Raw genomic sequence first — 227,728 nt, 5'->3', positions numbered from 1 at the left:
CATGCACCTGGCGGACCACCCGTCGAACGCGACCGCCGGGTACGCCGCGATCGCCGCGATGGGCCTCGCCTTCCACCTCACCGAGCACGGCGTGGACCGCCTCGGCCTGTGCGAGGCAGCGCCGTGCCGCAACGCCTATCTCGACACGTCGACCAACCGTTCCCGACGCTACTGCTCGGACCGCTGCGCGACCCGCGCCAATGTCGCCGCCTACCGGGCCCGCAAGCGCCTGGAGACGGAGCGGTCGGACAGCACGGGCCGCGCGGCCGACACCGCCCAGCGCAGCAGTGCGAACGGGGAGCGCTGAGCGGACTTGAGCCGGGGCGGGCGGTAGCGGAACCACACCTTCCCCAGGACGAGTTCCTCGGGCACGGTGCCGTAGTCCGTGCTGTCCCCGCCCGCGAACGCGTTGTCCCCGAGCACCCACCAGCCGCCGTCGCGCCGCTCGGCGGCCCGCTTGACGACCAACAGGTCCTGCTGGAACGGATGCCGGAGCACCACGACGTCACCGGCCCGCACCCGCGCGCCCCACTGCACCATCAGCCGGTCACCGTGGTACAGCGTGGGCACCATCGACGGCCCGGTCACCTCCGCAGCGCCCAACGGCAAGATGGCCCTTCTCCGTTCGCTCTCCTGCGACAGCTCCGGCATCACCGGCACCTCCCCGGTCCTATCCTCCACGAGTCCCAGTCTGACCCTGGACTTTTGTCCTAAGCCCATGGGGGCACCCGCGAAAACCCGTCTCTCACGGAGTAATGTCCCACCTGAGAAGACGATCACGAGGAAGGACAGCTACATGCTTTCCCGCCTGTTTGCCCCCAAGGTGAAGGTCAGCGCCCACTGCGACCTGCCCTGCGGCGTGTACGACCCGGCCCAGGCCCGCATCGAGGCGGAGTCGGTCAAGGCAGTCCAGGACAAGATGGCCGCCAACGACGACGCGCAGTTCCAGACGCGCGCCGTGGCCATCAAGGAGCAGCGCGCAGAGCTCGCCAAGCACCACGTGTCGGTGCTCTGGAGCGACTACTTCAAGCCCCCGCACTTCGAGAAGTACCCGGAGCTGCACCAGCTGGTCAACGACACCCTCAAGGCCCTCTCGGCCGCGAAGGCCTCGGCGGACCCGGCCACGGGCCAGAAGGCGCTGGACTACATCGCCCAGATCGACAAGATCTTCTGGGAGACGAAGAAGGCCTGACCCCTGGCGGTCAGCCCCCTTTTTCGCGCACACGAGAGCACCCGGCATCCGCGCGGAGCCGGGTGCTCTCGGCGTTCCGTCAGCTCCGAACCGCCGCGAGACCCTTCACCAGGTCCTCGGCGTTCATGATCGGGTGGATCTCGATCTCCGCGCCCAGCTCGAAAAGCGGCTCTGCGATCGCCGGCATCTCCGGGCTCTCCTGCATGTCGAAGACGAAGGTGCAGCACCTCTTGCCGTCGCTGGGGCCGAAGTACGCGGCCTCGGGCTTTATGCGTTCCGACATCTCCTGCATGATCTTGGGCAGTGTGCCGTTCTTGACCGCCTCGTTCGCGATCTGGGTGTCCAGGCGCGCTCTCAACATGACCCTCATGGCACTCACTCCTCCCTTCCAGGATCCCGCCGCTTGCCCGGCCCCGCATCCGCGCCCGTCAGTGCCCGCGTGCGCAGCGCGAGGAGCGCGCCGGTGCGGAACGTCGGATCGGTGAGCCGTACGCCGAAGAGGTCGTCCAGCTGGCGGAGCCTGCCGCGCACGGTCTGCGGGTGGATGCCGAGGGCGTCCGCGACCTCGGGGGCCGTGCGCCCCCACGACGCGAGCAGCGCCTCCAGCGTCTGGGCGAGCCGGGCGGCCTTCCCCGGCGGCAGCCCCTTGAGGACGCCGGTGACACGGTCCGCCATCAGCCGCCCGATGGGGGCGCCGGACAGCAGCTGTACGTCGAGCAGGTGGTCGGCGGCCGCGAGCAGTTCGCCCCGGGGGGCGTCGAGCCTGCGCCGGTGCTTGAGGGCGAGCCGCGCGCAGTGCGAGGAGAGCCAGGCGTCGCCGAGCGCGACCGTGGGGCCGATGGCCGCCGCGTGATCGCGCACCGCCGCCCGCAGCCGGTCCACGCGGCCACCCTCCTCCGGATCGGGGACGACCAGGAGCAGTTCACCGCCCCTCGGCAGGATCAGTACGTCCTCGTCGAGACCGGCGGCGAGCACCTGTCCGCCACCGCCCGCCTGCCGCATCACCAGACAGGCCACCGCTTCGGGAAGCCGCCAACTCGCCTGCTCGGCAAGGGCGGTGAGCCCTTCGCCGCGGGGCTGCGCCGACTGCTCAAGGAGTTGCGCGGCCAGCGCCCTGCGGCTGCGCTGGGTCGGTCCTGTGGCACGGGCCCTGGCTGCCGCATGGCCGCGCACCGCGAGATCGGACAGCGCGGCGGTGTGCACCAGGACGGCCTCGGTGACGGCCAGGCCGGCCTCCGGCGGCAGGGCGGCCTCTTGCGCGAGCGCGACGTACCGGCGGCAGGCGACCCGGGCGCCGGTGCGGTAGGCGGCCTGGATCCCGTCCGTGCCGCGGCCGTTGAGAAATTCGAGCCGCCCAAGGCGCTGGAAGAAGAGCTCATGGTCACCCTGCGGCCCTTCCGGGTCGTCGACGAGCTCCACGAACTGACGCATGGCGCGGTGCACGGCGGCCGTCACGTCCCGGCCCACGGCGGATCCGGTCGGCTGCTGGTAGACGCGCACGTCACGGCGGATCGCCGTGAGCATCTCCGCGGCGATCTCCTCGATACGCGGCCGCAGCACTTCGGCGAAGACCTCGGGGATCTCGTGCCACGGCCGACGGGAGAACGTACTCACGGTGCTCTGCACAGCCCATCCCTCCCTCGGCACCCGGTGGTTACCGAGCAGTAAGTCTGCGGGGACGCGGACGCCCGGGTCCAGCCCCCGTGACGTACGGGGCGGTGGAGGGCTCACGGGCGTGAGTGGCCGGGGCGCGGAAGTGTCACGCGCGTTCAGGATTTCGGCGCCCCGCGGCGCGGCCCGTGGCGTGCGCCCGGCGGCTGAACCAGCGTGTGCCGCCCGGCGATACGCGCCGGTAACCCCGAGCCCGACCCGTACGGAAGTGAAGGGTGAGAGCCGCATGTCCATCCGTGCCCGCATGTCCGTCAGCGCCCGCAACTCCCGCAGTACCCACAACTCCCCCAAGCACAGGGGCCGTTCGTCACGCCGCCGCCTCGTCGCCGCGGTGTCCGGCATCGCCGCCGCCGTCAGCCTCGGCGCGTTCGGCATCGTGACGCACCAGGCCACCGCGACACCGGCGGCGCCCGCAGCCGAAGAGCAGGTCGGCCCGCCGCAGAAGACCTTCGCCGCGGCGACCGCGTACGCACTCGCCCACCCGGCGGCCGTGCCGACCGGTGCGAACGACTGGTCCTGCCGGCCGAGCGCCGAACACCCCAGGCCGGTCGTCCTGGTGCACGGCACCTTCGAGAACCGCTATATGAACTGGGCCGGTCTCGCCCCGAAGCTCAAGGGCGCGGGCTACTGCGTCTACGCGCCCAACTACGGCGGCAAGGAGGGCCAACTCCTCCAGGGCATCGGCGACATGGCCGACTCCGCCGGTCAGCTCTCGGCGTTCGTCGACAAGGTCCGCGAGCAGACCGGGTCCTCCCGGGTCGATCTGGTCGGCCACTCCCAGGGCGGCATGATGCCGCGCCACTACATCAAGAACCTGGGCGGTGCCGCGAAGGTCGACAAGCTCGTCGCGCTCGCCCCCAACAACCACGGCACCACCCTCTCCGGCCTCGCCACACTGGCCAAGGCCATACCGGGCGCCGAGGACCTCACCGGCGCGGCCTGCCCCGCGTGCACGCAGCAGATGACCGGTTCCGACTTCGTCACGGCGCTCAACGAGGGCGGCGAGACAGACCCGGCCGTCGACTACTCGGTCCTGGCGACCAGGACGGACTGGGTGGTCACGCCCTACACCTCGTCCTACCTGGCCAAGGCGCCCGACGTCACCCAGAGCAAGCTCCAGGACCACTGCCCCCTGGACCTGACCGAACACCTCGGCCTCAGCTACCACCAGACCGCGACGCGCTTCGTCCTGAACGCCCTCGACCCGGCGCACGCGCAGAAGCCTCACCTGCTGACACCGTCACGCGCGGTGGTCGGCCAGGGCCAGGTTCGCGGCGAAGCCGAGGAATGCCAGGCCGCTGAACTGTTCCAGACGGCGCCGGAAGGACGGGCGTCTGATGCGTTCGCCGAGTGACGAGGCGGCGTAGGAGACGACCCAGTACCAGAGCGCCAGTTCGACGAGGTCGACCGCCGTGAGGAGCAGTGTCGTACGGAAGACGGGCGCGCCGGCCGGGATGAACTGCGGGATCAGACTCATGTAGAAGATCCCGGCCTTGGGGTTGAGCAGATTCGTGGCGAGCCCCGCGCGGAAGGCGGCCCGGCGGCTGCGGGGCGAGGCGGCGGCGGGCTCCTCCGACTGCACGGGCTCCTCCGGCTGCCTCGCCGGCCCCTTCTGCCGCACCGGCCCTCTCCGCCGCGCCCGCCACAGCGCCGAGACGCCGAGCCACGCCAGGTAGCAGGCGCCCGCGATGCGCAAGGTGTCGTACGCGAGCCGGGACGCCGTGAGCAGGGCCGTCAGGCCGACCGCCGTGGCCACGCCCCAGGCGAGGCAGCCGGTGAGGATGCCGAACGCGGCGGCGAATCCGCCCTCCTTGCCGTGGGCCACGGACGTACGCAGGACGAGCAATGTGTCCAGGCCCGGCGTGATGTTGATGAGCGCGGCGACGCCCGCGAACGCGAGGGTGGCGGTCAGCATGACTGGACCCTAGTGACGTACACGGCCACATGCCGCCCATTAATTCGCTTGCCGCCCTCCGCCGCCCCTGCTGCACTTGCCGCGTACACCCAAGCCATCAAGGAGACGCAATGCGCCGTTCGTTCATGTCCAGCCAGAAGGGAATCGCCGTCGACCCAGAGGACATGACGCTCAGTGCACACGCATTCGTCGAGCACGACCAACAGCCTGAACCTGGGGATCCTGGCGCACGTTGACGCCGGGAAGACCAGCCTGACCGAGCGGCTCCTTCACGCCGCCGGTGTCATCGACGAGATCGGTCGCGTCGACGACGGAAACACCCAGACCGATTCGCTGGCGCTCGAGCGGCAGCGCGGCATCACCATCAAGTCCGCCGTCGTCTCCTTCGCCGTCGACGACGTCACCGTCAATCTCATCGACACCCCCGGCCACCCGGACTTCATCGCCGAGGTGGAGCGGGTGCTCAGCGTGCTCGACGGCGCCGTGCTCGTCGTCTCGGCCGTGGAGGGCGTCCAGGCGCAGACCCGTGTGCTGATGCGGACGCTGCGCAGGCTCGGCATCCCCACGCTGATCTTCGTGAACAAGATCGACCGGCGCGGTGCCCGCCCCGAGGAGCTACTGAGCAGCATCTCCGAGCGCCTCGCCCCGGCCGTCGTGCCCATGGGGACGGTGCGTGACGCGGGTACCAAGGACGCGCGGTTCGTTTCGCACGCCGCCGGTGATCCCGCGGTCACCGACCGGCTCGTCGACGTCCTTGCCGCACAGGACGACGCACTGCTCTCCGCGTACGTCGACGAAGACGCGGGCCTCACCCACGAGCGGCTCCGCGCCGAACTGGCCGCGCAGACCGGCCGCTGCCTGGTGCACCCGGTGTTCTTCGGCTCCGCCGCCACCGGCGCCGGAGTACCCGAACTCATCGCGGGCATCCGGGAGTTGCTGCCCTCCCAGGACGGCGACCCGGAGGCCCCGGCCTCCGGCACCGTCTTCAAGGTCGAGCGCGGGGACGCCGGGGAGAAGATCGCGTACGTACGGATGTTCGCGGGGACGGTGCGCACCCGTGACCGGCTGCCGTTCACCGGCGGCCGCGAGGGCAAGGTGACCGCGGTCAGTGTCTTCGACCGGGGTTCGGCCGCGGCGCGCGACGGCGTGACAGCCGGGCAGATCGGGAAGCTGTGGGGGCTCGGCGACATCCGGATCGGCGATGTCATCGGCGTACCCGATGTCACCCGCGATCCCGGCCGGCACCACTTCTCGCCGCCGACCCTGGAGACCGTCGTGGTGCCCGCACGCGCCCGCGACAAGGGCGCGCTGCACCTCGCGCTCGCCCAGCTCGCCGAGCAGGACCCGCTGATCGACCTGCGCCAGGACGACCTCCGGCAGGAGGTGTACGTGTCGCTCTACGGCGAGGTCCAGAAGGAGGTCATCGAGGCGACGCTCGCCGAGGAGTACGGACTTGAGGTCGAGTTCCGCGAGACGACGACCATCTGCGTGGAGCGGGTGACCGGCAGCGGCGCCGCCCACGAGATCATCGACAAGGGCGACAATCCGTTCCTGGCGACGGTCGGGCTTCGCGTCGATCCCGGTCCGCCCGGTTCCGGCGTCCGGTTCCGCCTGGAGGTCGAGCTCGGTTCGATGCCGTACGCGTTCTTCCGGGCCGTCGAGGAGACCGTGCACGAGACGCTGCTGCAGGGCGTGTACGGCTGGGAGGTCGGCGACTGCGTGGTCACCATGACGCACTCCGGGTACTGGCCGCGGCAGAGTCACGCGCACGGCACGTTCGACAAGAGCATGTCGAGCACGGCCGGTGACTTCCGACAGCTGACCCCGCTGATCCTGCTGAGCGCGCTCCTGCGTGCGGGCACCCAGGTGCACGAGCCGCTGCACCGGTTCCGACTCACGGTGCCCGAGGACCTGTTCGGGCAGCTGCTGCCGGTGCTCTCACGGCTGCGGGCCGTCCCCCACACGCAGACGGCGCACGGATCCGCGTATCTGGTCGAGGGAGAGATCCCGGCCGCCCGCGTGCACGAGCTGGAGCAGCTGCTGCCCTCGCTGACGCGCGGCGAGGGCGAGCTTGAGTCGGCCTTCGAGCGGTACCAGCCGGTCCGGGGCGAGCCCCCGGCCCGGCGGCGGACCGACCGGAATCCGCTCTGCCGCAAGGAGTACCTGCGGGAGGTGGCCGGCGTCAGGCGGTGAACTTCGGCAGGCCGAGGGCCCGTACGCGGTCGGGGTCGACGAGGATGTTGAGCTCGACGATCTTCCCGTCCGTGATGGTGAACTCCATGACGGAGACGACCTCGCCGTCCGGCACGCCGACCACGCCGACCCTGCCGTTGATGAGCGCGAACGCGGTCGGCGGCGCCCCCTTCGAGAACATCGAGGCCTGCCCGGCGACCACCGTGGCGCCGCGCACCAGCTTCGAGAGCCCGGAGGCCAGTTCGCCGGTGTCGGCGCGCAGCACGACGTCCGGGTCGAGCAGTTCGAGCAGCGCGTCGAAGTCGCCGCCCCGCGCGGCCGCGAGGAAGGCGCCGACGACCTCGCGCTGCCGCACGGGGTCGTTGTCGGGCGTGGGAGCGGAGCCCTGGACCCGGCGGCGGGCGCGGCTGGCCAGCTGCCGGGTCGCGGCCGGGGTGCGCTCGACGATGGGGGCGATCTCGTCGAAGGGCACGGCGAACATGTCGTGCAGCACGAAGGCGAGGCGCTCGGCGGGGGCGAGCGTCTCGAGTACGACGAGCAGGGCGAGGCCGACCGAATCGGCGAGCAGCACCTCCTGCTCGGGATCGACGACCTCGCCCCAGCTGACCACCGGGTCGGGCACGTGGGTGTCCTGGGAGAGCGCAAGCGACTCCTCGCGCCGCGACTGTCGCGTACGCAGCATGTCGAGGCAGATCCGGCCGACGACGGTCGTCAGCCAGCCCCCGAGGTTCTCGATCTCCCCGGCTTCCGAGCGGCTGAGTCGGATCCAGGACTCCTGGACGGCGTCCTCCGACTCGCTGAGCGAGCCGAGCATGCGGTAGGCGACGGCTTTCAGATGCGGCCGGTGCTCCTCGAAGCGGGCCGCCAGAGCTTCGTTCTGGTCCATCCGTCACATTCCCCCGTCGCGATCCGTCACGGAGAGGGTGTAGCGGCGCTTCTCGGCAGCGGCCGCGCCGAGCCGGTCGTAGAAGCGGATCGCACCCTCGTTCCACACGGGAGTCTGCCATTGGACCTCGGTGAGCCCGAGGGCACGGGCCTCGGCGCTCACCGCGTCCGTCAGCAGCGCGCCGAGGCCGAGGCCGCGGTGGCCGTCGCGCAGGAAGAGGCAGTCCATGTGGAGGTACTCGGCCCCGTCCCAGGTGGAGATCTCCGGCGCGCAGGTGGCATAGCCGACGACATCGCCGCCCGGCAGCTCGGCCACAAGGCAGCGCAGCCGCGGCGCGGGCGTCCCGAAGAGCAGCGCGTCCAGACGCCCGGCAAGGCCCGGGGCGAGCGGCGGGGCCTTCTCGTACACGGCGTGCTCGGCGGCGAGTTCGGCGATGCGGGGGAGGTCGGCGGGGCGAGCGTGGCGCACGCGGGGCGTGCCGTCCGTCATCGCGTCCGTCGCCGCGCCCGTCGTCACGTCCGTCGTCACGTCCGTCATCGCAGGTCCCCCTCGATGACGTCCTTGCCCCAGGCGGTGAGCCGCTCTGGAAGGCTCCCGCCGCCGTCGAGCACGCATCGGACGTACGCGTCGCGCTCATGCGTGAGCACGGCAGCCTCCCACACGCAGGGCGCCAACCCGGCTCGCCCCGGCCGGAGTTGGTCCGGCTCGCCCGCGGGCCCGACGAAGACCGCGAGGTCCGCCATGTATCCCTCGATCCAGCTCTGTACGAGGACGTAGTCGCCGTCACCGCCCAAGTGCACGATCAGTACGGCGAGCCCGACCGATCCGCGGGCCCCGCCGAGGCCGAGATGCGCACCGGCGATCCGCAGCGCCGCCGTCTCGTCCGGCCCGGTCACCTTCCGCCCCGGCGCCTCGACGGCGTACACCTTCACGAGGTGCCCGCCGGCCTCGCGGACGCCCAACGCCCGTGCGGTGCGGGGGTGATGGCCGTCGGCGAGGGCGAGGAGCCGTTCCGCGTCGACGGCGGACGGCAGGTCGTCAAGCTCGGTCATGTCCATGAACCCATGATGCAGCTGTCCGCCACGTCGTGCCGCGGATTACTGCTCACCGAGGATCAATCCGCACCGGGATCACTTCTCACCGAGGATCCGTCGCACGTTGGCCCGCACCCGCTGCTGGTCCGCGCGGACCGCCTCGTACGCGTCCTTGTGACCGGCCACGTCGGCGCTCTGCTTCTCCTCGCGCACGACCCACCACACACCGGCCGTGTTCTGCTCCCGCTTGCACTCGACGTCGGCCACCGCCGTCGCCAACTCCCGTCGCGTACGCGTGGTGTTGCCGTCGCTGCGGCCCTTGCGGCCCCAGGCCTTGTCGCCGAAGGCGTCGCCCGGGGTCTTGTACCGCTTGACGCCCTTGTCGGCCATGCACCGCGACCACGCGCCGAGCGCATCGCGCACCCGCTCGTCCTTGGCAACCACCTTGTCCAGGCGCCGGCTCCGCTCTGATGTGTACGTCCACATGCGCGCCTCGTCGGGCACGCCCGCCATGAGGCGCTCGCCGCCCGCACCGGCGCAGCCACCGCTCCCGGAGGGCTTGCGGCGAAGCCCGTACAGCGCTTCGTACTCCTTGTCCGTCATGGCGCGGCCCTTGGTCCGTCCGTCGGCGGCTCCGGACTTCTTCGGGTCGTAGCCGTAGCCCCAGCGGCGGGCGGCGTCGAGATCGAGCGGCCCGTACGGGTACGAGGTGACCGCCACGGCGGTCAGCGTCACCGACTGCCTGCCGCTCGGCTCTTCCGGATACAGCGGGAAGTCGTCGAAGCCGAGGTCCCGCATGCACTGCTGCGTCAGACGGGCCTGCGCCTCCGTGTGCCGCTCGTTGTCCCGATCACTGAACTCATAGTGTTCCAGCGGCAGTTCGGGCAGATCCCGCTCACTCTTCACCGTCGGCACACCGGGTGTCTCCCCCGCGCCCGCGCCGGAGGAATCGGATCCGCACCCCGCGATCCCCACCGCCACCAGCCCCGCAACAGCGCAGCCGGTCAAGCCCCGCAGCCTCATCCATCCGTCCCTCCCCAGGCGACACACTGACTCGACGAACTTAACCGGGGCAGCGCGGAAGCACGCCGACTTCTTCTGTGTCTCTCGGTCCGTGCGGCTCGGCCCTCATGACCTGCCGTACGTGTCAGCCGTGGCGTCGCCTAGGTCTCGTCGGACCGCGAAGGCGCGGCGTCGGCGGGCGGCGGCTGCGACTGCTCCTGCGGCGGCTGCGCGGGTTCGGCGACTTCGTCGACGCACGCCTCGCACTGCGGGTTGTGGCACGGGCCGGGGCCCCACACGGGGACGAACACCCCGAGCACCTTCCGCCGCTTGATGGCCGTACCAACGGGCCGTCCGCAGGCCTGGCACACCGGCTCGTCCTGCGGGCGGGCGCGGGAGCGGCTCCCATCGTTGCCCATACGTCCAGGATATGGCGGTGTGCGCGGGGCGGATAGTCCAGCGGTCAGCGGCTTCGGTCAGTCCTGATTCCCGGCGTCGTGCCCGGCGTCATTCCCGGTGTCATGCCGGGCGTCATTCCTGGCGTCCTTTCGGGTCCGGTCTTTCGGGGCCGGCCCGGGCGGATTCCGTCCGTGTCGAATTCCCCGTTCACCACTTGGCTCGCCAGCTCCGAAAGCCGCAGCCGATTCGCCCGCGCATGCCCCCGCAGCGCTGTGAACGCCTCGTCGACCGTGCACTGCCAGCGCTCGGCGAGCACGCCTTTCGCCTGTTCGATGATGACCCGGCTGCTGAGCGCCGCCTGCAACTGGCCGCGCTCCGCCTCCATCTGCTGCAGGGAACGCCGCTGCACGATGGCGATCGTGGCGACATCCGCGAGGGCCTGTGCGAGCGCCACCTCGTCGGGGCCCAGCACATCGCCGCGCGCGTGGAAGAGGTTCAGCGCGCCGAGCATCTCGCCCCGCAGCCGCAGGGGCAGCACATGCGCCGTCGAGAACCCGGCCGCCCGCGCGTTCTGGGCGAACTCCGGCCAGACGGCAGCCGCCTCCCGGCCGCCGAGGGCGATGTTCGTGTGCGCCGCGCCCGACCGGCAGCAGTCCGGGCTCGGCCCCTGGGCCTCCTGCAGGGAGAACAGTTCGAGCACCCAGGGCTGCCCGCTGGACGCCGCGCCGAGCCGCAGCCGGCCATCGGGATCGGCCAGCATCACGCCGGCGGCCGCCGCGCCAAGGAGTTCCACGCAGCGCACAGCGAGGTTGTGCAGAAACTCGGCCAGGTCGAATTCATCGACCAGGGAGTCAGCCACTTCCACGAAGGCCTCCGCAACAAGTAGTGCGCGGGATGCGGAACTTGAAGTGTTGTGGGACGCGGTTCCCGTCGTCTCGCGGGATGTGCCGACGAGCATGTCGTGAAGCAGTTCGCAGGACATGAGATTCACACCCTTCGTCGCGCCTGCGGACAACACAGCCGCAATGTAGCGACTTTATGCGAATCGTCGGCTGTCGCGGCCCGAATCGGGCGACTGCGGTTCTCGCCACATCGGCCACAGCTGTGGACCGTCCGGCAGATCGATGGCGTTCCCGGTGAAAGCGAATCCCAACCGCGTGTACAGCGCACGGCTGCGGCTGCTGCTCGCCTCCAGATAGGCGTGCAGCCCTTCGCGGTCGCACCGGTCGAGCACGGCGTCGATCAGCGCGGAGCCAAGCCCTTCGCCCTGCCGCTCGGGGCTCACGCCGATCATGTGCAGGTACTGGTGGGCCCGGTCGGATGGGTGCGCGTCGCTGGTCAGCCGACCGATCACCTCGATCCGCGTGTTCGCCGGGTCGACGGCGGCGCGCAGCTGCGCGGGACCGTCCTCGCCGTCCGTGCCTTCCTCGTGGGTGCCCGCGGGGACGGACCACCACAGGGCGACCGCCGCGCCGTCCTCCGTGATGTCGACGTACCCCTCGCTGAGCGCGATGTCGAGGAAGGCGGCCATCAGGGCGCCGTGCCTCTCGCGGCGGTGCTCCTGGTCGGGAAAGACCCAGCCGCTCACCGGATCGTCCTGGAACGCCGCGTCGAGCAACCGGACCACATCCGCCCTGTCGCCCTCGTCGGCTCTCCGGATCGCTACTCCCACGGCCCGCCCCTTAACCCCTCGAGTGCACATCGGCCACGCCTGCCCTGCCACGCTCAACTGCGTGTCCCGCGCCACCGGTTGCAGCCTAAGTGATCGTGCCCCCGCGCATGGCCGGGCCCCGCACCCTGTCCGGATATCGGCGGAGTGCGGGGCCCGGCTTGCTCGCTCGTCGCATAAGCCTCGCGTGCCTCGTGGATCCCCTCTCGGTACGTTCCTTCTCGGTACGTACCTTCTCGGTATGTTCCTTCTCGGTACGTTCGTTGCTCGCGACGTTCCTTGCTCGCGCTGCTGTCCCCGCGTACGCCGTCAATGCGTACGCCGGGTCACGAACTCCGCGAGGGCCAGCAGGCCGCCCGCCGCCTCCGGGACCGGCACCGCGCCGGCGAGCTGGTTGATCGCGCGGGACATCCGGTCCGCCGCGTGCAGCAGCGCCCAGTCCCTGCCGCCCGCCGCTTCGACGGCGCGGGCCATGCGGTCCGGGTCGCCGTCGCGGGGCTGCCGTAGGTACAGCTCGGCGAGCTCGGCGGCGGCCGGGGCGCCGGAGGCCAGCGCGGCGACCACCGGCAGGGACTTCTTACGGGCGGCGAGGTCCGCTCCGGCCGGCTTGCCGGTGCGGCCCGGGTCGCCCCAGATGCCGATCACGTCGTCGATGAGTTGGAAGGCGAGACCGGCCTGGCGGCCGAACCCGTCGAGCGCGTCCACCTCGGCGCGCCCCGCACCCGCGTACAACGCCCCCAGCGCACAGGCGCACCCGAGCAGCGCCCCCGTCTTGGCCTCGGCCATGGCGAGGCACTCGTCGAGCGTGACCTCGTCGGGGCCCCGGCGCTCGAGGGCGCAGTCCGCGTGCTGGCCCGCGCAGAGCTCCACCACGCAGGAGGCGAGGCGGGCGGCCGCCGCCGAGGCCGCGGGGTGCGGGTCCTCGGCGAGCAGCCGCTGCGCCAGCGCCTGCATGGCGTCACCGGCGAGGATCGCGTCGGCTTCGCCGAACACGGTCCAGGCGGTGGGCCGGTGCCTGCGGGTGGTGTCGTGGTCCATGACGTCGTCGTGCAGCAGCGTGAAGTTGTGGGTCAACTCCACGGCCGCGGCGGCCCGGACGGCCATCGCGGGCTCCCCGCCGAGCGCCCGCACCGCGGCGAGCACGAGCGCCGGCCTGATGGCCTTGCCCGCGTGCCCCGCGGCCGGTGTGCCGTCCGCGTGCTCCCAGCCGAAGTGGTAGAGCGCGACACGGCGCATCGACCCGGGCAGCGAGTCGATGGCCCGGCGCAACTCCGGGTCGACGCAGAGCCGCGCCGACGCCAGGACCTCCGCCGCTTCGTGGCCCTCGTACCCTTCCTGGCCCCCGTACGCATCGGCCGTGCCCTGCGCCATCTCCGTCACGTCCGTCGTCGTGTCCGTCATGGACTCACCCCGGAAAGGAGGCGGACGGTGGCGTTTCCTGGGCCTGTGGGCGCGTACGGAGTGGGTGTACCCGTCCGCGCGACCACAGACACGGGCTCACGACCAGCGGCCGATCTCGACGTCCTCCAGCACGCCGAGCGCGTCCGGCACCAGGACCGCCGCCGAGTAGTACGTCGACACCAGGTACGAGATGATCGCCTGCTCGCTGATGCCCATGAAGCGCACCGACAGGCTCGGCTCGATCTCGTCCGGGATGCCCGCCTGGTGGAGGCCGATGACGCCCTGCTCCTCCTCTCCCGTACGCGTACAGATGATGGAGGTGGTGCGGGCCTCGCTGACCGGGATCTTGTTGCACGGGAAGATCGGCACCCCGCGCCAGGTCGGAATGCGGCTGCCTCCCATGTCGATGGTCTCCGGCACGAGCCCGCGCTTGTTGAGTTCGCGCCCGAACGCGGCGATCGCGCGCGGGTGGGCGAGGAAGAGCTTCGAACCCCGCCTGCGGCTGAGCAGTTCGTCCATGTCGTCCGGGCTCGGCACGCCGTCGTGCGGCTGCAGCCGCTGCTCGTACTCGCAGTTGTGGAGCAGGCCGAACTCGCGGTTGTTGATCAGCTCGTGCTCCTGGCGCTCCTTGAGCGCCTCGACCGTGAGCCGCAACTGCTGCTCGGTCTGGTTCATCGGCTGGTTGTAGAGGTCGGCCACGCGCGCGTGGACGCGCAGCACGGTCTGGGCGACGCTCAGTTCGTACTCGCGCGGCGCCGCTTCGTAGTCGACGTAGGTGCCCGGCAGCACGGCCTCGCCGACGTGTCCGGCGGAGAGGTCGATGGGCGCCTCGCCGAACGTGTTCGTCCGCTGGGCCGGGACGGACCGCAGCCGCTGGAGATGATCGCGCAGCGTGTCCGCGCGCTCCGCGACCTGGTCGAGGTCCTGGCGGGGCAGCGTGAGCACGGTGCACGCGGTCACCGCGCGGATCGTGTACTCCCAGATGGCCTCCGGGTCGAGCAGCGACTGGTCTCCGAAGTACGAACCGTCGGCGAGCGTCCCGAGGACGGTGTCGTCGCCGTAGGGTCCGGTGCCGATCTTCTCGACCCTGCCGTGTGCGAGCAGGAACGCCTCGTCGGCCTGGCTGCCGAAGGAGGCGATGACCTCGCCGGCGGCGAACTCGCGCTGCTGACAGCGCTGGGCGAGTTCGCCGAGCACTTCGAGGTTCTCGTAATCCCGCAGGACCGGCAGCTCGCCCAGCTCCGCCGGGATGACCTGGACCCGGTCCCCCGTCTTCACGAACGTCACCCGGCCGTCGCCGACCGAGTAGCTCAGCCTCCGGTTCACTCGATACGTGCCGCCCTGCACCTGCACCCATGGCAACGTCCGGAGCAGCCAGCGGGAGCTGATCTCCTGCATCTGCGGTGCGGACTTGGTGGTGGTGGCCAGATTCCGTGCGGCCGAAGTACCCAGACTCTGCTGCGGCTTGGCCTGCTCCGCACGGACCTCTTCGCCTACCGACATTGCAATGCCCTCCCGATCAAGCGCTGATCTGCGCCGCCAACACTTTCAGCACGGTGAGTGCCCGCGCCATTACACAAACGAGCGGGAATGGATCACGGGGGACGGGGCAACCCCCGCGTATGGGATGTCCGGGGAACTCCAAGATCCCGGCACCCGTTGAACGAGTGACAAAACAGAGACCACTGCAGACACCACCCGCATCGAATCGACATCCGCATCGATCGACTCAATCGGCAGGAGACGGCAATGGCAGGCTTCCTGGATCGCGCCAAGGAACAGGCACAGCGGGGACTCACTCAGGGCAAGCAGAAGATCGACGAGGTCCAGGCGCAGCGCGCGGGCGGCGATCTCCTGAAGAAGCTGGGCGCGGCGTACTACGCGCAGCAGCGCGGGTCCGGCTCCGCGCAGGACACTCAGCAGGCCTTGCAGGCGCTGGAGTCCCACATCGCGACGCACGGGGACGCGTTCCTGCACGGTGGCGACCACCGCGGCTGACCAAATCGGCTCGCACGGCGCCCGAACAGCAACGGAATACGTCCGAACGGCTGGTCCGGGCACCATAGTTCCGGTAAAAGCGGACATACAAGACGGTCCGCGACCGGCGGCCGTCGTGCTCCGCAAAGGAGTCGGCCATGGCCCCACCCATGTCCGCGGGCAGGTTCCTCGACATGCTCAAGGACGAAGGCGTGACGGTCGTCGAAGTCGGCGACTGGCCGCACCACAACCGCAACCACAAGGGCCCGTGGGGCCCGGTGCACGGCGTGATGATCCACCACACCGTCACATCGGGCAGCCAACGGACGGTGGAGATCTGCCGCGACGGCTACGCGTCCCTGCCGGGGCCGCTCTGTCACGGCGTCATCACCAAGGACGGCCGCGTGCACCTCGTCGGCTACGGCCGCGCCAATCACGCGGGCCTCGGTGACGACGACGTACTGCGCGCGGTGATCGCCGAAAAGAGGCTCCCCCCGGACAACGAGGCGAACACCGACGGCAACCGCCACTTCTACGGCTTCGAGTGCGAGAACCTCGGCGACGGCGAGGACCCGTGGCCGGAGGCCCAGCTGGACGCCATCGAACGCGTCTCGGCAGCACTCTGCCGCCACCACGGCTGGACGGAACGCTCGGTAATCGGCCACCTGGAATGGCAACCGGGCAAGATCGACCCCAAGGGCTTCACCATGATCACAATGCGCGACCGAATCGCAGCCCGCCTCAAATAACTCCCCCCTCCCCCATCAACCGGGCGGGCCACCCCGGGCCCGCCTCCACCACGGCCGCCGACCCCACACCCCCGAACCACCGTCGTGGCGACGACCAGCCGCCCCACACGACGCGCCCGCCCGCCCCCGTTGCGGGCAACCGCTCCGGACCATGCCACCCACCCGACCACCTTCGTCGCGGCCAGCCGCCCCACACGCCGAACACCCGCACAGACCACCCGCCCCCGTTGCGGGCAGGCGTTCCGCACACCGCCCCCCACCCAGACCGCCCGGCCGCCCTCGTTGCGGGCAACCGCTCCGCACGACGCCCCCCACTCAGACCGCCCGGCCGCCCGCCCCCGTTGTGGGCAGGCGTTCCGCACGGCGGAACGGGTGGGCACAACGCCGCGCTGCCGGGCACCGACACAGCCAGGCGGCAAGCACCGCCGACACCGCAGGGCCACACAGACACCGCCCTGCCCACCGCCCAAGGTGCAGGCACAATGGCACGGTGAGCACCACCCCGCCGACCAGCCTCCACCCCCGCCTCCCGAGCCCCCTACAGGCCGTGGAGGACAGCCGCTTCAACCGGCACGGCGTGCACCTCACCCTCAAGCGCGACGACCTCATCCACCCGGACCTCCCGGGCAACAAGTACCGCAAGCTGGCCCTGAACCTGGCGGCCGCGACAGCGGCGGACCACCCCGCCCTGCTGACCTTCGGCGGCGCCTACTCCAACCACCTCAGAGCGACCGCCGCCGCCGGCCGCCTCCTCGGCATACCCACCATCGGCATCGTCCGCGGCGACGAACTCGCCGAGCGCCCCTTGAACCCGTCCCTGGCCCGCTGCACAGCGGACGGCATGCGCCTGCACTTCATCGACAGATCGACGTATCGCCAGAAGGCAGACCCCGACACCCTGGCGGCCATCCTCCGCACCACAGGCGCCGAGAACCCCTACGTCATCCCCGAAGGCGGCAGCAACTCCCTGGCCGTACAAGGCTGCACGGCCCTCGGCGAGGAACTCCGCGGCCGCACCGACGTCGCCGCCGTGGCCTGCGGCACCGGCGGCACCCTGGCGGGCCTGGCCGCGGGCCTGGCCCCCGCCCAGCGCGCCCTCGGCATACCCGTACTCAAAGGCGGCTTCCTCGGCCCCGAGATACGGGCGCTGCAGGAGCGGACCTTCGGCGCCCCCACCCCCAACTGGCAGCTGAACGACCGCTTCCACTGCGGCGGCTACGCCCGCACCACCCCCGAACTCACCGCCTTCGCCGACGACTTCGAGGACCAACACGGCCTCCCCGTAGAGCGCGTCTACGTGGCCAAGCTCCTGTACGCGCTGACCGCCCTCTCCGAAGAGGGCGCTTTCGCCCCCGGCACCACCGTCACGGCGGTCATCACGGCAACGGACAAGACGCCGGAACAGGCTCAGTCCTCGACCTCCCGGTAGGCCGCCGCCTCCTCAAGGTCCAGCTTGCGCAGCAGCGTCCGCATCATCTCGTCGTCGATGCGCCGCTCGTCCCGCATCTTCACGAAGACCTCCCGCTCCGCGGCGATCGCCTCCCTGGCGAGCCTGCGGTAGGTGTCGTCCGCCGACTCCCCCGTCACGGGGTTGGGTTGACCGAGCCGCTCCCACACGGAGTTGCGGCGCCGTTCGAGAACGGTGCGCAGACGGTCCTGAAGGGGCTGTGGGAGGCAGTTGCGCTCGTCCCGCATCAGTTCGTCCACCCGCTGCTCCGCGGCCTCCGAGGCGGCGTTCTGGGCCTGCGCCTCGGCGAGGGTCTCCGCCTGGATGTCCCGGCCCGGCAGTTTCAGGACACGGATCAGCCACGGCAGCGAGAGCCCCTGCACGACCAGCGTGGCGATGACGGTGGTGAAGGTCAGGAAGAGCACCAGGTTGCGCGCGGGAAAGGGCTCCCCGTCGTCCATGACGAGGGGGATGGAGAAGGCGATGGCGAGCGAGACGACCCCGCGCATCCCGGCCCAGCTGACGATCAGCGGCCGCCGCCAGTCCATGTCGCTCTCGCGCTCCCTGATCCGCGGCGAAAGACGCGGCAGATAGGTGGCCGGGTACGACCACACGAAGCGCATGGCGACGACGAAGACGAAGACGCCGAGGGCGTACCAGACGGCCTGCACCCCGCTGTACTCGCCGAGTCCCTTGAGCACGAGCGGCAGTTGAAGCCCGATCAGTGCGAACACCGCCGACTCCAGGATGAAGGCGACCACTTTCCACACCGCGGCCTCCTGGAGCCGCGTCTCGAAGTCGACCTCCCAGGAGCGGTGTCCCAGGTACAGGGCGACGACGACCACGGCGAGCACCCCGGAGGCCCCGACCTGCTCGGCGGCCGCGTACGCGACGAAGGGGATCAGCAAGGAGAGCGTATTCTGCAGCATCGCCTCCTTCATGTGCCTGCGCAGCCAGTGGATCGGCACCATGAGGACGAGCCCGACCCCGACGCCGCCGACCGCCGCCACCAGGAACTCCCTGATCCCGCCCGCCCAGCTGGCACCCTCGCCGACCGCCGCCGCGAGGGCGACCTTGTAGGCGGTGATCGCGGTCGCGTCGTTCACCAGCGACTCGCCCTGCAGGATCGTGGTGATCCGCGACGGCAGCCCCACCTTGCGCGCGATGGCCGTGGCCGCCACCGCGTCCGGCGGCGCGATCACCGCCCCGAGGACGAGCGCGGCGGTCAGCGGCAGGTCGGGAATGAGCAGATAGGCCAGCCAGCCGACCGAGAGGGTGGCGAAGAGCGTGTACCCGACGGACAGCAGCGCCACGGGTCTGATGTTGGCGCGCAGGTCCAGGTACGAGCTCTCCAGGGCCGCGGTGTGCAGCAGCGGCGGCAGGATCAGCGGCAGCACGATGTGCGGGTCCAGGTGGTAGTCCGGGACCCCGGGCACGTACGCGGCGACGAGTCCCGCCGCGACGAGGAGCAGCGGCGCGGGCACCGGCGTCCAGCGGGCGGCGCCGGCCACCGCCGCACTCGCCGCGATCAGCGCCACCAGGGGCAGTACGTCCATCGGCCAGGCCCTCCGCGATACGCGTTCCCGTCGTAACCTGGCAATCATGAACGAGTGCCCGCACGTCGCAGCGCTGCCGCACCCCGAACCGACGCCCCTGACCGATACGTGCCCGGAATGCCTGGCGGTCGGCAGTCACCCGGTGCAACTGCGGCTCTGTCTGGTCTGTGGCCATGTGGGCTGCTGCGACTCCTCGCCCTTCCGGCACGCGACGGCACACTTCAAGGACACCGGGCACCCGGTGATGAGGACCTTCGAACCGGGCGAGAGCTGGCGTTGGTGCTTCGTGGACGGTTCGATCGTCTGAGGCCTGGGTACGTCAACCCGACGCCCGTACTCTCCAATTGGGCCCGCGCGACCCCTAGCCACTGTCCGTACCCGTAGGCTTACTATGAGTGACAGGAACGGAGCGGGGTCCCCGGGACACGGAACAGGGGAGCGCGGTAGCGTCACCGCTGAACTACGTGGCGCGTTACCCGTGTGACGCTGTACCGGACTGCCGCAGTGCGGTGGACCTGGAGCCCCGAAAGTGCTTGTACCACCTTGGAGGTGAGGGTGTCCCAGATCGCAGGCGAGCCCGGGAATCAGGACTTCGTCGAGGTCCGCCTTCCGGCTGCGGGTGCCTACCTGTCGGTGCTGCGTACGGCCACGGCCGGTCTCGCGGCGCGTTTGGACTTCACTCTCGACGAGATCGAGGACCTCCGCATCGCGGTCGACGAGGCCTGCGCGATCCTGCTCCAGCAGGCCGTGCCCGGATCGGTGCTCAGCTGCGTCTTCCGCCTTGTCGACGACTCGTTGGAGGTGACCGTATCGGCGCCGACGACCGACGGCCGGGCCCCGGAGCGGGACACCTTCGCCTGGACTGTGCTGTCCGCCCTCGCGGGTCAGGTCGACTCCTCGGTGGCCGAGGACAACACCGTCTCGATCAGCCTCTACAAGAAGCGCGGCGCGGGACCCGGGCCGGCGTGAGGAACGGGGACGGGCCGGTGCGGGACGAAGAGCGCGGCACACGGGGTCTGCCGGTCGGCAGGGGCGGTACGCCCGCCAGGGGGCGCGAGACGCCCGTGGAGCCGGCCCTCGCGAGCATCCCCGAGCAGCAGGCCAGGCCGCACCCGGAGGACCCGGAGCAACCGGGCCCCTCGACGGTGGCCGACGCGTCGGAGCAGGCAGAGCCGACCGCCCAGGAGGAGCGCGAGCAGCCCTCCGTCCGGGGCGGCGCGCAACGGGCGGGATACATGAGCGAACACGGTGAGCAGCAGCACACCCGGCACGATCCGCAGGACCGCAGCGGTGCACGCGCGATGTTCATCGAGCTGCGCACGCTGAAGGACGGCAGCCCCGAGTACGCGGAGTTGCGCAACCGGCTGGTCCGTATGCACCTGCCGCTCGTCGAGCACCTGGCCCGCCGCTTCCGCAACCGCGGCGAGCCCCTTGACGACCTGACGCAGGTCGCCACGATCGGTCTGATCAAGTCCGTGGACCGGTTCGACCCGGAGCGCGGCGTGGAGTTCTCCACGTACGCGACCCCGACGGTCGTCGGCGAGATCAAGCGCCATTTCCGCGACAAGGGGTGGGCGGTCCGGGTTCCGCGGCGCCTTCAGGAGCTGCGGCTCGCCCTGACCACGGCGACGGCCGAGCTCTCCCAGCAGCACGGCCGCTCCCCCACGGTGCACGAGCTCGCGCAGAAACTGGCGATCTCCGAAGAGGAGGTCCTGGAGGGCCTGGAGTCGGCCAACGCGTACTCCACGCTGTCCCTGGACGTCCCCGACACGGACGACGAGTCCCCGGCGGTCGCGGACACCCTGGGCGCCGAGGACGAGGCCCTGGAGGGCGTCGAGTACCGGGAGTCCCTCAAGCCGCTCCTGGAGGACCTCCCGCCGCGCGAGAAGCGCATCCTGCTGCTGCGGTTCTTCGGCAACATGACCCAGTCGCAGATCGCGCAGGAGGTCGGCATCTCGCAGATGCACGTCTCCCGGCTGCTCGCCCGCACCCTCGCGCAGCTGCGCGAGAAGCTCCTGGTCGAGGAGTAGGCCACCACTAGGGGACGGCTATTTCACGTCGTCCGGTACGTTGCCGGGGCCCCGGATGCCGAGGGCCTCGGTCGTGGCGGGGTTGACCAGCAGGACGAGCGCGGCGATGGCGACCGCGGCCAGCGCGATGCCGCCCGGAATGGCCACGCTGTCCGCCTGCAGCAGCTGCCAGGCCACCGGCAGCGCGAGGATCTGCGTGATGATCGCGGGCCCCCTGCTCCAGCTGCGCCGCCGCAGCAGACCGAGCGCGGCGAGCAGGGGCACGAGCGCGAGGACGACGAGTGTGCCGCCGCCGGTGATGGCCTGCTGCGGGTCGTCGGGCTCACCGGCGAGGCCCATCACGAGCATGTACGCACCCCCGGCGAGGAGCGCGAGGCCCTCCAGCGCGGCGAGCGCCGCGGCGGCCGTCAGGCGTGCGGGGCGCGGGCCTGATTCCGGGGCTTCGGGGGTGGGCTTCGGCTCAGTACTCACCCTTGCAGGGTAGCTGTGCGTATCCACGATCTTCTCCGCGGTCCGGACCCTCGGTCTAGGCCAGGTAAAGACCGCTAGGTACTCTGCTTCGCATGCGTGCACTTCTTGTGGTCAATCCAGCGGCAACCACCACCAGTGCGCGCACGCGTGACGTACTGATCCATGCGCTGGCCAGCGAGATGAAGCTCGAGGCGGTCACCACGGAGTACCGCGGCCACGCCCGGGACCTGGGCAGGCAGGCCGCGGAGAGCAAGGACATCGAGCTGGTCGTCGCCCTCGGCGGCGACGGCACGGTCAACGAGGTCGTGAACGGTCTGCTGCACCAGGGCCCCGACCCGGACCGGCTGCCCCGCCTCGCCGTCGTGCCCGGCGGCTCCACGAATGTCTTCGCGCGGGCCCTGGGGCTCCCGAACGACGCCGTGGAGGCGACCGGCGCCCTGCTCGACGCGTTGCGTGAGGGAACCGAACGGACGGTGAGCCTGGGCCGTATTTCGGGCACTCCCGGCACGGAGGACGAAGCCGTCCCCGGGCGCTGGTTCACCTTCGCCGCCGGCTTCGGTTTCGACGCGGGAGTGGTCGGCCGGGTCGAACAGCAAAGGGAACGCGGGAAACGGTCCACTCATGCGCTTTATCTGCGCCAGGTGTTCCGCCAGTTCCTCGACGAGCCGCACCGCAGGCACGGAACGATCACGCTGGAACGGGCCGGCGAGGACCCCGTGACGGACCTCGTCCTTTCCATAGTCTGCAACACCTCTCCGTACACCTACCTGGGCAATCGCCCGATGTACGCCTCCCCCGGGGCCTCCTTCGACACCGGCCTCGACGTGCTCGGTCTGAGCAAGCTCTCGACCACCGCGGTGGCCCGGTACGGGACCCAGCTCCTGACCTCGACGCCCGATCGCGGACCGCACGGTAAGCACGCGGTTACGCTGCAAGACTTGACGGACTTCACCTTGCATTCGAAGGTGCCGCTCCCCCTTCAGATGGACGGCGACCACCTGGGACTGCGGACGAGCGTGACGTTCACAGGCGTACGCCGTGCACTGCGTGTGATTGTGTGAGCAGAAGGCGCCAAAGTCCTTTCACTCGAACGTTTAGACCAGGGTCCACCCCATAGAAGTACGGCTGTGACCCAGTCGACACTGAGGAATCAAAAAAAACTTCCCTGAAGGGGTTGTATCCGCCGCCGAGGTTTGCGAATCTCTACATGGCGATCGGGACGGCCCGCAACATCGGCCCCACAGAGAGCCAGAACCCCCTCCTCAACACACAGGACATCGTCGCGTATGTGACGAAAGTCCCTTCCGTTGTCGAGGGATTCGTGAAAGCGTTCACATTCACAAGCAACCCGCTTGTAATACCTAGGAGAGGTAGCAGCCATGGACTGGCGTCACAACGCCGTTTGCCGCGAGGAAGACCCCGAGCTCTTCTTCCCCATCGGCAACACCGGTCCTGCGCTGCTGCAGATCGAGGAAGCCAAGGCCGTCTGCCGCCGCTGCCCCGTCATGGAGCAGTGCCTGCAGTGGGCGCTCGAGTCCGGCCAGGACTCCGGCGTCTGGGGTGGCCTCAGCGAGGACGAGCGCCGCGCAATGAAGCGCCGCGCCGCTCGCAACCGTGCACGCCAGGCCAGCGCCTGACGCTCACGCCCCCTACGAGCCTGAGCCCGGCGGCGCGTACAGCGAGTACGCATCTCCCGCCCCCGAGCCGCAGCCGCGCAGTACCCCCGATGCGCATCGCAACGTGAGCAGTGAGCCCCGGACCACTTCGGTCCGGGGCTCACTGCTTTTCGTATGCGGGATACGGGATACGGGATATGAGATACGGGCTACGGGCTACGGGATGCCGTACGCCCTGTGCGGGTGCTACTTGTCGGCGCGTACGGGGATGTCGAGGATGACCTGCGTGCCGCGCTCCGGGGCCCGCACCATGTCGAACGTGCCGCTCAACTCGCCCTCGACCAGGGTGCGGACGATCTGCAGGCCGAGGTTGCCCGAGCGGTGCGGATCGAAGTCGTCGGGCAGTCCCACGCCGTCGTCCTGGACGGTGATCAGGAGGCGGGCGTCCTTGCTGGTGCCGCCGCGCACCGCGGAGACCTCGACCGTGCCCATGTCGCCCTCGCGGAAGCCGTGTTCCAGGGCGTTCTGCAGGATCTCGGTGAGGACCATCGACAGCGGGGTCGCCACCTCGGCGTCCAGGATGCCGAAGCGTCCGGTGCGCCGGCCCGTGACCTTGCCCGGCGAGATCTCCGCCACCATCGCGAGGACGCGGTCGGCGATCTCGTCGAACTCCACGCGCTCGTCCAGGTTCTGGGACAGCGTCTCGTGCACGATCGCGATGGAGCCCACCCGGCGCACGGCCTCCTCGAGCGCCTCGCGGCCGGTGGCGGAGTCGATGCGGCGGGCCTGCAGGCGCAGGAGCGCGGCGACCGTCTGGAGGTTGTTCTTCACCCGGTGGTGGATCTCCCGGATGGTCGCATCCTTGGTGATCAACTCGCGCTCGCGGCGGCGCAGTTCGGTCACATCGCGAAGGAGTACGAGAGAACCGATACGCGGGCCCTTGGGCTTGAGCGGGATCGCGCGGAGCTGGATGACGCCGTCGCCGCCCTCGATCTCGAACTCGCGGGGCGCCCAGCCGCTGGCGACCTTGGCGAGCGCCTCGTCCACCGGGCCGCGGGACGGGGCGAGTTCGGCGGTCGCCGTGCCGAGGTGATGTCCGACCAAGTCGGCGGCGAGGCCGAGGCGGTGGTACGCGGAGAGCGCGTTCGGCGACGCGTACTGGACGATCCCGTCGGCGTCGAGCCGCAGCAGACCGTCGCCGACGCGCGGCGAGGCGTCCATGTCGACCTGCTGGCCGGGGAAGGGGAAGGAGCCGGCCGCGATCATCTGGGCCAGGTCGGACGCCGACTGGAGGTAGGTCAGCTCCAGACGTGAGGGGGTGCGCACCGTGAGCAGGTTGGTGTTGCGCGCGATGACACCCAGGACGCGCCCTTCCCTGCGTACGGGGATGGACTCGACCCGCACCGGGACCTCTTCGCGCCACTCGGGGTCGCCCTCGCGCACGATGCGGCCCTCGTCCAGGGCGGCGTCGAGCAGTGGGCGGCGGCCGCGCGGGACGAGGTGGCCGACCATGTCGTCCTGGTAGGAGGTGGGGCCGGTGTTCGGCCGCATCTGCGCCACGGAGACATAACGGGTGCCGTCGCGGGTGGGGACCCACAGCACGAGGTCGGCGAAAGAGAGGTCGGAGAGCAGCTGCCACTCCGAGACCAGCAGATGCAACCACTCGAGATCGGAGTCACCGAGAGCGGTGTGCTGGCGGACGAGGTCGTTCATGGAGGGCACGTGTGCGAGCGTACCTGGCACTTACCGCGGGTCCGCCCCGGGCGATTCCCGACGAGCCGCGGCGCCAGGGCGGGACCCTCAACCCACCCTCGGCACCGCAGCCCTTCAGGAACACGACCACCGGAATGTGCGGTACCGGCGGCCGATCGGAGGATCCGGCACGGTCAGGGCAGAGAGTGCCGGTTCCTCGGTCCGCCCTCCTGTGCGGGAAGGGCGGATGCTTTACCAACGCATTGTGGACTAGACCATTCACCTGTGTCTATGCGTAGGCGGATGTTTATGTTGTCTACTTCTTTCACTTCTGCCCCCAGTGCCCCAGGGTCACGCCTCCGCCGACCCGGATGCGGACGCCGGCCAGGCATGCATGGCCAGTTCGGCGACAGCTTCCAGCTCCTGCCTGGTCGCGCCGTCACGGGACTGCTGGGACATGCCCTGCAGGACCGCTCCGGTGTAGCGCGCGAGCGCGGGGGCGTCGATGGTCGAGGGTAGCTCGCCCACGGCGATCGCGGACCTTATCCGCGACTCGATGGAGCCGACATTGGCGTTGCGCTGGTCACGCAGGCTCGCCTCGACCTCCGGCGTCGCGCAGTTCGTCGCGGCGTAGATGACGAGGCAGCCGCGGGGGTGCCCCGGCTCCGTGTACTTGGCCGCGGCCTCGTGCAGCATGCGCGCGACGCCGCCCCGGACGGTCGACTCCTCGGCGAAGGCTCGGTCGCCGAAGCCGCCGTACGTCTGGCCGTAGACCCGCACGGCCTCCTCGAACAGGGACTGCTTGTCGCCGAAGGCCGCGTACATGCTCGGCGCGCCGATGCCCATGGCCCGGGTGAGGTCCGTGACCGATGTCGCCTCGTACCCGTGCTCCCAGAACGTACGGATGGCCTGCTCAAGGGCGGTCTCGCGGTCGAAGGAGCGGGGGCGCCCGCGCTGTTTCGCCGGCTGCTCGACCGATGGCCGCGCAGGGTCTCTCGTCACCATGGAGTGAATTCTATAGCGGGCGCTAGAAAAACGGGCCGGGCTCGGCTACGGTTTCTTTCTGTATCGACCACTAGAGAAATCTTCGACGGGAAGAGGGGGCGGCTCCCATGGGCACGCTTGCAGGGAAGACGGCACTGGTCACGGGCGGCAGCAGGGGCATCGGGCGGGGCATCGCCGAGCGTTTGGGGCGGGACGGCGCACGGGTCGCCGTGCACTACGGCAGCAATGAGGCCGCCGCGAAAGAGACGGTCGCCGCGATCGAGGGGGAGGGCGGCTCCGCCTTCGCCTTCGGCACGGAGCTCGGCGTGCCCGGTGACGCAGAGGCGCTCTGGGCCGAGTTCGACCGGCACGCGGACGGCCTGGACATCCTGGTGAACAACGCGGGGATCGGGCTCTACAGCCTGGTGGGCGAGGTCCAGGAAGCGGATTACGACCGGGTGTTCGCGGTCAATGTGAAGGCGCCGTTCTTCATCATCCAGAAGGGCCTGGACCGGCTGCGCGACGGCGGCCGCATCATCAACATCTCCTCCGGAGTCACCCGGATCGCCTTCCCGATGACCATCGGCTACTCGATGACGAAGGGCGCCTTGAACGTCCTGACGCACACCCTGGCGCAGGACCTGGGCCCGCGCGGGATCACGGTCAACGCGGTGGCGCCGGGGATCATCGAGACGGAGATGATGGCCGGGATTCCCGACGGCCAGCACAGCGAGATGGCGAAGTACTCGACCTTCGGCCGCATAGGCCAGCCCGCCGACGTGGCGGACATCGTCACCTTCGTCGCCTCGGACGACGCGCGCTGGATCACCGGCCAGTACATCGACGCGACGGGAGGATCGGCGCTGGGACTGTGACGCCCCATGGCATCCGGCGTCAGCGGGTCTCCGTCACCTTCGCGAGGGCGCGGGGCGCGTCCGGGTCCTGGCCGCGGGCGATGGTGACCTCGTAGGCGAGCAGTTGGAGCGGGATGATCTCCAGGATCGGCTGGAGCTCTTCCGGTACGCCGTCGGTCGGCAGCGCGAAACCGGCCGACGCCTGCTCCACCTGCGCCTTCGGGCCGACGACCACAAGGTCGGCGCCGCGCCCGCGCAACCGGTCGAGCACGGGTTGGAGGACCTCCCCGCCCTTGCCGTCCGGGACGACCGCGATGACGGGCGAGATGTTGTCGACCATGGCGAGCGGGCCGTGCAGCAGGTCCGCGCCGGAGTAGGCGAGGGCGGGGATGTAGCTCGTCTCCATCAGCTTCAGGGCCGCTTCCTTGGCGGTCGGCAGGCCATAGCCACGGGAGGTGATCACCATGCGTTCGGCGAAGCGGTAGCGGGCGGCCAGCGTCCTGATCTCGGGCTGGCGGTCCAGGAGTTGGGCGGCGAGTTCGGGCAGCGCGGCGGCGGCCGCGACGTCACCGTCATGCAGCCCCTCGACGAAGAGATAGAGGGCCAGGAGGGACGCCGTGTAGGTCTTCGTGGCGGGGAGCGCCTTCTCCGGGCCCGCCAGGACGTCGATGTGGTGTTCGGAGACGGCGGCAAGCGGCGAGTCCGGGTTGTTGGTGACCGAGAGGGTGAGCGCGCCGGCATCGCGGGCGGCGCGGGTCGAGGCCACCAGGTCGGGCGAGCCCCCGGACTGACTGACGGTGATGACCAGGACGTCCCTCAGGTCGGGCTTGGCTCCGTAGGCCGTGATGGTGGACATGGAGCTCAGTCCGCAGGGCACGCCGAGACGGACTTCGAGGAGGTATTTGGCGTACAGGGCGGCGTGGTCGGAGGTGCCGCGTGCGGTGAGGAGGACGAAGCGGGGCTTCTTGGCGGCGACCAGCCGGGCGACCTCACGGATCTTCGGGGCGCCGGCCTCGAGGATGCGGCGCAGCACCTCGGGCTGTTCGGCCATCTCACGGGACATGATCCGGCCCGGCTGCTCGCTCTGCGGGGCCGTTGTCGTGTCGGTCATGCCTCCACTGTGCTTGCTCGGGGCGGGGCTCGCTTGGTGACTCCCCGGGGGGATTGCTCGACGGGCGGGGGTTGAACTGAGCGCCGAGCATGGGATGCGGGAGCGGGCGAGCGTGGACCGTGGGAACTGCGGGCCGCGGGAACTTTGGGGCTTGAGAACCCGGGGCTCTGATGGGCCGGCTCTGCTAGATTGGTCTATACCACATAGTCCCTGTGAGTCCCCTCTCCAGAACGGCAGGCCCAGCGTGGAAGTTGTCATCGTCCCGGACGCCCAGGCAGGCGGCGAGCTCATCGCGGAGGCCATGGCCGCCTTGGTGCGCCGTAAGCCTGACGCCCTGCTCGGTGTCGCCACCGGATCCACCCCGCTGCCCATCTATGAAGCCCTTGCCGCCAAGGTCGCCTCCGGTGCCGTGGACGCGTCGCGGGCGCGGATCTGCCAGCTCGACGAGTATGTCGGACTGCCCGCGGGGCATCCCGAGTCCTACCGGTCCGTGGTGCTGCGTGAGGTCGTCGAGCCGCTGAGGCTCAGCGAGGCGTCCTTCATGGGGCCTGACGGCAGCGCGGAGGATGTGCAGGCGGCGTGCGACGCGTACGACGAGGCGCTCGCGGCGGCCGGGGGTGTCGATCTCCAGTTGCTCGGGATCGGTACGGACGGGCACATCGGGTTCAACGAGCCGTGCTCCTCGCTGGCCTCGCGTACGCGGATCAAGACGCTGACGGAGCAGACGCGGGTGGACAACGCGCGGTTCTTCGACGGGGACATCGAGCAGGTGCCGCATCACGTGATGACGCAGGGCATCGGGACGATTCTCGAGGCTCGGCATCTGGTGCTGCTTGCCACGGGTGAGGGCAAGGCGGATGCGGTGGCCGCGACGGTGGAAGGGCCTGTCGCCGCGGTGGTTCCGGCTTCGGCTCTGCAGTTGCATCCGCATGCGACGGTCGTTGTGGATGAGGCCGCCGCGTCCAAGTTGAAGCTTGGGGAGTACTTCCGGGCCACGTATGCGGCGAAGCCAGCCTGGCAGGGGCTCTAGGCGGCTGTGCGTTACGCAGAAGGTGCCGGGGTGCCCCCTTGCTGGGGGTGCCCCGGCGCCTTCTGTTGTAGCCAGTCTGCGAGTGCACTGGGGCTGGGCGCGCAGTTCCCCGCGCCCCTTACGGGGCGCTTCTAGCGCCCCGTAATGACCTCCGCCGCCGCCAAGCCGCACACCCGTGCCGCGCCATGCGTGGCGATGTGGAGGGAGCCCTGTGGGTGGGACTGGGGGACGCCCATTTCCACCACCACTGTGTCGGGGCGGGATGCCAGCAGGGTGTTCAGGGCCTCTGCCATCCAGGCGTGGCGGTGGGCGTCGCGGACCACCGCCACGATCCGCCGCTCCCCCGCCTCGGCCAGCGCCAGCGCGCCCGCGTCCGGGCCGGTGAAGCTGCCCGTCTCCGTTCCCGGGAGCAGGCGTTCCAGTTCCGCCGCCACGCCCCACGGGGTCTCGTCGCCCACCGCGATGTTGGCCATCGGCGTGAAGGCAGCGACGTACGGAGCTTCGGTGAGCGGGGCGGTGTAGGAATCGCCGCGGGTGACGGTCAAGGCGCGGCGGGCCGCGACCAGGCCGATCTCGGTGTCGGGCGCGACCCCCGAACGGTCGGCCGCGCCCGACACCGAGGTCCAGTGGGCCAGCGCACGGACGCGGGCGGCCGCGTCGGCGAGGCGTTCCTCGGAGAGTTCGCCCCTGTGGACGGCCCCCACCAGCGCGTCCCGCAGGCGAAGCACCGTCTCGTCGTCCGCGAGGCCGCCGCCCACGCAGATCGCGTCGGCGCCCGCGGCGATGGCGAGGACGCTGCCCCGCTCGATGCCGTACGTCGCGGAGATGGCCTGCATCTCCATGCCGTCGGTGACGATCAGGCCGTCGTAGTTCAGTTCCTCGCGCAGTACGCCGGTCAGGATGCGGTGCGAGAGCGTTGCCGGGTACTCGGGGTCGAGCGACGGCACCAGGATGTGCGCGCTCATCACGGCCCGCGTGCCCGCGGCGATCGCCGCGCGGAACGGGGCGAGGTCACGGGCCCGGAGCACCTCGGGGTCGACTCCGATGCGCGGCACGTCGTGGTGTGAGTCGACCGCCGTGTCGCCGTGCCCGGGGAAGTGCTTGGTGCAGGCGGCGACGCCGGCGGACTGCAGGCCCTCGACGTACGCGGCGGTGTGCCGGGCCACCAGGAGCGGGTCGGCGCCGAAGGAGCGTACGCCGATGACCGGGTTGTCCGGGTTGGAGTTGACGTCCGCCGAGGGCGCCCAGTTGAGGTTGACGCCGCACGCGGCGAGGCGGCGGCCCAGCTCGGCCGCCACGTCACGGGTCAGCGCCGTGTCGTCGACCGCGCCGAGCGCGTGGTTGCCCGGGAAGGAGGAGCCGGAGCGGACCTCCAGGCGGGTCACGTCACCGCCCTCCTCGTCGATGGCGACCAGGACGTCATCGCGCTCCGCACGCAACTGGGCGGTGAGTGCGGCCAGTTGTGCTGGTGAGGAGATGTTGCGGCCGAACAGGCCGACGGAGGCGAGGCCTTCGCCGATGCGGCGGAGCAGCCAGTCCGGTGCGCTGGTGCCGACGAAGCCCGGCTGCAGGACGGTCAGGGCGTCCCGGGTGAGGGTGTCGGTGGGGCGAATGAGTGTCGACATATGGCGTGTTATCCCTTCACGGCGCCGTCGGTCAGACCGCTGACGGCCCTGCGCTGCAGGAAGACGAAGAGGACCAGGATCGGGATGGCGAAGAGTGAGGCGGCGGCCATGGTGGCACCCCAGTCGTCGCCGAAGGCGGTCTGGAAGCCTGAGAGCCACACCGGCAGCGTCTTGGCCTCCGCCTCCTTGTTGAGGACAAGGACCAGCGGGAATTCGTTCCAGGCCGTGATGAAGCCGAAGAGCGAGGTCGACATCAGGCCCGGTGCGAGCAGCGGCAGGATCACCCGGCGGAACGCCTGCATCCGTGAACAGCCGTCGACCATCGCCGACTCCTCAAGCTCGCGCGGCACGGCGGCGACGAAGCCGCGCAGTGTCAGGAGCGTGAAGGGCAGGATCATCACCATGTAGAAGAGGGTGAGCGGGACGAGGCTGTTCAGCATGTCGGCGTCGCGCACGATCATGTAGATGGCGATGACCATGACTTCCCAGGGCGCCATCTGGGCCAGCATGAAGCCGATGATGAAGCCGCGCCGTCCCTTGAAGCGCATCCGGGCGAGTGCGAACGCCGACGCGAGGCCGATGATCAGCGAGAAGAGCACGGCGAGGACGGTGACGGTGAGGGAGTTGCCGACCATCGTCCAGAAGTGGTCGGCCTCGACGGCCGTCTTGAAGTGCTCGAACGTCGCGTCGGTCGGGAACCACACCGGGTCCTCGCTGATGATGTCGCCGGTCGGCTTGAAGGCCGTGGCGAACATCCAGTACACGGGGAAGACGAACCCGATGAAGAGCACGACGGCCACCGCGTTGGGCCAGATGCGGCGCAGCCGCCGAGACGAAGCAGTGCGCGTCACAGCTCGTCCTCCTCTTGCTTGAGCACGATCCGCAGGTAGAAGGAGGTCAGGGCCAGCAGGATGACGATGGTGAGCAGCGCGATCGCCGCACCCATGCCGAAGTGCTGGTTGCCCATGCCCTCGATGTAGGCGTAGACGGGCAGGATCTCGGTGAGCCGGTCGGGGCCGCCCTCGTTGAGCGCGAAGACCTGCGCGAACGCCTTGAAGACCCAGATGATCTCCAGGAAGGTCGTCGCGAGGAGGAAGGGCTTCATGTACGGAAGCGTGACGTTCGTGAACCGCTTCCAGGCTCCTGCGCCGTCCAGTGACGCGGCTTCGTAGAGCTCCTTGGGGATCGTCGTCGTCGCGGCGTACAGATTGATCGCCACGAAGGGGATCGACTGCCAGACGATCAGGACGATGACCACGAAGAAGGTGGAGTACTGGCTGCCCATCCAGTCGAAATCGGCCATCGAGTGCCAGCCGGCCTTGTCCAGGACCCAGTTGACGACGCCGAAGCGCGTCGCGAACAGCCACTGGTAGACGGTCGTCGACGCGATGATCGGCATCGCCCAGGCGAGCACGAGTCCGACCAGGAGCAGCGTCCGCATCCGCTTGCCGAGCCGTGCGAGCAGCAGGCCGATCAGGGTGCCGAGCAGCATGATCAGTACGACGTTGACCGCGGTGAACGCGATCGAGCGGCCGGTGACCCGCCAGAAGTCCTCGCCGGTGAGGACCTCCTTGAAGTTGTCGATCCCGTTCCACTCGGTGAGGTGGAGGATGAACTGCCTCATGTTGAGGTTCTGGAACGACAGGATCCCGTTGTTGACCAGGGGCCAGCCGAGGAACACGAGCGTGGCCGCGATCGCGGGAAGCAGTAGCAGGTAGGGCGCGAGCGACCGGGCCCGCTCGCGGGGCTTGCCGGTGTCTCCCGGCCGTCCGTCCGTTTTCACGACGTCCGTCGGGCCGGAGGGCGGCCGTTCGGTCTGCACGGTCATGCTCGCCATCTCTTTCGTGGGCATCGCGGAACGCAGCGCTGTGCCGGGGCATCGGGCCCGGGGGTGCTGACACCCCGGGCCCGAAGTCCCCGGCGGGAGCGCGTCCTTACTGCTTCTGCGACAGGCGCTTGTTGAGCTCGCCCTCGACCTGCTCGGCGGCCTCATCGTTGGACTTACCGTTCAGGACCGCGGTCATGTAGTTCTTGATCGGGTTCGGCGGGTTCTCCACCGCGGCCCACTCCGGGATCAGCGGGGTCGTGCCGCCGCCGGCGGTGGCGGGGGCCATGGCCTCGGCTGCGGGGTTGCCCTTGAGCTGGGCTTCCAGGGCCTGCTTGTTGGGGATGACGCCGCCTTCCTTGGCGAGCGCGCCCTCGAACTTGTCGGACAGGGCGATCTTCAGGAACTCCTTGGCGAGCTCCTGCTTCTCGCTGGTCGCGGCGACGGCGAGGTTGGAGCCGCCGAGGAAGACGCCCTCGGGCTTGTCCGCGGTGGCGCCGGGGATCGTGAAGTAGCCGATGTCCTTCTCGATCTTCGGGTTGGCCTTGATCGCGGTGGCGGCCTCCCAGCTCATGCCGACGAAGGCGCCGGTCTTGCCCTTGGCGAAGACCTCGGCCTGCTGCGGGGTGGCCTCGTCCTTGTTCTTGGGGGCCTTGGAGAGGTCCGCGAACTCCTTGTACGTCTTCATGGCCTTGGCGACCTTGGGGTCGGTGAGGTTGGAGACGTACTTGTCGCCGTCCTTCTTGACCAGTTCGGCGCCCTCACCGATGGTCAGGCCGACGAAGTGGTACCAGTTCTGGCCGGGCAGGTAGATCGGCTCGGCGTCCGTCTTGGACTCGATTGCCTTGAGGTCCTTGAGGAACTCGGCGCGGGTCTTGGGGGTGTCCTTGATGCCGGCGTCGGCCCAGACCTTCTTGTTGTAGATGACGACGCGGTTGAGGACGAACCACGGGGCGGCGTACTGCTTGCCGTCCACGACGGAGGACTTGTTGATCGACTCGGTCCAGTCGGCGCCGAGCCCTTCCTTGAGGTCGCCGAGTTCGGCGAGGCCACCGGTCTTGGCGTACGCGGCGGTCTGGGTGTTGCCGATCTCGAAGACGTCCGGCGGGTTCTCCTCGGAGAGGGCGGTGGTCAGCTTCTGCTGGATGCCGTTCCACTGCTGGACTTCGAACTTCAGCTTCGCGCCGGTCTTCTTCTCGAAGGCCGCCGTGACGTCCTTCTGCCACTTCTCCGGCGTCGAACCGTCCATCGCCCAGAGCGTCAGCGTCTCACCCTTGTAGCCGTCGGCTCCGCCGGACTTCTTGTCTCCGTCGTCGCCGCCACACGCCGCGATCGAGACCAACATGCCCGCGACACCGATGGCCGCTATGAGCTTGCGCTTCACGTCACCCTCCTCAAGGGATGCCAGTCAACCCCCCACCCGCAGCGACCAAATGGACCGAGATCTGCCCGTGGGACTGGAACCTGGTCTTTAATGGTGTAGACCAGTACGGGGAGCTTGGCCTAGACCTTTAGGGGTGTCAAGGGTGTATAAGAAGGGCTGTCAGGTCCGTTATCGGACCGACACCTGAGCGGGCACCGCCTGCTCAGCCCGGTACGTGCCACGATGTGAGCCGCGACAGACGGAGGAGCCGGTGACGGCAGCAGGAAGGCGGACCATGGGCACCGAGGCGGGGAGCACAGGAACCGACGTGGACGGGGCCCCGAGCGTCGGCCGCACCGCACGTGTGCCCAAGTACTACCGCCTGAAGCGCCACTTGCTCGACATGACGGAGACCCTGCCGCCCGGCACCCCCGTCCCGCCGGAGCGCACGCTGGCCGCCGAGTTCGACACCTCGCGCACCACCGTGCGCCAGGCCCTGCAGGAGCTGGTCGTCGAGGGCCGCCTCGAGCGGATCCAGGGCAAGGGCACCTTCGTCGCCAAGCCCAAGGTCTCCCAGGCGCTGCAACTCACCTCGTACACCGAGGACATGCGCGCCCAGGGCCTCGAACCGACCTCGCAGCTCCTGGACATCGGCTACATCACCGCCGACGACACGCTCGCAGGGCTGCTCGACATCAGCACCGGCGGCCGTGTCCTCAGGATCGAGCGGCTGCGCCTGGCCAACGGCGAGGCGATGGCCATCGAGACCACCCATCTGTCGGCCAAGCGCTTCCCGGCGCTGCGCCGCTCGCTGGTCAAGTACACATCGCTCTACACGGCCTTGGCCGAGGTGTACGACGTCCATCTGGCGGAGGCCGAGGAGACCATCGAGACCTCCCTCGCAACCCCGCGCGAGGCGGGCCTGCTCGGCACGGACGTGGGTCTGCCGATGCTGCTGCTCTCCCGGCACTCCCTCGACGGCGGCGGAAAACCGGTGGAATGGGTGCGCTCGGTCTACCGCGGCGACCGGTACAAGTTCGTGGCCCGCCTCAAGCGGCCCACGGACTGACTCACCGCCCGCACGTACCTAGACCCTTCCGAGGTCTGGCGCGGATCACTTCGCTGTTCTACGTTCCTCCCGTCATCGCATGATGAACGGGAGGACGACCCGGTGCGCAGAGCAAATCCTCGATCCCTTGTCATCTGGACTCTCGTCGCGCTGGTGGGCGCCTCGGGCTGGACGGTGCTCGCGCTGGCGCGCGACGAGGAGGTGTCGGCCGCCTGGATGGTGGCGGCGGCCCTCGGCTCGTACGCCATCGCGTACCGCTTCTACTCCAAATTCATCGCGTACAAAGTCCTCAAGGTGGACAAGAACCGGGCCACTCCGGCGGAGCGCCTGGACAACGGCATCGACTTCCACCCGACCGACCGGCGCGTCCTGCTCGGCCACCACTTCGCGGCGATCGCGGGCGCGGGGCCGCTGGTCGGGCCGGTGCTCGCGGCGCAGATGGGCTATCTGCCGGGCACCATCTGGATCATCGTCGGGGTGATCTTCGCGGGCGCCGTGCAGGACATGGTCGTCCTCTTCTTCTCCACCCGGCGCGACGGCAAGTCCCTGGGCCAGATGGCGCGCGAGGAGATCGGTCCGTTCGGCGGGGCCGCCGCACTGCTCGCCGCGTTCGCCATCATGATCATCCTGCTCGGGGTGCTCGCGCTTGTCATCGTGAACGCCCTCGCCGAGTCGCCGTGGGGCACCTTCTCCATCGCGATGACGATCCCGATCGCGCTGCTCATGGGCTTCTACCTGCGGGTGCTTCGCCCCGGCCGGGTCAGCGAGGTCTCCCTCATCGGGATCGCGCTGCTGCTGATCGCGCTCGTCGCGGGCCGCTGGGTCGCCGAGTCCTCGCTCGCGGACACCTTCACGCTGGCGCCCTCGACGCTGGTCATCTGGCTGGTGGCGTACGGCTTCATCGCCTCGATCCTGCCGGTGTGGATGCTGCTCGCGCCCCGCGACTATCTCTCCACGTTCATGAAGATCGGTACGATCCTGCTGCTCGCGGTCGGCGTCATCGTCACCCTGCCGACGCTGAAGATGGACCCGGTGACCGACTTCGCGTCGCGCGGCGACGGCCCGGTCTTCGCGGGCTCGCTCTTCCCCTTCGTCTTCATCACCATCGCCTGTGGGGCGCTGTCCGGCTTCCACGCGCTGATCTCGTCGGGCACCACGCCGAAGATGATCCAGAAGGAGCCGCAGGTCCGGATGATCGGCTACGGCTCCATGCTGATGGAGTCGTCCGTCGCGATCATGGCGCTGGTCGCGGCCAGCATCATCGACCCGGGTCTGTACTTCGCGATGAACGCGCCCGCGGGAGTCATCGGGGACAACGTCCAGGCCGCGTCCCAGGCCGTCGCGAACCTCGGATACACCATCTCCCCCGAGGACTTGGCGCAGGCCGCCAAGAACGTCGAGGAGTCCTCGCTGCTCTCGCGCACGGGCGGCGCCCCGACCCTCGCGATCGGTGTCTCCGAGATCTTCTCGAAGGTCACCGGGGGCTCGATGCGGGCCTTCTGGTACCACTTCGCGATCATGTTTGAGGCGCTGTTCATCCTGACCGCGCTGGACGCGGGCACGCGCGTGGGCCGCTTCATGCTCCAGGACATGCTCGGGAACGTATACAAGCCCTTCAAGAACGTCAGTTGGAAGCCCGGGCTCATCATCACGAGCGCGGTCGTCACCGGCCTGTGGGGCTACTTCCTGTGGGTCGGCGTGCACGAGCCGCTCGGCGGGATCAACCAGCTCTTCCCGATCTTCGGCATCGCCAACCAGCTGCTCGCCGCGGTCGCCCTCGCCGTCTGCACGACGCTGCTCGTGAAGTCCGGGCGCCTCAAGTGGGCCTGGATCACCGGGATTCCGCTCGCCTGGGACGCGACGGTGACGCTCACCGCGAGCTGGCAGAAGGTGTTCTCCAGCGACCCGCGCGTCGGCTTCTTCCAGCAGCGCTCGAACTACCAGGACGCCATCGACGCGGGCAAGGTCCTGCCGCCCGCCAAGAACATGGACGACATGCACACCGTCGTCACCAACTCCACGGTGGACGGCGTCATCACGGCGGCCCTCGCGCTGCTCATCGTCATCGTGATCCTGGACGCGGCGCGGGTGTGCGTCAGACACGTCCGCAACCCGCAGGCCTCGCGGCTGAGTGAAGCTCCGTACGTGGAGTCGAAGTTGACGGCCCCGGCCGGCCTGATCGCGACGCCCGAGGAGAAGGAAGAGCAGCTCAGGAAGGAACAGGAGCTCACCCCATGACCTGGGTCCTTCGCGGGCTTCGCTGGATGCGCTGGTACGCACGGGAGTTGACCGACGAGTCCGCGTACGACCGGTATGTGACGCACACGCGGAAGACGCATCCAGGGGCATCCGTCCCCTCCCGGAGGGAGTTCGAGCGAATGCGGACGGACCGACAGGAGTCGGACCCACGGCAGGGGTTCCGCTGCTGCTGAGTACCCACTCAACAGGCACTGAGCAGGCACATTGACCCGTCCGTTATCCGGACGGGGGTTCCATAGATCAAGACTCTCGCTTAGATTTCCCGCACGTTAAAGGTGGGATAAGCGAGGGAGCGGAGCCGCGAAGTGTCAGATGTGTCAGATGCGCCTGAAGTGAGCAGACCGGTGATCACGCCGGTCCGCGTGGTCATTGCCCTCTGTCTCGTCGCGCCGTTCGTGGCGATGCTCTGGGTGAGTTCCTACGCGAAGATCGAACCGACCTTCATCGGCATCCCGTTCTTCTACTGGTACCAAATGCTGTGGGTGCTCATATCCACCCTCCTCACGATGATCGCGTACAAGCTGTGGCAGCGTGACCAGCGCGCCCGCAAGACCGAGCAGGTCCAAGGGGGTGCCGGCCAGTGACGACACTCGCTTCTGGAACAGGTGGCGTGAACGGCGTCGCGCTCGCCGTCTTCGTCTTCTTCTTCATCGCCGTCACCGTGATGGGCTTCCTGGCCGCGCGCTGGCGCAAGGCCGAGACCGAGAGCCTGGACGAATGGGGCCTGGGCGGACGGTCGTTCGGCACCTGGGTCACGTGGTTCCTGCTCGGCGGCGACCTGTACACGGCGTACACGTTCGTCGCCGTCCCCGCGGCGATCTACGCGGCGGGCGCGGCCGGCTTCTTCGCCGTTCCGTACACGATCCTCGTCTACCCGCTGATCTTCACCTTCCTGCCGCGCCTGTGGTCGGTGTCGCACAAGCACGGATACGTGACGACCTCGGACTTCGTGCGCGGGCGCTTCGGCTCGAAGGGTCTCTCCCTTGCCGTCGCGGTCACCGGCATCCTCGCCACGATGCCGTACATCGCGCTCCAACTGGTCGGCATCCAGGCCGTCCTTGACGTCATGGGCGTCGGCGGCGGTCCGGACACCAACTGGTTCATCAAGGACCTGCCGCTGCTCATCGCGTTCGCGGTGCTCGCCGCGTACACGTACTCGTCGGGCCTGCGGGCCCCCGCCCTGATCGCATTCGTGAAGGACGGCCTGATCTATCTCGTCATCGCCGTCGCGATCATCTACATCCCGATCAAGCTGGGCGGCTTCGACGAGATCTTCCAGGCGGCGGGCGACAAGTTCTCGGCGACGAACGAGGCGGCGGGCAAGCCCGTCGCGGGTCTCGCGCCGGGTGAGCCCGGACAGTGGACGTACGCGACCCTGGCCCTCGGCTCCGCGCTCGCGCTCTTCATGTACCCGCACTCGATCACGGCGACGCTCTCCTCCAAGAGCCGCGACGTGATCCGCCGCAACACCACGATCCTGCCGCTCTACTCGCTCATGCTGGGCCTGCTCGCGCTGCTCGGCTTCATGGCGATCGCGGCCGGGGTCAAGGTCGAGAACGGCCAGCTGGCGATCCCGCAGCTGTTCGAGAACATGTTCCCCGACTGGTTCACCGGCGTCGCCTTCGCCGCGATCGGCATCGGCGCGCTCGTGCCGGCGGCGATCATGTCGATCGCAGCCGCGAATCTCTTCACGCGGAACATCTACAAGGACTTCATCAGGCCGGACGCGACGCCCGCGCAGGAGACCAAGGTCTCCAAGCTCGTCTCGCTCCTGGTGAAGGTCGGCGCGCTCGCCTTCGTCCTCACCATGGACAAGACGGTCGCGATCAACTTCCAGCTCCTGGGCGGCATCTGGATCCTGCAGACCATGCCCGCGCTGGTCGGCGGCCTGTTCACGCGGTGGTTCCACCGCTGGGCGCTGCTCGCGGGCTGGGCGGTCGGCATGATCTACGGCACGGCCGCCGCGTACGGCGTCGCCTCTCCGACGCAGAAGCACTTCGGCGGCTCGTCGGACGAGATCCCCGGCATCGGCGAGATCGGCTACATCGGCCTCACGGCGTTCGTCCTGAACGCGGTGGTCACCGTGGTCATGACGTTCGTCCTGCGCGCCATGAAGGCCCCTGACGGCATCGACGAGACCTCTCCGGAGGACTACACGGCGGACGCGGGCGACCCGGGCGTCGCGCGGGACCTGCCGAAGGCGACGGCATCGGAGGAGGCCACGGCGGGAGCGCCGGGCGGGCACTGAGCCTTCTTGTACGTACGTCGCCTTCTTGTACGTACGTCGCCTTCTTGTACGTACGTCGCCTTCTTGTACGTACGTGATGCGGGCCGCCGGAGGAATCCGGCGGCCCGTTGTCGTGCGCGCCGCCTCACGAGGCCTTGTAGAGCTCCCTGCGGACCCGTTCCGCAGCCTTGGCCGCCGAGCTGATCGTCAGGGCCTTGTCGGTGCCCCCGTCCACGAGGACGAGCACACCGCCGACCCGCATCTCGATCGTGTAGTACGGAGTGCCGTCGTACTCGTCGCCGCCCGTGTACCGCAACGTCTCCAGGACCGCCTCGTCGCCCATGTCCGGCCACTTCCAGGCCTGGTGGTGCTCGTCGACGGGGGCCGCCTCGGTGTCGACGGTGACGACGGGGCAGCCGTCGTGGAGCTGCCGACGCAGGTCCAGGTAGCGCGAGGCCTGCTCGGCCGGCATCGAGATCAGGCTTTCGGAGACGAAGGGGTCGCCGTCCGATACGGGTCCGGGGAGGGGGCGCAGCGTGTGCCCGGCGCTGGCACCCTGCATGCGCCGCAGCTCTCCGAGCAGCTTGGTGGCGGGTTCGCAGGTGCCCCAGTCGCCGCCCCCGCGGTGCAGGTCGAAGAATCCCAGGGTCGCCTCGCTCGCCCTGGCCTTCTTGCCGACCGCCTTCGCGGGAAGCAGCGCCGCCTTCAGCTCGGCATCAGTGAAGACCTTGCCGGCATCGACCTCGCCGTCGACACCGGGAGCCGTGGTCGGCTTCGGTGTCGAAGTGGCCTTCGCATCGGCCGTGCCCCCGTCGTCCCCGCACCCGGTGAGCACCATCAGCAGCACTGCCGCACAGCCCGCGCCCCGTCCCCGCACAGCGACTCCCCCTGTTCGACGATCAGTTCGGCCGCCACCCTAGGGGATACCCATGCCGACACAAGATGTGGGGCTGCCGCTCAGAGCCAGCACAAGATGTATGCTCGTGCTCGCTGTCGCCGCAGGGGAATCCGGTGCAAGTCCGGAACTGTCCCGCAACGGTGTATGAGTACGCATTTGTCGTACCCAGGAGTCCGAAGACCTGTCGACAGCGCACCCGTTCCGTCCGGTCCGGGTGCCGACGACGTCCGGGCCTCGTGGAATGGGCTGGTGGACGCGGAGCCCAGCCCTGCCCGGGGCGGCGCCGTGTGTCCCCTCTCCCCTCCGCAAGGCTCTGAGCCGAGCGAGGGAGTGCTCCACGTGACCATCGCGCCAGCCGAACCTGCGTCAGCGCAGACCACCGACGGTCAGCAGACCGCCGACGGCCCAGGCACCGCGCTGCTGCGTACCCTGACCGACCTCACCGCCGACCTCCCCGACGCCGACCCCGGCAGAGTCGCCGCCGCCGCGCTGCGCGGCCGCTCGGCCAAGGGGGCCGCCGAGATCACAGCGGAGCTGCGGGAGCTGGCGACCGAGGCTGCCGCGGGGCTCATCTCCGAGGACCCGGCGTACTCGAAGCTGGCGGCCAGGCTGCTGAGCATCAGCATCCGTGAGGAGGCGGCGTCGCAGGGCGTGCGCTCCTTCTCCGACTCGGTCGCGGTCGGTCACCGCGAGGGCCTGATCGCGGACCGCACCGCCGCGTTCGTCGTCGACCACGCGGCGCGCCTCGACGGTCTCGTGGAGTCCGCGCTCGACGACGGCGCCGACTTCCGCTTCGGCTACTTCGGCCTGCGCACCCTGCACAGCCGCTATCTCCTTCGGCACCCCATCACCCGGCACGTCATCGAGACCCCGCAGCACTTCATGCTGCGCGTCGCGAGCGGCCTCGCCGAGGACGGCAGCGCGCGCTCGGTGGACGAAGTCGCCGCCCTGTACCGCCTGATGAGCCGCCTGGACTACCTGCCGTCCTCGCCGACGCTCTTCAACTCCGGCACGCGCCACCCGCAGATGTCCTCCTGCTACCTCCTCGACTCCCCGCTGGACGAGCTGGATTCCATCTACGACCGCTACCACCAGGTCGCGCGCCTCTCCAAGCACGCGGGCGGCATCGGTCTCTCGTACTCCCGCATCCGCTCCCGCGGTTCGCTGATCCGCGGCACGAACGGGCACTCCAACGGCATCGTGCCGTTCCTCAAGACCCTGGACGCCTCCGTCGCCGCCGTGAACCAGGGCGGCCGCCGCAAGGGCGCCGCCGCGGTCTACCTGGAGACGTGGCACTCCGACATCGAGGAGTTCCTGGAGCTGCGCGACAACACGGGTGAGGACCAGCGGCGTACGCACAACCTCAACCTCGCGCACTGGATCCCCGACGAGTTCATGCGCCGGGTCGCCGCCGACCAGGACTGGTCGCTGTTCTCGCCGGCCGACGTGCCCGAGCTGGTGGACCTGTGGGGCGAGGAGTTCGACGCCGCGTACCGCAAGGCCGAGGCCGCCGGGCTCGCCCGCAAGACCATCCCGGCCCGTGATCTGTACGGCCGCATGATGCGCACCCTCGCGCAGACCGGCAACGGCTGGATGACGTTCAAGGACGCCGCCAACCGCACCGCCAACCAGACGGCGGAGCCCGGCCACACGGTGCACTCCTCGAACCTCTGCACGGAGATCCTGGAGGTGACGGACGACGGCGAGACGGCGGTCTGCAACCTCGGCTCGGTGAACCTCGGCGCCTTCGTCCTGCCTTCCGGCGACGACATCGACTGGGAGCGGCTCGACGAGACCGTCCGCACGGCCGTCACCTTCCTCGACCGTGTCGTCGACATCAACTTCTACCCGACCGAGCAGGCCGGCCGTTCGAATGCCAAGTGGCGGCCCGTGGGCCTGGGCGCCATGGGTCTGCAGGACGTCTTCTTCCAGCTGAAGCTGCCCTTCGACTCCCCCGAGGCGCGCGCTCTTTCGACGCGCATCGCCGAGCGGATCATGCTCGCCGCGTACGAGGCGTCCGCCGACCTCGCCGAGCGCAACGGGCCGCTCCCCGCCTGGGAGAAGACCCGCACCGCGCGCGGCGTGCTGCACCCCGACCACTACGGCGTCGAGCTGACCTGGCCGGAGCGCTGGGCGGCTCTGCGGGAACGTATCGCCGCGACCGGCATGCGCAACTCGCTGCTGCTCGCCATCGCGCCGACCGCCACCATCGCGTCCATCGCGGGCGTCTACGAGTGCATCGAGCCGCAGGTCTCCAACCTCTTCAAGCGCGAGACGCTGTCCGGCGAATTCCTCCAGGTCAACGCCTACCTGGTGGAGGAGTTGAAGCGGCTCGGCGTCTGGGACGCGCAGACCCGTGAGGCGCTGCGCGAGGCCAACGGCTCGGTGCAGGGCTTCAGTTGGATCCCGGCCGACGTCCGCGCGCTGTACCGCACGGCGTGGGAGATCCCGCAGCGCGGCCTGATCGACATGGCCGCCGCGCGCACGCCGTTCCTCGACCAGGCGCAGTCCCTGAACCTGTTCCTGGAGACGCCGACCATCGGCAAGCTCTCCTCGATGTACGCCTACGCCTGGCAGTCGGGCCTGAAGACGACGTACTACCTGCGCTCGCGCCCCGCCACGCGCATCGCCCGCGCGGCCGGCGGCCAGAACGCCACCGCGACCGCCCCCGTTCCCCAGCAGGCGACCGACCCCGACGCCGTCGCCTGCTCCCTGGAAAACCCCGAGTCCTGCGAGGCCTGCCAGTAATGAGCTCCACCGACAAGAACCTGCTCGACCCGGGCTTCGAGCTGACCCTGCGTCCCATGCGCTACCCGGACTTCTACGAGCGCTACCGGGACGCGATCAAGAACACCTGGACCGTCGAGGAGGTCGACCTCCACTCGGACGTCGCCGACCTCGCCAAGCTCTCGCCGGGCGAGCAGCACATGATCGGCCGACTCGTCGCGTTCTTCGCGACGGGCGACTCGATCGTCTCCAACAACCTGGTGCTCACGCTCTACAAGCACATCAACTCCCCCGAGGCGCGGCTGTACTTGAGCCGTCAGCTCTTCGAGGAGGCCGTCCACGTCCAGTTCTATCTGACGCTGCTCGACACCTATCTGCCCGACCCGGACGACCGCGCCGCCGCGTTCGACGCGGTCGAGGAGATCCCCTCCATCCGTGAGAAGGCCGAGTTCTGCTTCAAGTGGATGGACTCCGTCGAGAAGATGGACCGCCTGGAGAGCAAGGCCGACCGGCGCCGCTTCCTGCTGAACCTGATCTGCTTCGCCGCGTGCATCGAGGGCCTCTTCTTCTACGGTGCCTTCGCGTACGTCTACTGGTTCCGCTCGCGGGGTCTGCTGCACGGCCTGGCGACCGGCACCAACTGGGTGTTCCGCGACGAGACGATGCACATGAGCTTCGCCTTCGACGTCGTCGACACCGTCCGCAAGGAGGAGCCGGAGCTCTTCGACGACGCGCTGCAGACGCAGGTCACGGACATGCTCAAGGAGGCCGTCGAGGCCGAGCTGCAGTTCGCGCGCGACCTGTGCGGTGAGGGCCTGCCGGGCATGAACACCGACTCGATGCGCGAGTACCTGCAGTGCGTCGCCGACCAGCGGCTGCAGCGGCTCGGCTTCGCGCCCGTCTACGGCTCGTCAAACCCGTTCTCGTTCATGGAACTTCAGGGTGTCCAGGAGCTGACCAACTTCTTCGAGCGGCGCCCTTCGGCCTACCAGGTCGCCGTCGAGGGTTCGGTCTCCTTCGACGACGAGTTCTAGGACGTCAGACTGCCGCGGGCTGCGTGGAGCGCGGGGGGCTTCACGCAGTTCGCGGTCGATCCGGCGGTCGTGGACGTACCCGACCAGCGCGGGTGCGGCCAGCAGGAGGAAGACGGTCAGGACGGTCACGTATCCGAGGAATGTGTTCATGTCCTCACTGTCGTGCGTGCCGGACCCCGGCGTGAGTGGCAGGACTGTCACACACCATCGACTTCCTGCCAAGGTCGCGGCACACTGCGTACATGCTGAAAAACGTGGCCGTCGTGCTGCTCGACGGCGTCAATCCCTTTGAACTCGGCGTCGTCTGCGAGGTGTTCGGCCTCGACCGGAGCGACGAGGGCCTTCCCGTGTACGACTTCGCGGTGGTCGCCGCGGAGAGCGGGGTGCTGAGCAACCACGCGGGGTTCTCGATCACCACGCCGTACGGCCTCGACCGCCTGGAGGAGGCCGACCTCATCGCCGTGCCGGCAGGACAGTCGTTCGTGGGCCGCGACTATCCCGAGGATCTGCTCGCCGCGCTGCGCCGCGCGGTGGACCGCGGCGCCCGCGTCCTGTCCGTCTGCTCCGGCGTCTTCGTGCTCGGCGCCGCGGGACTGCTCGACGGGCGTCGCTGCGCCGTGCACTGGCAGCACTCCAGGGAGCTCGCGGTGCGCTACCCGCGGGCGCACGTCGAGCCCGATGTGCTGTACGTGGACGAGGGTTCCGTCGTCACATCGGCGGGGACCGCCGCCGGGATCGACGCCTGCCTGCACATCGTGCGCCGGGAACACGGCACCGAGGTCGCCAACGCCATCGCCCGGCGCATGGTCGTACCGCCCCATCGCGACGGCGGCCAGGCGCAGTTCGTGGCGCGGCCGCTGCCGCGCACGGCGTGCGACACCGTCGGCGGGGTGCTCGCCTGGATGGAGCGCCACCTCGACACGGAGATCACCGTCGAGCGGCTCGCCGAGCGCGCCCACATGTCGCCGCGCACCTTCGCGCGCCGCTTCCAGCAGGAGACGGGCACCACGCCCTACCGCTGGCTCCTTCGCCAACGGGTGTTGCTTGCACAGGAGTTGCTGGAGGGTTCGGACGAGACGGTGGACGCGATCGCCGGGCGTGCCGGTTTCGGCAACGCCGCGGCGATGCGCCACCAGTTCCTGAGGGCGCTCGGCACCACGCCGAACGCCTACCGCCGCACCTTCCGCGGACCGGCGGTCAGCGCCGCTCGGCGCGAAGGACCAGACGCTTCGGATGCAGCGTGATGCCGATCTTCGTTCCGGTGTCGGTCTCCGGGACGGGCGAGAGGTGCCACCTCGGGGCCACCGTCGCCAGGATGATGGCGAGTTCGGCCAACGAGAAGTGGTCGCCCGGGCACTTTCGGTTACCGACGCTGAACGGCATCATCGCGAACTCCGGTACGTCACCTGCGCGTTCCGGATTCCAGCGGTCCGGGTCGAACTCCAGATGCCGCTCGAAGGACCGCGGATCGCGCTGCATCGCGTACACGCTGTACACGATGTCGGCGTCGGCCGGAATGCGGTAGCCGCCGAGGTTCGTTTCGGCTACGGACCTGCGCGTGAATATCCAAGCGGCAGGTCGTATACGCATGGCCTCGGTGACGACATTCCGGGTGTGCGGCAGGTTCTTGAGGTCCGCGAATGTGATCTCCCGGCCCGGCGCGACGGAATTTACCTCTTCAACCAACCGCCTTTCCTGCTCCGGGTGTTCGGTGAGCAGTTGGAACGTCCACGCCAGGGTCGACGCGACATTCTCGGCGCCCGCGACGACAAGCGAGACCACATGGTCGTGGACCTCCTGGTCGCCGAGCGGCTGACCCGTTTCATCGCGCGCCCGAAGCATTTCGGCCAGCAGGTCCTGCTGGCCCGAATCATTCGCCCGGCGTTCGGTGATGATCTCGTCGACCAGCGCGTGCAGATCGTCGAGCGCGTTCTGGAAGCGGCGGTTGCCCTGGGTCGGCACGCGGTAGAGCGGCCCGACCGAGAGGATCATCCGCCGGTAGAGCCCCTCGAAGACGGTGTGCAGCGAATCGGCGATGCGGTCCGCCTTCTCGCCGATCGATTCGACCTCCAGGAGCGAGCGGGAGACGATGCGCACGGCGGTGCGGAACATCTCCGCGCTGATGTCGACCGTACGGCCGTGGTCCCAGCGCGCCGCCGTGGCGCGCGCCTCCTCCTCCATCACCTTGGCGTAGTCGGCGATCCGCTCGGGCCTGAACGCGGGCTGCATCATGCGCCGTTGACGCCGGTGCAGCTTGCCGTTGCTGGTCGCAACGCCCTTGCCGAGCAGCACTTCGAGGGTGTCCCAGAGCGGTCCACCGACGATGTACTCCGGACTCTTGAGCATCTGCCCGACCAGCTCCGGATCGCAGACCGCGTACGCCGTCTTGGGTCCTAGCCTGATGCGTACGAGATCACCATGGTCCCGCAGCGCGGTCAGGAAGCCGAGCGGGTCGCGGATCAGGTGCCAGGCGTGACCGATGAGCGGTGCGCCGCCGCCGACGAGCGGCGGCTCCGATCCGGACGCGGCGGGCGCGGGTATCGTGGATTCGACGCTCATTCTTCACCTACCAGTTCGTTTTCGGCCATGGGCTTTTCCACCAGCTGGTTTTCCGTGACGTAGGGAGGCATGGACCTGTCGTCCCAGCTGTCCACGCGATAGCGGCCGGATTCATGGTGGAACCAATAAACGGAAGAGAACCAGTTCCGCATATTGAAGACGCATGATTCAAGGGCTTCCCCGAGCTCTCGGCCCTTTTCGGATCCGTCCGCCAATTTATCGGCGAGCAGCAGGACTTCCTCCTCGGCCACGAGGAAATCCGCGACGCACTGACTGACGCGCCTGTGGACTTCCCTCACCGCCTCTTCGAGCGTTAATCCCTCGTGCTGTATGAGGCTGATCCCGAGATTGTGCAGTTCATCTCCCGCGAGTTCTTTGGGGAGCGAGCACAGATCGTTGTACCAGGCGGAGAAATCCTGGGTCGCAAGCGCCGCCCGCCGGTATGCGGGATGTTTCCTTATCGCCCGCGGCAGTTCGTACCGCGCGGTGGGCTCCAGGAGGTCGATCCACGCCCAGTGCGCGAACGTCAGCCGGCGCAGTTCAATGTACGCCTCGACGGGCGGCACCGTCCCGCAGCGCCGGTTCCTGAACTCCTGGTCGTACGCCTCGATCACGGGGTGGAAGTGCCTGGCGAAGCGTGCGTTCCAGCTGGGGCCCAGGAACGCGTACAGCCGTCGCACACAGTCCGCGAAGCCGGAGACCAACGGATCCCTGTGGTGCAGATACTCCTCCGGGTCGTTGAGGGCGCCATGCAGGCCCCGGCACAGCCGCCGCCACTGGGCCGCCCTGCCGTGCACCGAGTCCCGGTCGTGCCGGTCGTCCCACGCGAAGAACCAGCTGCTGAGGTCGGCTATGGCGGTGAGCAACTCGTCGGGCGCGCCAATGTAGTAGCCCGCCACCAGATCGGTGTAGCAGAGGCTGTCCGCGTACCGCTCGACCTTGTCAGGAGGCATCAGCCGCATTTCGCGCAGCCATGTCCTGGACTTCTCCTGAAGCTTGGGCCAATACGGATGCAGACGGCGAGGAAACGCTGCTTCGATCACCGGAACGGCCAGCGCCGGTGGTACCGATACCGTCTGCGCGTGTGGCCTCGTGCACGGCTGTTTCTGTGATGTGCTTCCGGAATATGCACGCACGAACAAACCCCTCTCAGCCGCCTGGTGACGCACGCCCCTCCCGCCGTACCGGGCGCGCGCCGTTGCGTATCCCCGCGCTTTCCATTCAGCACCACAACTGACCGTTCAGGGAACAGATTTGCGCCATTCACTACCCCCCAGTGCCGAGAGAATCCCCTTATGTGACTGAATATGGATCACGAGCAGCTGGTTTTGCTCGCACATGCGAACGGCTCATGCGAACGGCCCCCGGTCGGGAGGGAGTTCCCGACCAGGGGCCGCTCGTGTCACGCGGTTCCCACGCCTCTCAGGCGTCGCGCGTGTCAGTCATTGGCCACCACGGGGTAGCGCGGAGTGCCCTCTTCCATCTGCCGCAGCGCGTCCTTGCGGTCCCGCTTGGAGAGGCGGTCGATGTAGAGGTAGCCGTACAGGTGGTCCGTCTCGTGCTGCAGGCAGCGCGAGAAGTAGCCCGTGCCGCGCACCTTGATCGGGTTGCCCTTCTCGTCCTGCCCGGTCACCTCGGCGTAGTCGGGGCGGGCCAGCTCCGCGTACGCGGTGGGGACGGAGAGGCAGCCCTCGTTCGACTCGTCGAGCTGACGGCGGTCGGCGGGCAGCTCCTGCAGGACCGGGTTGCAGACGACACCGACGTGCCGCGTGCCCTCGTCGTCCATGCAGTCGTAGACGAAGACCTTCAGGTCCACGCCGATCTGGTTGGCGGCCAGGCCCACGCCCTCGGCGGTCCGCTGGCTGGCGAACATGTCGTCGACGAGCTTGGCCAGCTCGTCGTCGAAGGCGGTGACGTCCTTGCACTCCTTGTGCAGCACAGGGTTGCCGACGACCGTGATGGGCCGTGCCGTGCCCCGCTCGCGGTAGGCCGTCTCCCGCTCCTCGCAGTCCTCCGTGTCGATGACGAAGCCCTCGTCGCCGACGGGAAGCACCCCGCCCGAGGCCTGCTGCTCAGTGTCCTGCGCCATTGTCCGACGTACGCCTTCCTGGGATCCCACAAGAGATGGTGCCCGTACAGCCTACGGGCACCGGTCAGCAGACCTCTTCCAGATCCCGCCAGTCACGGGAGTCCGGGCTGTCCGCGACCCAGCCGTCGAGCAGCCCGCGCACCAGGGCGGCGGGCGCCGCGATGCCGCACTCCCGCTCGGGCACCCACAGGGCGCCGGGGCTGCGGTGGCCGAGCGGCCCGGGATGGCCCGGCTCGCTGTGGTCGTGCGGGTCCAGGTGCTCGCCGTCGCCCTCGTCGCTCGGCATCCGGCTCTCGGAGCACATCCGGCAGAGCAGCCGTACGGACGAGGACCAGTCCTCGGCGGCGAAGCCCGCGTCGGCGGCGAGCTTCTCCAGGGCGTCCCGGTCGTCCTCGGTGCCGGCCTCCAGGAGAACCACCCAGGTGGGGACCGGTGAGGGCGCCCACAGCTCGATCTCGTCGAAGACCGGGTAGGAGTGCCCGGCCGCCGTCGAACGCTCGCCGTGCGGTACGCCGTCGTGCAGCACGACCTCGCCCCAGCGGCGCCCGGAGGACGGCAGCGGAATGGAGAGCACCTCTATCCGCGCGGGGTCGAGCCTGCGCCCCCACACCACCTCGGCCTCACCCTCGGGCGAAAGGCGCACCGCGGCGCTGCCCAGGTCCATGCCGGTCGGCTCACCGGAGGCGGCGACACCGCCAGGAACGCGCAGCCCGTACGCCTGCCAGGCGCGGCGGGCAAGCGGCCAGTCCTGCAGGGCGGTGGCGGCGATCCCCACGTTCCACCAGTCGGGGGCGCCGGCGGACCGGTCGAGCAGCGCGACGGCCCGCAGGCCCGCGGCCCGCGCCTGCTCCCAGTCGTGCCGGAACTTGTGGAGCAGCGCGAGATTGAACCAGGACTCCGAGAGCCAGGGCTCCAGATCCGCCGCGCGGGTAAGGAGCGCGCCCGCGTCCTCGTACCGCCCGTCGCCGATCAGCGTGAAGGCGCGGTCGGTGGCCTGCCGCCATGAGGCGGAGGGCCGGTGCCGTCCCTTGCCGAAGATCCTCACGATTCCCGCCTGCCAGTTACTGAGTTCCAGAGATCCTGCTGTGTTCGAGGGCCTCTTCGCATCCAACCACGTACGGTCGGACGACCGCTCATTACCCATGGGTTACCCAGCGGGCACGCGGTCACGCCCGCCCGCCCGGAGCCCCTGCGGGACACGGCTATTTCCCCCTCGCGAGCACCCTGGCCAGGGCTTCCACGACCTCCGGCTGATAGTCGTGGCCGGTGGCGAGGCGCAGCCGTTCCAGGGCGTTGAGCGGGCCTCCCGGCCCTTCTCCCCGCGCCATCTCGTCGTATGCGTTCGCCGTCCGCACGATACGGGCGGTGAGCGGCTGGTCGCGGTACGGATCCGCCTGCCGCTCCACGACCACGGCGACGTCCCCGTCCACCCCCGTCTGCCGCACCACGGCGCCCCCGAGCAGGGCGATGCGCCGCTGCTCCGCCTCCGGCAGGGCGGCCGTCGCCCCCGCGGGCACCGGGTCGAGCAGGGAGAGCTGCCCGATGTCGTGCATCAGCGCCGCGTGCTCCAGGACGGCGAGGTCCGGCTCCAGGAGCCCCAGCTCGCGCCCCACCGCCCTGCTGAGCGCGGCGACGCGGCGTGCGTGGCCCGGCGGGGTGTACCCGGCGATCTCGGTGGCCCGGGCCAGCGAGGCGATGGTCTGCCGATATGTGGTCCGCACGGCGGCGTACCGGCGGAAGGACAGCTGGGTGAGCAGCAGCGGGAGGCTGAACACGGGGAGCGCCCAGAGCCCCGCGACGGCGACCGCGAGCGCCATGACGGCCCCCGTCGCGCACACCGCGGACCCGATGCCGAGCATGGCCCGCAGCTCGTCCCGCAGGATCGGCCCGAACGGCCACCCCGTGCGGGCGTGCGCCATGGCCGCGGCGAGCACGGCGTCGCAGAGGGCGGTCAGGGCGAGCAGCCCGACGATGAACGCGGCGAAGGCGGGCCCCTTGCCCACCCACTCCTCCAACTTCCCCGAGTTGTACAGCGGCTGGAAGCACACCGCCGCGAACCCGACGGTCAGCACCCGCCGGGCCACATGGTCAAGGGCGGGCCCCTTGCCGAGCGCCACATGCGGTACGGCGCCGACGAGCGCGGCGGCGACCACGACGGCGATCACCTGCAGCACGCCGTGATGCGTGGCCCGCCCGCCGATCTCCCCGAGCAACGCGTACGCGAGAGCCCCCGCGGCCCCGAGCGGCGCGGGCTCCCGATCACTCCCCCCGGCCGTCCACCGGGCAAGCTCCCCCACAGCGACAAGCCCTCCAAAGGCAAGCGCGACGCCACCTTCGGTGACGCCGTGCCAGAGGGTGAGGGCGAGGGCGATGAGGGTGAGGATGCCCGCGGCGCCATAAACAACCACCGTCGTCCCCGTTGTGGGCAGGCGTTCCGCACGGCGAGTGGGGTCTCCCCTGCTCGAGCGAAGCCGAGAGCTTGGGGAAGGGTGGGCAGAACGCCAACTGCCGGGTTCCGACGAAGCGGCGCTCACCGCGCTGCCGAACCCGGTGCCGCCGGAACACCGGGAGCCCCCCGCCGGGGAGACGGCACACCCCCGGCGACATCAGCAGTCACCTCCGGATTCCACCCATACCGCTCCAGCGCCCGCTGCAACGCGGAAACCATCACAGGATCGAACTGCACCCCCGCGCAGCGGGACAACTCGGCGAGGGCGGCATCGACAGGCCGCCCTCGCCGGTAGGACCTGGTGGACGTCATGGCGTCAAACGCGTCCGCAACAGCCACCACCCGCGCAAACTCCGGAATCTGCCGCCCCACAAGCCCGTAGGGATACCCGCTCCCGTCGATCCGCTCGTGGTGATGCAGGATCGCCGCCCGCGCCTCCCCCAGGAACCCGATCCCGCGCACCATCTCGTGTCCGTACTCGGGATGCAGCTCGATGACCCGCCGCTCCTCGGGTGTCAGCGGCCCGTCCTTGCGCAACAGCCGCGTCGGCACGCCGAGTTTGCCGACGTCGTGCAGGATCCCGGCGAACCGCAGGCTCTCCACCCGCTCGTCCGTCATGCCGAGCTCGCGGGCGATCATCACGGAGGCCCGCCCCACCCGCTCGCTGTGCCCGCGGGTGTACCGGTCCTTGATGTCGACGGCCTGCACGAGCGCACGGATCGTGGCCTGGTGGGCGGCCCGCTCGCGGTGGTACTGCGCGAACACCCAGCAGGAGACGCCCATCGGAAGCAGCACGAGGAGCGCGGCGAGCGGCCCGTAGGGGCTGCGCCACAGCACGGCCATCATCAGCCCGGCGAGCCCGTGCACCGCGACGGGCGCGAACGACCGCAGGAAGAGCCCCCGCCACGCGGCCCGCACCGGCACCCGTTCCGCCGTCGCCAGGATGCCGCCGTCCAGGACGGTCAGTACGCCGGAGAAGGCGATGACGGCGGCCGCCGCGGGCGCGAGCGCGTACGGAAAATCGGCCGCGGCCACCGCGGCGGGCCCGCCGCACGCCCCGTACACCCGGGCCGACGCCCAGGCGGCCAGGGCGAGTTGAGCGGCGCGCCAGATTCTGCGCACCCACCGGGGCCGCCGCTCCACGCGGGCGAGCAGCGCTCCCGGCAGCGCGACGAGCGCCGCGCCTGCGGGCGGCAGCAGGAACACGGCGGCGAGCAGCACCGGGAAGAACGTGCCGAGGCCGCCCGGCGCGCGGCGGCCGATGACCCGGCACCGCGAGGCCTGCTCGCACCCGGCGTAGAGCACGGCGAGCAGCGCGACGGCGGCCCACGGCGTGCGCGCGCTCAGCGCGGGCGCTGCACAGGCCGCGGCGCCCAGGGCGACGCACAGGATGTAGGCGCGGGCCCACGGAGCGATGGACCGCATGGCACTGTCTCCTCCCCGTGAACCCCATGATCAAGTTCCGAATGACCAAGTTCCGAGGTCCGGAGAGTAGAACGACTACCCCCCACTCCGAGCCCCGCGTGCGGAAATTGGCACGTACGAGTGACAGTGGACAGAAAGAAAGCAGGCCGTGACGCGTTTCCGTCACGGCCTGCCAACGATCAACTACAGGAAGCTCAGGCTTCCGTCACATCATGCTCCGGCACTGCCTCGCCCGAGCGGATCAGATCGATCCGGCCCATGACCTTGGCCCGCAGGTCGACGGGCACGTCGTCGTGGCCGCAGCAGCGCTTCACCAGCTTCTTGACCGCCTGCTCAAGGCCGTACTTCTCCAGGCACGGAGAGCACTCCTCGAAGTGCGTCTCGAACTTGGTGCAGTCACTGTCCGGCATCTCACGGTCCAGGAACTCGTACAAATGGTCCAGGACTTCACTGCAATCCGTCTCGTGCGGCTCTCCGCAGCTCATGAGCCTGAGCCTTTCGCTTCGTTCGACGACTCTGACGCGGCGCCGGCGGGGACGAGGCCGCGGTCGCGGGCGTAGTCCTCGAGCATGCCGCGCAGTTGGCGACGGCCGCGGTGCAACCGGGACATCACCGTACCGATGGGTGTCCCCATAATGTCCGCGATCTCCTTGTACGCAAAGCCCTCTACGTCGGCCAGATAGACGGCGATGCGGAATTCCTCGGGGATCGCCTGCAGCGCGGACTTCACGTCCGAGTCGGGCAGGTGGTCCAGCGCCTGCGACTCGGCCGAGCGCAGACCGGTGGACATGTGCGACTCGGCGCGTGCGAGCTGCCAGTCCTCGATCTCCTCGGCGGCGCTGCGCTGGGGCTCGCGCTGCTTCTTGCGGTACGAGTTGATGAACGTGTTGGTGAGGATGCGGTACAGCCACGCCTTGAGGTTGGTGCCCTCACGGAACTGGTGGAACGACGCGTACGCCTTCGCGTAGGTCTCCTGCACCAGATCCTCCGCGTCCGCCGGGTTGCGCGTCATGCGCAGCGCCGCCGAGTACATCTGGTCGAGGAAGCCCAAGGCGTCCCGCTCGAAGCGGGCCGTGCGCTCCGCCTGCGTCTCCTCGGGCTGCGCCTGGCCGTTCTCGGCCCCTGCGTCGGTCCCAGTGACCGGACCCACCTCCTCCAAAGACGTGGTGAGACCGAATGCAGCCCCACTCGAATCGGAGGATAGACGACGATCCGGTACCGCCGCCGCTCGAATAGGAGCGGTCTTGGGTGCGCTCAGCACCGTCCACTCCAGGTCAGAGGCACTGGTGCGGCTCGGGCAGATGGTCGAACCCATGCGGCGGACTTCCTCTCGTACGAACAGCGTTTAACGTCTGTTCGGCACAACAGAGGTCACGCACCCAACATTCCCGTCCACCGTGTGACGCCATCCGTGATGATCCTCATGGCCTCGGCCTCGTCGATCGGGGCGCGCTTGGGGATCGCGAACCCGTGGTCTCCGAAGGGCACCTCCACCAATTCGTACGTCCCCTCGGGGAACTCGGCGGGCTTCCCGAAGGAGTCGTTGCCGCCCTGCACGACGAGGGTGGGCACCCCGGCGCCGAGCAGCTCGTCGGCGCGTGACTTCTCCGGCTTGCCCGGCGGGTGCAGCGGGAAGCTGAGGGCGAGCACGGCGACGGCGCCGAGTTCGGTGGCGGTGCGGCAGGCGACGCGGGCCCCCGCGCTGCGGCCGCCCGCGATCACCGGGAGACCGGGCTTGGTGAGCGCGGGCCACAGGCCCCGCCATCCGACGTCCAGCGTCTTCGGCGCGGGCGCCACCTTCTTGCCCGCGACCCGCCAGGGCTGCTCGACGAGGGCGACGCTCACGCCGTGCGCGGGCAGGGCGGCGGCGATGGCCTTCAGGTCGCGCGCCTCGATGCCGCCGCCGGCGCCGTGGCTGAGGGCCAGCACCAGCCGGGCCTTGCTCTTGGGCGCGGGGTGCCAGGTGATGCGCGCGTCACCGGCGTCCGTCGATGCGATCTCACTCTTGGTCACACTCTTGGTCACACTCTTGGTCACATCAGAAGAGTGTGCCTTCTTCGGGCCCCTCCAGCTCCTTCAGCAGCTCCGGGCCGTTGTTGCGTACGTTGCTGACCGCCGTCGACACCGGGTAGGCCCGCATCAGTCCGTGCGGCGGCGGCTCCAGGAGCGGCCGCAGGTCGTCGACGTCCGTCCGGGACGGGTCGAGCCAGGCGCCCCAGCGGTCCGGCGTCAGCATCAGCGGCATCCGCGGGTGGATGTCGGCCAGCGAGCGCGGACCCTCCTTCGGCGCGACCGCCAGGGGTGTGGCCTCCGCCTCCGTGGTGATGACGGTGCAGGTCACCCACCAGGCCAGGGGGTGCTCGTCGGGCAGCGTCTTGTCCCGCCAGAATTCGTAGAGCCCGGCCATGGCGAAGACCGAGCCGTCGGCCGGCGTCACGAAGTACGGCTGCTTGCGCGGCCGCTTCTTCTTGCCCTCGACCTCCAGCTCCCGCTCGCCGGCGGCGGTGACCCACTCGTAGTAGCCGTCCGCCGGGATGACGCAGCGGCGGGCGGCGAAGGCCCGGCGGTAGGAGGGCTTCTCGTACACGGTCTCGGCGCGCGCGTTGATCATCCGGGCGCCGCCCTCGGGCGTCTTGGCCCAGGACGGCACGAGGCCCCACTTGAGCGTGCGCAGCTGGCGAACCGGGCGGCGGTCATCGGCGTCTTTCAGTGGGCGGTCAAGGACCGCGTAGACCTCTTTGGTGGGGGCCACGTTGAAATCGGGGGCGAGCGCCTCCTCGGGCTCCCACTTCTCGATCTCAAAGATTCCTGCGAGATCCTCGGGCCTACGACTCGATGCATACCGTCCGCACATACGTGCCAGACTGCCAGACCCCGTACGTCAGAAGGAGCCGGTCGAAGCAATGCAGAGCACCGCGAACGCCAGCCTGGCCGACCTCTGGGACCGGGTCTTCGGGACGCAGGCCGCCCCGGACGAGTGGCTCGTCATCGTGACCGGCGTCGTCGCCCTCGCCGTCGTCGTCCCGCACGGCGTCTGGCGGCTCGCCCGCAACGCGATCACCATCGCGCACGAAGGCGGCCACGGCCTGATCGCCCTGCTGACCGGGCGCCGCCTCGACGGCATCCGGCTGCACTCCGACACCAGCGGCCTCACCGTCAGCCGCGGCAAGCCCACCGGCATCGGCATGATCCTCACCGCAGCGGCGGGCTACACCGCGCCGCCGCTGCTCGGCCTCGGCGGCGCCGCGCTGCTCGCCGCGGACCGCATCACGGCCTTCCTGTGGATCGCCACGGCGCTGCTCATCGCGATGCTGGTGATGATCCGCAACGCGTACGGCGCCCTCACCGTGATCATCACCGGCGGCGCCTTCCTACTGGTCTCCTGGCTGACCAGCTCGCAGGTGCAGGCGGCGTTCGCGTACGTGGTGGTGTGGTTCCTGCTCCTTGGCGGCGTACGTCCCGCCTTCGAGCTGCAGTCCAAGCGCAGGCGCGGTGGCGCGGGCGACTCGGACGCGGACCAGCTGTCGCGGCTCACGCATGTCCCGGCGGGGATGTGGCTCTTCCTCTTCCACGCCGTCTCACTGTGCTCACTGATAGGCGGAGGGCGCTGGCTGCTCGGTCTGTGAGAAATCCTGCGGGGATCTGAGAGGTCCCGCAGGGCTCTGGCCTCTACCAGTTCTCTGTTTCGCCTGGGTTTCACCACATTTGATCAAGATCCGGCGTCACCGTCAGCCACTAAAGTGTGGGCATGACCGTGAACCCAGCGCACAGCACCCTCTGGCCAGCCCCGCACGCGAGCGGAGCCGTCGCCGCGACGGTCCATGTGCCCGGGTCCAAATCGGTCACCAACCGCGCCCTCGTCCTCGCCGCCCTCGCCGCCGAGCCGGGCTGGCTCCGCCGCCCGCTGCGCTCCCGCGACACGCTCCTGATGGCGGGCGCCCTGCGCGCCATGGGCGTCGGCATCGAGGAGACCGTGTCGTCCAGCTCCTCCGTCGCGGGCGGCCCCGACGGTTCCGGCGAGGCCTGGCGCGTGATCCCCTCCGGTCTGCACGGCCCGGCCACGGTCGACGTCGGCAACGCGGGCACGGTCATGCGCTTCCTGCCGCCGGTCGCGGCCCTGGCCGACGGCCCGATCCGCTTCGACGGCGACCCCCGTTCCTACGAGCGTCCGCTGCACGGCGTGATCGACGGCCTGCGCGCCCTCGGCGCCCGTATCGACGACGACAGCCGCGGCGCCCTCCCGCTGACCGTGCACGGCGGCGGTGGCATCGACGGCGGCGCGGTCGAGATCGACGCCTCCTCGTCATCGCAGTTCGTGAGCGCCCTGCTGCTCTCGGGCCCGCGCTTCAACCAGGGCGTCGAGGTCCGGCACACCGGCTCCGCGCTGCCCTCCATGCCGCACATCCGGATGACCGTCGACATGCTCCGCGCGATCGGCGCCCAGGTGGACACCCCGGAGTCGGGCGGCGAGCCGAACGTGTGGCGGGTCACCCCCGGCGCGCTGCTCGGCCGCGATCTGACCGTCGAGCCCGACCTCTCCAACGCCCAGCCGTTCCTGGCGGCGGCCCTGGTCACCGGCGGCACGGTCACGATCCCCGACTGGCCCGCGCACACCACGCAGCCCGGCGACGCGCTGCGCCAGATCTTCACGGAGATGGGCGGCTCCTGCGAGCTGACCGAGCAGGGCCTGGTGTTCACCGGCTCCGGCTCGATCCACGGCATCGACGTGGACCTGAGCGAGGTCGGCGAGCTCACCCCCGGCATCGCGGCCGTCGCGGCCCTGGCCGACTCCCCCTCGACGCTGCGCGGCGTCGCCCACCTGCGCCTGCACGAGACGGACCGCCTGGCCGCGCTCACCAAGGAGATCAACGAACTGGGCGGTGACGTCACGGAGACCGCCGACGGTCTGCACATCCGCCCGCGCCGGCTGCACGGCGGGATCTTCCACACGTACGACGACCACCGCATGGCCACCGCGGGCGCCATCATCGGCCTCGCCGTGGAGGACGTACAGATCGAGAATGTCGCGACGACGGCGAAGACGCTGCCCGACTTCCCCGACCTGTGGACCGGAATGCTCGGGAACTGACGGGCTGATCCAGACATGCGCCGCTACGGAAAGAACCCCGACGAGGACGACATCCGCGTCCGCCCCAACCGCAAGGGCAACCGCCCCCGCACCCACATCAGGCCCAAGCACGAAGACGCGTCGGACGGCATGGTCCTCACCGTCGACCGGGGGCGTCTGACGGTCCTGGTCGACGACCGGATCGTGATGGCCATGAAGGCCCGCGAACTGGGCCGCAAGGCAGCGGTGGTGGGCGACCGGGTCGCGCTCGTCGGTGACCTCTCCGGCAAGAAGGACACCCTCGCGCGGATCGTGCGCATCGAGCCGCGCACCTCGGTCCTGCGGCGCACGGCCGACGACGACGACCCGTACGAGCGGGTGGTCGTCGCCAACGCCGACCAGCTCGCCATCGTCACCGCCCTCGCCGATCCGGAGCCGCGCACGCGCTTGATCGACCGCTGCATCGTGGCGGCGTACGACGGCGGTCTCACGCCGCTCCTCGTCCTGACCAAGTCCGACCTGGCGTCCGCCGACAAGATCCTGGAGACCTACTCCACGCTCGACATGCCCTATGTCGTCACCAGCCGCGAGGAGTTCACCGACGGCGCGGAGCTCGCCCGGGTGCACGAGGTGCTCGACGGCAAGATCACCGCGTTCGTCGGCCACTCCGGAGTGGGCAAGACGACGCTGGTGAACGCGCTGGTCCCCGAAGACCGCAGGCGCTCGACCGGCCTTGTCAACGCCGTCACGGGCCGCGGCAGGCACACCACCACGTCCGCCCTCGCGCTGCCCCTCGAAGGCTCCGACAGCTGGGTCATCGACACTCCGGGCGTACGGTCCTTCGGCCTCCACCACGTCGACCCGTCCCGCGTCATCCTCGCCTTCCCGGACCTGGTGCCGGGCACGGAGGGCTGCCCGCGCGCGTGCAGCCACGACGAGCAGGACTGCGCCCTGGACCAGTGGGTGACGGACGGGCACGCGGATCCCGCGCGCCTCTACTCACTGCGCAGGCTGCTCGCGACGCGGGAGCGACGCGACGGCGACTGACCTCACCGTTGTTTGCGCCCCGGGCACAGTGGCAAGTGCATAATCGCACCAAGCCTGTTCCAAGCCAGGCGAAGCGGTCACGGAACGTTCAGTTGCGGGAGGCAGATACATGGCGTGGCTGCTGGTCATCGTCGCCGGGTTCCTGGAGACCGGTTTCGCGGTCTGCCTGAAGCTCTCGCACGGCTTCACCCGACTCTGGCCGACCATCACCTTCGCCGCCTTCGCACTCGGCAGCTTCGGCCTGCTCACCCTCGCCCTGCGCAAGCTCGACGTGGGTCCGGCGTACGCGGTCTGGACGGGCATCGGCGCCGCGGGCACCGCGATCTACGGAATGATCTTCCTCGGTGACGTGGTCTCCACCCTCAAGCTCGTCTCGATTTCGCTGGTCATCGTCGGCGTCATCGGCCTCCAGCTCTCGGGCTCCGCGCACTGACACCGGTCTTTTCGCCGGTCACGGGTTGCTCCACAATCCGAGGACCCCGCGCACCAGCTCCACCGGGTCCTCACCCTTCGGCGAGGGCGCGATGACGTACGAAAGCGCCATCCGCACGGCACTCTCGCAGGCCATGGCCAGCTCTTCGGTGTCCTTCGGACGTGCCCTGCCGTTCAGCGCGTGCACCGCCTTGTCCCGTACGAGGGCGAGCAGTTCGGCGGGCGTCGGGACACCGGCGTCCGCGCGCCGCTGTGCGGGCACGGGCGACGAGGAGACCCCGGGGCGGCTCGGCGCGGGCAGGCGTTCGCCCCAGCAGCCGGTGAGCATGGCCCGCACCAGGGCGTTCGCGCGCGCGGCGCCGATCGTCCAGGACGTCACGGCGGCGAGCCGGTCCACGGGGCCGCCCTCCGTGGCGAGCGCGCGCTCCACTCCGTGCAGATACTGGTCGGTCTCGCGCCTCAACAGGGCGCGCGCGAGGCCGTCCTTGCTGCCGAACTCGTTGTAGAGGGTCTGCCGGGACACCCCGGCCACCGCCGCGACGTCCACCATGCGCACCCCCGGCCACGGGCGGCGGGCGAGCGCCGTATAGGCCGCGTCCAGTAAGGATTCCCGAGCTGCAGGCATCGTCGCCTCCATGGGCCGAGCGGCTCTGCGGCCAGAGTTGACGCGCTCGGGGGCACTGTCAATAGCTCCGGCGTGAGCCCGCTCCGTATGCGTCATGTCCGGGAATGGCCCGGACATACGGCGCTGTGGCTCAGGCAGAACGAGATCGATACTGTTCACCCATGCCCGACTACCACGATGATCTGCGTCTCGCCCACGTCCTCGCGGACGCCGCCGACGCCGCGACGATGGACCGGTTCAAGGCCCTCGACCTGAAGGTCGAGACCAAGCCGGACATGACGCCGGTGAGCGAGGCCGACAAAGCGGCCGAGGAGCTGATCCGCTCCTCGCTGCAGCGCGCCCGGCCGCGCGACGCGATCCTCGGCGAGGAGTACGGCATCGAGGGCACGGGCCCGCGCCGCTGGGTGATCGACCCGATCGACGGCACCAAGAACTACGTACGCGGCGTGCCGGTCTGGGCGACGCTGATCTCCCTGATGGAGGCCAGGGAGGGCGGCTACCAGCCGGTGGTCGGCGTCGTCTCGGCGCCCGCGCTCGGCCGGCGCTGGTGGGCGGCGAAGGGCGGCGGCGCGTACACCGGGCGCAGCCTGACCTCCGCTTCGCGGCTCAAGGTCTCCCAGGTCTCGCGGATGCAGGACGCCTCATTCGCGTACTCCTCGCTCACGGGCTGGGAGGAGCAGGGCCGCCTCGACGGCTTCATGGACCTCACGCGCGCGGTCTGGCGCACCCGCGGCTACGGCGACTTCTGGCCGTACATGATGGTCGCCGAGGGCTCGGTCGACATCTGCGCGGAGCCCGAGCTCTCCCTCTGGGACATGGCGGCGACCGCGATCGTCGTCTCCGAGGCGGGCGGCACCTTCACCGGCCTCGACGGCACCCCGGGCCCGCACAGCGGCAACGCGGCGGCGTCGAACGGCCTGCTCCACGACGAGCTGCTCGGCTACCTCAACCAGCGCTACTGACGGCGTACGCCACACGGGTGCACGCCCTGAACTGGCAGCACGCGCCCCCTTGTTGACGACCCGCATGGCTGCGACTCTGAGAGTCCCCCCACTTGTGAACTTGTGAATCGCTTCTCATAGCGATCCACCCAGGAGGTGGCTCAAGCCCATGCTCGTCCGCGACGCCATGAGCACGATGGTTCTGACCATCGGCCCCGCCCACACCCTGCGCCAGGCGGCCCGGCTGATGTCGACGCGCCGCGTCGGCGCGGCCGTCGTCCTCGACCCCGACACCTGCGGCCTGGGAATCCTGACCGAGCGCGACGTCCTCAACTCGCTGGGCGCGGGGCAGAACCCCGACATCGAGACCGCGGGCACCCACACCACGACCGACGTCGTCTTCGCCACCCCGGCGTGGACCCTGGAGGAGGCCGCGGACGCCATGTCGCACGGCGGCTTCCGGCACCTGATCGTGATGGACGGCAACGAACCGACCGGCATCGTCTCCGTCCGCGACATCATCCGCTGCTGGGCCCCGAACCGCAGGGGCACACCGACGCTGACGGCCTGAGCCGATTCCGTCCGGATACGGAAGGCGGGCCGGACCCCCGAAGGGATCCGGCCCGCCTTTTCTCCCTACGACAAGCCCCGTCAGCCGCGAAGGGCCTGGACCGCGGCCTCCAAGCGCTTGCCGAAGTCACCGTCCGCCTGGCGGAAGTTGTTGATCGCGCGCTCGGCGATGTCGTCGCGCGAGACACCTGCGATGTTGCCCGCGAGGTTCTCGATCAGCCGCGCCTTCTCGTCCTCGGACATCAGGCGGTAGAGGTTGCCCGCCTGCACGAAGTCGGTGTCCTCGGCGTGCGAGGGGGCCTCGTGGTTGCCGGTGCCACCGGTGACGGCGGACGTCACCCACAGCGGCCGGTCCGTCTGGAAGGGACCGCCGAAGGAGTTCGGCTCGTAGTTCTTGGCACCCTTGTGCCGACCGTCGTACAAGAAGCCGTCACGCGAGTTGGTGCGCGCCTCGGTGGCGTGCGGGCGGTTCACCGGCAGGTGGTCGGCGTTGATGCCGACGCGGTAGCGGTGCGCGTCGCCGTACGCGAAGAGACGGCCCTGGAGCATCTTGTCGGGCGAGGGACCGATGCCCGGCACGAAGTGCGCGGGGCTGAAGATCGCCTGCTCCACCTCGGCGAAGATGTTCTCCGGGTTGCGGTTGAGCTCCAGCTTGCCGATCTCGATCGGCGGGTAGTCCTCGTGCGGCCACACCTTGGTGAGGTCGAACGGGTTGAAGCGGTAGTTCGCCGCGTCGGCCGCCGGCATGATCTGCACCTGCACGGTCCAGGTCGGGAACTCACCGCGCTCGATGGCCTCGCGCAGGTCGCGCTGGTGGGAGTCGGGGTCCTCACCGGCGAGCTTCGCGGCGTCGGCAGCCGTCAGGTTCTCGATCCCCTGGTCGGTCTTGAAGTGGTACTTGACCCAGAAGACCTCGCCGGCCTCGTTGTTCCACTGGAACGTGTGCGAGCCGTAGCCGTTCATGTGGCGGTACGAGGCCGGGATGCCCCGGTCACCGAAGAGCCAGGTCACCTGGTGCGTGGCCTCCGGGCTCAGCCCCCAGAAGTCCCACACGTTGTCAGCCTCCTGGCTGCCCGTGTACGGGTCGCGCTTCTGCGTGTGGATGAAGTCCGGGAACTTGATGGCGTCCTTGATGAAGAACACCGGGGTGTTGTTGCCGACGAGGTCGTAATTGCCCTCCTCGGTGTAGAACTTCAGCGCCCAGCCCCGCGGGTCACGCACCGCGTCGGCCGCACCGAGGTTTCCGGCGACGGTGGAGAACCGCAGAAACGTCTCGGTCTCCTTACCGACCTCGGAGAGGAACTTGGCACGCGTCCACTGCGAGACGTCACGGGTGAGGGTGAAGGTGCCGTACGCACCGGCGCCCCGCGCATGCACGATGCGCTCCGGAATGCGCTCGCGGTTGAAGTGCGCGAGCTTCTCGAGCAGCAGCTGGTCCTGGACCAGTACCGGACCGCCGACGCCCGCGGTCTCGCTGTTCTGGTTGTCGGCGACCGGCGCGCCGGCCTCCGTGGTGAGCGGTCCCTGCGTCACGTGCGCCTCCTGCGTATTTCCTGCAAGTCCTGTCCCTTGGCGTTTGCCGTACTCGATCCTACGATAGACATTGTCTAAGTCAAGTAAGCATCCAAAGTCACACCTGTTCGGAACCTGGTCCCACTCCCTGTTAAGGTGGCCCTTATGAGTGACCTCCTGGAACGACTGCGCGGACGCGGTTGGCGCATGACCGCACAGCGGCGCGTCGTGGCCGAGGTCCTCGACGGCGAGCACGTCCACCTGACGGCCGACGAGGTGCATGCCCGCGCCGTGGACAAGCTGCCCGAGATCTCCCGGGCGACCGTCTACAACACCCTGGGCGAGCTGGTGACCCTCGGCGAGGTCCTTGAGGTCTCGACGGACCGCAGGGCGAAGCGCTACGACCCGAACGCGCACACCCCTCACCAGCACCTGGTCTGCGCCAAATGCGGCGCGATCCGCGACGTCCACCCCACAGGCAACCCCCTGACCAGCCTCCCCACCTCAGAACGCTTCGGCTTCACGGTCGAGGGAGTAGAGGTCACGTACAGGGGCACGTGCCCCAGCTGCGCGGCGGCGTAGCACTTCGCCTTCGTACGTCCACGAAAACCCCCGGCGCCTACCAGGCACCGGGGGCTTTCGTTTGCCTTGTGTGTGTGGTTTGTGGGCAGGCGTTCCGCAGGGCGGAACGGGTGGGCACAAACCACCCACGGCCCGCAGTCGGCAGGCGAATCTCAGCCAAGCAGACCCTCTTCCCGAATCTGACGCCCCGTCATATTCTCGGCGGCGCCCGAACATCCGCCTGCCCTCCGCAAGGAGACCCCGTGGGAGATCCGCACCCCAAACTAGAAGCCCACGCCCTGACAAGAACGTTCGGCCGCGGCGCCAAAGCCGTGGAAGCCCTGGGCCCGGTGGACCTGAACATCGCCCCCGGCGAGTTCACCTGCATAGTCGGCCCATCCGGCTGCGGAAAGTCGACCCTGCTCCGGATAGCAGCGGGCCTGCTCAAGCCCAGCAGGGGCGAGCTGAAGATCCGCACAGCCGCGCAGCGCCCCGCAGCGATGATCTTCCAGGACTACGGCATCTACGACTGGAAAACCGTCCAGGCAAACGTCAGATTCGGCCTGGACATCCAGAAGACCCCCCGCCGCGAGGCGAACGCCCGAGCCACGGCCTTGCTGACCCGCCTCGGCCTCGCCGACTTCGCGGACGCCTACCCCGCCACCCTCTCCGGCGGCATGCGCCAACGCGTCGCCATCGCCCGCGCCCTGGCCGTGGAGCCCGAAATCCTCCTGATGGACGAGCCCTTCGCGGCTCTGGACGCCCAGCTCCGCACCATCCTCCAGGACGAACTCCTCGACCTCACCCAGACCACCCGCACCACCACCCTCTTCATCACCCACAGCCTCGAAGAGGCGATCGTGCTCGGCGACCGCGTCCTCGTCATGTCGGCCCGCCCCGGCCGCATCATCGCCGAACACCGCCCGCCGTTCCCCCGCCCCCGCACCGGCGACATCCGCTCCACGCCGGAATTCGCCGCCCTCAAGAGCGAGCTGTGGGAACTCCTGCGCGGCGAGGTCCGCCGAGAGGCGGTCCCGGCATGAGCGCGGACACCAAGAACGTACGCAGTCCACAAGAAACCCACGCCCCGGAAGAAGGCGTCCTGGTCAGGCGCCCCGGCCCCCAGGAACTGCACCCCACCCGCACCCACCGCAGACGCCGCACCCTGGAGCTCGGCCTCGCCGTCGCCGTCCCGCTCGCCCTGGTCCTGCTCTGGCAGCTCGCCGCCACCCAGGGCTGGATCGACGACCGCGTCTACCCCGCACCCCAGACGATCATCGAGGACGGCTGGGAACGCGCGGCCGAAGGCGAGCTGTGGCCCGACGTCTGGGCCACGCTCAAACGCGTCCTCGCCGGATACGCGATCGGCACGGTCACGGGCTACGCCCTCGGCCTGCTCATGGGCTCCCTCTCGCTCGTACGCGCCGCACTGGAACCGCTCCTGGATGCCCTGTACGTCGTACCGAAACTGGCGCTCCTCCCCGTCTTCCTGAACATGTTCGGCCTCGGCGAGGGCCCGCAGATCGCGCTCGTCGCGGCCACGGTCTTCTTCTTCGTCTGGATCTCGACCATGGCGGCGGTGCTCGCCGTGCCGTCCGGACACCGCGACGCGGGCCAGGTCTTCGGGGCGTCGCCATGGCAGATGTTCCGCCACGTCCTGCTGCCGGCGTCCCTCCCCGCCGTACTGGTCGGAGCGCGGATCGCGGCGGGCGTCGCGGTCCTCGTCATCGTCGCGTCGGAACAGATCGCGGCGGCGGACGGCCTGGGCCACCTCATCTTCGACTCACGGGCGCTGTTCCAGAACGACGTGATGTTCGTCGGCATCGTCTGCGTCGCCGTCCTCGGCGTCGTCTTCTCCGAACTGGTGCGGATCGCGGGCCGGTTGCTCACCCCGTGGGCCCCGCGCGACCGAGGCAGAAGCCAGTCATGACCGTACGTACGAATGTGCTCGGAGGCCCCATGCGTACCCGCACCCGTACCACCGCTCTGACCACCCTGCTGGTGGCGGGCTCGCTGCTCGCCGCCGCGGGCTGCGCGAAGGAGGACGACACCACGGACTCCTCGCCGGCCGCCAAGCCCCGCACGGTCAAGGCCGTTCCCGGCTGCGGCAAGGGCAGTTGGACCGACCCGGCCGACCTGGCACCGGACCGGAAACCGGCCCGCTGCGCCAAGGGCGCGCCCGCCCCGCAGCCCCTCAAGAAGGAACGCAGCCTGACCATCGCGACCGGCACGCTGAGCGCGGAGTATGTCGCACCCCTCCAAATGGCCGTGAAGAAGGGCGAGTTCAAGAAGGAGGGCCTGGACGTCCACCTCAAGGTCCTGCCGACCCCCGACGCGCTCCCCCTCCTCGCCAAGGGAGACATCGACGCCCAGTGGGCCGCCCCCGAGGCCGCCGTGATGAACGGCATCACCAGCGGCTTCACCATCAAGTGGGCGGCCGGGAACTTCTCCCCCGACCCACGGTCCAAGAGCGGCCTGTGGGTGAAACTGAAGAAGGGCGAGCAGGCGGACCACGTCCCGATGGCCGGCCGCAAACTCGGCACCATGATCGGCAAGGGCTCGGTCATCTCGTACCCCATGGGCAAGGCCCTGAAGAAGCACGGCGGCGGCCTCGACGAGATCCAGTTCCAGCAGCTCGGCTCCGCGGACGTCCTGACCGCCCTCCAGAACGGCGGCACCGACTCCGCCTGGCTCCTGGACCCGGTCTGGCGCAAGGTCGACGGCGACAAGCGGTACGCCTTCCTGGGCGGCCAGCCCCAGGGCGAACCCCTCGGCGGCCTCCTGTTCGGCCCCGATCTCCTGACCAAGGACCCGGACGCGGGCGTGGCGCTGCTCCGCGCGTACATCAGGACGGTGAACACGTACTTCGCCGGCGACTACAAGGCGGACAAGGCCTTCGTCTCCGAACTGGCGAAGCTCCTGAAGACCGACGAGGCGGTCCTGAAGTCGACTCCGTCACTCCGCATGGACTGGGAGATCCGCTCGGGCACGACGGACCGGCTCCAGGATGCGTACGAGGCCGCGGGCGTCGCCGAGGGCGACAAGGTCCCGGAGGAGAAGGCGGTGGACCGCAAGCTGTACGGGGAGGCGGTGGGCCACAAGTAACGCCGAAGGTCCGGAACCCTGATGGGTTCCGGACCTTCGGTTTCAGTAGCGGGGACAGGATTTGAACCTGCGACCTCTGGGTTATGAGCCCAGCGAGCTACCGAGCTGCTCCACCCCGCGTCGGTAAACGCAACTCTACGTCAAGCCCACGACCAGCGCAAATCTGCTTCCGCGCCTCGCTGTGGGCAGGCGTTCCGCAGGGCGAGTGGGGTCTCCCCTGCTCGAGCGAAGCCGAGAGCTTGGGGAAGGGTGGGCACAGCCCACCCACCGGCCTGCACCCGCCCGACAACGCCAAGGTACAAACAGCGTGGGCAAGCTAAGCCGTCAGCTCCTGCTGAAGCGCCTCGCGCAACCGAGCCGCCCGCTCGGAAACCTCAGCAGGCCCAAGATCAACGGCACGGGAAGCCCACCGCTGCCCCTCCACCAGCTGCCCGCGCCGAGCGTAAAGCAGCGCAAGCCGCAGCGCCGCCCGCCCATGCCCCGCGTCAGCGGCCCGCGTCCACCACAGCGCAGCCTCGGGCTCACTGCCCTCACGCGCAAGCAGCAGCCCCAGGTTGAACGCCCCGTTCCGGCTGCCCGCCTCCGCGGCGAGGCGGTACCACCGAGCGGCCTCGACGACGTCGCCACGCCCCGCGGCCAGCATCCCGACCCGCACCTGCGCACGCCGGTGCCCCTGCTCGGCGGCCCGCTCGTACCACTCCTCGCACTCGGTCTTCTCGGCAGCGGGCTCCCCGAGCGCGGGCGGACCCGCGGGCGGCCGCCGCGCATCGAGCACGGTGCCGAGCCAATACGCCGCCTCCGCACTGCCACCACCGGCCGCGCACCGCAGATGCCGCTCGGCGTCCTGCTCGTCGCCCTCGCGCAGCCGCGCCGTGCCGACCTGGAGCGCGGCCTCGGTGTGCCCGGCGGCCGCCGCACGCTCGTACCAGGGCAGCGCCGCGCCCTCGTCGTCACGTGACGCGTACAGGATCCCGAGGTTGAAGGCCGCGTCCACGCTGCCCGCCTCGGCGGCCTTGGAGAACCATGGCTCGGCGCCCGCCGCGTCGCCGCCCTGCAGGAGCAGCACGGCGAGCGCGTTGGCCGCCTCGCGGTGGCCGGCGTACGCCGCACGCCGGTACCACTGGTCGGCCTGCGCGGTCCGCCCCTGCTCGGCGCAGAGCAGCCCGAGGTTGTAGGCGCCGTTCACATCGCCCGCGTCCATGGCCGCGCGGTACCACCGCTCGGCGGTCTGGGTCTCGCCCCGCTCGGCATGCAGCGCACCGAGCGCGTTCGCGGCGTTCCCGTCCCCGTCCTGGGCGGCTTTCAGCCACCAGACGGCGGCGCTCTCCGTGTCGCCGGCGTCCCGCAGCAGGAAGCCGAGGGCGCAGGCGGCACGCGCCTCGCCGTCCTTCGCGGAGTTCAGGTACCAGCGGCCGGCCTCCTTCAGCTCACCGCGCTGCTCCAGGATCGCGCCGAGGTGCAGCGCGGCACGCCGGTGCCCGCGCGCGGCCGCCTGGCGGTACCACTGCTCGGCCTCCGCGGCGGCGGACCGTACGCCGTCGTCTTGGGCGGACTCGGCGGGCTCGGCGGCGGACCGCCGGTCGAGGGCGCGGGCGATCCGGTACGCGGCCTCGCGGTGGCCACGCTCGGCGGAAGCCCGCATCCAGCGCTCGGCGCCCGCGTCCCCGCGGTGCTCCAGGAGGTCGGCGAGGGCGTACGCCCCCAGCGCGTGGCCCTGCTCGGCGGACTGCCGCAGCCAGTACTCGGCGGCCGGCTCGTCGCCGCGCTCACGGTGGTGCCGCCCGAGCGCGTGCGCGGCCGCGGCAGATCCGGCGACGGCGGCGACCCGCCACCAGCCGGCCGCCTCATCGGCGTATCCACGCTGGTGGAGCAGGACTCCGAGGTTGTTGGCCGCGGCGCGGTCGCCCTCGGCGGTCGCCGCGCGCAGCATGGATTCGGCCCCGTCGAGATCGCCGCGGCGCAGCAGAAGGCTTCCCAGGACGCTCATCGCGTCGACATCTCCGGCCTCGGCGGCGAGCCGATGGCGCAACTCCTCGGCGGCCGCCCCGGGATCCTCCCGGTCGGCCGGCTGCACAAACCGCCCTGTCTCCAACAGAGTTGCCTTGTCCCCCATAACGTCCATCGTCGCACCACCTGCAACCTGGGTACACCTGGTATACCGCAGCCAGTGAGGTCACTTCAGCGTTTTGTCGACATGCCCACAGAGAGATAAGTGAAACACAGATTCCCCAACTCCCCCCGGCCGGAGCATGCTTCGCACAGAACAGCGCACGCCGACACGGCACCACGGGCACATGACGAAGGCCCGGATCCGATAAGGATCCGGGCCTTCGTCTTCTAGTAGCGGGGACAGGATTTGAACCTGCGACCTCTGGGTTATGAGCCCAGCGAGCTACCGAGCTGCTCCACCCCGCGCCGTTGTGTTCAAACAGTACCACGGCGCGGGGTGGGTGCTTCACACCTGGTCAGCCGCCCTTGTTGTTGCCCTTCGGCTCCTTGGACTGGGCGTCCTCTGCTCGCTGCAGCGCTTCCTCGAGGTCCTTCTGCGCCTCGCCGTACGCCTTCCAGTCGCCGTCCTTCAGCGCCTGCTGGCCGTCCTCGAAGGCCTTCTGCGCGTCGTCGAGCGCCGCCTGGACCGTCGGGTCGTCGGACTTCGGCGGATCGGGTTTCTCCTCGTCGCCCGGTGGTGGCTCCTCGACCGGTGGCGCACCGTCCTTGCCGAACACCTGGTTCAAGGCCTCCTCCAAGGTGTTCTCGAAGGCGATCTTGCTGCCGTAGGTGACGAGGACCTTCTTGAGAAGCGGGTACTTGAGCCCGCCGCCCTTCACGTAGACGGGTTCCACATAGAGCAGGCCGCCGTCCAACGGCACGGTCAGCAGATTGCCGTAGTCGACCTCTGAGTCACCGCCCTTCAGGAGCCTGATCTGCTCGGCGATGTCCTCGTTGGAGTTGAACTTGCTCTGTACCTGCTTTGGTCCGTCGACCGTTCTGCTTGACGGCATCTTCAGTATTCTGATCTTGCCGTAATCGCTGGTCCCGGCCTCGGCGTTGACCGCCATGAAGGCGCTCAGGTTGTCCCGGCCGTTGGGCGTGAAGGACGTCGTCAGCGAGAAGTCCTGCTTCTTCTGGTCCGGCATCTTCATGCTCAGGTAGTACGGCGGGACGGCGCTGCCCGACTTGTTCGTCGGGTCGTCGGGCACCTGCCACACCTCACTGCCGCTGAGGAACGTCTCGGCGTCCTTCACGTGGTAGCGGGAGAGCAGCTCGCGCTGGACCTTGAACAGGTCCTGCGGATACCGCATGTGGTCCATCAGAGCCTGCGAGATCTCGCTCTTGTCCTTGACCGTGCCCGGGAACGCCTTGCGCCAGGTCTTCAGGACCGGGTCCTTGGTGTCCCACTCGTAGAGCGTGACCTCGCCGGTGTACGCGTCGACGGTCGCCTTCACCGAGTTGCGGATGTAGTTGACCTGGTTCTGCTGGGCCACCACCGCACGCTGGTTGTTGGCCGCGGTCAGCGAGTCGGCCGTGGTGTCGCCCAGCGTCGTACGCGACGCGTAGGGATAGCCGTTGGTGGTGGTGTAGGCGTCGACGATCCACTGGATCTTGTTGCCGACCACCGCCGGATAGGCGTCGCCGTCGATGGTCAGCCAGGGGGCCACCGCCTCGACGCGGTCCTTGGGCGTGCGGTTGTAGAGGATCCGCGAACCCTCGCCGATCGCGCCGGAGTAGAGCATCTGCGGCTCACCGAACGACACCGCGTACGCGGCCCTGTTGATCGGGTTGGAGAGATTGACGCCGCTGTCGCCCTTGTAGCTCGTCGTCTTCTCGCCGCTGTCGTCGGAGTAGTCGATCTCCTTCTGCGGGCCGCCGACGATCGAGTACTGCGTCGTCTTCTCGCCGTAGTAGATCCGCTGCTCGTACGACCCGAGATTGCCCTTGGACGGCAGGTCGGACTCGGTGAAGACCGGTCGTCCCTGACTGTCCGCCTCGGTGCCCTTGGCCGCGACCGCGCCGAACCCGTGGGTGTAGCGGAAGTGGTCGTTGATCCAGTTGTTCTTGGGCACGCCGTCGAGGTTCAGCTCGCGCAGGCCGATGACCGTGTCCTGGTCCTTGCCGTCCTTGCTGTAACGGTCGACGTCCAGGTTCGACGGGAAGCCGTAGTAGTTCTTCATCTGCTGCAGCTGCTGGAACGTCGGCGAGACGATGTTCGGGTCGAGCAGCCGGACGCTCGCGGCGCCGTTGGCGTCGTCGCGCAGCTTCGTCTGGTCGGCCGTCCTGCTGACGCCGGGGTACTCCTTGACCTCGGTGCCGCCGATTCCGTACGCCGCGCGGGTGGCCTTGAGGTTCTTCTCCACGTACGGAGATTCCTTGGCCTGCTCGTTCGGCTGGACCTGGAACTTCTGCACGATGGCCGGGTACAGACCACCGATGAGGATGGCGGAGAGCACCATCAGGCCGAAGCCGATGACCGGCAGCTGCCAGGTGCGCCGCCACAGTGTCGCGAAGAACAGCAGGGCGCAGATGACGGCGATGCAGAACAGGATCGTCTTCGCCGGCAGATACGCGTTCGCGTCCACGTAGCGCAGGCCCGTCCAGTTGCCCGTCGCCTTGAAGTCACTGGACTTCACCGCGAGGCCGTACCGGTCGAGCCAGTAGGCCACGGCCTTGAGCGTCACGAAGATGCCGAGCAGCACCGACAGATGGCCCGTCGACGCCGCCGTCGCCCGCGCGCCGGGGCTGGTGATCCGCAGCCCGCCGTACAGGTAGTGCGTGAGCGCGGCGGCGATCAGGGAGAGCACCGTCGCCGCGAAGCCGAAGCCGAGCAGGAAGCGGTACCAGGGAAGGTCGAACGCGAAGAACGACACGTCCATGTGGAACTGCGGGTCCTTCTGACCGAAGGAGACGCCGTTCACCCACATCAGCCACGTGCGCCACTGGCCCGCGGCGGACGCGCCCGCGATCAGGCCAACCAGCGTGGCGATGCCGAGCAGCAGCCACTTCTTGTACGGCGCGATGCTCATGCGGTACCGGTCGAGGCTCTGCTGCTCCATCGACATGGCGCTCAGCGGCGGGCGCAGCCGGTGCGCCAGCCAGATGTTCACGCCGACCGCGGCCGCCATGAGCAGGCCGAAGACGAAGAACAGGCCTACCTTGGTCCACAGGGTCGTCGTGAAGACCGACGAATAGTTGACCGAGCGGTACCAGAGCCAGTCCGTCCAGAACCCCGCGAACATGACGAAGAGCATGGCCAATACGGCCAGGATGCCCAGTGTCATGAGCAGGGTCCGGACGCGACGGGACGGTCGGCCCACTCTGATCCGTGGCCCCGTCGGGCCTCCGCCGCGGTCCGGCATCTGGAAAGCCAAGGTGCGCACCTCGAAGTTCGATGTTGATTCTGTTGATCCGTCAGGGCCCCGTGATCGTGGACCCACACCTATGCAACTTACTCACGCTTTACTCGGTTCCCGTTTCTCGGGACTAACGAGGCAGGATTGTGACCATGTCCAACACTCCCATGGCAGCGAGCCCCCTCACCCGTGCCGTCCTCGAGATCGACGAGTACGCGTCCGGCCTGGGCTGGGACCGGCCCGCACGCCTCTTCGCGCTCGTCGACACGGCGCGACTGCGCACCCAAGAACCCGGCCTCGCCTCGCAGCTCGGCCTCGACGAAACCCAGGAAGACACCGGCCTGACCCCCATCGAGCAGGAGGAGCTTCCCGAAGGGAAGCCGCTCGACGAGTTCCTCGGCACCATCGCCTGGCCGGACGCGGTGGCGGGCTGCGCGCTCACCGTGGAGCGCATGATGCTGCCGCCGTCCGCGGAGACCTCGGTCCCGGAAGGGCTCAGCGAGGGCAAGCTCGCGAAGTGGGTCGCCGAGCACCCGGACCGTCAGGAGGTCCGCATGACGGTCGCGGTGCTCCGTGACGGTGCGCGCGAGTCGGCCCTGCGGCTGCGCGAGAAGGACTCCGCGACGGAGGTTCTCACGGGCTCCGACCTGGTCCCGGGCCTGGCGGACGCGCTGGCCGCGACGTTCGCCGAGTAACTCGGCGGTCATGCGCCTGCGCCGCCGCCGGGTTCTCCGGCGGCGGCGCAGGCGTCTGTCACTTCTTGGCCGTGCACTGCGGCAGGTCCGCGGTGTCGCCCTTGCGGATGTCCTTCAAGGCGTCCACCGCGTCGTCGATGGTGTTCACCTTGACCAGCGTGAGCCCGTCGGGGATGTCCTTGGCGGCGGTGGCGCAGTTGTCCTTCGGCGTCAGGAAGTACTCGGCGCCCTTGTCGCGCGCGCCCACGGTCTTCATCTCGATGCCGCCGATCGGGCCGACCTTGCCGCTGTCGTCGATGGTGCCGGTGCCCGCCACGAACTTGCCTCCGGTGAGGTCGTCCGGGGTCAGCTTGTCGACGATGCCCAGCGCGAACATCAGTCCGGCGCTGGGGCCGCCCACGTCCGCGAGCTTGATGTCGATGGTGAACGGGAAGGTGTGGTCGGTGCCCGCCTGGATGCCGACGATCGCGCGGCCGTCCTTCGCCTTCTCCGTGGTGATCTCGACGTCGTCGGTCTCCGTGGCCTCCTTGCCGGCCTTCTCCGCCGCGGCCGCCTCCTTGACCGGGACGACACTGAAGACGACGTTCTGGCCCGGCTTGTGCTTGGTGACCAGCTTGGCGACGTCCGTCATCTCCTTCACGGGCGTCCCGTCGACCTTCTTGATGACGTCGCCCGCGTGCAGCTTGCCCTCGGCGGGGCTCTTCTTGAAGACGGTGGAGACGACCACCTGCGACTTCACCGGAAGGTCCAGCTCCCGCAGCGCCGCGACCTTGGCGCTCTCCTGGGACTGGCTGAACTCCTCCGCGTTCTCCTGGGACGACTGCTGCTCCGTCTTGCCGTCCGGGTAGAGGGTGTCGTGCGGCACGACGATGTTGTCGTGGGCCAGCCAGCCGTAGACGGCCTCCGCGATGTTCATGTTGTAGTCGGCGCTGGTGACCCGGACCGTGGTCATGTTGAGGTGACCGGTCGTCGGGTACGTCTTGTGGCCGGAGATCTGCAGCACCGGCTCGCCGCCGTGGTCGCCGAGGGTGTTCACCGTGGGGCCCGGGGACATCTCCGCGTACGGAACTTTGATGAGGACTCCCGCGCAGAGCAGCGCGATCAGCATCAGGGTGGAGGCGAGCATCGTCGCGGTGCGGCGTGGCATGGAACGACAGTACGGGACCTGTCTGTCAGTGCACCCCTGGGGCCAGTCCGTACGGGGCCTTCAGGCTCCGGGGCGGGATATCAGGTCGCTCAGTGCGACTTGTCCATGGCCTTGCGGAAGGCCGCGTAGCCGTTGAGCTCCGTGACGTCGCCCGTCTTGCCCGACTTGCGGTTACGAGTGGCCCAGCCACCCCACAGACCCGCACCGACTGCCGCCGCAAACGGAATCAGCAACCAGGCAAGTGATGCCATGTCGACCTCCTGACCCCACGAGCGACCGCAACTGACTGATCAGCAGATTAACCATCCGCTCTGTCAACGCTCACGCCAGGGGTCGGGTTACGCAACCGGAAGCCCGTGGGGCACTTGGCCAGGAAGGGGAGGCGGCGGACTCAGCAGGCGCCGACCCACTCTTCCTGCCCGTCGGAGAAGCGCTGGTGCTTCCAGATCGGCACCTCGTGCTTGAGGTCGTCGATCAGCTTGCGGCAGGCGGCGAAGGCCTCCGCGCGGTGCGGGCAGGAGACGGCGACGACGACCGCCAGATCACCCACGGCCAGGTCGCCGACGCGGTGGACGGCGGCAAGGGCACGCACCGGGAATTCGGCGACGACCTTCTCGGCCACCCGGCGCATCTCCGCCTCGGCCGTGGGGTGGGTCGAGTACCCCAGCTCGTCGACGTCGGCGCCGCCGTCGTGATTGCGCACGGTCCCCACGAAGAGCGCCGTGCCGCCGGCGGCGTCGTCGCCGACGGCCCGGAACACCTCGTCCAGGGAGAGCGGGGTGTCACGGATCGCGAGCAGCCGGATCGGATCCTGTGCGGCCTGCTCGCCGGGGTGCTCGTTCGTGGTGCGTGCCATACGGCCATCGTGCCGCACGGCACGGACATCACGGAATACCGTTTTCACCCGGCACGCACGCGTACCGCTTTGGAGATCCCTACAGGCAGGCCCTCAGATCCGCCGCCGCGCCTTCCGCGCCCGGCGGACCACCGCGGCCGCGCCCAGCAGCGCGACGGTCGCGCCCGCGGCACCCGCGGCGGTCGCGTCCTTGCGCCCGAGGCGCCGCCCGGCGACCGTACGCCTGCCGGACACCTCTTCCAGGAGCTCCGCGAGAACCTCCTCGTTGGTCCACTGCGGCCGCCACCCCGCGTCATGCAGCCTGCTGACGCTGACCACCCACGGATACATCGTGTACGCCAGGTCACCGGCCGGAGACGGAGTGAGACCGATCCGGTGCAGCCGCGCCGCGGCGCCGAGCGCGACGGTGGAGGGAAGCTCCATGCGCCGGATCTCGCTGAGCTCCTCGACCTCTTCCTGCTCGAGCCACCCGTCGCAGCCGACGGCGAGCTCACCCTCGACCTTCTCCAGGACGGCGTACTCCAGGGCGCTGCACAGGTCCTCGACGTGGCAGAACTGCCAGGCCGGCCGCGACCCCGCCACCACAAGGAGCCGGGGCGACTCGAAGTAGCGCGTGAGGGCCGTGTCTGTGCCGCCCACGAGAATCGCGGGCCGTACGACGGTGACGTTCAGACCGGGGTGCGCACGCGGCGCACGCCGGGCGAGCCGCTCGACCTCCAGGAGGTCGCCGACCCCGGTCGCCTCCGCGGTCGCGCGCAATTCGGCGTCTTCGGAGAGGGGCAGTTCGTTCTCGGCCAGCGCTCCGTAGACCATCGCCGACGTGCACAGGACGACACGGTGGACGCCCGCCGCGGCGGCCGCCGTCAGCACGGTCTGTGTACCACGCACGTTGTACGCCGTACGGGCGGCGGCGTCGGTCTCCAGGTCGAGATCGAGCGCTAGGTGCACCACGACGTCCGCGCCCCGCAGCTTCTCGGCGATCGCGGGGTCCCGCACGTCCAGGATGTGCCACTGGGCCTGGGCGCATTCGCCCCGGCGCTCGTCGATGGCGATGACCTGTTTGATCTCTTCCGACGCCGCGAGGCGCTCGGTCAGCAGCGCGCCCACGCCGGACGCGGCGCCCGTGACGGCTACCACCGGCCCGCGGACGGGGGCCGGAGTTGAGAGGTTTCGCGCTGCGCGAACCTGTGGATCTGGGGAACTCACCGGGCGTCTCCAGCGGTTGTCTTCAGTAGATACGCGAATGACGCGTACGTACCAGGTGGCATCCATCCTGCCGCAGGCCATGAGTAGGCGAAGCACTGAGGCCCGAACCCGTCACGGTGTCTACGCTGGGTGGTGTTGTAGGGCAGCCGCCGCCGGAACCGTACCGGCGGCCTGACGAGCCGAGGAATCCCGTGAGTGACACCCCATTCGGATTCGGCCTTCCGCCGGAGGAGCCGGAAGACGGCGACGAGGGCAAGAAGAAGGACACCCCCGGAGGGGGAGGCCAGGGCGCCGGCGGCCCCGCGAACCCGTTCGGTTTCGGGTTTCCCGGAGCGGGCGGCCAGGGCGGTGACAATCCGTTCGCCGCGATGTTCGGTTCGATGAACCCGAACGACCTGGGTGCCGCGTTCCAGCAGCTCGGCCAGATGCTCTCGTACGAGGGCGGCCCGGTGAACTGGGACATGGCCAAGGACATCGCCCGCCAGACCGTCTCCCAGGGTACGTCCGACGGCGTCAAGGACGCCAGCATCGGCCCCGCCGAGCGCTCCGCCGTCGAGGAGGCCGTGCGCCTTGCCGACCTGTGGCTGGACGACGCGACGTCGCTCCCGTCGGGCTCCGGCGTGGCCGTGGCCTGGAGCCGCGCCGAGTGGGTCGAGGCGACCCTCCCGGTGTGGAAGGAGCTGGTCGACCCGGTCGCCGAGCGCGTTGGCCTGGCCATGGGCGATGTGCTGCCCGAGGAGATGCAGGCCATGGCGGGCCCGCTGATCGGCATGATGCGCTCCATGGGCGGCGCCATGTTCGGCCAGCAAATCGGCCAGGCCGTGGGCGTGCTCGCGGGTGAGGTCGTCGGTTCCACCGACATCGGCCTGCCGCTCGGCCCGGCGGGCAAGGCCGCGCTGCTCCCCGTGAACATCGAGTCCTTCGGCAAGGACCTGGGCATCGACAAGGACGAGGTGCGGCTCTACCTGGCCCTGCGCGAGGCCGCCCACCAGCGGCTCTTCGCCCATGTGCCGTGGCTGCGCTCGCATCTGTTCGGCGCGGTCGAGGGGTACGCGCGCGGGATCAAGGTCGACACGGCCAAGCTGGAGGACGTGGTCGGCCAGCTCGACCCGCAGAACCCGGAGCAGCTGCAGGAGGCGCTCCAGCAGGGCATGTTCCAGCCGGAGGACACGCCCGCCCAGAAGGCCGCCCTGGCCCGTCTGGAGACGGCCCTGGCGCTCGTCGAGGGCTGGGTGGACGCCGTGGTGCACGCCGCAGCCAAGCCGCGTCTGTCGTCGGCCGACGCGCTGCGCGAGACGCTGCGCCGCCGCCGTGCGACGGGCGGCCCCGCGGAGCAGACCTTCGCCACGCTGATCGGCCTTGAGCTGCGTCCGCGCCGGCTGCGGGACGCCTCGCGCCTGTGGGCCTCGCTCACGGACGCGCGCGGTGTGGACGGGCGCGACGGCCTGTGGGCGCACCCAGACATGCTGCCGACGGCCTCCGACCTGGACGACCCGGACGGCTTTGTGCACCACGAGCAGCTGGACTTCTCGGAGCTGGACAAGATGCTCGGCGAGGCGGCGGGCGGCGGCGCCGCGAAGCCGGACCTCAAGAAGGACGCCAAGGACACCGAGGACGAGGACGACAGCGACAAGTGAGCCTGCACCACGACGCGGTCCTCGTGCTGAAGGGCTACGAGGACCAGGAAGAGCTGCGCCAGTACTACCTGGACCATCTCGCCGCCCACCCCGACGACGGCATGTGGAAGGCCTGCACGGACGGACACGTGACGGCGAGCGCGCTGGTCATCGACCCGTCACGCGGCCGCGTGCTCCTGACCCTGCACAAGAAGCTGCAGATGTGGCTCCAGATGGGCGGCCACTGCGAGCCGGGCGACGCCTCGCTGGCCGCGGCGGCGCTGCGGGAGGCGACGGAGGAGTCGGGCATCCCGGGGATGGCCCTGCTGCCGGGCGGACCGGTCCGCCTGGACCGGCACCCGATCCCGGGGCCCTGTACGCAGCACCTCGACGTGCAGTACGCGGCACTGGCCCCCGCCGACGCGGTCGAAGCCATCAGCGACGAGTCCCTGGACCTGCGCTGGTTCGCGTACGACGAGGTGGCGGCGGTGGCCGACGAGTCGGTCGTACGCCTGGTAGAGGCCACGAAGGCGCGGCTGTAAACGCGCCTCTACAAGGGGCGCGGGGAACTGCGCGACCAGCCACACACGGCCCGCACACAGATCCCCGCGCCCCTGTTGCGTTCATCCCGCGGAGCGCTCAGCTCCAGACGTTGCCCTGGTTCTGCCCCCGGGCACCCTGCTGCCCCATACCGAACTGGGCCCTGGCGCCCTGCCCGACAGCGGCGTTCTGCGGCGGCAGCAGCTCGCTGGGCTGGACCAGCGCGTAGCCCTGGCCCATGAAGCTGAGCTCCCAGCCCTCACCGGTGTTGCCGCGGCGCCGCCACACGCCCGATGAGTGCGTCTGGGCCTGCATCTGCACCCGCAGACCGTTGGACCAGGCAACGATCGCGTCGGCGTCGGCGTTCACGTACTTGTCGGGCGTGACCTCCATCATCAGCGGCTGCCCCGAGGTCATCAGGGCGACCTTGCCGCGACCGGTGATGTTGAGCTGGTACTTGCCCGAACCGGAGATGCCGTACTGGCTGTCCACGGCGATGACCTGGTGGGTCAGCGACGAGTCGAGCGCGAGGACATAGCTGCTGTCCACGGTCAGACCGTCCCGGTCCACATCCACTACGTGGATGTACTGGGCGAGGTTGGCGAGATAGACCGTGCCCTGGCCGTGGCAGCGCATCAGGTCCAGGCCCTCACCTGTGTGCGCGCGGGCGCGCTGGTTGCCCTGGCTCTGGTACTCGGCGTCGAACTCGATCAGACCCTGGTAGGCGACCATGGCGCCCTTGCGGGCCAGGATGTCGTCGTGGCCCTCCAGGGCGACCCGCAGCAGCTGCGGGTTCTGGACGGTGTAGCGCTCCTGAGTCTGCTGCTCGGTGTGCGCGAAAAGTGGGCTCTGCATGGTGTGTTGTTCCCCCTCAGCCCCGTGCCCGGAGACGGTCGGTGCTGTCCTCGCTGGGCTGTACGACGACGATGCCCTCTCCGGAGAAGCCCATCTGGTAGGCCTCGCCGCTGCCGCGCCCGATGAGCGAGCCGGCCTTGAAGCTGCGCTTGCCCTTCACCTTGAGGTTCGGGGACCAGGCGAGCAGCGCGTCCGGGTCGACGTACGTCTCGTCGTCGCCACGACCGCAGTCGACGACGACCGGGGTGCCGCGGGAGGTCAGCGCGACCCAGCCCTGGCCCGAGATCTTGATGTTCCACAGGCCCTGTCCTGCGAACTTGGCCAGACCCTTGACCCGCTCGACGCCCCACTGGAGGGACGCGTCGAAAGCGAGCAGGTTCGTGCCGTTCACCGAGAGCGAGTCGCCCGCCAGGTTGATGACGACGACGTCGGCTCCGTAGTCCGCGAGATAGAGCAGGCCGTCTCCGGAGCACTTCATCAGAGGTGCTCCCTCGCCGGTCATCCACTCCTTGGCGATCTGGCGGACCGCGGGGGGATTGGGCTCGTACGTGACGAACCCTTCGTAGGCGACCATCGAGCCCACGCGCGCGAGGAGGTCGTTTCCGGTCTGCATGGCCACCTTGAGCATGTGGTTGCCATGGTTCTCCATACGGGCGGCGACAGGCGCCGGGGCAAAGCCCGCGAGTTGCTGATTCATGACGGGCTCCCTCAGACCTCGTACGGCTGGACGATGATGAAGTTGCCGGGCGCGCCCCGGAACTGGAGGTTCACGCTCTCCCCCGTGGAACCGGCGTACGCGTTGCTGCGCAGCCGCACCTGGCTGGAGACGATCGCCTGGGCGGCCGCCGACCAGGCGACCACGGACTGGCAGTCGGCGAACGTCGTCGGCGTGACGGGCAGGACGACGGGCACGCCGTGCGTCTTGACGATGACCGTGCCGGTGCCCTGGAACTGCATCACGAACAGCGCGCCACCGGGGATGCCGTGGCCCTCGATCCTGCGCACTTCGTGCTGGAGCGTCTCGTCGAACGCGAGGACGTTCTCGGCGGAGACGCAGATCGCGTCCCCCTGGAGCTCGATCGGGTGCAGGTGCGTGGCTTCCTCGGCGAGGAAGACCTGGCCGCGGCCGGTGCAGCGCATCAGCTGCATCTCCTGGCCGGTCTGGTTGCCCACGACGCGGCCCGCGAAGCCCGCGCCCTTGTAGCTGAACTCGACCTTGCCCTGGTAGAGCACCATGCTGCCCTGGCGGGCGAGGATGGCCTGCTCGGCGATGCCGAGGTCGACGCGGATCAGCTTCTCGTTCTGCTGCGTCCAGCGCTGACCGGTGGGCGCCTCGCGGTACTTCTGGAGGGCGGACGCCACACCGGCGCCCTGGGGTGCCGCGCCCTGCGGGGCGGCGGGCTGGCCGGGGAACTGGCCACCCGGAGGCTGCTGGCCGTAGCCGGGCGGCATCGGGGCACCGGGCTGCTGCCCGTACCCGGGAGGCATCGGCGCCTGGGGCTGCTGGCCGTATCCCGGCGGGGGCGGCGCGGTCTGGCCCGGGGCCTGCTGCTGGCCGGGGACCTGGCCGAACTGCGGCTGCTGCGGCGGCTGCTGGCCCGGCTGCCCGTACGGCGCGGCAGGCGCAGGCGGCACGGCGCCGGCCGGCGGCTGGTTCATGGGCGCCACGATGGTCTGCGCGGCGTGCACCGACGGGTCGGCGGGAGCGGGCGCCGGAGGCGGCGTCGCGCCCTGCGGCGGCGCGAAGTTCTGCGCGGGAGCCGGGGCGAAGTTCTGCGCGGGAGCCGGGGCGGGGGCCGGAGCCGGTGCCGGGGCGGGCGCGCCACCGGCCGGGGCGCCGAACGCGGGCGGTGCCGCGGCCTGGCCGGGCGGCGCGAAGGACGGTGCGCCGGCCTGCGGCTGCTGCGCAGCGGGCTCCTCCTCCGCGACCTCGCCGCCGAAGTTCTTCAGGAGCGCGTCGAGTCCACCGTCGAAGCCCTGCCCGATCGCGGCGAAGCGCCAGACGTCCTTCAAGTAGAAGTCGCCCAGCATCACCGCGCGTTCGGTGGAGAACTCGGCGCCGTTGAAGGAGTAGCGGGCCACTTCCTCGCCGCCCGCGACGATCCGGATGTAGCCGGGGGCGACCTGCGACATCTGCCCGGCGCCGTCGATCGTCGCGGTGAACGACAGCTTCTGGATCTTTGCCGGGATCCGGTCCAGCGTGACCCGGAAGGACTCCGTGTCGCCGGCCTGCGTGCCGAGGAGCTGGATGGACTCCTCGGGAGACTTCGGCTGGTTGAAGAAGATGAAGTAACTGTCGTCCGAGAGGCGCTCGTCCGCGTCCAGGCCGAAGCAGCTGATGTCGAAGCTCAGTCCAGGGGCTGAGATCTGCACACCTACGTACAGATCGGTCCCCGAAGTGAGGTCACTGATCTTGGCCTTGTGGCCGCGTTGGAATTCCCTGGCCATACGTAACGACCGTCCCCCATCCCGAATGTAAATGCGTCGCGCCAGGCTAACCGCAAAGTCCGACAGTGAGCCAAGCCGGTACAGACCCGGTACACAACCCCGCCATCCCTCATACACAACCCCGGCGTCCCGCGGAAGTTCACTCCACGCGGGCGGCGGGCAAATGGGGCAGCCGGTCGGCCGCGACCACACCCTCGAGGTACCCGCGGGCCCGCTCCGTACGGGGATAGGCCTCCAGGAGCCGCCAGAAGCGGGGTCCGTGTCCGGGGACGAGGAGATGCGCGAGCTCGTGGACGAGGACGTAGTCGACGACGTACTCGGGCATGCCCTGCAGCCGGTGCGACAGGCGGATGCTGCCCTCCGACGGGGTGCACGATCCCCACCGGGTGTTCTGGTTTGTGACCCAGCGAACGGACGACGGCCTGGCCCGGCCCTCGAAGTACTGCTCGGACAGCAGCTCGGCACGCTCGGCCAGTTCCGCGTCGCCCAGGACCCGCTTGCTCTCCTGGGCCGCGAGCTTGTCGAGCATGACGTCGACCCAGCGCTTCTCCTCCGCCTCGGACATCCGGGCGGGGATGAGCACGACGGTGCGGTCGCCCTCCCGGTACGCGGAGACCGTTCTGCGGCGGCGGGCGCTCCGTCTGACCTCGACCGCGCTCGCCCCCGAGCCGGGTGACGGCGGGCTGGTCGTGCTGCGCTGTGGATTTCCGGCGCGGTGCAGTGGGTCGGCGGGCACGCCACGACGTTACCCGCTGGGTGCGGGGGAAGTCCCGCCTCCGGGACGGTTCGGCGGTGTTCCGCGCCCCGTGCGATCGATTAGTACGACGAATACCCACTGCCTGTGGACAACTTTCCGCGGCCGTTCGCCGCGGCGGGCATTCTGGCAGTCGACCGGCGATGCGGACGGGGACCGCGCCGGAGGACATCAGGGGACACGGGGGACGACCATGCATCCGATCTTGAAGCCGGCGCTGCGCCGCGGCTGGCGCGACCTGAACACCGTCCAGTTCGGCGTGGCACCCGCGCACGCGCTGGTGCTCGGCCCGGTGGACACGGCGACGGGCAGCTTTCTCAACCTCCTGGACGGGACACGCGGGCTGCCGCTCCTGCGCGAGGAGGGCAAGCGGATGGGCCTGCCCGACGATCACGTGGACACCCTGGTGCGACGGCTCTCCAGGGCCGGGCTCCTGGACGACGCGACGGGCGGCGGCCCGGCCGCCGACGCCCTGCGCAAGCGGAGCGGGGCCATGGACCGGCTGCGCCCCGATCTGGCCTCCCTTTCGGTGGTGACGCCCGAACCGGGCGACGGCATGCGGGTGTTGGCGGCGCGCCGCGCCCTGCGGGTCCAGGTCCGGGGCGCGGGGCGCGTGGGCGCCGTGCTGGCATCGGTTCTTGCGGGGGCGGGTGTGGGACAGGTCGATGTGCGGGACGGGGGCCTCGTCGAACCGTGGGACGTGGCGCCTGGAGGTCAGCCCGCCGATGCGGTCGGGGATAGGAGGGACGCGGCGGCGCGGCGGGCGGTGCGGCGCTCGGCTCCCGACCGGCCGCCCCGGCCGGGAAGGACCGATGAAGGGGAGCCGGGCTTCTCTCTCGTCGTCATCGCGCCGCGGGACGGGCTCGACGCCCATGCCCCCGACCCGGTCGCCGCCGAGCCGCTGGTCTCCTCGGGGACACCGCATCTCTATGCGGGGGTGATCGAGGGAACCGGAGTGGTGGGTCCGCTCGTCCTGCCGGGAGCGACGGCGTGTGCGGGCTGTCTGTCGCTGGAGCGGGCGGACCGGGATCCCACCTGGCCGCGCATGCTGGCCCAGTGGCGTTCGGGACGTGCGCGCCATGTGACGGCGTGCGATCTGGCACTGTCGACCACGGTCGCCGGCCTGGCCGCGGCGCATGCGCTCGCCTTTCTGGACGGGGCGGCACCGGCGAGCGCGGGGGTCCGCTGGGAGGCCTCCGTGCCCGGTCTCGACTGGCACACACGGCCGGTGCTCCCCCATCGCACGTGCCCATGCGGGGCGGGTGCGGTGGATAAGGGGGAACACCCCGCCGGGACCCGAGAGCCGCACGACACAATGGCCGGGTAGGCGCCGGACAAGGCGCGGCTGTCTGGGATTTGGAGGGGCGCATGTCTGATCTTCCCCGGAAGGCGGTTACCCGTACCGCCAAACTGGCCGCGCTGCCACTCGGCTTCGCCGGGCGCGCGACCTGGGGGCTCGGCAAGCGGATCGGGGGCAAGTCGGCGGAGATCGTCGGGCGCGAGCTGCAACAGCGCACGGCGGAGCAGCTGTTCAAGGTGCTCGGCGAGCTCAAGGGCGGGGCCATGAAGTTCGGCCAGGCCATGTCGGTCTTCGAGTCGGCGCTGCCCGAGGAGGTCGCGGGGCCCTATCGTGCCGCGCTGACGAAGCTGCAGGAAGCGGCGCCGCCGATGCCGACGAGCACCGTGCACGCCGTGCTCGAGGAGCGGCTCGGCGAGGACTGGCGCGAGCTGTTCCTGGAGTTCGAGGACAAGCCCGCGGCCGCCGCGTCGATAGGGCAGGTCCACCGGGCGGTGTGGGAGGACGGGCGCGAGGTCGCGGTCAAGGTGCAGTATCCGGGGGCGGGCGAGGCGCTGCTCTCCGATCTGAATCAGCTCAGCCGGTTTGCTCGGCTCCTGGGGCCGCTGATTCCGGGGATGGACATCAAGCCGCTCATCACGGAGCTGCGGGACCGCGTCTCCGAGGAGCTCGACTACGGCTTGGAGGCGCAGGCACAGCAGGCGCACGCCGAGGAGTTCGCGGACGATCCGGATGTCGTGGTGCCCGCGGTGGTGCACCAGTCCGAGCAGGTGCTCGTGACGGAGTGGATCGACGGCGTACCGCTGTCGGAGGTGATCGCCGACGGCACGCGGGAGCAGCGCGACCGGGCCGGACAGCTGCTTGCCCGCTTCCTGTTCTCGGGCCCGGCGCGCACGGGCCTGCTGCACGCCGATCCGCACCCGGGCAACTTCCGTCTGCTGCCGGACGAGAAGGACGGCTGGCGGCTCGGCGTCCTCGACTTCGGCACGGTGGACCGCCTGCCCGGCGGACTGCCCGTCACGATCGGCGAATCCCTGCGGATGACGCTTGAGGGCGAGGCCGCCGCGGTCTACGAGATGCTGTGCGAGGAGGGCTTCGTCAAGGAGTCGGTCGACCTCGAGCCGGACGCGGTGCTCGACTATCTGCTGCCGATCATCGAACCGATGCTGGTCGAGGAGTACACGTTCACGCGCGGCTGGATGCGCAGCCAGGCGGCGCGGGTGGCCGATCCGCGTTCCCCCGCCTACCAGTTGGGCAAGCAGCTGAACCTGCCGCCCGCGTATCTGCTGATACACCGTGTGACGTTGAGCACGATAGGGGTGCTCTGTCAGCTCGGGGCGACGGTGCGGATGCGGGACGAGCTCGAGGCGTGGCTTCCGGGCTTCCTGGAGGAGGAGCTTGCGGAGGAGGAGGCCGACGATCCGGCGGCCGGTGCTTGAGGTAGTGGCTCGCGCCTGAGGTGGTGGCTCGCGCTCACCACCGGGTGGAACTCACCACCAGCTGGAGTCGAGCCGGCCCTCGATGGCTCTGAGGTTCTCGCGCGCGCAGGATTCGCAGAAGTAGCGACGGGTGCCGTTCTCCACGGAGCAGGTCCAGGTGAGCGGCTCGCCGTCGGCGACCGTTCCGCAGCGGGAACACACGAGATTCTCGGCACCCGCGGGCTGAGGAGGCTGCTGGTCCACGCGGCGACCATATCGCCGCGTCCGGAGCTGCGCCCGGCACAACGCACCGCGGGGGCCGGTCCGTTCGGACCGGCCCCCACGGGCTCTTTCGTGGTGCGCGATGTTCTGGCGCTCAGCCGATGCCTCGGCGTGTCAGTCGCCAGGTCAGTGCATGACCGCCATGGCGAGCGCGCGCCGGGCACGCAGTGACGCGCGCTCCGCACGGCGCTGCATCCGGCGGGCCGCCATCAGTCGCACGGCCGGACGCTGGGCGTCGGCCTCACGCATGCGTTCGTGCATATGCGCACGCGCCATGGCTTCTGGGATGAGTTGCATCTCGCGGGTCCTGTTCTGGCGCGAGTCGTTCGCGCCGGTGGTGGTGAAGTCCGGGGTGGCCGAGCCGGCGGGCTCGGTCGTGACTGCTGCCTTCATCGGGGCCTGCTTCTGGGGGTCGTGCGTCAGGGGGCGATCAATCGTTCCGGCGGTGCTCATGCCGCGACCGGGTTCTTGCGCGGACGGCCACGCGGCCGCTTGCGGGCCACGACGACACCCTGGACGAAGAGCTCGCCGCCCCAGACGCCCCACGGCTCACGCCGCTCCTTGGCGCCGGCCAGGCAGGCCTCCATCAGCGGACAGGTACGGCAGAGGGACTTGGCGTACTCGACGTCCGCCGGCGACTCGGCGAAGAAGACCTCCGGGTCGTAGGCACGGCAGGGGACGGGTACGCCGAGGTTCTCGATGGCGTCGTCGAGCGCGGTGAGCGCGGTGAGGGGAGTCAAGGTGGAGTCCTCCGTAGGAACGGGCGGGGGGAGCGTCTCTGAAGGCGGTACGGACGGGGCGTGCGCTTCGAGTTGCACGGTGGTGTTCTTCCTCGTCTGGTCGTGCCGGCCTGGGTCGGCCGGTTGGCGGCTGGTACCGGGTCTTGCTCTTGGCCCCTTCGCTCTGTCTCCCTGTTTTGGGGAAAACAGAAGGGCCGCGGATCCCGGGTGGGGTTCCGCGGCCCTGAAGGCGCCGGTCTGATCGAGGATCAGACTGGATCACTCCAGGGTTCGAGCCCACGGAAGGCCCACATCGTGTGGTGGTGCGTCGTCTGCTTCTTGGCTCCGGCACCGGCTGCGGCAAAGGCATAGGTCTGCGCCTGTGCCGTCGCTACTGCTTCCGGTGCCTTGGTCGCTCGCTCGCTGCCTTCATTGACCTCACGCATCGGAAGAACGTTGAGAGCGGTGCGCGGGAGGGACAGAGGCAGGACAGAGGACTCCGGACGGACGGCGGCGGCAACGATGCCACCGGACAGACCGGTGCCCAGGTTCGAGAAGCCGAGCGGGCAGGAAGCGACGACCGAGCGATCGGTCATTTTCGCGGTGCTGATGAAGCTCTGGTTGATGCTGATCACTGGAATCGCCTCCTCTCGGCGTCTATGGGATCGACCGAAACCGATCCTGCGGGCTATTAAGTACAGCACGGGGCGAGGGCTTCGGAGAAGCCGCCGTTCCCGTGCTTAAGAACCTATGGGTCTTCCTTGCGCATGCGCAAACTATTTTTTCGACGAGTTTGAATCAGTTCTCATCGGCGCCCCTTACAGGCTCTTGACCTGCACAGATGGCGAGGACGTCGGCGCCGAAGCGATGAAACTTACGGACGCCGACGCCGGGGATCCGGGCCAACTCGCCCTCGTCGTCCGGCTCGGCCTCCGCGATGGCGATCAAGGTCTTGTCCGTGAAGACGCAGTACGCGGGCTGTCCCAGCTGCCTCGCCTGGCCCGCGCGCCACTCCCGCAACCGTTCGTAGAGCCCCTCGTCCATGTCGGACGGACAGTCCTCGCACCGCATGAGCTTCATCTCGCCCGCGTCGGTCAGGGACCGTCCACAGACCCGGCACCGGGCCGGCGTCCTGCTGGTGCGCCGACGGCTCCGGGCGCCGCCGCCGCTCCCCTCGGCGGAGCTGCCGCGCTCCACCCCGCCGGGTCCGCCGCCGGCGGCCCGGGCTCCGGCGCCCGCGCCGGAGCCCGGACGCAGTCCGTCGAGGAAGCGGCTCGGCCGGCGGTTGGGGCGGCCGCCGGGCGAGCGGGAAAGGGCCCAGGACAGGGAGAGGTGGAGGCGGGCCCGGGTGACGCCCACGTAGAGCAGACGGCGCTCCTCCTCGATCTGTTCATCGGTCTTGGCGTACGTGATCGGCATCATGCCCTCGGCGAGACCGACCAGGAAGACGGCGTCCCACTCCAGGCCCTTGGCCGCGTGCAGCGAGGCGAGGGTGACGCCCTGCACGGTGGGCGCGTGCTGGGCGGCCGCGCGCTCGTCGAGCTCCGCCACGAGGTCGGAGAGGGTCGCCTCGGGCTTGGCCCGCACGAAGTCCTCGGCCAGGCGCACAAGGGCCGCCAGGGACTCCCAGCGGTCACGGGCCGCGCCGGAGCCGGCCGGGGGCTGGGTCGTCCAGCCCTTCGTGGACAGGACGGCCCGCACCTGCGACGGCAGGTCGACGACGTCGTCCAGGAGCGAGTCGTTCCCCCCGAAGCGGGCCGCTCCGCGCAGGGCAGCGCCCGCCTCGCGGACCTCGGTGCGCTCGAAGAACCGCTCGGCGCCGCGCAGCTGGTAGGGCACGCCCGCGTCGGCCAGCGCCTGTTCGTAGATCTCGGACTGGGAGTTCGTGCGGAAGAGGACCGCGATCTCGCTCGCCGGGACGCCGTCGGCGAGCAGGGCGCGGATGCGGCGGGCCGCGCCCTCGGCCTCGGCGGGCTCGTCCGCGTACTCCGTGTAGACCGGTTCGGCTCCGGCGTCGCGCTGCGAGATCAGTTCGAGGCGGTGGTCGGCGGCGCGGCCGCGGGCCTGGGAGAGCAGGCCGTTGGCGAGGTGGACCACCTGGGGTGTGGAGCGGTAGTCACGGACGAGCTTGACGACCGTCGCCCCGGGGTGGCGGGTGCGGAAGTTCAGCAGGTGGTCGGGGGTCGCGCCGGTGAAGGAGTAGATCGTCTGGCTGGCGTCGCCGACGACGCAGAGGCTGTCGCGGTCGCCGAGCCACAGCTCCAGGAGGCGCTGCTGGAGCGGGCTGACGTCCTGGTACTCGTCGACCACGAAGTGCTGGTACTGGGCGCGGACCTGGTCGGCGATGTCGTGCCGGTCCTGGAGGATGCCGACGGCCAGGAGCAGGACGTCCTCGAAGTCGATGACCGCGCGGTCGCGCTTGAGGTCCTCGTACGCGGCATAGAGCTGGGCGATCTCCGCCGCGTCCCGGGGGATGAGGCGGCCCGACTTCGCGGCCGCCGCGACATAGTCGGCGGGCACGGTCTGGGTGACCTTGGACCATTCGATCTCGCTCGTCACATCGCGCAGTTCGTTGCGGTCCAGGCGGATGCGGCAGGCGGCGGCCGCGTCCGCGACGAGCTTGATCTTGCGGTCGACGATCCGGGGCAGCTGGCCACCGACTGCTTTCGGCCAGAAGAACTGGAGCTGACGCAGGGCCGCGGAGTGGAAGGTGCGCGCCTGGACGCCGGAGGCGCCGAGCTGGCGGAGGCGGCCGCGCATCTCGCCCGCGGCGCGGTTGGTGAACGTGACGGCCAGCACACTGGCGGGCTGGAGGATGCCCGCCCGCACGCCGTAGGCGATCCGGTGGGTGATCGCGCGGGTCTTGCCGGTGCCCGCTCCCGCCAGGACACACACCGGCCCGTGCAGGGCGGTCGCCACCTCGCGCTGCTCCGGGTCGAGCCCGGCGAGCACCGCGTCGGCAGAGTCCGGGACCTGCGGGAAGAGGGTGGAGTGCGTTGCTGATGTCACCCCGCCATGCTGCCAGGTCGGCGGGGGCGGGTGAGCCGGTTGTCCACAGGGAGGCGTACGCAGTCGTACTAATGCGGGAATGGTGGCCGGGTCACGTACGTTCAGGTCATTGCGATGACGCACCCCGAGCAACAAAGGAGCGCGAGAACATGCCGGGCACTGTGACGATGTACAGCACCACGTGGTGCGGCTACTGCCGCCGGCTCAAGGGCCAGATGGACCGCGAGGGCATCACGTACAACGAGATCAACATTGAGCACGACCCGGATTCCGCGACCTTCGTCGAGAAGGCGAACGGCGGAAACCAGACGGTTCCCACCGTTCTCTTCCCGGACGGCTCGACGCTGACGAACCCGTCGCTTGCGCAGGTCAAGCAGAAGCTGGCCGCCTGAGCGACTAGCCGACGGTGCCCGGCCTCGGCAGGGGCTTTCCGTACCAGAGCTCGATCAGTCGGGCCGCAATCGAGATCCCGTAGGGAGGCAGGACCTCCCCGGACTCGAATGCGGCCCGCAGGTCTTCCCGGGAGAACCAGCGGGCCTCGGAGATCTCCTCGCCGTCCACGTTGATCTCGTACGACGTGGCGCTCGCCATGAAGCCCAGCATCAGGCTGGACGGGAAGGGCCAGGGCTGGCTGGCGACGTACTCGACGTCGCCGACGGTGACGCCTGCCTCCTCGAAGACCTCGCGCCGCACCGACGTCTCGATGGACTCGCCCGGCTCGACGAAGCCCGCGAGGGTCGAGAACCGGCCTTCGGGCCAGTGCACCTGGCGGCCCAGGAGCGCGCGGTCCTCGTCGTCCGTCACCAGCATGATCACTGCCGGGTCCGTGCGCGGGTAGTGCTCGGCGCCACATGCCTGGCAGCGGCGGATGTGGCCCGCCGCCGCGATGACGGTGCGCTCGCCGCAGCGCGAGCAGAAGCGGTGCAGGCGCTGCCAGTTCTCCAGGGCGACCGCGTGCACCATCAGGCCCGCGTCGCGGGGCGACAGGAGCAGGCCCGCCTCGCGCAGGCCCGCGGGGCGCGCCTGCTGGTCCATGCGGCCCGGCAGGGAGTCCTTCTGGAGCGCGAAGTAACTGACGCCGTCGTCGTCCGTGCCCAGGAAGTAGCGGTGCGCCTCGGTGAGGGGCGCCTCGAAGGACGGGGTCATCACCAGTTCGGTGTTGCCCTCGGGGGTCTCGTCGATGAGCACCTGGCCGCCGGAGACCACGAAGACCCGAGTCGTCGGGTGGCTCCAGGCGGCGGCCAGCCAGGCCTCGTCGAGGCGGTGGTGGGCCGCGCGATCGATGCCGCTCGGTGCGGTGAGCGAGACGGGACGGTCTGCGGTGCGGTCGGTCCAGGTGGTCACAGGTGCTTCCAACTCCCCCGATGGAACGGTTGATTCAGCAGGGCGGTGAGTTCAGTGTGCATCGCGCCAGTGCTCGGCGAGATCGCCCCACAGGTAGGCCGTCGTCTCGACTCCCTTGAGCAGCAGATCGAGCTCGACCTTCTCGTTCGGCGCGTGCCAGCCGTCCGACGGGACGGAGATGCCCAGGAAGAGCACGGGTGCGTCAAGCACGTCCTGGAGATCGGCCGCCGGTCCCGAACCGCCCTCTCGGGTGAAGCGGATCGGCTGCTCGAAGGCCTGTCCCATCGCCCGTACGACGGACTGCAGGGCAGGGTGGTCGAGCGGCGTGAGGCACGGGCGCGTGGCGGCGCCGAAGGTGATCGTGTGGCTGATTCCGGCCGGCAGCTGGTCGCCGACCCAGGTGCGCACGGCCTCTTCGATGCGGTCCGGGTCCTGGCCCGCCACCAGCCGGAAGGAGAGCTTCAGGAGGGCGGACGACGGGATGATCGTCTTGCCGCCCGCTCCTTGGTAGCCGCCGCCGATGCCGTTGACCTCGGCGGTGGGGCGGGCCCAGATGCGCTCCAGGGTGGTGTGGCCCGCTTCTCCGTGGGTGGCTCGTGACTTGGCCGTACGCAGCCAGCGCTCTTCGTCGAAGGGCAGCTCGGCGAAGAGTTCGCGCTCGCGGTCGGTGAGTTCGACGATGCCTTCGTAGAAGCCCGGTACCGCCACGCGCGCGTGCTCGTCGTGCAGGGCGGCGACGAGGCGGGCGGCCGCGGTCGCCGGGTTCGGGACGGCGCCGCCGAAGGAACCGGAGTGGATGTCCTGGTCGGGGCCGTGCAGCTCGATCTCGCAGTCGGCGAGGCCGCGCATGCCGGTGCAGACCGTGGGGGTGTTCTCCGCCCACATGCCCGTGTCCGAGACGATCACGGCGTCGGCCGCGATGCGGGCCTTCTGGTCCTCGATCAGCGCGCGGAAGTTCGGTGAGCCCGACTCCTCCTCGCCCTCGATCAGGAGCTTCAGGTTCACGGCGGGGGCGGTGCGGCCGGTGGCGGCGAGGTGGGCGCGGACGCCGAGTGTGTGGAAGAACACCTGCCCCTTGTCGTCGGCGGCACCCCGCGCGTAGAGGCGGTTTCCCTGGACGACCGGTTCGAAGGGGTCGGTGTGCCAGCCGTCCTCGCGGGCCGCGGGCTGCACGTCGTGGTGGCCGTAGACGAGGACGGTGGGGGCCTGGGGGTCGTCCGACGGCCACTCGGCGAAGACGGCGGGGGCACCGGCCGTCTGCCAGACCTCGGCGGTCGGGAAGCCGGTCTCCTTCAGCTTGGCCGCCAGCCAGTCGGCACTGCGCCGCACGTCCCCGGCGTGGTCGGGCTGGGCCGACACGGACGGGATGCGCAGCCATTCGGCAAGGTCGTCGAGGAACGCGGCGCGGTGGTTCTGGACATACGTACGGACCACGCTGACGCCACTGACGTCGCTGACCTCGCTGTCAACGGGCTTGCTCATGGTCACGAGCCTAGCCGCCCACCGTGACCGGCTCGTCCGGTGGTTCGTCACTCCGCTGCTCACCCGATTGCCCGCCCGGCTCCTCCAGGAGGATCCGCTCCAGCTCCGCCCGTCCGGGGAGGCCGGCAGGCCGGGACGTCTCTCCGCTGCGGACGTAGAGGAACGTCGCCTTCACGGACTCCGGGGGCACGTCGTGCTGCTCGGCCCAGGCGAGGCGGTAGACGGCGAGCTGCAGGGGGTCGGCGGTGCGGGTCCTGCTGGTCTTCCAGTCGACGATCTCGTACGTCACGTCGTCGCCGTCGACCTCCTTGTAGACCGCGTCGATGCGGCCGCGGACGACCCGGCCCGCGATCGCCAGCTGGAAGGGCACCTCGACGCGGTGCGGGGTGCGGTGGGCGTACTCGGTGCGCTCGAAGGCCTCCTTGAGGGCTGCCAGGTCGCGCTCGTCGGCGATCTCGGCCTCTCCGGGGGCTCCGCCCGGCAGGTCCTCCGGGCCGAGCAGCGGGAGCCGGAGCTCTTCGAAGCGCGTCTCCATCCAGGCGTGGAAGCGGGTGCCGCGGCGGGCCGCCGGCTGCGGCGGCCGGGGCATGGGCCGCGCGAGCTCCTGTGCGAAGCCCTCCGGGTCGGCGGCCAGGCGCAGCACCTCGGACGCGGTGAGCGAGGCCGGCACGGGGATGTCCCTGATGGCAGCGCGGGTGCGCAGGAGCTCGCCGGTCAGCGCGTCCAGGTCCCGGTCCCAGGAGGCGAGCGTGCGGGCCTCCTCCGGGGTGAGCCGGGTCCGCTCCTGGGTGGCCTCGGTCAGGTGCGGGCGCGCGTCGGGCGCGGAGGCCTGGTGCGGGACGGCCGCCCGGTGCGAGTCCGCGGGGCGGGGCACCGTCGGGCGTTCCTGGGGCAGGGCGTCCCAGTCCTCCGGGGCGACGTCCGGGAAGTCGGCCTCTTCGTAAGGAGGTTCGTCGTCCTCGGGCGGCGGCGGCCAGTCCGGGTCCTGTGCCGGGGGTGCCTCGTCGTACGCGGAGGGGTGGGCCGACTCGTGCGAGTGGGCGGCCTCCGGTGTCTCGTCGCTCGTCAGGCGGTCCAGGTGGTCGAGGACCGTCCGGGCGGCGGCCCTGCGGCGCTCCAGGGACGCGTCGTCCAACGGGAGTGGCCACGCCTGCTCGGCGGACGCCTCCGTCAGGGCGGGGTTCTCCTCGCCCTCCTCCGGCTCGTCGGCCCACACCTCGGTCTCGCCGTGGCCCGCAGCGCAGTGGTCGTGGAGCGCCTGGAGGAAGTCCGAGGGGCCGCGCGGCTTCTTCTGGGAAGGGCCCCACCAGTGGCCTGAGCCCAGGAGCAGGGAGCGGGGGCGGGTGAACGTCACGTAGCCGAGGCGGAGCTCCTCGGTGCGCTGGTGGTCCTTCATGTCCTCGTGGAAGGCCTTCATGGACCGGGAGTCCCACGCCTCGATGTCGGGCAGGGTCGCCGCGTCGCCGCGCAGCGCATGCGGGACGACCTTGCCCTGGGCCGTCCACTTCTCGCGGCCCTGAGTGCTGGGGAACGTGCCGGTCACCAGGCCGGGGACGGCCACGACGTCCCACTCCAGGCCCTTGGACTTGTGGGCGGTGAGCACCTTGACCGTGTTCTCGCCGCCGGGCAGGGCGTTGTCGAGGCCCTTCTCGTACTGGGCGGCCGTGCGCAGGAAGGCGAGGAAGGCGAGCAGGCTCGCGCCGCTGTCGTTCGCGGCGAAGGACGCGGCGACGTCCAGGAAGTTCGAGAGCGTCTCGCGGCGGCGGGCCGCAAGGGCGTGCGGCGACGCGGAGAGTTCGACCTCCAGGCCCGTGACGGCGAGCACCCGGTGCAGTACGTCCATCAGCGGGTCGGCCAACGAGCGCCGCAGGTCGCGCAGTTCGGCGGCGAGGCGGGCGAACCGCACGCGCGCGTCCGCCGAGAAAGGCAGCCCGTCGTCCCCCGTGTCGTCGTCCAGGGGCGTCTCCAGGAACGTGTCGAGCGCGTCCGCGAGCGAGATCACCTCGGCCGGGTCGACCCCCTCGACGGCCGCGGCGAGCCGGCTGTCGGGGTCGTCCGGAGCCGCGTGCCCATGGCGTACGAGAAGGCGCGCGCGGCGCCCCAGGAGGGCGAGGTCGCGGGGGCCGATGCGCCAGCGCGGGCCCGTGAGCAGGCGCACCAGGGAGGCGTTCGCACCCGGGTCCTGGAGCACCTCGCAGACGGCGACGAGGTCGGCGACCTCGGGGAGGTGAAGCAGCCCGGAGAGGCCGACGACCTCCACGGGGATGTCTCTGGCGACCAGCGCGCCCTGGATCTGCGCGAAGTCCGTCGCGGTGCGGCACAGGACGGCGATCTCGCCGGGGGCCTTGCCGGTGCCCACGAGGTGGGCGATGGAGTCGGCGATCCAGTCGATCTCCTCGGCGTGCGTGCGCAGCAGGGCGCAGCGCACCACGCCGTCGCGCTCGGCGCCGGGGGCGGGGCGCAGCGCCTCCACGCCCGCGTGCATGGCGCGCAGCGGCTCAGCGAGGCCGTTGGCGAGGTCCAGGAGGCGGCCGCCGCTGCGGCGGTTCTCGCTGAGCGCGTGGCGCGTGGCGGGGCGCCCGTCGGCGTACGCGAAGTGCTCGGGGAAGTCGTCCAGGTTCGCCACGGACGCGCCGCGCCAGCCGTAGATCGCCTGGCAGGGGTCGCCGACCGCCGTCACCGGATGGCCGGTGCCGCCTCCGAAGAGGCCTGCCAGGAGGATGCGCTGGGCCACGGACGTGTCCTGGTACTCGTCGAGCAGGACGACCCGGAACTCGTCGCGCAGGATCTCGCCGACCTCCGCGCGGGTGCGGGCCAGCGTCGCGGAGAGGGCGATCTGGTCGCCGAAGTCCAGGAGGTCGCGGGAGCGCTTCGCCTCCCTGTAGCGACCGACGAGTTCGGCGAGCTCGAGCCGGGCCGCCGCCGTCTCGGGCACCTTGCGCAGGTCCGCGTTGGAGAGCTTGGCGCTCTGGAGGGTGCGCAGCAGTTCGGTGTCGTACGCGCGGAGCCTGTCGGGCCGTACGAGATGTTCCGCGAGCTCGCTGTCGAGGGCGAGGAGGTCGCTGACGAGGTCGGGGAAGGAGCGGGTCAGCGCGGGATACGGACCCGGCGCCTCGCGCAGCACGCGCGCGGCGAGCTGGAAGCGGGTGGCGTCGGCGAGGAGACGGGCCGTGGGTTCGAGCCCTATGCGCAGCCCGTGGTCGGTCAGGAGGCGGCCCGCGAAGGCGTGGTACGTGGAGATGACCGGCTCGCCCGGAGGGTTGTCCGGGTCGAGCGCCTCTGCGTCGGTCACCCCCGCCTTGATCAGCGCCTGGCGCACCCGCTCGGCGAGTTCACCGGCCGCCTTGTTGGTGAACGTCAGGCCGAGGACCTGCTCCGGGGCGACCTGGCCGGTGCCGACCAGCCAGACCACGCGCGCCGCCATCACCGTCGTCTTGCCCGACCCGGCTCCGGCCACGATCACCTGCGGGGCGGGCGGCGCGGTGATGCAGGCCGTCTGCTCCGGGGTGAACGGGATGCCGAGGAGCTCTTTGAGCTGCTCGGGGTCGGTGATACGAGGTGGCACGTCAGAGAGGCTAGCGGGGGCCACTGACAACCGGGACGAATCCGGATGTCAGTGGCCGCGGTCACGCGGGGCGTGCGGACTTTCCGGGCGTCAGGACTTCATGAGCTCTTGCATGTCCATGACGTCGCCCGGGGCCGGGGCCTTGACGACGACGGGCTTGCCGTAGTCCGAGAAGTTCATCGTGCCCGGGTCTTCCTTACCCGTGGTGACGACCTTCAGGAAGTAGGGCTTGCCCTCGGCGGAGACGTAGAAGGTGGTCTTCTTGCCCGACTTGTTCTTCGTGAGGACGGCCGCCTTCTTGCCGTCGACCTCGGAGTCCTTCTCGCGCTTGAGCTTCTTGAGGTCCTTGGACTGGAACATGGCGTCCGCGTCGCAGACGCTCTTGCCCTCGGCGTTCGGCGACTTCACCCACTTGCCCTCGAGGCGTGAGGCCTGGCCACCGGAGCCGCTGCCGCCCATGGCGTCCTTCCAGAACGCCTCGTCGCCCTTCATGTACTGGGCGTCGCCGGACACGAGCAGCTCGGCGGTGTCTTCCGCGCCGCCGTCCATCTTGCCCTTGCAGTCACCGGACTTGGCGACCGAGAAGTCGACGTGGAGCGGCTTGCCGTCCTGCTTGCCCTCACCGGTGACCTTGAAGGAGCCCGCACCCTTGGACGTGTCGGCCGCCTTCTTGGCGATCTTGTCGGCGCTCATCCCCTCGAAGGGGTCCTTCTCCTCGTCCCCGCCCAAGCAGCCCGTGAGGCCGACGATCGCGGCGGCACAGGCGACTGCCGCGGCCAGGAGCTTCCGGTTGGCTGCCATGTATGTATCTCCTCGGAAAGGTGCACGATCGGAGGGTCCGCTAAGTGCACAGATCAGCTTTACCGAGACTTTAGAGGGCCTGTGAGGCTGCTATGAACGCGGCTGCCGAGACGTGAGCTTGGCCACCAATGGTGGCGTTGCCGCTGACGTCACTCCACGACGTGCCGGCCCTCCGGGCGTGCGCTGCACGAGGCGCGGAAGGCGCAGTGCGTGCAGTGCTGGCCCGTGGTCGGCGAGAAGCGTTCGTCCAGGACCTTGCCGGCCGCCGTGGCGAGCAGATCGCCCACCCACTCCCCCGAGAGCGGCTCCTGTGCCTGCACCTTGGGGAGGCTCTCGCCGCCGTCCTTCTTGGCGGCGCCCTGGCGCAGCTGCACCAGTTCCGCGCCGCCCGCTTCCGGGCGTACGCCGTCGAAGGCGTCGTCCACCGCGCCCTCGCGGAGGGCGAGTTGATAGACGGCGAGCTGGGGGTGGCGGGCCACCTCGGCGGCGCTCGGGGTCTGCTTGCCGGTCTTGAAGTCGACTACGTAGGCACGGCCTTCGGTGTCCTGCTCGACGCGGTCCATGGAGCCGCGCACGCGTACTTCGTAGGGGCCCGCTTCGAGGGTCACGTCGAAGTCGTGCTCACTGGCGACCGGGGTACGGCTCGCGCGGTCCATCACATGCCACTGGAGGAAGCGTTCGAGCGCCACGCGCGCGTGTTCCTTCTCCTGCGCCGACTTCCAGGGGGCGTCGAAGGCGAGGGAGTCCCAGACCGAGTCGAGGCGCTCCATGAGGACGGCGAGGTCGGCGGGGGTCCTGCCCGACGCGACCTCGTCGGCCAGGACGTGGACCACGTTGCCGAAGCCCTGGGCAGCGGTCGCCGGGGCGTCCGCCTTCACCTCGCGGCCCAGGAACCACTGCAGGGAACAGGTGTTGGCGAGCTGGTCCAGGGCGCTTCCGGAGAGGACGACGGGCTTGTCGCGGTCCCGCAGCGGGACCTCGCTCGCCGTCGGCTCGTACATGCCCCACCAGCGGTACGGGTGCGCCGACGGCACCAGGGGGCGTCCGTCGGCGTCGCTGAGCGCGGCGAGGCGGGCCAGGCGGTGCGCGGCGGCCTCCCTGAGGGTGTCCGAAACCCGGGGGTCGACCGTCGTGGCGCGCAGCTCCGCGACGAGCGCGGAGACCGACAGGGGGCGGCGCGGGCGGCCCGTCACGTCCTTGGGCTCGACGCCGAGTTCAGTGAGGAAGCGCGATGGCTGGTCGCCGTCGTCCGCGGGTGCCTTGACGGCGGTGACGACGAGGCGTTCACGCGCGCGCGTGGCGGCCACGTAGAACAACCGGCGCTCTTCGGAGAGGAGTGCTCCGGGGGTGAGGGGCTCGGCGAGGCCGTCGCTGCCGATGCGGTCGGCCTCCAGGAGAGAGCCGCGGCGGCGCAGGTCGGGCCAGAGGCCTTCCTGTACGCCGGCGACCACCACGAGCCTCCACTCGAGGCCCTTGGAGCGGTGCGCCGTCATCAGGCGTACGGCGTCGGGGCGTACGGCCCTGCGGTTGAGGGTGTCCGCGGCGATGTCCTGCGCCTCGGTCTCCTCCAGGAAGTTGAGGGCGCCGCGCCCTCCGGTGCGCTCCTCGGCGCGGGAGGCGTACGCGAACAGGGCGCAGACCGCGTCGAGATCGCGGTCCGCGTTGCGCCCGGCGGCCCCGCCGCGACGTGCGGCGCGCTCCAGGCGGCGCGGCCACGGAGTGCCGTCCCACAGCTCCCAGAGCGCCTCCTCCGCCGTGCCGCCGCCCGCGAGGCGCTCACGGGCCTTGCGGAGCAGCGCGCCGAGCCGCTGGGCGCCACGGGCGTACGCGGGATCGTGTGCGACGAGCCGCTCCGGCTCGGCGAGCGCGCGGGCAAGCAGCTCGTCCGAAGAAGGCGGCAGATGATTCCCCGCGGCGCGCTCCTCCTCGCGCAGCGCGCGGCCGAGCCGTCGGAGGTCGGCGGCGTCCATGCCGGCGAGGGGGGACGTGAGGAGGGTGAGCGCGGTCTCGGTGTCGAGCCAGGCGGGCGGAACGAATTCACTCCCCGCGTCAGCCGCCTCGGGGGCGCTTTCTTCGGAGAGACCCGCTTCGGAGAGACCTGCTTCGGAGACGCCCTCTTCGGAGACCCCCTCTTCAGAGGCACCTCCCACGGAGACATCCCCTCCAGAAGTGACCGCCTCCGCCACCACCCGCAGCGCCGTCAGCAGCGGCGTGACCGCCGGCTCGTGGCGCAGGGCGATGTCGTCGCCGTCTATGTCCAGGGGGACGCCCGCGGCGGTGAGGCTGCGGCGGACCCTGGGGATCGTGTGGGCGCCCGCGCGGACCAGGACCGCCATCTCGCCCCAGGGGACGCCGTCCTCCAAGTGTGCGCGGCGCAGGATGTCCGCGATGTTGTCGAGCTCCGCGCCGGACGTCGGATACGTGTACGCCTCGACCCGGCCGCCGTCCCGGACAGCGGCCAGCTCGCGGTGGGCCCGCACCTTCTCCGCCGGCAGCCTGGTCAGCGGCATACGGCGGGTGAGCAGCCGGGTGGCGTCGAGGAGACCGGCACCCGACCTGCGCGACGTGGTCAGGACCTCGACCGGCGCCGGGGTGCCGTCCGCGCGCGGGAAGTCGCCGGGGAACTCCAGGATGCCGTTCACGTCGGCGCCCCGGAACGTGTAGATCGACTGGTCCGGGTCCCCGAAGGCGACCAGCGAACGCCCACCGCCGGCCAGCGCGTCGAGCAGCCGCACCTGCGCGGGATCGGTGTCCTGGTACTCGTCCACGAAGACCGCGTCGTACTGCGCGGCAAGGGCCCGCGCGACCTCGGGGCGCCGCGCGAGCAGCACCGCGCGGTGCACCAGTTCCGCGTAGTCGAGCACACCCTGCATGTCGAGCACGTCCAGGTACTCGGCGAGGAACGCCGCCGCCGCGCCCCAGTCGGGCCGCCCCGCGCGGTGGGCGAACGCGTCCAGGGAGTCGGGCCCGAGGCCCAGCTCACGGCTGCGGGCGAGCACCGCGCGTACCTCGTCGGCGAAGCCCCGCGTCGTCAGGCAGGCGCGCAGTTCGTCCGGCCAGCGGACGCGGCCGATCCCCTCGGCCTCCAGGTCGATCTGGCCCGCAAGGAGCTCGCGCACGGCCACGTCCTGCTCGGGCCCTGAGAGGAGGCGGAGCGGCTCGACGAACAGATCGGCGTCCTGGTGGGCGCGGATCAGGGCGTAACAGAAGGAGTGGAAGGTCGTCGCCTGCGGGGCCTTCGCCGCCCCTATGCGCAGCGCCATGCGGTCGCGCAGCTCGACGGCGGCCTTGCGGCTGAAGGTGAGGACGAGGACCCGCTCCGGTTCCGTGCCCTTCGCGATCCGCGCGGCGACGGCCTCCACGAGCGTCGTCGTCTTGCCCGTACCGGGACCCGCGAGGACGAGCAGCGGTCCTCCGGAGTGGTCAACCACCGCGCGCTGGGGTGCGTCAAGACGAGGGGGATCCACGCGGACCGGCGGGGTACGCACCAGTCGATAGGCGCCCGGGGTCCCCTGTCGCACCGGGTGGTGCGGCAGGTGCCGGGTGTGCCGAGCTGATGAAGGGGAACTCACGTGGGTCGCCGGTCCTGGTGGGTCTGCTGGTCGAAACTGGTGGGTCTACTGGTCGAAAAACGGCTGCGCGATGACTGCGGGGTGAGAGAAATGCGTGCTGTCGACGCTACGCCAGCGGGCGTGCGGGACGTGCCGCTTCCCCCGTACGGGCCACCGGTCCCCCGTGCGGCCGCCCGATGGCGGAAGCTGTCAGGTGTGAGCCTGAGGAGCCTGCGGGCGATCGGCACCGCCGCCGCCCGCCGCGTCACCGCCGTCCCAGCGCGCCCGCCGCATGTCGAGCCGGGGCAGATGGCCCTCGGCCGCACGGCTCGCCTCGCGCAGGGGCGTGCCCTCCGCGCGGTAGTTGTCGAGCGCCCGCAGTTCATGGCCCGGCAGCAGCACACCGTCCGCGCGCACCACACGCCACCACGGAACCGCTCCTCCGTAGAGAGCCATCACCCGGCCGACCTGCCGGGGCCCTCCCTCCTCGAGCCACTCCGCCACGTCCCCGTAGGTCATCACCCGCCCCGGAGGGATCAGCTCCGCGACCTCGAGAACCCGCTCCGCATACTCTGGGTACTCCGGAAGCCCATGCTCCGCTCGGCTCTCCTCGCTCATCCGGACCATCCTGCCGTACCCCACCGACACCGTGACCGTCCCGCGACAGAGCGTGCAGTACGAGACAAACTGGCGCCCAGGGAACACTTCGCGCCCCCACATCGCACCCTGATGCCCCCCTCTGTCCGCCGGACATGCCACCATCGTGCGGGCGGTGACTGGTGATACGAGATCAAGAAGAGACGACGGAGCAGCAGGATGTGCACCCCGATGAGACGGTGGGCACCCCTGCGGCCGAGTCGCACCCGGACACCGGTGGGCACTCCCTGAACAAGAACGAGAAGCACGCGAAGCACCCGACGAACGCGGAAGAGCAGCCCGGCACCGAAGCAGAGGGCGCGCACGCCTTCGTCTCCGACGACTGCGCCGACGAGACGGAGCCGCACACCGACCGCGTCGCCGGTGACGAACCGCTGCTCGCCGCGCGCGTGCACCGTCCTTCGGACCTGATGCGGCTGCTCATCGGCATCCTCGCGATCGCCGTGCTCCTCGCCATCGCCGCGTTCGCGCACGGTACGACGTCGGGCCTCGCCCAGGACATCGACAAGGGCACGGAACAGGCTCCCGACGCGCTGATCAGGTTCGCGGGCCTCACCGCGAGCATCGGTGTCCTGCTCGTCCCCGTCGCGTTCGCGATCGAGCGCCTGGTCAAACGGGACGGGCTGCGCATCGCCGACGGTGTCCTCGCGGCCGTCCTGGCGCACGGCGTGACGCTCGCCACCGACCTCTGGGTCGCCAGGGCCGCCCCGGACTCCATCCAGGAGGCGCTGACCCGGCCGTCTCCCGGCGATCTGAACGCGCTCACCGATCCGGTGCACGGCTATCTCGCACCCGTAATCGCGTACATGACAGCGGTCGGGATGTCCCGCCGACCACGCTGGCGCGTGGTGCTGTGGGTGGTGCTGCTGCTCGACGCCTTCACCATGCTGGTCACCGGCTACACGACGCCGTTCTCGATCATCCTGACCGTGCTCCTCGGCTGGAGCGTCGCCTACGGAACGCTGTACGCGGTCGGCTCGCCGAACGTCAGGCCCACCGGCCAGACGCTCCTCGCCGGCCTGCGGCACGTCGGCTTCCACCCCGTGAGCGCGGCCCGCGAGGAGTCCCCGGACAGCGGGGAGCACGGCGACCGCGGCCGCCGCTACTTCGTCACCCTGGAGGACGGCCCGCCCCTGGACGTCACGGTCATCGACCGAGAGCAGCAGGCGCAGGGCTTCTTCTACCGCGTATGGCGCAGACTCACGCTGCGCGGCATCACCCAGCGCCGCAGCCTGCAGTCGCTGCGCCAGGCCCTGGAGCAGGAGGCGCTCCTCGCGTACGCGGCGATCTCGGCCGGGGCCGACGCGCCCAAGCTGATCGCCACCTCCGAGCTCGGCCCCGACGCGGTGATGCTCGTGTACGAGCACACGGGCGGCCGTTCTCTCGACTCGCTGCCGGACGACGCCATCACCGACGAGCTGCTGTGCGACACCTGGCGGCAGGTGCAGGCGCTGCAGTCGCGGCGGATCGCGCACCGCAGGCTCCAGGGCGACGCGATTCTGGTGGATCGTTCCGGCACGGTGATCTTGACGGACCTGCGGGGCGGTGAGATCGCCGCCGGTGATCTGGTCCTGCGGATGGACATCGCCCAGCTCCTGACCACCTTCGGGCTGCGGGTGGGCGCCGAGCGCGCGGTCGCGACCGCCCTGGATGTGCTCGGCCCCGACACGGTCGCCGACTGTCTGCCGCTGCTCCAGCCGATCGCCCTCACCCGCGCCACCCGCGGCACGCTGCGCAAGCGGGCCAGGGAGCGGTCACAGCGCGAGCGCGAGGCCGTCCTCGAAGCGTCCCGCAAGGAGAAGCTGGCCCGCAGCGAGGCCGCTCCGACGACCGCCGAAGCCGACGAGGCGGAGACCGCGGAGGGCGCGAAGAGCCCCGACCGCAAGGCGGTGCGCGCGGAGAAGCAGGCCGAGAAGCTGGCCATAGACGTGGCCCTGGAGCAGGCACGCGAGGAGGATCTGCTCACCCAGATCCGCCACCAGGTGCTGCTCATCCGGCCGCAGGCGCCCGTCGAGCCTGCTCAGCTCGAACGGATCAGGCCGCGCACGCTGATCAGTTTCATCGCCGGTGCCATCGGCGCGTACTTCCTGCTCTCGCAGCTCACGCAGGTCGACTTCGGCACGATCGTGGGCGAGGCCGAGTGGGGCTGGGTCGCGGTGGCCGTGGCCTGCTCGGCGCTGAGCTACTTGGCCGCGGCGATGAGCCTGCTCGGCTTCGTGCCGGAGCGGGTGCCGTTCCTGCGGACCGTGCAGGCGCAGGTCGCCGGGTCGTTCGTGAAGATCGTGGCGCCCGCCGCGGTGGGCGGCGTCGCGCTCAACACCCGCTTCCTGCAGCGCTCCGGGGTGCGTTCCGGTCTCGCGGTGGCGAGCGTCGGGGCCTCGCAGCTGTTCGGGCTCGGCTCGCACATCATGCTGCTGATGGTCTTCGGCTATCTGACCGGTACGGAGAAGACGCCGTCCCTGTCGCCTTCCCGCACCGTCATCGCCGGTCTGCTGTCGGTCGCGGTCCTGGTGCTCGTGGTGACCGCGATCCCGTTCCTGCGGAAATTCGTCGTCACGCGCGTGCGTTCGCTGTTCGCGGGCGTCGTGCCGCGCATGCTCGACGTACTGCAGCGCCCCCAGAAGCTGCTCACCGGCATCGGCGGCATGCTGCTGCTCACCCTGCTGTTCGTCCTGTGCCTGGACGCCTCGGTACGCGCCTTCAGCACCGCGGAGATGAAGCCGCTGACCCTGGCCAGCGTCGCCGTGGTCTTCCTCGCCGGCAACGCGCTCGGCTCGGCGGCGCCCACGCCCGGCGGCATCGGGGCGGTCGAGGCGACTCTCACCCTCGGGCTGGTCGCGGTGGGCGTGCCCAAGGACGTGGCGGCACCCGCGGTGCTGCTCTACCGGCTGCTCACGCTGTGGCTTCCGGTGCTTCCGGGGTGGCTGTACTTCAACCACCTGACAAGGAAGGGCCTTCTTTAGGAAGCGGCGCTCTTCTTGAGGAAGCTGCCCTCTTCTTAAGAGAGGCTGCCCTCTTCTTAAGAAGAGCGCCTGATCAGAGCGCCTGATCACGGAAGGCCGAGCCAGCCGTGCGCCCCGTCCGCGCCCCCCGCAGGATGGGAAGCATGCCCAACCTGAAGGCGCGTGCCGCTGTCCTGGCCGCCACCGTCGCCCTGCTGTCATCGACCGCCACGGCCTGCGGCGGCGACGACGCCAAGGACGAGGATCTGTCGGCCCAGAAGCTCAGCTGGAAGGACTGCCCCGCGCCCGACGCCTCCGAAGGCGGTGGTGAGGCCCCGTCGCCACTGCCCGGCGGCGCCGAGTGGCAGTGCGCCACCATGAAGGCCCCCCTCGACTGGGACAAGCCCAAGGGGGACACCCTCGACATCGCGCTGATCCGCGCGGCTGCCAGCGGCGAGCAGGACCGTCGGATCGGCTCGCTCGTCTTCAACTTCGGCGGCCCCGGCGGCTCGGGCATCACCACGCTGCCCGCCTTCGGACAGGACTACGCCAAGCTGCGCACCCGCTACGACCTGGTGAGCTTCGACCCGCGCGGCGTCGGCCGCAGCGCGGGCGTGAAGTGCGAGGACGACGAGCAGCTCGACGAGTACTTCCAGCAGGACTCCACGCCCGACGACGACGCGGAGCAGAAACAGCTCCTCGACAACGTGAAGGGCTTCAACGGCGGCTGCGAGAAGAACTCCGGCGAGGTGCTCCCCCACGTACGCACCACCGACGCGGCCCGCGACATGGACCTGATGCGGCAGGTGCTCGGCGACGACAAGCTGCACTACTTCGGCATCTCCTACGGCACCGAACTCGGCGGCGTCTACGCCCACTTGTTTCCGAAGAAGGTGGGCCGCGCCGTCTTCGACGCCGTCGTCGATCCCACCGAGACGGCGGAGCAGGGCTCGCTGGGCCAGGCCGAGGGCTTCCAGCTCGCGCTCGACAACTTCGCCGAGGACTGCACGTCGAAGGTCGAGGACTGCCCGGTCGGCGACACCGCGCAGGACGTGAAGGACCGGATCGCAAAGCTCCTGAAGGACCTGGACGCCAAGCCGCTGCCCGCCCTTCCGCCGCGCGAACTGACCCAGACCGCCGCCACCAACGGCATCGCCCAGTCGCTGTACTCCAAGGACTTCTGGCCGTATCTCACCGACGGCCTGGAGCAGGCGTACGACGGCGACGGCAGGATCCTGATGACGCTCTCCGACGCCATGAACGGCCGCAACCAGGACGGCTCGTACAGCAACATCCAGGCCGCCAACATCTCCATCAACTGCGCCGACGACAAGGCGCGTTACACCGCCGACTACGTCGAGGAGAAGCTCCCCGAGTTCCGTAAGGCCTCCCCGCTGTTCGGCGACTATCTGGCCTGGGGCATGGTCGGCTGCACCGACTGGGCGGTGCAGGGCGCCGCCGACCATCCGGACGTCAGCGCGTCGGACGCGCCGCCGATCGTCGTCATCGGCAACACGGGCGACCCCGCGACGCCGTACGAGGGCGCGAAGAAGATGGCTCAGGCGCTGGGCGAGGGCGTCGGTGTCGAGCTGACGTACAAGGGCCAGGGGCACGGGGCGTACGACAGCAAGAACAAGTGCGTACGGGACGCGGTGAACGGCTATCTGCTGGACGGCACCGTGCCGAAGGCGGGCACGGTCTGCGCATAAGCGGCACATAAGGGACCAAGCCCGCCAAGGGCACTGTCAGAAGCCCCGCCTACTATGGCTTGACTGTCTTCCAAGGGGGGAAGCGCTCCATGCCGCGTTTCGTACGGTCAGCAGCTCTGGCTGCCGCAGGGGTCCTGGTGGCGGGGCTCGCCGTCGGCTGCGGCGGTTCGTCGGACGGCGGCGAGGACGACGCCAAGCCGGCCCCGACCGGACCCGGGCAGGAGCCGAGGCCCGATCCCTCCTCTACGCTGCCCGCGACGATCAACGCCCAGAAGCTCGACTGGGGCGGCTGCAAGGCATCGGGCCAGGACCCCGCGCCCGGCTCCGAGTGGCAGTGCTCGACCCTCAAGGTCCCCATGGACTACGCGAAGCCGGACGGCGAGACGATCGACATCGCCCTGATACGCGCCCGGTCCACCGGCAAGGGCGAGCGCATCGGCTCACTCCTGTTCAACTTCGGCGGCCCCGGCGGCTCCGGCGTCTCCATGCTGCCGTCGTTCGCCGACTCGTACGACACGCTGCGCGAGCGGTACGACTTGGTGAGCTTCGACCCGCGTGGCGTCGCGGGCAGCGCGGGCGTGCGCTGCCGCAGCGACAAGGAGACGCAGGCCGCGGAGTCCGTCGACCTCACTCCGGACACCCCGGCCGAGGAAGCGGCGTACTTCAAGGACGCGGCCGACTTCGGTGCGGGCTGCGAGCGGAACTCGGGCAAGCTCCTCGGCCATGTCTCGACGGTCGAGGCGGCCCGCGACATGGATGTGATGCGCCAGGTCCTCGGCGACGAGAAGCTGCACTACATGGGTATCTCGTACGGCACCGAACTGGGCGGCACGTACGCGCACTTGTTCCCCAAGAAGGTGGGGCGCCTCACCCTGGACGCCGTCGTCGACCCGAGTGCGGATTCGGTGGGCCACGCCAAGAACCAGGCGCGGGGCTTCCAGCGCGCCCTGGAGAACTATCTGAAGTCGTCGGGCCAGGACCCGAAGGCGGGCTCGCAGAAGATAGTGCGCCTCCTGAAGCGCCTGGACGCCGAGCCGCTGCCCGGATCGGGCGACCGGAAGCTCACCCAGTCCCTGGCGCTCACCGGCATCACGGTCACGCTCTACAGCCGGCAGAGCTGGCCCGCCCTGACCCACGGCCTGGAGCAGGCCGAGAAGGGCGAAGGATCGGCGCTGCTGCAGCTGGCCGACGCCTACAACGAGCGGGACCCGTCCGGCCGTTACAGCACACAGAGCCACTCGCAGCGCTCCATCTCCTGCCGCGACGGCAAGGCGCGCCCGACGCCCGCGCAGGCGAAGGCGCAGCTCGCCGACTTCCGTGAGATATCGCCGGTCTTCGGCGAGTTCATGGGCTGGGACACGGCGGGCTGGTGCCATTCCTGGCCGGTGGCCGGGCTGCACGACTCCCCCGACGTCTCCGCCCCCGACGCGGACCCGATCCTGGTGGTCGGCAACACCGGAGATCCGGCGACGCCCTACGAGGGTGCGCAGAAGATGACCGACGAGCTCGGCAAGGGCACGGGCGTCATGCTGACCTGGAAGGGCGAGGGGCACGGGGCCTACGGGAGCGGCAGCGACTGCGTGGACGACGCGGTCGACGGCTACCTCCTGGACGGCAAGGTCCCGCAGAACGGCAAGGTCTGCGAGTCCTGAGACACCAGCCCACTCCAGCCCGTCCGGCGTTTGAGGACGAGCCGTTAAGGCGATGGGCCCCGCACCTCATAGGTGCGGGGCCCATCTCCGTTCAGGCACTACGCCTAGTAGACCGGCTTGTCGGGCTCGATCTGGTTGACCCACCCGATCACGCCGCCGCCCACATGCACCGCGTCCGCGAAGCCCGCGGACTTCAGTACGGCGAGGACTTCCGCGGACCGGACACCCGTCTTGCAGTGCAAGACGATCTTCTTGTCCTGCGGGAGGCTCTCCAGGGCGGTGCCCATGAGGAACTCGTTCTTGGGGATCAGCCTGGCGCCGGGGATCGAGACGATCTCGTACTCGTTCTGCTCGCGCACGTCGATGATCTCGATCTTCTCGTCCGCGTCGATCCACTCCTTGAGCTGCTTGGGAGTGATCGTCGAGCCGAGCGCCGCCTCCTGGGCCTCGTCGGACACGACGCCGCAGAAGGCCTCGTAGTCGATGAGCTCGGTGACGGTGGGGTTCTCGCCGCAGACCGCGCAGTCGGGGTCCTTGCGGACCTTGACCTGGCGGTACTGCATCTCCAAGGCGTCGTAGATCATCAGGCGGCCGACCAGCGGGTCGCCCACGCCGGCCAGGACCTTGATCGCCTCGGTGACCTGGATGGAGCCGATCGACGCGCAGAGCACGCCGAGCACGCCGCCCTCGGCGCAGGACGGGACCATGCCGGGCGGCGGGGGCTCCGGGTAGAGGCAGCGGTAGCACGGGCCGTGCTCGCTCCAGAAGACGGACGCCTGGCCGTCGAAGCGGTAGATCGAACCCCACACGTACGGCTTGTTGAGCAGCACGCACGCGTCGTTGACCAGGTAACGCGTGGCGAAGTTGTCCGTGCCGTCGACGATCAGGTCGTACTGGCTGAAGATGTCCATCACGTTCTCGGCCTCGAGCCGCTCTTCGTGGAGGATCACGTTCACGTACGGGTTGATGCCGAGGACGGAGTCCTTCGCGGACGCGGCCTTGGAGCGGCCGATGTCGGCCTGGCTGTGGATGATCTGGCGCTGCAGGTTCGACTCGTCGACCTCGTCGAACTCCACGATGCCGAGCGTGCCCACGCCCGCCGCGGCGAGGTACATCAGCGCCGGTGACCCGAGGCCGCCGGCGCCGACACACAGCACCTTGGCGTTCTTCAGCCGCTTCTGCCCGTCCATCCCGACGTCGGGGATGATCAGGTGGCGGGAGTACCTGCGAACCTCGTCGACGGTGAGCTCAGATGCTGGCTCGACCAGGGGTGGCAGCGACACGGGGACTCCGTTGGTCGGTATTTCGGAACGGTTGTTCTGCGGTTAACACTGCCACGGCCTTCTTCATTCCGAGACACCCGTTCCGATACGCGAGACGATTTCGTCCCAGTACGCGGGCATGGACTCCCACGGGTCGTTCGGGCCGCCCCGCTCTATGTGGTCGGTGAAGTAGATCGTCGAGGCCCCCTGCCAGCGCGCGATGCGCATGGCCTCGTCGAGATGGCCGCGCGGCATGCCGTGCACGAAGTGGCAGAAGCGCTCGGGCGGGTAGTCGGCGGTCCACTCGGCCACCTGGGACCAGCGGTAGTCGCTCCAGGGGCCGGAGAAGGTCACCAATTGGTCGGCGGATTCGGCGTATCCGGGATAGGGATGGGTGCCGTGCCCGAGGACGATGTGCGCGTCGTCGCAGAGCGCGCGCAGGGTGGTGACCGTCCGGCGCACCTCGGGAAGCGCGGCGCGCTCGGTGGGGCAGCGGTCGAGGGAGAAGCCGTCGACCTGGTACCAGTCGAGGTAGCGGTGCGCGTCCGAGATCATCTCGCCGAAGGGGCGGGCGCCGTAGGTCGCGTCGAGGTGACCGAGAACACGGACGCCCGCGTTCCGCAGCCGCCCCGCCGCTTCCAGGCAGTGCGGGTCGGGCCGGTCCCCCGGGCCGCCCGCCACGTTCAGGACGACCCAGTGCAGAGGGGTGCCAGGACGGGTGAGTTCGGACCATTCGGCGGGCGCGACGAGCGGGTGGGCGAAGCCCGGGACGCCGAAGCCGAGTCGTACGTCCGTGTGCGCGGTGCCCGTGGCTGTGCTGGTCAGATGCGGCATGCCGCCTCCATCCAGATGTCGGCGAGTGACTCTTCGAGGTTGATCCGGGGGCGCCAGCCGAGGCGGTCGCGCGCGGTGCGCACATCCGCCTGCTGCCAGCTGCCGCAGCCGTCCGGGTAGGGGTAGGCGGCCGGGCCCCCGTGGTCGGATTCGGAGCGGGGGTGCCCGATGGATTGCCGCAGGGGCCCTTGGTCGAGCTCGTGCAGGGCTCCGCCGTACCCCGCGACGCGCGCCAGGACGGCGGCCGCGTCACGCAGACGTACGGCTCGGCCGGCGCCGATGTTCACGATCCCCTGGGCGGCGGAGAGCGAGGCGGCGTGCACGGCGCGCGCCACATCGCGTACGTCGATGAAGTCCCGCTGCACGCCGAGCCCCCCGAGCTTCAGCTCGCCGTCGCCGGACTGCATGGCCCGCCGCATGGCCTCGGCGAGCCGCCCGAGCGGTGATCCGGCGGGGGTGCCGGGCCCCGCAGGCGAGAACACCCGAAGGACGACGGCGTCGAGCCCCGCCCCCAGCACGAGCTCGGTGGCGGCGAGCTTGCTGACCCCGTAGGGCCCACCGGGCCTCGGCACGGCGTCCTCGGCGGTCGAGGAGCCCGGCTGGCTCGGCCCGTACTCGGCGCCGCAGCCCAGCTGCACGAGCCGCGCCCCGCAGCCGCTGCGGCGCAGGGCCTCGCAGATGGTGGCGACGGCCACCGTGTTGTGCCGGGTCAGCTCGCGGGCGCCGCCGCGGGTGGCGCCCGCGCAGTTGATGACGACTCCGGGGTGCACGGCGTCCAGGAAACGGGTGAGCGCGCCGGGGCTGCCGCTCGCGAGGTCGAACCGTACGTCCGAGTCGTCGCCGCGCCCGAGCGCGGTGAGCTGCACGGCCGGGTCGGCGAGCAGCCGGTCGGCGACGAAACGGCCGAGGTATCCATTGGCTCCGATCAGCAGCACCCTCATCGGGCGGCTCCCGGGTCGGATTCTCGGATGCTGAGGGTGCTCATCTGGGGTTCTCCTTCAGGGGGTTGCCGTTTGTCACGGGGTAAGGCCCGCGTTGTCACGGGGTAAGGCCCGCGGTGTCGGCCCCGCGGGAGAGAGAGTTCTGGGGTGGGAACGGCGCTCCGCTGCCGGGCGTCCGTCGGATGGCACCCTCACGGCGCCCCATAGGAATGCGCGGAGGCACGGGTCAGGGTCCGGCCGCAGTGCAGCAGCAGCACGAGCACCGCGGCCCCGCAGGCGACCAGCGGGACCACCCCGGGCCCCCACGCGTCGACCGCGCCCTCCACCGGTACGGCCACCCACTCGACCCCCGGCAGCCGCCCCGCGAACACGGAGGCGACGGCCCCCGCCTCCGCGACGCCCGCGGCCCCCAGCATCAGCAGCGGCGCCCGAGTGAAGCCGTACGAAGAAAGCAGCCAGGCCAGCAACAGCAGCACCCCGAGCGCCCCGGCCCCGACGCCCGCCCCGCCGCCCGCAGGGACCACCGCGGCGGACACCGCGAGCAGCACCCCCAGCGCACAGCCGAAGAGCAGGACGACGCCCAGGAGCAACGGCCGTGCGGAGGAGGTGAATTCGTCGAGCCCCCGACTGGTGGAGAGCCGCCCTCGCGCCCGCACGGCGAACAGCCGGGCGCACCAGACCGCGGGCGCGACAGCGAGCGAGAGCCCCAGGGCGGTGGCCGTCGAAGCCGCCCACGACCCGTCGGGCCCGCCCGAGACGGCGCCCCGCAGCAGCCCGTCACCGAGAACCCCGTACGCGACCAACCAGCACACCCACGCGCGCGTGGCCGGCGGCGCGTGGCGCACGCCACCCGAAAGACCGGCTCCCGGGCCCGGCGTCCCGTACCGAAGCGCGACCCGCAGCGCCACAGCCACGGCGAGCGCCCCGCCGAGCCCCACCGCGAGCCGCGCACGCCCCTCGGTCAGCTCGGCCCCGGCGACAGCGAGCCCGCACACCGCTCCCGGCAGCAGCGCGAGCAGCGCCCACCCGGCGGAGGCACCGGGCGTTCCCGGCGAGGGCTGCACCACGGGGAGGTTCCGTTCGTCGTCGTCGCGGGGCACGCGCGCGTACATCTCCTCGGCGAGCGCGAAGACATCCCGGTGCCGGAACCGCACGGCGGTCCGGTCGGTCACCCCGTGCGCCTCGAGCCCCGCAGCGATCTCCAGCGGGTCGACGGCGCGCTCGCACAGCTCACGGTGCCGGTGCATCAGCGCCTTCACGGGGTCGACGGCGCCGCGGCGCGGGGGACGAACACCCCCCGCAGCACCTGGAGCGCCCGAAGGACCTGTACTGGAGCCGCCACCGGCCGCCCGCCAAGCCACAGGCTCCCCCACGATCGCCTCCGACTCCCCGAACGCCTCCGCCGCCAGATCCGCCGAGCGGGCGTCCCACCCGGCGGCGCCCTCCGGGGCTCTCGGCGCGTCCACCTTCTGCTGCCGCGTCATACGCCCGCCCCTCTCAACTGCCCCTGCCCCTCGACGTCTTGAGCCACGGGCACAGCCGCGGTCGGCTCCGGCACCGCCCAGCTGGGCACGCCAGGAACACGCGCGTCCGCAGCCCCGCCGTCCACAGCCCCGCCCCCCGCGGCCCACCGCCCCGGCACATACGCCTCCGCCGGATTGCCGAACGGCACCGGCTCGCCCGCGTCGTCGACCGCGTCCCTGTGCACCGGGCAGTGCGAGACGATCTCCAGGTAAATGCCGCGAAACGCCTCGACGTTCTGCTCCACGGTGAACAGTTCGAGCGCCCGCGCACGCGCCGCCGCGCCGAGCCGCTCGCGCCGCCCGGGGTCCCGCAGGAGGGCCACGCACGCCTCGGCGAGCGCCCGCGGATTGCGCGGCGGCACCACGAGCCCGGTGCCGCCGATGACCTCGACGACCGCGCCGACGTCCGTCGAGACCGTCGCGCGCCCGCAGAACATCGCCTCGACCAGGCTGATCGGAAAGCCCTCGACGACGCTGGAGAGGACGACGACGCTCCCCGCCTCGTACGCGTCCGCGAGCTCGGGCGTCGCGGGCGCCCCGATCTCCTCGAAGGACACGGGGTTGTCGCCGACGGCGTGCACGCCCTCCGCCTCGTCGGGGAAGAGCTGCGCGGCGAGCACCCCGCAGTGCGCGAGATACGCGGCCGCCTCCGGCCCTTCCGCGGGTGCCCCGACGATCCGCAGCCGCGCCTTCGGCTCCTCCTTGCGGATCTCCGCGAAGGCGTGAAGGAGCGAGATCAGGTCCTTGGCGGGTTCGATGCGCCCGACCCAGAGGAGGGTGTCGGGGTCCCCGGGGTCCTCCCGCTCGCCGACCTCCGCGAAGCGGGACACCTCCATGCCCGGGTAGACCGTCCGCAGCTTCGACCGCTCGGCGCCGCACCGCTCCTGCCAGCGCCGCGCGTGCGTGTTGCCCGGCGTGACGATCGCGGCCTGGCGGTACACCTCGGCCGCGAGCCGCCCGTGGAAGGAGGTGAGCAGCGCCCGCGCCGGCGCGCTCGGCGCCTCGTCGCCCGCCGCCAGGTAGTGCGCCCGCAGCTGCACGCCGTACTCGGTGACCAGGAGCGGCACTCCGGAGAAGTGCTTGGCGAGGAGTCCGGGGAGCGCCGCGGGGCCGCCGGACGTGGCGTGGCAGAGGTCCACCGCGCCCAGGTCGTCGTCCGCGTACCAGTCGAGGGAGAGGGGCCGCAGCGCGCGCTCGACGAGGGACGCCACCGTGAGCAGATCGGGCACCCGCGCGGTGCGCGCGGCCCGCAGCGCGCCCGGTGCGCGGCAGGCGACCTCCAGGGCGCGCACGGCCGCCTCGGAGCGCAGCGCGCCGACCAGACCGCCTTCGTCGCGGGCGAGTTCGGCGAGGCCGTACAGGGCGCTGCCGAAACGGTCCGCCAACTCGTCCGAGTCCTCGGCGCCGCCCGGCGCCCCGGAGCGGCAGATCACCGCGGCCAGCTCCCCGAAGGACTCGGCGAACCGCCGCCGGGCCCGCCGTCCGTACCCCGCGCCGAGGGCGACGCCGTCGTCGACGGTCCACAGCGGCGCCGTCCGCACCCTGCTGACCTGGGGCGGCAGCTCGATCCAGCCCCGCGCCTCCTGCCGCTCGCTGCGGCTGAGGGCGTAGATGTCGAATTCGTGCTGCCCGAGCCCGCGCACGAGCCGGTCGCACCAGAGCCTGGCCTCACCGCTCACATACGGATAGCCACCCTCCGTAAGCAGTCCGATGCGCACGCGTACACCCCCGATCTCCCATCTGGGGAGCCACCGTTGGCTCGGCGGCTCGCAGCGGGACGAACGTATGCGGACATGACGGTGGCGTGATGGACGGTTGTCCATCACGCCACCAAAAGGGGTGAACGGCCGTAACTTTCCCGTGCCGGTAGCGTTCTGTCGCGCTAGGGCACGCCGAAAGCGCTTCTCAGCTACGGAGAGTCATGCTGCGGCCAGCTCCCTGCGGGCCGTGCGGCGGCGCGCCGCCGCGTCCGGATCGAGTGCGGGGACGGCCGCCAACAGCTGTCTGGTGTACGCCTCCTGGGGCGCGCCGTACACCGCGTCGACGGTGCCGGACTCGACGATGCGCCCCTGCCGCATGACCGCGACCCGGTCGCTGACCTGGCGTACGACCGCCAGATCGTGCGCGATGAAGACCAGCGCGAGCCCCAGTTCTCGCTGCAACTCGGCGAGCAGGGCCGTCACTTGGGCCTGGGTCGTCACGTCGAGCGCCGACACCGGCTCGTCGCACACGATGATCCGCGGCTCGGCGGCGAGGGCCCGCGCGATGCCGACGCGCTGCCGCTGGCCGCCGCTGAACTCGTGCGGATAGCGCCCGTAGTGCGCCGGATCGAGGCCGACGCGCGCCATCAGGTCCCGTACGCGATCGCGCACCGAGGTCTCATCGCGCCCGCCCCGCGCGCGCAGCGGATCGGCGATGGACTCCCCCACGCCGCGCCGCGGGTTGAGCGAGGAGACGGGGTCCTGGAAGACCATCTGCACATCGGGCCGTACGCCATGACCTGCGGAGCCCGCGTGGCGGATCTCCCCGGCCGTCGGTTCGAGGAGCCCGACCAGCATCCGCCCGAGCGTCGTCTTGCCGCTGCCGCTCTCGCCCACGACCCCGAGCGTCTCGCCCCTGCGGACCGTGAGCGAGACCCCGTCGACGGCGGCGAGCGCCCGCTTGCCGCGCCCGAACTCCCGCCGCAGACCGACCGCTTCGAGTACGACGTCGCCCTCCGCGCGGGAGACTTCCGCGCGGGAGACCTCCGAGCGCGGCGCGTCGACGCGAGGCACCGCCCCCAGCAGCTCCCGCGTGTACGGCTGCGCGGGCGCCCCGAGCACCTCCCGCACGGGCCCGTGCTCGACGGCCCGCCCGTGCCGCATGACCAGGACGTCGTCGACGCTCTCCGCCGCGACGCCCACGTCATGGGTGACCAGGAGCAGCCCCATCCCCGTCTCGGCCCGCAGCGAGTGCAGCAGGTCGAGAATCTGGGCCTGCACGGTGACGTCCAGGGCGGTCGTCGGCTCATCGGCGACCAGAAGCCGGGGCTCGCAGGCCAACGCCATGGCGATGAGCGCCCGTTGGCGCATGCCCCCGCTGAACTCGTGCGGCCGGGAGCGCGCCCTGCGCGGCGCGTCCGCGATGCCCACCCGGTCGAGGACGTCGACGGCACGCGCGCGTGCCGCCCGCCGCGAGGCTCCCGTGTGGACGCGGTACACCTCGGCGATCTGGTCGCCCACCGCGTAGTACGGGTCGAGGGACGACAGCGGGTCCTGGAAGACCATCGCCGCCTTTCCGCCCCGCAGCCGCCGCAGCTCCTCATCGGACGCTTCTTGTACGTCGATGCCGCCGACCCGCACCGTGCCGCCGACGTCCGCTCCGGTGCCCCGGTGCAGCCCAAGCAGCGCGGAGGCCACCGTGCTCTTGCCGGACCCCGACTCGCCGACGAGGCCGAGCGCGGCGCCCTCGGCGAGCGTGAAGGAGAGCCGGTCCACGGCTCGCGTGTCCCCGAAGTCGACCACCAGGTCCGTCACTTGAACCAGGCTCATGACAGGACCACCCTCCGGTCGGCCACCGCATACAGGACGTCCGCGACGGCATTGGCGAGCACCACGAAGAAGCCGGTCACCAGGACCATGCCGACCACGACCGGCAGATCGACGACGCGGACCGCGTGCACGAGTTCGCGCCCCATGCCGGGCAGACCGAAGAGCGTCTCGCTGAGCACGGCGCCGCCGAACAGCGTCCCGAAGTCGTTGGCGCTCAGCGCGATGACCGGAGCGACCGCGCCCCGCAGCGCATGCCTGCCGATGATCGAGCGCTCCCCGACGCCGTACGCGCGGAAGGTCCGCACATGGTCGTCGGCGAGAGTCTCCAGCATCGAGGCGCGGGTCAGGCGCGCGTACTTGGCGGCCTCGATCAGCGCGAGGGAGAGCCAGGGAAGCAGCAGGTTCCACGCCCACTGCTGAGGGTCGTCGGTGAACGCGACGTACTGCGGGAAGGGCAGCCAGCCCAGCTGGCCGCAGACCACGATCATCAGCAGCAGACCGATGACGAAGACGGGCGTGGCCATGCCGGCGAGCGTGACGGCGGTCAGGACGCGCTCGGTGACGCGCCCGCGCCGCCAGGCGGAGAGCACACCCGTGCCGACCCCGAGGATCAGCCACATCACCATGGCGCCGAGCGCGAGCGACCCGGTGACCGGCAGCTTCGTCAGGATCAGCTGGGTGACCTGCTGGTCGCTCTGGTAGGAGAGCCCGAGGCAGGGGGCGTCGCAGTGCTCGACGCTCGTGCCGGTCGAGTAGTCCTGGCCGACGAGGATCCCCTGCAGGAAGTCCCAGTAGCGGACGTACACCGGGTCGTCGAGCCGCAACTGCTCGGAGACCTGCGCCACTTGGCCCGGTGAGCAGCGCGGACCGCAGGTGATCTGCGCGACGTCGCCGGGAGCGACGTAGAAGACGGCATAGATGATCACGGAGATGGCGAACAGCGTGACGACGGCGCCCACCGAGCGCCGCAGCAGAAAGCCGGTCATGCCTTGCCCTCCCGCTTCCGCCCGGTCCCGATCCGCAGCCGCGACGCGGCGCGCGGGTCGAGCGCGGTCCGCACCCCGTCCCCCAGGACGGTCAGCGCGAGCACGGTCACGAACAGCGCCCCCGCCGGAAGCAGCAGATACTGCGGCGCGGCTTGGTACCAGATGTCGGCCGAGGTCAGCATCTGCCCCCAGGACGCGGTCGGCGGTTTCACGCCGACGCCGAGGAAGGAGAGCGCGGCCTCCACCGTGATGTTCATCGGGACGAGCAGCGCCGCGTACGTGATGACGGGGGCGGCGAGCCCGGGGAGGAGTTCGCGGCGCGCGATGCGCCAGGTGCTCCAGCCGCTGAGCCGGGCGGCGGCCACGTAGTCGAGCTCCTTCAGGGTGATGGTCTGCGCGCGCACGATCTTGGCCGTGCTGCCCCAGGCGACGAGCCCGATGACCAGGGCGACCAGGACGGGGCGCGGGAAGCCGCTCGGCACGATCGCCATCAGGGCGAGCGAGAGGACCATCAGCGGCATGGAGACGATGACGTCGGTGGCGCGGCTGAGCACCTGGTCGACCCAGCGGTTGCCGAGCCCGGCCGCGATGCCGACGCCGACGCCGAGCAGCACCTGCACCACCGTCGCGCCGAGTGCGACGCCGAGGGAGACCCGGGCCCCGTACACGAGACGGGCGAACAGGTCGCGCCCGGTCTGCGGTTCGACGCCGAGCCAGTGCTCGGCGCTGATCCCGCCGAACGAGCCGATCGGCACACCGCCGCGGCCGGAGTCGATGAGGTCGGGGTGGTACGTACTGGGATCCTGGCCCTCGATGGCGGTGAGCAGCGGCGCGGCGAGCGCGACCAGGACGAGCAGCGCGACGACGGCCGCCGCGACGAGGGCGGCACGCTGCGCACGCAGCCGCCGCCAGAACTGACGGGTACCGGAAGCCGGGGCGGGCGCCTGCGCACCCGTCCCCGCCTCCAAGGCCAACAGGGCCTCGCTCATGGTGAGTTGACCGATCTCATGGTGACTTGACCGTTCGCCCTACTTGACCGCGACCTGGGAGATGTCCAGGACACCCGTCCAGTCGCTGATCACGATGTTCTTCACGTCCTTGCCGTACAGACGCTTGTAGACCGGGTGGAAGAGCGGCACGGTCAGCGCCTGCTCGCCGATCTTCTTGTCGAGGGCGCCCCAGCGCTTTGCCGCGGCGTCCAGGTCGGTCAGCTTGTTGATCGCGTCGATCTCGTCGTTGACCGACTTGTCGTCCAGGAAACCGGTGTTGAAGTTGGCGCCGTCCTTCACGATCTGCCGCCCGTCGAAGATCGGGGCGAGGAAGGGACCGCCGGAGGGCCAGTCGGCGCCCCAGTGGGCGAGGAAGAGACCCGGCTCGTCCTTGGCGCTGTGCACCTTGTCCTTGTAGTCGTTGTCCTCGAGACCCTCCAGCTTGACCGTGATCCCGGCCTTCTTCAGGGCGTCCTGGACCGCGGTGGCGATCTCCGGGCTCGTCTCGAAGTCCTTGGCGTTGGAGTGGGTCAGCGTGATGGTGAGCCCGTCCTTGTGACCGGCTTCCTTCAGGAGCTCCTTGGCCTTTTTCGGGTTGCCGGCCTTGCCCGCGGGGAAGTGGTCGTACTTCGTGTATCCGAAGGACTTCTGGTTCGGCAGATACGTCGTCGCGGGCTCGGCGAGCGAGGAGCCGCCGGCGGCGTTGACCACGGAGGAGCGGTCGACGGCGTACGAGATGGCCTGGCGGACCTTCGGGTCGTCGAAGGGCTTCACCTTCGGGTTGAAGGCGAGGTAGTTGGTGTATCCGAAGTGCCCGGTGCCGACGCGCGAGGCGAGGTCTTTGTCGCCGGTGACCTTGGCGAGTTCGGCGGGGCCGAGGTTCGTGTCGGTGGTGACGGCGGCGGCGTCCTCGCCCTGTCCTGCCGAGAGCCGCTGGTTGATGACGGACGGGTTGAGCCCGGACCGCACGTCGATCTTGTCCGGGTAGGCCTTGCGCTCGGGGTCGGTCTTCGCCGACCAGTGCGGGTTGCGCTCCAGGGTGAGCCGCTCGCCGTCGTTCTCGTTCTTGACGACCTTGTACGGCCCCGAGGAGACCGGGTGCTCCTCGTACTTGGTGCCCTTGTCCTTGCTCTTCGGTACGGGCGTGAACTGCGTCTGGGTGGCCAGGTACGGGAACTCGCCCTCGGGCTTGTTCAGATGGAAGACGATGGTCCGCTCGTCGGGCGTCTCGATGGACTTCAGACCCTTGCCGCTCTTGTCCTTGTAGGGCCCGGCGTACTTGTCACCGCCGATCAGCCAGTCCCTCAAGTACGGGGCTCCACCGGAGAGTTCACCGGCGAAGGAGCGCTCGATGCCGTACTTGATGTCGGCGGAGGTGATCGGCGATCCGTCCTCGTACTTGAGGCCCTTCTTCAGGGTGTACGTCCACACCGTGGCGTTCTTGCTCGGCCTGCCGAGGTCGGTGGCGAGGTCCGGGACGACCTCCGCGCCCTGGGCGCCGTCCTCCCGGTTGCGGGTGGTCAGCGTACGGAAGACCAGCGAGGGGACGTTGCCGCCGCCGGAGGTGTAGAGCCTTGCAGGGTCGAAGTCGACCTGCGGGTCGCTGTTGAGGACGGTGAGTGTGCCGCCCTTGGCGGGCTTGCCGTCGGCGCCGCCGCTCCCGGCGTCGTTGCCCTCGGGGCCCGCGCAGGCGGCGGCGCCCGCGGCCAGGACCAGGCTGACGGATGCCGCTGCCACGCGGCGGGCTATGACGGACGGTTGACGCATGGGAAAGGACCTCTCGGAGAATCGAGCAGGGGGAATGAGCAGTGGAAATGAGCAGAGCTCGCCCCGGGGTCGCCGAAGAGGGTCAGGACCTGAGAAAGGTCATGAGAATGCAAGCGACGCACACGCCAGGGGCGGGCGTCAGCAACAGTGAATGTCGGACACGCAGTGCGCGGTCACGCCAAAGAGCGCCAGCTCAAGGGCGGCGCGCGAGGAGGCGTGACGAGGCGACATGCGGAGAAATATGAACGAACTTTCGGCGGATGTCAAAGCCGCCGAGCACGGCACGACCGCGCGCCGATCGTTTCCGTCTCAACTCTTGGGAAACGCCCAGGGGTTGGCCTTGCACTTGATTCCGTCGTGGTCGAGGAACTTGGTCTGCTGCTGCATGACCGGGGCGAGTTCGCCGTTCTTCGTGCAGTCGACGTGATTGAAGCCGAGCCGGTGGCCGACCTCGTGGTTGATCAGCATCTGGCGGTACGGGTGGATGCGGTCGCCGTACGTCTTGGCGCCCTGCGCCCACCGATAGGCATTGATCATGACGCGGTCGGTGGCCGCGGAATCGCAGGACACGTTCTGTTCGAGCGTGTCGAGCCCCGACTTCGCGCACCATTTCGCCGTCGTACCGGGACTGGCCAGCGTAATGACGAAATCGGGCTTCCCCGAGGAGATCCGCTCGAAGGTCCGGCCGCCGCTGTGTGCCCAGCTCCGGTCGTCGTTCAGGGTTTTCTGCACGGCCGCCGCGAACAGCTCGCCGTCCAGGCCCATCCCCTTCTCGACATCGACGCGGTAGCGGAACAACTGCCCCTTGCCCGGCGCCTTGTCGAATCCCGCGATCGCGTCGAAGTCGCCGGACGCGGTGAGCTTCGCGTCGAGCGGGTACTTCGCGCCCATCTTCGTCTCGTACGTCGCCGGGGCGGCGTCAGGAGGAGTGGGACGGTCGTCCGAGCGGGACGCCGGGTCGTCGGCCTCGCGCTTCTCCTTGCCCTGCGCGGCCTCGGCCTTGGGGGCCGGGTCCTTGGATCCTTCGGTCACCTGTCCTGCCACGACGACGGCGAGCACGGTCGTGACCGCGGCGGCCGCGATGCCGGTGAAGGTGCGGCCCTTGCCGCCCTTGCCGTCCCGCTCGTCGCCGTCGTCGACGCCATCGGACCCGCCGATCCCGCCCGCCCCTTCGGACCAGAGGTCGCCGTGGGCGTCCTCCTCCGCGTCGACCGCGCGGTCCCAGTCGGTGACGGAGGCGTACGGATCGTGGGGCGTCCGTATGGGCGGCACGGCTGCCGTACCGGGGGCGCCCGGGACTGCTCCCGGTGCAAACAGGTCCTCGTCCGCGAACTCGTCGCCGCCGAACGCGTCCACGTACTCGCGGCGCGGCCCCGGCACGTACGGCGCGGCCCCCGTCCCCGCGACGTTCCGCGTGCCCGGGACCCCGTACGAGGCCCCCATCCGCGAACCGGTGCCCCAGCCGCCGCCCGGGTCACGCTGCTCGGGGTGACCGCCGCGGACGTGCGGCACTCCGTGCGGAGGCGTGGCCTGCGGGACGCCGTGCGCGGGGGTGGTGTCGGCCGGCGGGCCCACACGCCTGCGCCGCCCGGTGCCGGGCCCCGGCGGGCGCGCTCCCTGTGCCGGCGGATTACCGGTGCTGCTCGCGCTGCTGCTGTTGTCTGCGAGGTCGGCCGAACCCCGGCGGCTGTGACGTCCCACGTGCCGCCTCAGCTCCCCGAACCCGCGTCGCCGGTATCGCTCAACTCGCCGGTGTCCACGAGCAGTTCACGGAAGGCGCTGGCCACCGTGTCCGGATACTCCATCATCGCCACATGCCCCGCGTCCGGCAGCGTGAGCAGCCGTGAATCGCGGAACGCGGCGGCCGCCTTGCGCGCCATCCGGTACGAGACGAGCAGATCGCGGCCGCCGTAGACGAGCAGCGTCGGCGCGAGCACCCGCTCGGCCTGTCGCCACAGACCGTGCTGGCCGCCCAGCGTGTACGCGTTCACGATGCCGCGCGCCGAGCGCGTCATCGCGTCCCACATATAGGGCAGCGCGAGCCTGCGCTCCATCTCGCGGACCGCCGCGGCGAAACCTTCCGGCGTGATCCGGGCCGGGTCGCCGTAACAGAGCGCCATGACACCGCTGACCCGCTGCTCGGCCGTCCAGTCCTTGGTGAGCTTGGTGAACAGGCTCGCGACGCCGGGCACCGCGAGCAGCCCGGTCGGCATCGCCGTGCGCTGCACCCGCAGCTCGGGCAGTGCCGGGGAGATCAGCGTGAGCGTGCGTACGAGGTCGGGGCGGACCGCGGCGACGCGGGTGGTGACCGCGCCGCCCAGCGAGTTGCCGACCAGGTGGACGGGGCCGCGGTCGCTCGCGTCCAGGTAGCGGATGACCGCGCGCGCGTGGCCCGTGACCGAGTAATTGCCGTCGTCGGGCGGCGGCGAGTCCCCGAAGCCGGGCAGGTCCAGCGCCTCGCAGTCGACGACGGACTCGACCCGCGGCATCAGCGCCGACCAGTTCTGCGAGGACCCGCCGAGCCCGTGCACGAACAGGGCGGGCGGCAGCCCTTCGCGGACGGCAGGCCTGGAACGTACGGAAAGCGTGAGTCCGGGAAGGCCGACCGAGTCGAGCCGCTCGCCCGCCGCGACGCCGACGGCACCCGGCTTGGGCGCGACGGCGGCGGCGAGCACGTGCGGCAACTCGGTCGAAGACATGCGGGCAATGTTACGAGACGATCACGCGGTGGTTCGTGTGTTCGCCGTCACAGATCCGGCCGATGTCGCGGGGAGATCGCATAGCGCCTGGTTCGGCAGTCTCCTAGGCTCGTAGGAGAGGGGCTCATAGAAGAGGGCGAACAGGGCACTCGCACCACTAGTAGTGCGCTAGGGAAGAGAGTGACGATGACCGTCGACCCGTCCGACCCCGACACCTTCGAGGTCGAGGAGTCCGAGAGCAGCGCCGAGACCCCCGAGACCGACGCCGCCGAGCAGCACACCGACCTCGCCCAGAGCCAGGACGACTCCCTCCAGGGCGCCGACCGGGACGCGGCCAACGAGGCGGACCTGGCCGAACAGGCCCGCGTCGTCACCATCGACGAGGACGACTATCGCTGACCTGCCCGTGTTTGCCCTGCTACGCACGGCTTCCACGGCCATCCAGTCCGTGAAATTCTCCGCTCGTACCGCGCACATCACGGTTACCGAAAAGTACGATGGCGGCGCGGCGCACACCGCACGTTCACGATCATGGGAGGCGGCGTGACAGCCATCGAGCAGACAGAGGCGGCACGCCCGCGGGGCACACGCCTGCCGCGTCGTGCCCGACGCAATCAGCTCCTGGGCGCGGCGCAGGAGGTCTTCGTCGCGCAGGGGTACCACGCTGCGGCGATGGACGACATCGCCGAGCGGGCCGGTGTCAGCAAGCCGGTGCTCTACCAGCACTTCCCCGGCAAGCTCGACCTGTACCTCGCACTGCTCGACCAGCACTGCGAGTCGCTGCTGCAGTCCATCCGCACGGCCCTCGCGTCCACGACGGACAACAAGCTGCGCGTCGCGGCCACGATGGACGCGTACTTCGCGTACGTGGAGGAGGAGGGCGGCGCGTTCCGCCTGGTCTTCGAGTCCGACCTGACCAACGAGCCCGCGGTCCGCGAGCGCGTGGAGCGGGTGACGCTCCAGTGCGCTGAGGCGATCTGCGAGGTCATCGCCGAGGACACGGGCCTGCCCCGCGACGAGGCGATGCTGCTCGCCGTGGGCCTGGGCGGCTACTCGCAGGTGGTCGCGCGCTACTGGCTCGCCAGCGGCAGCACGGTCCCGCGCGACAAGGCGGTGGAGCTGCTCACCTCGCTGGCCTGGCGGGGCATCGCGGGCTTCCCGCTGCACGGCACGGACGGCCACTGATCGGCGGCGGTGCTCCCTGTTCCCGTTTTCTGTTCGCTACTGGCGTGCGGCGGCGGCACCGTGAGCATCGCTTCACCGGGCTAATGTGTGCTGAGTACGGCGCGGACGGCCGCGCACATCACTGACCGTCGGAGGGACATAGCCGTGGAGGTCAAGATCGGCGTGCAGTACGCGCCCCGCGAGATCGTGCTGGAGAGCGGCCAGAGTGCCGAGGAAGTCGAGCGCGCGGTGTCCGAGGCACTGACTGGCAAGTCGCCGCTGCTGAGCCTCGTGGACGACCACGGCCGCAAGGTCCTGGTTCCGGCCGACCGCCTCGCGTACGTCGAGCTCGGCGAGCCGACCGCGCGCAAGGTGGGCTTCAGCGCCCTGTAAGCAGGGTGCGCACGCAAGGCGCACAAGGAGAACGGCCCGGTGGTGATCCACCGGGCCGTTCTCGTCGTTCGTAACTCGTTGTACGTACCTGACCTCGCTCGGAGGGTTGCGTTCCGGCCGCCAGGGGTAATACCGGCTACGACCGTTTTGCACCTGGCCGCGAGGGAGGGACACCCTGTGATTCTGGAAGCACTCGGATCCACACTGCTCGGTTTCGCCCTGGCATGGGCCGCGGCCCACCGCCTGCCCCACCGGCTCCCCGCGCGCAACCTGGTCCTCGCGACCGGCACAGCGGGCGCCCTGATCGGCTCCTTCGTCGCGCATATGGCCCTGGGCGCGGGCCACACCCCCGCGACAATCGCGGGCGCGGTGGCAGTGTCGGCGGCCTTGCTGTCACTACTGCTCCGCCCGAGCCGCAACAGACTGAGCCGTCGCTCGGCGACGGCGTAAGGGGCGCCCAGGGGGGCGCCCCCGAAGGACTTACGCGGCAAGCCCCAACGCAGCCATCCGCTTGGTGTGCGCCTCAGTGATCCGAGAGAACATCCGCCCGACCTCGGCAAGGTCGAACCCATCGGCAACGCCCCCGACCAGCATGGTCGACAACGCATCCCGGTCAGCCACAACCCGCTGCGACTGCGAAAGCGCCTCGCCCATCAGGCGACGGGCCCACAACGCGAGCCGCCCGCCCACGCGAGGATCCGCATCGATCGCCGCGCGCACCTTCTCCACCGCGAAGCTCGCGTGCCCCGTGTCGTCGAGCACAGCGAGCACGAGCCCGCGCGTGTCGCCGTCGAGCCGCGCCGCGACCTCGCGGTAGAAGTCACTGGCGATCGAGTCGCCGACGTACGCCTTGACCAGGCCCTCGAGCCAGTCGGACGGCGCCGTCTGACGGTGGAAGCCGTCGAGCGCCGCGACGAACGGCTCCATCGCCTCGGTCGGGTCCGCGCCGATCGCCGAGAGCCGGTCCCTGAGCTGCTCGAAGTGGTGGAACTCCGCCGACGCCATCTTCGCCAGCTCCGCCTTGTCGCCGAGCGTCGGCGCCAGCTTCGCGTCCTCGGCGAGGCGCTCGAAGGCCGCGAGCTCTCCATAGGCGAGCGCGCCGAGCAGATCCACCACCGCGGCGCGGTAGTGCGGCTCGGCGGAAGCGGTCGCCCAGTCCTGGGCGGCGACTCCGGTCGGTTCGGCGGGCGTGTCAGCGGCGGTGTCAGGCGTCTCCATAAACCGCACAATAGCCCGCTCGCAGCAACGCGTAAGGGCCTGGTCAGTGACTGTGACTACGACTACGTGACCAATTCGCCAGACACGGCTGCGGGATTCCGGGGTACAGTGATAAAGCGCCCGCCGAATATTCGTCGGGCCGTATGAATGAGGATGCCCGGTCGGAGGCCCGATCGGCTCCGACCCGACAGCCCTCCAGGCGGTACGCACAGTGCGTACGGCACGAGGAGGGAACCTCAGCGGTATGAGCGCTCGAGCGCAGGCAGTGGTCCCGCGCCCCCGGCCCGCCCCCCAAGCAGCCGGCGGTAGTGGCACGGTCACGACCCCCAGCGTTCGCCTCAGGCCGCGTCTCACAGAAGAGGCAATGCCCTGACTACGACTTTCCGCGATCTCGGGATTCTCCCCGAGACGGCCGAGGCCCTTGAGGCCGTCGGCATCATCAGCCCGTTCCCCATCCAAGAGATGACGCTCCCCGTTGCCCTCTCCGGCACCGACGTCATCGGCCAGGCCAAGACCGGCACCGGCAAGACGCTCGGCTTCGGTCTCCCGCTCCTGGAGCGCGTCACCGTCCCCGCGGACGTCGAGGCCGGCCGGGCCAAGCCCGAGCAGCTGACCGAGGCGCCGCAGGCCCTCATCGTCGTCCCCACGCGTGAGCTGTGCCAGCAGGTCACCAACGACCTGCTCACCGCCGGCAAGGCGCGGAACGTACGCGTCCTCGCCATATACGGCGGCCGTGCCTACGAGCCGCAGGTCGAGGCGCTCAAGAAGGGCGTCGACATCGTCGTCGGCACGCCGGGCCGGCTGCTCGACCTCGCCGGTCAGCGCAAGCTCGACCTCAAGCACGTCAAGTGCCTCGTCCTCGACGAGGCCGACGAGATGCTCGACCTGGGCTTCCTGCCCGACGTCGAGCGGATCATCAACATGCTGCCGGCCAAGCGTCAGACGATGCTGTTCTCGGCGACCATGCCGGGCGCCGTCATCGGCCTCGCGCGCCGCTACATGTCGCAGCCGACGCACATCCGCGCCACCGCGCCGGACGACGAGGGCCAGACCGTCGCGAACACCGCGCAGTTCGTCTACCGCGCGCACAACATGGACAAGCCCGAGATGATCGCGCGCATCCTGCAGGCCGACGGCCGCGGGCTCGCGATGATCTTCTGCCGTACGAAGCGGACCGCCGCCGACATCGCCGAGCAGCTCGAGAAGCGCGGCTTCGCCTCCGGCGCCGTGCACGGCGACCTCGGGCAGGGCGCCCGTGAGCAGGCGCTGCGCGCGTTCCGCAACGGCAAGGTGGACGTGCTCGTCTGCACCGACGTCGCCGCCCGCGGCATCGACGTCGAGGGCGTCACGCACGTCATCAACTACCAGTCCCCCGAGGACGAGAAGACGTACCTGCACCGCATCGGCCGCACCGGCCGCGCGGGTGCCAAGGGCATCGCGATCACGCTGGTCGACTGGGACGACATCCCGCGCTGGCAGCTGATCAACAAGGCGCTCGACCTCGGCTTCGCCGACCCGGTCGAGACGTACTCGAGCTCTCCGCACCTCTTCGAGGAGCTGAGCATCCCGGCGGGCACCAAGGGTGTCCTTCCGCGTACCGAGCGGACCCGTGCGGGTCTGGGCGCGGAGGAGATCGAGGACCTGGGCGAGACGGGCGGGCGTGGCGCCCGCGGGGGCCGCGGCAACGGCCGCTCGCAGGACCGTGGCCGTTCCTCCGGTCCCGCTGCCGCTCCCGCGTCCGAGGAGCGTCCGGCTCGTACGCCGCGCCGCCGGCGCCGTACGCGCTCGGGCAGCCCGCTGGACGCGACGGCGACCCCGTCGGTCGAGACCCCGGCGTCCCCGGAGCCGGCGCCCGCCGCCGCTCCTGTGGAGCCGACCGAGCCGCGCGCGCCGCGCCGCCGGCGCCGGACGCGTTCCGGTGAGGCCGCGGAGGCTGCGGTCGCCACGGTCGAGGCCACCACGGTGCCGGAGGCCGAGCCCGAGGCTCCCGCGAAGCCGCGTCGCCGTACGCGGAAGGCCGCGGAGGCCGTCGTCGACACCGTCGAGGCGGTGGAGGCCGAGGCCCCCGCCAAGCCGCGCCGCCGCACCCGCAAGGCCGCGGAGACCGTCGTCGAGACTGCGGAGGTCGTGGAGGCTGAGGCCCCCGCGAAGCCGCGCCGCCGTACGAAGAAGGCCGCGGAGACCGTGGTCGACACGGTCGAGGCCGTGGAGGCCGAGGCCCCCGCCAAGCCGCGCCGCCGTACGAAGAAGGCCGCGGAGGCCGTCGTCGACACCGTCGAGGCAGTGGAGGCAGCGGAGGCCGAGGCCCCCGCCAAGCCGCGCCGCCGCACGAAGAAGGCCGCGGAGACCGTCGTCGAGGCCGTGGAGGCGGAAGCCCCCGCGAAGCCGCGTCGCCGCACCAAGAAGGCTGCGGAGACCGTGGTCGACACCGTCGAGGCGGTGGAGGCCGAGGCCCCCGCCAAGCCGCGTCGCCGTACGAAGAAGGTTGCGGAGACCGTCGTCGAGGCGGAGATCCCCGCTCAGCCGACGGAGGAGTCGAAGCCGCGTCGCCGTACGCGGAAGGCTGTTGCCGCCACGGCTGAGGTCGATGCCCCCGAGGCGACGATCGCGAAGCCTCGTCGGCGTACGCGGAAGACCGCGGAGGCGGCCGAGTAGGCTCGGCCCGTCGTCTTACGAAGGCCCGGTTCCCCTTGGGGTACCGGGCCTTCGGCGTTGCGGTCCGCTCCCACCTGGCCCGCCGCTCCGCGGCGGATCTTTCCCGCCCACCCACCCGATCACCCCGCAGCCCCGCCCCAAGCCCCCAGCCCGCCCCTGCCGATAGCCTCAAGCCATGAGCAGGCCCCCCACCTTCACCCCGCCCCCCGGCGTAGCCGCCCACGCCCTCCACACCGCGCGCGGCGACTTCGCCACCCTCGACGCCCGCCCGGCCGGCGAGGCCAGAGGCACCGTCCTGCTGCTGCCCGGGTTCACCGGCAGCAAGGAGGACTTCATCGCCCTCCTCAGGCCCATCGCCGACGCCGGGTACCGCGCGGTCTCCGTGGACGGCCGCGGACAGTACGAGAGCGCCGGCCCGGCGGACAATGAATCCCCTTACGCCCAGGGGGAGTTGGCGAGCGACGTGCTCGCCCAGGCCGCAGCGGTCGGCGGCGGACCGCTCCACCTCCTCGGCCACTCACTCGGCGGCCAGATCGCCCGCGCGGCGGTCCTGCGGGCCCCCGGCACCGGCGCGGGCACCTTCGCCTCGCTCACCCTCATGTCATCGGGCCCCGCCCAGATCTCCCCCTCCCAGCAGGCCCGCGCCAAGATGCTGACCGACGCCCTCGCCGTACTGTCGATGGCCGAGGCCTGGGAGGCCATCCAGGCCCATGACCCGCCGGAGGACACGGACCTCGACGGCGACGAGGCGCTCCGCGAGCGCTGGCTGCGGCACAGCCCGGCCCAGCTCATCACCACCGGCAAGCAGCTCTGCGCCGAGCCCGACCGCGTCACGGAACTCGCCGCGACGCCGCTGCCCAAGCACGTCATCTCGGGCGAGCGCGACGACACCTGGCCCGTCGCCTGGCTCGATGACATGGCCAAGCGTCTGCGCGCCCACCGCACCGTCATCACCGGCGCCGAGCACTCCCCCAACACCGACCGCCCGGAAGAGACCGCCGCCGCGCTCCTCGCCTTCTGGGAGGACAGCCACCTGGGGCGGGCCTAGCCTGAAAGGGCTACGTACGGCCCCATTACAGGAGGCAGGCGTCATGACATTCGTCCAGGTCATCGACTGCAAGACGCATCAGATCGACGCGCTGAACAAGGTGATGGACACCTGGGTCGAAGCCACCCAGGGCAAGCGGACGGCCACCCACGCCATGATGGGCCGGGACCGCTCCGACTCCACTCACCTGATGGAAATCGTGGAGTTTCCGTCCTACGAGGCAGCGATGGCGAACTCGCAGCTGCCGGAAACGGACCGGATCTTCCGGGAGATGGTCGCGCTCTGCGACGAGGCGCCGTCGTTCACCGACCTCGACGTCCTGCGCGACGAGCAGCTGAACAAGAGCGTGGTCAGCGGCTTCTTCGAGGAAGTGGTGAACAAGGGCGACATCGACGCGATGGACGGGATGTGTACCGCCGACTATCGGGAGCACGACCCGTCGCAGGCCTCCTATGACGCGGGCCTGGCGGAGGTCAAGGTCTCGAACCGGGAGATCGTGGAGGGGTTCCACCCGACGGCCACCGTGGAGAGCCTGATGGCCGACGGCGATCTGGTGTGCGCGCGGTTCTCGTTCAAGGGCCGCCACGTCGGCCCGTACCAGGGCCTGGAAGCGACCGGCCGCGATGTCGCCGGCACCGGCCACGCGACCTTCCGCTGCAAGGGCGGCAAGATGGCGGAGAGCTGGTGGAACGTGGACGACCTCGGCCTCATGCAGCAGCTGGGCGTCGTCGAGAGCTGACCCGCGGTTCCCCGAGGGCTCAGTACTGCGTCTGCAGGTGTTCCCAGAAGCCGTCCCGCAGCGCCCGCCGCAGATCCGACTGACCCCGCAGCGAGTAGGCAAGCAGCTTCTCCGCCTCCACCAGGAGTTCCTGATCGACCGAACCGGGCAGGTAGGGATGCCCCGGCAGCAGGTCCACCAGCGCCTCGCGCCCCCGCGCCGCCAGCCACTTCGCGGCGATCTGCGCGCCCACGAAGCGCACGTCCTCGCGGGAGGGCCGGGGCGTGCCGAGCGTCTCGTACGTCGCCGCGACGGTGCGCCGCGACACGTACGGCTTGAAGAAATCGAGGTCGAACGTCCGCTGGCTGTCGACCTCCCAGAGCAGCGGCTCCGCCTGGTTGCGGCCGCCTTCGGCCGCCTCGATGCCCCAGAGATGGACCCGCGCGCCGTACCCCTGCGCCGCCTCCACCGCCGAGACCAGGTCCTCGTCGCCCCCGATCAGTGCCGCGTCGCTGATCGCGCGGTGCCTGGCCAGTGACTCCAGGTCGGTCCTGATGAGGGAGTCGACGCCCTTCTGCTGGTTGTTCGCGTTGAGGTTGCCGAGGCGCACCTTGACGTCCGGGAGCTCCGCGATCGACTGCTGCTCCATCGTGTGGATGCGGCGCCGCGCACCGTCGTACCAGTAGACGCGCAGCAGCCTGCTGTCCGCGAAGATCGTGCGGGCCTTGTCGATGAACGCCTCGATCAGGCCCTCCGCGTCCAGGTCGAAGGCCCGCCGGTCCTCGGTGCCGACCGCGAGCCGGCCCGCCGCCGCGTACACATACCCCGCGTCGACGAAGATCGCGTGCGTCGACGGTGTCTTCGCCACCTCGGCGAGCATCCGCTCGAGAAGGCTGTTGGCGCGCTCAAGCTGGGCTCTGATCTCGGTTTCTGCGTCCATTGGTGCACATTGTCCCGCTGGTCACGCTGCGAACACAACCGGTCTCGCTACCCGCGAGTAATTAGGCTGTCGAAAAATTTCCTTAGCGTAGGGAATGTTTGCATGGGGCAACCCGTTGTACCCGTATGGAACGCGGGACACCGATGCCCCGCGCTCCGCTCACACCAGTAGTTCTCCTTCAGGAGGATGACCAGACGAAGGGAGAAGCCTTATGCGCTTCGAAATCATGCGACTCGACGACGTCGACGGCGCTGCCGTGGACCGGACCGTCGTAGACGCCGCCTCCGTCAACCGGATGGTGCAGCAGGCCGCAGCGATCGGCCAGCGCATCTACATCCGACCGGCCGAATCCCCGGCCTCGTAACGCAGACGTCGAAGGGCCCCCGTACTCAGTCGAGTACGGGGGCCCTTCGTATGCCCGGCGGCTAGCTGCCCTGGATCACCTGGGTCACGCCGTTGATGATCTGCTGCACCGCGATCGCGGAGAGCATCATGCCCGCGAGCCGGGTCACCAGGACCACGCCGCCGTCCTTGATGACGCGGATGATCAGCAGCGAGTAGCGCATCACCAGCCACAGCACGACGTGCATCGCCACGATCGCCGCCCAGACGGAGATCTGCGTACCGACGCTGTCGGCGTTCTGCACGGCCAGGATGACGGAGACGATGGCGCCGGGCCCGGCGAGCAGCGGCATGCCGAGCGGCACGAGGGCGACGTTGACGTCCTTGGTCTGCTTCGGCTCGTCCGTCTTGCCGGTGAGCAGGTCGAGCGCGATGAGCAGGAGCAGCAGACCGCCCGCGATCATCAGCGCGGGGACGGAGACATGCAGGTATTCGAGGATCTGATGGCCAAGGAGCCCGAAGACCGCGATCACGCCGAAGGCGACGCACACGGCCTGGAAGGCCATCTTCTTCTGCACCTTGGCGGGTCGGCCGGAGGTGAGCCCGAGGAAGATCGGGGTGATCCCAGGGGGATCCATGATGACAAAAAGGGTGAGGAAGAGAGAGCCGAAGACGGCGACGTCGAACACAGTGATGGCCTTGCAGAGAGAGTCGTACGAAGACGCCGCACGGAAGGGCGACGGCGAAAAGGTGGAAGTGAGGACTACGCGGAGGGGCGTCCACCGGCGCCCGGCACGGGGAACGCCCCGGTCGCGCGGCGCGTGATCTCCCCGTAGATCTCGGGGTCGGTGGTGAACTCCCCGAGCACGCACGTCTTGCGGCTGCCGTGGTAGTCGCTCGACCCGGTGGCAAGGAGGCCGAGGTCCGTGGCGAGGCCGTGCAGCCGGGCGCGGGTGGCCGGGTCGTGGTCCATGTGGTCGGCCTCGACACCGTCGAGGCCCGCCGCGGCGAGCTCCGCTATCGCGGCCTCGGGCACGACCTGGCCGCGCTTGACGGCCGCGGGGTGCGCGAAGACGGTGACGCCGCCCGCCGCCTTGACCAGGCGGATCGCGTCGAAGGGGTCGAGCTCGTGCTTCTCGGCGTACGCGCGGCCGCCGTCGGCGAGCCAGTCGGGCGTGAAGGCGTCCGAGACGCTGCGTACGACGCCCAGTTCCACCAGGGCCTCGGCGATGTGCGGGCGGCCGACCGAGCCGTCACCCGCGATGCGCGCCACCTGCTCCCAGGTGACGGGGACGCCGAGCTCCTGGAGCTTGCCGATCATCGTCTTCGCGCGCGGCACCCGGTCGTCGCGCACGAGCTCGCGCTCACGGGCGAGTTCGGGCTCGTCGGGGTCGAAGAGATAGGCCAGCATGTGCAGGCCCACGCCGTCGAGGCGGCAGGAGAGTTCGGCGCCGGTGACGAGGGTCAGTCCGGCGGGCAGGGCCGCGACGGCTTCCGCGTACCCGCGGGTGGTGTCGTGGTCCGTGAGGGCGACGACGTCGAGCCCGGCCACTGCGGCGTTGCGCACCAGCTCGGCCGGGGTGTCCGTGCCGTCGGAAGCGGTGGAGTGGGTGTGCAGATCGATGCGCACGACGCGGACTCCAGGCTCTGACGGGGCGGACGAGGGGGACGCTCAAGGATAACGGGAATCGAACGCTCCCCCGGCCGCCACGAGGGAGACCCCGCTCACCGCACCGGCACCCTCAGGACACCGTCACGGCACCTTCAGAACACCCTCACGGCATCAGGATCCGCGGCGAAAGCGCCCCGCACGGCAGCAGGTCCACCTCGGCGCCCGCGTCGCGCAGATCGGTCAGGACCAGCTCGTCGTACATCAAGAGCCCCGACTGCTCCGGCCACGCGATCGCCCACAGCCAGAGCCCCCGCGCCTCGCCCGCGAAGACGGCCCGGTCGTCCGGCGTGCCCGCCACATGCCACATCGGCGTCGGCCGCCCGGCCGCCAGGACCTTGGCCTGCGGCGGCTTCTCGACGTTCAGATAGGGGCCGGGGTCCGGGCCGTCGACGCCGGCGTACCGCGCCCCGAGGCCGACGCCGAGCTCCTCGGCGACCAGGACGAGTTCGCCGATGCCGCCGAGCGGTGCGGGCCCCGAGCAGGCCACGGCGGTCGCGCGGCCGCCGCTTCTGTCGTCGCCCGCGCAGGCCACGCCCGTGAAGAGCCAGCCCACCGGCAGCGGCCACGGCATCCACACGGGCACCTGCGCACGGTGCACCACGACTTGGAGGGCCTCGACGCTGGGCGGGATCACAGGCTGCAGCGGATGCACGGTCCCGTGCACATCGCACTGCCAGGAGTCGGCAAAGAGACCGGGAGCCCTGACCCGGCCACCACACTTCGGGCAACTGGGTTCGCCCCTCATAGCGCCCAACGGTCCTCCCCGGTCGTCGCCGCGTCAAGGACGATCACCCGTCCGGAGTCGACGGCGTACCACCCGCCACCAGGCAAACTTAGATGTAGCTTGCATCTTTTAGCCTTGCTAACTAATATATGTATACGTCAACGATCCCGCCGGCAGCCGCGAAGGAGCAGGCATGAACAGCAGCACAGGAGGCCCCGCAGAAGGGGATCCGTTCGACGAGGGCGCGACCAGCCTTCTGCGCCAGCCGAAGGCCGTCTGGGCCACGGCAGGCGCGTCCGTCGTCGCCTTCATGGGCATCGGGCTCGTCGACCCGATCCTCCCCTCCATCGCCAAGGGCCTTGACGCGTCGGCCAGCCAGGTCTCTCTGCTCTTCACCTCGTACTTCCTGATCACCGCCGTCGCGATGCTGGTGACCGGCTTCGTCTCAAGCCGCATCGGCGGCAAGAAGACCCTGCTCCTCGGCCTCGCGCTCGTCGTGGTCTTCGCGGGCCTGGCCGGCACATCGGGCTCGGTCGGTGAACTCGTCGGGTTCCGGGCGGGATGGGGCCTCGGCAACGCGCTCTTCGTGTCGACCGCGCTCGCCGTCATCGTCGGCGCAGCGGCCGGCGGCAGCGCCGCCGCGATCCTGCTCTACGAGTCGGCGCTCGGTCTCGGCATGGCGTGCGGCCCACTGCTCGGCGCGGTGCTCGGCAACGCCAGCTGGCGCTACCCGTTCTTCGGCACGGCGGCCCTGATGGCCGTCGGCTTCCTCTGCATCACGGCGTTCCTGAAGGAACAGCCGAAGCCCGCGCGGAAGACGTCACTGCTCGCGCCGATCAAGGCGCTCGGCCACGGAGGCCTCGCCTCCGCCGCGGCCTCCGCGTTCTTCTACAACTACACGTTCTTCACGGTCCTGGCCTTCACGCCGTTCGTGCTCAACACGACGCCGTACAAGTCGGGTGCGATCTTCTTCGCCTGGGGTCTGCTGCTCGCCGTGTTCTCGGTGCTCGTGGCCCCGCGGCTGCAGGCGCGGTTCGGCTCGCTGAAGGTGCTCGGCGGTTCGCTGGTGCTGCTCGCCGTGGACGTGCTGGTGCTCGGGTACGGCGACCACGCCACGGCCATCGTCTGCACGATCCTGTCCGGCGCCTTCATCGGCGTGAACAACACCGTCTACACCGAGCTGGCCCTCGGGGTCTCCGACGCGCCGCGCCCGGTGGCCAGCGCCGGCTACAACTTCGTCCGGTGGTTCGCCGCGGCCGCCGCGCCGTTCTTCGCGCCGAAGATCGAGGAGTGGAGCAACATCCACATCCCCTTCGTGGTCGCGGCCGTCACTGCGGTGCTCGGCGCGGTCGTGGTGTGGGCGCGCAAGGACGCCCTCACGCACGAGGCCGAGAAGCTCGAACCGAAGCACGCGACGGAGGACAGCGTCACCGTCTTCGCCAACTAGGCCTTACAGAACAGCACTTCAGTCCAGCGAAACGGACTTGCGCAGCGGATCGCGCAGGTCCGTTCCGCTGTTCAGCCAGCGCTCCTGAAGCGCCCCCGCGCCGTGCACCCGCTTCCACGCGGCCTCGTTCGGCGTCATGGGCAGCAGCGGCAGGAAACGTACGGGATCCATTGGCTCGTCGAGGTCCAGGTCCTCCACCAAGCCGCCCGGCTCCGCGACCAGTACGGACGTGAACTGCGCGCCGGGCCACAGCGGTTCACCCACGTCGAGCGAGGCGCCCGGGGCCACGACGAGCCCCTCGACCTGCGGGGATGCGGCAAGCACCGCGAGCGGGCGGAGCACCTTGTCCGTGTCGGCGATGCCGCCCCGCACCGACAACACCAGTTCCGCGCGCGGGCCCTTGACCGGATCGGCGAGAGCGGCGGTCGGGTCGGTCATCGGATGGACCGACATGCCGAGAGTGGCGTACCTGACCACGTCCCCGTCTGTGAAGCGCAGCACTTCGACACGGTCGGTGCCGAGGAAGGTCACCGCGGCGCGCGCGTCGGGTTCGCCGAGGCCGGTACGGAGACGGGCCTCCACCAGAGCAAGAACATCAGCCATGAAGCGAGCATAGAACTCGTCAGTGGTGGGTAAAGGCGGGGCTTGACCTTTCAGTCGGCTGATAGTGTTGGCAGCTGGTTCCGGGCAGCACGCAGAGCGCGCTCTCCAGCCCGGGCAGATAACTTCGCGCGCGCTACGCGCTTGGGACTTCCCCTACGGGGGACCGGCCGGAGGAGGTGGGGCTGCCATGGATCGAAGTCGACCGTGCAGTACCACCCGTTCTTCCGTCTGACATCTCACGCAGCCCTGTAGCTGCCAGTTGTGCGTGCGTACTCCTCGTGCCGCGTGCGACGGAAGAGCACTTCGTTTCCACCTGATCTCTCTGAGTTCTCCGGTCTGAGTCAGTAGCGAAGCTGCCACCGCGACGGTGCGGTGCTCCCCGCTTTGTGGACGTGCCAAACATCCTCAGCAGGACGTCCCCATTCCGGGCAGTTCCAACCGTCGCCGGCGGCCTCCGTCAAAGGAGCCTGCCCATGTCGATGATCCGCGACCTGCGTGCCGCAGTCCGTCCCGCGCCCCGCAAGGACGGCAACACCTACATCTCGTACGACGCGACCCGCGAGGCCGCGTCCGCCGTCGTCGACTGCGCGGTCTACCGCGACGGCCGCCGCGCCGCCTGCGACGACACCCTCACCCCACACGAGGCGATGCTCCAGGTGCGCCGTGACGGCGGCTTCGCCTGGATCGGTCTGCACGAGCCGACCGAGGCCGAATTCGCGGGTATTGCCGCCGAGTTCGGGCTGCACCCGCTTGCCGTCGAGGACGCGGTGCACGCGCACCAGCGGCCCAAGCTGGAGCGTTACGACGACACGCTCTTCACCGTCTTCAAGACGATCCACTACGTCGAGCACGCCGAGCTCACCGCCACCAGCGAGGTCGTCGAGACCGGCGAGGTCATGTGCTTCACCGGGCGGGACTTCTTCATCACCGTGCGGCACGGCGGGCACGGCTCGCTGCGGGCGCTGCGGCGGCGGCTCCAGGAGGAGCCCGAGCTGCTCGCCAAGGGCCCGTCGGCCGTGCTGCACACCATCGCCGACCATGTCGTCGACGGCTATCTCGCGGTGGCCGACGCGATGCAGGACGACATCGACGACGTAGAGAGCGAGGTCTTCTCCGCGCCGAGCAAGGGCAAGGGGTCCGCGCGCGGTGTCGACGCCGGGCGGATCTACCAGCTCAAGCGCGAGGTCCTCGAATTCAAGCGTGCCGTGTCGCCGCTGCTTCGGCCCATGCTGCTCCTGAGCGAGCGGCCGATGCGGCTCGTCGACCCCGACATCCAGAAGTACTTCCGTGACGTCGCCGACCACCTGGCGCGCGTCCAGGAGCAGGTCGTCGGCTTCGACGAACTGCTCAACTCGATCCTGCAGGCCAACCTCGCCCAGGCCGCGGTCGCGCAGAACGAGGACATGCGCAAGATCACCTCCTGGGCGGCGATCATCGCCGTGCCGACGGCGGTCTGCGGGGTCTACGGCATGAACTTCGACCACATGCCCGAGCTGCACTGGCGGTACGGCTACCCCATGGTGCTCGGCCTCATCGGCGGCGTCTGCTGGGCGATCCACCGCACCCTGAAGCGCAACGGCTGGCTGTAGCAGCCCACTCGGTAGGCTGCGCGCATGACAGAAACGCTGCTCGCCCAGGCCCTCCTGGAGGAGGCCACCAAGAAGTCGGGCCTCATCTGGGTGCGCGGCGAAGGCCCGGCCCGCGCCCTGTGGCACGTATGGCACGAGGGTGCGGTCCACCTGGTCGGCGACGGCCCCGGCGAGCAGCCGCTGCCGGGTCTCGCCGACGGCTCCACCGCCGAAGTGACCGTACGCAGCAAGGACAAGGGCGGGCGCCTCATCGCCTGGACGGCTTTGGTGAGCGAGCTCGCGCCGCACTCCGAGGCGTGGGAGGCGGCTGTCGCGGAGCTCAAGGGCAAGCGGCTGAACGCGCCGGATGCGGAGCAGATCGCTGAGCGCTGGGCCGCCGAGTGTCGGGTCGTGCGCCTCGCCCCGAAGGACGTCGTCACGGATCTGCCCGACGGGTCGCTCGCCGCGGCGCCGTTGGTGACCAGGGCTACGACCCGTCTTCCCGTGCCGGATGCGTTGCCTCGGCTGCTTTTCAAGCGGAAGAAGCGTTGAGGGCTCCGCTGGGAGACTAAATCTGCAGGCCGCATGTGGCTGGTCGCGCAGTTCCCCGCGCCCCTGCGGGGCGCTACCCCCTACGACGTCGGCAGCTGCTCGCCGTAGTCCACCATCTCGTCCTTGCTCGGCTCGCTGAGTGTGAAGTCCTTGCCCCAGTCGGTGAGCCGGAGCGTGCCCCCGTCGCCGCCGCGCTGCAGGCTCAGCGGGTAGGGCTTGCCCTGGAGGGAGACGTCCAGGGTGCCGCCCGCACCCTTGTCGCCGGTGATCTTGATGCTGGGGATGCCGCCGGTCCTGCCGCGCTCGCCGGTCTCCAGCTTGCCGTGCAGGGTGAGCATGCCCGACAGGAGGACGTCCTTGTCCGTGAAGCCGCTCAGCTGCTTGTAGGCGGCGTCCTCCTGGGGGACCTTCACGTACTTGCCGTCGAGCTTGGCCGCGGCCTCGTCGTCCGCCTTGCCGGGCTTCTCGCCGTCCTTGGCGTTCGCGTGCGTCCAGAAGCCGGAGTCGGCCATCAGATACAGCTGCTTGCCGACGCGGAGCAGCTTGAACGTGTCGCCCTTCGAGGTGACCGAGCCCTCGCCGCCCTCACCCTTGAGCCGCATGTCGAGCTTGTACGTGTGCCCCTTGCTGACCACCGTGCCCGAGAGCCGCACCGCCGTCGCCGCGTCGGCGGCCGCGGCGGACTTGCTCTGGATCTTCGTCGCGGAGAGCTTGCCGACGCCGTTCGTGCCCGCGTCCGGGTCCTCCTCGCTGCTGCACCCGGTGAGACCGGTGATCCCCACGACGAGACCCGCGCACAGCGCGCTCACGACTGCCGCCTTGCGGGTGCGGCGGGCCAGGGGAATCGCAGTCACAGGTGGCACTGCCTCTCGTGGGGACGACGGCTACGGCAGTACGGCAGCGTACCTGGGCCGACTACGCCCTTCGGCCCCAGTCCGTCCGGACGCACCGCCGGGGCGTATCCGACCGGGACGGGCTAGCCTGAAGCCCGCAATACCGGACAGGACGGCATAAATCCCTACGGGTGGAGGAGGCGCGCGTGATGGCGGCAAGCCCCTCCCGGATCTTCGTCTCGCACCTCTCCGGCACCGCCGTCTTCGACCCGAACGGCGACCAGGTGGGCCGGGTCCGCGACCTGGTCGCGATGTTGCGGGTGAGCCGCAGACCGCCACGCCTTCTCGGCCTCGTCGTGGAGCTGTCCACCCGGCGCCGCATCTTCCTGCCCATGACCCGCGTGACCGGCATCGAGTCGGGCCAGGTCATCACCACCGGCGTACTGAACGTGCGGCGCTTCGAGCAGCGGCCCACCGAGCGGCTCGTGCTCGGCGAGATGCTCGACCGCCGGGTCAGGCTCGTCGAGACCGGTGAGGAAGTGACCGTCCTCGACGTGTCGGTGCTGCAGCTGCCGGCCCGCCGGGACTGGGAGATCGACCGGGTCTTCGTACGGAAGGGCAAAGGGGGCACCTTCCGGCGCAAGGGCGAGACGCTCACCGTCGACTGGTCCGCCGTCGACGGCTTCTCCCTGGAGGAGCACGGCCAGGGCGCCGAGAGCCTGCTCGCCACCTTCGAGCAGCTACGCCCCGCCGACCTCGCCAATGTGCTCCACCACCTCTCGCCCAAGCGGCGGGCCGAAGTCGCGGCCGCGCTCGACGACGACCGGCTCGCCGACGTGCTCGAAGAGCTCCCCGAGGACGACCAGATCGAGATCCTCGGCAAGCTCAAGGAGGAGCGCGCCGCCGACGTCCTGGAGGCGATGGACCCGGACGACGCCGCCGACCTGCTCGCCGAGCTGCCCGAGGACGACAAGGAGCGGCTGCTGACCCTCATGCAGCCGGACGACGCCGCCGACGTGCGGCGTCTGATGGCGTACGAGGAGCGCACCGCCGGCGGTCTGATGACGACCGAGCCGATCGTGCTCAGGCCCGACGCCACGGTCGCCGACGCCCTCGCGCGTGTGCGGCAGCAGGACCTCTCCCCCGCGCTCGCCGCACAGGTCTACGTGTGCCGGCCGCCGGACGAGACGCCGACCGGCAAATACCTGGGCACCGTGCACTTCCAGCGGCTGCTCCGCGATCCGCCGTACACCCTGGTCGGCTCGATCCTCGACGACGATCTGCAGCCGCTCGCGCCGGAGGCCTCGCTGCACGAGGTCGCCGGGTTCTTCGCCACGTACGACATGGTGGCGGCCCCCGTCGTCGACGAGGGCGGCTCACTGCTCGGGGCGGTCACCGTCGACGACGTGCTCGACCACATGCTGCCCGAGGACTGGCGCGAGACCGAGTTCCATCTGGAGCTGGAAGAGGAAGCGCGCCATGCCCGCGGCTGACCGCGAGCGGGAGAACCGCGCCGAGCCCAGGCCCGCCCGCTTCCGCCTCGACCTGCCGCGGCCGCGGCGCCGCAAGCTGCTCCCCGAGTACGACCCCGAGGCCTTCGGGCGGCTCTCCGAGCGCATCGCGCGGTTCCTGGGCACCGGGCGCTTCATCGTCTGGATGACGGTCACCATCGCGGTGTGGGTCGTCTGGAACGTCACGGCGCCCGACGCGCTGCGCTTCGACCCCTTCCCGTTTCTCTTCCTGACGCTCGCCCTGTCCCTGCAGGCGTCGTACGCGGCCCCGCTGATCCTCCTCGCGCAGAACCGGCAGGACGACCGGGACCGCGTCAATCTCGAACAGGACCGCAAGCAGAATGAGCGCTCCATCGCGGACACCGAGTATTTGAGCCGCGAGATCGCCTCGCTGCGCATGGGCCTGGGCGAAGTGGCCACCCGCGACTGGATCCGCTCCGAGCTCCAGGACCTGGTCAAGGAGCTGGAGGAGCAGCGGACGGCGAACCGCGTCGTATTCCCGGCCGAGGAGCGCGGCGTACGTGATGTAGGCGACCGCTGACGGGGCTTTCCGACCCACGGTTACCGCGCCGTACTATCGGTCGTATGGCTACGGAAGACGCTGTGCTTGAAGCACTGGCGACAGTGAACGACCCCGAGATCCAGCGACCGATCACCGAGCTGGGGATGGTCAAATCGGTGGAGATCGGCGCTGACGGCGCCGTGGCCGTCACGGTCTACCTCACCGTCTCCGGCTGCCCGATGCGCGAGACGATCACGAAGAACGTGACGGACGCGGTCGCGCGTCTGGACGGCGTCACGCGCGTCGACGTCACGCTGGACGTGATGAGCGACGAGCAGCGCAAGGAACTCGCGTCGGCGCTGCGCGGCGGCACCGCCGAGCGTGAGGTCCCCTTCGCCAAGCCCGGCTCGCTGACCAGGGTCTACGCGGTCGCGTCCGGCAAGGGCGGCGTCGGCAAGTCCTCGGTGACGGTGAACCTCGCGGCCGCGATGGCCGCGGACGGCCTGAAGGTCGGCGTCGTCGACGCGGACATCTACGGCCACTCCGTGCCCCGCATGCTGGGCGCCGACGGCAAGCCCACCCAGGTCGAGAACATGATCATGCCGCCGTCGGCGCACGGCGTGAAGGTCATCTCCATCGGCATGTTCACGCCGGGCAACGCGCCGGTCGTCTGGCGCGGCCCGATGCTGCACCGCGCGCTCCAGCAGTTCCTCGCGGACGTCTTCTGGGGCGACCTGGACGTGCTCCTGCTCGACCTGCCGCCGGGCACCGGTGACATCGCGATCTCCGTCGCCCAGCTGGTCCCGAACGCCGAGATCCTCGTCGTGACGACGCCCCAGCAGGCGGCGGCCGAGGTCGCCGAGCGCGCGGGATCCATCGCCGTACAGACTCACCAGAAGATCGTCGGCGTCGTCGAGAACATGTCGGGCCTGCCCTGCCCGCACTGCGACGAGATGGTCGACGTGTTCGGCACGGGCGGCGGCCAGCGGGTCGCCGATGGCCTCACCAAGACCACCGGCGCGAACGTCCCGGTGCTCGGCTCCATCCCGATCGACGTCCGCCTGCGCGAGGGCGGCGACGAGGGCAAGCCGGTCGTCCTGACCGACCCGGACTCCCCCGCGGGCTCGGCGCTTCGCGCCATCGCGGGCAAGCTGGGCGGCCGCCAGCGCGGCCTCGCGGGCATGACGCTCGGCATCACGCCGCGCAACAAGTTCTAGGTCTTCCTCCGTACGCCGATGGGGGCGCCGCTCGTCATGAGCGGCGCCCCCATCGGCGTAACCGGAAGTCGTCAGGCCCCGTACTCGGCGATGTCCTTGACCACCGAGAAGCCCAGGCCGTACGCGCTCATGCCGCGGCCGTAGGCGCCCAGGTGGACGCCCTCCTCGGTGGACCCGGCGAGCACCCAGCCGAACTCGGACTCGCGGTAGTGGAACGAGGTCGGCGCCCCGTCCACCGGCAGCGAGAGCGTCGACCAGTCCTCGCCCTGCAGATCGTCCGCGAGCACCCAGGCCGTCTCGGTCTGCTGGTCCAGCCAGCGGTTGCGCAGATTGTGGTCCATCTGGCCCGGCCAGGTGACGGCGAGCAGCCCCACCCCGGCGAGCCAGGCTGCGGACGACACCGAGGTCGCCTCCAGCAGGCCCGTGCCGTCCTCACTACGCCGAACGGGGTTGGCCTCGACGGTCACCACGACCGCGAAGCGCTCCTTGTCGTTCGTTCCCAGCGGCCCCTCGCTGCGGACCGACGGCTCGTCGCCGTGGCCGATGGAGCCGTGCGCCACCTCGCCGTCCGCGGTGCCGACCTGCATCAGCCAGCGCTGCCCCGTGAAGGCCTCGTCGAGGCCGTACCAGGGGAAGGACGCCCGCAGATAGCCGTCGACCGTGTGCCGGGCGGAGGGCGCCGCTTGTGCGGCACCGTCCGCGGCCGGCGCCTGTGCGCCTTCGCGACTTGTCGTCTCCATGTACCCGGCCGCCTCCTCGTTCTCATCGGTCCGCAGGGCCCGCCCCCCTCGGGCGTCCTCAGCCGGACAACAAGGCAGGATAGCCACACCGGTTGCGGAAGTCGGGACACCGGTCGGCCGCATGGGTGTCTCACGGGGTGTGCCGCGGGGCGCACCGAGGGTGCGCAAGAGGAGGTCAGGTGGCGTCGGCGTCGAACGGCGGGCGCTCGACGGCCGGGGCCTGCTCGGACTTCTTCGTCATGTCGATCCGGCCACCCGGGGCCGCGTCCGACGATCCTTCTGAGCCGCTCGCGGACTCGCTCTCGCGCCCGTGCACGGCGTCCGTGACCTCGGCCATCTCTTTCTTGAGGTCGAAGCCGTTGCGGATTTCCTTCAGGCCGAGCTCGTCGTTGTCGAGCTGCTTGCGGATGAAGGTCTTCGGATTCAGGTCCTCGAACTCGAAGTCCTTGAATTCCGGGCCGAGTTCACTGCGTATATCAGCCTTCGCGCTGTCCGAGAATTCACGGATCTTACGGATGGTGCGCGAGGCGTCCTGAATCAGCTTGGGCAGCTTGTCCGGGCCGAAGACGAGCACGGCGAGGATGATCAGCGCCACTACCTCGAGCGGGCCAACGTCTGAGAACACCTTGAACTCCTTGCCATCCGGACCGGGTCCACGGTACCCGGCGTTCCTGTCCGGCCGGTAGCCGCTGGGCGAAAGGCGGGGATCAGCTGCCGCCCGCCGCGCCGAGCACGAGGGTCACTTTCCGGTCTTTTCCGTCGCGCTGGACGGTCAGTTCCAGGCTGTCCTTCGGACGGTGGGCGCGAATCTTGACGATCAGCTCGTCGCCGGAATGGATGCGCTGGCCGTCCACTTCGGTGATGACGTCGCCCGGTTCGATTCCGGCGCGGTCGCCCGGCCCGCCCTTGTTCACGGCGGGGCCGCCGTCCTTGCCCTTGGCGCCGACGCGGGCGCCGTCGCCCGTGTACTCCATGTCGAGCGTGACACCGATCACAGGGTGCGTGGCCTTGCCGGTGTTGATCAGCTCTTCGGCGACGCGCTTGCCCTGGTTGATGGGGATGGCGAAGCCGAGCCCGATGGAACCGGCCTGGCCGCCGCCGGGCGCCGAGCTGTCGTCGGCGGAGCGGATGGCGCTGTTGATGCCGATGACGCGGGCCTGGGCGTCGACCAGGGGGCCGCCGGAGTTGCCCGGGTTGATCGGGGCGTCGGTCTGCAGCGCGTCGACGTAGCTGATGTCGCTGCCGTCGCCCTTCTCGCCGCCCGCGGTGATCGGGCGCTCCTTGGCGCTGATGATGCCGGAGGTGACGGTGTTGGCGAGGTCGAAGGGGGCGCCGATGGCGACGACGGGGTCGCCCACCTGGACGCTCTCGGAGTTCCCGAGGGGCAGCGGCTTGAGTCCGCGTACGCCCGAAACCTTGACCACGGCCAGGTCGTACCCGGAGTCGCGCCCGATGACCTCGGCCTCCGCCGTCTCGCCGCCGCTGAACGTCACCGTTATCTCGCCGCCGGTGCCTGCGGGCTCGACGACGTGGTTGTTGGTGAGGATGTGGCCCTTGCCGTCGAGGACGAAGCCGGTGCCGGTGCCCTGTGCCTCGTCGCCGCTGACGTGCAGGGTCACGACGCCGGGCAGCGAGCTCGCGGCGATGCCGGCCACGCTGTCCTTGGCCCGCCCCTTGGCCTCCGCGTCCACTTGCGGCAGCTCGACCTCCGCGCCGCTGTTGCGCTCCAGATAGGCGCCGATGGCTCCGCCGATGCCGCCGGAGACGATGGCGATGACGGCGACGAAGACCAGGAGCGTGCGGTTCGCGCGCTTCCGCTTCTTGACCGGGTCGACGGGGACGGCGCCGCTCTGCTGAAGCGGCGCGTTCCAGGGGTCGTACGGCTGCCGGGGCGGGGCCGCTTGGGTCTGCGGGTCCGGGTGGGGCTGCGGAGCCGGGTGCGGCTGCTGGGCCTGGGCCTGGGCCACCGGCTGCTGCGGGGGCGTGGGGTGCGCGGTGCCGTGGGGCGGGGTGCCGCCGTGTACGGGGGCGGGGGCCTGGCCCTGGGTGCCGTGGGGCGGGGTCGCGCCTGGGGCGGCCGCCGGGAGCTGCGTGCCGTGGGCAGGGGTCGCCACCGGGTGCTGGAAGGGCGGGGCGGGGGCCCAGGGGCCGGGCTCGCCGTAGGGCGGCGTGCTGTACGGATCGGGGTCGTGCAGCGGGCGGGGGCGGTCCGCCGGGGCCGTGTCGACCGGGGCGGGGGCCGTGTCGGCCTGCGCCGGGGCCGGGATGGAGGCCGTCTCGGCGGGGGCGGCCGGGGCCGACGGGTTCGCTGCCGCCAGGGTGAAATCGCCCGAGGTGGCCGCCTGCGCCGCCGGTCCGGCGGCGGCTATCGCGTCGTCGGAGCCGCCCGGCTCACCCGTGGGCCCGGTGCCCGTGTCGCTCGGTCCGCCGTCGGGCGCGGACGCCGACGCCGGCCGGGGACGGCTCCACCACTTCGCCTTCGTGGGCTTGCCCTCGTCCATGCTCTCCCCACAACTGGCCTGCGTCGGACGCCGATTACGTGCTCAACTCCGCGCCCGCCACGAATCCTGGGCAGGCACGGCCCACCCAGGATTCAATCAGGTTCCCGCGCCGAAGCGCAGAGCACGTCAGCGGATCTGCGAAGTGCCCTGCAGTGTGCCCTCTATCGGCGAGGACGCGGAGGTGCGCGCCGGATCCGCCGACTGCCCCGGAGCCGCGGGCCCCGGGGTCGGCGGTGCGGCACCGGAAGCGACACCGGGAGACATGCCGCCCGGCGCGAGCGGAGCCGCCGGCCGTATCAGCGGGGACATGACCGCCGCGCCGGTGAAGAGCGGCCCCGTGGCCTGGACCGGCTCCGGTACGCGTGGCCCCCGTCCCTGCCCGCCGGGCAGCAGCGGTCCCGTCGCCTCCGTCGGCGCGACCGGCGCCGCGAGGACGCCAGGCCGCTGGCCCTGCACGGTGAGCGGGCCGCTGCCGCGGCGCCGCGAGGAGTCGGGAGCCGTGCCGACACCCGAGCCCTGCGAACGCAGCGGCGACGCGTTGCTGTTGCTGCTGCTTCCAGAGCCGCCCGCACGCGGGTCGCCGGGATCAGCGGGAATGCCCGTCGTGACGCCGCCCAGCGCTATCGCGGCCAGCGACACCGCGCCCGCTGCGGCGAACGCGAAGCGCCTGCCGCGCCACGGCGACCGCTCGGCCTCGTGCCGACTGACGTCATGGATGCGGAAACCGCGCCCCGCGCCCGGCAGCACCGTGGCATGGGCGCCCGACGGCACATAGCCGAAGCTCTCGCCCTTGACCCCGAAGACCCCGGCCGGGGGCAGCCCCGACTCGGTGTCCGTGGTGGCGAAGCCGCCGCCCGGCGCACGCGGGCCACCGGGCGGCTCGCTGCCTCCGCCGGGAAGCCCTTGGAGACGGGCGAGGAAACTCTCGGAGGGAGGCGGCGGCGCCACCTCCGCGAAAACACTCTTGAGCCGCCGCTGTGCGTCGGCCTCGGTCTTGCACTTCGGACAGGTCGCGAGATGAGCGAGAACCCGCTCACGCGCGTCATGGCCCAACTCTCCGTCCACCAGGGCGGCGAGTCGGTCCCCCAGATGCTGCTCGGCCTCGGCTAGATGCCGTTCGGCAGGATTCGACCGTGATCCACTCACGCGGTCGCGCCCCCTCCTCCCAGCGCCATGGCTCCGGCGAGCGAACGCCGCTCGGCGCGGGCTTCGGGCGACCGGTGCCGAAGGGCCTTGCGCAGCTGCGAACGGCCACGGTGGATACGGCTGCGGACCGTACCCAGCTTGACGCCCAGGGTCGCGGCGATCTCCTCGTACGAAAGACCTTCGATGTCGCACAGGACCACGGCCGCACGGAACTCGGGCGCGAGGGTGTCGAGCGCCTGCTGCACGTCCGCGTCGAAATGCGTGTCGTTGAAGACCTGCTGCGGCGACGGCTCACGGCTGGGAAGGCGCTCCGCCGCGTCGTCCCCGAGGGCGTCGAAGCGGATGCGCTGCTTGCGGCGCACCATGTCCAGGAAGAGGTTCGTGGTGATGCGGTGCAGCCAGCCCTCGAAGGTGCCGGGCGTGTACGTGGAGAGGGACCGGAAGACACGGACGAAGACCTCTTGCGTGAGGTCCTCGGCATCGTGCTGGTTGCCGGTCAGGCGGTACGCGAGGCGATAGACCCGTCCGCTGTGCGTGCTGACGATCTCCTCCCAGGTGGGCGGAGTCCACGCCTGCGAATCCGCTTCAGCGGCAAAGGTCGCGGTCTGAGCGGAGTGGGCGGTGTGGGTTCGGTCAGCGGTGTCGGTCACGGATTTCGGCTCACCCGCCAACCTGAGAAAGCGCCTCAGCGCTCCTCCCCGATCCGCGGACGCAGCCGCACCTCCCCTGTCGGCTCTGGTGGTGTCCAGTGGAGCCCCTACCATAACCACCTCGCCCGTTAGCTCCGGATAAGCGTTTTTACTGGAATTTGGTACGGGCTTCTCGCCAGGTGTCCTGCCTGGCCGAAGGGCCCGCGCCCAGTCTTGATCCATTCGTTACCCCCGCTGTCCTCACACCCTTACTAAACGCCCGGTCCCATCTGCGGGTTCCCACCCCCAACGGATACAGTCACGGCCAGGCATCCACGGGGACAGGAGAGGGCCATTACCGGCAACCGGCAGACGAGCTGGGCGTTCGCCGACGCCTTTGTCGCCGAGGACGAAGCTCTGCGCTGGGCCCGTGACCGGGCCCGGGAAGCAGGGCTGCCCTCGGTGTCGCCCGGTACCGGCGCCGCGCTGCGGATGCTCGCCGCCACCGCGGACGCGAAGGCCGTGGCCGAGATCGGGACGGGCACAGGGGTGTCCGGAATCCATCTCCTGCACGGCATGCGGCCCGACGGAGTGCTGACCACCGTCGACCCGGAGCCCGACCGCCAGCAGTTCGCACGGCAGGCCTTCCGCGCCGCCGGTTTCGCCGGCAACCGCGCGCGCTTCATCCCCGGACGCGCCCTGGACGTACTGCCGCGCCTCGCGGACGGCGGCTACGACCTCGTCTTCTGCGACGGCGACCGCACGGAGTACCTCGACTACCTCGCTGAATCGTTGCGCCTGTTGCGCCCCGGCGGCCTCGTCTGCTTCGAGGGCGCCTTCGCGGACGGCCGCACCGTGGACTCCGGGCCGCAGCCCGCCGAGGTCCTCCGCATCCGCGAGCTGTTGCGTGCCGTGCGGGAGAGTCAGGACCTGATGCCGTCGCTGCTGCCGGTGGGCGATGGGCTGCTCTGCGCCGTGAAGCGGTAGCTTCGGGGCGCCCGAACCCCGGATACAGCACCGCCCCGGCACCTTTACGATGCCGGGGCGGTGAAAAGTTTGGGCGCGCTTCCGCGTCAGCCGACGACCTTCTTCAGGGCGTCGCCGAGTGCATCGGCCTCGTCCGGAGTCAGTTCGACGACAAGTCGTCCGCCGCCTTCGAGCGGAACGCGCATGACGATGCCCCGCCCCTCCTTGGTCACCTCGAGCGGGCCGTCGCCCGTCCGCGGCTTCATGGCCGCCATGCTCGTTCCCCTTCCTGAAACCAGCTCATCGCAGCCGACAACCCAGGTGTCACCGGCATCGAACACATTGCTTCCAGGCCATTATCCCGCATGGCAGGACCCGATGACCAACATCGGTCTGCATCGCTTGCGCAACGCGCGCCCGCAAAACCACTCAATTCGGCGATGTGGCTGCGATACTTCGCCGCTTCATAGCCTTGCGAGGCCCGGAATTCTTTGACGCAGGTCACATATCTCCCCTCATGTCGGAGGTCGATGATCTCCGACATGCTGGGTGCGGACAAAGATGGCAAGGACAGGACCACCGGAGGGGATTCACCATGGCCGACACCGTGCTCTACGAGGTGAGCGACGGACTCGCGACGATCACGCTGAACCGCCCCGACGCGATGAACGCGATGAACACCGAGGCCAAGGTCGCCCTGCGGGAGGCGGCGCAATCGGCCGAGTCGGACCCCGCGGTGCGCGCCGTACTGCTCACCGCGACCGGGCGCGCCTTCTGCGTGGGGCAGGACCTGAAGGAGCACGTGGGTTCGCTGCTCGCCGACCGCGAGGCGGGCACCCGGCAGACGATGAGCACGGTGCGCGAGCACTACAACCCCATCCTGAAGGCGCTCACCGGGATGGCGAAGCCGGTCGTCGCGGGCGTCAACGGCGTCGCGGCCGGCGCCGGGCTCGGCTTCGCACTCGCCGCCGACTACCGGATCGTCGCGGACACCGCGCGCTTCAACACCTCCTTCGCCGGGGTCGCGCTGACCGCCGACTCGGGGGTCTCCTGGACGCTGCAGCGCCTGATCGGCCCGGGCAGGGCCGCCGACCTGCTGCTCTTCCCGCGCAACATCAGCGCGCAAGAGGCGTACGACCTGGGGATCGTCAACAAGGTCGTCCCCGCGGACGAGCTGGCGGCCGAGGCCCAGCAGCTGGCCCGCACGCTCGCCGAGGGCCCGACCCTCGCGTACGGCGCGCTCAAGGAGTCGCTCGCCTACGCGGCCGGGCACACCCTGGAGCAGGCCCTGGAGAAGGAGGACGAACTCCAGGCGAGGGCGGGCTCGTCCGAGGACCACGCGATCGCCGTGCAGGCCTTCCTGGACAAGGCCAAGCCCAAGTACCTGGGCCGGTGAGGCCTGCCTAGGGGACCCGTATCACGCAGTCCTCGAGGTGGTCGTTGACCAGGCCGCAGGCCTGCATCAGGGCGTACGCCGTGGTGGGGCCGACGAACCGGATGCCGCGCTTCTTCAGGGCCTTGGACAAGGCCGTGGACTCGGGCGTGATCGCCGGTACGTCGGCCAGCCTGCCCGGCGCCTTGCGGGAGGCCGGGGCCGGGGCGTGCGACCAGATGAGCTCGTCGAGCTCGCCATCGGCCCAGTCGGCGAGCACGCGCGCGTTGGCGAGCGTCGCGTCGACCTTGGCGCGGTTGCGGATGATGCCGGGGTCGGCGAGCAGCCGCTCGCGGTCGGCGTCCGTGAACCGTGCCACCTCGGCGATCTTGAAACCGGCGAAGGCCGCGCGGAACCCCTCGCGGCGGCGCAGGATCGTGATCCAGGACAGGCCCGACTGGAAGGCCTCCAGGCAGAGGCGTTCGTACAGCGCGTCGTCCCCGTGGACCGGGCGGCCCCACTCCTCGTCGTGGTACGCCACATAGTCCTCGGTCGAAAGCCCCCAGGGACAGCGCAGTCCGCCGTCCGGACCCGCCACCGCGTCGCCGCTCACTGGTCGTTCTCCTCCTCGGCCGCGTCCCGCACCGGCTCCGTGTCCGGGGCGTCCGTCTTGAACAGGCCGGGGCCGCCCACAGCGGCGGCCTGTGCGCCGGCCAGGGCCGCCTCGAGCTCCGCGATGTGGGCGTCCCGCTCGGCCAGTTCGGCGCCGAGACGGCCGAGCGCGTCGTCCACGTCCGCCATGCGGTAGCCCCGCACGGTCAGCGGGAAGCGCACCGCCTCGACGTCCGCGCGGCGCAGGGCGCGGTCCCGGGGCAGCGGATCGGTGAACCGCTCGGGCGACACGTCGGGCAGCGCGGGGCGATCGCCGCCGCCCACCACCGCGAGCGTCACCGCGCCGACCACCACCACAAGGGCGATGACCAGGAACAAGAACAAGACCATCTCTTCGGGCCCCCACGCTCGACTGCCCATGCAGCAACTCGGTGCTGAATCTGTCAGGGTCCGATCGTGCCATGCGGCTGTGACAGTTAAGGTCGCAGGCGGCCGAGCAGCGGGCGGCTGACGGCACCGACAGAGGAGGTTCACAGGGGATGCTCAGGCTTGGCAGGCGTGTATTCGACGCGCACGAGCCGGTGATCATGGCGATCGTGAACCGGACCCCTGACTCCTTCTACGACCAGGGCGCCACGTTCCGCGACGAGCCCGCGCTCGCCCGCGTGGAGCAGGCGGTGTCAGAGGGTGCTGCCATCATCGACATCGGCGGGGTCAAGGCCGGTCCGGGCGAGGAAGTCACGGCCGAGGAGGAGGCGCGGCGGACGGTCGGTTTCGTCGCCGACGTACGCAAGCGCTTCCCCGACGTCGTCATCAGCGTCGACACCTGGCGGCACGAGGTGGGCGAGGCGGTCTGCGAGGCCGGGGCGGATCTCCTGAACGACGCCTGGGGCGGCGTCGATCCGAAGCTCGCGGAGGTCGCCGCGCGGTACGGGGTGGGGCTCGTGTGCACGCACGCGGGCGGTGCCGAGCCGCGTACCCGGCCGCACCGGATCGCGTACGAGGACGTGATGGCCGACATCCTCGACGTCACCGTCGGTCTTGCCGAGCGCGCCGTGGAGCTCGGTGTCCCGCGCGAGTCCGTGATGATCGACCCCGGGCACGACTTCGGGAAGAACACCCGGCATTCGCTGGAGGCGACCCGGCGGCTCGGCGAGATGGTGGAGACGGGGTGGCCGGTGCTCGTCTCCCTCTCCAACAAGGACTTTGTCGGCGAGACGCTGGACCGGCCGGTGAAGGAACGGGTCATCGGGACGCTGGCGACGACCGCGGTCTCTGCGTGGCTGGGGGCGCAGGTGTACCGGGTGCACGAGGTCGCGGAGACGCGGCAGGTGCTTGACATGGTGGCGACGATCGCGGGGCACCGGGACCCGGCCGTCGCCCGGCGCGGACTGGCGTGACACCGGGCGGTCGCGTGGGCGGGCGGGAGAGACCCGCCCGCCCGGCAGGGCCTAGCGGCCGACCTCCTTGGTGACCAGGGCCACCGCCTCGTCCACGTCGTCCGTGATGTGGAACAGGTGCAGATCGTGCTCCGACGCCTTGCCGCCCGCCACCACCGTGTTGCGCAGCCAGTCGACGAGGCCGCCCCAGTACTCCGAGCCGAACAGGACGATGGGGAAGCGGGTCACCTTGCGGGTCTGGACGAGGGTGAGCGCCTCGAAGAGCTCGTCCAGGGTGCCGAGTCCGCCGGGCAGCACCACGAAGCCCTGGGCGTACTTCACGAACATGGTCTTGCGTACGAAGAAGTAGCGGAAGTTGACGCCGATGTCGACGTGGTCGTTGAGCCCCTGCTCGAAGGGCAGCTCGATGCCGAGGCCGACGGAGATGCCCTTGGCCTCGCGCGCGCCCCGGTTCGCGGCCTCCATCGCGCCGGGGCCGCCGCCGGTGATCACCGCGAAGCCCGCGTCGACCAGCGCCTTGCCGATGCGGACGCCCGCCTCGTACTCGGGCGAACCGTGCGGCGTACGCGCCGAGCCGAAGACGCTGATGGCGCTGGGGAGTTCGGCGAGCGCGCCGAAGCCTTCCACGAACTCCGACTGGATGCGCATGACCCGCCAGGGGTCGGTGTGCACCCACTCCGAGTCGCCCTCGGTGTCGAGCAGCCGCTGGTCGGTGGTGCCGGGAGTGATCTGTTCACGCCGCCGCACCACGGGCCCCAGGTACTGCTCCTCCGGCGGCCCCTGCGCTTCTGGATTACCCATGAACATCCCCTTCCGCTGCGGTCACGCTCACTTGCCGCTTCAGCGTAGGTCTCTGGGCGTTACAAACGACGCATCCTTGCGGGAACTCACGATGTCAGCCAGGCGGTGAGCCGCTTCTCCGCCTCCGGGATCAGCGCGGCCTCGACCCGCTCGTCGACCTTGTGGGCGAGCAGCGGTGCGCCGGGACCGTAGTTCACCGCGGGCACGCCGAGCGCGCTGAAGCGGGAGACGTCCGTCCAGCCGAACTTGGGCCGCGGAGTGCCGCCGACCGCCGCCACGAAGGCCGCCGCCGCGGGGTGGTTGAGGCCGGGCCGTGCACCGCCGGTGTGGTCGTCGACGATGAACTCGGCGATGTCGCAGTCGGCGAAGTAGTCGCGTACGAAGGCGAGCGCCTCGTCCTCGGTGCGGTCGGGCGCGTAGCGGAAGTTGACGACGACGGTGCACTCGTCGGGGATGACGTTGGTGGCGCCGCCGCCCTCGATCCGCACGGCGTTGAGCCCCTCGTGGAACTGGAGCCCGTCGACCATCGGCTTGCGCGGTTCGTACGCGGCCAGCTTGTCGAGGATCGGCGCGACCTTGTGGATCGCGTTGGAGCCCATCCACGCGCGTGCGGAGTGCGCGCGCTCGCCCTTCGTCTTCAGGAACACCCGCAGCGTGCCCTGGCAGCCGCCCTCGACCTGGCAGTCCGTCGGCTCCAGGAGGACCGCGAAGTCGCCCGCGAGCCAGTCGGGGTGGGCATCGGCGACATGGCCGAGGCCGTTGAGGTGGGCGGCGACCTCTTCGTTGTCGTAGAAGACGAAGGTCAGGTCGCGGTTGGGCTCGGTGACCGTCTGCGCGATGCGCAGCTGCACCGCGACGCCCGACTTCATGTCGCAGGTGCCGCAGCCCCACAGGATTCCGTGCTCGTCCAGGCGGGACGGCACGTTGTCCGCGATCGGCACGGTGTCGATGTGCCCGGCGAGGATCACGCGCTCGCCGCGGCCCAGGTTCGTGCGGGCCACGATGTTGTTGCCGTGCCGGTCGACGGTGAGGTGCGGCAGACCCCGCAGCGCGGTCTCGATGGCGTCCGCGAGCGCCTTCTCCTCGCCGCTGGGCGACGGGAAGTCGACGAGCCTGGCGGTGAGCTCGGCGGCGTCGAGCGTGAGGTCGAGCGGGGGCTGATGCGAGGTCTGAGCCATGGCTTCGACCCTAACGCCCCTCGGCGCGCCGCCTTGTCGGTGGCCTCCAGTACCTTGGTCGCGTGCCTGAGCCCCCCACCCTCGTCCGGCGCGGCCGCCTCCTCCGTACCGGGGCGGCCGTCGCGGTCCTGCTCGCCCTCGTCGGCTATGTGGTGGTGCAGTACGTTTCCGGGGGCAGAGCCGCGCCACGCTGCGAGGTCGTCTCGGGCAACGGGGACGGGGCGTCGTACGAGTTCTCGGCCGAGCAGGCGGAGAACGCCGCGACGGTCGCCGCCGTGGGCACGTCGCGCGGCATGCCCGAGCGCGCGGTGACGATCGCCCTCGCGACCGCCCTGCAGGAGTCCGGTCTGCGCAACATCACCCATGGCGACAGGGACTCGCTCGGTCTCTTCCAGCAGCGGCCTTCGCAGGGCTGGGGCAACGAGGAACAGATCATGGACCCGGCGTACTCGGCCGCGCGTTTCTACGCCCATCTCGACAAGGTCCCCGGCTACTCCCGCCTCCCTCTGACGGTCGCCGCCCAGCGCGTGCAGCGCAGCGGCTATCCCCAGGCGTACGCGAAGCACGAGCCGGACGCGGCGCTGCTTGCCGCCGCGCTGACCGGCCGCGCCCCCGCCACGCTCAGCTGCGAGGGCCGGAAGCCCGCGGCGCCGGGCGATCCGGCTCAGGTGCGGGCCGCGCTCGTGCGCGACTTCGGCCGCGATGTGGCGCCCGAGGGTGACGGCCGCGCGGTGACCGTGCCGGTGTCCGCGACGGCGGGGACCACCGAAGGCGGCGCCGGACAGCGGGGCTGGGAGCTGGCGCACTGGGCGGTGGCCCAGGCGTCCGCGCTCGGCATCGAGAAGGTGTCGTACGCGGGCCGGGAGTGGCGTGTCGGGGATTCCGGCAAGGAATGGCACAAGCCCGGCAAGGCGGGCGCGGACGAGTCGGGCACGGACGCCGGGAACGGCGCGGGCGAGGTCCGAATCGTCACTGGGCAGTAGTACGGCGCATCACCCGATCGGACCACGCTGATCACTCACGGGCGACGCACCGTCCAGGTTTTCGCGCACCGCCCGCCACATCCGCCAAACCCCTTGCGAACACAGGGCATTGACGATTCAGCAGACTCGCGCGAGGCGAGACCTTTGCCCGATTTTATCCGAGCCGATTATGCGATGCATTGCCAACTCTTTACATTCGGCCACCGCAACCTTCGCGGGCTTCGAGCGGTATTCACTGCGTCCGAACGCCGGGCCCCATCCGGCCGGACACACCCACGTTCTCTCCCGTCTGAAGGAGCATCATGTCCCTCCCCCTGACCCGCCGGATCGCCCGCGCCGCGCTGCTCATCGCAGCGGGGGCGGCTCCCGTGGTCGGTGCGGCCGGCTCCGCAAGCGCCGCCGAACTCCCCGCCACCCCCGACCTCGGCGGCGTCAGCGCCCTCGACGGTGCCGGCCTGGGCAGCACCGTCGACGGCGCGGCACAGAAGGTCACCGGTCTCGCGGGCGAGACCGGCAACAAGGCCGTGAAGAAGTCCGCGACCACGGGCAAGGCCGTCGGCAAGGGCGCCAAGACCGTCGGCAAGGGCGCCAAGACGACCACCCCCGCGGCGCAGAAGACCGCTGGCGGCGTCGCGGGCAGCGCGGGCAAGCTGCTCGGCGAGACCGCGAACACGGCCACCGAGGGTGGTCTGCCCACCGACCGCCTGGCCGGCGGCCTGCCGACGGACTCGGTCGCCAAGGGCAGCCTGCCCACCGACCGGCTCCCGGTCAAGGACCTGCCGATCGGCTGACCGCCGCGCACCGACACGGGGAGGGCCCCGGAGCCGATGGCTCCGGGGCCCTCCCCGTGCGCGCTCAGGCCAGTCGCTCGACCGCCGTGGCCACCCGCTCGTCGGTCGCGGTCAGCGCCACACGGACGAAGCGGTCGCCCGCGGGGCCGTAGAAGTCGCCGGGCGCGACGAGGATGCCGAGCTCCGCGAGGTGGCCCACCGTGTCCCAGCAGGACTCGTCGCGGGTCGCCCAGAGGTAGAGGCTCGCCTCGCTGTGCTCGATGCGGAAGCCGTGCTTCAGGAGGGCGTCGCGCAGGGCGGTGCGGCGGGCGGCGTACCGCTCGCGCTGCTCGCGCACGTGCTGGTCGTCGCCGAGCGCCGCGACGACGGCGGCCTGCGTCGGCGCGGACGTCATCATGCCGCCGTGCTTGCGGATCTGGAGGAGTTCGCCGAGGACGCCCTCGTCACCGGCGATGAACGCCGCGCGGTAGCCCGCCAGGTTCGACCGCTTGGAGAGCGAGTGGACGGCGACGATGCCCTCGTACGAGCCACCGCACACGTCCGGGTGGAGCACCGAGACCGGCTCCGCGTCCCAGCCGAGTTCCAGGTAGCACTCGTCGCTGAAGAGCAGGACGCCGTGCTCACGCGCCCAGGCGACCGTGCGGGTCAGCTCGTCCTTGGACAGGACGCGACCGGTGGGATTCGAGGGCGAGTTGAGCCACAGGAGCTTCAGGTTCGTGGGGTCGAGCTCCATCGGGTCGTCGTACGCGACGTAGTCGGCGCGCGCGAGACGGGCACCCACCTCGTACGTCGGGTAGGCGAGCCGCGGGTAGGCGACGACGTCCCCCGGGCCGAGGCCCAGCTGGGTCGGCAGCCAGGCCACCAGTTCCTTGGAGCCGACGACCGGCAGCACGTTCCGGTGCGTGATGCCGCGTGCCCCCAGGCGCCGCTCGCACCAGCCGGTGATCGCGTCGCGCAGCTCGGGCGTGCCCCACACCGTCGGATAGCCCGGCGAGTCCGCGGCCGCGATCAGCGCTTTCTGGATCAGCTCGGGCACCGGGTCGACCGGCGTGCCCACCGACAGGTCGACGATTCCGCCGGCGTGCGCGGCGGCCGTGGCCTTGTAGGGCTCGAGCTTGTCCCAGGGGAAGGCGGGAAGGCGGCCAGAGAGACCAGAGACTCCAGAGACTGCGGACACGTGCTGACTCCCGTAATGCGTGGGCGGACAAATGCCTCGGTCCCGTACGGCAGGATGTGCCGTACGGGACCGGGGCGGCGCTTCAAGCAGCCGTTACTGGTTCTGCGGCGGCAATGCGGCGATGAAGGTGTGGTCGCGCTCGATCAGGCCGAGCTTGCTGGCACCACCGGGCGAGCCGAGCTCGTCGAAGAACTCGACGTTCGCCTTGTAGTAGTCCTTCCACTCTTCCGGAGTGTCGTCCTCGTAGAAGATCGCCTCGACCGGGCAGACCGGTTCGCAGGCTCCGCAGTCGACGCATTCGTCCGGGTGGATGTACAAGGACCGGGAGCCCTCGTAAATGCAGTCGACCGGGCACTCCTCGATGCACGCCTTGTCCTTGACGTCGACACAAGGCTGCGCGATGACGTAGGTCACGCTGTCGTTCCTCCTCGATACGGGCGTTGGCGGGCCGTCCTCAGGCTCCGCTCGCCTGGCGCGCGGGAGCGCGGCGTCGTCGATGCCCACCTCTAGTATCTCCGTTCCCGAGCATGATCCGAACAGGAGGGGCGTACAGAGCTGTGGAATTCACTGCGGGCGGACGGCTTGAGGTGCGGATTACCCCTGCTGACGTGGGCAGAAGGGTTTCCGTGCGGCAGTTGAACGCAGGGGCCGAGACGGGCGGTAAGTTCACCGACACGGTGGGTGTTCTCACATCGTGGAACGAGGGTGTGGTACTGATCACACGCCGCGACGGCCAGCGTGTCCGCATCGTGGAAAGCTCCCTTGTCGCGGGCAAGGTCGTACCCCCGGCTCCGGCCCGCAGGCGTGGTCCCGCAGCCTCCTACGCGGAGTTGGCCCGGGTGTCCGCGCGCGCCTGGCAGCCGGTCGAGAGCGAGATGCTCGGCGAGTGGGAGCTGCGGGCGGCGGCCGGCTTCACCCGTCGGGCCAACTCCGTGCTGCCGCTCGGCGACCCCGGCCTGCCGCTCGACGAGGCACTCGATCACGTACGCCGCTGGTACGCGGAGCGGGAGCTGCCCTCGTACATCCAGACCGCGACCGGGGCCGATGGCACCCAGGAGCTGCTCAGCGCGGAACTCGAAGAGCGGGGCTGGCAGCGCGAGGCGAGCGCGCAGCTGCACATCGGCGCCCTCGCACCGCTCGGCGATCTGGAGGCGGAAGTGGAACGGGTGCGGCTCTCGCGCTCCTACGACGACGCGTGGCTGCGCCGCTACAAGCGATTCGGGGTGCCGGGACCTCATGTGCTCAAGGTGCTGGCGAGCGGCCCCTCGGTGTGGTTCGCTTCCGTGCCCGGGGCCTCTCCCGACGCGGGTCCCGCGGCGATCGGCCGGTGCGTGGTGGACGGGCGCTGGGCGGGGTTCATGGCGGTCGAGGTCGATCCGGCGCACCGGCGCCAGGGGCTCGCGACCGCGGTGATGGCCGCGCTGTCCCGGCAGGCGCTCACCGAGGGCGCTTCGGCGGCCTGGCTGCAGGTCGAGGACGACAACGAGGGTGCGCGGGCGCTGTACGGCGGTCTTGGCTTCGCGGCGCACCACACGTACCACCACTATCGATACCCGTCGGCTCGGTAGGTTCCCGCCGGGGCCGGCTCGGTAAGTAAGGCACGAGGCACGCATGCACGAGGAGTCAAGGACGTCCGCGACGCGGCGGAGGTTCGCCGAGGAGGCCAGGTCCGAGCGGCCCGACCTGTCCCTGTTGTGCCTCCTGGTGAGTGCGGAGGCCGATCCGGAACTCGGCGACGACGGCATCGACGCCGCGCAGATCGAGCTGGACGACCTCGCCGGGCAGCTGCCCTACCGGCCCGGCGGCGCCCGGGAGTGGGCGGCCGCGCTTGCCGAACTCCTCGGCGCGCGCTGCGGGTTCCTGGGGACGCCCGCCGACTACCAGCGCCTGGAGTCCTCCCTCCTGCACGAGGTGCTTCGGCGCCGCCGCGGCCTGCCGATCCTCCTCTCGGTGGTGTGGATCGAGGTCGCGCGCCGGGCGGGCGCGCCCGTCTACGGCGTCGCGCTGCCCGGCCACTTCGTCGTCGGCTTCGGGCCGCGCGAGGAGCAGGTGCTGACCGACCCGTTCGCGGGCGGGCGGCTGCTGAGCGGCTCGGACGCGGAGCTGCTCGTCGCCGGTTCGTCGGGCGGCACGATGAACCCCTCGATGCTCAGACCCGCCGACCCGCTCAACATCGTCCTGCGCATCCTCAACAACATCCGCGCCTGGGCGGCGGCCCGCCCCGAGCGCACGGACGTCGCACTGTGGGCGGTCGAGCTCTCCCTCCTGCTGCCCGCACACCCGGCGCGACTGCGCTACGAACGGGCCCAGCTCCTCGTCCAGCGGGGCGACTTCCTCGGCGGCGCGGCGGAGCTTGAGACGTACGCCGATGTGGTGACGGCGGTGGAGCCGACCACGGCGGACCGGGTGCGGGACCAGGCGCGGGCGGCTCGCGCGATGCTCAACTGACGGGCGCGGAGGGCCATTTGGTGCCCTTTGCGGTGCGGGCGTACCGCCCCGGCGCGATGCCCACCACCCGCTTGAAGTGCCGGGTGAGATGCGATTGGTCGTAGAAGCCGGCGGCGGTCGCCACCTCGCCCGGGGGCCGGCCCGCCAGGAGGAGACTGCGGGCGCGGTCGACGCGGCGGGACATCACGTACTGGTGCGGTGCGATGCCGAAGGCCCCGCTGAAGGCCCGTACGAGATGGGTGGGGTGGGCGTGCACCAGGCGTGCGGCCTCGGCCAGGGTGATGCCGTCGAGCAGCCGCTCGTCGAGGAGTTCGCGGAGGTTCTGGGCGACGCCCCGCCCTGGCGGGCCGGTCGTGCCCGTGGTGAGCCTGGGGCGCAGATGGCCGCGCAGCCGCTCGGCGATCAGGGCGAGGCGGCTCTCGGCCTCCAGCTCGTCGCCGCGGCGCGCGAGGGCCGCGTGCAGCTGCCCCACGCGTCGGCGCAGGACGGGGTCCACCAGGTCGGGGCCGTCCACCGCCGGGCCGATGAAGCTCGCGTCGAGCTGCGTCATGTCCAGGTAGAGCACGCGCTTGCGGAAGCCGTCGGGGGTGGCGGGCGAGCCGTTGTGCGGGACCTGCGGAGGGAGCAGCGAGACGGTGTCGCCCGGCGTGCCGTGCTCATGGCGCTCCAGGTCGTAGCGGACCGCTCCGTCGTCCACGATCAGCAGGGTCCACGCGTCGTGGACGTGCATCGGGTACGTGTGCTCGGTGAAGTGGGCGTGGAAGACCTCCACGATGCCCGCGACCGGCGGGCGCCATGCGGAGATCTCCTGCCGGGCCACCATGCAAGGAACGTACAAGACGTGCGAGCGGGCCACTCGGCAGTCTCGAAGCATGAGAAACATCCCTGAGACCAGCGCTGATACAGACACCGCCGGGGCCGCCGCCGACACGGCGCCCGTCCGCTTCGACACGAAGATCGCCGTGCTGCTCCGCGACGACCTGGAGCCCTGGCAGCGCCTGAACGTGACCGCGTTCCTGGTCAGCGGGCTCGGTACGGCGGCGCCCGAGGTGATCGGCGAGCCGTACGAGGACGCCGACGGCACCCCCTACCTGCCGATGTTCCGCCAGCCCGTTCTTGTCTTCGAGGGGACGAAGGAGACGCTGACCGCCGCGCACGGTCGTGCGCTGTCCCGCTCGCTGCCCAGGGCCGTCTTCACGTCGGACCTGTTCGGCACCGGCAACGACCGGGACAACCGGGCGGCGGTGCGGGCCGTGCCGAAGGACCAGCTCGATCTGGTCGGGCTCCTGGTGTACGGGGCGCGGGGTGGCGTGGACAAGGTCCTGAAGGGGGCCCGGATGCACCCCTGAGCGGAGATCGGAGCGCTAGCGATCGGCCCGGCCGGGCACCAGGCACGTATGCACCCCCGATCCCCGGAGCGGCGACGCCTCTTCGCCGATCAGGCACGGTCCGCGCGGCCCGATCTCGCGCGTCTTTGCCTGCTGATCGGCGCGGAGGCGGACGCGGAGCTCGACGACGCCGGCATGGACGCGGCCTGCCGGAAGCTGGACCGGCTCGCGGAGCTGCTGCCCGGGCCGCCCTGCGACCCCCTGCTGTGGGCCATGGAGCTCGCCGAACTCCTCGGCGGGCGCTGCGGGTTCAAGGGCAGGCCCGGCGACTACCAGCGCCTGGAGTCCGCGCTCCTGCACGAGGTCCTGCGGCGCGGCCGAGGCCTCCCCATCCTCCTCTCGGTGGTGTGGATCGAGGTCGCGCGCCGGGCGGGCGCGCCCGTCCACGGGGTCGCGCTGCCGGGCCACTTCGTCGTCGGCTTCGGCGCGGGCGACCAGCGGGTGCTCGCCAACCCGTTCGACGGGGGCCGGGTCCTGACGCGGTCGGACGTGGAGCTGCTGGTGGTGGGGGCCACGGGCGCGCCGCCCCAGCCGGCGATGCTGAGCCCTGCGGAGCCGCTCAACATCGTCCTGCGCATCCTCAACAACATCCGCGCCTGGGCGGCGGCCCGCCCCGAGCGCACGGACGTCGCGCTGTGGGCGGTCGAGCTCTGCCTCCTGCTGCCGTCGCCGCAGCACCGTCTGCACTACGAACGGGCCCGGCTCCTCGTCCAGCGCGGCGAGTTCCGCACCGGCGCCGCGGAGATCGAGACGTACGCCGACGAGGTGGCCGCCACCGACCGGGCCACCGCCGACGCGCTGCGCAGGGAGGCCCGGGCGGCACGGGCGATGCTGAACTGAGGCCGGTTCGGCGCTCTCAGAGCCAGCCCTTGTCGCGGGCGATACGCACCACATCGGCGCGTTGATCCTGGACCGCCGGTCGCGGCCGCCACCGGCCAAACCGCCGCCGACACAATGCACCCGGAGGCCACGGCGGCGCGGGGCCCGGGTCCCTCAGAGCCAGCCCTTCTCGCGGGCTACGCGCACCGCATCCGCGCGGTTGCGGGCCGTCAGTTTTTGGATGGACGTCGAGAGGTAGTTGCGGACCGTGCCCGGGGAGAGGTGCAGGGCCGTGGCCAGTTCGGCGTTGGTGGAGCCGTCGGCCGCCGCGCGAAGGACCTCGCGCTCGCGGTCCGTCAGCGGGTTCGCGCCTCCGGCGAGCGCGGCCGCGGCGAGTGTGGGGTCGATGACCCGCTCCCCCGCGAGGACCTTGCGGACCGCTTCGGCGAGCTGGGCCGCCGGCGCGTCCTTGACCAGGAAGGCGTCGGCGCCCGCCTCCATCGCGCTGCGGAGATAGCCGGGGCGGCCGAAGGTCGTGAGGACGACGATCTTCAACTCCGGGAGTTCCGCGTGCAGTTCGGCGGCCGCCTCGATTCCGGTGCGGCCCGGCATCTCGATGTCGAGCAGCGCCACGTCCACCGCGTGGGCGCGCGCCGCGGCCAGCACCTCGTCGCCGCGGGCCACCTGGGCGACCACGTCGATGTCCGGTTCCAGGCCGAGCAGCGCGGCGAGCGCCTCGCGGACCATCGACTGGTCCTCGGCGAGCAGCACTCTGATGTCCGTGCCGCCGCCCTGGGTCTCTTTTTCGCTGTTCGCGCCGCTCATGTGGAAGATCCTAGAGCCGAGGCCTCGCGGTCCCCGGCCGCTCCCCGGCCCCGCGGCACCCGGGCCTCGAGCCGGAAGCCGCGGCGCCCGGCGGGACTCGTCTCGAGCACACCGCCGACCGCCTCCAGGCGTTCCGCGAGGCCCGTCAGACCGTTGCCCGGCGCGGCACCCGAGCCGCCCCCGCCGTCGTCCTCCACGGACAGCTCGACGATCGGCCCGTCGAGGGTCTGCCGCGAGGTGAACGCCACCGTGCAGCGCCGCGCCCCGCTGTGCCGCACGACGTTCGTCACCGCCTCGCGCAGGGCCCAGGCGAGCGCCGCCTCCCCTTCCTCGCCCGGCAGTTCGGCGGGCGGATCGAGCGGGACATCGGCCTCGACACCGGCGGCGGCCAGCGCCGTGCGGGCGCCCGCCAGTTCCCCGGCGAGGGTGCGCCTGCGGTAGCCGGAGACCGCCTCGCGGACGTCCACCAACGCCTGGCGGCTGACCTGCTCGATGTCGGCCACCTGCTGCGCCGCCTTGTCGGGGTGGTCCGGGAGCATCCGCCCGGCAAGCTCGCTCTTCAGCGTGATCAGGGAGAGGGAGTGGCCGAGCAGGTCGTGCAGATCGCGGGCGAGCCGCAACCGCTCCTCGTTGGCGGCCAGTTGGGCGACGGTCGCCCTCGCCTGCCGCAACTGGACCGTCGTACGGACCAACTGCCGCACCCCGGTCATCGCGAAGCCGACCAGGAGGGTCAGCACGGCGAGGCTGCCAAGGAGGTCCCCGAGGCTGTCGGTGCGCAGGCCGACCGCCACCATCACGCCGGTGACGGCCGGGATGACCCACATCGCCTGCCCCATCGGCAGCACCGCCCCGGCGGACACGGCGACGTACACAAAAAGCCCGAGCCAGGCCGTCCCGAACGCGAACGAGAGGACCACGGCGAGCGCGAGGAGCGCCGCGAGCGACCAGCGCACCACACGCCAGTCGAAGACCTTGGCGGTGTACCGGAACACCACGGACAGATAGCAGGCCACGAAGGCGGCCAGGCCGAGCCAGCCGAGCGCGGTGGCGACGCCGCTCCGTTCGCTCTCCACCAGGTCCCGCACCGGACTGGCGAGGAAGACCAGCCAGATGCCGATCCACAGCGCCTTCGTCAGCAGCTGGCGGCGGTCCCGCACCGGCTGTCCGAAGCTGTGCAGGGGATGGTCCCGCTCGGTGCCGTCGGTGTCGTTCACGCCTTCAGGGTGTCCTTCCGGTACAGCCATGCCGCGCCGCCCGCAAAGAGGACGAAGTACCCGGCGAGGAGCGCAATGTCCTTCGCGTGCGGGGCGTCGCCCAGTTCGATGGCCTGTCCGAGGGCAGCGTATGCGTGGGTCGGCAGCCAGGACGCGATGTCGCGCAGCCACTGCGGGAAGGTGGTCGTGGGCATCCACAGGCCGCCGAGCACGGAGAGACCGAAGTACACGATCATCGTGATCGGGCGGACCGCGTCGCCGGTCGCGAGATAGCCGATGGCCACCCCGAGCGCCGCGAAGCAGAGGCTGCCCGCCCAGATCGCCCCGGTCAGCGCGAGCCACTGCCAGGCGTCGAGGCGGACGTCCTTGACGGCGGCCGCGACCGCGAACACCACGAGGATCGACGGCAGGCTGACCACCGCCGCGCTCGCCGTCTTCGCCAGGACATAGCCGCGCCCCGGCAGGCTGGTCAGGCGCAACTGCCGCACCCAGCCGCTCTCGCGCTCCTTGGCGATGCGCTCGCTGTTGCCCATCAGGACGGCGGTCAGCGCCCCGAACGACGCCATCGAGACCATCATGAAGGCGGGCACGCCCAGACCCGTGCCGCCGACCTTGTCGGTGGCGTCCTGGCCGCCCGCGATGAGCAGGAAGAGCAGCGCGGGATAGAGCACCGAGAAGAACAGGAATTTCTTGTTGCGCAGGGCGCGGATGATCTCCAGCTTGATCAGCATGCCTTGGCCTCCTCGGCCTCGGTGATCGCCACGAAGGCCTGCTCCAGGCCGAGGCCCGTGACCTCCAGGTTCCGGGGGTACAGAGCCAGCCCGTAGAGCGCGTGCACGGTGGCGTCGGCGTCCGTCGTCCGGAGCCGGACGGTGTGACCTGACACGTCGGCGGCGGTCACGGAGGGCAGCGCGCGCAGCTCGCGGGCGCCGGCCTCGTCGATGGTCTCCAGATCGAAGGAGACCTTGCGGGCCCCGGCCCTCGCCTTGATCTCGGCGGCGGTGCCGTCCGCGACGAGCCGCCCCCGGTGCAGCACGAGGACGCGGTCCGCGATCGCGTCGGCCTCCTCCAGGTAGTGCGTGGCGAACAGGACGGCGCGGCCCTGGTCCGCCTGCTCGCGCATGGTGGCCCAGAAGGCCTGGCGGACGGTGACGTCCATGCCGGTGGTCGGCTCGTCGAGGACGATCAGGTCACTGGCTCCCGCAGTCGCGAGCGCGAAGCGGACGCGCTGTTCCTGACCGCCGGAGAGCTTGTCGACCTTGCGGTCGGCGAGCTGGGTGACGCCCGCGCGGGCGAGCACGTCGTTCACGCGGTGTGGCCTCGGGTGCAGCTCGCAGGCGAGCCGCACCAGTTCGCGGACCGTGACCTCGCCCATCAGGCCGCCGCTCTGCAGCATCGCGCCGACCCGCCCGGCGGTGATCGCCTCGCGCGGACTCCCGCCGAAGACCCGCACGGTGCCGCTGTCCGGCTGCCGCAGGCCGAGCAGCAGGTCGAGGGTGGAGGACTTGCCGGCCCCGTTGGGCCCGAGGAGCGCGACGGTCTCGCCGGGGGAAAGGTCGAGCGTGAGACCGTCCACGGCACGGACGTCCCCGTAGTTCTTGGTCACGCGGTCAAAGCTCACTGCTGTCATGCGTTCCATCGTCGCCAGGGGCGACGCACGGCGGCAGTGTCGTGTGTTGCGGGTCCGGGATGACAGATGTCATACGAAACCGGGGCGCCCCCTCAGGGACGCCCCGGCTGTTCCGACGAAGCGCTCAGCTCGCGTTCGTCTCGATCACACCGATCCGCTCGGCGGGCGTCTTGCCGATCAGCGCCTGGTTCATCGCGTTGGCGACGTCCTGCGGCTGGACCGGCGTCTTGTCGCCGTTGCCGCGCTGGATCAGTACGCCGTCGAAGACGTTGCCGTAGAGCTTCTTGAGCTCGACGAGGTCGTAGTGCGGCTGCAGCGTGCCGTTCTTCAGGACCTGCGTCTGCAGGACCTTCGGGAGCGACTTCGCCGGACCGAACGGGATCGACTTCGTGCCCGCCTTGATCGTGACATTGGCGGACATCGCGGGCTCGGCGAACCGGGTCATGAACTTGTCGACCTCGGCGTTCGACACCGTCGGCTTGCGCGTGGTGACGGGCAGCTCGACGGTGCCGGCGCTGCCGGTCTCGACCTGCTTCTTGTACGCCTCGGACACCGCCGTGGTCGCGGCGTCGACGTCGATGCCCTTGCCCTCCTTGCCGTACACCGGCACGGCCTTGCCGGGCACGAACTTGACCGAGCCCTCCTTGGCCGAGCCGGACGCGCCCGCGGCGCGCTCCAGGGCGGCCGCCAGCTTCTCCTCGTCGACGGGCATCTCGGCCTCGGCGACGCGCTCGCCGCCGAAGAGCGAGCCGATCACCGACACGGGGTTGTAGTCGCTGCCCGCGGCGTTGCGGACCGTGGCCTGGCTGTCCACCGTCAGGCCCGACTGCTCCGGCTCCAGCGTGACCTCTTCGCCGCCGACCGACAGCTTCAGGGGCTTGATGACGTCCTTGCCGATCGCCGCGTCGAGCTTCTTGACGGCCTCGTCACGGGTGCCGCCGCCGATGTCGACGCCGAGCACGGTGGTGCCCTTCGGCACGTCGGCGTGGTTCATCAGCAGTCCGGCGCCGTACGCCCCACAGGCCACGACGACCACGCCGACGCCCACCAGGACGAGCTTGTTGCGCCCCTTCTTCTTGGGGGCGGACGTCGCGGCCGGCACGTTCGGCTGCACCGGCTCGGGGAGCTTCGGCGGCGTGTGCGGCACGGGCGCTTCGGGGTGCGGGCCCGTGGCGAACGGCGAGTTCTGGGCCGGCGGTACGACGGGGATGCCGCTGGTGAGCGTGTCGCCCGAGACATTGGCTCCGGGCGCGGGCGCGGTGGGGCCGCCCGGGATGGAGACGGGGCCGCCCTGGCCTGCGGCGGGGGGACGCGGGGCGCCGCCGGGGCCCGTGACGGGGCCCGCCTTCTGGGGCGTGAGGATGGCGGTGTCGTCGCTCATGCCGGTGCCCGTGCCCGCGCCCGGACGGGCGCCGGGGGCCGCCGGGTTGGGGCGAGCTGCCGGGTTCGACGGGGGCGTCGGGCGTGCGGAGGGCGTCATCGGCCCTTCGCCGGTCACCGGGCCGCTCGTCGGTCCCGCGGGCCCGCGCCCGCCGTCGCCCGCGGCGCCTCCGGTGAAGTACGGCAGATCCCCGCGCTGCCGGTCGCCGTTCTGCGGGGCGCCCGAGCCGAGGGGGCCCGACGCCACGGCGCCGGACACGTCGAAGGCTCCCGTACCGGAGCCGTTGCCGCCCGAACCGGCGGGCGCGGAGCCGTTGTTGCCTCCGGAGCCGCTGCCGGGGGAACCGGCACCCGGGCCGCTCGCGCTGCCGCCCGCGCCACCGCTCGTCGCGCCGCTGCTCGTCGCGCCGCCGCTCTTGCGCGGCGCGAACCAGTCGCTCGTCTTCTCCTCCGGCTGCGCGGGGGCGGATCCACCCGCGGCGGGCGCGGAGCCCCCGGCGCCCTGCCCGCCCACGGGGCCGCCTGGAGCGGGCACGGAAGCAGAGGCGCCCGCGCCGTTTCCGGCGGCGGAGCCGTCCCTCGCCCTGCCCGCGTCCTCCGGGCGCCCGGGAGCCACGTCGCCGTCGCCGACGGGCGTACGCATGACGACCGGCGGGATGGGGCGCGAGCCGGGGATGTTGATCCGGATGCGCGTGGTCAGCGTGGTCTCGGTCTTGGGTTCGTCGGGCCGTTCGTCGGCGGCCTGCCGCTGCGCGCCGTCCACGGCGCCGTCCGACGCGGGGGAGCCGTACGGCGGCGTCCCCGAGGGGTAAGCGGCTCCACCGCGCCCCTGGGGCCCGGAGGACGAACTGTCAGTTTCACGACTCAAGGCAGGTTCTCCCGGTTGGCTCCGCCGCCCGTCTCGTCCTAACGCGGGCGGCTCGGCGGCGCGCACCACCATACTGGCCGCCGTCGGCAGTCATCCTGTGACCGCCGTCAATCCCGTACGGGGCACGGGCTGAAGTGGTACGTCACTTGCCAAGTCGGGCGGCGGGCCCGCCTGGTTGCGACCGCTGGCCGAGGGTGGCACACATCACAGCGACCGCCATTCCGCCGAGCAGGAAGGCGTACGAGCCGACTCCCGCGCCGAAGAGGAAGTCGCCTTCGGGGCGGGCGGCCGTGAGCAGCATGACGGCGACGAGCCAGCCCGCCGCCGGCGCCACCGCCCCGGCTCTGGTGCCGGTCGCGCGCGACCCTCCGTAGAACAGCCCCGCGGCTCCGAGCAGCGCGAGCAGCAACCCGCCCGGGATCCAGCCCCCTTGGACGAGTGCCCCTGCGGCGCCGATCACCGCGCCGAGCACGAAGAAAAGGACATAGGCCGCGATCCGCCCGGCGTTGACCGGCTGGGCGACGGCCGAGGCGGAGGCCGAACCGGAACCTTTCGGGCCGCCGACGGACGAGGACGCTCGGGAACGAGTACTCACAGCGCCGTCACTCCTTCGAGCCCCGCGAACAGATCCGTCTCACGCTCGCCGACCATGGCACCGGCCTCTCCTCGCACCAACTCGTAGTACTCCACGTCGAAGATCGGCTGCGCGAGCCCGTTCGAGAGGACGAACAGCGGCCCCTGCACCTCGATCTGGGTGGCGTGCGCGCGCATCGCCGCCGCCTTCGCCTGCCGGAACGCGGTCCCGTCGATCTCCGTCGTGATCCGCTCGTCGTCCGTCACACCCGGCACGTCGGCGACCACGGCGGCGTCCGTGAACGGCGAGTGCCGCAGGGCGTCCGCCATCCACCGGAACCGCTCTTCGACGGCCGAGCGGGGCGCACGGTTCCAGTAGATCTTGTCGATGGTGTGCGGTTCGCCGAGATCCGAGCGGAAGGCCGCCTCGCCCGCGAGGCCGGCCGCGCGCATCGCGACGCGGTGCGCCTGGATGTGGTCGGGGTGGCCGTACCCCCCGTCCGGGTCGTACGTCACAAGCACCTGCGGACGCACCTCGCGGATCACCTCGACGAGGTGCGCGGCGGCGGCGTCGAGATCGGCGGACCAGAAGGCGCCGGGGCGGTGGTTCTGCTCGACGCCCATCATCCCGGAGTCGCGGTAGCGCCCGGTGCCGCCGAGGAAGCGGTGGTCGGTGACGCCCACTTCCTTCATCGCGGCGGCCAGTTCCCCGATGCGCTGCGCGCCGAGGCTGTCCTCGCGGTCGGGCGCCAGGTGGGCGAGCTCGGGCGGGATGACCTCACCCTCCTCGCCGAGCGTGCAGGTCACCAACGTGACATGGGCGCCTTCGGCCGCGTACTTGGCCATGGTCGCGCCGTTGTTGATCGACTCGTCGTCGGGGTGCGCGTGCACGAGCAGCAGACGCCGGGCGGGCAGTTCCGTCATGGGACCACCCTACGAGCACCCCGACAGCAGGTCAGAACTTGATGTCGCCGATCATCCCCGCCACGTTCGTCGTCAGCTCGTTGATGGTCGGGGCGACGGACGAGCTCGCCAGGTAGAAGCCGAGCAGCGTGCAGACGACAGCGTGCCCCGCCTTCAGTCCTGACTTCTTGACCAGCAAGAAGACAATGATCGCCAGCAGCACCACCGCCGAAATCGAGAGTGCCACGGCGGCTCACCTCCAAGTCCAAGACCCTGCACCAGTGCGGACGCCAGCAGGTTCATACCCACTAAGCGCTACGGATCATAACTATCCGTGGGTCCGCATGACTCGGAGCACGGCAGCACAAGGGGGCGCATGCCCCATAGGCTCGGAGAATGACCATCGAGACCCATGGATCCGCCGGGCCCGCCGAGAGTCCCGCGCAGCGGCTCTCCTTCCCGCGTCAGCACGCCCGCACACAGCGCTTCACGCTCGGTGCGCCCCGCGCGTTCACGGTGGCGCCCGACGGGTCCCGTGTCGCCTTCCTGCGCTCCTCGTCCGGCACCGACCGGGCGAATCAACTCTGGGTCCTGGACCTGGCGGACGGCGCCGTCGAACGCGTCGCGGCCGATCCCCAGGCGCTGTTGAACGGTGCCGCCGAGCGGCTCTCCGCCGCGGAGCGGGCCCGGCGCGAGCGCAGCCGCGAGGGCGGCGCGGGCATCGTGGGCTATGCGACGGACGCGGCGGTGGAGCTCGCCGCCTTCGCGCTCTCCGGCCGGCTCTTCGCCGCGGAGCTGCGCGCGGGCACGGCACGCGAACTGCGCACCCCGGCCCCGGTGATCGACCCCCGCCCCTCCCCCGACGGCCGCCACATCGCGTACGTCGCCGGGGGCGCCCTGCGGGTGACGGGCGCCGACGGCGAGGGCGACCGGGCGCTTGCGGAGCCCGAGGGCGAGGGCGAGGGGACCGTCACGTACGGCCTGGCGGAGTTCATCGCGGCCGAGGAGATGAGCCGCTCGCGGGGTTTCTGGTGGTCGCCAGGATCGGACCGGCTGCTTGTCGCGCGCGCCGACGACGCCGCCGTGCGGCGCTGGTGGATCGCCGATCCGGCGCACCCGGAGAGCGAGCCGACGAAGGTCGCGTACCCGGCGGCGGGCACGGCGAACGCGGACGTGCGCCTCTTCGTCGTGACGCTGGACGGCGCGCGCACCGAGGTGACGTGGGACCGAGCCCGCTACCCGTATCTGGCCCGTGTGCACTGGTCGTCGGCGGGCGCACCGCTGCTCCTCGTCCAGTCGAGGGACCAGCTCAGCCAGCTGTACCTGGCGGTGAACCCGGACGACGGCTCGACGCGGATGGTGCACGCGGAGGAGGATCCGGAATGGCTGGAACTCTTCCCCGGCGCCCCGTCCTGGTCGCCGAGCGGCAAGCTGGTGCGGATCGTCGACGAGGGCGGCGCGCGGGTCCTCGCGGTGGGTGAACGGCCGCTGACGGGGCCGCAGTTGCATGTCCGCGCGGTCCTGGACGTGGCGGACGACGACGTACTGATCTCGGCGTCGGCGGGCAGCGCGGCCGCATCGCCCGAGACCGGCGAGGTGCACGTCTACCGCGTCAATGAACTCGGCGTCGAGCGCGTCTCGCAGGAGGCCGGGGTCCACTCGGCGGTGCGCTCGGGGAGCCTCACGGTCCTCGTGTCGGCCACCCTGGACCAGCCGGGCACTCGCGTCCAGGTACTGCGCGACGGCAAGCAGACGGCGACTGTCGCCTCACACGCCCAGCGCCCGGGGCTCACGCCGCGCGTGACGCTCGCCGAAGGGGGCGCACGCAAGATCCCGTGCGCCGTCCTGCTCCCCACGGATTACCAGGAGGGATCGGGTCCGCTTCCGGTCCTGCTCGATCCGTACGGGGGGCCGCACGGCCAGCGGGTGGTCGCGGCGCACAATCCGTACCTCACGTCGCAGTGGTTCGCCGACCAGGGCTTCGCCGTGATCGTCGCGGACGGGCGGGGCACTCCGGGGCGCTCCCCCGCGTGGGAGAAGGCGGTCCGCAAGGACTTCACGCTCACCCTGGACGACCAGGTGGACGCGCTCCAGGGCCTGGCTTCCGCTTTCCCCCTGGACCTGGACCGGGTCGCCATCCGGGGCTGGTCCTACGGCGGTTACCTCGCGGGGCTCGCGGTCCTTCGCCGCCCCGACGTCTTCCACGCGGGCGTTGCGGGTGCGCCGGTGACGGACTGGCGCCTCTACGACACGCACTACACGGAGCGATACCTGGGCGACCCCGGGTCGGATCCGGCTGCGTACGCCCTCAACTCCCTCGTCACCGAGGAGGGTTTGGTGGCTCCGGAGAACCCGCACCGCCCGCTGATGATCGTGCACGGCCTCGCGGACGACAACGTGGTGGTGGCGCACGCCCTGCGCCTCTCCTCCGCCCTGCTGGCCGCCGGCCGCCCCCACGAGGTGCTCCCGCTCTCCGGGGTGACGCACATGACCCCCCAGGAACAGGTGGCGGAGAACTTGCTCCTGCTCCAAGTCGACTTCCTGAAGCGCGCGTTGGCCCTGGACTAGCCCCCGGCAAACGGCGACCGGCCGGGGCGACATGGCTTGCCCCGGCCGGTCTACGGCACCCGCACGGCCGTACGTCCTTCACCTTGCCGCGCACGTATATCGCGTACGCGACGGCGCGATTGCCCCTGCGTTAAGCCGGGTGCCTCACGGTGGCCGCCCGATCACCGGCTCCGCCGAGTCCGTCCTTGAGGACATCTTGTTAGGGCACGACCTGCTTCTCCTCGGCGAAGTGGCAGGCCGAATCGTGGGCTGCGGGGCCCTCTTGGAGCCGGAACTCCGCCGGAACGGCCAGCGCCGGGACCTCCAGGGCGCACCGCTCCTGCGCCTTCCAGCAGCGGGTGCGGAAGCGGCAGCCCGACGGGATGTTCGCCGGCGACGGCACATCCCCGTGGAGAATGATCCGCTCCCGGTGCTCCCGAGCCTGGGGATCCGGCACCGGCACCGCCGAGAGCAGCGCCTGCGTGTACGGGTGCGTCGGGTGCTCGTAGATTTCCTCGTCGGTGCCGATCTCGACGATCCGGCCCAGGTACATCACCCCCACCCGGTCCGAGATGTGCCGCACGATCGACAGGTCGTGCGCGATGAACACGTACGACAGATTGAACTCGTTCTGCAGCTGGTCGAGGAGGTTGACCACCTGCGCCTGCACCGAGACGTCCAGCGCGGAGACCGGCTCGTCGGCCACGATGATCTCGGGGCGCAGCGCCAACCCCCGCGCGATCCCGATGCGTTGCCGCTGCCCGCCGGAGAACTGGTGCGGATAGCGGTTGATGTACTCGGGGTTCAGCCCGACGACGTCCAGCAGGTCCTGGACCCTCCCCCGCCGCGACCCCTTCGGCGCGACCTCGGGATGGATCTCGTACGGCTCTCCGATGATGTCGCCGACCGTCATGCGCGGGTTCAGCGACGTGTAGGGGTCCTGGAAGACCATCTGGATGTTGCGGCGCACCGCCTTCAGCGCGCGCCCTGACAGCTTGCTGACGTCCTCGCCCTTGTAGCGGATCTCCCCGGCGGTCGGCCGTTCCAGGTTCACCAGCATCTTGGCGACCGTCGACTTGCCGCAGCCCGACTCCCCGACGATGCCGAGCGTCTCGCCCTGGCCGAGGTCGAAGTCGACGCCGTCGACGGCCTTCACCGCGCCCACCTGCTTGCGGAAGACGACGCCCTGGGTGAGCGGGTAGTGCTTGACCAGGCCCCGCACCTGGAGGATCGGCTCACCCTCCGGGTGCTTCTCGCTGACGTGCTCACCTTGCGGCATCGGCGTCGGCATCGAGCGTCTCCTTCCAGAAGTAGCAGGCGCTCCGGCGGTGGGCGGTCAGGCCCTCGTACGTCACTTCGGCGAGCGGCGGCACAGCGGTCCTGCAGATGTCCTGGGCCATCGGGCAGCGGGGGTTGAAGGCGCAGCCGGGCGGGATGTTCATGAGGTTGGGCGGCAGGCCCTTGATCGCGTAGAGCTCCCGGCCCTTCTGGTCGAGGCGGGGGATCGACTCGAGCAGACCGCGCGTGTAGGGGTGCGCCGGCGCCTTGTAGATCTCGTGCACCGGGGCCTTCTCGACGATGCGGCCCGCGTACATGACGGCGATGTTGTCGGCGACGTCCGCCACGACGCCCAGGTCGTGGGTGATGAGGATCAGGCCCATGTGCAGCTCGCGCTGGAGCTCGGCGAGGAGGTCCATCACCTGGGCCTGGACGGTCACGTCGAGGGCGGTCGTCGGCTCGTCGGCGATGATGAGGGATGGTTCGAGGGCCAACGCCATGGCGATCATGATGCGTTGGCGCATGCCGCCGCTGAACTGGTGCGGATACTGCCCGACCCGTTCCTTGGCGGCCGGGATGCGGACGCGGTCCATCAGCTCGATGGCCTTGGCCTTGGCGTCCTTCTTCGACATCCCCTGGTGGACGATGTACATCTCGCCGAGCTGCTGGCCGACGCTGAGCACCGGGTTGAGCGACGACAGGGCGTCCTGGAAGATCATCGCCATTCCGGCGCCGCGCGTCTTGCGCCGCTCCTCCTCCTTGAGCTTGAGGAGGTCCTTGCCCTGGAAGATGATCTCGCCGCCGGTGATCTTCCCTGGCGGGATGTCGAGGATGCCCATGATGGCCTGGGCGGTCACCGACTTGCCGGAGCCCGACTCACCGAGCACGGCGAGCGTCTCGCCCTCGCGGACGCTGTAGTCGACGCCGTTGACGGCCTTCGCGACGCCGTCCCTGGTCCTGAACTCCACGTGCAGATCGCGCACTTCGAGCAGCGTGGGCGATGTGGGTGACATGGGCGGCTACCTCAGCTTGGGGTCGAGGGCGTCGCGCACCGCGTCGCCGAGCATGATGAACGCGAGCACGGTGATCGCCAGCGCTCCGGCCGGCCACAGCAGCATGTGCGGGGCGTTGCGGACGTACTGGGAAGCGGCCGAGATGTCGATGCCCCAGCTGACGTTCGGCGGCTTCAGACCGACGCCCAGGTACGAGAGGGTCGCCTCGAGCGCGATGTACGTACCGAGCGCGATGGTGGCGACGACGATCACCGGGGCGACCGCGTTCGGCGCGATGTGCCGAAGCAGCATCCGCGAGTTGGAGGCGCCGAGGGCGCGCGCCGCCTGCACGTAGTCGTTCTGCTTGGCGGTGATCACCGAGCCGCGGGCGATGCGGGAGAGCTGCGGCCAGCCGAGCAGCACCATGAAGCCGATCACCGGCCAGACGGTGTTGCTGGTGACCACCGACAGGAGCACCAGGCCGCCGAGCACGACGGGGATGGCGAAGAAGACGTCGGTGATGCGGGACAGGATCGCGTCCCAGCCCCCGCCGAAGAACCCGGCGAGCCCGCCGAGGACGCTACCGAGGATCGCGACGCCGAGCGTGGCGCAGACGCCGACGGTGACCGAGGAACGGGCCCCGTACACGGTCCGCGTGTAGACGTCGCAGCCCTGCCCGTCGAAGCCGAAGGGGTGCCCTGAGGTGGAGCCCTTCTGGGCGTTGGCGAGGTCGCAGTCGTGCGGATTGCCGGAGGCGATCAGGGACGGCCAGATGGAGATGATGACGAGGAAGATGATGATGAGGCCCGAGATGATGAAGACCGGGTTGCGCCGCAGCTCGCGCCAGGCGTCGGACCACAGGCTGCGGGCGGGGGCCGATGGCCCCGTGCCTTCCGGCCCGCCGGGTGTCTTCTCCAGCGTCGTGCCCTCGGTCGTCGCGAGGTCCATCGCGCCTCCGGCACCGGTCGGGGCGATGGCTCCGTCTGGCTCCTTGGGTTCAGGCATAACGGATCCTCGGGTCGAGTACGGCGTACAGAAGGTCGACGACCAGGTTGGCCACCAGGAAGACAAGGACGAGTACGGTCACGAATCCGACGACGGTCTGTGTGCTCTGCCGCAGAATCCCCTGGTAGAGCTGGAACCCGACGCCGTGGATGTTGAAGATCCGCTCGGTGACGATCGCGCCGCCCATCAGCGCGCCGATGTCGGTGCCGATGAAGGTGACCACCGGGATGAGTGAATTGCGCAGCAGGTGCCGGGTGATGACGCGGCGCCTGGGCAGCCCCTTGGCGATGGCGGTGCGGACGTAATCCGCCCGACGATTCTCGGCGATGCTCGTCCGGGTCAGGCGGGTGACGTAGGCCAGGGACACCGAGGCGAGGACGAAGCCGGGCACGATCAGCTCGTTGAAGGGCGCCTCCGGCGAGACAGAGGGTTTGATGATCCCCCACTCGACGCCGAGCAGCAGTTGGAGCAGCAGACCGGTGACGAAGGTGGGGATCGCGATGACGACGAGCGTGAGCAGCAGCACGCCCGTGTCGATGGGGCGCCCGCGCCGCAGCCCGGTGATGACACCGAGCGTGATCCCGATGACGATCTCGAAGAGAATGGCGACGATGGTCAGCCGAATCGTCAGCGGGAAGGCGGTCGCCATCAGCTCGGTGACCTCCTGCCCGTTGAAGGCGGTGCCGAAGTCGCCGGTGAAGACATTGCCCATGTACGTCACGTACTGCTGCCACACGGGCTTATCGAGGCCGAATTCCTTCTCCAGCTGAGCGGCTGTCGCGGGGTCGCACTTGCGGTCTCCGCACAGGCCCGCGATGGGGTCGCCCATCACGTTCACCATCAGGAAGATCAGCAGCGTAGCGCCGAAGAAGACCGGGATCATCTGCAGCAGACGCCGGATCACATAACGTCCCATGAGGGCTCCGGAAGTAGTGGAAGCGACCGCCCGGCGCGGTTCTCGCTCTCGCCGGACGGCCGCTTCCGATGCCTCAGTTGACCTTGATCTCGTTGTAGACCGGGACGCTGAACTGGTTCAGCGCGACGTCGGAGACCCTGTCCGAGTAGCCGGCGCTGCCGTTCTGGTACCAGAGCGGAATGACGGCCATGTCCTTGGCGAGGACCTTCTCGGCGTCCTGGAACGTGGAGACGGCCTTCGCGGTGTCGGTCTCGGCGTTGGCCTCGTCGACGAGCTTGTCGAATTCCTCGCTCGAGTACTTTCCGTCGTTGGACGGGGCGTCCGTGTAGTACAGCGGCTGCAGGAAGTTCTGGATGAGCGGGTAGTCCATCTGCCACCCAGCGCGCCAGGCGCCGTCCAGCTTCTGCTGCGAAGCCTGACTGCGGAAATCGGCGAACGTGCCGACCGGGTTACCGACACACGACTTGTCGTTGTCGAGAGCCTTGTTGATGGAGTTGCAGACGGCGTCGACCCATTCCTTGTGCGAGCCGGTGTCCGCGTTGTACGTGATCTTCAGCGTGCCGCCGGGGATGCCGCCGCCCTCGCTGATCAGCTTCTTCGCCTCGTCGGCGTCGTACTTGCAGGGGTCGCCGCAGAGCCCGGACTTGTAGCCGCCGGCCTCGCCGAGCACTGGCGATGTCCAGTCCGTGGCGGGCGTACGCGTCTTCTGGAAAATCGTGTCGGTGATCTGCTCGCGGTTGATCGCCATGGAGAGCCCCTGCCGGACCTTCGCCGCCTCCGGCTTCGACCACGCCTCGTCGTAGAAGGGGAAGGCCAGCGTCTGGATGATCCCGGCCGGGGTGTTGATGTACCGGTCACCCAGGTCGCTCTTGGCATTCTTCAGCTGGGAGGCGGGAACGTCGTCCACGAGGTCGAGGTTGCCCGCCATCAGGTCCGTATAGGCGGTGTTGTTGTCGGTGTAGACCTTGAGATCGACCCCGCCGTTCTGCGCCTTGTCGGGGCCGCTGTAGTCGTCCCACTTCCGCAGGGCCATCTTCGAGCCCTTGGCGTACGAGTCCACGGTGTACGGGCCATTGCCGACGGGCTTGGAGAGCCAGGCGTCGTGGTCGTCGTAGAACGCCTTGGGCAGCGGCGCGAACGCCGGATATCCGAGGGTCTTGGGCCAGGTGGAGAACTTCTGCGTGAGCTTGACGGTGAAGGACGTGTCGTCGACGACCTTCAGCCCGGAAAGGGTGTCGGCGGTGGCGTCGCCCTTCTCCGGGTGGACCTTGTCGTACCCCTCGATATAGCCGAAGAAGTAGGCGTTCTTCTGGTTGTTCTTCAGATGCGCGCCGTAGTTCCAGGCATCGACGAACGACTTCGCGGTGACGGCCTCTCCATTGCTGAACTTCCACCCGGTCTTGATCTTCACGGTGAAATTCTGCGAGTCCGAGGTGTCGATGCTCTCGGCGACCATGTTCTTGGCCTCGCCGGTCTTCGGGTCGTACCGCACCAGGCCCCGGAAGATCATGTCGAGGACCTTGCCGCCCTGCACCTCATTGGTGTTCGCGGGCTCCAGCGGATTCTGCGGATCACCCCACGAGGACCCCACGATCCCGGAGCCGTCGCCACCACCGCCGCCGCTGTCGCCGCCTCCACCGCAGGCAGTCGCCGCGAGAACGACGGTCACCGCACATGCGGCCCACTTGGCGTGCGTGGCTCCACGCATGGAGTGCCTCCCTATCGGGCCTGAGTCCCTAGATACCCATTTAGATACTTAGGCCCAAATACACCCCAAACGGTGGTGCGCCGCATCTTTGCGGCGGCTTTCCGGGGCTAGTACGACGGGGATACGTCCGGATGGCGGGCGCCCCCACCCTGCCGGTGCTGTGGCGGGGCTTCGGAGACCCGGCGGTGGTGACGTTGCCGGGGCCGCCCGGTTGTCCTGAGGTTGGCGGTTCCGGGCCGGGTGTAAAGGGCGCTCCTTCGTCGCGTCGGCTGCGCCGATTCCGCTGCGCTCCACCCTTGACACCCGTCCTTCCACCGCACGGAGGAGATGACCGGGCGGCCGGAGAGGCGGGGCTTCCGGGAAAGGGGGATTGGGTCAGCCGGCTTTCCTGCCGGGTGCGGACTGGTTCGTCGCAGCGTGCCGCCGGGCTGGAGGGGTGGGGGACCTACTTCGGCAAAGTTGCGTTCCGGCAGAAGAGGGGCGCACGCGATGCGTTACGCGCCTTCACGAAGGTAGGTGCTGGTCTCGTCGAGAACGCGGGTTGCCGGACTTCCTTGCAGATCGTGGCGTCACACCGGATCGGAAGCCAGCCGCGCGTGCAGCTCCACGTCGTAGCGGGCCCCGTCGTACGCGAGCTTCTGGCGCTGCACGCCTTCCACCGCGAAGCCGGCGCCGTGGGCCACCCGGCAGGACGCGGGGTTGTTCACGCGGTGCCCCAACTCCAGGCGGAACAGCCCAAGTTCATTGAAGGCCCAGCTCGCCAGGGCGGCGCAGCCCCACGTCGCAACGCCGCGCCCCCTCGCCGAGGGAGCCGTCCAGTAGGACACCCAGCCGGTGGCGTGGGTGAGGTTCACCGCGCTTACGGAGACGTTGCCCAGCGGGGTGTCGTCGGCGTCGACCACGGCGAAGGCGTACGCGGTGTCGGCGGCGTGTTCTTCCTCGCGGCGCGCGATCCAACGGGACGCCGCGTCAAGGGAGTCCACTGGCTCGTCGGTCTGCCTCGCCATTTCCGGGGCGGAGAAGGCGGCGAGGACGGAGGGGGCGTCCGGGCCGCTCCAGGGGCGGAGGTTAGGCACGGGGCGTGAGGTCGCCCGTCTTGATGCCCCGTAGGAGTACACGCAGGGCCGCTGGGTTCGTAGTGGCAACCTGGGCGGGCTGGTCGCTCTCGCGGAAGTAGACGTCGCCGGCGGCGTTGATCGCCAACTCGACGCATTCGCCGCTGTCGCCGGTACTGAACGAGGACTTCTGCCAAGCGAGCTGGGACATCGGACTCCCTACCTACAGTTCGTACATGACGTGCTGGATCAGGCTCAGCGAGTCCCGGCCATCATGGGACTCGGGCGCTGACTCCGGGTCGACCGGGGCGTGAGCCAGGCCAGCGAGCCGTTCGAACATTTTGCCGTACTCGTCATTGCGTTCTCTATCCCCCAGGAACACCGAATGCAGCGGGTGTTCGAGGTAGGCGGTCTCCAACCCCCTCGACGGACCGCCGAAGAGGATGAACGGACGACTGAAGGCCGCGTACGCACCTTGCTCGAAGGGGAAGATCTGCAGGGTCACGTTGGGAAGCCTGGCCAGCTCGATCAGCCTGAGCAACTGCTTGCGCATGGTCGTGGGCCCGCCGGTATGCACACGCAGCGCGGCTTCATGAACAACAGCGTGGTACGGCACAGCCCCAGGGGCTGTCAGAACTTGCTGCCGCGCCATGCGGAATTCGACGTACCGATCGATGCGGTCCCGGTCCCTGCCCGTCGCCATGGTCACCGCGTACGCGTAGTCCTCGGTCTGGAACATGCCCGGGATGAAGAGCGGTTCGTGCATGCGGATACTGGAACAGCGCGCCTCCAACTCGGCGAGGTCCAGTGCGCTACGGGGGACGATGTCTCGGAACTCGTCCCACCATCCCGTCCCCCGCCCCTGCGCCATCTCCATCAACCCGTCGAAGTAGGCGCCGTCCGGGCACCCGTACTCCCGTAGCAACTTATAGAGCCGGTTGCGGGAGACATCGATCCGGCCGGCCTCGATGTTGCTGATCCGCACACGGTCGGCGTCCAACAAAGCTCCAGCCCGGTCACCGGACAGGCCCGCATCGTTCCGCAGCTTGCGAAGTTCGAGGCCGAGTCGGCGTTGCCGCTCGCTGGGGTTACTCCTGGGTGGCATGTCTGACCTCCTTCACAGCGGAGTCTTCCGGGCCGAACACCCTTGGTCCACAAGGTAGTTCGTTCATCACCCACACCAGTGACATACGTTGGAAACGGTTGCACCTGACAGAACGCGTTGCCTACCTTCGAGATCGACCCACTCACCCGCGCCGCAAGTGGAAGTACCCCCGCCCACAAAGGAGTTGGCGGACAACGGTCACCGCGACGCGCGCCCCGAGGAGGCCCTCATGGAGGACCAGCCCCACCCGCATCCCCGCCCCACCGACGTATCCCTCGTCTTCCCGCCCCACCCCGCATGGGTCCGCGCCGCGCGCGAAACGGTCCGCACCCTCCTCGCCGCAACGGGTCGCGCCGAACTCACGGACACAGCAGTCCTGTTGACCTCGGAGGCCGTCACGAACGCGATCAACGCCTGCGCGGCCAAGCAATGCACGGCCCCGGTGAGCCTGTTCGCGGGGTACGGGGACCCCGGTGGCCACCTCCGCATCCTCATCCACGACGAGGCACCCGGACTCCCCCGCTGCCAGAGCCCCGCCGAGGACGACGAGACGGGCCGGGGCATACAGCTCATCTCCTTCGGCGCCGACGCCTGGGGCATCTGCAGGCACGGCCCCGGCAGCGGCAAGGCGACCTGGTTCGAGCTGGGACGCCGACCGCTGGGAGGCGAAGGTGAGTTATCCACAGGCCCGGCCACGCCCGAGAACCCGCCGCTACTCTGAGGAACAGAGGCCACATCGGCGTACCGAACCGAGGAGCCAGGACATGAGCACGACCGAGCCGTGGAACATCGCGCGTATCGCCGAGGCCATCCCCGCACCGGCCACCCGCATGCGGTTCCTGTCCGAGGTGAACCTCGCGCCGATAGACGAACTGCGCGCCGTCGCGGCGAAGTGGCAGAAGGTGGCCGAGGAGCTCACCGCCGGCCATGAGCGCGCGATCGAGGTGCGGGACTACGTGGAGAAGCACGGCGAACTGCCCCCCGAGTTCGTCCGCGTCTCCCCGGCCGAGCTCCGGGAGACTGCCGGTCTCGACTCGAAGGGCGCTGCGTGATCTACGACCTTCACTGGGACCCGGAGCTCTACAAGACGTACGCGTCGTTACCTGCCCCAGCACGCCGGGAGTTGGCCGCCGCCTTGATCGACGCCCAGGCGGACCCGCTGAGCGCGACTCTCCCGTACGGGCACGACGACGGAGTCATCCGACTCCTTGAGACCGGCAGCACCCTCACTGTGCTCCTCATCTGCCATACGAAGATGAAGCTGGCGCCGGTCCAGATCACCTTCGTCGGATAGCGCAGCGGAGGCGGACGTCATCGCGAAGACTCGTCCGCTTCCACCTCCACCACAGACACCCACCCCCGCCACCGCTCCACGGTGACGCGGAGGGTCGAGGAGGACTCCGTGGTCCCTGACCAGTAGGACTTCGCCCCTTCCCCGTGCTCGCGCAGACCGCATTCCGTCAGGGCCTCGCGGAGAAGGGACACCTCGTCCGCCGCCACGGAATCGCTGTCGTACTCCGTCACCCGCTGCCTTGCGGTGGCGCCCTTGTCGCTGTAGTACTCCGTGCCGTACTGAACCTGCCCAGGCGCCTTCCGCACGGTGTATGACTCCGGGCAACTGTCGGTGCCGCCCACCTTCGGCAGGGGCAGGTCCGGCATCACCTCCTCCCCCGTTCCCTTCCAGTGCCACCTGTCCGCTTCCGGCATGCGCTCGGGCTGCAGCAGGCGGACGACGCCGCCCACCTTGAAGGGGTTCGACGACGGCGTGGCCGCGGGCCGCACCTCCCGGCCGTCGCCGCCGCCGGGCATCGCGACCCACGTCGCCGCCCCCGCCACAACCGCCGCGACCGCCACCCCCGCGGCCATCCGCCTGCGCACCGTCCGCCTCCCGCCCCGCGCCCGCAGCTCCGCGCCGCTCGGCATGCTCAGCCTGGTGTCGTCCAGGAGTTCCTCGACCTCAGCCATGGTGGGCCGCCCCTTCCCCGGTGAATGCAGTCGTGTCGGTCAGGCGCTGCCCCAGCGCCTTGCGGGCCCGGCTCAGCCGGGTGCGGACCGCTCCGTTCGATGCGCCCGTCTCGCGGGCGACCTGCTCGACGGGGAGGTCGAGGAGATGGTGCAGGACCACCACCTGCCGTTGCTGCGGGGGCAGTTCGCGCAGTGCCGCAAGCAGCGCCACCCGGTCCGCGGAGAGCTCAGGGACGTCCGGCGCGGCGCCGTGCCGGAACTGCGCCCGCAGCCGGTTCCGCGTCCGCCGCCAGGTGCTGATCGCCAGGCGGGACGCCACCGTCCGCACCCACGGCAGCGGATCGCCCTCGCCCGTCAGCCGCTCCCAGCGCTGCCACGCCCGTACATACGCCTCCTGCACCGCGTCCTCCGCCTCCGCCAGATCGCCGGTCATCGCATAGACCGTGGCGACCAGCCTCTTGGCGGTGGCGGCGTAGAACGCGTCGAACTCCGCGGAGTGGTCCGGTTGTTCTCTCGACCGCGTCGTCATCGTCCCCCGTCCGTCCATCTGTCCGTCCCGTGGTTCGGCTGTCTCTGACATAGACACGCCTGGGGGCGCCCGCATGTTACGTACGCAAATGGCGGCACCCGGAACCGCCGGTGCTAACCCCAGGGATCGAGGGCGTGCTTGCCGCGGGTCCTGCCGGCTTCGAGTTGCCGGAGCACTGCCGGGCCCTCGGCCAGGGGGTGGAGCCGGGGGGTGCCGGGCGGGTACACGCCATGGGCGATGAGCGCCTCGATCTCCACGAGCAGCGACTGGTAGAGGGCCGGGGCTTTGGTCGCCAGCGCGCCGATGTGCAGGCCCTGGATCCGCACCTGGTGGGTGAAGACCAGGTCGTGTGTGGTCAGGCCGGCGTCGCCGGAGGCGGCACCGAAGACGACGACGCGTCCGGTGAAGGGTTTGGTGACCGACAGGCTGGTCTTGAACGTGGCCTGCCCCACCGATTCCAGGACCAGGTCGACTCCGCCGGTCAGGCGGGTGATCTCCGCGGCCAGGTCGGGGCGTCGGCTGTCCAGGACCTCGTCGGCGCCGAGCGCTCTGACGGTGTCGTGCTTGGCCGGTGATGCCGTCGCGATGACGCGTGCGCCGTAGTGGCGGGCGAGGCGGACGGCGGCCTGCCCCACGCCTCCGGCCGCGGCATGAACGAGCACCACGTCACCGGCCTTGATCTCGCCGAGCGGCTTCAGTGCCGCCAGGGCGGTGGCCCAGTTCAGCACCAGGCCGAGAGCTTCGGCGTCGCTCCAGCCGGAAGGCACCGGGAGTACGCCCGCGGCCGGCATCGTCATGTACTGCGCGAAGGCGCCCGGGCCGGCTCCGACGACATGGGTGCCGAGCTGCAGCGGGCTCTCGGTGTCCGGGCCGACGGCCACGATCTCGCCGGCGGCTTCGAAGCCCGCCACGTAGGGTGCCTGCGGCCCGCCTTCGTACGTTCCGTGCGTCTGCATGACGTCCGCGAAGTTGACCCCGGCGGCGCCGACGCGGATCAGGTACTCGCCGGGCCCCGCGGCGGGGCGGCGCTGATCGGTCGCGAGGGTCAGGTCATTCGGTCCGTCATGTGACCGCTGGACCAGTGCTCGTACGGTCTGCTCGGCAGGGCGCTGCTCGTTGATCTCCATGTGCTGAGAACGGCGATACGCGCGGCGAGCCGATCGCGATAGCTCTGCACCTCGTGCAGGAACTCCTCGCACACCCCATCCACATCCACATCCACATCCATGCCGACATCGCGCTCGTCAGTGAGGCTGGGCAGAAATTCCCTGATCAACCGCACGGGCAGCCCCGACTCAAGGAGCGAGCGGATGACGAGCACCCGGTCGACAGTGGACTGGCAGTAGTCGCGGAACCCATTGCTGCAACGACCCGGGACGATCAGGCCTTCCTGCTCGTAGTGCCGCAACGACCGCGCACTCACGCCGCTGACTCTGGAAGCCTCACTGATCTTCATGCCTGGAGCCAACGCCCAGGCGCAACGCGATCTTCCGGCACGACAACTAGTGCCGCATCAGGCAATGTTCGCCCTGTACGGGGCTACGGTGAAAGTCGAGTGCGAGACGTCCCGTCCATGGCCATGATGTGGATCATGACTGTGTACGTCGACAATCCTGCTCGGCTCGGTGAGAGTCGTCTGCCTGATGGACGGTTGCTTGGCTGGGCCGAGTGGGGGCCGTTGGACGGGGTGCCCGTTCTGTTGTGTCCGGGTGCGGCCACGAGCCGGTGGCTCGGCTTCGGCGCAGGGGTCGTTGAGGCGCTTGGAGTGCGTCTTGTCTCTGTGGACCGCCCGGGGCTCGGTGCCTCAACACCTGCGCCCGGTCGGACCTTCTCCGACTTCGCCGGTGATCTTCGGCAACTCTGCGCGCTGCGAGGGCTGGGCCATCCGGCTGTGGTCGGGAACTCACAAGGCGCGCCGTTCGCTCTCGCGTGTGCTGAGGAGGGTGTGGCCTCGGTACTGGCTGTCGTCTCCGGCGCGGATGAGGTCGCCGCGCCGGAGTTCGCTTCCGCTCTGGCGGCGGATCTGCGTGGCCTGGTTGAGCGGACCGCGTGCGACCGGGCCGGCGCCGAGGAGTTTTTCGCGGGCTTCACTGCGGATGCGATGTGGGGCATGGTCATGGCCGGGAGTCCAGTGTGCGACCTCGCCGTGTATCAGGATCCTGATTTCGCGGCTGTTTACCGCAGGGCCTTGGACGAGGGCTTTGTTCAAGGTGCTGCTGGTTACGCCCGCGACACGGTCCTGGCCATGGGGCGGTGGCCGTTCGCCCTCGACGAGATCACCGTCCCGGTCGAGATCTGGTACGGCGAGCGGGACACCAGCCACTCGCCCGACAACGGAGCACTGCTCGCCACCCGTATACCCGGTGCTCATCACCGTGTCGTACCGGGGATCGGCGGCGCACTGCTGTGGACACATGCCGAGTCGATCCTCACTTCGCTTCTTGAGAAGGCCACCACCGACCGGTAGGCGACCGGCTCATGGCAGGGCCGGGCCGGGAGGGTCGGTGGTGACCTGGCGGCGGGCCCAGATGGTGCTGCCGTCCGCGCAGGGGATGGCCGTGGCGAAGATCGGCGAGGTGACCTTCACCAGTCCGGACCGGGTCCGGGAGGTGATCCACAACTTCAACGCCGACGGCTTCGGCTCCCTCTACCCCAAGTACAAGGGCGGGCGGCCGAAGACCTGCACCCTGCTTGAGCGCCGAGAGATCAAAAAGATCGCGAAGTCCAAACCGGCCGAGCACGGCCTGCCGTTCTCGACCTGGAGCCTGACCAAACTGGCGGACTTTCTGGTCGCAGGTGGAGCACCTGTTCACAAGGATCCCGAGCGCGAGCCCAGGCCCAGGCCCAGGCGGCGGGCAACCTACACCCGCACCCACGGGGTCCGGCACCGGCTGAACCGCATCGAGGCCCATTGCGGCACTAGTTGCCCGAACGGGCATTGCCCCAAAGGACAATGGGGGAACTCCGGCCCTTCCCCTACGGTGATCATCCAGCGTCCCGCCCGGTGGGCGGGCGGGGGACGACGGCATGGGGGATGCATGCGGAAGATACGTGCGGCGGCAGTTGGTCTGACGGCGGCGGCGCTGCTGGCGGGGGTTGCCCCGGCGCAGGCCGCGCAGAGCGGTGCGAAGGGCGACCGCGTCACGGCGGCTTCGGCGCAGTCGGCGCAGGACGTCGCGGTGCAGGGTTCGTCGAAGTACAAGGTCCTCAAGCAGTTCGACTACTCCCGCTCGAAGCAGAATCAACTGCCGTTGCGGCTTGGGCAGTACTACCGCAAGAGCAACGGCAAGATGGTCGGCTGGGGCTGGACCAAGATCAAGAAGAAGCACAACATCACCAAGTACGGCATCATCGGCTGGCTGGCGAAGTCGCCGAACGTCGACCCCGTCAGGGGACACCGCTACAACCTCACCGGATGGGCCCACCGTGTGAAGTGCGGGCCGGGTGGCTGCAAGGTCGTCGACCGGCGGAAGATGCTGCTGGCCACGGACGAGACGATGACGGCCGGCGGAGGCCCCCGATTCGCGTACTTCGGCGCGGTGACGGCCTTCTGCAAGGGCAGCGTCAAGTGCCCGACCTGGGTCAACACCAAGTTCAAGCCCAGGACGTCCACCGCGCCGCTGAACACGGCGGCGCTGAACGCGTCGGGAAGCGGCGAGCAGACCGTCTTCACCTACAAGCCGCTGGTCGAGAGGAAGGGCCGCCTGGCCCTCGCCTCCTGATCACCAGCGCAACCCATTGAGTAGCGTGGATGCCGCCGCGGGCAAGCAGCCCGCGGCGGCATCCGCACATGACGGGAGGCTCCGCCGATGGGAAGCGGCAAGCGACGACCGCACCAGACGTACACGGTGGGCTCGTACGACCCCCCGGGCGGCGGGAATCCACCGCAGGACACCGAGCAGGACACGGCAACCGCCGCGCTCCTCCAGGACGTGGCCGACATGGTCTTCAAGGGCGGCCCACTGGGAGCGGAACTGTCCCGACTCGACTTGGTGAACCGTACGTTCACCTTCCGTCACGTGGCCGAACCCGACCCGCGGCCCCTGACGGGCGAGTCCGGCAAGGTACCCGTGGACGACCACGAGCGAGCCGCAACCGGATGGACCCCACAACCCGGCTCACCGGCTTGGGCACACCTGGCCCACCTCCTGGAGGAACTGCCGTTCATCGCCTCGTTCCGCGAGTACGGACCCCACGGCGGCCCCACGGTGCTGGGCATCGAATCGCCGACACGGCAGTACGCCGACGTCCTGGTGGAACACAAGGACACGACGTGGCGAGTCCGCGTCCAACTCGAAGGCAGGCAGGAACCGCTGGAGTTCCCCGGCATGACGATCGCCGAGCTCTTCGGCGAGAACCGCCACCACGCGCTGCTGCGCGAGGGCGTGGTGGAGGCCGGAATCTGACCCACGAACGCGGGACCCACGAACGCGGGGGCGCCCCGAGCCGACTAAGGCTCGGGGCGCCCCCGTTCACGTACACATCAGGTACGTCCGTGGAGATTCACGCCGCGTGCACGACGTCCTTCTCCTCCGCGAAGTGGCACGCAGAATCGTGTGCCGCCGGGGTGTCCTGGCCCGCGAACCGCTGCGGGATCGCGAGCAGCGGGATCTCCTCCGCGCACTTCGCCTCCGCCTTCCAGCAGCGGGTGCGGAAGCGGCAGCCGGAGGGGGGATTGGCCGGGGACGGGACGTCTCCGGTCAGGATGATGCGCTCGCGGCCCTCGCGCGCCTCCGGGTCCGGCACCGGCACCGCGGAGAGCAGCGCCTGTGTGTACGGATGCGTCGGGTGCTCGTAGATCTGCTCGTCCGAGCCGATCTCCGCCATCTTGCCGAGGTACATCACGCCCACACGGTCCGAGATGTGCCGGACGATCGACAGGTCGTGCGCGATGAAGAGGTAGGAGAGGTTGAACTCGTCCTGGAGCCTCGCCATCAGGTTGATGACCTGGGCCTGGACGGAGACATCCAGGGCCGAGACCGGCTCGTCGCAGATGATGATCTCGGGGTTCAGGGCCAGACCGCGCGCGATGCCGATGCGCTGGCGCTGGCCGCCCGAGAACTGGTGCGGGTAGCGGTTGATGTACTCCGGGTTCAGGCCCACCACGTCCAGAAGGTCCTGGACCTTCTGGCGGCGCGAACCCTTCGGGGCCACCTCGGGGTGGATCTCGAAGGGCTCCCCGATGATGTCGCCCACCGTCATACGGGGGTTGAGCGACGTGTACGGGTCCTGGAACACCATCTGGATGTTGCGGCGGACCGCCTTCAGGGCACGCCCCGAAAGCTTGGTGATGTCCTGGCCCTTGTAGAAGACCTCGCCGGCCGTTGCGCGTTCGAGCGTCATCAGGAGCTTGGCGACCGTGGACTTGCCACAGCCCGACTCGCCCACGATGCCCAGCGTCTCGCCCTGGTAGAGGTCGAAGGAGATGCCGTCGACGGCCTTGACCGCACCGATCTGCTTCTTGATCAGGATTCCCTGCGTGAGCGGGAAGTGCTTGACCAGGTTGCGGACCTGGAGGATCGGCTCACCGCGCTCGACCGGAGCCTCGATCGCCGCAACGGCCTCTTCGGCGGTGGACGCGTCGACCGTTTCCACCTCGGAGACGTTCGGGGTCGTGTCCTGAGGCTCGTCAGTCTTCTTGAGCTCAGCCATGGATCGTCTCCTTCCAGAAGTGGCACGCGCTGCCGCGGCCCGGCAGCTCCGCGCCGTCCTGCTCGCTCACCGGCACCAGGGCCGGGATGTCCGTACGGCAGATGTCCTGCGCCTTGGGGCAGCGCGGGTTGAAGGCACAACCGGACGGAACGTGCAGCAGGTTGGGCGGCAGGCCCTTGATCGCGTAAAGCTCCTGGCCCTTCTGGTCGAGCCGCGGGATCGACTCGAGCAGACCGCGCGTGTACGGGTGCGCGGGGCGCTTGTAGAGCTCGTGGACCGGGGCCGTCTCGACGATCCGGCCCGCGTACATGACCGCGATCTTGTCGGCCACGTCCGCCACCACACCGAGGTCGTGGGTGATGAGGATGAGCCCCATGTTGTACTCGCGCTGCAGCTCCGCGAGCAGATCCATGACCTGCGCCTGGACCGTCACGTCGAGCGCCGTGGTGGGCTCGTCCGCGATGATCAGGTCCGGCTCCAGGGCGAGCGCCATCGCGATCATGATGCGCTGGCGCATACCGCCGGAGAACTGGTGCGGGTAGTCGTTCACCCGCTCCTTGGCGGCCGGGATCTTCACCCGCTCCATCAGCTCGATGGCCTTGGCCTTGGCCTGCTTGCGGCTCATGCCGTCGTGCACCCGGAACATCTCGCCGAGCTGATAGCCCACCGAGAGCACGGGGTTGAGCGAGGACAGCGCGTCCTGGAAGATCATCGCGATCTTGCGGCCGCGGACCTTCCTGCGCTCCTCGTTGGACATCTTCAGCATGTCCTGGCCGCGGAAGAGGATCTCGCCCTGCGGGATCTTGCCGGGCGGCATGTCGAGGATGCCCATGATCGCCTGGGCGGTGACCGACTTGCCGGAGCCCGACTCACCGAGCACGGCGAGCGTCTCGCCCGCGTCCACGCTGTAGTTGACGCCGTTGACTGCCTTGACGACACCCTCGCGGGTGTGGAACTCGACGTGCAGGTCCTTGACGTCCAGCAGCCTGCCGCTCTTTTCCTCACCCGAGCGGGGGGCGGGAACCGAGTCTTCCTTGATGTCGATGCTGGTCATTTACGCCTCCCTCAGCGCAGCTTCGGGTCGAGGGCTTCGCGTACGGCGTCACCCATCATGATGAACGCCAGCACCGTGATACTCAGCATTCCTGCCGGGAAGAACAGCGTGTGCGGGTTGTTCCGGATGTCCTGCGTCGCGTCGGAGATGTCGCCGCCCCACGAGATGGCGCCGTCACCGAGACCGAGGCCCAGGTACGACAGCGTCGACTCGGCCACGATGTACGTACCGAGCGAGATGGTCGCCACGACGATCACCGGAGCCAGCGCGTTCGGCAGGATGTGGCGGAACAGGATCCGCTTCGTCCCGGCACCGAGCGCGCGCGCCGCCACCACATAGTCGGCGTGCTTGGTGGTGATCACCGCGCCGCGCATCACGCGGGCGATCTGCGTCCAGCCGAGGAAGGCCAGCGCGCCCATGACCACCCACACCGTGCGTTCGGTGAAGGCGTTCAGGACGACCATGGCGCCGAGCAGGAACGGGATGCCGAAGAACACGTCGGTGAGCCGGGAGATGAGGCTGTCCCAGAATCCGCCGAAGTAGCCCGCGAGCATGCCGCACAGGCCGCCGAAGACGGTGACCAGGACGGTCACGCCGACACCGACGAGGATCGAGTTGCGCGCGCCGAAGATGACGCGGGCGTAGATGCTGCGACCCACCCTGTCGTAGCCGAACCAGCCCTCCTGGAAGAACTTGCTGAGCTCGGGCTTGCCAAGGAAGTGATTGACCTGGTCTCCGGACTCCGGGTTCGCGTCGGTGAAGAGCCCGGGGAAGACCGCGATGACGATCAGAATCGCGATCAGGATCGCGGAGATCACGAAGAGCGGATTGCGGCGCAGCTCGCGCCACGCGTCGTTCCACAGGCTTCGCGGCTTGCCCGGTGCGGGACCGGCCGCGGCCGCGTCCGTCACGTCGGGCGTCACGGCGGTCTTCTCGTCCGTGGCCATGGTCTTGGTGAGGTCAGGCATAACGGATCCTCGGGTCCAGGACCGCGTAAAGCAGGTCGACGATCAGGCTGGCTGCGAGGTACACGAGCACCAGGACGGTGACGACACCGACGATGACCGCGCCCTCACGGCGGGCGAGAGCCTGGAAGAGGAGGTTGCCGACGCCCGTCACGTTGAAGATGCCCTCGGTGATGACCGCGCCGCCCATCAGGGTGCCGACGTCGGTGCCGAGGTAAGTCACCACGGGGATCAGCGAGTTGCGCAGCAGATGCCGGGTGATGATGCGCTGCCGGGGCAGACCCTTGGCCACCGCGGTGCGCATGTAGTCCGCTTGCCGGTTCTCGGCGATCGAGGTGCGGGTCAGTCTCGCCACATAGGCGAGGCCGACCATGCCGAGCACGATCGCGGGGACCATCAACTGGCCCATGTTCTCGGAGTCCTGAACCGTGGGCGTGATCCAGCCCAGTTCGTTGCCGAAGAACAGCTGGCACAGCAGACCGACCACGAAGATCGGTACGGAGATCACCAGGAGCGTGAAGAGCGTGACCGTGTTGTCGACGAACCGGCCGCGCTTGATGCCGGCAAGCACACCCAGGGTGATGCCGACGATGAGCTCGAACGTCCAGGCCATGGAGGCCAGTCGCATCGAGACCGGGAACGCCTGGGTGATCTCGTCCAGGACCGGCCGGTTACCGGCGATGGTCTTGCCGAAGTCTCCCTGCAGCAGGCCGCCCATGTAGTGCAGATACTGCTGCCAGAGCGGCAGATCCAGACCGCGGTCGTGGCGAATCTGCGCCACCTGTGCCGGGTCCGGCGGCTTGTCGCCCCACAGCGCCCGTACGGGGTCGCCGGGGAGCACGTTGACCATGATGAAGATCAACAGGGTTGTCCCGATGAAGACCGGGATCATCTGGAGCAGTCGCCGCGCGACATAGCGCCCCATTGGTGCCTCCGTCCAATCCGGAGCCGCCCGAAGCGACGCCCGGGATCGCCGGGCGTCGCTTCGGGAACGGACCTCCGACGCCTACTTCTTGAAGACCTCGATGTCGGTGAGGATCGGGTCACCGGCCTGGTCAAACTGCACGTGCTTGACGTTCTGCGAGTAGGCGGAGAGCGTCTTGTTGTACCAGAGCGGGATGCCCGGGAAGGTGTTGACGAGCTGCTTCTCAGCCTCGTTGTACAGCTCCGCGGACTCGTCGATCGTCTTGGCCGCGTCGGCCTTCTTGGTCAGCTCGTCGAACTTCTTGTCCGAGAAGCCGCCCTTGTTGCCGTCGACGCCCGTGCCATAGAGGTCGGCAAGGAAGTTGCCGTTGAACGGGTAGTCGAGCACCCAGCCCGACCGGTACATCGCCTTGACCTGCTTCTTGTCCCGAATCTCGGTGTCGGCCTGGAAGTCGGTCGTCGGGTCGCCGGTGCACTTCACGCCGGTCGACTTGGTGATGCTGTTGCACACCGCCGTGACCCAACCCTTGTGCGGCTGGTCGGCGTTGTACTGGATGGTGATCTTGTTGCCCGGGATGCCGCCGCCGTCCTTGACGAACTGCTTGGCCTTCTTCGGGTTGAACTTGCAGAACTCACCACAGGCGCCGGCCTTGTAGCCCTTGACGCCCTTGGCGACCCAGCCGGAGGCGGACTCACGCGTACCGGCGAAGGTGGTCTTCGCGATGGTGTCGCGGTCGATGGCCATCGACAGACCCTGGATGACCTTCACGTCGACGTCCTTGAACGCCTTGCTGTAGAAGGCCGGGTTGACCGTGTTGATCGCCGAGAAGTCCTGCTCGATGGCGCGGTCGCCGAAGTCCTGCTTGAAGTTGGCGAGCTCGCTGTCCGGGATCAGCGGCATCGTGTCGACGTTGTCCGAGCGCAGGTCGTTGTACGCGGCCTGCGGCGTCGTGTACGCCTTGAAGTTGATGCCGCCGTTCTTCGGCTTCTTCTCACCCTTGTAGCCGGACCAGGCGGTGACCTGGATCGACTTCTTGTGGTCCCAGCTCTTGAGCTTGTAGGGACCGTTGCCGACCGGCTTCTCGCCGAACGTCTTCGGGTCCTTCAGCGCGCCCGAGGGCATCGGGTAGAAGGGCGAGTAGACGAGCTTGTACGCGTAGTACGGGATGCCGTCGTTCAGCGTGATGGTGAAGGTGTTGTCGTCGACGACCTTCAGACCGGACATGGTCTTGCCGGTGCCCTTCCCCTTCTCGGGGTGGACCTTGTCGTAACCGACGATGTCGCGGTACCAGCCACTGTTCTGCTGGCCGTTGGCGGGGTTGGCGGCCCAGTTCCAGGCGTCCACGTACGACTTGGCCGTGACGGCCTCGCCGTTGTGGAACTTCCAGCCCGGCTTCAGCTTGACGGTCCACACCTTGTTGTCCTTGTCGGGGGTGACCGACTCGGCGTTCTCGTAGGTGATGTTGCCCTGCTTGTCGTAGTTGACAAGCCCCGTGAAGAGGGAGTTGATGACGACGCTGCCGTACGCCTCCATCGTGTTGGCGGGCTGCAGAGCGTTCTGCGGCTCACCATTGGCGTAGCTGACGATCCCCTTGGGGTCGACCTTGCGGTTGCTGTTGTCGCTGCTGTCGCTGCCGCCGCCACAGGCAGTAGCCGCCAGCGCCACGACACCGGCTATCGCGACCCACTTGGCGCTCTTGGCACCACGCATGGGGTTCCTCCTCATGAGTCCACTTGTTCACTACAAGAGGGGGTACAAGAAACCGCGCCGACACCCCTGACGGCGCGAAGATCGACGTACCCCAGTGTGCTCGTGAGTCGGCGCTCCCCACAGCGCGTGACCCATTGACCCGAGCTATACGCGGTCAACTATTAGCCATGAGGTACCGGTCGACCACAGTCTTTTGGTCTCGGTTCAATCACACCTGGCGCGTACAACTTCCAAAATCCGGACAAACCGATCCGAGATAGATGGTTGCGAAACGGACGTGTTACACATCTAACGGTCAATGGTGTCCGTATTCCGGACGGAGCGTCCAGGAAAACCGGTTGCGGCGGGGCGAGTTGAAGACGCCCGGCGGGGCCCTTCGGACGCGGTCCGGTGGACACGCGTAGACCCTGGGAGGTGTGCGCCAGCGTAGCGGCCTGACGGGCCGCGCAGGGGGCAACCGCCGCAGATGCGCGAGAGGCCGGCTCCCGGCCCTCCTTCCGGAGGGGCGGAAACCGGCCTCAGTTGCCGAATTCGCAGAGCGTCAGCGGCGGTTGCGCATGAGCCTGGCGTGGCTCAAAACTTTAGCCAGGCTTTGTCACGGCCTTAGCCGTGCTTGGCGCGCGACGCCGTGCGTCCGCGCTGCTTCTGGTCCAGGACGACCTTGCGGATGCGCACGGTCTCCGGGGTCACCTCGATGCACTCGTCGTCGCGGCAGAACTCCAGGGACTGCTCGAGCGAGAGCTTGCGGGCGGGCACGACGTTCTCGGTCGTGTCCGCGGAAGCCGCACGCATGTTGGTGAGCTTCTTCTCCTTGGTGATGTTCACGTCCATGTCGTCGGCGCGCGAGTTCTCACCGACGATCATGCCCTCGTACACCTCGGTGCCGGCCTCGGTGAAGATGACACCGCGCTCCTGGAGGTTGACCATCGCGAACGGCGTGACCGAACCCGAACGGTCCGCGACCAGCGAGCCGTTGTGACGGGTGCGCAGCTCGCCGAACCACGGCTCGTGGCCCTCGAAGATGGAGTGCGCGATGCCGGTGCCGCGGGTCTGGGTCAGGAACTCCGTACGGAAGCCGATGAGGCCACGCGACGGAACGATCCACTCCATGCGGATCCAGCCGGAGCCGTGGTTGGTCATCGTCTCCATGCGGCCCTTGCGGGTCGCCATCAGCTGCGTGATGGCGCCGAGGTGCTCCTCGGGCGAGTCGATGGTCATGCGCTCGATCGGCTCGTACGTCTTGCCGTCGATCTGCTTGGTGACGACCTCGGGCTTGCCGACGGTGAGCTCGAAGCCCTCGCGGCGCATCTGCTCGACCAGGATGGCGAGCGCGAGCTCACCACGGCCCTGGACCTCCCAGGCGTCCGGGCGCTCGGTGTCGAGAACCCGGAGGCTCACGTTACCGATGAGCTCCTTGTCCAGACGGTCCTTCACCTGACGGGCGGTGACCTTGTGGCCCTTGCCGCCCTTGCCGACGAGCGGCGAGGTGTTCGTACCGATGGTCATGGAGATCGCGGGCTCGTCGACCGTGATCAGCGGGAGCGCGATCGGGTTCTCGGGGTCGGCGAGGGTCTCACCGATCATGATCTCCGGGATACCGGCGATGGCGCAGATGTCACCGGGGCCCGCCTTCTCGGCCGGCTTGCGCGTCAGCGCCTCCGTCATCATCAGCTCGGTGATGCGGACGTTGGACATCGTGCCGTCACGCTTGATCCACGTGACGGTCTGGCCCTTCTTCAGCTCGCCCTGCTCGACACGGCACAGCGCGATACGGCCGAGGAAGTTGTCGGCGTCGAGGTTGGTGACGTGCGCCTGCAGGGGGGCGGCCTCGTCGAACTCCGGAGCGGGGACGTGCTGCAGGATCGTCGAGAAGAACGGCTCCAGGTTCTCGCTGTCGGCCGGGACGGTGCCGTCCTCCGGCTTGGTCAGCGAGGCGACGCCGTCACGGGCGCAGGCGTAGACGATCGGGAACTCGATCTGGTCCTCGTCGGCGTCCAGGTCGAGGAACAGGTCGTACGTCTCGTCGACGACCTCGGCGATGCGCGAGTCCGGGCGGTCCGTCTTGTTGATGCAGAGGATCACCGGCATGCGCGCGGCGAGGGCCTTGCGCAGCACGAAGCGGGTCTGCGGAAGCGGACCCTCGGAGGCGTCGACCAGCAGGACGACCGCGTCCACCATCGACAGGCCGCGCTCGACCTCACCACCGAAGTCGGCGTGGCCGGGGGTGTCGATGATGTTGATGGTGATGACGTCGCCGCCATCCTTGGGGTGGTACTTGACGGCCGTGTTCTTGGCCAGGATCGTGATGCCCTTCTCACGCTCCAGGTCGTTCGAGTCCATCATGCGGTCGTCGAGCGACTCGGCTGCGTGCGCGGCGAAGGAGCCGGCCTGCTTGAGCATGGCGTCGACCAGCGTGGTCTTGCCGTGGTCGACGTGGGCGACGATGGCAACATTACGAATGTCATGGCGCGTGGGCATACGAGCTGCGCTTCTCCCGGGAAGAGTGGACGGCGGCGCGTACGGTCCGGTACGCGTGCCCTGCCGGGCAGAACACGCCACGGCCTCACCCCAGTCTACGTGGCCCACGGGGGGATGGCCTGCGCGGGACCCTTGCATGGGGCTTGACCAGGGGTTTTACGCCTTCTCCGTAGCCGGTGAGCCCTGCGGGCAGCGCTGCCGGGCCGCGGCGAGCGCGGCCGCGTCGGCCCCTTCCTGCCGCCGCGCACAGGGCAGAAGCCCCGTGCCCACGCTCCCCCAGGTCACCAGATGCCCACGCGCCGGTTCCGTGTCACCGCACCGGTAGGTGAAGTTCGCCTCGACGACATCCGCGTACGACCACGCGAAGTAGGTGCCGGCCCGGGTGTCGCCCGAGGCGTCCTCCATGAAGAAGCCCTCGTCCCCGATCTCCTCGCCGAGTGGGGCGAGGGGCTCATCACTCCCGATGTGACGGCCGAGCGACTTGATCGCCGCCTTCGCGTCAGGGCCCTCGTCGAGCGTGGTGAAGGTGACGGATCGGCGGGCGCCTTTCAGCGGGTCGATCTCGGCCGCGCGGGAGGACGCCTTGCCCTTGATCGTCACGGGCTCGGCGAGGCCGGTCAGCGTGGACCGCTGCCGGACATCGGTCCAGGTGTAGGTGCCGCCCTCGCAGGCCGTCGGGGTTCGGGGAGTCTCGTCGGAGGTGCATGCCGTGAGGGTCGCGAGCAGCGCCGCGGCGGTGACGCCGACCGACAGGTTCCGGGTCATGGACGTACCGCCGGTGCTCAGGGGCGTGGGGAGGAAACGCACAGGTCAATGGGTAGACACGACCTTGCCCGCCGGGGTGGCCGGCGGGCAAGGGAGTTGAGCGGAATCTGAGCGTAGTTAGGGCAGGCTCACTTCTCCTCGGGCTTGCCCGACGGCTTCGCGCCCGGCTTCAGGAAGCCGATGTCCTCGTAGTGCGGGGACTGGAAGCCGAAGGCTCCGGCGTTCGCCAGGTTCGGGCGAGCCGCCACCAGCTGGGGGCGCTGATAGAGGGGGATGGAGCCCGCCTCGGCCCAGATGCGGGCGTCGGCCTTCCTGACCAGGGCGCGGTTCTCGTCCTCGTCCAGCTCACCCAGCGCCTGGTCGAAGAGCTGGTCGATGTGGTCCGTGCCGACCCGCGTGTAGTTCTGCTCGACGTTGAGCGAACCGTCCGCGGCCGGTACCGGCTTGGCGAAGATCGGGCGCGCGTCCGTGGCCGGGAAGGCCGACGCGGGCCAGGAGTAGAGGGCGAGGTCGTACTGGCCGGACGCGATGTGGTCCTTGAAGTAGCTGTCGTCGGCGACCTTCGCCGTCTCCGTACGGACGCCGATCTTCTGCAGCATTCTGGAGATACGTTCCGCCACCGTGCGCAGCGACTCCGAGCCCTCGCCCGAAGGCAGGACGAAGCGGAGCGTGAGCGGCTTGCCGTCCTTGGCCATGAGGCCGCCCGGCGCGGCGGCGGGCGCGGCCGGCGCGGCGGTGCCCTTCGGGGCGTACGCCCCGGGAGCGCCGCCCTTCTTCGCCTGCTTGTCGGTGTGCTGCCTGGCGTGCCCGCCGGGGTCCTTCTTCTTCTCCTTGTCCGCCTCGCGCCGCGACGTGAAGGAATCCGCCTGGCGGGTCAGCGCTGCTTCCTGGTAGGCCGCTGCCGGAGCGGGCGCGAGCACCGAGGTGCCGCTGTCGCCGGGCTTCTGGTCGTCCTCGCCGACGATGTACGTTCCGTCGTCGGAGTCACCGGAGTCACCGGAGTCGCCCGAGTCGCCGGACCCGGACTCCGAGCCGGACTTCCCCTTCTCGGCGCCGGCCGTCTTCTCCTTCTTCTCCTTCAGCGGGCCGCCCGGCACCCACCCCGCGTCGGCGAGCAGCGCCCGCGCCTCGGTGGTGTCCTGGTCCCCCAGTGCGCCGCTGTTGTCGGCGTACGCCTGCTGCCCCGCGAGGGCCAGATGGCTTCCGACCGGCTCGGCGGGCAGGCCGAGCGGGGTCAGGACCGCCTTGGCGATCTCGTCGCGGTCGAGGGCGCGGGCCACCGCGCGCCGCACCCGGTCGTCGGCGAGCGGGCCCTCGGTGCCGTTGAGGGCGAGCTGGGTGTAGGCCGGTTCGAGGGACTTGCGGACGGTGTAGCCCCGCAGGCCCGACTGTTCGTCGGCGTACTTCTTGATCGCCTTGCCGGTCTTCTCGCGGGCCCGCAGCTCGGTGCCGGCCGCCTCCTCGTCGGAGCCGTTGGCGATCGCCCAGGAGCGCAGCGCCTTTCCCGGGGTGAGCTGCGTCTCGGGGCCATGCGAGAGCGGGCCCTGGACGCCCTTGTCACGGGCGGCGTTCAGGATGCGCCCCGCCTCCGGAGCGTCGATCTCGGCGAGGTCGACCTGCCCGGCGGCGAGCGCTGCGGCCCGCTCGCCGCGCGGCACCTCGCGCAGGACCAGCTTGGAGAGCTTGGCGGGCCTGCCCCACCAGCGCGGATTGCGGGTCAGCGTGACCTCGCCCGCCTTGCGGTCGAAGTCCTGGACGGCGAACGGCCCCGCGCTCACCTTGAGCTTGGCCCGCGCCCCGTCGTTGAAGGTGTCAGGGGTGCCCATGACCTCCTTCGGGTACAGCGGCGAGAAGAGCGAACGCCAGTCCGCATAGGGCTTGTTGAAGGTGACGCGCACCTCCAGGTTGTTCGCTCCGCGCTCGATCTTCTCGATGCGGTCGTAGCCGGCGTTGCGAGCCGTCCAGTACGCGCTGTCCTTGCCGGAGAGCGCCCGCTGCTGCGCCGCGAAGTCGTCGGCGCCGATCTCCCGGCCGTCGCTCCACACCGCCTGCTGGTGCAGCTTGTAGAGCACGACCTGTTTCGGCTCGCGCTCGACGACCTTCGCGGACTCCAGGAAGTCCTCGTTGCGCTGCGCCCTGCCCTGCTCGTCCAGGCGGTACATCGACGGCAGGACCGCGCCCGCGACCCGCGTGGTGCCCGCATCGGCGTCCGACTGGAAGGAGTTGAGGGTTTCCGGCACCGCGTCGACGGCCCAGTTCATGGTCCCCCCGTCGGCCACGAGATCCCGTGCGGCGGGAGCGACGTCCTGCTCCGCGGTCGGGGCACCGGCCTCGTCCTGGGAGCTGCAGGCGGCGAGGACGGGCAGCGCCAGCACGCCCGTGGCGAGGAACACGGCAGATCTCAGCCTGACGCTGTCTGGGGACATGACGGATACCTCCGAGGCTCGCCCGACCGCCCACTACCAGGACCATGCCGGGTTTGTTCCTATATGTTGGGATATGGAGTTGATCACATCTATCGCTCCACTCAAGGCGACACGGCACGGCGAGTAGCGGCGACACGGCGCGGCGACACCCGGACGCCACTCGTGCGGCCCAATCCGGACACCTGGTCCGGCGCGTCGGCCCGTATCAGCGCGTGACCCGGCGCATTCGTTGCGTATGCGCCGCGAATCGATGCAGATCTCTTCCCAAGCCGGATGTGACGCGCAACACTCGCAGGCGCATGAGCGTTGCCACCGCACACCTGAAGTGAGGGCAAGTTATGGCTCTGCAGGATGACCTGACGGCCGTACAGCGATGCGTCGACGAGCTGGTCCGCACCGTCGACAAGCTGACGCAGCATGCCGGTGCCGAGATGCAAGGCATCGACGTACGCCGGGTCCGCACCGACACCGACCATCTGCGCGAGAGCTTCGCCCTGCTCCGCGCCACGACGCCGGGCGCGCCCCCCGGGCAGCCGCAGGAGCGGCCCGACCTCGTCCACATCCCCGAGAAGCCCTACGACAACTCGCTGTGGACGGACTCGGACGACGAGGGCCTGGGGTCCAAGGACCGCCACGCCCCCTGAGTCCCAAGCCCCCTGAGCTCTCTGCCCACCACCTCCGGAGGACGGACGAAGGAGTCGAGCCTCGTTGGCCACTGGCACAGAACCCCACCTGAAAAGCGAACAGGAGCCCGGCGGCGTACGAGGGAAGACGCGCGCCGCGATCAGCGCTGCCCATCTGCGGACCGACCGCTGGTGGCTCGCGCCCGCCGCGACGGCCGCCGGGCTCTTCGCCTTCGTCGTCTACTCGACCTGGCGGGCCTTCGCGAACGCCGACTACTACGCGGCGCCCTATGTCTCCCCGTTCTACTCCCCGTGCCTCGCCGAGAACTGCGAGCCGATGCGGGGCGGGCCCAACTGGGAGATCTTCGGCAGCTGGTGGGGCCTGTCCCCCGCCCTGCTGATCCTGATCTTCCCGCTCGGCTTCCGGCTGACCTGCTACTACTACCGCAAGGCCTACTACCGCGGTTTCTGGGCGTCACCGCCCGCCTGCGCGGTCGCCGAGCCGCACAAGAAGTACTCCGGAGAGACCCGTTTCCCGCTGATCCTGCAGAACATCCACCGCTACTTCTTCTACGCGGCGGTTCCGGTGGCGGGCATCCTCACGTACGACACCGTGCTCGCGTTCCGCGACGAGCACTACGAGTGGGGCCACATGGGCCTCGGCACCCTCGTGTTCCTGGTCAACATCACGCTGATCTGGGCGTACACACTCTCCTGTCACTCCTGCCGGCACATCGTCGGCGGCAAGCTCAAGCACTTCTCCAAGCATCCCGTGCGGTACCGCATGTGGCAGTGGGTTGGAAAACTGAACGCACGCCACATGCTGCTCGCCTGGGCCTCGCTGGTGAGCGTGGCGCTCGCCGACTTCTACGTGTACCTGGTCGCGTCCGGCGCCTTCGACGATCCGAGGTTGTTCTGATGTCTCAAGTGGAGCGGCAGCAGTGGGACGTTGTCGTGGTGGGGGCCGGGGGCGCGGGCCTGCGGGCCGCGATCGAGGCACGTGAGCAGGGCGCCCGTACGGCGGTGATCTGCAAGTCCCTGTTCGGCAAGGCCCATACGGTGATGGCCGAGGGCGGCATCGCGGCCTCCATGGGCAATGTGAACTCCGGAGACAACTGGCAGGTCCACTTCCGCGACACCCTGCGCGGCGGCAAGTTCCTCAACCAGTGGCGGATGGCCGAGCTGCACGCGCGTGAAGCACCCGACCGGGTCTGGGAGTTGGAGACCTGGGGCGCCCTGTTCGACCGCACGGCGGACGGGCGGATCTCCCAGCGCAACTTCGGAGGGCACGAGTACCCGCGCCTCGCGCACGTCGGCGACCGTACGGGTCTTGAGCTGATCCGTACGCTCCAGCAGAAAATCGTCTCCCTTCAACAGGAGGACGAGCGCGAATACGGCGACCACGAAGCGCGGTTGAAGGTCTTCCAGGAGTGCACCGTCACCCGCGTCCTGAAGGAGGAGAGCGGCGTCTTCGGCGAGGAGGGCCGGGTCAGCGGCACCTTCTGCTACGACCGCGAGTCCGGCCGCTTCTTCGTGCTCGAGGCCCCGAGCGTGGTCCTGGCGACCGGCGGCATCGGCAAGTCCTTCAAGGTGACGTCGAATTCCTGGGAGTACACGGGCGACGGCCACGCGCTCGCCCTGCTCGCCGGGGCGCCTCTCCTGAACATGGAGTTCGTGCAGTTCCACCCCACGGGGATGGTCTGGCCGCCCTCGGTGAAGGGCATCCTCGTCACCGAGTCCGTGCGGGGCGACGGCGGCGTACTGCGCAACTCCGAAGGCAAGCGGTTCATGTTCGACTACGTACCCGACGTCTTCAAGGAGAAGTACGCGCAGTCGGAGGAGGAGGGCGACCGCTGGTACGAGGATCCGGACAACAACCGCCGCCCCCCTGAACTGCTGCCGCGCGACGAAGTGGCGCGCGCCATCAACTCCGAGGTGAAGGCTGGCCGCGGATCACCGCACGGCGGGGTCTTCCTCGACGTCTCGACGCGCATGCCCGCCGAGGTCATCCGGCGCCGGCTCCCGTCCATGTACCACCAGTTCAAGGAGCTTGCGGACGTCGACATCACGGCCGAGGCGATGGAGGTCGGGCCGACCTGTCACTACGTGATGGGCGGCATCGCGGTCGACTCGGACACGGCGTCCGCGCGGCGCGTGCCGGGTCTGTACGCGGCCGGCGAGGTGGCGGGCGGCATGCACGGCTCCAACCGGCTCGGCGGCAACTCCCTCTCCGACCTGCTGGTCTTCGGGCGGCGCGCGGGACTGCACGCGGCGCGGCACGCGTCCGAACTCTCCGGGGCCAGGCCCCTGGTGGACGAGACGCAGGTGGACACGGCGGCGGCCGAGGCGCTGCGGCCGTTCAGCGCCGAGGGCCCCGAGGACGGGACCACGCCGGAGAATCCGTACACCCTCCACCAGGAACTCCAGCAGACGATGAACGACCTGGTCGGCATCATCCGCCGGGAGGCCGAGATGGAGCAGGCCCTGGAGAAGCTCGCCGAACTGCGGGTGCGGGCGCGCCGGGCGGGCGTCGAGGGCCACCGCCAGTTCAACCCCGGCTGGCACCTCGCGCTCGACCTGCGCAACATGCTCCTGGTCAGCGAGTGCGTGGCGCGGGCCGCCCTGGAGCGCACGGAGAGCCGGGGCGGGCACACCCGCGAGGACCATCCGGCGATGAACCGCGAGTGGCGCCGAGCGAATCTGCTCTGCCAACTGGCCGATCCGACGGGTGGGTTGGCGGCGACGGATCCCGTGCGCGGCCAGATCGACCTGGTGCGGGTCACGACCGAGCCCATCCGTCCCGACTTGCTCGCTCTCTTCGAGAAGGAGGAGCTGGTCAAGTACCTGGCTGAAGAGGAGCTCTACGAGTGAGTTCGTACGACGCGCAATTCAAGGTCTGGCGCGGCGATCTCGGCGGCGGCGGCCTGGAGGACTTCAAGGTCGAGGTCAACGACGGCGAGGTCGTCCTCGACATCATCCACCGCCTCCAGGCCACCCAGGCACCCGACCTGGCGGTGCGCTGGAACTGCAAGGCGGGCAAGTGCGGTTCGTGCTCGGCGGAGATCAACGGTCGGCCGCGGCTGATGTGCATGACGCGGATGTCGGTGTTCGACCCCGGCGATGTCATCACGGTGACCCCGCTGCGGGCCTTCCCCGTGGTGCGCGACCTGGTGACGGACGTGGGCTTCAACTACACGAAGGCGCGCGAGGTCCCGGCCTTCGTGCCGCCCGCCGATCTCGGCCCCGGCGAGTACCGCATGATGCAGGAGGACGTGGACCGCTCCCAGGAGTTCCGCAAGTGCATCGAGTGCTTCCTGTGCCAGGACACCTGCCATGTGGTGCGCGACCACGAGGAGAACAAGGCGGCTTTCGCGGGGCCGCGCTTCCTGATGCGGGTCGCCGAGCTGGACATGCACCCGCTGGACGCGGCGGCGGAGACCGGCCTCGACCGCAAGGCCACCGCCCAGGACGAGCACGGGCTCGGCTACTGCAACATCACCAAGTGCTGCACGGAGGTCTGCCCCGAGGGCATCAAGATCACGGACAATGCGCTGATTCCCTTGAAGGAACGGGCGGTTGACCGCAAGTACGACCCGCTGGTGTGGCTGGGGAGCAAGATTCGGCGGCGGGGGGAGTAGCGTCCCGCCGGCGATTGACCGGGCGTGGCTGGGGATGGCTGGGGTGGGCCGTGGGGGTAATCCCCCACGGCGAAGTCTCGGGATTTCCCACATGGTCAGGGGCGCGGGCCGAGATCAGCATGGAGTCATGAACTTTTCGGCGACTGGCGCGACGCAATCGGCTTCAACTCGACGCTCCTCGGCTCTGACTCGACGCTCGATGATGGGGCTCGCGGCGGCCGGCCTGGCGGCGGCTGTGGTGGCCGCCCCGGCCCCCGCCCAGGCAGGGTCCACTCCCCCGCCCACATCCGCCGGGGTCAAGGCGCGGCTTCCCGCACCCACGGGCCCGCACGAGATCGGTACGTTCTCGACGCGCCTCGTCGACCGTTCGCGGCACGACCCCTGGGTGCCCTCGCAGCGGTACCGCGAGCTGATGGTCAGCGTCTGGTACCCGGCGGCGCGGACGTCGGACGGCGACCACCGCCTGGCGCCGTACATGGCTCCAGGAGCGGCCGAGCGCTGGGACTCCATGTCACCGCACGGCATCCCCAAGGGCGCAATCGACTTCGCGGCGATGCGTACGCACGCCCGCGAAAGAGCCCCGGTGGACATGAGCGGCGGCCGACGCCCGGTGGTGATCTACGCCTCGGGCGCCAACGACCCGCGTACGTGGGGCACTTCAGCTGTCGAGGAGCTGGCGAGCCGCGGCTATGTGGTGCTGACGATCGACCACACCTATGAGGCTCCTTTGGTGCAGTTCCCCGACGGCTCGGTGAAGGACGACGCCCCGCTGCGCAAGGCGCTGGAGGAGGCACAGCCGAACGAGATGCCGGCCCTGCTGAAGAAGGTCCTCGACGTCCGGGTGGCCGACTCCAAGTTCGTCCTGGACCGCATCGACACCTTGCCGCACGGCCTCTCCAAGGTCGTCGACGCGCGGCGTGTGGGCATGTTCGGGCAGTCGGCGGGCGGCATAGCGGCCGCCGAGACGATGTACGAGGACCGTCGTGTGAAGGCGGGCATAGACCTGGACGGCACCTTGGAGTACAACCCCGAACCGAACGGCACGAACCTCATGCCGGTGGCCCGGCACGGCCTGGACCGCCCGTTCCTCCTGATGGGCAGGCAGGGCAGCGACCGCACGACGGAGCCGTCCTGGCGGGAGTTCTGGTCCCACACCACGGCCTGGAAGCGGAACCTGACCCTGCGCGGCTCGATGCACCAGACGTACACGGACCTGGCCTCGCTCCTGCCACAGGCCGGGGTGAGCCAGAAGGTGATCGAGGAGAACATGGGCAAGGTCGCCCCGGCTCGCGCGGTGGCGGCTCAACGGGCCTATGTCGTCTCGTTCTTCGACCGCTGGCTGCGGGGCGATGACGATCATCTGTTGGACGGGCCTTCGGGGAGGTATCCGGAGGTGGAGTTCGCCGGTTGACGCGGTTCGGGCCACTGGTTCGCCTTACGCTCCCGGGATGGGGATAACTGGTCCGTTGATCGGTTCCGGCCGCACCGGCGATGTCTTCGCACTGGACGACGACTGGGTGCTGCGGCGGTACCGAGGCTGGGGTGATGCCGCGCGCGAGGCCGTCGTCATGGCGTACCTCCATGAGAAGGGGTATCCCGTGCCGCAGGTGCGGGAGGAGAGGGCCACTCGCAGCGATCTGGTGATGCAGCGCCTCTCCGGGCCGACCATGGCGGAGGCGGGGATGCGGGGCTCGATCACGCCGGAGGACGCGGGGCTGTTGCTCGCCCGGCTGCTGCGCGACCTTCACGCGATTCCCGCGCGCGCTTCGGCCGTCGCCGCCGACCACCGTGTGCTGCACCTCGACCTCCACCCGGAGAACGTGATCCTGGCACCCAGCGGCCCGATGGTGATCGATTGGTCCAACACGGAGGAGGGGCCGCCCGGCATGGACTGGGCCATGTCGGCACTGATCCTCGCGGAGGTGGCGGTGGGCGACAGGGCCGAGTCGGGCGTGGGCCGTGCCGCCCTGGCCGGGCTCCTCTCGGACATCCCGGCCGGCCTGCGGCTGACGGCCGACGGCCACCTCGCGGCGGCCCGCGCCAGACGGGCCACCAATCCCACACTGAGCGCCGCCGAGGTGCGGCGCCTCGGCGAGGCGGTGGACGCTGTGGTGGAGCTGGGCTAGTCGGGCTGTTCCGCCAGGGCCTGGCGTTCCGCGTGGGCCAGCCAGTGCAGGTACCACTCCGCGAACGTCACCCGCTCCTTGTCCTTGCCCTTGTGCCGGATCGGAACCACTCCCTCGCCGACCGCCCGCACGTCGTCCCACATCGTGCCGCGCTCGGGGCCGGTGACGGCGAGCAGCGTGTAGTAGGCGCAGCCCTGCTCGCTCACGCAGAGGGTGCCCTCGGTCAGCTCGTCGTGGAGCTCGTCGTGGCGCGCGTCCCAGGCGCGGTAGTCGCGCACGAACCTCGCCTCGCCCTCCGTCGTGTCGGCGTAGGCCGCTCGCTGAGGTTCAGCGGATTCATGCGCGTCCAGTTCCTGGGTGAGCTCAGGGCGGAAGGGCGGCTCGTGGCGCCGGGCCTCCGGCGCGGTGTCCTCGGCAGGGGCACCTTCCGGCACCGTGCCCTCGGGAACGGTGCCCTGTGGCGCGGCTGGCTCGGCCGCGGCTGGTCCCATCGGCCTCACCGGGAACAGCCCGTAGTCCGGTCCCGCCCCGCCCTCGCCGACCTCGAGGAGAAAGCTCCGGTACTCCGGCGGGAAGCCGAAGCCGAGCCGCTGCTCCACCGCCCGCACCTGCTCCTCGGTCAGGACCGGGCTCAGCTCGAACCCATGGCCGTGTCGCCCGGCGTCCGCGCCGAACACCAACCGCCGGTTCGGCGCCTCGCGCAGGGCGAGCACGCGTTCCCGTACCCCGGTCCAGATCCCGCCCACCCGCGCTCCTCCCCCTTACGGCCGACGCCCGAAGCAGACCCGGCCTTGCCCGGGTCACCGTACGCGCCCAGGGTTGATGCGCTTTCCAACCGGGTCAAGCACGGTTCAGGCCTGGGCGGGGGCGCTGCCGCCGGGGACGATGGTCCTGTGGTTGGTGGTCATCGGCTTGCGCCAGCGCTGGGCGCCCCACTTGCTGGTGTAGGCGGCATCGACCGCGACGATCACCAGGTCCTGGGCGGCGGCCATCGACATCAGCCGGGCCTTCAGCCGGGCGGTGGGTATGCCGGAGATCAGCTGCCGGAACGTCTTGCGCCGCCCGTGCTTCTCCCGGGACTTCTGGTCGGCGAAGTCCAGGTCCTCGACGGCGATCGCGGCCACCCCACACACACGATCACCCGCACCGGCGGGCGCTGCCAGGAGGCGGTCAGATACCAGCGCCCGCGCCCCGCGTCCCAGTGGATGCGGTAGGCGACCGCACGGTTCGCGCCGACCCTGTCGGCCCGCTCCTGGCCCCGGTGCGCGAAGGCCACCCGTGCCGCCAGCACGTAGCGGCACGGGTGGGGCGTTGGCCAACTCCGTCAGCGGGGCGGGCAGTTTGAGCGACACCTGACCGTCGGGGGTGACCCGGATCGTCTCGTTGCCGAACCGTTTGCCGCTCTCCCCGTCGGCCTGCAGAAACCGGCGTGCCGCCGCCCACCGCACCCGCCACGCCTCCTCGCTCAACCCGGCCTGGTCCAGGTGGAGTCGGGCGTGGAGCAGCTTGCGTCCATCGCGCACCACGTGCACCACGTGCACCACTCCGGCCGTACAGTCCGCCCGCGCCCGTTCCAGCCGGGCCTTCAGTGCGTCTCGGCGGCGGAACTTGGCGAACCACTCGCGGCGCGAACCGTAGCCACCGGAGTCCCTGTTGGTGCCCTTGTGCCCGTTCGGCTGGGCGGGTGGCCGTCCGGGAGCAACGTACGGCTCGGCGATGGCCCGCAGCCCCGTACCCCGCCCCGACTCCGACCCCCTTCGGAAGGAACACCACGACACTCGCTCAGACGCTCCCGCGCGCACTCAACCGCCCTTAACCCCAAGCAGTGGCCAACCCCACGGTGGACGACGCCGCCGAGCAGTCCGGCGGCTTCACCTCGCGCGTGCGGCCGCTCCTGGCCAAGGAGCGGTTCAGCATCTGAGAGGGGCGACCGGGGGCCGGGCCATCACCCCGGCCCCCAGTCGCGCACCCCCGAAGACGGCCATACGCTCCCAAATGTGACGCCGCCCTCGCACATATCCGTGCGGGCGGCAGCGGCGGCCGCCGCACTGCTCACGTGGTGCCTGCTGCTCCTGCCCGCCCCCGCGGCACTCGCCGTACCGGCCGAAGACCCGGTCACCCTCTCCCGTGACGGCCAGACCACCGACAGGGCAGGCGCACTCGGCGACCGCGAGGACGTCACCGAGCAGGCGCTCGACCGGCTCTACGACGACCGTGGCGTGCAGCTCTTCGTCGTCTACGTACGCGACTTCTCCGGCCGCTCGGCGCAGGACTGGGCGGACACCACCGCCGAGCGCAACGGCCTGGGCCAGGACGACGTGCTGCTCGCCGTCGCCACGCACGACCGCCAGTACGCCTACTCCGTAGAGCGCGGTTCGCGGCTCACCGAGGATCAGCTGCGGGATGTCGCCACCACCGCGATCAAGCCGGCACTGCGCGCGAGCGACTGGGCGGGCGCGGCCATCGGAGCCGCGAACGGCTACAGCGCGGTCCTTGCGGGCAGCCCCGTACCCACCCCGACGATCACTCCAGGGGACCCCGATCCGGGCGGCGGAGCCGGGAGCGACGGAAACGACACGTCGAGCGGCGACCTGGTCCTGCCGGTCGTGGCGGTCGGCGCCGCGGGGGCCATGGCCGCGGTCGCCTACAGCCGCCGCAAACGGCGCGCGACCACGCGTACGACGCCCGGGGGCGGCGGATGGGGCAAGGGAGAACAGCCGGCCTCGCTCCCCGAGCTCGACAAGAAGTCCAAGCGGCTCCTGGTGGAGACCGATGACGCGATCCGCACCAGCGCCGAGGAACTCGGCTTCGCCACCGCCCAGTTCGGCGACGACGCGGTCCGGCCCTTCACCGACGCGCTCACGTACGCCCGTGACGAGCTGACGACGGCCTTCCGGGTGCGCCAGCGCCTTGACGACGCCCATCCCGAGGACGACGCGACCAGGCGGGCGATGCTCGAAGAGATCGTCACGCGCTGCACGGAGGCGGGCCGCCGCCTCGACGCGGAGGCGGCGGGCTTCGACCAGCTGCGCGCCCTCGAACGCGACGCGGCGCAGGCCCTGGAGCACGCCGAGACGGTTTTCAGGCAGGTCAGCGGGCGTACCACCACCGCGCAAGTCACCCTCGCCGCCCTGCGCGAGACGTACGCGCCGTCCGCTTCCGCGCAGGTCGTGGGCCATGTGGAGCAGGCGAAGGACCGTCTGGTCTTCGCCACGACGCACCTGAACCAGGCGCGGCAGGCGATCGACGCGGGCGACAACGGCAGAGCCGCCGTCCATCTGCGGGCCGCCGAGGGAGCCGTCGACCAGGCGGGCACCTTCGTGGACGCGGTCGAGCGGCTCGCGGACGAGCTCACGCTGGCCGCGGAGAAGCTCCCCCAGGCGCTCACCGAGGCGGAGACCGACCTCGCCGACGCGCACGGCCTCCTCGAAGGCACCCTGGAGGGCGTCCCGACGGCCGACCTGCACGGTCGTATCGCCCGCGCGGAAGCGGTCGTCGCCGGGGTCCGCAAGCAGGTGGCGGCGGGACCACACGACCCGATCGACGCCCTGCGCCGGGTCGAGGAGGCCGACGCCGCCCTCGACGCGTCCCTGGCGGGCGCCCGCGAACGCGAGGTCACCGACCGGCGCACCGTCGCCCTCCTCGGCCAGGCCATGCTCACCGCACGCAGCGCCGTGGGAGCGGCGGCCGACTTCATCGGCACGCACCGGGGCGCGGTGGGCAGCGAGGCAAGGACCCGTCTGGCGGAGGCTCAGCGGCATCTGGCGGGCGCGGAGGCCGCCCATGACTCCGACGCCGCCACGGCGCTCGCCGAGGCCCAGCAGGCCGACGCCAGGGCCCGGCAGGCGCAGCAGCTCGCCGAGGGCGACGTACGCGGCTTCGGCAACCCCTACGGAGGCGGTGGCAGCCGCGGCGGCGGCATGGGCGGCGCGGTGCTCGGCGGCCTCATCCTCGGCGAGCTCTTGGGAGGCATGGGCCGCGGGGCGGGCGGCGCGGGCGGCGGTTTCGGGGGCGGCCGCCCCGGGAGCTTCGGCGGCGGGGGGACGCGGGGGCGGATGGGCGGGGGCGGCCGGTTCTGAGCCGTCGAGCGAAGCCCTCCTCGCGAAAGCCTTTTCGTACGTCTCCTAGAACCCCATCAGCCCTACCCGCCCTCACCGTCCTCATAGAGAGAGTCCTGATATGACCAAGCAGACGATCCTCGGCCGCGTCGCCCAGCTCGCGAAGGCCAACATCAACTCCCTCCTCGATCAGGCGGAGGATCCGCAGAAGATGCTCGACCAGCTGATCCGTGACTACACGAACAACATCAGGGAGGCCGAGGAGGCGGTGGCGACCACCATCGGCAATCTGCGGATGGTGGAACTCGACCACAAGGAGGACAAGGACGCGGCCAATGAATGGGGCGCCAAGGCGGTCGCCGCCAGCAGGAAGGCGGACGAGCTGCGGTCCGACGGGAGCGCCGTGGAGGCCGACAAGTTCGACACGCTGGCCAAGGTCGCGCTGCAACGGCAACTGCAGTCGGAGCGCGAGGCCAAGGACGCCGAGCCGACGATCGCCTCGCAGACCGAGGTCGTCGACAAGCTGAAGTCGGGCCTCGACCAGATGAAGATCAAGCTGACGCAGCTCCAGTCGAAGCGCAATCAGCTGGTCGCCCGCGCCAAGTCGGCGCAGGCGCAGAACCAGATGCTTGACGCCGCACAGAACATCGACGTCCTCGACCCGACCAGCGAGTTGGCCCGCTTCGAGGACAAGGTGCGCCGCGAGGAGGCCAGGGCGATGGGCAAGCAGGAACTCGCCGCATCGTCCCTGGACGCGCAGTTCGAGCAGTTGGACGGCCTGGGCGACGAGGCGGAGGTCGCCGCCCGGCTCGCCGCCCTGAAGGCCACTACGTAGCGGCGCGACAGCACAACGGGCCGCCTAGAAGGCGCAGCCCTCAGAACAGGCTGAGCAGCGCCTCCGCCGCGTCCATCGACTCCACCCCGCTGTCCGGCAGCGGCAGTTCGAACCACACGGTCTTGCCGCGCGGCGTCCTGCGCGAGCCCCACGCCGCGCTCAGCAGCCCGACCAGCTGCAGCCCGCGGCCACCCTCGTCCGTGTCCCGCGCGCGCCGACGGCGCGGCTGGACGAGGCCCGCGTCCCACACCTCGCACACCAGGGTGCGGTCGAGAAGCAGCCGCAGCCTGATGTCGCCTTCGCCGTACCGCAGAGCGTTCGTGACCAACTCGCTGACCAGGAGTTCCGTGGTGTCGCAGAGCGGTTCCAGGTTCCAGGTGCGCAGCTGTGCGCAGGCCAGTTCGCGGGCCCTGCCCACCGACTTCGGGTCGCGCGGCAGCGTCCAGTCGCCGACGGCTTCGGCGGGCAGACCCTGGACGCGCGCCATCAGGAGCGCGATGTCGTCCTCTCCGTGGTGGGTGTCGAGGGTGTTCAGGACGTGGTCGCAGACGTCCTCAAGGGCCGACAGCGGGGTGTCGAGGGCGCGTACGAAGGCGTTCAGGCCCTCGTCGAGCGGGTGGTCGCGGGATTCGACGAGGCCGTCCGTGTAGAGCGCGAGCAGGGAACCCTCGGGGAGTTCGACCTCGACCTCTTCGAAGGGCTCACCGCCGACGCCCAGCGGCATGCCGGGCGGCACGTCGAGCATGAGCGGCGACTCGTCGGGCTCGACGAGGACGGGCGGCAGGTGGCCCGCGTTGGCGAACGTACAGCGGCGTGTGACGGAGTCGTAGACCGCGTACACGCAGGTGGCGAGGTAGACCTCGGAGAGGTCCGTCTCGGCCGACGAGCGCGTCTGACGTGCCGCTCGGGTGGCCTGCTGGGTGCCCGAGGGGTCGCCGAGGCCGCGGGCGATCTCGTCGAGCGCGGAGAGCACCTCGGCCGGCTCCAGGTCCAGGAGCGCCAAGGTCCGCACGGCGGTGCGCAGTTCGCCCATGGCGACGGCGGCGCGCAGGCCGCGGCCCATGACGTCGCCGACGACCAGGGCGGTGCGGTGGCCCGGCAGTTCGATGACGTCGAACCAGTCGCCGCCGACCTCGGTGGCCGCGTTGCCGGGCAGATAGCGGCAGGCGATGTCCAGGCCGGAGGCCTCCGGGTCGCCGGGCGGCAGCAGGGAGCGCTGCAGTATCAGCGCCCGCTCGTGTTCGCGCCGGTAGAGGCGGGCGTTGTCGATGCAGACGGCGGCGCGCGCGGCGAGTTCGACCGCCAGGGAGCGGTCGCGTTCCCCGAAGGGCTCGCTGCCCTTCGTACGGGAGAACTGGGCGAGGCCCACGACGGTGTCGTGGGCGACCATCGGAACGGCGAGCGTCGACTGGACGAGCCCCCCGGTGAGCCTGCTCGCGGAGCCGTCGTCGGCGGCGGACACGAGGCGCGGCCGTGCGGTGCGCAGGGCGTCGGCGCAGGGCGATGTGAAGGCGAAACGGTGGACGGCGCCCACGTCCACGGGGGTGCCGCCCTCCGGGAAGGGCGCGTCGGCGACGGCGCTCGCGAAGGCCACGCGGCGCAGTTCGGCGCTTCCGTCGGCGAGGCCGGGCGGGGTCTCGTCGCCGTCGAGCAGTCCCTGATAGAGGTCTACGGATGCGAGGTCGCAGAAGCCGGGGACGGTGACGTCGAGCAGCTCCCGGGCGGTGGTCTCCAGATCCAGGGAGTTACCTATCCGGGCGCCCGCTTCATTAAGAAGAGCGAGGTTACGGCGGGCGTGAGCGGCCTCGCGGGCGGCCGCGTGCCGCTGGGTGACGTCGGTGCCGAGTCCCGCGATGCCGATGGGGTGGCCCGAACCGCTGTGCACGCGGTAGAGGTTGATCGACCAGTGGCGGCGGGCGTTGCTGCCGGGGGCGGGGCCGACGATCTGCATGTCGGTCACGGCTTCGCCGGTCTCCAGGACGCGCCGGAGCGCGGCGGCCATGCGGTCGGCCTCGTGGCGTGGCAGATAGTCGTGGACGGTGCGGCCGCGGTGGTCGTCGACGCCGCCTCCGAAGACCGCGGCGAAGCGGCGGTTGGCGCGCTGCACCTTGAGATCCGTGCCGAACAGCAGGAAGCCGAAGGGAGATTGGCCGAAAATGGCCTGCGATGCGGCGAGGTCGGTCTCGATCTGCCGCAGCGCCCGTACGTCGACGACGATGCAGACGGCGGCCCGTTCGCCGTCCTCCGTGGCCGTCGGCATCACATAGACCTCGGCGATCCCTTCGGAAATGCCGGCCTGCGGAGCGGGCTCGCCGCTCTCCTCCGGCACCCGGAAGCGGACGGATCCCGTCCACTCCCTGCCGTCGAGGATCTCCGCCATCTTGCGGTGTCCGCTGCTGCGCAGCTCGGCCGGGACGAACGCCTCGATCGGGTCCTTGCCCACGGCGTCCTCGGCACGCACGCCGAACAGCTGCTCAGCGCGCCGGCTCCACTGGTCGATCAGTCCGTCGGGGCCTATCGAGAAGGCGGCCACCTTGATGTAGTCGTAGATCGAACCGGGTGGACTGCTCTGCCACATCACGTCATCCGCAGCTTCGCCCCTAGCGTCACCCGACGGCCCGTCCTGCTCCGTCGCCTTCGCTGGTATCTCGCTCACGCGAACCGTCCCCTCCAGCTCACCACGTCCGGCACCGGTCACCGGATGCGGCTGCCCGCAGTATCCAGCACTACGGCGCCACGCCACATGGCGTTCACGATCACAGCACGGACTCAACTCTTTTTGGCCCGTCACTGTCTTGTGTCCGTCCCACGCTGCCAGTCTTCTAACCCGGCAGCACCAGCTCGAACCACACCGTCTTCCCCGTCTTCCCCGTCCTGCCCGGCCGTGTCCCCCAGCGGCGCGACGAGTGGGCCACCAATTGGATCCCCCGGCCACCCTCGTCATCAAGGGCCGCGGCACGTTCCCGAGGGGGGTCGGGGAGCGGATCGGAGACCTCTACGAGGAGGGCGCCCACGGGGTCGGCGGGGCGTACGAGGCGTACGCCGATGGGGCCCGAGGCATGGCGCAGGGAGTTGGTGACCAGCTCGCTCACGAGCAGGGCGGTGATGTCACCGAGGGAGGCGAGGCCCCAGTCGCGGAGCTGTGCACGGACGACGGCCCGGGCCGTGCGCACGGCTCCGGGGTCCGCGGGAAAACTCCACTCGGCGCAGTCGCCTTCGGTGTCGATCACGCCGATCACTTCCAGACCAGCAGCAGCGGACCCTGTCCGGTTTCATGGGGTTAATGGGCACATACCCGATATCCCGGCGGAATTACCGCTTACCGGGGCGCGCTGTGGCACGAACGGCGTACGTGTGGCTCAAGGTCCTTGCGATGCAGGCGCGCACGCCCCTCATTGAACTCCGCCAAATGAGGCCTCGAAACTCCGTCAAATGAAGCCTCGAACTCCGTCAGCGAAGGTGACCGAGGGCGGTGACGGCGGGCACGTCCGCGTCCAGCCAGTCCACCGACCAGATCTCGTCCGGCGCGAGCCACCGCAGCTCATCGTGGTCCTCCAGCGGCTCCGGGTCCCCCGACAGGAGCTTCGCGGTCCACACCCACAGGACATAGCCGGGCTTGAGCGGCCACTGGCCGGGCACCCGGGCCACCGGCTCGGCTGCGACGCCGAGCTCCTCGCGCAGCTCCCGCACCAGGGCTTCCTCGGGGTGCTCTCCCGGCTCCACCTTGCCGCCCGGCAGCTCCCAGCGGCCCGCGAGCTCCGGCGGCGCGCTGCGCCGCGCGGCGAGGAGGCGTCCGTCGTCGTACAGGGCGGCGCCCACCACGATCCGATCCGTCATGCGCCGGAGCCTATGCGGTCAGTGCGCGCTGCCGTTCTGGCTCAGCTTCTCGACCCAGTAGAGCTGCCTGTGCCCGCGGTCGTCGAGGCTGTCGGCTATCTTCTCGGCCTCCGCCTTCGTCGCGTACCTGCCCACGCGATAGCGGTTGCCGTTGTCGTCCTGCCGGATCACCTGCCAGGGAAGTACGACCGTCCCGTCATTCATCGCGCCCCTCCGCTCGCCGCCCCCGGCGCGCGCCACGCCTCGATCAGTAAGGAAACCCCATTCCGCATATGCCCGAGCCTACGCCCGACCTTTACGCAGCGGATACGACTTTGCACAAAGAGGTACGCAATTGGCCATGACCGAGGGGGCGCATCGCGTCGGATGCGCCCCCCGATGGCACCGGTTCGGCCGGTACGAGCCCGTGTCAGTCGTCGCGCGCCGCGGGCATCGCCGGCATCGGCATGAGCACCGGCTCGCTCGACGGCGACGTACGGCAGACATCGCCGCACTCGGCGTCAAGGGAGCAGCACAGCGAACAGATCGGTCCCGACTGGACGGGGCAGTCCGCGATGTCCGGGAGTTCGTACGCCGTCTCGCAGACGCTGCACGCGTGCGTGGCCGTCACGTCGGGGACATCGACGTGCGGACCGTTCACCGGGTTGGGCCGCGCCAGGTAGTACTTGCCCTTCGTCGCCCAGGCGATCAACGGGCAGAGGACGACGGCCAGTCCGGCCGCTATGAAGGTCGAGAAGGCCTCCGCGTACTCTCCGAAGAGGCCGAAGAAGGCCAGGATCGACACCACCGACGCGATCACCATCGAGCCGAAGCCCGCCGGGTTCACCGCGTACAGATACGCCCTCTTGAACTCGATGTAGGGCGGGCTCCAGCCCATCCGCTTGTTGATGACGAGGTCGGCGGCGACGGCCGCGATCCAGGCGATGCCCACGTTCGAGTAGAAGCCGAGCAGCTTGTTGAGGGCCGCGAACATGTTCATCTCCATCAGCGTCAGCGCGATGGCGAGGTTGAGGAAGATGTACCAGACCCGGCCCGGGTGCTTGTGCGTCACGCGGGAGAAGAAGTTCGACCAGGACAGCGAACCGCTGTAGGCGTTGGTCACGTTGATCTTGATCTGCGAGACGATCACGAAGAGGGCGGCCGCGGGCAGCGCGAAGGAACCGAGCCACGGCTTCAGGGCCTCGATCTGCGGGGCGATCGGCTCCAGGGCGTGTGTCTTGCCGACGGCCTCCAGGGCCACGAACGCCAGGAACGCGCCGCCCAGCTGCTTGGCCGCGCCGATGATGACCCAGCCGGGGCCTGCCGCGAGAACGGCCAGATTCCAACGCTTCTTGTTCTGCTCGGTCTTGGCGGGCATGAAGCGCAGATAGTCCGCCTGCTCGCCGATCTGGGCGATGAGGGAGAGCGCGACGCCCGTGCCGAGCCCGAAGGAGAGCCAGGAGAAGCCGCTGCCCGCCCCCTCGGTGCCCCCGAAGGAGCCGAACGCGCCCCAGGCGTCCGGAGCCTCGAAGGCGAGCACTACGAAGGGCAGCACCATGCCGATGAGCCAGATCGGCTGCGTCCAGGCCTGCACCTTGGCCAGCGCGCCCATGCCGCGGAAGACGATCGGGATCACGATGAGCGTCGTGATCAAGTAGCCGATCTCCACCGGGAGTCCGACGGCCTGATGCATGGCCTGCGCCATGATCGAGCCTTCGAGCGCGAAGAAGATGAACGTGAACGAGGCGTAGATGAGGGACGTCAGCGTCGACCCGAAGTAGCCGAAGCCGGCGCCACGGGTCACCAGGTCCATGTCCAGGCCGTACTTGGCACATGCCCGGGCGATCGGGATGCCGGTGACGAAGATGATCGTCGCGGCACAGAGGATCGAGGCGAGTCCGCTGGTGAAGCCGTAGGTGAAGACGATGGACGCGCCGATGGCGAAGTCCGCGAGATAGGCGATGCCGCCCAGCGCGGTGGAGGCCACCATCGTCGGGGACCAGCGCCTGAAGGAGTGCGGCGCATAGCGCAGCGAGTAGTCCTCGCGGCTCTCGTCGGCCGCCATCTTGGCGTAACTGCGCTTGGGTGGCGGGCCTGCGGCGGCGCTGGTGTCGCGGGTGGCCGTATCCGTCATGAGGGTTCCTGTCGTCCGACCGGATTGCGGGTACGGACGAGGAAGTTAGGAGCCGTGCATGACAATTTGTTGCAAGGCGCGATTGCTCCGCCGTTACGGAAGTTGAGCGCGCGTTAACTCGCGATCACGGCGGGCGGACGGGCCCGTCCGGATTCCGGGCGTGCGCCGGAGCACTCGGTCACCGCACCGGCAGGTGGTATGCGATCCGGTAGCGGTCGGCGGGCACGACGACGTCGGCCGTCTCGACCGGGCGCCCCGATGCGTAGTACGTCCGCTGCACGACGATCACCACATGTCCGGGGACGCCGCCGAGCGCCATGAGCTCCTCCGCAAGCCCCGGGCGCGCGCCGACCTCCTCCGCCACGTTGTCCACGATCACGTCGATGGCCGCCATCCGTTCGACCACTCCGCAGCCGCCGAGCGGACCTTCTTCAGGGAGCATCACGGGCGTGCGCCCGGTGACGGCGAGGGGCTCCCAGGACGTGGAGAGCATCATCACCTCGCCCGCGTCCCGGTAGACGTACTTGGTACACATCACGCGGTCGCCCGCGCGGATGCCGAGCCGCTCGGCGATCGCGCCGCTCGCCTCCACCTGGTCGCTGCGGGACTCCCAGGTGCCGCGCGCGCTGTCCTCCGCCTGCTCCTGGCGGAAGGGCGTCGAGCCGCCGGAGGCCCGATAGCCGGTGCGGGCGACGCGGCGGGGCACCGGTCGCTCGCGCACATACGTGCCCGATCCGGAGCGCCCTTCGACCAGGCCTTCGGCCATCAGGACCTTGCGGGCCTCCAGGGCGACCGTGTCCGAAACGCCGTACTCCTCGCGGATTCTGGCCTGCGAGGGGAGCCGGGTGTGCGGCGGCAGCGAACCGTCGACGATCTTCTTGCGGAGATCACCCGCGACGCGCAGATACGCCGGCTGCTCACCGAAAGTCACTGGCCACTCCCATCAGGTTGACAGACAGCAACAGCCTGGCAACCGTGGGTTGTTGACCGCAACCCAAGGCCAAGGAATCACCCGAAGTGATGATTTCTAGGCGTGCAGGTCTTTACGCAGGGGCCTTTCCGGGGCTATGGCGATCGTTTTCGGCAGCCTCGCCCCGGACCGACAGGAAGCGGGAGATCGCCGAACGGGCGATCTGGCTGCCCCAGCCGCCCCAGTTCACGTCGAAACAGTGGTCCGCCCAGGGCAGTTCGACATACGCCGCCGGAGCACCCGCCGTCTTCAGGCGCCGCGCGAGCTCCCGCGCCTGCGCCACCGGCACCGCACGGTCCGCGCTGCCGTGCAGGAGCAGGGTGGGCGGCACATCGGTGCGTACGAGCTTCGCGGGCGAGCCCAGGCGGTAGCGCGCGGGGACGGTCACCCCGCCGCGCTTCTTCGCCGAACCGCCCATCAGGCGCGGGATCATGGGGTCGCGGCGCAGCGCGGTGCCGGCGATGAGGCGGCGCATGTCGGTCGGCCCGTAGAGGGAGATCACCCCGGAGACCGAGCTGTCACGCACCGCACAGGACGCCGGGACGCGGTCGTCACCCTCCGTGTATGCGGCCGCCAGCGCGAGGTTGCCGCCCGCCGAACTGCCCGCAAGGACAAGGCGGTCGGGATCGATGCCGTACACGCGCGCGTGCCGCCGCACCCAGCCCACCGCGCACTTCACGTCGCCGATCTGGTCGAGCTGGGTCACGCGCGGCGCGAGCCGGTAGTCGATGTCGAAGACCGACCAGCCGCGCTCGTTGAACCAGCGGTTCCACTCGGGCGTCTGGCCGCGGTGCCCCTTGTTCCAGCCGCCGCCGTGCACCCAGACCACGGCCGGATGCCGCACGTCGTCCCGCTTCGGAAGGGTCCAGAGGTCGAGCTTTCCTCGCCGCTGGCCGGTGCGGGCGTAGGAGCGGGTGCGGTCCCCGTCGGGGGCCTTGGCGTAGTTGACGCCTTCGAAGTAGGCGGCAGGGTCTAGGGGTTGCCCGTAGTCATCAGCGGTGCCGTGCGCGGCGGCGTAGGGCATCACTCCGTAGACGAGCGCCGCGAACGCGCTGAGTGCGGCGAAGCCGGCGCTCCAGGGGTGCCGCCGCCCGCCGGCCATGGCGGCCGCGAGGCCGAGCGCCGCGGGCAGCGCGAGGACGAGCCCCCAGGAGGTGACCGCCGCCGCGACGAGCACCAGGAGGGAGATGCGGGGCAGCGGGGCGGCCACGAGGACCGCGAGCGCGGCGTTCAGGAGGGTGGCGGTGACGAGGAGGACGCGGGAGAGGGTGCGGGGAACCCGGGGGCGGGTCGGGGTGGTTGGCGTCTTGGCGCACGTCACGCCGAAGAACTATCACAGAAGCGGACAAAAGGCCCTTAAGGTGAGCGGGGTGCGGGTCTCCCGCTCACCTCGGACGGCCAGGGGGCATAGTCGCTCCCTGGCCTCAGACGGCCGCGCCCTCACCGCCCTCGTGATCCCCGCCCCCACCCCCGGGGTTCGCATCCCTCGGCGAGGTCGTGGCCAGGCCCAGAGCCTTGCGGGCCGCGGCCTCCGCCTTGCCGCTGATGTGCTTCTGGGCCGGTACGTAGTACTCGTAGAAGGCGTCCGCGTCCTTGGCGGTGGCCGCCTTCGCCCACTGCTCGCGGTTGCGCTCGATCGCGCCGATGAGGGCGGTGACGTCGGCGTCCGCCTTCGCCGGCCAGTCGTGCGCGCGCAGCAGCCGGGCCTGCTCGGCGAGGCCCTTGTCGACGCGGCCCGCCCACTCCTTGTGCCCCTTCAGGTCGTCCTCGATGTTCTCCTCGACGGGCTCCGACTCGTACGCCTCGTAGAGGGCCTTGTCCGCCTTCAGATAGGCCAGCTGGTCGGCGTCGAGGTTCGTCGCGTCACGCCGGAACGAGCCCTTCAGGCCGCGCTTCTCCTCCGCGTCGCCGTAGAGGCAGGTTATGTGGCGGTCCCCCTGGCCCCAGGTCTCCCGGTCGGGCATGTAGTACGTGAGTTCTGCGTCACCGATGTCGACCCAGGAGTCGAGTACGTAGGAGGCGTCCAGGTCCACGCACTTCCGCTCGGCGAGCGAGGTGAGCGCCGCCTCGCCCGGGAAGGTCGCGTGGTTCACCCGGACCGAGGCGAGGACCTCGCCGTCGTGCCGCGACGAACAGGGCACCTCGTCGATCTCGAAGGCGTACTGCGCGCCCTCGAGATCGCTGTCGGGGACGTTGAAGCACTCGCCCTTGTCGATGGGGAACGCGGAGGAGTTCCGGGACTCGCGCGCGGCCTCCTTGAATCCCTCCACGAAGTCCCGCGCGCCCCCGGTGACGACGGCGAGCACCAGAAGCACGACGCCGACGACGGAGAGGATGCTGCCCGCGATCGCCATCCCCTTGCCGCGCTCGCCCTTCTTCGAGATCTGCGCGAGCGCGACCAGGCCGAGGATCAGGCCGACGGCGGGCAGGAAGCAGAGGATGCCGAGCACGAGCGAGGCGATCGCGAAACCGTTGACCGGCGGGCGGGAGTACGGCGAGTACGCGCCCGGCCACCGCTGATACGGGACCTGGGGTCCACCGTGCGCGCCCGGGTACGGAGCCTGCGGAGGCGGCCCGTAGACCCCCTGCCCATGCTGCTGCGGAGGGCGGCCACCGAGGTCGGGCGGCGGGGGTATGTCCACGAGTTCCGTGCTCCTGGTTCGGGTGGGTCGGTCGATGCGGGAGCTTCGCATCGTATGCGGGACACAGACGGGGGATGAAATGGGGACATGCGGCGCAATAGTGCGCGGCCTCGTCCTCGCGGCAGGCCGGGTCACCGACCCGGAGCCGTACCGCGAGGACAAGGATCAACAGGAGCAAGTCAGTTCAGTATTACCTCAGGCCTAGAACTGCAGCCCCCAGGAGTCGATCTTCCCGACGTCCAGCGCCGCGTTGTCGCTCACGCGCAGCTTCCAGGTGCCGTTGGCCGTCTCGGACGACGCGTTCACCGTGTAGGTGGTGTTGATGTCGTCCGAGCTGCCGCCGGTGCCGTAGCCCTTCAGCGTGTACGCGGTGCCGTCGGGCGCGATCAGCTGCACCTGGAGGTCACCTACGTAGGTGTGCTTGATGGCGACCGGCACGCTCAGGGCGGCGGGAGCGGAACCCGGCACGCCGCTCACGGTGATCGGCGACTCGACGGTGGAGTTGTCACTGATCGCGAAGTCGGTCGCGTTTTCAAACTTGGGACCCGGAGGGTTCGTCGAGCCGGCACCCACGTTCAGGAGGCGGTTCGGCGAGCCCGATCCGGGGCTGGTGACAACGCCCGTGGAGGACGCCGCGACCAGTGCCGCGGACACCTGCGCCGGGGTCGCCGTGCGGTTGTCCGCGAGGTAGAGCGCCGCGGCACCCGCGGTGTGCGGGGACGCCATCGACGTACCGGAGATGGTGTTCGTCGCCGTGTCGCTGGTGTTCCAGGCCGAGGTGATGGACGAGCCGGGCGCGAACAGGTCGAGGATGGTGCCGTAGTTGGAGTAGCTCGCCTTGGCGTCCGTGCTCGTGGTGGCGCCGACCGTGATGGCCTCGGCCACGCGCGCGGGAGAGCGAGTCGAGGCGTCGACGCTCTCGTTGCCCGCCGCGACGGCGAAGGTGATGCCGGACGCCACGGCGTTGCGTACGGCCGTGTCCAGGGCGCTGTCGGCGCCGCCGCCGAGCGACATGTTCGCGACGGCCGGCTTGACCGCGTTCCGGGTGACCCAGTCGATGCCGGCGACGACCTGCGCGGTGGTGCCGGAGCCCTGGTTGTTCAGGACGCGGACGCCGACGACCTTCGCCTTCTTGGCGACTCCATAGGCACCGCCCGCGACCGTGCCCGCGACATGCGTGCCGTGGCCGTGGCCGTCCTGTGCGGTGTTGTCGTTGTCGATCGCGTCGTAGCCGTACGAGGCACGGCCGCCGAAGTCGCTGTGGCTGATGCGGACTCCGGTGTCGATGACGTACGCGGTGACGCCCTCGCCTGCGGTGTCCGGGTAGGTGTAGGAGTTGTTCAGCGGGAGCGTCTTCTGGTCGATGCGGTCCAGGCCCCAGGACGGCGGGTTGGGCTGGGTGCCGTCGACCGTGAACGTCCGGTTCTGCACGACGGATTCGACCGCCGGGTCCGCGGCGAACTTCTTGGCCTGGGCGGCGGAGAGCTCGACCGCGTAGCCGTTGAGGGCCTCCTTGTACGTGCGCTTGATGTCGGCGCCGTACTCCTTGGCCAGTGCCTTGCCCGCCTTGGAGTCCGCCTTCGCGGCGTCCTCGTCGAGGCTGACGATGTAGCTGCCCGCTATCGTGCCGGGCGCGCCGGCGTTCTCGATCGTGCCTTCCGCCTGGCCCGGCTGCGCGGTCGCGGGGAGGGCGGAGACGACGCCGAGGGCGAGGGCCGCGACCGCTGTCGCGCTGATCCCGGCCAGTCTTCGGCGGGTATGACGCATCACTGCCATCTGAGGGGTCCTCCTCAATAGGTGGTGCGTTGGTGGGGGATTGGTGCTGGTGGTGCCCACACACACGGAGGCAAACGGCAGGAACATGTCAAACCATGGGGCCGACGGCACCCGCTCTCGCCTTCGTCGGGACGAAAGATTGGCCGATCCATAGGAATCCCACAAGGGTCAGGACCGGACGTAACACGACCGCCACGCACCCGCCATGACACAACGGCCCCAACTGTCACAACTAGCCTGCCCACATGACAGCATTGCCGGATTATTTCTGTCCCACCGACGGCACGCGCGTCCCCCCGGGCACCCTCGCCTGGTGCTGCCCCGTCTGCCGCGGCCCCCTGGACCTGGACTTCTCCCCCAATCCCGGCCCGCTGAAGTCCCTTGCCGGAAGGGTCAATTCACTGTGGCGGTACGCGGAATCCCTGCCGCTGCCCGCCCCCGATTTCTCGCTCGGCGAGGGCCGCACGCCGCTCGTACCGCTGGATGGCGGGATTTCGGCCAAGCTCGACTTCCTGATGCCGACGCTCTCCTTCAAGGACCGCGGCGCGGTCATGCTCGCCGCGCTCGCGGCGCGGCTCGGCCCGGACCGGGTGATCGCCGACAGCAGCGGCAACGCGGGCGCGGCGATCGCCGCCTACTGCGCGCGGGCCGGACTGCCCTGCACGGTGTACGTCCCGGCCGGCACGTCGCCGAAGAAGCTGGAGCAGATCGGCGCGCACGGGGCGCGGCTCGAAATCGTCCACGGGGGCCGCGAGCAGACGGCTCTGACGGCCCGCGAGGCCGCCGACGAACCCGGCACGTTCTACGCCTCCCACGTGTACAACCCGTACTTCCTGCACGGCACCAAGACGTACGTCCTGGAGCTGTGGGAGGACCTGGGTGGCCGGCTGCCCGACGCCCTGGTGGTGCCCGTGGGCAATGGCACGCTGCTCCTGGGAGCCGCGCTCGCGGTGCGGGAGCTGCACTCCGCGGGGCTGATCGCGAAGGCGCCCACGCTGTACGCCGTGCAGGCCGCGGCGGTCGCCCCGCTGGCCGAGGCATGGCGCGCGGGCGCCGACGAGCCCCTGGGCAACACCCCGATGGTGCCCACGTTCGCCGAGGGCATCGCGATTCCGCAGCCGCCCCGCGCCCGGCAGATCCTGCGGACGGTCCGCGGATCCGGCGGCGCGTTTCTGACGGTGACGGAGGCCCAGATCGAAGCCGCCCAACTCGACTTGGCGGGGCGGGGGTTGTACGTCGAGGCGACCGGGGTGGCGTGCTGGGCCGCCGTACGGGACGGGGCACTGGGCGAGCGGACGGCCGTGGTTCCGCTGTGCGGGGCGGGTTTGAAATCGGGACTCGCCTCGGTTTGAGATCAGGACTCACCTCAGTTTGAGATCGGGACAGACGCGCAAACCCCGCCCGGCGGCCAGGCACCCACCCGTGGGACCCAGAGGCGCGCCACCCCACTTCCGGCGGCGTGCCCGCGCATCGTCGCCCTGTGACCCTCCGCACCGCCACGCTCCTGGCCGCCGCCCTCGTCGTCGCTGCGTCCACTCCCGTACCGGCCGCGCAGGCCGACCAGCCACGCCCTCCGGCCGGCTGCGCGCCCACAGCCGGCTGGGCGCCCTCCACCACGAAACGCACCTCTCCGAAGGACACGTACGCCCCCTACGTGGGCAACGGCTACCTCGGCACCCGCGTCCCGCCCGCCGGAGCCGGCTACTCCGCGCCCGTCAAGGACCAGAAGACGGGCTGGCCCCTCTACACACCCCGGTACGACGGCGCCTTCGCGGCGGGCCTCTACGCGCGCGGGCCCCGCAACACCGCGGGACGCGAGGCCATCGCCGCCCTGCCCGCCTGGACGGCACTCGACGTCACCGTGGGCGGCGAGACGTACGGCCCCCGCAGCCGCGTATCGGACTACCGGCAGACCTTGCACCTGCGCTGCGGCTTCGTCCGGACCTCGCTCACCTGGACCACCGCCGACGGCCGCCGCACCGACCTGACGTACGACGTCCTGGCCGACCGCGAGCACGCCCACACCGGCGCCGTACGCCTGCTACTCACCCCCCACTGGACCGGCGACGCACAGGTCACCGACCGCATCGACGGCCGGGGCGCCCGCCGCATGGCGCAGACGGGCGGCGGCGCGAGCGGGGAGCGCACCATGGACGTCACCTTCCGCACGGACGGCACCCGTACGGACGGCGCGGTGGCGTCCACCCTCGTGGCCCCCGGAGAGGCCCGCCGGGCCCGCCAGGCGCGCCCGGCACGGAAGTTGAGCGCCAGCCAGTCCGCCGCCTTCCCCGTCCACGACGGCGCCACCTACGACGTCACCAAGTACGTCGGCGTCGACACCGCCCTCACCTCACGCGCCCCGCACAGCGACGCCCGCACCGCGTCGCTGCGCGCGGCCGAGCAGGGCTGGCCCGCGCTCTTCGCCGCGCACACCGCGGCCTGGCGGCGGCTGTGGTCGTCCGGCATCGAGGTCCCCGGGCGGTCCGATCTCCAGCTCTGGGCGCGTTCGGCCCAGTACGGCCTCCTGTCGTCCACCCGCCGCGGCGCCCGCGACAGCATCGCGCCCTCCGGTCTGACCAGCGACAACTACGCGGGCATGATCTTCTGGGACGCCGAGACCTGGATGTACCCGGCGCTGCTCGCGTTCCGCCCCGAACTCGCCCGCCCCGTCCTGGAGTACCGCAACGCCACCAGCGAGGCGGCCCGCGACAACGCTGCGAAGACCGCCGTGAAGGGCCTCTTCTACCCCTGGACGAGCGCGAGCCGCGGCGCCCTGTGGTCGGAGTGCCAGAGCTGGTACCCGCCGCACTGCGTCCAGCAGAACCACCTCCAGGGCGACATCGCGCTGGCCGCCTGGCAGTACTACCTCGCGACCGGCGACCGCGCCTGGCTCCGCTCGCGCGGCTGGCCGCTCCTGAAGGACATCGCCGAGTACTGGACGTCGCGCACCACCTCCAATGAAGACGGCAGTCGTTCAATCCAGAACGTCGCGGGTCCGGACGAGTACAGCAACGGCGTGACGGACGGCGTCTACACGAACGCGGTCGCCGCCACCGCCCTGCGCTCCGCCGTCCGCGCGGCCCGCGTGCTCGGCGAGTCGGCCCCTGCGGCCTGGGCCAGGACCGCCGACCGCATCCGGATCCCGTACGACCCGAAGCGCAAGATCTATCTCCAGTACGCGGGCTACAAGGGATCGACCATCAAGCAGGCCGACACGGTGCTCCTGACGTACCCGCTGGACTGGCCGATGCCCAAGGGTGCCGCGGCCGCGACCCTCGACTACTACAGCGCGCGCACCGATCCCGACGGGCCCGCGATGACGGACTCCGTGCACGCGATCGACGCGGCCGCCATCGGTGCGCCGGGCTGCTCGGCGTACACCTTCCTGCAGCGGTCCGTACGCCCCTTCATGCGCGGCCCGTTCGCCCTGTTCTCGGAGTCGCGCGGCGAGAAGGCGGGCGCGGGCGACGCGCTCGCGGGCTCCCCCGCGCAGGACTTCCTCACCGGGAAGGGCGGCTTCCTGCAGGTCTTCACGCACGGCCTGACGGGGCTGCGCCTGCGCGAGGACTCCGTAGAGCTCGATCCGACGCTTCCCCCGCAGCTCAAGAGCGGTGTGACCGTGCGCGGGGCGCACTGGCGAGGACGCACGTACGACATCGCGATCGGACCCAAGGAGACGACGGTCCGGCTCACTTCGGGGCGCCCCTTCACCATCGACACCCCGAAGGGCCGCGTCACGGTCGCCGAGAACACCCCCGCGGTCCTGAAGACCCGCCGTCCTGATCTGACGCCGACGACGGATCTGGCGCGCTGCCGCCCCGCGAAGGCCACCTCCGAAGACCCCGGTCTGTACGCGGCCGCCGCCGTGGACGGCAACCGCGTCACGGCCTGGTCGCCCACCGCGGACAAGTCGTCCCTGACGGTGGACCTGGGGCGAAGGACGAAGGTCGGCACGGTCACTCCGAAGTGGGCGGTCAAGCCGGCCCGCCACCGGGTCGAGACATCGGCGGACGGCCGCTCGTGGCACTCCCCGGGCAAGCAGCCGGTCCGCTACGTACGTCTCACGGTCCAGGCGGCCGAGAAGGCACCGGAGCTGAGCGAACTGACCGTCACCGACTGAGCGCCGGACACGTCCCCGGCCGGGTCACTGGTCGGACCGCACCGAGTCGAGCAGGGTGGCGCACCGGCCGAGCAGGCCGACAAGGGCCGCCCGCTCCTCCTCGGTGAACTCGGCGGCCAGCGCCCGCTCGACCCGCACCGCCGCGCCGTCCGCCTGCGCCATGACGGCCTCGCCCTCCTTGGTGAGGCGGGTCTCCAGGACATTGCGGTGCCACTCGTGGGGGGTGCGCTGGATGAGGCCGCGCTCCTGGAGGTTCTTCAGGACCGTGTTCATGGTCGGCGGCGTCACCCCGCACAGCCGGGCCAGGGCGGCGGCGGAGATGCCGGGCTTTTCGCTGAGGTAGAGCAGCGCCGCGTACTGCGGGACGGTCAGCCCTGCCGGTTTCAGCGCCGCGTGCTTGGCCGCGTTGAGGGCCCGCTCGGCCCGCTTGATGTGGGAACCGAGGCGCTCGGACGCGGGCAAGGAGGTCATCTCCGCATCGTAATGGCCATACGAAAAGCGATACCTCTCATCAAAATTCGAACCTTGACGAGCATTAGAGCTCTAACTTAGCTTCGTGTTCATGCCCAAAGCGAAGAAGTACCGCAGCTCCCTGACCATCGCCGCGACACTGACCGCCCTGGCCGCCACCCCGCTCCTACCGACGGCCACCGCCACCGCCAAGACCGGACCGCCGCCGCGCACAACGAACGTCCAGAACTCCCCGACCCAGCACCACGCACACGTCTCCACGGCCTACGAGCTGCCCGGCGACCGCGCCTATCCCGAAGGCATCGCCGCCGACCCCCGCACCGGCGACATCTACGTCGGCTCGTACGCGACGGGAGCCGTCTACAAGGCGACGCCGGGCAAGCGAGCGGCCGAAGTGTTCCTGCCCGCGGGAACCGACGGCCGCAAGACCGCCAACGGCCTGAAGGTGGACCGTTCCGGGCGGCTGTGGGTGACCGACTCGACGGCCGGAGTCGCGGTGTACGACCTGCGCAGCCGCGCTCTCATCGCCCGCTTCGACGTTCCGGGCACGCCGGGCGGCGAGCCCCGCATGGTCAATGACGTGACCATCGCGGCGGACGGCACGGCCTATCTGACCGACAGCTTCCGCGCCGTCATCTACCGCGTCACACCTGCCCAGTTGGAGAAGACCGCCCGGCACGAAGGACGACGCGGCGAGCTCACCGCACACCTCGACCTGAGCGGCGCCCTGGAGCCGCAGCCGGCCGGCACCTTCACCCTCAACGGCCTCGTGGCCGACCCCACCGACGCCACGGGCCGCCGCCTGTTCACCGTCGACATGACCGGCGGCGACCTCTACCGCGTCGACACGGCATCCGGCGAGATCCGCAAAGTCGCCCTGCACGGCGGGGACTTGACCAACGGCGACGGTCTGGAACTGCGCGGCAGCACCCTGTGGGCCGTACACAACACGACCAACTCCATCACCCGCTGGCGCCTGACGGGCGACGGGGCGGCGGCCCGCCTGGAACGCCGCGTCACGGACGAGGCACTCCAGATCCCGACCACCCTGGTCCGGTCGCACGGACGCACACTGGTGGTCCGCTCACAGTTCGACAAGGGCGGCCCGATGGGACCCGGCACTCCGACAACTCCGTTCACGGTGGCTGCAGTTGACGGCATCTGACGGATGAAGTCGGCGGCGAACAACAAATGACCAACGGTTCCCCCCGGTGATGGCCGGAGACCTGCCATGCGCGTAACTGTGGTCGTACGCTTGTCGGCACCATCGATACGACAGCGCTGGCTGCTGGTGGCGATCGGGAGGTCACGGGGGTGGAACGCAGCCCTGCGAGGGTTCGCAACGAATTAGTCGCCGACATCGTCGACGTACTGCAGGAATCGAGCACGGTACGGCAGGGGAACAGCGCGGACCTCTGGGTGAGCATGCTCAACAAGGAACTGAGCTCACCGGTTGAACCCCTGCGCGGTGAAGCGCTGCGGCCCTGGCTGCTGCGCCTGGTGGAGCACTGCGCTCAGATCCCAGACGGGCTGCCGTGCCTCGTCCGCTGCCTGGGGTATCTGGAGCAGCGGTCCTCCGCCATTGCGTCGCTGCTGCGCCTGGTGGACGAATGGGAGGCCATGGACTTCTTCGACGGTGCCGACCTGCATCCGCTGCAGCCGGTCCTGCGGGAGATCCGCTCCACTTCCGCGCTGGCCGCCCTGGCCCGGCGCGCGAGCCGCTCACGCACCCAGGAGCTGCCCGCGTGGTGCGACACGGGATGGGCAGTCTTCCTACGACTGGCCGGCGGCAACTCCGCCGCGAAGGAACTCCCCGTGAGCATGGCGTTCCTGGCCCTTGCCGCCGACCGGCTCGTGGAGGAAGGGAACATGGAGGCAGCCGAGGACCTGCGTCGCTGGAACCGCCAGCAGGCCCGCGCCTGGGGCCTCGAGGAGAAGATGGCCGACTGGCAGCGCGGTGTCGTCGACCAGCACGCACCACAGCCTCCTATGGTGCCCGCGTATCTGATGATCCAGTTCGAGCCCGACGGAGTGGATCCGGACCGCTATTTCCTCTCCCACTGGCGGCAGTCCGACGCGGAAGGCTGGCATCCGGTCCCCGGCGAGACCCTCCATCTGCACCGCGACGATCTGCCCGCCGAAGTGGAGACGCTGATCGAGCAGACGGAGGAGCGCTGGTCGGACCTGAGGCAGCCGGTCGTCCTGGAATTCATCCTCCCGTGGGAACTGCTGGGGGAGCCGGTGGAGTGGTGGCACAAGGAGTCCTCCACCCTGTCCCCGACCCCGCTGGTGATGGACTACTCCGTACTCGTGCGCAGTTTCGAGCGCCTGCGCAAGGCGGCCTGGCACCGCCCCTGGCACAACAAATGGCGGCAGCTCAAGGAACGGCCCGCCGAGAGCCACCCCTACTGGAAGCAGCCCGAGCAGTCGCACTTCCACCTGGAGCGCGAACTGAAGGAGGACGACCACGCGGTCTGTCTGGTCCTGAGCCAGCCACCGGGCACCGACTCCCGTTCCAGTCACCAGGAGTTCATGGCGGGCCTGCGGGCGGGGGTCCCCGCGATGATCTGGCATCGAGGCGACTGCGGCGATCCGGCCTTCAGGGAAGCGGTCGCCGACCTGGTCCAGGACCGAGGGCTCTCCGGACTCCTCAACCGCGCCGGAAATTGGCGCAAGGAGGCTCTGGCGCTGGGCCCCGAGGGCTGGGACAACCACGTGGGACGCCACCTGGCGATCCTGCTCGACGATCCGGAACGCAGACCCGGGCCGCCCGGCCCCGACCGTGCGCCGGTGACGACTTGAACGGGATCACCGGCCACATGTCCCTGAACCTCCCGCACCCGGCGAGAGGGGGTGCCGCGCCGTGAACCGGCAAGACTCCGCTGCCGTGCGGCTGTTTCACGCCGGAAGCGCCGGAAGCGCCAGAAGCACGTCTCCTAGCATGTTTTCCGTGCGCCCCGGCCCATGCCGCCGTACCCCCTTGCTTGCAGTGCGGGCGCACTGCCACGCTTCGCGTGTGGATGTCACGCACGCCCGCGCTCTGCGGGACTCCGCACAACTGTCAGCGTCACCACCACGCCTTGAGGGCGCATATGCGGAACGATGACGATGGGCAGCGGCAAGGACCGGCTACGCGGGCACGTCGTGAAGCCGCGTCCGTCCTCAGCAGGCTCGGGCACTCCGACCCCGGCCGGTCGGGCAGACAGGAGCGTGCGGAAGCGATCCTGGTCATCGACACCCATGTGACGATGCGCGTCTGGGACCAGGCCGTCGGCGAACTGATCGGTGAGCTGAACCGCGCGGGGGACTTCTCGCGCGTACGCGTACTGCGACTGCTCGGCACCGACGAGACGGACCCGGCCCGGCTGCGCCCCGAGGAACCGCTCGGGGGCGCAACCGACGACCCGCGCCGGGTGATCCTGGTGGTGACCGACGGGCTCGGCGCCGCGTGGCGTTCGGGCGCCGTCATGCCCCTGCTGCGCGCCTGGGGGCGCATGTGTCCGGCCGCCGTGGTCCATGTGCTCCCCCAGCAGCTCTGGTACCGCACGGGGCTCGACGTCTCCCGGTTCCGGCTGCGCGCCGCCCGCCCCTGGGCCGCCAACAGCGAGCTGGAATGGGAGTTGCGCGAGGCCCCGGTGGAGTCACGCGACCCGGACGAGCCGGACGTCGAGTCGGACGCGGTCCTCGTACCGGTCCTGGCACTGACCAACCGCTGGGCAGAGGCCTGGACGCACCTCGTCATGGGCCCCGAGTCTCCATGGCTGGAAATGACCGCCGTCCGTGCGCGGGAGTGGAAGCGCAGGCCCGACGCAGCGCGCGCCCTGCCCTGGACGGACGACGTTCCCGACCCGCACAGCACGGTGCCGGCGGCGGAGCGCGTATCGGACTTCCGGGCCGGCGCGTCGCCCACGGCCTTCACCCTCGCCACCCGCTTATCCGCCGCGCCCCTCAGTCTTCCGCTCATCCGCAAGGTCCTGGAGACCACACCCGGAGCGGGCCCTGTGCACGCGTCGGAACTGCTGATGAGCGGACTCGTCCGGCCCAGCGGGGCACAGGGCGACGAAGTGACGGATGTGACGTTCTCTTTCGCCCCCAACATTCGCGAAGAGCTGCTCGCACTGGGCCGCCGCAGCGACACGGCACGGATTCTGCACGACGTACGCGCCTTATTGGCAAGGGACGGCACAGCAGCGGCCGCCCTCCTGCCCTCCCCCGCAGAACCCCTGGACACCTTGGCCATGCCTCGGGTGAACAGCCGCAATATCGGTTTCCTCCGCGTCGAATTAGCCGCGCTGAGGGCACTCTCCGGACGGTTTATGCAGCGCGCCGCCCTGCTCGCAGGGGTACTTGGCTGGCACGATCGTCGCTACGCAGTCAGCCTGGAGAAAAGCGGTGGAACCCCTGTCTCTCGGCCCGATTCCGAAGGAGCATCGGTGATGTCGACTACGCCCCAGCAAACGGTAGAGGGGGACCGCACATCACAGCCGCGCGTCTGGGGAAATCTACCGCCACGCAACCCCAATTTCACCGGCCGCACAGAGCTGCTCGAACTGCTCGGCGAGCGCTTGCGGGAAGGCACGACGACCGTGCTTCCCGAGGCGATTCACGGCATGGGCGGAGTGGGCAAGACCCAGCTGGCCATCGAGTACGCATATCGCCATCAGGGTGAATACGACATCGTTTGGTGGATTCCCTCCGAACGGCCCGGACAGATCGGCCAGGCACTGGTGGAACTGGCCGGACGCCTCGGCCTCGAAACCAGCACCGAGGCGAACATCGCCGGTCCCGCGGTGCGTGAGGCACTGCGCGAGGGCCGGCCCTTCTCCCGCTGGCTGCTCATCTTCGACAATGCCGACAACCCCGAGCAGGTACGCCATTACTTCCCCACCGGAGGCAACGGCACGATCCTGGTGACCTCCCGCAACAGGCGGTGGGGGCTTGTCGGCGGCTCCCTCGAAGTGGACGTCTTCACCCGCGAGGAGAGCAAGGAACTCCTGCGTCACTCGGGGCCGCCGCTCCAGGACGAAGAGGCCGATCAGCTGGCCGAGGCGCTGGGAGACCTGCCGCTCGCCCTGGAACAGGCAGCGGCCTGGCGCGCGGAGACGGGAATGCCAGCATCCGAATATCTGCGGCTCTTCGAGAACAAGCGCACGGAACTCCTCGAGGTCGCCCCGCCGCCGGACTACCAACTGCCGGTCGCCGCCGCCTGGAACGTCTCGTTGGACCATTTGGAGACCCGCAGCCCCTCGGCCCTGCGCCTGTTGCAGCTCTGCTCGTACT

At 70.1% G+C, this 227,728-nt stretch carries 210 protein-coding genes, 2 tRNA genes, 2 pseudogenes and 1 riboswitch (2 of these 215 only partly in view); of the genes and pseudogenes, 84 read left to right on the top strand and 130 right to left on the bottom strand.

Going from position 1 to position 227,728, the window contains the following annotated elements:
* Positions 1 to 307: the 3' end of a CGNR zinc finger domain-containing protein gene (locus tag OG453_RS24885; RefSeq protein ID WP_266870684.1), read on the top strand. Its footprint begins 323 nt before the window's first position; the window shows 307 of its 630 coding nt (coding positions 324-630); its start codon lies off the left edge, out of view; it ends in the stop codon at positions 305 to 307.
* On the opposite strand, the gene sodX is transcribed toward OG453_RS24885, so the two are convergent.
* Positions 211 to 651: a nickel-type superoxide dismutase maturation protease gene (sodX, locus tag OG453_RS24880; protein ID WP_266873120.1), complete on the bottom strand. Its 441-nt coding sequence runs from the start codon at positions 649 to 651 to the stop codon at positions 211 to 213. The two genes, OG453_RS24885 and sodX, sit on opposite strands and share 97 nt — an antisense overlap.
* Positions 652 to 796: 145 nt before the next feature.
* Between sodX and sodN the strand changes: the two genes are divergently transcribed.
* The gene (gene sodN, locus OG453_RS24875) at positions 797 to 1,192 is read left to right on the top strand and encodes a superoxide dismutase, Ni (RefSeq protein WP_266870683.1); all 396 of its coding nucleotides are present in this window, start codon (positions 797 to 799) and stop codon (positions 1,190 to 1,192) included.
* A 79-nt stretch (positions 1,193 to 1,271) separates the two neighbouring features.
* On the opposite strand, the gene OG453_RS24870 is transcribed toward sodN, so the two are convergent.
* Both OG453_RS24870 and OG453_RS24865 read right to left on the bottom strand, forming a co-directional pair.
* Positions 1,272 to 1,562 (bottom strand): hypothetical protein, encoded by a 291-nt coding sequence (locus OG453_RS24870; protein WP_266870682.1) that lies wholly within the window; start codon positions 1,560 to 1,562, stop codon positions 1,272 to 1,274.
* A 5-nt stretch (positions 1,563 to 1,567) separates the two neighbouring features.
* Positions 1,568 to 2,818 (bottom strand): CdaR family transcriptional regulator, encoded by a 1,251-nt coding sequence (locus tag OG453_RS24865; protein WP_266870681.1) that lies wholly within the window; start codon positions 2,816 to 2,818, stop codon positions 1,568 to 1,570.
* Positions 2,819 to 3,089: 271 nt separating this feature from the next.
* Here OG453_RS24865 and OG453_RS24860 point away from each other — a divergent pair, with 271 nt between their 5' ends.
* Positions 3,090 to 4,217, top strand: coding sequence for a triacylglycerol lipase (locus tag OG453_RS24860; RefSeq protein ID WP_266870680.1), 1,128 nt, complete (start codon positions 3,090 to 3,092; stop codon positions 4,215 to 4,217).
* Here OG453_RS24860 and OG453_RS24855 read toward each other — a convergent pair.
* Positions 4,104 to 4,778, bottom strand: coding sequence for a LysE family translocator (locus OG453_RS24855; RefSeq protein WP_266870679.1), 675 nt, complete (start codon positions 4,776 to 4,778; stop codon positions 4,104 to 4,106). The two genes, OG453_RS24860 and OG453_RS24855, sit on opposite strands and share 114 nt — an antisense overlap.
* Positions 4,779 to 4,952: 174 nt before the next feature.
* Here OG453_RS24855 and OG453_RS24850 point away from each other — a divergent pair, with 174 nt between their 5' ends.
* Positions 4,953 to 6,971, top strand: coding sequence for a translation factor GTPase family protein (locus OG453_RS24850; protein ID WP_266870678.1), 2,019 nt, complete (start codon positions 4,953 to 4,955; stop codon positions 6,969 to 6,971).
* Here the strand turns inward: OG453_RS24850 and OG453_RS24845 are convergent.
* The 9 genes from OG453_RS24845 to OG453_RS24805 form a co-directional block, all read right to left on the bottom strand.
* Positions 6,961 to 7,857 (bottom strand): sigma-70 family RNA polymerase sigma factor, encoded by an 897-nt coding sequence (locus OG453_RS24845; RefSeq protein ID WP_266870677.1) that lies wholly within the window; start codon positions 7,855 to 7,857, stop codon positions 6,961 to 6,963. The genes OG453_RS24850 and OG453_RS24845 overlap by 11 nt on opposite strands.
* Before the next feature lie 3 nt (positions 7,858 to 7,860).
* Positions 7,861 to 8,346: a GNAT family N-acetyltransferase gene (locus tag OG453_RS24840; protein WP_266873119.1), complete on the bottom strand. Its 486-nt coding sequence runs from the start codon at positions 8,344 to 8,346 to the stop codon at positions 7,861 to 7,863.
* Positions 8,347 to 8,390: 44 nt separating this feature from the next.
* On the bottom strand, positions 8,391 to 8,915 hold the full coding sequence (locus tag OG453_RS24835; RefSeq protein ID WP_266870676.1) for a hypothetical protein: 525 nt from the start codon (positions 8,913 to 8,915) through the stop codon (positions 8,391 to 8,393).
* A 72-nt stretch (positions 8,916 to 8,987) separates the two neighbouring features.
* The gene (locus tag OG453_RS24830) at positions 8,988 to 9,914 is read right to left on the bottom strand and encodes a hypothetical protein (RefSeq protein ID WP_266870675.1); all 927 of its coding nucleotides are present in this window, start codon (positions 9,912 to 9,914) and stop codon (positions 8,988 to 8,990) included.
* Between the two features lie 140 nt (positions 9,915 to 10,054).
* Positions 10,055 to 10,312, bottom strand: a complete 258-nt coding sequence (locus tag OG453_RS24825; RefSeq protein WP_266870673.1) for a hypothetical protein — start codon at positions 10,310 to 10,312, stop codon at positions 10,055 to 10,057.
* Between the two features lie 44 nt (positions 10,313 to 10,356).
* Positions 10,357 to 11,157, bottom strand: a complete 801-nt coding sequence (locus OG453_RS24820; RefSeq protein ID WP_266870672.1) for a GAF and ANTAR domain-containing protein — start codon at positions 11,155 to 11,157, stop codon at positions 10,357 to 10,359.
* A gap of 171 nt (positions 11,158 to 11,328) precedes the next feature.
* Positions 11,329 to 11,964 carry an N-acetyltransferase gene (locus tag OG453_RS24815; RefSeq protein ID WP_266870671.1) on the bottom strand — a complete coding sequence of 212 codons (636 nt, stop codon included), beginning with the start codon at positions 11,962 to 11,964 and terminating at the stop codon, positions 11,329 to 11,331.
* Between the two features lie 306 nt (positions 11,965 to 12,270).
* Positions 12,271 to 13,332 carry a family 2 encapsulin nanocompartment cargo protein polyprenyl transferase gene (locus tag OG453_RS24810; protein WP_266873118.1) on the bottom strand — a complete coding sequence of 354 codons (1,062 nt, stop codon included), beginning with the start codon at positions 13,330 to 13,332 and terminating at the stop codon, positions 12,271 to 12,273.
* A gap of 126 nt (positions 13,333 to 13,458) precedes the next feature.
* Positions 13,459 to 14,865, bottom strand: coding sequence for a family 2B encapsulin nanocompartment shell protein (locus OG453_RS24805; protein WP_266870670.1), 1,407 nt, complete (start codon positions 14,863 to 14,865; stop codon positions 13,459 to 13,461).
* Positions 14,866 to 15,111: 246 nt separating this feature from the next.
* Here OG453_RS24805 and OG453_RS24800 point away from each other — a divergent pair, with 246 nt between their 5' ends.
* The 3 genes from OG453_RS24800 to OG453_RS24790 all read left to right on the top strand — a co-directional run bounded on the left by OG453_RS24800 (position 15,112) and on the right by OG453_RS24790 (position 17,517).
* Entirely contained in the window at positions 15,112 to 15,360 is a 249-nt protein-coding gene (locus OG453_RS24800; RefSeq protein ID WP_266870669.1) for a hypothetical protein, read from the top strand.
* Between the two features lie 137 nt (positions 15,361 to 15,497).
* Entirely contained in the window at positions 15,498 to 16,088 is a 591-nt protein-coding gene (locus OG453_RS24795) for an N-acetylmuramoyl-L-alanine amidase (RefSeq protein ID WP_266870668.1), read from the top strand.
* A 490-nt stretch (positions 16,089 to 16,578) separates the two neighbouring features.
* Positions 16,579 to 17,517: a 1-aminocyclopropane-1-carboxylate deaminase/D-cysteine desulfhydrase gene (locus tag OG453_RS24790; RefSeq protein WP_266870667.1), complete on the top strand. Its 939-nt coding sequence runs from the start codon at positions 16,579 to 16,581 to the stop codon at positions 17,515 to 17,517.
* On the opposite strand, the gene OG453_RS24785 is transcribed toward OG453_RS24790, so the two are convergent.
* Positions 17,496 to 19,091 (bottom strand): Na+/H+ antiporter, encoded by a 1,596-nt coding sequence (locus OG453_RS24785; protein WP_266870666.1) that lies wholly within the window; start codon positions 19,089 to 19,091, stop codon positions 17,496 to 17,498. The two genes, OG453_RS24790 and OG453_RS24785, sit on opposite strands and share 22 nt — an antisense overlap.
* A gap of 46 nt (positions 19,092 to 19,137) precedes the next feature.
* Here OG453_RS24785 and OG453_RS24780 point away from each other — a divergent pair, with 46 nt between their 5' ends.
* The 3 genes from OG453_RS24780 to OG453_RS24770 all read left to right on the top strand — a co-directional run bounded on the left by OG453_RS24780 (position 19,138) and on the right by OG453_RS24770 (position 21,121).
* Positions 19,138 to 19,398, top strand: a complete 261-nt coding sequence (locus tag OG453_RS24780) for a UBP-type zinc finger domain-containing protein (RefSeq protein ID WP_135332117.1) — start codon at positions 19,138 to 19,140, stop codon at positions 19,396 to 19,398.
* Positions 19,399 to 19,646: 248 nt separating this feature from the next.
* Positions 19,647 to 20,060, top strand: a complete 414-nt coding sequence (locus OG453_RS24775) for an anti-sigma regulatory factor (protein ID WP_135332116.1) — start codon at positions 19,647 to 19,649, stop codon at positions 20,058 to 20,060.
* Positions 20,057 to 21,121, top strand: coding sequence for an RNA polymerase sigma factor SigF (locus OG453_RS24770; protein WP_266870665.1), 1,065 nt, complete (start codon positions 20,057 to 20,059; stop codon positions 21,119 to 21,121). The genes OG453_RS24775 and OG453_RS24770 overlap by 4 nt, the downstream gene beginning before the upstream one ends.
* An 18-nt stretch (positions 21,122 to 21,139) precedes the next feature.
* Here the strand turns inward: OG453_RS24770 and OG453_RS24765 are convergent, their stop codons facing one another.
* The gene (locus OG453_RS24765) at positions 21,140 to 21,592 is read right to left on the bottom strand and encodes a hypothetical protein (protein WP_266870664.1); all 453 of its coding nucleotides are present in this window, start codon (positions 21,590 to 21,592) and stop codon (positions 21,140 to 21,142) included.
* A gap of 92 nt (positions 21,593 to 21,684) precedes the next feature.
* On the opposite strand from OG453_RS24765, the gene OG453_RS24760 reads away from it, so the two are divergent.
* Both OG453_RS24760 and OG453_RS24755 read left to right on the top strand, forming a co-directional pair.
* On the top strand, positions 21,685 to 22,653 hold the full coding sequence (locus tag OG453_RS24760) for a diacylglycerol kinase family protein (protein WP_266870663.1): 969 nt from the start codon (positions 21,685 to 21,687) through the stop codon (positions 22,651 to 22,653).
* Between the two features lie 318 nt (positions 22,654 to 22,971).
* Positions 22,972 to 23,229 (top strand): WhiB family transcriptional regulator, encoded by a 258-nt coding sequence (locus tag OG453_RS24755; protein WP_016639615.1) that lies wholly within the window; start codon positions 22,972 to 22,974, stop codon positions 23,227 to 23,229.
* Positions 23,230 to 23,454: 225 nt separating this feature from the next.
* Here OG453_RS24755 and OG453_RS24750 read toward each other — a convergent pair whose 3' ends face one another.
* A complete protein-coding gene (locus OG453_RS24750) occupies positions 23,455 to 24,921 on the bottom strand; it encodes a PAS domain-containing sensor histidine kinase (RefSeq protein ID WP_266873117.1) in 1,467 nt (488 codons plus the stop codon).
* Between the two features lie 330 nt (positions 24,922 to 25,251).
* Entirely contained in the window at positions 25,252 to 25,905 is a 654-nt protein-coding gene (locus OG453_RS24745; protein WP_266870662.1) for a TetR/AcrR family transcriptional regulator, read from the bottom strand.
* A gap of 107 nt (positions 25,906 to 26,012) precedes the next feature.
* On the opposite strand from OG453_RS24745, the gene OG453_RS24740 reads away from it, so the two are divergent.
* The gene (locus tag OG453_RS24740) at positions 26,013 to 26,759 is read left to right on the top strand and encodes an SDR family oxidoreductase (RefSeq protein ID WP_266870661.1); all 747 of its coding nucleotides are present in this window, start codon (positions 26,013 to 26,015) and stop codon (positions 26,757 to 26,759) included.
* Between the two features lie 19 nt (positions 26,760 to 26,778).
* Here the strand turns inward: OG453_RS24740 and OG453_RS24735 are convergent, their stop codons facing one another.
* Positions 26,779 to 27,849 (bottom strand): SIS domain-containing protein, encoded by a 1,071-nt coding sequence (locus OG453_RS24735; protein WP_266870659.1) that lies wholly within the window; start codon positions 27,847 to 27,849, stop codon positions 26,779 to 26,781.
* Between the two features lie 244 nt (positions 27,850 to 28,093).
* Here OG453_RS24735 and nagB point away from each other — a divergent pair, with 244 nt between their 5' ends.
* A complete protein-coding gene (gene nagB / locus OG453_RS24730) occupies positions 28,094 to 28,879 on the top strand; it encodes a glucosamine-6-phosphate deaminase (protein ID WP_266870658.1) in 786 nt (261 codons plus the stop codon).
* A 131-nt stretch (positions 28,880 to 29,010) separates the two neighbouring features.
* Here the strand turns inward: nagB and OG453_RS24725 are convergent, their stop codons facing one another.
* The 4 genes from OG453_RS24725 to OG453_RS24710 all read right to left on the bottom strand — a co-directional run bounded on the left by OG453_RS24725 (position 29,011) and on the right by OG453_RS24710 (position 33,713).
* Positions 29,011 to 30,504, bottom strand: a complete 1,494-nt coding sequence (locus OG453_RS24725) for a glycoside hydrolase family 3 protein (protein WP_266870657.1) — start codon at positions 30,502 to 30,504, stop codon at positions 29,011 to 29,013.
* Positions 30,505 to 30,512: 8 nt separating this feature from the next.
* Complete coding sequence (locus tag OG453_RS24720; RefSeq protein WP_266873116.1) at positions 30,513 to 31,319, bottom strand: carbohydrate ABC transporter permease; 807 nt, start codon at positions 31,317 to 31,319, stop codon at positions 30,513 to 30,515.
* A gap of 32 nt (positions 31,320 to 31,351) precedes the next feature.
* Positions 31,352 to 32,332: a carbohydrate ABC transporter permease gene (locus tag OG453_RS24715; RefSeq protein ID WP_266870656.1), complete on the bottom strand. Its 981-nt coding sequence runs from the start codon at positions 32,330 to 32,332 to the stop codon at positions 31,352 to 31,354.
* Positions 32,333 to 32,438: 106 nt separating this feature from the next.
* Positions 32,439 to 33,713: an extracellular solute-binding protein gene (locus OG453_RS24710; RefSeq protein ID WP_266870655.1), complete on the bottom strand. Its 1,275-nt coding sequence runs from the start codon at positions 33,711 to 33,713 to the stop codon at positions 32,439 to 32,441.
* A gap of 274 nt (positions 33,714 to 33,987) precedes the next feature.
* On the opposite strand from OG453_RS24710, the gene OG453_RS24705 reads away from it, so the two are divergent.
* From OG453_RS24705 to mctP, 5 genes are all read left to right on the top strand, one after another.
* Positions 33,988 to 34,761 carry a GntR family transcriptional regulator gene (locus OG453_RS24705; RefSeq protein ID WP_266873115.1) on the top strand — a complete coding sequence of 258 codons (774 nt, stop codon included), beginning with the start codon at positions 33,988 to 33,990 and terminating at the stop codon, positions 34,759 to 34,761.
* A gap of 102 nt (positions 34,762 to 34,863) precedes the next feature.
* The gene (locus tag OG453_RS24700) at positions 34,864 to 36,999 is read left to right on the top strand and encodes a carbon starvation CstA family protein (RefSeq protein WP_266870654.1); all 2,136 of its coding nucleotides are present in this window, start codon (positions 34,864 to 34,866) and stop codon (positions 36,997 to 36,999) included.
* Complete coding sequence (locus OG453_RS24695) at positions 36,996 to 37,193, top strand: YbdD/YjiX family protein (protein ID WP_266870653.1); 198 nt, start codon at positions 36,996 to 36,998, stop codon at positions 37,191 to 37,193. Before OG453_RS24700 ends, OG453_RS24695 begins: the two co-directional genes overlap by 4 nt.
* A gap of 141 nt (positions 37,194 to 37,334) precedes the next feature.
* Positions 37,335 to 37,604 carry a DUF3311 domain-containing protein gene (locus tag OG453_RS24690; protein ID WP_266870651.1) on the top strand — a complete coding sequence of 90 codons (270 nt, stop codon included), beginning with the start codon at positions 37,335 to 37,337 and terminating at the stop codon, positions 37,602 to 37,604.
* An 80-nt stretch (positions 37,605 to 37,684) separates the two neighbouring features.
* Entirely contained in the window at positions 37,685 to 39,268 is a 1,584-nt protein-coding gene (gene mctP / locus OG453_RS24685) for a monocarboxylate uptake permease MctP (RefSeq protein ID WP_266873114.1), read from the top strand.
* Positions 39,269 to 39,392: 124 nt separating this feature from the next.
* Here mctP and OG453_RS24680 read toward each other — a convergent pair whose 3' ends face one another.
* Positions 39,393 to 40,124 (bottom strand): hypothetical protein, encoded by a 732-nt coding sequence (locus OG453_RS24680; protein WP_266870650.1) that lies wholly within the window; start codon positions 40,122 to 40,124, stop codon positions 39,393 to 39,395.
* Between the two features lie 125 nt (positions 40,125 to 40,249).
* Positions 40,250 to 40,327: riboswitch (cobalamin riboswitch) on the top strand.
* 157 nt (positions 40,328 to 40,484) lie between these two features.
* Here OG453_RS24680 and OG453_RS24675 point away from each other — a divergent pair.
* The 3 genes from OG453_RS24675 (at position 40,485) to OG453_RS24665 (ending at position 45,150) form a co-directional block, all read left to right on the top strand.
* Positions 40,485 to 42,893: a ribonucleoside-diphosphate reductase subunit alpha gene (locus tag OG453_RS24675; protein WP_266870649.1), complete on the top strand. Its 2,409-nt coding sequence runs from the start codon at positions 40,485 to 40,487 to the stop codon at positions 42,891 to 42,893.
* The gene (locus tag OG453_RS24670; protein WP_266870648.1) at positions 42,893 to 43,906 is read left to right on the top strand and encodes a ribonucleotide-diphosphate reductase subunit beta; all 1,014 of its coding nucleotides are present in this window, start codon (positions 42,893 to 42,895) and stop codon (positions 43,904 to 43,906) included. Before OG453_RS24675 ends, OG453_RS24670 begins: the two co-directional genes overlap by 1 nt.
* Before the next feature lie 242 nt (positions 43,907 to 44,148).
* Positions 44,149 to 45,150 (top strand): helix-turn-helix domain-containing protein, encoded by a 1,002-nt coding sequence (locus tag OG453_RS24665; RefSeq protein WP_266870647.1) that lies wholly within the window; start codon positions 44,149 to 44,151, stop codon positions 45,148 to 45,150.
* Here OG453_RS24665 and OG453_RS24660 read toward each other — a convergent pair.
* The 10 genes from OG453_RS24660 to OG453_RS24615 form a co-directional block, all read right to left on the bottom strand.
* The gene (locus tag OG453_RS24660; RefSeq protein WP_266870646.1) at positions 45,104 to 46,465 is read right to left on the bottom strand and encodes a cytochrome P450; all 1,362 of its coding nucleotides are present in this window, start codon (positions 46,463 to 46,465) and stop codon (positions 45,104 to 45,106) included. The genes OG453_RS24665 and OG453_RS24660 overlap by 47 nt on opposite strands.
* A complete protein-coding gene (cyc1, locus tag OG453_RS24655) occupies positions 46,462 to 47,601 on the bottom strand; it encodes an epi-isozizaene synthase (RefSeq protein ID WP_323178666.1) in 1,140 nt (379 codons plus the stop codon). Before cyc1 ends, OG453_RS24660 begins: the two co-directional genes overlap by 4 nt.
* 302 nt (positions 47,602 to 47,903) lie before the next feature.
* On the bottom strand, positions 47,904 to 48,554 hold the full coding sequence (def, locus tag OG453_RS24650) for a peptide deformylase (RefSeq protein ID WP_266870643.1): 651 nt from the start codon (positions 48,552 to 48,554) through the stop codon (positions 47,904 to 47,906).
* A 64-nt stretch (positions 48,555 to 48,618) separates the two neighbouring features.
* Positions 48,619 to 49,599, bottom strand: coding sequence for a hypothetical protein (locus tag OG453_RS24645; RefSeq protein WP_266870642.1), 981 nt, complete (start codon positions 49,597 to 49,599; stop codon positions 48,619 to 48,621).
* A gap of 157 nt (positions 49,600 to 49,756) precedes the next feature.
* Positions 49,757 to 50,962 carry an HD-GYP domain-containing protein gene (locus OG453_RS24640; RefSeq protein WP_266870641.1) on the bottom strand — a complete coding sequence of 402 codons (1,206 nt, stop codon included), beginning with the start codon at positions 50,960 to 50,962 and terminating at the stop codon, positions 49,757 to 49,759.
* Between the two features lie 122 nt (positions 50,963 to 51,084).
* Positions 51,085 to 52,428 (bottom strand): HD-GYP domain-containing protein, encoded by a 1,344-nt coding sequence (locus OG453_RS24635; protein WP_266870640.1) that lies wholly within the window; start codon positions 52,426 to 52,428, stop codon positions 51,085 to 51,087.
* Between the two features lie 194 nt (positions 52,429 to 52,622).
* Positions 52,623 to 52,913, bottom strand: coding sequence for a mycothiol system anti-sigma-R factor (rsrA, locus tag OG453_RS24630; RefSeq protein WP_135334984.1), 291 nt, complete (start codon positions 52,911 to 52,913; stop codon positions 52,623 to 52,625).
* Positions 52,910 to 53,578 (bottom strand): sigma-70 family RNA polymerase sigma factor, encoded by a 669-nt coding sequence (locus OG453_RS24625; RefSeq protein WP_249587852.1) that lies wholly within the window; start codon positions 53,576 to 53,578, stop codon positions 52,910 to 52,912. The genes rsrA and OG453_RS24625 overlap by 4 nt, the downstream gene beginning before the upstream one ends.
* 221 nt (positions 53,579 to 53,799) lie before the next feature.
* Positions 53,800 to 54,465 (bottom strand): alpha/beta family hydrolase, encoded by a 666-nt coding sequence (locus tag OG453_RS24620; RefSeq protein ID WP_266870638.1) that lies wholly within the window; start codon positions 54,463 to 54,465, stop codon positions 53,800 to 53,802.
* Between the two features lies 1 nt (position 54,466).
* Entirely contained in the window at positions 54,467 to 55,282 is an 816-nt protein-coding gene (locus tag OG453_RS24615) for an SOS response-associated peptidase (protein ID WP_266870637.1), read from the bottom strand.
* Between the two features lie 49 nt (positions 55,283 to 55,331).
* On the opposite strand from OG453_RS24615, the gene OG453_RS24610 reads away from it, so the two are divergent.
* From OG453_RS24610 to OG453_RS24595, 4 genes are all read left to right on the top strand, one after another.
* Positions 55,332 to 56,054 carry a M50 family metallopeptidase gene (locus tag OG453_RS24610; RefSeq protein ID WP_266870636.1) on the top strand — a complete coding sequence of 241 codons (723 nt, stop codon included), beginning with the start codon at positions 55,332 to 55,334 and terminating at the stop codon, positions 56,052 to 56,054.
* A gap of 122 nt (positions 56,055 to 56,176) precedes the next feature.
* On the top strand, positions 56,177 to 57,517 hold the full coding sequence (aroA, locus tag OG453_RS24605; protein WP_266870635.1) for a 3-phosphoshikimate 1-carboxyvinyltransferase: 1,341 nt from the start codon (positions 56,177 to 56,179) through the stop codon (positions 57,515 to 57,517).
* A gap of 15 nt (positions 57,518 to 57,532) precedes the next feature.
* Positions 57,533 to 58,543 carry a ribosome small subunit-dependent GTPase A gene (rsgA, locus tag OG453_RS24600; protein WP_266870634.1) on the top strand — a complete coding sequence of 337 codons (1,011 nt, stop codon included), beginning with the start codon at positions 57,533 to 57,535 and terminating at the stop codon, positions 58,541 to 58,543.
* A gap of 109 nt (positions 58,544 to 58,652) precedes the next feature.
* Positions 58,653 to 58,976, top strand: a complete 324-nt coding sequence (locus OG453_RS24595; RefSeq protein WP_160507132.1) for a multidrug efflux SMR transporter — start codon at positions 58,653 to 58,655, stop codon at positions 58,974 to 58,976.
* 18 nt (positions 58,977 to 58,994) lie between these two features.
* On the opposite strand, the gene OG453_RS24590 is transcribed toward OG453_RS24595, so the two are convergent.
* Entirely contained in the window at positions 58,995 to 59,600 is a 606-nt protein-coding gene (locus OG453_RS24590; protein WP_266870632.1) for a TetR/AcrR family transcriptional regulator, read from the bottom strand.
* Positions 59,601 to 59,761: 161 nt separating this feature from the next.
* Between OG453_RS24590 and hisN the strand changes: the two genes are divergently transcribed.
* Together hisN and OG453_RS24580 are read left to right on the top strand one after the other, a co-directional pair.
* Complete coding sequence (hisN, locus tag OG453_RS24585) at positions 59,762 to 60,562, top strand: histidinol-phosphatase (protein ID WP_266870631.1); 801 nt, start codon at positions 59,762 to 59,764, stop codon at positions 60,560 to 60,562.
* 148 nt (positions 60,563 to 60,710) lie between these two features.
* Positions 60,711 to 61,112: a cyclic nucleotide-binding/CBS domain-containing protein gene (locus OG453_RS24580; protein ID WP_266870630.1), complete on the top strand. Its 402-nt coding sequence runs from the start codon at positions 60,711 to 60,713 to the stop codon at positions 61,110 to 61,112.
* A gap of 80 nt (positions 61,113 to 61,192) precedes the next feature.
* Here OG453_RS24580 and OG453_RS24575 read toward each other — a convergent pair whose 3' ends face one another.
* Positions 61,193 to 62,644, bottom strand: a complete 1,452-nt coding sequence (locus OG453_RS24575; RefSeq protein WP_266870629.1) for a catalase — start codon at positions 62,642 to 62,644, stop codon at positions 61,193 to 61,195.
* A 144-nt stretch (positions 62,645 to 62,788) separates the two neighbouring features.
* On the opposite strand from OG453_RS24575, the gene OG453_RS24570 reads away from it, so the two are divergent.
* From OG453_RS24570 to OG453_RS24555, 4 genes are all read left to right on the top strand, one after another.
* A complete protein-coding gene (locus OG453_RS24570) occupies positions 62,789 to 63,205 on the top strand; it encodes a Fur family transcriptional regulator (protein ID WP_266870628.1) in 417 nt (138 codons plus the stop codon).
* A 242-nt stretch (positions 63,206 to 63,447) separates the two neighbouring features.
* Positions 63,448 to 64,227, top strand: coding sequence for an ABC transporter ATP-binding protein (locus OG453_RS24565; RefSeq protein WP_266870627.1), 780 nt, complete (start codon positions 63,448 to 63,450; stop codon positions 64,225 to 64,227).
* Positions 64,224 to 65,114 carry an ABC transporter permease gene (locus OG453_RS24560; protein WP_266870626.1) on the top strand — a complete coding sequence of 297 codons (891 nt, stop codon included), beginning with the start codon at positions 64,224 to 64,226 and terminating at the stop codon, positions 65,112 to 65,114. Before OG453_RS24565 ends, OG453_RS24560 begins: the two co-directional genes overlap by 4 nt.
* A gap of 29 nt (positions 65,115 to 65,143) precedes the next feature.
* Positions 65,144 to 66,289, top strand: a complete 1,146-nt coding sequence (locus tag OG453_RS24555; protein ID WP_266873113.1) for an ABC transporter substrate-binding protein — start codon at positions 65,144 to 65,146, stop codon at positions 66,287 to 66,289.
* A gap of 46 nt (positions 66,290 to 66,335) precedes the next feature.
* Here the strand turns inward: OG453_RS24555 and OG453_RS24550 are convergent.
* The 4 genes from OG453_RS24550 to OG453_RS24535 all read right to left on the bottom strand — a co-directional run bounded on the left by OG453_RS24550 (position 66,336) and on the right by OG453_RS24535 (position 71,643).
* Positions 66,336 to 66,409, bottom strand: a tRNA-Met gene (locus tag OG453_RS24550).
* Positions 66,410 to 66,605: 196 nt separating this feature from the next.
* Positions 66,606 to 68,411: a tetratricopeptide repeat protein gene (locus OG453_RS24545; protein WP_266870625.1), complete on the bottom strand. Its 1,806-nt coding sequence runs from the start codon at positions 68,409 to 68,411 to the stop codon at positions 66,606 to 66,608.
* Between the two features lie 219 nt (positions 68,412 to 68,630).
* A tRNA-Met gene (locus tag OG453_RS24540) sits at positions 68,631 to 68,704 on the bottom strand.
* A gap of 50 nt (positions 68,705 to 68,754) precedes the next feature.
* On the bottom strand, positions 68,755 to 71,643 hold the full coding sequence (locus OG453_RS24535; RefSeq protein ID WP_266873112.1) for a UPF0182 family protein: 2,889 nt from the start codon (positions 71,641 to 71,643) through the stop codon (positions 68,755 to 68,757).
* A 146-nt stretch (positions 71,644 to 71,789) separates the two neighbouring features.
* On the opposite strand from OG453_RS24535, the gene OG453_RS24530 reads away from it, so the two are divergent.
* The gene (locus tag OG453_RS24530; RefSeq protein ID WP_266870624.1) at positions 71,790 to 72,332 is read left to right on the top strand and encodes a PPA1309 family protein; all 543 of its coding nucleotides are present in this window, start codon (positions 71,790 to 71,792) and stop codon (positions 72,330 to 72,332) included.
* A gap of 58 nt (positions 72,333 to 72,390) precedes the next feature.
* On the opposite strand, the gene OG453_RS24525 is transcribed toward OG453_RS24530, so the two are convergent.
* The 4 genes from OG453_RS24525 to OG453_RS24510 all read right to left on the bottom strand — a co-directional run bounded on the left by OG453_RS24525 (position 72,391) and on the right by OG453_RS24510 (position 75,541).
* Positions 72,391 to 73,479 (bottom strand): PDZ domain-containing protein, encoded by a 1,089-nt coding sequence (locus OG453_RS24525; RefSeq protein WP_266870623.1) that lies wholly within the window; start codon positions 73,477 to 73,479, stop codon positions 72,391 to 72,393.
* An 89-nt stretch (positions 73,480 to 73,568) separates the two neighbouring features.
* Positions 73,569 to 73,730, bottom strand: coding sequence for a hypothetical protein (locus tag OG453_RS24520; RefSeq protein WP_266870622.1), 162 nt, complete (start codon positions 73,728 to 73,730; stop codon positions 73,569 to 73,571).
* Between the two features lie 140 nt (positions 73,731 to 73,870).
* The gene (locus OG453_RS24515; RefSeq protein ID WP_135334374.1) at positions 73,871 to 74,335 is read right to left on the bottom strand and encodes a molybdenum cofactor biosynthesis protein MoaE; all 465 of its coding nucleotides are present in this window, start codon (positions 74,333 to 74,335) and stop codon (positions 73,871 to 73,873) included.
* A gap of 93 nt (positions 74,336 to 74,428) precedes the next feature.
* Positions 74,429 to 75,541, bottom strand: coding sequence for an SDR family oxidoreductase (locus OG453_RS24510; protein WP_135334375.1), 1,113 nt, complete (start codon positions 75,539 to 75,541; stop codon positions 74,429 to 74,431).
* Between the two features lie 191 nt (positions 75,542 to 75,732).
* Here OG453_RS24510 and OG453_RS24505 point away from each other — a divergent pair, with 191 nt between their 5' ends.
* Positions 75,733 to 77,178, top strand: a complete 1,446-nt coding sequence (locus tag OG453_RS24505) for a zinc-dependent metalloprotease (RefSeq protein ID WP_266870621.1) — start codon at positions 75,733 to 75,735, stop codon at positions 77,176 to 77,178.
* The gene (locus OG453_RS24500) at positions 77,175 to 77,699 is read left to right on the top strand and encodes an NUDIX hydrolase (RefSeq protein ID WP_266870620.1); all 525 of its coding nucleotides are present in this window, start codon (positions 77,175 to 77,177) and stop codon (positions 77,697 to 77,699) included. Before OG453_RS24505 ends, OG453_RS24500 begins: the two co-directional genes overlap by 4 nt.
* Before the next feature lie 97 nt (positions 77,700 to 77,796).
* Here the strand turns inward: OG453_RS24500 and OG453_RS24495 are convergent, their stop codons facing one another.
* The 4 genes from OG453_RS24495 to OG453_RS24480 form a co-directional block, all read right to left on the bottom strand.
* Complete coding sequence (locus OG453_RS24495) at positions 77,797 to 78,552, bottom strand: AIM24 family protein (protein WP_266870619.1); 756 nt, start codon at positions 78,550 to 78,552, stop codon at positions 77,797 to 77,799.
* Positions 78,553 to 78,568: 16 nt separating this feature from the next.
* Entirely contained in the window at positions 78,569 to 79,249 is a 681-nt protein-coding gene (locus OG453_RS24490; RefSeq protein ID WP_135334379.1) for an AIM24 family protein, read from the bottom strand.
* An 11-nt stretch (positions 79,250 to 79,260) separates the two neighbouring features.
* A complete protein-coding gene (locus OG453_RS24485; RefSeq protein ID WP_266870618.1) occupies positions 79,261 to 81,000 on the bottom strand; it encodes a TerD family protein in 1,740 nt (579 codons plus the stop codon).
* A gap of 139 nt (positions 81,001 to 81,139) precedes the next feature.
* A complete protein-coding gene (locus OG453_RS24480; protein WP_266870617.1) occupies positions 81,140 to 81,736 on the bottom strand; it encodes a M48 family metallopeptidase in 597 nt (198 codons plus the stop codon).
* 211 nt (positions 81,737 to 81,947) lie between these two features.
* On the opposite strand from OG453_RS24480, the gene OG453_RS24475 reads away from it, so the two are divergent.
* Both OG453_RS24475 and OG453_RS24470 read left to right on the top strand, forming a co-directional pair.
* Positions 81,948 to 83,081, top strand: a complete 1,134-nt coding sequence (locus OG453_RS24475) for a ThiF family adenylyltransferase (protein WP_266870616.1) — start codon at positions 81,948 to 81,950, stop codon at positions 83,079 to 83,081.
* Between the two features lie 41 nt (positions 83,082 to 83,122).
* The gene (locus OG453_RS24470) at positions 83,123 to 84,490 is read left to right on the top strand and encodes an AarF/ABC1/UbiB kinase family protein (RefSeq protein ID WP_266870615.1); all 1,368 of its coding nucleotides are present in this window, start codon (positions 83,123 to 83,125) and stop codon (positions 84,488 to 84,490) included.
* 51 nt (positions 84,491 to 84,541) lie between these two features.
* Here the strand turns inward: OG453_RS24470 and OG453_RS24465 are convergent, their stop codons facing one another.
* From OG453_RS24465 to OG453_RS24445, 5 genes are all read right to left on the bottom strand, one after another.
* Entirely contained in the window at positions 84,542 to 84,733 is a 192-nt protein-coding gene (locus tag OG453_RS24465; RefSeq protein WP_266870614.1) for a hypothetical protein, read from the bottom strand.
* A 144-nt stretch (positions 84,734 to 84,877) separates the two neighbouring features.
* Entirely contained in the window at positions 84,878 to 85,204 is a 327-nt protein-coding gene (locus OG453_RS24460; RefSeq protein WP_266870613.1) for a hypothetical protein, read from the bottom strand.
* Positions 85,201 to 85,569 (bottom strand): WhiB family transcriptional regulator, encoded by a 369-nt coding sequence (locus OG453_RS24455; RefSeq protein WP_266870611.1) that lies wholly within the window; start codon positions 85,567 to 85,569, stop codon positions 85,201 to 85,203. Before OG453_RS24455 ends, OG453_RS24460 begins: the two co-directional genes overlap by 4 nt.
* Positions 85,570 to 85,739: 170 nt before the next feature.
* Positions 85,740 to 86,105: a hypothetical protein gene (locus OG453_RS24450; RefSeq protein ID WP_266870610.1), complete on the bottom strand. Its 366-nt coding sequence runs from the start codon at positions 86,103 to 86,105 to the stop codon at positions 85,740 to 85,742.
* Between the two features lie 163 nt (positions 86,106 to 86,268).
* The gene (locus tag OG453_RS24445; protein ID WP_323178712.1) at positions 86,269 to 88,560 is read right to left on the bottom strand and encodes an ATP-dependent DNA helicase UvrD2; all 2,292 of its coding nucleotides are present in this window, start codon (positions 88,558 to 88,560) and stop codon (positions 86,269 to 86,271) included.
* Positions 88,561 to 88,628: 68 nt separating this feature from the next.
* Here OG453_RS24445 and OG453_RS24440 point away from each other — a divergent pair, with 68 nt between their 5' ends.
* Complete coding sequence (locus OG453_RS24440; protein ID WP_249587883.1) at positions 88,629 to 88,871, top strand: mycoredoxin; 243 nt, start codon at positions 88,629 to 88,631, stop codon at positions 88,869 to 88,871.
* Between the two features lie 4 nt (positions 88,872 to 88,875).
* Here the strand turns inward: OG453_RS24440 and nudC are convergent, their stop codons facing one another.
* The 6 genes from nudC to OG453_RS24410 all read right to left on the bottom strand — a co-directional run bounded on the left by nudC (position 88,876) and on the right by OG453_RS24410 (position 99,840).
* Positions 88,876 to 89,823: an NAD(+) diphosphatase gene (nudC, locus tag OG453_RS24435; protein WP_266870608.1), complete on the bottom strand. Its 948-nt coding sequence runs from the start codon at positions 89,821 to 89,823 to the stop codon at positions 88,876 to 88,878.
* 51 nt (positions 89,824 to 89,874) lie between these two features.
* Complete coding sequence (locus OG453_RS24430) at positions 89,875 to 91,305, bottom strand: dipeptidase (protein ID WP_266870607.1); 1,431 nt, start codon at positions 91,303 to 91,305, stop codon at positions 89,875 to 89,877.
* Between the two features lie 10 nt (positions 91,306 to 91,315).
* Complete coding sequence (locus tag OG453_RS24425; protein WP_266870605.1) at positions 91,316 to 94,870, bottom strand: ATP-dependent DNA helicase; 3,555 nt, start codon at positions 94,868 to 94,870, stop codon at positions 91,316 to 91,318.
* Positions 94,871 to 94,960: 90 nt separating this feature from the next.
* Positions 94,961 to 95,671: a hypothetical protein gene (locus OG453_RS24420; RefSeq protein ID WP_266870604.1), complete on the bottom strand. Its 711-nt coding sequence runs from the start codon at positions 95,669 to 95,671 to the stop codon at positions 94,961 to 94,963.
* 149 nt (positions 95,672 to 95,820) lie between these two features.
* The gene (locus OG453_RS24415; protein ID WP_266870603.1) at positions 95,821 to 99,243 is read right to left on the bottom strand and encodes an ATP-dependent DNA helicase; all 3,423 of its coding nucleotides are present in this window, start codon (positions 99,241 to 99,243) and stop codon (positions 95,821 to 95,823) included.
* Between the two features lie 189 nt (positions 99,244 to 99,432).
* On the bottom strand, positions 99,433 to 99,840 hold the full coding sequence (locus OG453_RS24410; protein ID WP_323178665.1) for an MGMT family protein: 408 nt from the start codon (positions 99,838 to 99,840) through the stop codon (positions 99,433 to 99,435).
* Between the two features lie 161 nt (positions 99,841 to 100,001).
* Between OG453_RS24410 and OG453_RS24405 the strand changes: the two genes are divergently transcribed.
* From OG453_RS24405 to OG453_RS24395, 3 genes are all read left to right on the top strand, one after another.
* Positions 100,002 to 102,842 (top strand): lysylphosphatidylglycerol synthase transmembrane domain-containing protein, encoded by a 2,841-nt coding sequence (locus OG453_RS24405; protein ID WP_266870601.1) that lies wholly within the window; start codon positions 100,002 to 100,004, stop codon positions 102,840 to 102,842.
* Positions 102,843 to 102,985: 143 nt separating this feature from the next.
* On the top strand, positions 102,986 to 104,530 hold the full coding sequence (locus tag OG453_RS24400) for an alpha/beta hydrolase (RefSeq protein WP_266870600.1): 1,545 nt from the start codon (positions 102,986 to 102,988) through the stop codon (positions 104,528 to 104,530).
* A gap of 89 nt (positions 104,531 to 104,619) precedes the next feature.
* Entirely contained in the window at positions 104,620 to 106,182 is a 1,563-nt protein-coding gene (locus OG453_RS24395; RefSeq protein ID WP_266870598.1) for an alpha/beta hydrolase, read from the top strand.
* Positions 106,183 to 106,286: 104 nt separating this feature from the next.
* On the opposite strand, the gene moeZ is transcribed toward OG453_RS24395, so the two are convergent.
* From moeZ to OG453_RS24340, 12 genes are all read right to left on the bottom strand, one after another.
* Entirely contained in the window at positions 106,287 to 107,465 is a 1,179-nt protein-coding gene (gene moeZ, locus OG453_RS24390; RefSeq protein WP_266870597.1) for an adenylyltransferase/sulfurtransferase MoeZ, read from the bottom strand.
* Between the two features lie 63 nt (positions 107,466 to 107,528).
* A complete protein-coding gene (locus tag OG453_RS24385) occupies positions 107,529 to 108,278 on the bottom strand; it encodes a spherulation-specific family 4 protein (protein WP_266870596.1) in 750 nt (249 codons plus the stop codon).
* Positions 108,266 to 109,219 carry an NAD(P)-dependent oxidoreductase gene (locus tag OG453_RS24380; RefSeq protein ID WP_266870595.1) on the bottom strand — a complete coding sequence of 318 codons (954 nt, stop codon included), beginning with the start codon at positions 109,217 to 109,219 and terminating at the stop codon, positions 108,266 to 108,268. Before OG453_RS24380 ends, OG453_RS24385 begins: the two co-directional genes overlap by 13 nt.
* Before the next feature lie 191 nt (positions 109,220 to 109,410).
* A complete protein-coding gene (locus tag OG453_RS24375; protein ID WP_266870594.1) occupies positions 109,411 to 110,703 on the bottom strand; it encodes a hypothetical protein in 1,293 nt (430 codons plus the stop codon).
* Positions 110,700 to 112,460, bottom strand: coding sequence for a DUF3492 domain-containing protein (locus OG453_RS24370; protein ID WP_266870593.1), 1,761 nt, complete (start codon positions 112,458 to 112,460; stop codon positions 110,700 to 110,702). Before OG453_RS24370 ends, OG453_RS24375 begins: the two co-directional genes overlap by 4 nt.
* Before the next feature lie 201 nt (positions 112,461 to 112,661).
* Positions 112,662 to 114,272: an ABC transporter ATP-binding protein gene (locus tag OG453_RS24365; protein WP_266870592.1), complete on the bottom strand. Its 1,611-nt coding sequence runs from the start codon at positions 114,270 to 114,272 to the stop codon at positions 112,662 to 112,664.
* The gene (locus OG453_RS24360; RefSeq protein ID WP_266870590.1) at positions 114,269 to 115,258 is read right to left on the bottom strand and encodes an ABC transporter permease; all 990 of its coding nucleotides are present in this window, start codon (positions 115,256 to 115,258) and stop codon (positions 114,269 to 114,271) included. Before OG453_RS24360 ends, OG453_RS24365 begins: the two co-directional genes overlap by 4 nt.
* Positions 115,255 to 116,247 carry an ABC transporter permease gene (locus tag OG453_RS24355; RefSeq protein ID WP_266870589.1) on the bottom strand — a complete coding sequence of 331 codons (993 nt, stop codon included), beginning with the start codon at positions 116,245 to 116,247 and terminating at the stop codon, positions 115,255 to 115,257. The genes OG453_RS24360 and OG453_RS24355 overlap by 4 nt, the downstream gene beginning before the upstream one ends.
* 39 nt (positions 116,248 to 116,286) lie before the next feature.
* Positions 116,287 to 118,014, bottom strand: a complete 1,728-nt coding sequence (locus tag OG453_RS24350) for an ABC transporter substrate-binding protein (protein WP_266870588.1) — start codon at positions 118,012 to 118,014, stop codon at positions 116,287 to 116,289.
* A gap of 138 nt (positions 118,015 to 118,152) precedes the next feature.
* Positions 118,153 to 118,245, bottom strand: a complete 93-nt coding sequence (locus OG453_RS45165; RefSeq protein ID WP_323178664.1) for an Ms4533A family Cys-rich leader peptide — start codon at positions 118,243 to 118,245, stop codon at positions 118,153 to 118,155.
* A 78-nt stretch (positions 118,246 to 118,323) separates the two neighbouring features.
* On the bottom strand, positions 118,324 to 119,715 hold the full coding sequence (locus OG453_RS24345; protein WP_266870587.1) for a DUF3152 domain-containing protein: 1,392 nt from the start codon (positions 119,713 to 119,715) through the stop codon (positions 118,324 to 118,326).
* A gap of 8 nt (positions 119,716 to 119,723) precedes the next feature.
* Complete coding sequence (locus OG453_RS24340; RefSeq protein ID WP_266870586.1) at positions 119,724 to 120,713, bottom strand: alpha/beta fold hydrolase; 990 nt, start codon at positions 120,711 to 120,713, stop codon at positions 119,724 to 119,726.
* A 186-nt stretch (positions 120,714 to 120,899) separates the two neighbouring features.
* Here OG453_RS24340 and OG453_RS24335 point away from each other — a divergent pair, with 186 nt between their 5' ends.
* The 4 genes from OG453_RS24335 to OG453_RS24320 all read left to right on the top strand — a co-directional run bounded on the left by OG453_RS24335 (position 120,900) and on the right by OG453_RS24320 (position 122,720).
* Complete coding sequence (locus OG453_RS24335; protein WP_266870585.1) at positions 120,900 to 121,112, top strand: hypothetical protein; 213 nt, start codon at positions 120,900 to 120,902, stop codon at positions 121,110 to 121,112.
* 144 nt (positions 121,113 to 121,256) lie between these two features.
* Positions 121,257 to 121,898, top strand: coding sequence for a TetR/AcrR family transcriptional regulator (locus OG453_RS24330; RefSeq protein ID WP_266870584.1), 642 nt, complete (start codon positions 121,257 to 121,259; stop codon positions 121,896 to 121,898).
* Between the two features lie 144 nt (positions 121,899 to 122,042).
* Positions 122,043 to 122,270: a DUF3107 domain-containing protein gene (locus tag OG453_RS24325; RefSeq protein WP_266870582.1), complete on the top strand. Its 228-nt coding sequence runs from the start codon at positions 122,043 to 122,045 to the stop codon at positions 122,268 to 122,270.
* 177 nt (positions 122,271 to 122,447) lie between these two features.
* Positions 122,448 to 122,720 (top strand): hypothetical protein, encoded by a 273-nt coding sequence (locus OG453_RS24320; protein WP_266870581.1) that lies wholly within the window; start codon positions 122,448 to 122,450, stop codon positions 122,718 to 122,720.
* 30 nt (positions 122,721 to 122,750) lie between these two features.
* Here the strand turns inward: OG453_RS24320 and OG453_RS24315 are convergent, their stop codons facing one another.
* Positions 122,751 to 123,488 (bottom strand): ferritin-like fold-containing protein, encoded by a 738-nt coding sequence (locus OG453_RS24315; RefSeq protein ID WP_266870580.1) that lies wholly within the window; start codon positions 123,486 to 123,488, stop codon positions 122,751 to 122,753.
* 462 nt (positions 123,489 to 123,950) lie between these two features.
* Here OG453_RS24315 and OG453_RS24310 point away from each other — a divergent pair, with 462 nt between their 5' ends.
* From OG453_RS24310 to OG453_RS24300, 3 genes are all read left to right on the top strand, one after another.
* Complete coding sequence (locus OG453_RS24310; RefSeq protein WP_266870579.1) at positions 123,951 to 126,143, top strand: DEAD/DEAH box helicase; 2,193 nt, start codon at positions 123,951 to 123,953, stop codon at positions 126,141 to 126,143.
* Positions 126,144 to 126,318: 175 nt separating this feature from the next.
* On the top strand, positions 126,319 to 127,191 hold the full coding sequence (locus OG453_RS24305; protein ID WP_266870578.1) for an alpha/beta fold hydrolase: 873 nt from the start codon (positions 126,319 to 126,321) through the stop codon (positions 127,189 to 127,191).
* Positions 127,192 to 127,234: 43 nt separating this feature from the next.
* Entirely contained in the window at positions 127,235 to 127,930 is a 696-nt protein-coding gene (locus tag OG453_RS24300) for an ester cyclase (RefSeq protein WP_266870577.1), read from the top strand.
* 19 nt (positions 127,931 to 127,949) lie between these two features.
* On the opposite strand, the gene OG453_RS24295 is transcribed toward OG453_RS24300, so the two are convergent.
* Positions 127,950 to 128,849, bottom strand: coding sequence for an NYN domain-containing protein (locus OG453_RS24295; RefSeq protein WP_266870576.1), 900 nt, complete (start codon positions 128,847 to 128,849; stop codon positions 127,950 to 127,952).
* Between the two features lie 211 nt (positions 128,850 to 129,060).
* Between OG453_RS24295 and OG453_RS24290 the strand changes: the two genes are divergently transcribed.
* Positions 129,061 to 129,213: a hypothetical protein gene (locus OG453_RS24290; RefSeq protein ID WP_266870575.1), complete on the top strand. Its 153-nt coding sequence runs from the start codon at positions 129,061 to 129,063 to the stop codon at positions 129,211 to 129,213.
* A 61-nt stretch (positions 129,214 to 129,274) separates the two neighbouring features.
* On the opposite strand, the gene OG453_RS24285 is transcribed toward OG453_RS24290, so the two are convergent.
* The 3 genes from OG453_RS24285 to OG453_RS24275 all read right to left on the bottom strand — a co-directional run bounded on the left by OG453_RS24285 (position 129,275) and on the right by OG453_RS24275 (position 131,608).
* Complete coding sequence (locus OG453_RS24285) at positions 129,275 to 129,880, bottom strand: MarC family protein (protein WP_266870573.1); 606 nt, start codon at positions 129,878 to 129,880, stop codon at positions 129,275 to 129,277.
* Between the two features lie 74 nt (positions 129,881 to 129,954).
* Positions 129,955 to 130,821 (bottom strand): PHP domain-containing protein, encoded by an 867-nt coding sequence (locus OG453_RS24280; protein WP_266870572.1) that lies wholly within the window; start codon positions 130,819 to 130,821, stop codon positions 129,955 to 129,957.
* A 145-nt stretch (positions 130,822 to 130,966) separates the two neighbouring features.
* Complete coding sequence (locus tag OG453_RS24275; RefSeq protein WP_266870571.1) at positions 130,967 to 131,608, bottom strand: DUF6758 family protein; 642 nt, start codon at positions 131,606 to 131,608, stop codon at positions 130,967 to 130,969.
* Positions 131,609 to 131,780: 172 nt separating this feature from the next.
* Here OG453_RS24275 and OG453_RS24270 point away from each other — a divergent pair, with 172 nt between their 5' ends.
* Positions 131,781 to 133,034, top strand: coding sequence for an MFS transporter (locus OG453_RS24270; protein WP_266870570.1), 1,254 nt, complete (start codon positions 131,781 to 131,783; stop codon positions 133,032 to 133,034).
* An 18-nt stretch (positions 133,035 to 133,052) separates the two neighbouring features.
* On the opposite strand, the gene OG453_RS24265 is transcribed toward OG453_RS24270, so the two are convergent.
* Complete coding sequence (locus tag OG453_RS24265; RefSeq protein WP_266870569.1) at positions 133,053 to 133,637, bottom strand: suppressor of fused domain protein; 585 nt, start codon at positions 133,635 to 133,637, stop codon at positions 133,053 to 133,055.
* A 473-nt stretch (positions 133,638 to 134,110) separates the two neighbouring features.
* Here OG453_RS24265 and OG453_RS24260 point away from each other — a divergent pair, with 473 nt between their 5' ends.
* Both OG453_RS24260 and OG453_RS24255 read left to right on the top strand, forming a co-directional pair.
* Complete coding sequence (locus tag OG453_RS24260; protein ID WP_266870568.1) at positions 134,111 to 135,226, top strand: magnesium and cobalt transport protein CorA; 1,116 nt, start codon at positions 134,111 to 134,113, stop codon at positions 135,224 to 135,226.
* A gap of 24 nt (positions 135,227 to 135,250) precedes the next feature.
* Positions 135,251 to 135,757 (top strand): hypothetical protein, encoded by a 507-nt coding sequence (locus OG453_RS24255; protein WP_266870567.1) that lies wholly within the window; start codon positions 135,251 to 135,253, stop codon positions 135,755 to 135,757.
* 80 nt (positions 135,758 to 135,837) lie between these two features.
* On the opposite strand, the gene OG453_RS24250 is transcribed toward OG453_RS24255, so the two are convergent.
* On the bottom strand, positions 135,838 to 136,611 hold the full coding sequence (locus OG453_RS24250) for a hypothetical protein (RefSeq protein WP_266870566.1): 774 nt from the start codon (positions 136,609 to 136,611) through the stop codon (positions 135,838 to 135,840).
* A gap of 188 nt (positions 136,612 to 136,799) precedes the next feature.
* Between OG453_RS24250 and OG453_RS24245 the strand changes: the two genes are divergently transcribed.
* The 3 genes from OG453_RS24245 to OG453_RS24235 are packed head-to-tail and all read left to right on the top strand — an operon-like array spanning position 136,800 to position 139,820.
* Complete coding sequence (locus OG453_RS24245) at positions 136,800 to 138,083, top strand: CBS domain-containing protein (protein WP_266870565.1); 1,284 nt, start codon at positions 136,800 to 136,802, stop codon at positions 138,081 to 138,083.
* Positions 138,070 to 138,642 (top strand): DUF1003 domain-containing protein, encoded by a 573-nt coding sequence (locus tag OG453_RS24240; protein WP_266870564.1) that lies wholly within the window; start codon positions 138,070 to 138,072, stop codon positions 138,640 to 138,642. The genes OG453_RS24245 and OG453_RS24240 overlap by 14 nt, the downstream gene beginning before the upstream one ends.
* A gap of 44 nt (positions 138,643 to 138,686) precedes the next feature.
* Positions 138,687 to 139,820, top strand: coding sequence for an Mrp/NBP35 family ATP-binding protein (locus tag OG453_RS24235; RefSeq protein ID WP_266870563.1), 1,134 nt, complete (start codon positions 138,687 to 138,689; stop codon positions 139,818 to 139,820).
* A 71-nt stretch (positions 139,821 to 139,891) separates the two neighbouring features.
* On the opposite strand, the gene OG453_RS24230 is transcribed toward OG453_RS24235, so the two are convergent.
* The 5 genes from OG453_RS24230 to sigE form a co-directional block, all read right to left on the bottom strand.
* Positions 139,892 to 140,560, bottom strand: coding sequence for a hypothetical protein (locus tag OG453_RS24230; RefSeq protein WP_266870562.1), 669 nt, complete (start codon positions 140,558 to 140,560; stop codon positions 139,892 to 139,894).
* Between the two features lie 175 nt (positions 140,561 to 140,735).
* Positions 140,736 to 141,185: a sec-independent translocase gene (locus OG453_RS24225; protein WP_266870561.1), complete on the bottom strand. Its 450-nt coding sequence runs from the start codon at positions 141,183 to 141,185 to the stop codon at positions 140,736 to 140,738.
* Between the two features lie 82 nt (positions 141,186 to 141,267).
* Positions 141,268 to 143,061 (bottom strand): S1C family serine protease, encoded by a 1,794-nt coding sequence (locus tag OG453_RS24220; RefSeq protein ID WP_266870560.1) that lies wholly within the window; start codon positions 143,059 to 143,061, stop codon positions 141,268 to 141,270.
* Positions 143,062 to 143,187: 126 nt separating this feature from the next.
* Positions 143,188 to 144,114 (bottom strand): anti-sigma factor, encoded by a 927-nt coding sequence (locus OG453_RS24215; protein WP_266873111.1) that lies wholly within the window; start codon positions 144,112 to 144,114, stop codon positions 143,188 to 143,190.
* A gap of 89 nt (positions 144,115 to 144,203) precedes the next feature.
* Entirely contained in the window at positions 144,204 to 144,971 is a 768-nt protein-coding gene (gene sigE, locus OG453_RS24210) for an RNA polymerase sigma factor SigE (RefSeq protein WP_266870559.1), read from the bottom strand.
* 153 nt (positions 144,972 to 145,124) lie between these two features.
* On the opposite strand from sigE, the gene OG453_RS24205 reads away from it, so the two are divergent.
* Positions 145,125 to 145,823 (top strand): O-methyltransferase, encoded by a 699-nt coding sequence (locus OG453_RS24205; RefSeq protein WP_323178711.1) that lies wholly within the window; start codon positions 145,125 to 145,127, stop codon positions 145,821 to 145,823.
* Between the two features lie 86 nt (positions 145,824 to 145,909).
* Here the strand turns inward: OG453_RS24205 and OG453_RS24200 are convergent, their stop codons facing one another.
* The gene (locus OG453_RS24200; protein ID WP_003966491.1) at positions 145,910 to 146,077 is read right to left on the bottom strand and encodes a DUF3117 domain-containing protein; all 168 of its coding nucleotides are present in this window, start codon (positions 146,075 to 146,077) and stop codon (positions 145,910 to 145,912) included.
* Positions 146,078 to 146,397: 320 nt separating this feature from the next.
* Here OG453_RS24200 and OG453_RS24195 point away from each other — a divergent pair, with 320 nt between their 5' ends.
* Entirely contained in the window at positions 146,398 to 147,198 is an 801-nt protein-coding gene (locus tag OG453_RS24195) for an enoyl-CoA hydratase/isomerase family protein (protein ID WP_266870558.1), read from the top strand.
* A gap of 7 nt (positions 147,199 to 147,205) precedes the next feature.
* Here OG453_RS24195 and OG453_RS24190 read toward each other — a convergent pair whose 3' ends face one another.
* Both OG453_RS24190 and OG453_RS24185 read right to left on the bottom strand, forming a co-directional pair.
* Entirely contained in the window at positions 147,206 to 147,787 is a 582-nt protein-coding gene (locus OG453_RS24190) for a DNA-3-methyladenine glycosylase I (RefSeq protein WP_323178663.1), read from the bottom strand.
* Complete coding sequence (locus tag OG453_RS24185) at positions 147,784 to 148,176, bottom strand: DivIVA domain-containing protein (RefSeq protein WP_266870557.1); 393 nt, start codon at positions 148,174 to 148,176, stop codon at positions 147,784 to 147,786. Before OG453_RS24185 ends, OG453_RS24190 begins: the two co-directional genes overlap by 4 nt.
* Before the next feature lie 149 nt (positions 148,177 to 148,325).
* Between OG453_RS24185 and folP the strand changes: the two genes are divergently transcribed.
* Positions 148,326 to 149,186 carry a dihydropteroate synthase gene (gene folP / locus OG453_RS24180; RefSeq protein WP_266870556.1) on the top strand — a complete coding sequence of 287 codons (861 nt, stop codon included), beginning with the start codon at positions 148,326 to 148,328 and terminating at the stop codon, positions 149,184 to 149,186.
* Positions 149,187 to 149,237: 51 nt separating this feature from the next.
* Here folP and OG453_RS24175 read toward each other — a convergent pair whose 3' ends face one another.
* The gene (locus OG453_RS24175; RefSeq protein WP_266870555.1) at positions 149,238 to 149,987 is read right to left on the bottom strand and encodes a TIGR00730 family Rossman fold protein; all 750 of its coding nucleotides are present in this window, start codon (positions 149,985 to 149,987) and stop codon (positions 149,238 to 149,240) included.
* Positions 149,988 to 150,073: 86 nt separating this feature from the next.
* Positions 150,074 to 151,165 carry a succinyl-diaminopimelate desuccinylase gene (gene dapE / locus OG453_RS24170; RefSeq protein WP_266870554.1) on the bottom strand — a complete coding sequence of 364 codons (1,092 nt, stop codon included), beginning with the start codon at positions 151,163 to 151,165 and terminating at the stop codon, positions 150,074 to 150,076.
* A 62-nt stretch (positions 151,166 to 151,227) separates the two neighbouring features.
* On the opposite strand from dapE, the gene OG453_RS24165 reads away from it, so the two are divergent.
* Together OG453_RS24165 and OG453_RS24160 are read left to right on the top strand one after the other, a co-directional pair.
* Positions 151,228 to 152,148 (top strand): heavy metal transporter, encoded by a 921-nt coding sequence (locus tag OG453_RS24165; protein ID WP_266870553.1) that lies wholly within the window; start codon positions 151,228 to 151,230, stop codon positions 152,146 to 152,148.
* Between the two features lie 302 nt (positions 152,149 to 152,450).
* Complete coding sequence (locus OG453_RS24160) at positions 152,451 to 152,939, top strand: ATP-binding protein (protein WP_266870552.1); 489 nt, start codon at positions 152,451 to 152,453, stop codon at positions 152,937 to 152,939.
* A gap of 64 nt (positions 152,940 to 153,003) precedes the next feature.
* Here OG453_RS24160 and OG453_RS24155 read toward each other — a convergent pair whose 3' ends face one another.
* Both OG453_RS24155 and fdxA read right to left on the bottom strand, forming a co-directional pair.
* The gene (locus tag OG453_RS24155; protein ID WP_266870551.1) at positions 153,004 to 154,116 is read right to left on the bottom strand and encodes a bifunctional succinyldiaminopimelate transaminase/glutamate-prephenate aminotransferase; all 1,113 of its coding nucleotides are present in this window, start codon (positions 154,114 to 154,116) and stop codon (positions 153,004 to 153,006) included.
* 93 nt (positions 154,117 to 154,209) lie between these two features.
* Positions 154,210 to 154,530, bottom strand: a complete 321-nt coding sequence (fdxA, locus tag OG453_RS24150) for a ferredoxin (RefSeq protein WP_266870550.1) — start codon at positions 154,528 to 154,530, stop codon at positions 154,210 to 154,212.
* Between the two features lie 143 nt (positions 154,531 to 154,673).
* Between fdxA and OG453_RS24145 the strand changes: the two genes are divergently transcribed.
* Together OG453_RS24145 and OG453_RS24140 are read left to right on the top strand one after the other, a co-directional pair.
* A complete protein-coding gene (locus OG453_RS24145) occupies positions 154,674 to 155,684 on the top strand; it encodes a GNAT family N-acetyltransferase (RefSeq protein ID WP_266870549.1) in 1,011 nt (336 codons plus the stop codon).
* A gap of 43 nt (positions 155,685 to 155,727) precedes the next feature.
* The gene (locus OG453_RS24140; RefSeq protein WP_266870548.1) at positions 155,728 to 156,564 is read left to right on the top strand and encodes a transglutaminase-like domain-containing protein; all 837 of its coding nucleotides are present in this window, start codon (positions 155,728 to 155,730) and stop codon (positions 156,562 to 156,564) included.
* On the opposite strand, the gene OG453_RS24135 is transcribed toward OG453_RS24140, so the two are convergent.
* On the bottom strand, positions 156,557 to 157,387 hold the full coding sequence (locus OG453_RS24135) for an AraC family transcriptional regulator (RefSeq protein ID WP_266870547.1): 831 nt from the start codon (positions 157,385 to 157,387) through the stop codon (positions 156,557 to 156,559). The genes OG453_RS24140 and OG453_RS24135 overlap by 8 nt on opposite strands.
* A 49-nt stretch (positions 157,388 to 157,436) precedes the next feature.
* Here OG453_RS24135 and OG453_RS24130 point away from each other — a divergent pair, with 49 nt between their 5' ends.
* Together OG453_RS24130 and OG453_RS24125 are read left to right on the top strand one after the other, a co-directional pair.
* Complete coding sequence (locus tag OG453_RS24130) at positions 157,437 to 157,913, top strand: DUF2000 domain-containing protein (RefSeq protein WP_266870545.1); 477 nt, start codon at positions 157,437 to 157,439, stop codon at positions 157,911 to 157,913.
* 48 nt (positions 157,914 to 157,961) lie between these two features.
* Positions 157,962 to 158,792 (top strand): transglutaminase-like domain-containing protein, encoded by an 831-nt coding sequence (locus OG453_RS24125; protein WP_266870544.1) that lies wholly within the window; start codon positions 157,962 to 157,964, stop codon positions 158,790 to 158,792.
* 153 nt (positions 158,793 to 158,945) lie between these two features.
* Here the strand turns inward: OG453_RS24125 and OG453_RS24120 are convergent, their stop codons facing one another.
* From OG453_RS24120 to OG453_RS24085, 8 genes are all read right to left on the bottom strand, one after another.
* A complete protein-coding gene (locus OG453_RS24120; RefSeq protein WP_266870543.1) occupies positions 158,946 to 159,596 on the bottom strand; it encodes a response regulator transcription factor in 651 nt (216 codons plus the stop codon).
* Positions 159,593 to 160,810 (bottom strand): histidine kinase, encoded by a 1,218-nt coding sequence (locus OG453_RS24115; RefSeq protein WP_266870542.1) that lies wholly within the window; start codon positions 160,808 to 160,810, stop codon positions 159,593 to 159,595. Before OG453_RS24115 ends, OG453_RS24120 begins: the two co-directional genes overlap by 4 nt.
* The gene (locus tag OG453_RS24110) at positions 160,807 to 161,541 is read right to left on the bottom strand and encodes an ABC transporter permease (protein WP_266870541.1); all 735 of its coding nucleotides are present in this window, start codon (positions 161,539 to 161,541) and stop codon (positions 160,807 to 160,809) included. The genes OG453_RS24115 and OG453_RS24110 overlap by 4 nt, the downstream gene beginning before the upstream one ends.
* The gene (locus OG453_RS24105) at positions 161,535 to 162,449 is read right to left on the bottom strand and encodes an ABC transporter ATP-binding protein (protein ID WP_266870540.1); all 915 of its coding nucleotides are present in this window, start codon (positions 162,447 to 162,449) and stop codon (positions 161,535 to 161,537) included. The genes OG453_RS24110 and OG453_RS24105 overlap by 7 nt, the downstream gene beginning before the upstream one ends.
* A gap of 115 nt (positions 162,450 to 162,564) precedes the next feature.
* Entirely contained in the window at positions 162,565 to 164,688 is a 2,124-nt protein-coding gene (locus tag OG453_RS24100; RefSeq protein WP_266870539.1) for a hypothetical protein, read from the bottom strand.
* A gap of 142 nt (positions 164,689 to 164,830) precedes the next feature.
* The gene (locus OG453_RS24095; RefSeq protein WP_266870537.1) at positions 164,831 to 165,283 is read right to left on the bottom strand and encodes a DUF6113 family protein; all 453 of its coding nucleotides are present in this window, start codon (positions 165,281 to 165,283) and stop codon (positions 164,831 to 164,833) included.
* Positions 165,280 to 166,185 (bottom strand): N-acetyl-1-D-myo-inositol-2-amino-2-deoxy-alpha-D-glucopyranoside deacetylase, encoded by a 906-nt coding sequence (gene mshB, locus OG453_RS24090; protein ID WP_266870536.1) that lies wholly within the window; start codon positions 166,183 to 166,185, stop codon positions 165,280 to 165,282. The genes OG453_RS24095 and mshB overlap by 4 nt, the downstream gene beginning before the upstream one ends.
* Positions 166,186 to 166,216: 31 nt before the next feature.
* Complete coding sequence (locus OG453_RS24085) at positions 166,217 to 166,411, bottom strand: hypothetical protein (protein WP_055569071.1); 195 nt, start codon at positions 166,409 to 166,411, stop codon at positions 166,217 to 166,219.
* A gap of 149 nt (positions 166,412 to 166,560) precedes the next feature.
* Between OG453_RS24085 and OG453_RS24080 the strand changes: the two genes are divergently transcribed.
* Positions 166,561 to 168,732, top strand: a complete 2,172-nt coding sequence (locus tag OG453_RS24080) for a S9 family peptidase (protein WP_266870535.1) — start codon at positions 166,561 to 166,563, stop codon at positions 168,730 to 168,732.
* 199 nt (positions 168,733 to 168,931) lie between these two features.
* Here OG453_RS24080 and OG453_RS24075 read toward each other — a convergent pair whose 3' ends face one another.
* The 8 genes from OG453_RS24075 to OG453_RS24040 all read right to left on the bottom strand — a co-directional run bounded on the left by OG453_RS24075 (position 168,932) and on the right by OG453_RS24040 (position 176,770).
* On the bottom strand, positions 168,932 to 170,002 hold the full coding sequence (locus OG453_RS24075) for an ABC transporter ATP-binding protein (RefSeq protein WP_266870534.1): 1,071 nt from the start codon (positions 170,000 to 170,002) through the stop codon (positions 168,932 to 168,934).
* Complete coding sequence (locus tag OG453_RS24070) at positions 169,977 to 171,002, bottom strand: ABC transporter ATP-binding protein (protein ID WP_266870533.1); 1,026 nt, start codon at positions 171,000 to 171,002, stop codon at positions 169,977 to 169,979. The genes OG453_RS24075 and OG453_RS24070 overlap by 26 nt, the downstream gene beginning before the upstream one ends.
* 6 nt (positions 171,003 to 171,008) lie before the next feature.
* Positions 171,009 to 171,986, bottom strand: coding sequence for an ABC transporter permease (locus OG453_RS24065; RefSeq protein WP_266870531.1), 978 nt, complete (start codon positions 171,984 to 171,986; stop codon positions 171,009 to 171,011).
* Positions 171,979 to 172,902 (bottom strand): ABC transporter permease, encoded by a 924-nt coding sequence (locus OG453_RS24060; protein ID WP_266870530.1) that lies wholly within the window; start codon positions 172,900 to 172,902, stop codon positions 171,979 to 171,981. The genes OG453_RS24065 and OG453_RS24060 overlap by 8 nt, the downstream gene beginning before the upstream one ends.
* A 73-nt stretch (positions 172,903 to 172,975) precedes the next feature.
* Complete coding sequence (locus OG453_RS24055; RefSeq protein WP_266870529.1) at positions 172,976 to 174,610, bottom strand: ABC transporter substrate-binding protein; 1,635 nt, start codon at positions 174,608 to 174,610, stop codon at positions 172,976 to 172,978.
* Between the two features lie 569 nt (positions 174,611 to 175,179).
* On the bottom strand, positions 175,180 to 175,686 hold the full coding sequence (locus tag OG453_RS24050) for a GNAT family N-acetyltransferase (RefSeq protein WP_266870528.1): 507 nt from the start codon (positions 175,684 to 175,686) through the stop codon (positions 175,180 to 175,182).
* Positions 175,679 to 175,876, bottom strand: a complete 198-nt coding sequence (locus tag OG453_RS24045; protein WP_266870527.1) for a DUF397 domain-containing protein — start codon at positions 175,874 to 175,876, stop codon at positions 175,679 to 175,681. The genes OG453_RS24050 and OG453_RS24045 overlap by 8 nt, the downstream gene beginning before the upstream one ends.
* A gap of 12 nt (positions 175,877 to 175,888) precedes the next feature.
* Entirely contained in the window at positions 175,889 to 176,770 is an 882-nt protein-coding gene (locus OG453_RS24040) for a helix-turn-helix transcriptional regulator (RefSeq protein ID WP_266870526.1), read from the bottom strand.
* A gap of 229 nt (positions 176,771 to 176,999) precedes the next feature.
* On the opposite strand from OG453_RS24040, the gene OG453_RS24035 reads away from it, so the two are divergent.
* The 3 genes from OG453_RS24035 to OG453_RS24025 are packed head-to-tail and all read left to right on the top strand — an operon-like array spanning position 177,000 to position 178,064.
* Positions 177,000 to 177,491, top strand: coding sequence for an ATP-binding protein (locus OG453_RS24035; protein WP_266870525.1), 492 nt, complete (start codon positions 177,000 to 177,002; stop codon positions 177,489 to 177,491).
* Positions 177,492 to 177,534: 43 nt separating this feature from the next.
* Positions 177,535 to 177,822: a hypothetical protein gene (locus OG453_RS24030; protein WP_266870524.1), complete on the top strand. Its 288-nt coding sequence runs from the start codon at positions 177,535 to 177,537 to the stop codon at positions 177,820 to 177,822.
* On the top strand, positions 177,819 to 178,064 hold the full coding sequence (locus tag OG453_RS24025; protein WP_266870523.1) for a hypothetical protein: 246 nt from the start codon (positions 177,819 to 177,821) through the stop codon (positions 178,062 to 178,064). The genes OG453_RS24030 and OG453_RS24025 overlap by 4 nt, the downstream gene beginning before the upstream one ends.
* Positions 178,065 to 178,081: 17 nt before the next feature.
* Here the strand turns inward: OG453_RS24025 and OG453_RS24020 are convergent, their stop codons facing one another.
* The 4 genes from OG453_RS24020 to OG453_RS24005 form a co-directional block, all read right to left on the bottom strand.
* The gene (locus OG453_RS24020) at positions 178,082 to 178,735 is read right to left on the bottom strand and encodes a hypothetical protein (protein ID WP_266870522.1); all 654 of its coding nucleotides are present in this window, start codon (positions 178,733 to 178,735) and stop codon (positions 178,082 to 178,084) included.
* Positions 178,728 to 179,264, bottom strand: coding sequence for a SigE family RNA polymerase sigma factor (locus OG453_RS24015; protein WP_266873109.1), 537 nt, complete (start codon positions 179,262 to 179,264; stop codon positions 178,728 to 178,730). The genes OG453_RS24020 and OG453_RS24015 overlap by 8 nt, the downstream gene beginning before the upstream one ends.
* A 113-nt stretch (positions 179,265 to 179,377) precedes the next feature.
* Positions 179,378 to 180,391 (bottom strand): NADPH:quinone oxidoreductase family protein, encoded by a 1,014-nt coding sequence (locus OG453_RS24010; RefSeq protein WP_266870521.1) that lies wholly within the window; start codon positions 180,389 to 180,391, stop codon positions 179,378 to 179,380.
* The gene (locus OG453_RS24005) at positions 180,310 to 180,720 is read right to left on the bottom strand and encodes a MerR family transcriptional regulator (RefSeq protein ID WP_266870520.1); all 411 of its coding nucleotides are present in this window, start codon (positions 180,718 to 180,720) and stop codon (positions 180,310 to 180,312) included. The genes OG453_RS24010 and OG453_RS24005 overlap by 82 nt, the downstream gene beginning before the upstream one ends.
* A gap of 135 nt (positions 180,721 to 180,855) precedes the next feature.
* On the opposite strand from OG453_RS24005, the gene OG453_RS24000 reads away from it, so the two are divergent.
* From OG453_RS24000 to OG453_RS23990, 3 genes and pseudogenes are all read left to right on the top strand, one after another.
* Positions 180,856 to 181,731, top strand: a complete 876-nt coding sequence (locus OG453_RS24000) for an alpha/beta fold hydrolase (RefSeq protein WP_266873108.1) — start codon at positions 180,856 to 180,858, stop codon at positions 181,729 to 181,731.
* 61 nt (positions 181,732 to 181,792) lie between these two features.
* Positions 181,793 to 182,152 (top strand): annotated as a pseudogene (locus OG453_RS45160) (helix-turn-helix domain-containing protein); the annotation flags it as partial.
* 921 nt (positions 182,153 to 183,073) lie between these two features.
* A complete protein-coding gene (locus tag OG453_RS23990; RefSeq protein ID WP_266870518.1) occupies positions 183,074 to 183,670 on the top strand; it encodes a hypothetical protein in 597 nt (198 codons plus the stop codon).
* Between the two features lie 97 nt (positions 183,671 to 183,767).
* Here OG453_RS23990 and OG453_RS23985 read toward each other — a convergent pair whose 3' ends face one another.
* From OG453_RS23985 to OG453_RS23950, 8 genes are all read right to left on the bottom strand, one after another.
* Entirely contained in the window at positions 183,768 to 184,916 is a 1,149-nt protein-coding gene (locus OG453_RS23985; protein ID WP_266870517.1) for an ABC transporter ATP-binding protein, read from the bottom strand.
* A complete protein-coding gene (locus tag OG453_RS23980) occupies positions 184,909 to 185,970 on the bottom strand; it encodes an ABC transporter ATP-binding protein (RefSeq protein ID WP_266870516.1) in 1,062 nt (353 codons plus the stop codon). The genes OG453_RS23985 and OG453_RS23980 overlap by 8 nt, the downstream gene beginning before the upstream one ends.
* Positions 185,971 to 185,981: 11 nt before the next feature.
* Positions 185,982 to 186,938 carry an ABC transporter permease gene (locus OG453_RS23975; protein WP_266870515.1) on the bottom strand — a complete coding sequence of 319 codons (957 nt, stop codon included), beginning with the start codon at positions 186,936 to 186,938 and terminating at the stop codon, positions 185,982 to 185,984.
* A complete protein-coding gene (locus tag OG453_RS23970; protein WP_266870514.1) occupies positions 186,931 to 187,860 on the bottom strand; it encodes an ABC transporter permease in 930 nt (309 codons plus the stop codon). Before OG453_RS23970 ends, OG453_RS23975 begins: the two co-directional genes overlap by 8 nt.
* Before the next feature lie 81 nt (positions 187,861 to 187,941).
* Positions 187,942 to 189,570 carry an ABC transporter substrate-binding protein gene (locus OG453_RS23965; protein ID WP_266870513.1) on the bottom strand — a complete coding sequence of 543 codons (1,629 nt, stop codon included), beginning with the start codon at positions 189,568 to 189,570 and terminating at the stop codon, positions 187,942 to 187,944.
* 603 nt (positions 189,571 to 190,173) lie between these two features.
* Positions 190,174 to 192,048, bottom strand: a complete 1,875-nt coding sequence (typA, locus tag OG453_RS23960) for a translational GTPase TypA (protein ID WP_266870512.1) — start codon at positions 192,046 to 192,048, stop codon at positions 190,174 to 190,176.
* Positions 192,049 to 192,204: 156 nt separating this feature from the next.
* On the bottom strand, positions 192,205 to 192,813 hold the full coding sequence (locus OG453_RS23955; RefSeq protein WP_266870510.1) for a hypothetical protein: 609 nt from the start codon (positions 192,811 to 192,813) through the stop codon (positions 192,205 to 192,207).
* 128 nt (positions 192,814 to 192,941) lie between these two features.
* Positions 192,942 to 195,239 carry an ABC transporter family substrate-binding protein gene (locus tag OG453_RS23950; protein ID WP_266870509.1) on the bottom strand — a complete coding sequence of 766 codons (2,298 nt, stop codon included), beginning with the start codon at positions 195,237 to 195,239 and terminating at the stop codon, positions 192,942 to 192,944.
* Positions 195,240 to 195,577: 338 nt separating this feature from the next.
* Here OG453_RS23950 and OG453_RS23945 point away from each other — a divergent pair, with 338 nt between their 5' ends.
* The 6 genes from OG453_RS23945 (at position 195,578) to OG453_RS23920 (ending at position 201,626) form a co-directional block, all read left to right on the top strand.
* Positions 195,578 to 195,883 (top strand): hypothetical protein, encoded by a 306-nt coding sequence (locus tag OG453_RS23945; protein WP_266870508.1) that lies wholly within the window; start codon positions 195,578 to 195,580, stop codon positions 195,881 to 195,883.
* 64 nt (positions 195,884 to 195,947) lie between these two features.
* Complete coding sequence (locus OG453_RS23940; RefSeq protein WP_266870507.1) at positions 195,948 to 196,781, top strand: hypothetical protein; 834 nt, start codon at positions 195,948 to 195,950, stop codon at positions 196,779 to 196,781.
* Positions 196,781 to 198,733, top strand: a complete 1,953-nt coding sequence (locus OG453_RS23935) for a fumarate reductase/succinate dehydrogenase flavoprotein subunit (protein ID WP_266870506.1) — start codon at positions 196,781 to 196,783, stop codon at positions 198,731 to 198,733. The genes OG453_RS23940 and OG453_RS23935 overlap by 1 nt, the downstream gene beginning before the upstream one ends.
* Entirely contained in the window at positions 198,730 to 199,500 is a 771-nt protein-coding gene (locus OG453_RS23930) for a succinate dehydrogenase/fumarate reductase iron-sulfur subunit (RefSeq protein WP_266870505.1), read from the top strand. The genes OG453_RS23935 and OG453_RS23930 overlap by 4 nt, the downstream gene beginning before the upstream one ends.
* Before the next feature lie 127 nt (positions 199,501 to 199,627).
* Positions 199,628 to 200,911 (top strand): hydrolase, encoded by a 1,284-nt coding sequence (locus OG453_RS23925; RefSeq protein ID WP_266870504.1) that lies wholly within the window; start codon positions 199,628 to 199,630, stop codon positions 200,909 to 200,911.
* Positions 200,912 to 200,948: 37 nt separating this feature from the next.
* Positions 200,949 to 201,626 carry a phosphotransferase gene (locus tag OG453_RS23920; RefSeq protein ID WP_266870502.1) on the top strand — a complete coding sequence of 226 codons (678 nt, stop codon included), beginning with the start codon at positions 200,949 to 200,951 and terminating at the stop codon, positions 201,624 to 201,626.
* Here the strand turns inward: OG453_RS23920 and OG453_RS23915 are convergent.
* Together OG453_RS23915 and OG453_RS23910 are read right to left on the bottom strand one after the other, a co-directional pair.
* The gene (locus tag OG453_RS23915) at positions 201,623 to 202,372 is read right to left on the bottom strand and encodes an SMI1/KNR4 family protein (protein ID WP_266870501.1); all 750 of its coding nucleotides are present in this window, start codon (positions 202,370 to 202,372) and stop codon (positions 201,623 to 201,625) included. The two genes, OG453_RS23920 and OG453_RS23915, sit on opposite strands and share 4 nt — an antisense overlap.
* Before the next feature lie 153 nt (positions 202,373 to 202,525).
* Positions 202,526 to 203,308: pseudogene (locus tag OG453_RS23910) on the bottom strand (IS200/IS605 family accessory protein TnpB-related protein); the annotation flags it as partial.
* Positions 203,309 to 203,674: 366 nt separating this feature from the next.
* On the opposite strand from OG453_RS23910, the gene OG453_RS23905 reads away from it, so the two are divergent.
* Together OG453_RS23905 and OG453_RS23900 are read left to right on the top strand one after the other, a co-directional pair.
* Positions 203,675 to 205,705, top strand: a complete 2,031-nt coding sequence (locus tag OG453_RS23905; RefSeq protein WP_266873107.1) for a TPM domain-containing protein — start codon at positions 203,675 to 203,677, stop codon at positions 205,703 to 205,705.
* A gap of 100 nt (positions 205,706 to 205,805) precedes the next feature.
* The gene (locus tag OG453_RS23900) at positions 205,806 to 206,519 is read left to right on the top strand and encodes a PspA/IM30 family protein (RefSeq protein WP_266870500.1); all 714 of its coding nucleotides are present in this window, start codon (positions 205,806 to 205,808) and stop codon (positions 206,517 to 206,519) included.
* Positions 206,520 to 206,559: 40 nt separating this feature from the next.
* On the opposite strand, the gene OG453_RS23895 is transcribed toward OG453_RS23900, so the two are convergent.
* From OG453_RS23895 to OG453_RS23855, 9 genes are all read right to left on the bottom strand, one after another.
* A complete protein-coding gene (locus OG453_RS23895; protein WP_266870499.1) occupies positions 206,560 to 209,175 on the bottom strand; it encodes a SpoIIE family protein phosphatase in 2,616 nt (871 codons plus the stop codon).
* A 166-nt stretch (positions 209,176 to 209,341) separates the two neighbouring features.
* Positions 209,342 to 209,758 (bottom strand): ATP-binding protein, encoded by a 417-nt coding sequence (locus OG453_RS23890; protein ID WP_266870498.1) that lies wholly within the window; start codon positions 209,756 to 209,758, stop codon positions 209,342 to 209,344.
* Between the two features lie 211 nt (positions 209,759 to 209,969).
* Entirely contained in the window at positions 209,970 to 210,356 is a 387-nt protein-coding gene (locus OG453_RS23885; RefSeq protein ID WP_266870497.1) for a (deoxy)nucleoside triphosphate pyrophosphohydrolase, read from the bottom strand.
* A gap of 18 nt (positions 210,357 to 210,374) precedes the next feature.
* Complete coding sequence (locus OG453_RS23880) at positions 210,375 to 210,560, bottom strand: SPOR domain-containing protein (RefSeq protein WP_266870496.1); 186 nt, start codon at positions 210,558 to 210,560, stop codon at positions 210,375 to 210,377.
* Positions 210,561 to 210,765: 205 nt separating this feature from the next.
* The gene (locus OG453_RS23875) at positions 210,766 to 212,469 is read right to left on the bottom strand and encodes a cytosine permease (RefSeq protein ID WP_266870494.1); all 1,704 of its coding nucleotides are present in this window, start codon (positions 212,467 to 212,469) and stop codon (positions 210,766 to 210,768) included.
* Positions 212,470 to 212,647: 178 nt separating this feature from the next.
* A complete protein-coding gene (locus OG453_RS23870) occupies positions 212,648 to 213,400 on the bottom strand; it encodes a GntR family transcriptional regulator (protein ID WP_266870493.1) in 753 nt (250 codons plus the stop codon).
* 112 nt (positions 213,401 to 213,512) lie between these two features.
* A complete protein-coding gene (locus tag OG453_RS23865; protein ID WP_266870492.1) occupies positions 213,513 to 214,760 on the bottom strand; it encodes an alpha/beta hydrolase in 1,248 nt (415 codons plus the stop codon).
* Positions 214,761 to 214,863: 103 nt separating this feature from the next.
* Positions 214,864 to 216,081, bottom strand: a complete 1,218-nt coding sequence (locus OG453_RS23860; RefSeq protein WP_266870491.1) for a DUF4190 domain-containing protein — start codon at positions 216,079 to 216,081, stop codon at positions 214,864 to 214,866.
* Between the two features lie 201 nt (positions 216,082 to 216,282).
* Entirely contained in the window at positions 216,283 to 217,857 is a 1,575-nt protein-coding gene (locus OG453_RS23855) for a S8 family peptidase (protein WP_266870490.1), read from the bottom strand.
* Between the two features lie 245 nt (positions 217,858 to 218,102).
* Between OG453_RS23855 and OG453_RS23850 the strand changes: the two genes are divergently transcribed.
* Together OG453_RS23850 and OG453_RS23845 are read left to right on the top strand one after the other, a co-directional pair.
* Positions 218,103 to 219,209, top strand: a complete 1,107-nt coding sequence (locus OG453_RS23850) for a pyridoxal-phosphate dependent enzyme (protein WP_266870489.1) — start codon at positions 218,103 to 218,105, stop codon at positions 219,207 to 219,209.
* 128 nt (positions 219,210 to 219,337) lie between these two features.
* Positions 219,338 to 221,977: a discoidin domain-containing protein gene (locus OG453_RS23845; protein WP_266870488.1), complete on the top strand. Its 2,640-nt coding sequence runs from the start codon at positions 219,338 to 219,340 to the stop codon at positions 221,975 to 221,977.
* A 24-nt stretch (positions 221,978 to 222,001) separates the two neighbouring features.
* Here OG453_RS23845 and OG453_RS23840 read toward each other — a convergent pair whose 3' ends face one another.
* Positions 222,002 to 222,448 carry a MarR family winged helix-turn-helix transcriptional regulator gene (locus tag OG453_RS23840; protein ID WP_266870486.1) on the bottom strand — a complete coding sequence of 149 codons (447 nt, stop codon included), beginning with the start codon at positions 222,446 to 222,448 and terminating at the stop codon, positions 222,002 to 222,004.
* Between the two features lie 91 nt (positions 222,449 to 222,539).
* On the opposite strand from OG453_RS23840, the gene OG453_RS23835 reads away from it, so the two are divergent.
* The 3 genes from OG453_RS23835 to fxsT all read left to right on the top strand — a co-directional run.
* Positions 222,540 to 223,613, top strand: coding sequence for an SMP-30/gluconolactonase/LRE family protein (locus OG453_RS23835; RefSeq protein WP_266870485.1), 1,074 nt, complete (start codon positions 222,540 to 222,542; stop codon positions 223,611 to 223,613).
* 149 nt (positions 223,614 to 223,762) lie between these two features.
* Positions 223,763 to 225,250 carry a hypothetical protein gene (locus tag OG453_RS23830; RefSeq protein WP_266870484.1) on the top strand — a complete coding sequence of 496 codons (1,488 nt, stop codon included), beginning with the start codon at positions 223,763 to 223,765 and terminating at the stop codon, positions 225,248 to 225,250.
* Positions 225,251 to 225,540: 290 nt separating this feature from the next.
* Positions 225,541 to 227,728 carry the 5' portion of an FxSxx-COOH system tetratricopeptide repeat protein gene (fxsT, locus tag OG453_RS23825; protein WP_266870483.1) on the top strand. 1,721 nt of this gene lie beyond the right edge of the window, so 2,188 of the gene's 3,909 nt are visible here — the first part of the coding sequence; the start codon lies at positions 225,541 to 225,543; the stop codon falls past the right edge of the window.

It is taken from the genome of Streptomyces sp. NBC_01381, from assembly GCF_026340305.1.
Lineage (GTDB): Bacteria > Actinomycetota > Actinomycetes > Streptomycetales > Streptomycetaceae > Streptomyces.
Note: the sequence above shows the minus strand (reverse complement) of the source record. Positions and strands in the feature narration are given on the sequence as shown.

Coding starts and splice junctions, on each gene's coding strand:
- OG453_RS23900 (WP_266870500.1), top strand. CDS start 205,806: ATGACCAAGCAGACGATCCTCGGCCGCGTCGCCCAGCTCGCGAAGGCC.
- OG453_RS24135 (WP_266870547.1), bottom strand. CDS start 157,387: ATGGTGGCCCGGCAGGAGATCTCCGCATGGCGCCCGCCGGTCGCGGGC.
- OG453_RS24595 (WP_160507132.1), top strand. CDS start 58,653: ATGGCGTGGCTGCTGGTCATCGTCGCCGGGTTCCTGGAGACCGGTTTC.
- OG453_RS24305 (WP_266870578.1), top strand. CDS start 126,319: ATGAGCAGGCCCCCCACCTTCACCCCGCCCCCCGGCGTAGCCGCCCAC.
- OG453_RS23850 (WP_266870489.1), top strand. CDS start 218,103: ATGACAGCATTGCCGGATTATTTCTGTCCCACCGACGGCACGCGCGTC.
- OG453_RS24785 (WP_266870666.1), bottom strand. CDS start 19,091: ATGGACGTACTGCCCCTGGTGGCGCTGATCGCGGCGAGTGCGGCGGTG.
- OG453_RS24635 (WP_266870640.1), bottom strand. CDS start 52,428: ATGCGGTCCATCGCTCCGTGGGCCCGCGCCTACATCCTGTGCGTCGCC.
- OG453_RS24760 (WP_266870663.1), top strand. CDS start 21,685: ATGCGTGCACTTCTTGTGGTCAATCCAGCGGCAACCACCACCAGTGCG.
- OG453_RS23875 (WP_266870494.1), bottom strand. CDS start 212,469: ATGACGGATACGGCCACCCGCGACACCAGCGCCGCCGCAGGCCCGCCA.
- OG453_RS24120 (WP_266870543.1), bottom strand. CDS start 159,596: ATGAGCGGCGCGAACAGCGAAAAAGAGACCCAGGGCGGCGGCACGGAC.
- OG453_RS24125 (WP_266870544.1), top strand. CDS start 157,962: ATGCACCCCCGATCCCCGGAGCGGCGACGCCTCTTCGCCGATCAGGCA.
- OG453_RS24670 (WP_266870648.1), top strand. CDS start 42,893: ATGAGCTCCACCGACAAGAACCTGCTCGACCCGGGCTTCGAGCTGACC.
- OG453_RS23985 (WP_266870517.1), bottom strand. CDS start 184,916: ATGGCTGAGCTCAAGAAGACTGACGAGCCTCAGGACACGACCCCGAAC.
- typA (WP_266870512.1), bottom strand. CDS start 192,048: ATGCCCACGCGCCATGACATTCGTAATGTTGCCATCGTCGCCCACGTC.
- OG453_RS24840 (WP_266873119.1), bottom strand. CDS start 8,346: ATGACGGACGGCACGCCCCGCGTGCGCCACGCTCGCCCCGCCGACCTC.
- OG453_RS23925 (WP_266870504.1), top strand. CDS start 199,628: ATGAACTTTTCGGCGACTGGCGCGACGCAATCGGCTTCAACTCGACGC.
- OG453_RS24195 (WP_266870558.1), top strand. CDS start 146,398: ATGGCCGACACCGTGCTCTACGAGGTGAGCGACGGACTCGCGACGATC.
- OG453_RS24805 (WP_266870670.1), bottom strand. CDS start 14,865: ATGTCGGTAGGCGAAGAGGTCCGTGCGGAGCAGGCCAAGCCGCAGCAG.
- OG453_RS23855 (WP_266870490.1), bottom strand. CDS start 217,857: ATGGCAGTGATGCGTCATACCCGCCGAAGACTGGCCGGGATCAGCGCG.
- OG453_RS24780 (WP_135332117.1), top strand. CDS start 19,138: ATGAACGAGTGCCCGCACGTCGCAGCGCTGCCGCACCCCGAACCGACG.
- sodN (WP_266870683.1), top strand. CDS start 797: ATGCTTTCCCGCCTGTTTGCCCCCAAGGTGAAGGTCAGCGCCCACTGC.
- OG453_RS24535 (WP_266873112.1), bottom strand. CDS start 71,643: ATGCCGGACCGCGGCGGAGGCCCGACGGGGCCACGGATCAGAGTGGGC.
- OG453_RS24795 (WP_266870668.1), top strand. CDS start 15,498: ATGGCCCCACCCATGTCCGCGGGCAGGTTCCTCGACATGCTCAAGGAC.
- OG453_RS24260 (WP_266870568.1), top strand. CDS start 134,111: ATGTCGATGATCCGCGACCTGCGTGCCGCAGTCCGTCCCGCGCCCCGC.
- OG453_RS23935 (WP_266870506.1), top strand. CDS start 196,781: ATGTCTCAAGTGGAGCGGCAGCAGTGGGACGTTGTCGTGGTGGGGGCC.
- OG453_RS24075 (WP_266870534.1), bottom strand. CDS start 170,002: ATGCCGACGCCGATGCCGCAAGGTGAGCACGTCAGCGAGAAGCACCCG.
- OG453_RS23980 (WP_266870516.1), bottom strand. CDS start 185,970: ATGACCAGCATCGACATCAAGGAAGACTCGGTTCCCGCCCCCCGCTCG.
- OG453_RS24495 (WP_266870619.1), bottom strand. CDS start 78,552: ATGCAGAGCCCACTTTTCGCGCACACCGAGCAGCAGACTCAGGAGCGC.
- OG453_RS23885 (WP_266870497.1), bottom strand. CDS start 210,356: ATGACGGATCGGATCGTGGTGGGCGCCGCCCTGTACGACGACGGACGC.
- dapE (WP_266870554.1), bottom strand. CDS start 151,165: ATGGCTCAGACCTCGCATCAGCCCCCGCTCGACCTCACGCTCGACGCC.
- OG453_RS24810 (WP_266873118.1), bottom strand. CDS start 13,332: ATGGCGCAGGGCACGGCCGATGCGTACGGGGGCCAGGAAGGGTACGAG.
- OG453_RS24860 (WP_266870680.1), top strand. CDS start 3,090: ATGTCCATCCGTGCCCGCATGTCCGTCAGCGCCCGCAACTCCCGCAGT.
- OG453_RS24745 (WP_266870662.1), bottom strand. CDS start 25,905: ATGGTGACGAGAGACCCTGCGCGGCCATCGGTCGAGCAGCCGGCGAAA.
- OG453_RS24855 (WP_266870679.1), bottom strand. CDS start 4,778: ATGCTGACCGCCACCCTCGCGTTCGCGGGCGTCGCCGCGCTCATCAAC.
- OG453_RS24035 (WP_266870525.1), top strand. CDS start 177,000: ATGGAGGACCAGCCCCACCCGCATCCCCGCCCCACCGACGTATCCCTC.
- OG453_RS23990 (WP_266870518.1), top strand. CDS start 183,074: ATGGGAAGCGGCAAGCGACGACCGCACCAGACGTACACGGTGGGCTCG.
- OG453_RS24015 (WP_266873109.1), bottom strand. CDS start 179,264: ATGACGACGCGGTCGAGAGAACAACCGGACCACTCCGCGGAGTTCGAC.
- OG453_RS23965 (WP_266870513.1), bottom strand. CDS start 189,570: ATGCGTGGTGCCAAGAGCGCCAAGTGGGTCGCGATAGCCGGTGTCGTG.
- OG453_RS24555 (WP_266873113.1), top strand. CDS start 65,144: ATGCGTACCCGCACCCGTACCACCGCTCTGACCACCCTGCTGGTGGCG.
- OG453_RS24185 (WP_266870557.1), bottom strand. CDS start 148,176: ATGGTCTTGTTCTTGTTCCTGGTCATCGCCCTTGTGGTGGTGGTCGGC.
- OG453_RS24615 (WP_266870637.1), bottom strand. CDS start 55,282: ATGTGCGGACGGTATGCATCGAGTCGTAGGCCCGAGGATCTCGCAGGA.
- OG453_RS24580 (WP_266870630.1), top strand. CDS start 60,711: ATGCTCGTCCGCGACGCCATGAGCACGATGGTTCTGACCATCGGCCCC.
- OG453_RS24200 (WP_003966491.1), bottom strand. CDS start 146,077: ATGGCGGCCATGAAGCCGCGGACGGGCGACGGCCCGCTCGAGGTGACC.
- OG453_RS24610 (WP_266870636.1), top strand. CDS start 55,332: ATGCAGAGCACCGCGAACGCCAGCCTGGCCGACCTCTGGGACCGGGTC.
- OG453_RS23950 (WP_266870509.1), bottom strand. CDS start 195,239: ATGTCCCCAGACAGCGTCAGGCTGAGATCTGCCGTGTTCCTCGCCACG.
- OG453_RS24335 (WP_266870585.1), top strand. CDS start 120,900: ATGACCGTCGACCCGTCCGACCCCGACACCTTCGAGGTCGAGGAGTCC.
- OG453_RS24160 (WP_266870552.1), top strand. CDS start 152,451: ATGTCCCTCCCCCTGACCCGCCGGATCGCCCGCGCCGCGCTGCTCATC.
- OG453_RS23835 (WP_266870485.1), top strand. CDS start 222,540: ATGCCCAAAGCGAAGAAGTACCGCAGCTCCCTGACCATCGCCGCGACA.
- OG453_RS24695 (WP_266870653.1), top strand. CDS start 36,996: ATGACCTGGGTCCTTCGCGGGCTTCGCTGGATGCGCTGGTACGCACGG.
- OG453_RS23880 (WP_266870496.1), bottom strand. CDS start 210,560: ATGAATGACGGGACGGTCGTACTTCCCTGGCAGGTGATCCGGCAGGAC.
- OG453_RS24220 (WP_266870560.1), bottom strand. CDS start 143,061: ATGGACGAGGGCAAGCCCACGAAGGCGAAGTGGTGGAGCCGTCCCCGG.
- OG453_RS24440 (WP_249587883.1), top strand. CDS start 88,629: ATGCCGGGCACTGTGACGATGTACAGCACCACGTGGTGCGGCTACTGC.
- def (WP_266870643.1), bottom strand. CDS start 48,554: ATGGCGCAGGACACTGAGCAGCAGGCCTCGGGCGGGGTGCTTCCCGTC.
- OG453_RS24570 (WP_266870628.1), top strand. CDS start 62,789: ATGAGTGACCTCCTGGAACGACTGCGCGGACGCGGTTGGCGCATGACC.
- OG453_RS24255 (WP_266870567.1), top strand. CDS start 135,251: ATGACAGAAACGCTGCTCGCCCAGGCCCTCCTGGAGGAGGCCACCAAG.
- hisN (WP_266870631.1), top strand. CDS start 59,762: ATGCCCGACTACCACGATGATCTGCGTCTCGCCCACGTCCTCGCGGAC.
- OG453_RS24350 (WP_266870588.1), bottom strand. CDS start 118,014: ATGCGTCAACCGTCCGTCATAGCCCGCCGCGTGGCAGCGGCATCCGTC.
- OG453_RS24750 (WP_266873117.1), bottom strand. CDS start 24,921: ATGAACGACCTCGTCCGCCAGCACACCGCTCTCGGTGACTCCGATCTC.
- sigE (WP_266870559.1), bottom strand. CDS start 144,971: ATGGTAGGGGCTCCACTGGACACCACCAGAGCCGACAGGGGAGGTGCG.
- OG453_RS24530 (WP_266870624.1), top strand. CDS start 71,790: ATGTCCAACACTCCCATGGCAGCGAGCCCCCTCACCCGTGCCGTCCTC.
- mctP (WP_266873114.1), top strand. CDS start 37,685: ATGGGCTTCCTGGCCGCGCGCTGGCGCAAGGCCGAGACCGAGAGCCTG.
- OG453_RS24755 (WP_016639615.1), top strand. CDS start 22,972: ATGGACTGGCGTCACAACGCCGTTTGCCGCGAGGAAGACCCCGAGCTC.
- OG453_RS24235 (WP_266870563.1), top strand. CDS start 138,687: ATGGCTACGGAAGACGCTGTGCTTGAAGCACTGGCGACAGTGAACGAC.
- OG453_RS24470 (WP_266870615.1), top strand. CDS start 83,123: ATGTCTGATCTTCCCCGGAAGGCGGTTACCCGTACCGCCAAACTGGCC.
- aroA (WP_266870635.1), top strand. CDS start 56,177: ATGACCGTGAACCCAGCGCACAGCACCCTCTGGCCAGCCCCGCACGCG.
- OG453_RS24420 (WP_266870604.1), bottom strand. CDS start 95,671: ATGGCAGCCAACCGGAAGCTCCTGGCCGCGGCAGTCGCCTGTGCCGCC.
- OG453_RS24065 (WP_266870531.1), bottom strand. CDS start 171,986: ATGCCTGAACCCAAGGAGCCAGACGGAGCCATCGCCCCGACCGGTGCC.
- OG453_RS24375 (WP_266870594.1), bottom strand. CDS start 110,703: ATGACGCGGCAGCAGAAGGTGGACGCGCCGAGAGCCCCGGAGGGCGCC.
- OG453_RS24290 (WP_266870575.1), top strand. CDS start 129,061: ATGCGCTTCGAAATCATGCGACTCGACGACGTCGACGGCGCTGCCGTG.
- OG453_RS24175 (WP_266870555.1), bottom strand. CDS start 149,987: ATGGGTAATCCAGAAGCGCAGGGGCCGCCGGAGGAGCAGTACCTGGGG.
- OG453_RS24725 (WP_266870657.1), bottom strand. CDS start 30,504: ATGTCGACACTCATTCGCCCCACCGACACCCTCACCCGGGACGCCCTG.
- OG453_RS24000 (WP_266873108.1), top strand. CDS start 180,856: ATGACTGTGTACGTCGACAATCCTGCTCGGCTCGGTGAGAGTCGTCTG.
- OG453_RS24070 (WP_266870533.1), bottom strand. CDS start 171,002: ATGTCACCCACATCGCCCACGCTGCTCGAAGTGCGCGATCTGCACGTG.
- OG453_RS24485 (WP_266870618.1), bottom strand. CDS start 81,000: ATGGCCAGGGAATTCCAACGCGGCCACAAGGCCAAGATCAGTGACCTC.
- folP (WP_266870556.1), top strand. CDS start 148,326: ATGCTCAGGCTTGGCAGGCGTGTATTCGACGCGCACGAGCCGGTGATC.
- OG453_RS24265 (WP_266870569.1), bottom strand. CDS start 133,637: ATGGCTGATGTTCTTGCTCTGGTGGAGGCCCGTCTCCGTACCGGCCTC.
- OG453_RS24300 (WP_266870577.1), top strand. CDS start 127,235: ATGACATTCGTCCAGGTCATCGACTGCAAGACGCATCAGATCGACGCG.
- OG453_RS24520 (WP_266870622.1), bottom strand. CDS start 73,730: ATGGCATCACTTGCCTGGTTGCTGATTCCGTTTGCGGCGGCAGTCGGT.
- OG453_RS24845 (WP_266870677.1), bottom strand. CDS start 7,857: ATGGACCAGAACGAAGCTCTGGCGGCCCGCTTCGAGGAGCACCGGCCG.
- OG453_RS24275 (WP_266870571.1), bottom strand. CDS start 131,608: ATGAGGGGCGAACCCAGTTGCCCGAAGTGTGGTGGCCGGGTCAGGGCT.
- OG453_RS24740 (WP_266870661.1), top strand. CDS start 26,013: ATGGGCACGCTTGCAGGGAAGACGGCACTGGTCACGGGCGGCAGCAGG.
- OG453_RS24030 (WP_266870524.1), top strand. CDS start 177,535: ATGAGCACGACCGAGCCGTGGAACATCGCGCGTATCGCCGAGGCCATC.
- OG453_RS24360 (WP_266870590.1), bottom strand. CDS start 115,258: ATGACCGGCTTTCTGCTGCGGCGCTCGGTGGGCGCCGTCGTCACGCTG.
- OG453_RS23975 (WP_266870515.1), bottom strand. CDS start 186,938: ATGCCTGACCTCACCAAGACCATGGCCACGGACGAGAAGACCGCCGTG.
- OG453_RS24130 (WP_266870545.1), top strand. CDS start 157,437: ATGAGAAACATCCCTGAGACCAGCGCTGATACAGACACCGCCGGGGCC.
- OG453_RS24010 (WP_266870521.1), bottom strand. CDS start 180,391: ATGGAGATCAACGAGCAGCGCCCTGCCGAGCAGACCGTACGAGCACTG.
- OG453_RS24340 (WP_266870586.1), bottom strand. CDS start 120,713: ATGTCTTCGACCGAGTTGCCGCACGTGCTCGCCGCCGCCGTCGCGCCC.
- OG453_RS24545 (WP_266870625.1), bottom strand. CDS start 68,411: ATGGACGTTATGGGGGACAAGGCAACTCTGTTGGAGACAGGGCGGTTT.
- OG453_RS24055 (WP_266870529.1), bottom strand. CDS start 174,610: ATGCGTGGAGCCACGCACGCCAAGTGGGCCGCATGTGCGGTGACCGTC.
- OG453_RS24430 (WP_266870607.1), bottom strand. CDS start 91,305: ATGAGCAAGCCCGTTGACAGCGAGGTCAGCGACGTCAGTGGCGTCAGC.
- rsgA (WP_266870634.1), top strand. CDS start 57,533: ATGCGCCGCTACGGAAAGAACCCCGACGAGGACGACATCCGCGTCCGC.
- OG453_RS23840 (WP_266870486.1), bottom strand. CDS start 222,448: ATGACCTCCTTGCCCGCGTCCGAGCGCCTCGGTTCCCACATCAAGCGG.
- OG453_RS24825 (WP_266870673.1), bottom strand. CDS start 10,312: ATGGGCAACGATGGGAGCCGCTCCCGCGCCCGCCCGCAGGACGAGCCG.
- OG453_RS24705 (WP_266873115.1), top strand. CDS start 33,988: ATGGGCACCGAGGCGGGGAGCACAGGAACCGACGTGGACGGGGCCCCG.
- OG453_RS23945 (WP_266870508.1), top strand. CDS start 195,578: ATGGCTCTGCAGGATGACCTGACGGCCGTACAGCGATGCGTCGACGAG.
- OG453_RS24270 (WP_266870570.1), top strand. CDS start 131,781: ATGAACAGCAGCACAGGAGGCCCCGCAGAAGGGGATCCGTTCGACGAG.
- OG453_RS24560 (WP_266870626.1), top strand. CDS start 64,224: ATGAGCGCGGACACCAAGAACGTACGCAGTCCACAAGAAACCCACGCC.
- OG453_RS24385 (WP_266870596.1), bottom strand. CDS start 108,278: ATGCCGCATCTGACCAGCACAGCCACGGGCACCGCGCACACGGACGTA.
- OG453_RS24460 (WP_266870613.1), bottom strand. CDS start 85,204: ATGAGCACCGCCGGAACGATTGATCGCCCCCTGACGCACGACCCCCAG.
- OG453_RS24410 (WP_323178665.1), bottom strand. CDS start 99,840: ATGAGCGAGGAGAGCCGAGCGGAGCATGGGCTTCCGGAGTACCCAGAG.
- OG453_RS23955 (WP_266870510.1), bottom strand. CDS start 192,813: ATGACCCGGAACCTGTCGGTCGGCGTCACCGCCGCGGCGCTGCTCGCG.
- OG453_RS24355 (WP_266870589.1), bottom strand. CDS start 116,247: ATGAGCGAGGCCCTGTTGGCCTTGGAGGCGGGGACGGGTGCGCAGGCG.
- OG453_RS24105 (WP_266870540.1), bottom strand. CDS start 162,449: ATGGAACGCATGACAGCAGTGAGCTTTGACCGCGTGACCAAGAACTAC.
- OG453_RS24665 (WP_266870647.1), top strand. CDS start 44,149: ATGCTGAAAAACGTGGCCGTCGTGCTGCTCGACGGCGTCAATCCCTTT.
- OG453_RS23970 (WP_266870514.1), bottom strand. CDS start 187,860: ATGGGGCGCTATGTCGCGCGGCGACTGCTCCAGATGATCCCGGTCTTC.
- OG453_RS24295 (WP_266870576.1), bottom strand. CDS start 128,849: ATGGACGCAGAAACCGAGATCAGAGCCCAGCTTGAGCGCGCCAACAGC.
- OG453_RS24380 (WP_266870595.1), bottom strand. CDS start 109,219: ATGAGGGTGCTGCTGATCGGAGCCAATGGATACCTCGGCCGTTTCGTC.
- OG453_RS24870 (WP_266870682.1), bottom strand. CDS start 1,562: ATGAGGGTCATGTTGAGAGCGCGCCTGGACACCCAGATCGCGAACGAG.
- OG453_RS24400 (WP_266870600.1), top strand. CDS start 102,986: ATGCCCAACCTGAAGGCGCGTGCCGCTGTCCTGGCCGCCACCGTCGCC.
- OG453_RS24590 (WP_266870632.1), bottom strand. CDS start 59,600: ATGCCTGCAGCTCGGGAATCCTTACTGGACGCGGCCTATACGGCGCTC.
- OG453_RS24230 (WP_266870562.1), bottom strand. CDS start 140,560: ATGGAGACGACAAGTCGCGAAGGCGCACAGGCGCCGGCCGCGGACGGT.
- OG453_RS24660 (WP_266870646.1), bottom strand. CDS start 46,465: ATGAGCGTCGAATCCACGATACCCGCGCCCGCCGCGTCCGGATCGGAG.
- OG453_RS24005 (WP_266870520.1), bottom strand. CDS start 180,720: ATGAAGATCAGTGAGGCTTCCAGAGTCAGCGGCGTGAGTGCGCGGTCG.
- OG453_RS24475 (WP_266870616.1), top strand. CDS start 81,948: ATGCATCCGATCTTGAAGCCGGCGCTGCGCCGCGGCTGGCGCGACCTG.
- sodX (WP_266873120.1), bottom strand. CDS start 651: ATGCCGGAGCTGTCGCAGGAGAGCGAACGGAGAAGGGCCATCTTGCCG.
- OG453_RS24240 (WP_266870564.1), top strand. CDS start 138,070: ATGCCCGCGGCTGACCGCGAGCGGGAGAACCGCGCCGAGCCCAGGCCC.
- OG453_RS24110 (WP_266870541.1), bottom strand. CDS start 161,541: ATGCTGATCAAGCTGGAGATCATCCGCGCCCTGCGCAACAAGAAATTC.
- OG453_RS24080 (WP_266870535.1), top strand. CDS start 166,561: ATGACCATCGAGACCCATGGATCCGCCGGGCCCGCCGAGAGTCCCGCG.
- OG453_RS24315 (WP_266870580.1), bottom strand. CDS start 123,488: ATGGAGACGCCTGACACCGCCGCTGACACGCCCGCCGAACCGACCGGA.
- OG453_RS45165 (WP_323178664.1), bottom strand. CDS start 118,245: ATGTCGCCTCGTCACGCCTCCTCGCGCGCCGCCCTTGAGCTGGCGCTC.
- OG453_RS24310 (WP_266870579.1), top strand. CDS start 123,951: ATGACGCTCCCCGTTGCCCTCTCCGGCACCGACGTCATCGGCCAGGCC.
- OG453_RS24525 (WP_266870623.1), bottom strand. CDS start 73,479: ATGCCACGCCGCACCGCGACGATGCTCGCCTCCACCCTGATGCTGATC.
- OG453_RS24140 (WP_266870548.1), top strand. CDS start 155,728: ATGCACGAGGAGTCAAGGACGTCCGCGACGCGGCGGAGGTTCGCCGAG.
- OG453_RS24020 (WP_266870522.1), bottom strand. CDS start 178,735: ATGGCTGAGGTCGAGGAACTCCTGGACGACACCAGGCTGAGCATGCCG.
- OG453_RS24490 (WP_135334379.1), bottom strand. CDS start 79,249: ATGAATCAGCAACTCGCGGGCTTTGCCCCGGCGCCTGTCGCCGCCCGT.
- rsrA (WP_135334984.1), bottom strand. CDS start 52,913: ATGAGCTGCGGAGAGCCGCACGAGACGGATTGCAGTGAAGTCCTGGAC.
- OG453_RS24715 (WP_266870656.1), bottom strand. CDS start 32,332: ATGACCGTGCAGACCGAACGGCCGCCCTCCGGCCCGACGGACGTCGTG.
- mshB (WP_266870536.1), bottom strand. CDS start 166,185: ATGACGGAACTGCCCGCCCGGCGTCTGCTGCTCGTGCACGCGCACCCC.
- OG453_RS24040 (WP_266870526.1), bottom strand. CDS start 176,770: ATGCCACCCAGGAGTAACCCCAGCGAGCGGCAACGCCGACTCGGCCTC.
- OG453_RS24830 (WP_266870675.1), bottom strand. CDS start 9,914: ATGAGGCTGCGGGGCTTGACCGGCTGCGCTGTTGCGGGGCTGGTGGCG.
- OG453_RS23920 (WP_266870502.1), top strand. CDS start 200,949: ATGGGGATAACTGGTCCGTTGATCGGTTCCGGCCGCACCGGCGATGTC.
- OG453_RS24515 (WP_135334374.1), bottom strand. CDS start 74,335: ATGGCACGCACCACGAACGAGCACCCCGGCGAGCAGGCCGCACAGGAT.
- OG453_RS24835 (WP_266870676.1), bottom strand. CDS start 8,915: ATGGACATGACCGAGCTTGACGACCTGCCGTCCGCCGTCGACGCGGAA.
- OG453_RS24365 (WP_266870592.1), bottom strand. CDS start 114,272: ATGAGCCTGGTTCAAGTGACGGACCTGGTGGTCGACTTCGGGGACACG.
- OG453_RS24245 (WP_266870565.1), top strand. CDS start 136,800: ATGGCGGCAAGCCCCTCCCGGATCTTCGTCTCGCACCTCTCCGGCACC.
- OG453_RS24395 (WP_266870598.1), top strand. CDS start 104,620: ATGCCGCGTTTCGTACGGTCAGCAGCTCTGGCTGCCGCAGGGGTCCTG.
- OG453_RS24735 (WP_266870659.1), bottom strand. CDS start 27,849: ATGACCGACACGACAACGGCCCCGCAGAGCGAGCAGCCGGGCCGGATC.
- OG453_RS24060 (WP_266870530.1), bottom strand. CDS start 172,902: ATGGGACGTTATGTGATCCGGCGTCTGCTGCAGATGATCCCGGTCTTC.
- OG453_RS24800 (WP_266870669.1), top strand. CDS start 15,112: ATGGCAGGCTTCCTGGATCGCGCCAAGGAACAGGCACAGCGGGGACTC.
- OG453_RS24045 (WP_266870527.1), bottom strand. CDS start 175,876: ATGTCCCAGCTCGCTTGGCAGAAGTCCTCGTTCAGTACCGGCGACAGC.